Genomic DNA, 220,641 nt, shown 5'->3' with positions numbered 1-220,641 from the left:
CCAAGGCGTTGCGGGCCCGTCATGCGGGCAAGGTCTGGATGGCGGGTGCGCTGATGGCGGCCCCGCTGTCGATCCCGATCCTGAACCTGGTGATCCCGGTGCTGGGGGTGGCAACCTTCACCCATCTGTTCCACCGGCTGAACGCCACGTCATCGGCCTGACTCCGGGGGCGTGCAGCCCCCTTCAGCCCATCGTGCCGCGGAAATCAATGTCACGCACCGTGACAACCCCGGACAGGATGAAGGCAACCAGCGCCAACCAGATCACGAAGGTGATACCCGTGGTGATCCAAGCCTTTCTGGCGACCACATGGTCTGCAGGCGCGGATTTCGGCGTGCCGGGCACCACCTCGCCCCGATCCCCCTGCGAGGTGAAGCGCACGGGCAGCACCATGAAGAAGACCATGAACCAGGTGACAGCAAAAAGGATCAGCGCGCCGGTGATGGACATGGGTCAGACTTGCTCCAGTTCGACAAGACAGCCGTTGAAATCCTTGGGATGCAGGAACAGGACCGGTTTGCCATGCGCGCCGATCTTCGGCTCGCCCGTGCCCAGAACCCGCGCCCCTGCGGCCTTGAGCTGATCGCGCGCCGCAAGGATATCTTCCACCTCATAGCAGATATGGTGGATGCCGCCTGCGGGATTCTTGTCAAGAAACCCCTGAATGGGCGAATTTTCCCCCAGCGGATACAGCAGTTCGATCTTGGTATTGGGCAGATCGATGAACACGACCGTCACGCCATGATCGGGTTCGTCCTGCGGCGCGCGCACATGGGCACCCAGCGTGTCGCGGTATTGTGCTGCCGCCGCCTCAAGATCGGGCACAGCAATCGCCACATGGTTCAGACGTCCGATCATCGCAGGCTCTCCTCTCGCTTGCGTTCATGTCACGCGCGGCCCGGGCCAGGGGCCATCCCCGTGGTTATGCTGCGCTGCCGCGACTGGCGCAAGCCCCGGAACGGCGGGATGCGCCCATGCGCGTTGCGTCAGACTCGCACAGGGGTGCTGGATCGTTTACCAGCGATTAGGCCTTTTCTGCTGTTCTGGACCTCTGCACCCACCGACAGGATCCGCCATGCCGCTGCCCGCATCCGCCTCTGATCCGCCCCACCTGCATCTGCCCGCCCGGCTGGCCGCCGAAGCGCAGGCTGCCCCGTTGCGCGGGCTGACGATCCTGATGGTGGAGGACAGCCGCTTCGCATCGGATGCGCTGCGCCTTTTGTGCCAGCGGTCAGGGGCCCGGCTGCGGCGGGCGGAAACCCTGCGCGCCGCGCGGGCGCATCTGCGGCTGTACCGGCCCGATGTGGTGATGATCGATCTGGGCCTTCCCGATGGCAGGGGCGAGGCGCTGATCCGTGAACTGGCGCTTGGGTCGGGGCCACGTCCGGTTCTTCTCGGGCTCAGCGGCGATCCATCCGGGCGGGCCGGGGCGCTGGCCGCCGGGGCAGACGGGTTCGTTGAAAAGCCGGTCCCGGGGCTGGCCGCATTCCAGACCCTGATCCTGCGGCTGATGCCGGGGGCGCAGCGCACGACTTTGGGCCATGCGCTGACCAGCGATCCATCTGCGGCCCAGGCCCCTGATCCTCTGGCCCTGCATGATGATCTGGTTCATGCGGCGGCACTGATCGAGGCGGGCCCTGATGCCGCCAGTGCGGGCTATGTCGCCGGGTTCGTTCAGGGTGTGGCGCGGGTTGCCTGCGACCCCGTGCTGGAACAGGCGGCCGGGGCCGCCCGTCAACGCGGTGGTGGCCTCTCGGAACTGGCGCAGCTGATCTCGGCCCGGCTCAAGGCACCTGTCGCGCCGTTGATCGCCCCGCGCCCCGCCATGGAATAACCGGTCAGCCGGCCAGACATTCCGAATAGATCATCGCCTCGGCATCGCCTTCGCCATGCAGCAACATGGCGCTGTCCCCTTTGGTCCACCAGACAAAGGGGGCGGCCGGGTCGCGGCTGACATAGCGCGCGCCAGAGGCGCTGAGCGCCACTTCGAACACCATCTGACGGCCTTCGAAGGTCAGCACGGCGAAACTGCGGTCCCCGGGATTGAGATAGCTGGCCAAGACCTGCGCGCCGCGATCGCAGCTGTACCGGGCAGTGCTGATCTCTTGGGCGGTGACAGGCGTGGCAAACAGCAGGGCAAGGGTCAGAAAACGGATCACAACATCACTCCGGTTGGGTCACAGGGATTGCAGGGCCGGGTCCGATCCTGCACGGACGAGCCGCGTCAGATCGGACAGGCGTTCGCGCTGACGCCCCTCGGGGCTGAAATTGCCGGGGCTGAGCCAAGCGGCATAGGCCTCGCGCAGGCCGGGCCATTCACTGTCGATGACGGAAAACCACGCTGTATCGCGGTTATGCCCCTTGACCACCATATGCTGCCGGAAGGTGCCTTCGTAACTGAAGCCAAGCCGCTGTGCGGCCCGGCGTGACGGCAGGTTGCGGGCATTGCATTTCCATTCATAGCGACGATATCCGGCGGCAAAGGTCCAATCCATCATCAGGAACATGGCTTCGGTCGCGGCGCGGGTCTTTTGCAGGGCGGGGGCCATGCAGATATGCCCCACCTCGATCACGCCATGGGTCTGGTCGATGCGCAGGAAAGCCGCGATCCCGGTGCAATGGCCGCTGGCCAGATCGCGGATCACCAGAAAGACCGGATCACGCAATGCCTCGTGATCCTTGGCCCAGCGATGATAGGCCGCAGCCCCGCCAAAGGGGCCGTAGCCCATGTAATCCCACAGCGAATCATCCACCGAAAAGGCGCGATACAGATCGGCGGCGTGCAGATCGGCCTGAAGCGGTTCCAGCCAGACACCATCGCCGCGCAAGACGGCCCCCGCCGGATGGGCCAAATCCTGCAGAGGGGCCACTGCCACGCCAAGATCCACCACCATCACCCCCTCCATCCCGGTTTTGCCCAAGGCTATGCGGCGGTTGGGCCAAGCGCAAGATCAGCGCAGCAGGCCAGGATCATCCCCCATCTGCAGCCCCGGAAACACGGCATTTTCCAGAACCGCACGGTCAAAACCGTAGAGGCCCCGCATCGCCCAAGCCGCCCAGGCGCGCACATCGGTCGTGGGCATCAGGTCGCGCCGGGCATAAAGGGCGGTCTCGTCCAGCCCAGGCCAGCGGCCAAGCACCCGCCCGCCGCGCAGGGCGCCACCGGCCAGAAGCATGGCGCCACCCGTGCCGTGATCCGTGCCCCTTGTGCCATTCTCGGCCACGGTGCGGCCGAATTCGGTCATTGCAACCACCAATGTGCGATCCCAGATGCCCCCCAGCCCGCTGCGCAATTGCAGGAACAATCGCTCCAACCCCGACAGGCTTTGCCCCAGAGGCCCTTTTTGCTGGCGGTGCGTGTCCCAACCCGACAGCGAAAAGGCCGCGATCCGCGTTTCCGCGCGCAGACGTTCCACCGCGAAACCGGCCAGGCGGTCGATATCGGCCAGCCGCTTTCCGGCGGCGGGCAACATCGGCGCACCGCTGGCGTCGCGGTCACCTGCGGTGATTTCCATCGCCTCCATCGCGGCCTGCTGGAACAGCGGGTCATCGTGATAGATCTGTTCGAGCAAGAGGCGGCTCTGCGCCGAAAGCTGCAATTCCTGATCCGGGGTCCAGTTGCGCACATCGGCAGCCCCCGCCAGCAGGGGCAAGGCCTCGCGCCCGACCGCATAGGCGGTTTCGGCGGTGATCCCCGGCACAGCCTGCAACATGCGGTTCAGCCAGCCATCGCGCACCTCGGGTTGCGGCACATCGAGGCCCGTGCCGGCCTCCAGAATATCCTGCCCGTCGAAATGGCTGCGCTTGTCGCGATAGGGGGTCGATGTGGCATGGACCATCGCAAGCTCCCCCGCCTGCCACAGGGGCATCAGCCCGGCCAGCTTTGGATGCAGCGCGAAATAACCGTCCAGCGGCAGTGCGCCAGTCTGAACCCCCAGACTGGGGCGATAGCGGGCAAAAAGCGGATCGCCCAGCGGCTGCACCGCATCCAGCCCGTCCATCGCGCCGCGCAGGATCACCACCACCAGCCGGTTTTCGCCCAGGGCGGGCGCCCCTTGCGCCAGTGTGACCGTGGTCAGCCAGGGGTGGGCGGCAGCCGAGCAGCCCAGCACCGCCGCACCTTTCAGGAATAGCCGTCGGTTCAGCATCTTGTCCCTCTCAGCGGCGGTTGAATTCGGCAGAGGCCAGAACCAGCCCCACGCCTTCGCGCGGCGATTCTGCCCGCGCCACGGCCTGCAACAACACGGGCGAGGCCAGACTTCCCAAGGCACGGCGGGCCAGATCGCGCGGGTCGGGCATGCCCCCCGAAACCAGCCGCCCCGGCACAGTCATCGCCCAGTCGATCCGCGCGGCCAGACCCAGCGGCGTGATCCAGGCGGTGACCTCTTCGGCCCAGCCATCGGGGCCGGGGGCCTGCCCCCAATCCTGCCCCATGGTTTTCATCGGGGCGCGGATCAGCCGTTCAAAGGGCTTGGGCGCCATGCGCAGCACCCCTGCCCCGTCCACCCCAAGCGCACGCAGAGATGCGGACATGAAATCAAAGGGTTGCCGCGCCTTGTTCATCTTGGGTGACAGGGCGGCGGCATCGGTCAGCATTACCTCATACACCGGCATCAGCGCGGTTTCCGCCGCAAGATAGGCCGCCGCCATCCGGTCCACCAAGGCGGGATCGGGCTGATCGGCCAGAAAATGCACCGCCAGTTTCTGCGCCAGATGCCGGGCCGTTTCCGGGCGGCGGGCCAGATCGTCCAGCACAGCCAGGATCGGGGCCAGACCCTTGCCGCGATAGTCACGCCCCAGCACGGTTTCCGCACCGGGTTCGGCCATGGCCGGATTGAACACCGTGCCCTGCCCCTGTTCGAAGCTGAGCCCAGTCAGCAATTCGGCCAGTTGCCGCACATCTTCCTGGCTATAGCCCGCGCCGACGCCCATGGTGTGCAATTCGATCAATTCACGGGCAAGGTTTTCATTCAGCCCGCCCCGTTTGCGGCCCTGCGCCTGCCTTGACCCCGGTCCGCGCGAAGCCGTCTGATCCAGATAGATCAGCATCGAAGGATGCTGGATCGCCGCCTTCAGCAGATCGGCAAAGCGTCCGGCCAGATGCGGGCGGATCGCCTCGTCCATCCGCGCGGCGGACAGGGCCCGGTGATCGCGCAGCCGGGTTCCGGTGCTGAAATGATCGGCCCAAAAGGCAACAAGCCTTTCACGAAACCCGTCTTGCGTATCGACCGCACGGGCAATCTGGGCGCGCAGGATCGCCTGTTCCTGCGCCAGAACCTCTTGCAACACCTTGCCATAGGCCTTGCGGGCTGCCTTTTGCTGGGTCTGGCGCGATACCCGCCGTGCCTCGGACACCCGCGCGAAAACCTCAAGCACCGCATCAGGCGATGGGGTGGGAAAGGCTTGCGCTGCAAGATCGGGCCCGGCCAGAAGGGCCAGCACCGCCGTTGCATCCTGTGGCGCGCCGGGCGTCAGGGGCAAACCGGTGCCAAAGCGAAAGGCAAGGATATCTGCGGCTTCGGTCATCTGCTGCCCTCTGGAATGACACAGCCTCAAGATAGGCCAGCGGTGCGGGGTTGTAAGGCCCGATCATGGGCGCGCGCGGCTTTTTGCCTGCCGGCACCATGCCGCAACTTTAAGAACCCTTGATAACGAATTGAAGCAAAAGAAAACCCGCCCGGACCAAGGACCGGACGGGTTGAAATCATGCCGAAGAAACGATCAGGCGTCCTTCGGCACCACACGCAGGCGCAATTCGCGCAGCTGTTCGTTGGTCGGCTCCGACGGCGCGTTCATCAGCAGATCCTCGGCGCGCTGGTTCATCGGGAACATGATGACCTCGCGGATGTTCATCTCATCCGCCAGCAGCATCACGGCGCGGTCGATGCCCATTGCACAGCCACCGTGGGGCGGTGCGCCATATTTGAACGCCTTGACCATGCCACCAAAGCGCTTGTCCACTTCGCTGTTCGGGTAGCCCGCCAGTTCAAAGGCCTTGTACATGATCTCGGGCTTGTGGTTGCGGATACCACCCGAAATCAGCTCGTAGCCGTTGCAGGCAAGGTCATATTGATAGGCGTAAACGCTGAGCGGATCGCCTTGCAGCGCCTCCATCCCGCCTTGCGGCATGGAGAAGGGGTTGTGGCTGAAGTCGATTTTACCGTCGTCGGTTTTCTCATACATCGGGAAATCGACGATCCATGCGAAACGGAAGGAATTTTCCTCGATCAGGCCCAGTTCGCGGCCGATTTCATTGCGGGCGCGGCCAGCGATGGCCTCGAACTGCTCGGGCTTGCCGCCAAGGAAGAAGGCCGCGTCGCCAAGGCCAAGGCCAAGCTGCTGGCGGATGGCTTCGGTGCGTTCCGGGCCGATGTTCTTGGCGAGGGGGCCTGCGGCTTCCAAAACGCTCTCAGCGATAAGAGTGTCCTTGTAGACCAGAAATCCAGCATCGTTAAAAAACTCTGATGCAAGTTCACGCCCCAAATCAGTGAGATACCCATTTTCAGTGTAGCTGAAATCCTTTGCTTTCGCTCGCTCCACACCAACGCTTCTAGCAATGATTTCTTTGCCGGGTCGCGTTCTGCCATAGGCGGCGACCATTTTAAGGAGATTATTCTCCACTTTGCCGTCGAGCTTTCGGATTAGGTCAGCTTGGAAGGCCTCGATCGAGGCTTTCATTTCAGCTTTCCTATCATCGCCATCCTCGGCCTCGCGCCAGAAGATATACCCCATTCCCGGCAGGCCCTGCTGCTGCGCAAAGGCGTTCATGCGGTCGCAGAACTTGCGGCTGCCGCCTTTGGGGGCGGGGATGGCGCGGATTTGGGTGCCTTCTTGTTCCAGCAGTTTGGCGAAGACGGCGAAACCGGAGTCGCGGAAATGCTCGGAGACCACCTGCATCTTGATCGGGTTGCGCAGATCGGGCTTGTCTGAGCCATACCACAGCAGGCTGTCGCGATAGGCGATGCGCGGCCAATCGGTGGCGGTTTTGCAATCGGGGCGGAACTTCTCGAACAACCCTTGGATCACCGGCTGCACGGCGGCGAAGATGTCTTCCTGCTCGACAAAGGACATCTCGACATCCAGCTGATAGAAATCAGTGGGCGAGCGGTCGGCGCGCGGGTCTTCATCGCGGAAGCAGGGCGCGATCTGGAAGTAGCGGTCGAAACCGGCCACCATGATCAGCTGCTTGAACTGCTGCGGCGCTTGCGGCAGGGCGTAGAACTTGCCCGGATGCAGGCGCGACGGCACGAGGAAGTCGCGCGCGCCTTCGGGGCTGGAGGCGGTGATGATCGGGGTCTGGAATTCGTTGAAGCCCTGATCCCACATGGCATTGCGCAGATGGCGCACCACGTTGGAACGCAGCATCATGTTGTTGTGCAGCTTTTCGCGGCGCAGGTCGAGGAAGCGATAGGTGAGGCGGGTTTCCTCGGGGTAATCGACCTCGCCAAAGACCGGCATCGGCAGTTCGGCGGCCTCGCCCAGCACGCGCATGCCCTTGATATAGACCTCGATCTCGCCCGTCGGCAGTTTCGGGTTCACAAGGCTGGCGTCGCGGGCCTTCACGAGGCCATCAATGCTGATGACCCATTCGGCGCGGACCTTTTCAATCTCGGCAAAGGCCGGGCTGTCGCTGTCGGCCAGCACCTGCGTGATGCCGTAATGGTCGCGCAGGTCGATGAACAGCACGCCGCCATGATCGCGCACGCGATGGACCCAACCCGACAGGCGCACATTTTGCCCGACGTGATCCTTGTTGAGTTGCGCACAAGTATGGCTGCGATAGGCGTGCATCACGCTCCCCTTTCCGAGGCTTTGGTCCTGACGTGCCGATACACACCGCGCGCCGGGCCAAGTCAACCCCGCCGGGATAGGGCGCGGGCGCTTCGCCATCGGCTTGGGGTGATTTTTGTCCGGTCAACCCACCCAGACGGCCGGGATCAGCCCGCGCAGGGCATTTCCAACCCAAAGCTGCACCCGGGGCAAGTCCTGCGGCCAAAGCATCTCTTCCTGGCAAGCCAGTTCGGCCCGCAGCACCCCGGGCAGCACCCCGCAAGCCAGAGGGGGCGTGCGCAGTCCCTGCCCCCGGTCAAAGAAGATATTCGTGATCGTGCCTTCGCAGACCTCGCCGCGTTCGTTGAGGAAGATCAGTTCATCCACCCCGCCGGGAAGGGCGGCGCGGGCCGCATCATAAAGCGCGCGGCGGGTCGATTTCACCCGCAGCCAGGGGTCGCCTGACCACAGCCGCTGATCGGCCAGCCCCAGCCGCCATTGCGCCGCGGCGGGTGGCAAGGGGGCTTCCGTCACCGACAGGGCACCATCTGCCCCCAATGTGGCCCGCAGCCGGGCCGGGCCTTCGGGCCGGGGCAAGGCTGATTGCAGCGCGCCGGGGACATAGGGAAATCCCAGTTGGGCGGCAGAGCGCGCAAGCCGCGCCTCATGCCCGGCCAGACGCGGGCAGCACGCGCCATCCCACAGGATCGTTTCGATCAGCGCCACATCCATCAGCGCACCAGCGCCGCCGCATAGCGCGCCTTCCAATGCGCCTCGTCCCATTCGCCCTGGGCGGTGCTGTCATGCACCACGCCGCCGCCCACATTCAGCACCGCCCGATCCGGCCAGACCGACAGCGTGCGGATCGCGACGTTGAAGGCGCTGGCCCCATCCGGTGCCATCCAGCCGATGGCCCCGCAATAGACCCCGCGCGGAAAGGGTTCGACTTCGCGAATGATCTGCATGGCACGGATCTTGGGTGCCCCGGTGATCGACCCGCAAGGAAACAGCGCAGGCATCAACCGGGCCAGAGCGGGCGGTTCCACCAATTGCCCGACCACGCGCGATGACATCTGATGCACGGTGGCAAAGGCCTCGACCGCGAAAAGTTCGGGCACTTTCACCGATCCGATGGCAGACAGGCGCGATATGTCATTGCGCAGCAGATCGACGATCATCAGGTTTTCCGCCCGGCCCTTTTCACTGTGATAAAGCGCCTGGGCCAGCGCCGCATCTTCCTCGGGGTCGGCACCGCGTGGGGCGGTGCCCTTCATCGGGCGGCTTTCGATCCGGCCTGCCGGGGTGGTGGAAAAGAACAGCTCCGGGCTGCGCGACACGATCACCGGCCCGGTGCCCAGATCCAGATAGGCCCCATACCCCACGGCCTGCCGGGCCCGCAGCGCACCATAAAGCGCCAGCGGATCGCCCGTCACCCGGGTTGCCATCGGGAAGGTCAGGTTGATCTGATAGCAGTCACCCGCCGCGACATAATCCGCGACCCGATCAAAGGCCGCGCCATATTCGGCACGGCTGATCATGGGGTCGAGGGCGGCCAGATGGGCATCGCGCGGCAGGTCCGCCAGCAGGGCGTCCGCCGGTTCGGGCGCATCGTAAACGCCAAAGGCCAGCAACGGATGGTCGCGCCCCTCCGGCATCAGCGCGGCCAGCTTGGGCTCCAGCGCATAGCCGGCCTCATAGCTGACATAGCCCGCGACCCAGGCCCCGGCCCCACGTTCGGCATCCAGCCGCGCCAAGGCAGGGGCCAGTTCGGAGGGATCATGCGCAACGACAAGATCGCGCGGGGCGCGAAAGCAGACGGGGCGCCGCTCTGGGCCGTGTTCCAGCAGGATCAACGCATCGCTCCCTTCTGCCAAGTGTCGTGGGGTCCATCTAGCACCGCCCCCTGCCCCCGACCAGTCATGGTTCCGGCAAAGGGTTCGTTGACCTTTAGACGCAGCCTGCCCACACTGCCCCGGCAAATGCGGCCAGACAGGGAATGAATGTGACCTATCTCTTGTTCAAGGCCATGCTGTCCGGGGCTCTGATTGCCATCGCGTCGGAAGTGGCCCGGCACTGGCCGGGGTTCGGTGCGTTGATTGCCTCGCTGCCGCTGATTTCCCTGCTGGGGATGATCTGGCTTTGGCGCGACACCGCAGATATCGAACGGCTGGCTGATCACACGCAGGCAACCCTGTGGTTCATCGCCCCGTCCGTGCCGATGTTCGTGCTGATGCCCTGGCTCTGGCGTGCGGGCGTTTCGTTCTGGGCCGGGCTTGGCATCGGGTGCATTCTGACCGTGATGCTCTATCTACTGATGATCTGGGGGGCCAGCCGGATGGGGATACGCCTGTGATCCGCGCAAATGGAAAGCATTCACCCTTGCGCCCCGGCCTGCGCTGACTATAACCCCCGACAATTTGCGCAATGCTCAGAATCCTGTCCTCCGGCCCGAAGGGGCGCGGCGGACCTCATACGGGGGCCACCATGCCGAAAAGAACCGATATCTCCTCGATCATGATCATCGGTGCAGGCCCCATTGTGATCGGGCAGGCCTGCGAGTTCGACTATTCCGGCGCACAGGCCTGCAAGGCGCTGCGCGAGGAAGGGTATCGGGTCATCCTCGTGAACTCCAACCCCGCCACGATCATGACCGATCCGGGCCTGGCCGATGCCACCTATATCGAACCGATCACGCCGGAAGTGGTGGCCAAGATCATCGAGAAGGAACGCCCCGACGCGATCCTGCCCACCATGGGCGGCCAGACCGGGCTGAACACCACGCTGGCGCTGGATGACATGGGCGTGCTGGAAAAATTCAACGTCAAGCTGATCGGCGCCAACCGGCAGGCCATCGAGATGGCCGAAGACCGCAAGCTGTTCCGCGAGGCGATGGACCGGCTGGGGCTGGAAAACCCCAAGGCCACGATCATCGCGGCCCCCAAGGTGAACGGCAAATACGATGTGGCTGCGGGTGTGGCCGAGGCGATGAAGGCGCTGGATTATGTCGGCCTGCCCGCGATCATCCGCCCCGCCTTTACCCTTGGCGGCACCGGTGGCGGTGTAGCCTATAACCGCGATGATTATGAGGCCATCGTGAAAAGCGGCCTTGAGGCCAGCCCTGTGGCGCAGGTTCTGGTCGATGAATCGCTGCTGGGCTGGAAAGAATATGAAATGGAGGTGGTGCGCGACCGCAAGGACAACGCCATCATCGTCTGTTCAATCGAAAACATTGATCCGATGGGCGTGCATACCGGCGATTCGATCACCGTCGCCCCGGCGCTGACCCTGACCGACAAGGAATATCAGATCATGCGCAACGGCTCGATCGCCGTTTTGCGCGAGATCGGCGTGGAAACCGGCGGGTCGAACGTGCAATGGGCGATCAACCCGGCCGATGGCCGTATGGTGGTGATCGAGATGAACCCGCGCGTGTCGCGCTCCTCGGCGCTGGCGTCGAAGGCGACCGGCTTCCCGATTGCGAAAATCGCCGCCAAACTGGCTGTGGGTTACACGCTGGACGAGCTGGATAACGACATCACCAAGGTCACACCCGCGTCGTTTGAACCGTCAATCGACTATGTGGTGACCAAGATCCCGCGGTTCGCTTTTGAAAAATTCCCCGGTTCGGAAAACAACCTGACCACCGCGATGAAATCGGTGGGCGAGGTGATGGCGATTGGCCGCACCATTCATGAGTCCCTGCAAAAGGCGTTGGCCAGCTTGGAAACCGGGCTGTCGGGCTTTGACGAATTCGCTATTCCGGGCGCGCCGGACAAGGCCTCGATCTTCAAGGCGCTTGGGCAACAAACGCCCGACCGTCTGCGCGTGATCGCGCAAGCCATGCGCCATGGTTTGACGAATGACGAAATCCAGCAAGTGACCTCGTTTGATCCGTGGTTCCTGGCCCGCATCCGCGAAATCATGGATATGGAAGCAGAAATCCGCGCCAAAGGCCTGCCGGTGACCGAAGACGGCCTGCGCCGGGTCAAGATGATGGGCTTTACCGATGCGCGTCTGGCCAAGCTCACGGGCCGGGATGAGGGGCAGGTGCGCCGCGCCCGTCGCAATCTGGGCGTGAAGGCGGTGTTCAAGCGCATCGACACCTGCGCCGCAGAGTTTGAGGCCCAGACGCCCTATATGTATTCCACCTATGAGGCCCCCGCGATGGGCGATGTGGAATGCGAAAGCCGCCCGTCGAATGCCAAGAAGGTGGTCATCCTCGGCGGTGGCCCGAACCGGATCGGCCAAGGCATCGAGTTCGATTATTGCTGCTGCCATGCCTGCTTTGCGCTGACCGCGCAGGGCTATGAGACCATCATGGTCAACTGCAACCCCGAGACGGTGTCGACCGATTACGACACCTCGGACCGCCTGTATTTCGAGCCGCTGACGCTGGAACATGTGCTGGAAATCCTTCGGGTGGAGCAGGAGAACGGCACGCTGCATGGGGTGATCGTGCAGTTCGGCGGGCAAACGCCGCTGAAGCTGGCCAATGCGCTGCATGAGGAAGGCATTCCGATCCTCGGCACTACGCCGGATGCGATTGATCTGGCCGAAGACCGCGAGCGGTTCCAGCAATTGCTGAACGATCTGGGCCTGAAACAGCCGGTCAATGGCACGGCGCGGAGCCGCGACGAAGCCTTTGCCGTGGCCAAGGCCGTGGGCTATCCGCTGGTGATCCGCCCCAGCTTCGTGCTGGGCGGCCGCGCGATGGAGATCGTGCGCAGCGATGAGCAGCTGGAGCGTTACATCGCCACCGCCGTGCAGGTTTCGGGCGATACGCCGGTGCTGCTGGACAGCTATCTCTCGGGCGCCATCGAGGTGGATGTGGATGCGCTCTGCGATGGCGAGAACGTGCATGTCGCAGGCATCATGGAGCATATCGAAGAGGCGGGCGTCCATTCGGGCGATTCTGCCTGCTGCCTGCCGCCGCATTCGCTGAGCGCGGAAACGGTTGAAGAGTTGAAGCGCCAGACGGTGCTGATGGCCCGCGCGCTGAATGTTGTCGGCCTGATGAACGTGCAATTCGCCATCAAGGATGGCGTGATTTACGTGCTTGAGGTGAACCCGCGCGCCAGCCGCACCGTGCCCTTTGTGGCCAAGGCGACCGATAGCGCGATTGCATCCATCGCGGCGCGCCTGATGGCGGGGGAACCCCTGTCGAACTTCCCCGAACGCGCGCCCTATGCGGCAGGTGTCGGCCCCGATACCGTGCTGCCGCTGGCCGATGCGATGACGCTGGCCAACCCGATCACCCCGTGGTTCAGCGTGAAAGAGGCCGTGCTGCCCTTCGCCCGCTTCCCCGGTGTTGACCCGCTGCTCGGCCCGGAAATGCGTTCGACCGGCGAGGTGATGGGCTGGGATCGCACCTTCGCGCTGGCCTTCCTCAAGGCACAGATGGGCGCAGGCATGCAATTGCCCGAAGGAGGCAAGGTCTTTTTGTCAGTCAAGGACATGGACAAGACCGCCGCATTGGCCGATGCCGCCCGCGACCTGATCGCTCTTGGGTTTGAAATCGTGGCGACACGGGGCACGGCAGGCTGGCTGACCGGGCTGGGCATTGCGGCACGCACCGTGAACAAGGTCTATGAAGGCCGCCCCAATATCGTGGATGCGTTGAAGAACACCGAAATCGCACTGGTGATGAACACGACCGAGGGCAATCAGGCCATCAATGACAGCCGCGACATCCGGCGGGTGGCGCTGATGGACAAGATCCCCTATTTCACCACCGCCGCCGCCAGCATCGCCGCCGTTGCCGCCATGAAGGCCCGCAGCGAAGGATATGGCGTGCGCACGCTGCAGGGCTGACGGAAAGAGGGGGCCGACGATGCGGCGGCCCTTCCTGAGCGCGCCCGCAAAAGCCCGCAGGGCACATTCCCTTCATCACCGGGGCATGGCATAAGGCGGCCATGGCCCGGCTGATCTGTCTGAACAAACCCTATGATGTGATGTGCCAGTTCTCGGGCGATGGCACGCGCGCGACGCTGGCCGATCTGGTGCCGGTGCCGGGGGTCTATCCGGCAGGGCGGCTGGATCGCGACAGCGAAGGGCTGGTGCTGCTGACCGATGACGGCAGGTTGCAAGCCCGGATCAGCGACCCGGCCCACAAGATGGAAAAGACCTATCTGGCGCAGGTCGAGGGCCTGCCAGATGCAGCGGCGCTGGAGGCCCTGTGCCGGGGCGTCGTGCTGAACGATGGCCCAACCCTGCCCGCCCGGGCGCGCGCGATTGATCCGCCCGCATGGCTTTGGCCACGCATCCCGCCGATCCGGGTGCGGCAGAGCGTCCCCGATTGCTGGATCGAACTGACCCTGCGCGAAGGCCGCAACCGCCAGGTGCGCCGGATGACAGCCGCGATTGGCCATCCCACGCTGCGGCTGATCCGCTGGCGGGTGGGCGACTGGACACTGGAAGGGCTGGCACCGGGCGAATGGCGGGAACTGGCTGTCGCCTCCCCTGCCCCGAAAGGACCAAGGCATGACCGAAGCCGACCGCCTTATCGCCGCGCTTGACCTGGCCCCGCATCCCGAAGGCGGCTGGTATCGGCAAACCTGGGTCGACACGACCAGCGCCGGGCGACCCCATGGCACGGCCATCCTGTTTCTGCTGAAAGCGGGCGAGTGCAGCCATTGGCACCGGGTGGATGCGGTGGAAATCTGGCTCTGGCATGCGGGGGCACCACTGCACCTGTCCACCGCCGCCGGAGACGAAGGCCCGGCAGAGGATCGGGTTCTGGGCCCTGCCGTGCTGCAAGGGGAAATGCCCCAGCTGATCGTGCCCGAGGGGCACTGGCAGGCGGCGCGCAGTCTGGGCGACTGGACACTGGTTTCCTGCACCGTCTCGCCTGGGTTTCACTTTGACGGCTTCACCCTTGCCCCGCCGGGATTTGACATTCCGCGCTGAAATGCCCGGCTCCGCTGAATTGTCCCGGTGACAAGATCGCCATGGCCCCCGGCCTGCCGAAGGATTAGGCATTGGCCATGATGACCCAGACCAAAGATTCCCCGCAAGGATTTGCCTTTGCCCTGTCGGCCTATGTGCTGTGGGGCTTTCTGCCGCTCTACATGAAGGCGCTGGCCGATGTGCCTGCCGCCGAAGTGATTGCCCATCGGGTGATCTGGTCGGTGCCGGTGGCAGGGCTGTTGCTGGTCTGGCTGGGCCGGACCGCCGATTTCTGGGCCGCCCTGCGCAATCCGCGCATGCTGGGCATGGGGGTAGTGACGGCGGGGCTGATCTCGCTCAATTGGGGGATCTATGTCTGGTCGATCCAGAACGGCCATGCGCTGGATGCAGCACTTGGCTATTACATCAACCCGCTTGTCACCGTGCTGGTGGGTGCGGGCCTGCTGGGCGAGCGGCTGAACCGCGCGCAGATGGCGGCCCTGGTGCTGGCGGCGGCGGCAGTCGGGGTGCTGACATGGGATGCGGGGCGGCTGCCCGTGCTGGCGCTTGGCATGACGGCGACCTGGGCGGCCTATGCCTATGCGAAAAAGCAGCTGCCCATCGGCCCCAATCAGGGTTTCATGCTGGAGGTGACGCTGCTCTTGCCGCTGGCATTGGGCTATGCGGGCTGGCTGGCCGCCAAGGGGGAAAGCCATTTCCTGAACGGAATCGCCTTTTATGACTGGATGCTGCCCGCGGCCGGGGTGGTGACGGCGGTGCCGCTGATCCTTTATGCCAATGGGGCCAAGCTGCTGCGGCTGTCCACCATCGGCATCCTGCAATATGTCTCACCCACGCTGATCTTTCTGGTCGCCGTGCTGGTCTTTGGCGAACCCTTCGGCTGGGCGCGGATGATCGCCTTTCCGATGATCTGGGCGGCGCTGGCGATCTATTCCCTTGGCATGTTGCGCGCGGCACGGGCGTAAGGGCGCTCGCGCGCCCCTCCTGGGCCAAGATAGAGGTGGTGTCAGTCAGGCCGGCTGATCTGTCCGCCACCGACAAGGGCCGGAACGCCGGTCGTGCCGGGCCCCGAAGTTGGCAGGCCCCGCGCGACACGCACGGCCAGATGGGCGAAGGCCTGCGCCTCCAGCATATCGCCATTCAGGCCCACCGCCTCGACCGGATCGACCGGGCAGGCGAAAAGGTCAGACAGATGGGCCATCAGCGTGGCATTCAGCCGCCCGCCCCCCGTCACCAGCAGGCGCGTGATCGGCCGGGGAAAATGGTCGGCCCCGCGCGCCACAGCCATGGCGGCGGCCTTGGTCAATGTGGCCGCGGCATCGGCATCCGAGAGCGAGGCAACGGCTTCGATCAGGCCATGAAAATCGTTGCGATCCAGAGATTTGGGCGGCATACGGAAGAAATAGGGGTGATTGAGGAAGGCCTGCAGGATCGCGTCATCCGCCGTGCCGCTGGCCGCCAGCGCCCCGTTCTCATCATGATCCAGCCCGCGCCGGGCGCGCAGCAGATCATTGACGGGGGCATTGGCGGGGCCAGTATCAAAGGCAAGGCAGGCGCCCTCGGCTTCCGGGCCTGAACAGCGGGGATCAACCCATGTCAGGTTGCCCACCCCGCCCAGATTGAGGAAGGCCAGCGGTTCACCCGCCCCGATATGACGGGCCAGCGCGAAATGGAAGAAGGGCGCAAGCGGAGCCCCCTGCCCGCCCAGGGCCACATCAGCCGCGCGGAAATCCCAGACCACCGGCAGACCCAGAACCTGCGCCAGCACTGCACCATCCCCTGCCTGATGGGTGCCGCGCCCGCGCGGATCATGGGCCAGGGTCTGGCCATGAAACCCGGCAATCTGCGCGCCGGAAAAGCGCGACATCACCTCGGCATGGGCGGTTTCCACCAGCTCTGCGGCAGCCATCACGCCCGGATCGCCGGGCCAGCCGCCCAAAGCGGTGCGCAGGATGGCCCGCTCGGCCTCGGAATAGGGGCGATAGGCGGTATCGCCGAATTCCTGAATGGTTTCGCCATCGGTCAGCACCAGCGCCGCATCCACACCGTCCAGCGATGTGCCCGACATAGTGCCCAATGCCCAGACTGCTTCGGCCTTCAACATGGCTTCCCCTTGTGACGCTGGCCCGATATACCCGGGCTCGCGTCATAGAACACGAGAGACCGATGACCTACCACCCGAAATCCGATTTCATGCGCGTGATGATGGAGCGCGGCTATCTGGCCGATTGCACCGATTATCAGGCGCTCGACGAGGCTTTGGTCAAGGGGATCGTGCCCGCCTATATCGGCTATGACGCCACGGCGGCGTCCTTGCATGTGGGGCATCTGCTCAACATCATGATGCTGCGCTGGCTGCAAAAGACCGGGCACAAGCCGATCACGCTGATGGGCGGCGGCACCACCAAGGTGGGCGACCCGTCCTTCCGTGCCGATGAACGCCCGCTGCTGACACCCGAAAAGATCGACGAGAACATCGCCGGCATGAAGCAGGTCTTTGGCCGTTACCTTTCGTATGGCGAGGGTGCGACCGATGCCATCATGCTCAACAATGCCGAATGGCTGGACAGCCTGAATTACCTCGATTTCCTGCGCGATATCGGGCGGCATTTCAGCGTGAACCGCATGCTCTCGTTTGAATCGGTGAAATCGCGGCTGGATCGCGAACAATCGCTCAGCTTCCTCGAATTCAACTACATGATCCTGCAAGCCTATGATTTTCTGGAGCTGAACCGCCGTTACGGGTGCCTGCTGCAGATGGGCGGCAGCGATCAATGGGGCAATATCGTCAACGGGATCGATCTCACCCGCCGCGTGCTGGACCGTGAGATTTACGGCCTCACCTCGCCGCTGCTGACCACCAGCGACGGCAAGAAGATGGGCAAATCGGCCTCGGGCGCGGTCTGGCTGAATGGCGCGATGCTGAGCCCGTATGAATTCTGGCAATTCTGGCGCAACACCACCGATGCCGATGTGGGCCGCTTCCTGAAACTCTACACCGATCTGCCGGTGGAGGAATGCGAACGTCTGGGCGCGCTGGCGGGATCGGAGATCAACGCGGCCAAGATCATCCTGGCCAATGAGGTGACGGCGCTGCTTCACGGAGCCGAGGCCGCACAGGCCGCCGAAGCCACGGCGCGCGAAGTGTTCGAAAAAGGCGGCGTGGGGGCCGATCTGCCAACCGTTACGTTGAACGTGGCCGATCTGGTGGATGGCATCACCGTGGCGCAGCTGTTTGTCCGCGCAGGGCTTGCACCGTCAGGCAAGGAGGCCAAGCGGCTGGTGGCCGAAGGCGGCGCACGGGTGAACGATGATCCGGTGCTGGATGCGGGGCACAAGCTGCATGCGGCGGATCTGGCCGAACCGGTGAAGCTGACGGCAGGGAAGAAACGCCACGCCCTGGTGGTTCTGGGCTGACCTGCCCGAGGCACAGATGGAACAGGGGGCCGCAATGCGGCCCCCTTTTTTCTGTCAGAACAGAACGATGTGATCGCCCATCACCAGATCGGCGGCGGAAATGTCTTCCAGCACGATACGGGTTCCGGCGTAACGGATGGCTGCGCCGCCCTCGACATCCACCACCGAGACCTCGGCGGCATCAATGCGGATCGTGTCGGCATCCAGATCGAAATCGGTGATGACGTCATTGCCCTCGGCCGCAGCGAAGACGAAGGTATCGTTACCAGCGCCACCCGTCATGGTATCGCGCCCTGCTGCGCCAAAGAGCTGGTCGTTGCCGGCACCGCCATCCAGAACGTCATCGCCTGCTTCGCCATACAGCTTGTCGCGCCCCAGACCACCCAGAACGGTGTCATGGCCGGTGCCGCCGCGCAGGATGTCATTGCCATTCGCGCCTTTTGCAAGCCCCAGAAGATCGTTGCCCGACCCACCAAGCGCCACGTCGTTGCCACGGCTGTCATAGATCGTATCATTGCCGAGATCGCCAACAATGCGATCTTTCCCGAGGCCACCGGTCGCCTCATCATTACCGCCGCGCAGGTTCAGCGTGACCGCAGCCCTGGTATGGAATCCCGACGTATTTGAAAGGTTGTAAACATCCGCCCCCGTGGTGCCCTGGATCGTCCAGTTCTGATTGGCAAAGTAGGTCAGCAGGGCGCGCCCATCCGAGAAAACAGCAGCATTCGTGGCGACATCCACATTCAGGCCCGTGATGCTGGCCAGAACCTGGTCTACATCGGCCGCGCGGATCTTGACCGAAGTGATGACACCTGTGCTGAAGCCGACCAACAGCGAGTCAAACGTGTTCGCATTCAGCCCGGTGCCGCCAAACGCAAAGCGCACATCATCATTGCCAGCCAGAACCTGGGTCGGGCTGTTGCGCGTGACGATCACGCCATCGGCATAAAGTTCATTGAGCAGGGGAACAAAGTTGGCAAGAGACGAAACGCCGGAAAGAACTGGCATGGAAACCTCCATCTGTGGAAAACCTTGCGGCAGTTAAAGCCAGCGCAGCAATACGGTCAAAGAAAAAGGTGCGGCCTTGTCAGGCCGCACCCAAAATACACGCCAGGGCTGCAGCCCTTAGTCCGCCACTGTCACCTTGACCATGCGATCAGGGCCAGCCACTTCGCCATTGCCGCCCTGCCCGCGCTTGATCGCGTCCACGACATCCATCCCCTCGACCACACGACCGACGACGGTATATTGGCCGTCCAGATGCGGGGCCGGGGCGAACATGATGAAGAACTGGCTGTTGGCCGAGTTCGGGTCCATCGACCGCGCCATGCCGACCACGCCGCGATCAAAGGTCAGATCCGAAAATTCGGCGGCCAGATCGGGTTTGGAAGACCCACCCATGCCTGCCTGCGGGCTGCCTCCCGCCTTGCCGAATTCCACATCGCCAGTCTGCGCCATGAAACCGTCGATCACGCGGTGGAACACCACATCATCATAGGCGCCTTCCTTGGCCAGCGCCACGATCTGCGCCACATGATTGGGGGCAACGTGATCGGCCATGTCGATCACGATGGTGCCCTTGGCCTCGCCATCGACCTCGATCACCAGATTGGGACCGGGGCCATACTCGGCCAGCGCGGGCGAGGCGAGCAGGGCCAGAACAGCGAGGATCTTACGCGACATCGGCAGCCACCCGCACGGTGATCATGCGGTCCGGGTTCGCCGGGGGCTCGCCGCGCATGATCTTGTCCACATGTTCCATCCCCGAAATGACACGGCCATAGACCGTGTACTGACCGTTCAGGAAATGGTTGTCCTTGAAGTTGATGAAGAACTGGCTGTTGGCTGAATTCGGGTTCTGCGACCGCGCAGCGCCCAGCGTGCCCCGGTCATGCGGCAGTTTGGAAAATTCGGCCGGCAGGTCCGGCAGGTCCGACCCGCCGGTGCCCGAACGGCGGGCATTGTAGGACGGGCTTTCCATATTGCCATGTTCCACGTCGCCGGTCTGGGCCATGAACCCCTCGATCACGCGGTGGAAGGCCACGTTGTCGTATTTTCCGGCGCGGGCCAGTTCTTTCATGCGTTCGCTGTGCTTGGGTGCCACATCTGGCAGAAGCGCAATCACCACTTCGCCGTCTTTCAGCATCATGATGATGGTGTTTTCGGGGTCTTTGATCTCGGCCATCCGGTCGGTCTCCTGTTTTGCTGGGCGCAAGGTAATGGCCCCTGCGCGCAAGGGGAAGGGCAAACCCGCGTGATCCTGTTGACGCGGGCCCATGATCGGCGGAAACAGGGGCAACCGATTTGCGAGGAGGCTGTCATGGCTTGGAAGACGCTGGATGAGATCGACCTGAACGGCAAGACCGTGCTGGTACGGGTGGATATCAACGTGCCGATGGAAAATGGCGTGGTCACCGATGCAACACGGATCGAAAAGATCGTGCCGACGGTGAAGGATATTCAGGCCAAGGGTGGCAAGGTGGTGTTGCTTGCCCATTATGACCGGCCCAAGGGCAAGGTGGTGCCGGAAATGAGCCTGGCCCATGTGCAGGGCGCGCTGGCGGCGGCCCTGGGCGGCAAGGTGGTGTTTGGCTCCGATTGCGTGGGCGATGTGGCCAAGGCCGCGATCAAGGGCGCGGGCCCCGGCGATGTGGTGCTGCTGGAAAACACCCGGTTCCACGCGGGTGAGGAAAAGAACGCCCCCGAGCTGGCTGCGGCCATGGCCGAGCTGGGGGATGTGTATGTGAACGACGCCTTCTCGGCGGCGCATCGTGCCCATGCCTCGACCGCCGGTCTGGCGCATCTGCTGCCTGCCGCTGCGGGGCGGTTGATGGAAGCGGAACTGCGCGCGCTGGAGGCCGCTTTGGGCGCACCCGAACGCCCGGTGGTGGCGGTGGTGGGCGGGGCCAAGGTGTCCACCAAGCTGGATCTGCTGGGGAACCTTGTCAGCAAGGTCGATCATCTGGTGATCGGCGGCGGCATGGCCAATACTTTCCTTGTGGCGCAAGGGGTTGAGGTCGGCAAATCGCTGGCCGAGCGCGATATGGCCGACACTGCGCGCGAGATCATGGGCAAGGCGCAGGCGGCGGGTTGCACCATCCATCTGCCGGTGGATGTGGTGGTGGCGCGCGAGTTCAAGGCGAATGCCGCGAATGAATGCGTGCCGACCGCAGATTGCCCCGCCGATGCGATGATCCTGGATGCAGGCCCGGCCACAGTGGCGGCGCTGGAGCAGGTCTTTGCCACTGCGAAAACCCTGATCTGGAACGGCCCGCTGGGCGCCTTTGAAATCGAGCCGTTTGATGCGGCCACCAATGCAGCGGCGCGGGCCGTGGCGGGGCTGACCCGGGCGGGCAAGCTGATTTCGGTCGCGGGCGGGGGCGACACTGTCGCGGCGCTGAACAAGGCCGGGGCGGCTGCCGATTTCAGCTTCATCTCCACCGCAGGCGGGGCTTTTCTTGAATGGATGGAGGGCAAGGACCTGCCCGGCGTCAGCGCGCTTGGGTGATTCCACCCGGGCGAGGTTGGCCCCCGCCCGTGCCTGCCAGCACTCCAGCGTTTCAATGAAAAAGCCCGCATCCTTGGATGCGGGCTTTTTGCTATCAACAACAGACAGTTTCAGAGAATTTCAATTTGCGCCTGTTCAAAGGTCCGCAGACGGTTTGCAATCTCCGCGAAGTTCGCCTCTGTCAGGTCCTCGATCGTCGCCGTCGTACTTGCTGTGAAATCCGTGAAGCTTTCTATGCGCACCGATGTCGTGCTGCTCAACCGGATGACAAGATCGCCATCCACAATTCTCCCCCGCTGCTGAAGCAGATCAAGGGCACCCTCTACCCCCTGCCAATAGGCATCCGACAGAACAATCGTGTCGTCGCTGGTCAGATCGGCAATCCTGTCACGGCCATGGCTGCCTGCAAAGGCAAAGGCATCGGCACCCAAGCCCCCGCGCAGGCGATCATTGCCGCCCTGCCCATACATGACGTCAGCACCGGCACCGCCCTGCAGGAGATCTTTTCCTGTACCACCGATGAGGGTGTCGTTGCCGACATCCCCCAAAAGGTTATCAGCACCAGCGCCGCCGTTCAGACGGTCATTCCCGACCCAGCCATGCAGCCGGTCAGAGCTTGACCCGCCATCGATGGTGTCATTGCCAAACCGATCAAGGATCGATTTGCGGAACAGACGGCTTTCCAGCGCTGCAACCAGATCATCGACGCTGTCAACGAATTCAACGGTGATGCGGTTTGCGCCATTCGTCAGCACAACCGTGTCGCCCACCACACGGGCAAAATCATCGATCACATCGGCAGCCGTCTCTTTGCCCTGCCAATAGATGTCGTCGAGCACGATGGAATCGAAAATCGAGAAGTTCTTGACCACGTCCCGGCCATGCCCCGCGTCGAAAACGAAAACATCCTCGCCCTCGCCGCCGTCACCATTACCGCCGGAAAGCTCGTCATCGTCGGTTCCGCCATTCAGCAGGTCGTTTCGCAGACCGCCCTGCAGCGTGTCGTTCCCGGCACCGCCCAGCAAGGTATCCGATCCCTGATTGCCTTGCATGAAGTCATTGCCGGCCCCGCCGATCACCCGGTCGTTGCCATTTCCGCCAGACAGCTCGTCATTGCCGGTGCCGCCATCCAGCGTATCGTTGCCTTTGAGCCCGTTCAGCGTATCATTGCCGCCGAACCCCAGCAGGTGATCCCTGAAATGGTCGGTCCCGGTCATGCTGTCATTCCCGGCAAACACCGCCGACAGGAAATCCTCGACCGTCGTGCCGCGCAGGTTGGAAAAAAGCGTGGATGCCGATAACGACAGGCCAGTCACCCGGAAAATCGGCGCGCCATTGACCTGGAAGGCAAAGCCCGTCACCGTGCCTGTGGCGCTGCTTCCGGTCACGCTGTAATTGCCGTCAAACGAAACGGTATTGCCACCCATAAGGAACGCGAACACATCGCTTGGGTCATCCCGGTTGATATAGCCGAATTCCCGTTCGAGATAGCTCGACAGGTTCAGCCCCTTCTTGATGTTCGCCGTCGTTGTCAGCCGCGCAATCGCATCCATCCTCAACTGCTCATGACTGCGCGCACGCAGCCAGTGAAACTCGCCCCTGATTTACTCATATTTGAGCTAAATTCGCGGTCAAGCTGATTGATGCAAACGGCGTTAATCCCTCGGCTGACCGGCAACAATCTTCCGATAATCAGCAGGTTGCCAACGCAGCAGGAACAATTCTCCGCCTGCGCGCCCGCACCGCGAATCTGCCCGCCCCCCCACACACGGCAGAAATCTGCCATGCGCGGCAGGTCGTTAACGCTAACAGCGTTGCGCGCGCGGCGGGGCTTCACTATCGGCTGGCACAGGGCCGGACGGCCGCCATTTCCAACCCGAAGGAGCATTTGAAGATGCGGGCCACCAAGCAGGTGCAGAAGATCCTGAGCTATTACGAAGGCGAAAACGCCGGGGTGAAGGGCAACCTTTGCCGCATGCTGATGGAAGGCAAGCTGGGTGGCACCGGCAAGATGATCATCCTCCCGGTCGATCAGGGCTTTGAGCACGGCCCGGCGCGCAGCTTTGCGCCCAATCCGGCGGGCTATGACCCGCATTACCACTATCAGCTGGCGATTGATGCAGGGCTTTCGGCCTATGCCGCGCCGCTGGGGCCGCTGGAGGCAGGGGCTGACACCTTCGCGGGCCAGATCCCGACGATCCTGAAGGTGAACAGCGCCAACAGCCTGATGTCGGACACGGCAGGCAAGAACCAGGCGGTGACGGCAAGCGTGGACGATGCGCTGCGTCTGGGCTGCGCCGCCATCGGCTTCACCATCTATCCGGGCTCGGACATGGCTTTGGACATGTTCGAAGAGATCGTCGAGATGCGCAAGGAAGCGGCTTCCAAGGGTATCGCCACCGTGATTTGGTCCTATCCGCGCGGCGAGGCGGTGACCAAGGATGGCGAGACGGCGGTGGATGTGGCGGCCTATGCCGCGCATATCGCAGCACTGCTGGGTGCCCATATCATCAAAATCAAGCTTTCGACCGACCACCTGATGCAGCCCGAAGCCAAGAAGGTCTATGACAAGGAAAAGATCGACATTTCCGATCTGACCGCGCGGGTGAAGCATTGCGTGCAAGCCAGCTTCAATGGCCGCCGGATCATCGTGTTCTCGGGCGGTGCTGCCAAGGGCGCCGATGCGGTGTTTGATGACGCCCGCGCGATCCGCGACGGTGGCGGCAATGGCTCGATCATCGGGCGCAACAGCTTCCAGCGGAGCCGCGAGGATGCACTGGCCATGCTGGGCAAACTGGTCGATATCTACAAGGGCAAGGCCTGATTCAGGTCCTGACAAGCCATAAGACGGGCCGCCTCCAGGGGCGGCCCTTATGCGTTCTGCGACCGGCACCTGAACATGCTGCGGATTTCCGATTCCCAAGGTGATTCGGCTGTGGCATACTGGCCGAACCGCCCTCACCGATACGAAGGGCGGACGAGGCAGAGATACGCATGACCCCACACCGGCTTTCCATTGGCAGCCTGTTGATTTTCGCCCTTGCCCTGACGCTGGGGGGCTATTTCACCTTTGCCGCCGTGCAGGGCGATTATGGCGTGTTCCGCCGCGTGCAGATCAATGCCGAAGCCGAGGCGTTGCGCACCGAACGCGACCGGTTGCAGGCCGAGCTTGCAGAACTGCAGAACCGTACCCACCGATTGTCGGACGCCTATCTGGACATCGACCTGCTGGATGAACAGGTGCGCGATGTTCTGGGCTATATCCGCGCCGACGAACTGGTCATTCGCTGACATTTGATCGCCGCCCCCAAAGCAGGGGGAGGAGGCGATCATTCCGCAGATGCGTTGACCTTGCCCCCCGACACATTCCCAAGCGGCAACCTGTGCTGCAATGCAACCACATTTGCGGCGCTGCGGCGGAAGATTTTCTTGCTAAACGCCTTATTTCTCCGATACAGTGCAGATAGTTTAACGCTGAACTATTTCCCAAAGGGAGGGGCGCCGCATGGCCACCAGGAAGGTACCGGAGAGACCGAACGTCTCGAAAGAGGAACTTCTCAAATATTACCGCGAGATGCTGTTGATCCGGCGCTTCGAGGAAAAGGCGGGCCAGTTGTATGGCATGGGCCTGATCGGCGGCTTCTGCCACCTGTATATCGGGCAGGAAGCGGTGGTTGTGGGCCTTGAGGCCGCAGCAAAGGACGGCGACAAGCGCCTGACCTCTTACCGCGACCACGGCCATATGCTGGCCTGCGGCATGGACCCCAAGGGCGTGATGGCCGAACTGACCGGGCGCGAGGGGGGCTATTCCAAGGGCAAGGGCGGAAGCATGCACATGTTTTCGCGCGACAAACATTTCTATGGCGGCCACGGTATCGTGGGCGCGCAGGTGCCGCTGGGCGCGGGGTTGGCCTTCTCCGACTGGTACAAGGGCAATGACAACGTCACCTTCACCTATTTCGGCGATGGCGCGGCGAACCAGGGCCAGGTTTATGAAACCTACAACATGGCCGAGTTGTGGAACCTGCCGGTGATCTTCGTCATCGAAAACAACCAGTATGCCATGGGCACAAGCATGAAGCGGGCGACCAAATCGGTCACGCTTTATGGCCGGGGCGAGGCCTATGGCATTCCGGGCGAACAGGTGGACGGCATGGATGTTCTGGCCGTGAAGGCCGCCGCCGAAAAGGCCGTGGCGCATTGCCGCGCCGGCAAGGGCCCGTACATCCTTGAAATGATGACCTATCGTTACCGCGGCCACTCGATGTCGGACCCGGCGAAATACCGGACCCGCGAAGAAGTTGAAAAGATCAAGACCGAGAAGGACTGCATCGAACATGTGCGCGATCTGCTGACGCAGGGCGGCCTTGCATCGGATGACGAGCTGAAGGCGATCGACAAGGAGATCAAGGCCATCGTGAACGAGGCGGCCGAATTCTCCAAGGAAAGCCCCGAACCGCCGGTTTCGGAACTCTATACCGACATCTACGCCTGAGGAGAGAACGACATGGCAACCCAAGTACTCATGCCCGCGCTTTCTCCGACGATGGAGGAAGGCACACTGGCCAAATGGCTGGTGAAAGAAGGCGATGCGGTCAAATCCGGCCAGATCATCGCGGAAATCGAAACCGACAAGGCCACGATGGAATTCGAGGCCGTGGATGAAGGCATCATCGGCAAGCTGCTGGTGGCCGAGGGCACGGCGGGCGTGAAAGTGAACACGCCGATTGCAGTGCTGGTCGAGGAAGGCGAAAGCGCCGATGCGGCCCATGCACCCGTGGCGGCTGCGGCGGCCCCAGTTGCAGCAGCGGCCCCGGTCGCGGCTCAGGCCAAGGCGCCGGTGGCTGTGGTGTCCAAGGCTTCGGCCGATTGGGCGACCGGCACGCCGATGAAAACCATGACCGTGCGGGAAGCCCTGCGCGAGGCCATGGCCGAAGAAATGCGTGGCAATGGCAATGTGTTCCTGATGGGCGAGGAAGTGGGCGAATATCAGGGCGCCTACAAGATCAGCCAAGGCCTGCTGGATGAGTTCGGCCCCAAACGCGTGATCGACACGCCGATCACCGAGCATGGTTTTGCCGGGATCGCCGTGGGCGCGGCATGGGGTGGGTTGAACCCCATCGTCGAATTCATGACCTTCAACTTCGCCATGCAGGCGATTGACCATATCGTGAACTCGGCCGCCAAGACCAATTACATGTCGGGCGGTCAGCTGGGCTGCCCCATCGTGTTCCGGGGTCCGAACGGCGCCGCCGCCCGCGTGGGCGCGCAGCACAGCCAGGATTACGCGGCATGGTATGCGGCGCTGCCGGGCCTGAAAGTGGTGATGCCCTATTCGGCGGCGGATGCCAAAGGCCTGCTGAAGCAAGCCATCCGCGATCCGAACCCGGTGATCTTCCTTGAAAACGAGATCATGTATGGCAAATCGTTCGAAGTGCCGGACCTGCCCGATTTCACCATCCCCTTCGGGAAGGCGAAAATCTGGCGCGAGGGCACCGACGTGACCATCGTGAGCTTCGGCATCGGCATGACCTATGCGCTGGAGGCCGCTGACAAGCTGGCTGCCGAGGGCATCAGCGCCGAGGTGATCGACCTGCGCACCCTGCGCCCGCTGGATTACGACACGGTTCTGGCCTCGGTCATGAAGACCAATCGCTGCGTCACCGTGGAAGAGGGCTTCCCCGTCGGCTCCATCGGCAACCATCTGTCGGCAGTGATCATGGAACGCGCCTTCGATTATCTCGACGCGCCGGTGATCAACCTGTGCGGCAAGGACGTGCCGATGCCCTATGCGGCCAACCTTGAAAAGCTGGCGCTGGTGACGACTGCCGAAGTGGTCGAAGCCGTGAAATCCGTTTGCTATCGCTGAGGTGTGAAATGGCTATTCAAGTTCTGATGCCGGCCCTTTCTCCCACGATGGAGGAAGGCACCCTTGCCAAATGGTTGGTCAAGGAAGGCGATACGGTGAAATCCGGCCAGATTCTGGCCGAGATCGAGACCGACAAGGCCACGATGGAATTCGAGGCCGTGGATGAGGGCGTGATCGGCAAGATCCTGATCGCGGAAGGCACGGCGGGCGTTAAGGTGAACACGCCCATCGCGGTGCTGCTGGAGGATGGCGAGGATGCCTCGGCTGCCGCCAGCGCCCCGGCAGCGGCGGCGCCTGTCGCAGCAGCCCCCGTGGCGGCCGCTGCCCCGGCAGCGGCGGTTGCAGCAGCACCGGCGGCCCCGGCCTCGGGCGGCGCGCGGGTCTTTGCCTCACCGCTGGCCCGTCGCATCGCGGCGGAAAAGGGTCTGGATCTGACGGCGGTGAAGGGCACTGGCCCGCATGGCCGGATCGTCAAGGCCGATGTCGAGGGCGCGCAAGCCGCACCCAAGGCGGCGGCTCCGGTCGCGGCAGCGGCGGCCCCCGTGGCGGCAGCAGCGGCCCCGGCCCCTGCTGCAGCCCCTTCTGTTTCGGCAGATGCGGTCAAGAAGCTTTATGCCGACCGCGAATATACCGAAATGCCGCTGGATGGCATGCGCCGCACCATCGCCGCGCGCCTGACGGAAGCGAAGCAAACCATCCCGCATTTCTATCTGCGCCGCGAAGTGCAGCTGGATACGCTGATGGCCTTCCGCGAGCAGCTGAACAAATCGCTGGAAGGGCGTGGCGTGAAGCTGTCGGTCAATGACTTCATCATCAAGGCCTGCGCGCTGGCCTTGCAGAAGGTGCCGGATTGCAACGCCGTCTGGGCGGGCGACCGGGTGCTGAAGATGAAGCCGTCAGATGTGGCGGTGGCCGTGGCCATCGAGGGCGGGCTGTTCACGCCCGTTCTTAAGGATGCCGACAAGAAGTCGCTTTCGGCCCTGTCGGCCGAGATGAAGGATCTGGCAGGCCGCGCCAAGACCAAGAAGCTCGCCCCGCATGAATATCAGGGTGGCAGCTTCGCGATCTCCAACCTCGGGATGATGGGGGTGGAGAATTTCGACGCCGTGATCAACCCGCCGCATGGCTCGATCCTGGCCGTGGGCGCGGGCGTGAAGAAGCCGGTGGTGAACAAGGCGGGCGAGATCGTGGTGGCCACCATGATGTCGATGACCCTGTCGGTGGATCACCGGGTGATCGACGGCGCGCTGGGTGCCGAATTCCTGAAGGCGATCATCGAAGGGTTGGAAAACCCGATGATGATGCTGGCCTAAGGGTTTGAAACAGAGGCCCCCGGCGGAAAGCGCCGGGGGTCTTGCCCCCAGTCCCCCGAGGATATTCGATACCACGATATAGGCGGATTCAGGTACATACTGCCCCATGACCCGCTGATCCGAAAGGTGTCAGCAACGCTGCCGCCCTGTCGCGGCGGTCATCGAAACGCCAGCCGAACGCTTAGTCAGGCTAGACAACCTGATCCATGGTCAGCGACGGGGTCGCGCAGCCTGCCTCGCCCACCACACGGGCCGGAACACCCGCGACGGTCTTGCAGGGCGGCACATCCTGCAGCACCACCGAACCGGCAGCGATGCGGGTGCAATGGCCGATATGGATATTCCCCAGCACCTTGGCCCCCGCCCCGATCAGCACACCATTGCCAATCTTGGGGTGACGGTCGCCATCTTCCTTGCCGGTGCCGCCAAGCGTCACCGAATGCAGCATGGAGACATTGTCGCCCACAACCGCCGTTTCCCCGATCACGATGGAATGGGCATGATCAATCATGATCCCGCGCCCGATGCGGGCGGCGGGGTGAATATCGACGCCGAACACCTCGGACACGCGCATCTGAACGAAATAGGCCATGTCGAACCGGCCTTGCTGCCACAGCCAATGCCCGATGCGATAGGCCTGCACAGCCTGAAATCCCTTGAAGAACAGGATGGGCTGCAGATAGCGATGGCATGCCGGATCGCGTTCGAACACGGCTGTCACGTCAGCGCGGGCGGCGTGCCCAAGGCTTGGATCGCTGGCATGGGCCTCGTCGGCGATCTCGCGCAGGATCTGTTCGCTCATCTCGCCCGAGGCGAGTTTCAGCGAAAAGCGATAGGCCAGAGCGCGTTCCAGGCTGGGATGGTGCAGGATGCTGGAATGAACCAGCCCCCCCAGCAGCGGTTCCGTGCCAATGGCAGCAACCGCCTCGTCGCAGATGCGCGACCAGACCGGATCGATCGTCGAAAGCTTGGGGCGGGTATCGGCCATGGCTGCAGTCTCCGGAACAGTTCTTGACCAGACTATAGCGCAATTGCCCGGCCATGCCACCACCCGCAACGGAGGATTGCATCGGCGATCCATGCGAATCCGATTGCCTTCGCGGCATATTTTGATCAAATACTGCTGGCCAAGCAGACCTTCCGGGCCAGAGAGGACCAGACCCATGAAAAACACCGAAGTGGCCAAGCGCCGGGACGAGGCGATTTCGCGCGGCGTTGGCATGCAAACGCAGATCTATGCCGATCGCGCACTGAATGCCGAGATCTGGGATATCGAAGGCAACCGCTACATCGATTTTGCGGCGGGTATCGCCGTGGTGAACACGGGCCATTGCCATCCGCGTGTGATGGCCGCCGTGACCGAACAGATGGGCCGTTTCACCCATACCTGCCATCAGGTTCTGCCTTACGAGAATTACATCCGTCTGGCCGAACGGCTCAATGACAAGGTGCCGGGCGATTTCCGCAAGAAGACCATCTTCGTCACCACCGGTGCCGAGGCCTGCGAAAACGCGATCAAGATTGCCCGCGTGGCCACCGGTCGGAACGCCGTCATCGCTTTCGGAGGCGGCTTTCATGGCCGGACCTTCATGGGCATGTCGCTGACTGGCAAGGTAGAACCCTACAAGAAGGGCTTCGGGGCCATGATGCCCGATGTCTTTCATGTGCCCTTCCCGCAGGATGTGCATGGCATCTCGACCGCCGATGCGATGGCGGGGATTGAAAAACTGTTCAAGGCCGACCTCGATCCGGCCCGCGTGGCAGCGATCATCCTTGAACCGGTGCAGGGCGAAGGCGGGTTCTATCCGGCCCCGGCAGAACTGGTGAAGGGTATCCGCGCGCTGTGTGATGCCCATGGGATCGTGATGATTGCCGATGAGGTGCAGACCGGCTTTGCCCGCACCGGCCATCTCTTTGCGATGGAGGCCTATGGCGTGGCGGCCGATCTGACGACCATGGCCAAGGGGCTGGCGGGCGGGCTGCCGCTGGCGGCGGTCACTGGCCGGGCCGATCTGATGGATGCGGCCAATCCGGGCGGGCTGGGTGGCACTTATGCGGGCAACCCGTTGGGCATTGCCGCCGCCCATGCGGTGCTGGATGTGATCGAGGATGAAGACCTTTGCGCCCGGGCCAATGAACTGGGCTCGCGGCTGAAACAGAAGCTGGAGGCGATCCGCGCCACCACGCCGGAAATCAGCGATATCCGCGGCCCGGGCTTCATGGTGGCGGTGGAATTTGCCAATCCCTCCACCCATGCCCCCGATGCGGCCTTTACCGGTCGGGTCCGGGTCGAGGCGTTGAAGCGTGGGCTGATCCTGCTGACCTGCGGCGTTTATGGCAATGTGGTGCGCTTCCTGGCGCCCATCACCATCCCCGAGGCGCATTTCACCGAGGCGCTTGGCATTCTGGAGGAGGCCGTCGCCGCCGCGCGCCAGGGCTGAGCGCGCTGCACGATGTCTGACCTATCGGAAGGGGGGCCTCTGCCCCCCTTTCTTTTGCCGGTCAGATCGGCATTGCGGGACAGCGGGCGCGGCGCTATTCCCCGGCCATGGATCAGGGGATCACATTTCAGGATGTCACCTATCGGCGGCAGGATCGGTTGATCCTGCGCGGGATCAGCCTGTCGCTGACCGCGCGGCGGATTGGCGTGATAGGGCGGAATGGATCGGGCAAGACCACGCTGCTGCGGCTGATGGCGGGGCTGGTTGCGCCCAGTTCCGGGCAGATCCGGCTGGACGGGCTGGACCCGGCGGCGGATCGGCGGGCCATGCTGGATCGTGTCGGCATCCTGTTCCAGAACCCCGATCACCAGATCCTGTTTCCCACGGTCGAAGAAGAACTGGCCTTCGGCCTGCGCCAGCAGGGCGCATCGGCGACAGAGGCGGCGGCTGAGGTGGCCACACTGTTGCAGGCCGAGGGGCGCAGCCATTGGGCCAAGGCCCTGGTTGCCAGCCTGAGCCATGGCCAGAAACAATGGCTGTGCCTGATGGCGGTCTTGCTGATGCGCCCGGCCACGCTGCTGCTGGATGAACCTTTCGCCGCGCTCGATCTGCCCACGCAGGCGCGTCTGGCCCGCCGACTGGCTGTCTTGCCGCAGCGGATTGTCACCATCAGCCATGACCCTGACGCGGTCGCCGCTGCCGATCATCTGGTCTGGATCGAGGGCGGGGAAGTTGCGCGGCAGGGCCGGCCCGCAGATGTATTGCCCGCCTTCCGCGCGGAAATGGCGCGGCTGGGGGATGCCGATGCTGACACTGATCTCTCCCACTGAAACACCGCTGCATCGCATGCCTGCCTGCCTGAAGCTGGGTGCGGTGGCGGCGGGCACCGTTCTGGCGCTGCGGGTAACCAGCCTGCCTGGCACGGCGGGGCTGCTGGCGGGGCTGGGGCTGACGCTGCTTGCCCTTGGGCCGGGTTTCGCGCGGCAGGCCGGGCAGCACCTGCTGGCGCTATGGCCAGTGGTGGCGATCATCCTGATCTGGCACGGCTGGAGCGGGCATTGGACCGCAGGTGCCGTTGTGGCGGGCCGCATGGTCTTTGCCATCGGGCTTGCCACGCTGATGACCATGACCACGCGCCTTGCCGATCTGCTGGCGCTTGCCGAACGCGGGCTGGCACCACTAGCCCGGCTGGGGATGAACCCGCGCGCCATCGCCCTGGCCATGGCACTGGTGATCCGCTTCACCCCGGTTCTGCTGGACAAGGCTGCTGCATTGCGGCAAGCGTGGCAGGCGCGCAGCCCGAAACGGCCGCGTACAGCAATCGCGCTGCCGCTTGCGCTGGCCGCGCTGGATGATGCCGATCATGTCGCCGAGGCCCTGCGCGCGCGGGGCGGGCTGTGAAGGAGACCCCATGGAACGCAACCTGACCCATATTGCGCTGTTCGCAGCCTTGATTGCCGTGCTGAGCCTTGTGCCCAAGATCGACCTGATTTCAGGCGTGCCGATCACCGCGCAATCGCTGGGCATCATGCTGTGCGGCACGGTGCTGGGGGCCAAGCGTGGTGCGGCAGCGGTCCTGCTGTTTCTGGCCCTTGTGGCGCTTGGTCTGCCGCTGCTGTCGGGCGGGCGCGGCGGCATCGGCGTCTTCATGGGGCCTTCGGTCGGCTATCTGGTCGGCTTTCCGGTTGCGGCCTTTGTCGCCGGGTTGGTGGTCGAGCGCTGGCGGGCCCCAATTGGTGTAGCCGCCTTTGCAGGGGCCGTGCTGGGCGGTATCCTGCTCTTGTCGGCCTTTGGCATCGTAGGCCTGCGTGCCTATTCGGTGCTGATCGCCGAAGGTGTCGCAGATGCCAAGACCTTCACCTGGGTGCAGGCCGTGGCCGCCGCCACGCCCTTCCTGATCGGGGACACGATCAAGGCGGTTCTGGCGGGCGCGATCACCCAAAGCCTTGCCCGGCTGCGCCCGGATTCTGTGCTGTCGCGCGCCTAAGGCGCCAGCAGCAACGCCGCGCCAATCCCCCCGGCCGCTGCGATGGCGGCAAGGCCGGGGCCCGTCTGCAGATCGTGAAACAGCCGCGCGACCAGCACTGCGCCCGAGGCCCCGATCGGATGGCCCCGCGCCAGCGCACCGCCCTTGGTGTTCACCCGGTCAAGCGGCAGATCACAGGCCTGGATGCAGGCCAGCGCTTGCACCGCATAGGCCTCCATCAATTCTATTGCCTGCAGATCACCGGGAACGAGCCCCCCTTTTGCCAGAACGGCGCGGATGGCAGGCAGGGGCGACAGGCCCGGCTCGTCCGGGGCTGCCCCCAGGGTGGCCTGTGCCACCACACGCAGGCTGCGCGTTGCCCGTGCGGCGATGGCCGGGCTGACCACCAGCGCAAAGGCCGCCCCATCAGCGGCAACCGCCGCTGTCGCCGTCGTCACGCTTCCCGCCAGCACCTTGGCCCGCGCCGCCACTGCCGGTGTCAGATGGCGGGCAAAGCCGTCGCGCCCCTGCCCCAGCACCGGCACAATCTCGGGAAGGTCTGCCGCCAAGGCCCGTGCATGGCTGCGGATCGCCCAGTCCTCTTGCGCGTCCCTGGAAATCGCCAGCCGATCGGCCAGGACGGCAGCGGCCTTGGTCATATCGGGATCGCGCTCTGGCCATGGCGTGAAGGGCGGCTGGTCATAGGGCTGCGGGGGCTGCCCCGGCACCACTGCCAGCCGCAAGGGACGGCGGCTATAGCTTTCCGCCCCGCCCGCCAGCACAACCTCGGCCTGGCCTGCAGACACGAGTGCCGTCGCCAGCCCGATGGCATCGATCCCGCCCGCACATTGCCGGTCAATGCTCAGCCCCGCCACCCGCTCGGGCAGACCTGCGGCCAGGGCCACCAGCCGGGCCGGGTTGCCCCCGGCCCCAAGCGCGTTGGACAGGACCAATTCATCCACCCGATCCGTCGCGATACCCGCATCCGCCAGCACGGCATGAATGACCGGTGCGGCCAGATCATGCGGTGCCAAGGCAGCAAAGGCCCCTGCACGCGGCATGACCGGGCTGCGCCGGGCAGCGATGATGAAGGCCGTCATCCGACACACCGCGCCAAAGCCGCCAGATCGGTCTTGCCCGAAGGCAATTCGGGCCAGTCGGTCAGCCAATGCACCCGGCGCGGGCAGGCCAAGGCCCCGACCTCTGCGCGCAGGGCCGCCAGAAGCGCGGACTCCTGATCGGGATTGCCGATCACAAAGGCTTCAAGCACAGCGCCGCGCAGCGGGTCGGGTCGTGGCACCACGGCGGCGCGGCGGATGCCCGGCTGGGCCAGCAGCGCGGCTTCGACCGCTTCCGGAAACACGGCCTGATCGGCGATCTTCACCATCCGCGCCGCACGGCCCTGCAGGATCAACTGCCCGGCACGCAGAACCCCGAATTCCCCTGTATCATGCCAGCCATCCGGCCCCGCCACCCCTTCGGCCAGATAGGGAGAGCGGACCTGAACCCGCCCCGCATCGAAGCGCAGCGCAACCCCCGGATAGGGACGGCCCACGCTGTCGGGCGGTGTGGCGGATTCGGACAGGGTGATGAAGCTGGCCTCGGCCGCGCCATAGAATTCGGTCACCTGCGCGCCGGTCATGCCGGCCAGCGCAGCACGCAGGCCGGGATCGAGCTTTGATCCACCCACCACCACCTGCGCCAACTGCGGCAGATCAGGGCCGCGCGCCTCGGTCAGCAGGCGCAACTGGGCGGGCGTGGCATATAGCACCCCCACCCTGCGTGCCGCCAAGGCCGCGCGCTGCGCACCGGGACGCAATCCCGCCAGCAGATGCAGATCGGCCCCCAGATGCAGCGCCTCGATGCTGGCATAAAGCGCCAGCGAATGGATCAGCCCGCCCAGCACCGCCACACCCTGCCCCGGCCCGATGCCAAACAGCGCGGCATTGATGGTGAAGGACGCAACCCAACTGGCTTGCGTGCGGCGGATCCGCTTGGGCGCCCCCGTCGTGCCACCGCTGAGCGTTTCCAGCATGGGCGTCGGCCCCGGCAGTGGCGCGGGCAGTTCAGGCAGGCCTATGCGAAATGCCGCCGCCCCCATGGCAGACATCAGGGCACCCACCGGCATATCGGGGGCAACCGCGCCACCCTGCCCAACCGCGCCCGGAACGCCTGTCACTTGCCCTGCCGCATCAAGGGCGCGCGCCGCCGGATGCCAGCGAAAGCCGGTCATCCCCCCTTGGCCAGCAGAGTGGCCACCCGCCGCAAGGCCAGCAGATATCCGTCGGTCCCGCAACCTGCGATCACCCCATCGGCGCGCAAGGACACATAGGAGTGGTGCCGGAAGCTTTCACGCTTGTGGACGTTGGAGATATGCACCTCGATCACCGGGCCTTCAAAGGCATGCAGCGCGTCCAGAATGGCCACCGAGGTATGGGTATAGGCCGCCGGGTTGATGACGATGGCCGAGGCTGCGTCCCGCGCCTCGTGGATCATCTCGACCAGCGCGCCTTCGTGATTGCTTTGCCGGAAATCGATGCCGAGCCCCAGGTCATCCGCCAAGGCCGCGCAACGAGCCGCCACATCGGCCAGCGTCTCTGCGCCATAGATTTCAGGCTGTCGCAGCCCCAGCAGGTTCAGGTTCGGCCCGTTCAGGACGAAGATCGGTTTCATGGCGTGCCCCCTCCGGCAGGACTGCCGGCACGATAGCGGTTTCCCCCGCGACAGCAAGACCGGCGCGGCGTTGCTTGATCCGTTCACCCACCGCCACGATAGCCCGGATGGCGGGCAAAAGGTCCTGGCCGAAATCGGTCAACCCATATTCCACCGATGGCGGCGAGGTCGGCATCACCTGACGCCGGATCACGCCATCCTCTTCCAACTCGCGCAGGCGGCGCGTCAGAACCCGTGCGGTGACCGGGCGCAGATCGCCCTTCAATTCCGAAAAACGGCGCGGGCCTGCGGCCAGATACCACAGGATATTTGGCGTCCAGGCCCCACCGATCAGCGTGAGACAATCGCCAAGCGCACAGGTTTCGGGTGGCGGCTGGCTGCGGTTCTTGCGGACACGAAGCGACATGAAACCCTCTTGAACAGGATATCCAGTATCCCGGCAGATACCCGGAAATGCAAGTATCATATGGATACCATCTATACCTGTACAACCAAACTCCCCATTCTCGGCTCTGCGGGCCGAACTGGTGCCCGACATGAGACAAAGGATGACGGAATGAAAATCGCGGTGATCTATCATTCGGGCTACGGCCATACCCGGGTTCAAGCCGAGGCCGTGGCGCGCGGCGCCAGCCTTCCGGGCGTCGAGGTGCGGCTGGTCGCGGTGGAAGATATCGAGGCGCAGTGGGATTTTCTTGATGCGGCGCAAGCGCTGATCTTCGGCACGCCCACCTACATGGCCGGGCCTTCTGCCGCGTTCAAGGCCTTCATGGATGCGACATCCGGGCGGTGGGCCGATCAGCGCTGGAAGGACAAGATCGGAGCCGGTTTCACCAACTCGGCCGGAATGAACGGCGACAAGCTGGCCGTTCTGCAGATGCTGTCGCTGTTTGCCATGCAGCACGGGATGGTCTGGGTTGGCCTAGGGCTTCTGCCCGGCAATCACACCAGCCAGGGTTCGCCCGAGGATCTGAACCGTCTGGCAGGTTTTCTCGGGGCAATGGCGCAATCGAATGCCGATGTCGGCCCCGAACAGGCCCCGCCCCGCGCCGACCGTGAGACCGCCGCCCATCTGGGCCGACGCGTGGCCGAGGCCGCGCTGCGCTGGTCACCCGACGCGAGGGCTGCATGATGCCCTCGCACAGCGCTCCGGCAGATGCGCGCAGCCTTGCCGAGATTTCGGCGGTGCTAGGCACCTATTTCGACGGGCTATACCGCAGCGATACCGAACGGCTGGCCCGGGTCTTTCACCCGGCAGCCACCTATGCCTGCGCCAGTGATGGAACGCTGCTGATCCGGACGATGGCCGAGTATCTGCCGATCGTCGCCGCCCGCCCTGCCCCGGCTGACAGCAACCTGCCGCGGCAGGATCGGATCATCGGAATAGAACTGGCCGGGCCGGTCACCGCACTGGCCCGCGTTGAATGCGCCATCGCGCCGCATGGCTTCATCGACCTGCTGACCCTGATCCGGATCGACGGCCGCTGGCAGATCATCGCCAAGGTCTTTCACCGTTACACACTGACCGACTGAACGAGCCCCTCATGCCATATGTGAACATCAAGGTGACCCGCGAAGGCGTAACCCCCGAACAGAAGGCCCGGCTGATTGCAGGCGTCACGAATGTGTTGGTCGATGTGCTGAACAAGTCGCCCGCCACGACGTTTGTCGTCATTGACGAAGTGGCGCTGGAAGATTGGGGCATCGGCGGAGTGCCGGTGACCGAATTCCGGCGCCAGCAAGCCGCAGGTGGCTAGATCCTGCGCTGCAGTGGCCGATCTGACAATGATCGTTCGGGGGGCGAGATCACTTCTGCCCCCCGGCGCTGTGCACAGGCTGCGCGAAATGTGACTGCGCCTGACGCAATCGTGATGTAGCAACCCCGCCCCGCCGCGCGAAATGGAATGTGACAGCGCAGCAAGCGAGGCCCCCATGGCACAGAACAACCGCACCACCCGGACCTTTGGTCTTCAGCCCGCCGATGTGACCCCACGCGCGCTCTGGCTCAACCGGCGGTCGCTTTTGGCCGGGATGGGGGCCATTGCGTTGACAGCAGGCCGGCCTGCCCAGGCCGCTGGCCCCTACAGCACCGATCTGCCGCCGAATTCCCTGGAAGACATCACCTCTTACAACAACTTCTATGAATTCGGATTTGGCAAGGAAGACCCGGCCCGGCTGGCAGGCGGGCTGACCACCAGCCCCTGGGCCGTGCAGATCGACGGGCTGGTCGAACGCCCCGGCACCTATGCGCTGGAAGACCTGCTGGCGGGGCTGACAATCGAGGACCGCATCTACCGCTTCCGCTGTGTCGAGGCCTGGTCGATGGTCATTCCGTGGAACGGGGTGCCGCTGGCGGCGATCCTTGACAAGGTCGGCGTGCAATCGGGCGCACGGTTCGTGGCCTTTGAATCGCTGGCACGCCCCGAAGAAATGCCGGGTGTGGCAGCTGGATTGCTGAATTTCCCCTATCGCGAAGGGCTGCGGCTGGACGAGGCGATGCATCCGCTGACCCTGATGGCCACCGGACTTTATGGCGAAACCCTGCCCAATCAGAATGGCGCGCCCTTGCGGCTCGTGGTGCCATGGAAATACGGGTTCAAATCGGCGAAATCGCTGGTCCGCATCACGCTGACCGACACCCAGCCCACCACCACATGGCAGGGCCTGCAACCCGCCGAATATGGGTTCTATGCCAATGTGAACCCGAAGGTCGATCACCCGCGCTGGTCGCAGGCGTCCGAGCGGCGGGTGGGCGGCGGGCTGTTCGCGCCGCGCGTCGATACGCTGATGTTCAACGGATATGAGGAGTTCGTGGCCGATCTCTACAAAGGGCAGGATCTGGCGGTGGATTACTGATGGACAGGGTCAACCACGGCCTGCGCCGTATTCCGCCCGGTGCGATTTATCTGCTGGGCGCAATCCCGGCGGCGGTTCTGATCTGGCAGGCCCTGACCGGGGGGCTTGGTGTCGATCCGGTGAAGGTGCTGGAACACCGGCTGGGGGAATGGGCGTTGCAGTTTCTGGTGGCGGGGCTGGCCATCACCCCGCTGCGCCGCCTGACCGGTTTGAACCTGATCCGTTTTCGCCGCGCCATCGGGCTCTTGGCCTTTGCCTATGCCAGCCTGCATCTGGCGGTCTGGTTGGCGCTGGATCTGCAGTTCCGCTGGGCCGAGATCGCCGCCGATCTGTTGAAGCGGCCCTATATCATTCTGGGCATGCTGGCCTTTGTGTTGCTGCTGCCGCTGGCTGCAACCTCGAACAACACTTCGGTCCGCAAGCTGGGGGCCGATTGGCGGCGGTTGCACCTGCTGACCTATCCCGCCGTACTGCTGGCGGCGCTGCATTTCGTCTGGCTGACCAAGGCCTGGGCCTTGGAACCGCTGATCTATCTGGTGGCGACCATCGGTCTGCTGATGCTGCGCGGCGGCTGGCAACTGCGGCGCATGGCCTGAACGCACACAAGGAAAAAGCGCCCGGCCCCCTCCTCTGGGGTCGGGCGCAAGTTTGCCGGAATGGTCGGTCAGGCGACCTTTTCCAGCGCCACCTCGGGAGTGATGTCAAGCGCGTGGCAAACGTCGCGCGTCAGATGCGGGCGGTTCAGGGTGTAGAAATGCAGATCCTCCACCCCTTCGGAAATCAGCGTGTCGCACAGTTCGGTGCAGAGCGCGACCGACAGCAGGTCTTCGCGCCCGTCGCGCTTGGCCACAGTAAAGGCATCATCCAGCCATTGCGGCACCTGCGCACCGCAGCGGGCCGCGAATTTCTTGACGCCTGCAAAATTTTCAATCGGCAGGATGCCGGGGATGATCGGGGCCGTGATGCCTTCCTTCGCGCAAAGATCGCGGAAACGCAGGAAGGTTTCGGGTTCGAAAAAGAACTGGGTCAGCGCGGCACTGGCACCGGCATCAATCTTGCGTTTCAGCCAGCGCACATCCTGCAGCGTATCGGCGGCATCGGGGTGCGGTTCGGGATAGGCCCCGACGCGCAGGGTGAACTTGCCGGTAGCAGCCAGCGCCTCGATCAGGTCCACGCTATGGGCAAAGCCATCAGGATGGGGAGTGAAGCGGGCGGCACCCTTGGGCGCATCGCCGCGCAGGGCCACGATATCGGTGATCCCCGCCTCGGCATAGGCATTGGCGATCTCCAGCGTTTCGGCCCGGGTCGCGTCAACGCAGGTCAGATGCGCCGCGACCCGCAGCCCGGTATTCTTGGCAATCGTCGTGACCGCATCCTGCGTCAGCTTGCGGGTGGTGCCGCCCGCGCCATAGGTGACCGACACGAATTCCGGTGCCAGCGGCGCCAGCATCTGCACCGTTTCCCACAGCTTGAACGACGCATCGAGCGTCTGGGGCGGGAAGAATTCGAACGAGATGCGCGGTGCAGTCATGGGTCGGCTCCTGTTTCCGATGCCCTCTTGTGCCGGAAATCCGCATGTGAGACAAATTCATAATTCTCAAGATCAACATGAAGGTTGCTCATGTATTTCGAATTGCGCCACCTGCGCACGATCCGCGCCATCCATGAATGTGGGGGGCTGGCGCGTGCTGCCGATCTGCTGAACATGACCCAGTCGGCGCTGAGCCATCAGGTGAAGGGGCTGGAAGATCAGGCCGGGGTGGAGCTGTTCGTGCGGCGCTCCAAACCGCTGAAACTGTCGGCAGCCGGGCAGCGCATGTTGCGGGTGGCAGATCGCGTCCTGCCCGAGATCGAGGCGCTGGAGGCCGAGTTTCGGGCGCTGCAAACCGGCAAGACCGGTCGGCTGCATATCACGCTGGAATGTCATGCCTGTTATGACTGGCTGTTCCCGGTGCTGGAGAAATTCCGCCACGCCTGGCCGGATGTGGATGTGGATATCCGTGCCGGTCTGGCTTTCGATGCCTTTCCGGCGCTGGACCGCGAAGAGGTCGATCTGGTGATCACCTCCAACCCGTCGAACCTGCCGGGCATCACCTTCAATGCGTTGTTCGACTATCACCCGACCCTTGTCGCTGCGGCGCAGAACCCGATTGCCCGCAAGACGCAGGTGGTGGCCGAGGATTTCGCCGATCAGACCCTCATCACCTATCCGGTCGGGCGCGACCGGCTTGACGTCTTTACCGAAATGCTGACCCCCGCCCGGGTAGAGCCACGCGCCCATCGTCAGGCGGAACTGACGGCGGTGATCCTGATGCTGGTCGGATCGAACCGCGGCGTATCGGTGCTGCCCGATTGGGTGATGCGCGATGTGCGCGACAATCCCGACTATGTGCTGCGCCCGCTGGCGGGCAATGTGACCAAACGCATGTATGCCGCCACCCGCGACGAAGACGCGCTGCACCCCTTCATGGCGCATTTCCTGCGTCTGGTCCGCACCGAGGCGGTGAAGTTGCAGCGGCACTGACACGGCCGCCTGAACGTGTTACCCGGGGAACAGATGCACAGATCAGCGACGGGTATCTTCTGCCCATCAGCCAACAGGAGACACCCCGATGGGCCGCACGATCCGCTTCAGCTCTGCAAATGACACATTCACCCAAGGCAATTCCTTCCAGAACACGGAATTGACCCTGTTCATGGGCGCAGGCGACGACCGGGTCTTTCTGGACCGCGACGACGATTTCGGTGGCCGCAACTCTGTCTTTGCGGGCCTCGGCAATGACATCATCCACAGCCTGAAAGAAGATGGCAGCGTGATCCGGCTCGGTTCCGGCAACGATACCTATATTGGCGAGGGCTTTGGCAGCTTTGCCACCGAACGCGCAGATACCGTGCTGGGCGGGGCTGGCAATGACCGGATCATCGTGACCACCTTCAAAAGCGTGTACGACGGTGGCAGCGGGAATGACCGCTTCTTCTCTTTCGGGCAGCAGAACACCTTCATCGGGGGCAAAGGGACCGACACGATCAGCTATCAACCCCGCAATGACGATCCCGGGCGCGGCGGCGTCACGGTCGATCTGCTGGCCGGGCAAACCCTGACAGGCGCCAATCGGATCGAAACAGTCCGAGGAATTGAAAACGTGATCGGCACCAATTCCGATGACGTGATCGGCGGCACCAATGGGGCCAACGTGCTGGAAGCGGCCGGTGGCTTTGATCAGATGGCCGGGCGCGGCGGGGCTGACAGATTCGTGTTCCGCAGCGTGCAGGATGCCGTGGTGGATGCGGAATTCACGGACCTGATCCTTGATTTCTCCAGCCGCGAGGGGGACCGGATTGATCTGCGCCCGATCGACGCGGCCAGCGGGATCGCCGGAAATCAGGCCTTCAGCTTCATCGGCGGACAAGAGTTTGGGGGCCGCCAGGGCCAATTGCGCGCCGAACGCCTGCAGGATGGGATGCTGCTGGAACTGGACGTGAATGGCGACGGTCAGGCCGACATGCATATCGGCCTTGTCGGTGTTACGGCCATCACTGCGGCTGACTTCCTGCTCTGACCGGCGCCCCCGAAAAGGCCCCCCTGCCCCGAAGGATCAGGGGGAACGCCCGCGACAGGGATCAGTACTTTGAAGGCACATACAGTTCGGGGGGCAGGGTGGCGCGTTCGTAATCGGGGTTGAACACGCGGTCCGGCAGCACGATTTCCTCATGCGGCACCGGGCCATAGGGCATCAGGCTCAGGAAATGGTCGATGCAGTTCAGCCGCGCCCGCTTCTTGTCATTGCCTTCCACGATGTACCACGGCGCTTCGTGGATGTTCGTGCGTTCGAACATATCTTCCTTGGCCTTGGTGTATTGTTCCCACCGGACCCGGCTTTGCAGGTCCATCGGTGACAGTTTCCACTGTTTCATCGGATCGTGGATGCGCATGAGAAAGCGGAACTGCTGTTCTTCATCGGTGATGGAGAACCAGTATTTCACCACCTTGATCCCCGAACGCACCAGCATCCGTTCGAATTCCGGCACGTCGCGAAAGAATTCCTCGACCTGATCCTCGGTCGCGAAACCCATCACCCGTTCCACCCCGGCACGGTTGTACCAGCTTCGGTCGAACAGCACGATTTCCCCGGCAGCCGGCAGATGCGGCACATAGCGCTGGAAATACCACTGGCCGCGTTCCCGCTCGGTCGGGGCGGGCAGCGCGACGGTGCGCACCACACGAGGGTTGAGCCGCTGGGCAATGCGCTTGATGACGCCACCCTTCCCGGCACTGTCGCGGCCTTCAAAGATCACCACGACCTTCTGGCGGTTATGCACCACCCAATCCTGCAGCTTGATAAGCTCGGATTGCAGGCGGATCAGCGCATGCATATAGGTCGCGCGATCCAGGGCATCCGGGTGGCGGTCCTTGTAGATGCGCGCAATCTCGGCCGAGAGCGCGACATCTTCCAGTTCCAGTTCGTATTCCTCATCCAGGGCATCGGCCAGTTCAGCCGCCAGCCAGTCGCGACCCGGCATTTCCTGGGATTCGGGGGTCAGATCATCATTCATCGCGGCCTCCTGCGTTCGGCCCCGACAGACCACAAAGCGATGAAGTTTTTGCGACAGGCAGCTTTCGGCACGGGTCTGCGCCCCACCCCTTCACAATCCCCGCCAATCGCGGTAGAAGCCGCGCCTTGAACAGCCGGAATGTTGGAACGAAGGACGCAGCGGATGCAGGGCAGCGCCAATCTGAACGTGATGATGAAGGCCGCCCGCAAGGCAGGCCGCAGCCTGGTAAAGGATTTCCGCGAAGTCGAAAACCTTCAGGTTTCGGCCAAGGGGCCGGGGGACTTCGTCTCGAAGGCCGACCGCGAGGCGGAACGCATCATCCGCGAAGAGCTGATGGGCGCGCGCCCGACCTATGGCTTTGTCGGCGAGGAAGGCGGCGAGACAGCGGGCGCCGACCCGACCCGCCGCTGGATCGTCGATCCGCTGGATGGCACGACCAACTTCCTGCACGGTCTGCCGCATTGGGCCATTTCCATCGCGCTGGAACACAAGGGCGAAATCGTCTCGGGCGTGATCTTCGATGCCGCGAAGGACGAATTGTACTGGGCCGAAAAGGGCGCAGGCGCCTGGATGAACGACAAGCGCCTGCGCGTGTCGGGCCGCCGCCACATGCACGAGGCGATCTTTGCCACCGGCGTGCCCTTTGCCGGACGCGGGCCGCTGCCCGCCACCCTGCAGGATCTGGCTCGGCTGATGCCGGTCTGCGCGGGCGTGCGCCGTTGGGGGGCCGCCTCGCTTGATCTGGCCTATGTGGCGGCGGGTCGCTACGATGGCTATTGGGAACGCGCCCTGAACATCTGGGACATCGCGGCCGGTGTGCTTCTGGTGAAAGAGGCGGGCGGCATGATCTCGGCCATCCGCGAGGGCGACGATCCGCTGGAAAAGGGCGCGGTGATCTGTGCCAATGACCCGCTGTTCGAGCCGTTCCGCAAGATCATCCGCGGCGAATAACGCCCGCAGCTTCGCCCGCGCGCCGTTGCCGCGCCGGGAAACTGCACGGCCCGCATCCCATGGCAATGCGGGCCGAGGGGGCTCGATGCCCCCAAGGCCCGCCCCCCTTTTTCGGAAAACCCAGGTCTGAAACCGTCTGCCTTGCCGATCAGCGGCGGCGGCGCACCACCGGCACGCGCGACGCATCGAAACGATATTGCGCCGGGGCATGGGCCGGATGGCCTTCCGTCCGGGCCCAGAAGCCGGTTCCACCGCGCCGCGCCCAGGCCCGCAAGGCCAGCAGCAGGCCGGTCACAAACCCGCCCGCATGCGCCCAATAGGCCACACCGCCCGCATCGGTGGGCGTGGCCAGCCCGCCACCGATCTGCAGCGCAAACCACAGGCCCAGCACGATCCAGGCCGGAATGGCGAAGATGCGAAAGAAGATCAGAAAGATCACCAGCACATCGACCCGCGCCTTGGGGAACAGCAGGATATAGCCGCCCATCACCCCGGCAATCGCGCCGGACGCGCCAACCATGGGAATGGGGGATCCCGGGTCCATCGCCACCTGCAAGGCCGCCGCGCCCAGACCGCTGACCAGATAGAACAGCGCAAAGCCCAGATGTCCCAGCGTATCTTCCAGATTGTCGCCGAAGATCCACAGGAACAGCATGTTACCCGCCAGATGCATCCAGCCGCCATGCAGGAACATCGAGGTCACCAGCCCCCCCACAGCCCCGCCCTGGGTCAGGTCGGCGGGCACCAGCCCCCAGGTCAGGAAGAACTGGCCCAGAGCCTGTTCATCCCCGGACAGTGGCAGCCAGTAGGCCAGAAAGATCACCACATTGGCCGCAATCAGCGCCCAGGTGACATATGCGGTGCGCCCCGAAGGGTTATGGTCACGGATCGGAAACATGGCTCAGGCTTTCCGATCCGCCCCGATGCGTCAAGGGCGATTTCCGCCTTGCGGCTCAGCCCTCGCCCACGCCAAGCGACGCCCGCACCTGTTCCACACCCTGCAGAATGTCATCCCGCACCGCTTGCGCCAGCGCGGCGCCATCGCCCGCCCGCATGGCCTCCAGCGCCTCGGCATGGCGGTCAGGCAGCCCGCTTTCGATATAGCGCCCCAGCACGACCCGCAGCGATGGCCCGAACCGCAGCCAGAGCCCATGGGTGATGTCTTCCAGCACCGTCGCCCCCGCCGCCTGATAAAGCGCAAAGTGGAAGGCATGGTTCAGCCGCAGATAGGCCTGCACATCGCCCGCACGGATGGCCGGTTCGATGCCGGCGTCGATCTCGGTCATCCGCGTGATCAAGGCGGGCGTCACACGGGGGGCGGCCAGTTCGGCCAGTTTGGGTTCGATCGCCAGCCGCGCATGAACCAGTTGTTCGAACAGATGCGGCGTCATGCGCGGCACCGTCACCCGGCGGTTATCCTGCAGCGACAGCGCGCCTTCGGCCGTCAGGCGACGGATCGCCTCGCGCACCGGGGTCATCCCGGCATCCAGATCGCGGATCAGCCCCTGAATGGTGACCGGCTGACCGGGGGCCAGCACCCCGAACATGACCATATCCCGCAGGCGGCCATAGGTCACTTCATGGGTCGGGATCTTGCGTTGCGGTTCGTCGTCCATCGGCCTGCCACGGGTTACTGTCTGGTGACCATATGCAGCGCTGCGCAATTTGATCAAGTGACCGGATGCACAGTTTCCCCCCCGTTGCCCGATCACCGTGCGGCCATTTTGCGCAGCGCAGGGCCTTACGCAGGTGCGGCAAGGGGATGCGACGCCCGGATCACCCTTTCGCAATAGGCCGCCAGTTCCTTGCGGTTGGCAAAGGCATCCACGGGAACCGGGGGATGAAAGATCACCTCGATCCGGCCCTGCCTGGGCGTGGCCAGCACCCGCAGCAGATGGGACGCAAAGCTCATGTCCGCCCACCAGCCATAAAACCGTGGATCGGCCCCCGGCGGCGCGTGATATACGGCCGTCACCGGCTGCACATGCAAGACCCGGTCCAGCCCATGGCTGAAAAAGGCCTGAAACAGTGGCGTCTTGAAGGGCAGAACCCGGATCGCATCCGTCGATGTGCCTTCCGGAAAGAACAGCAGCCGATGTCCCGCCCGCAGCCGTTCCTCCATCATCGCCTGATGCGCCTTTGCCTCGGTCGCCTTGCGTTCGATGAACATGGTGCCGGTGGCGCGGGCCAGAATGCCGATCATCGGCCAGCCCGCCACATCATCCTTTGACACGAAATAGATGCGATCCGCCGCATTGAGCGCGAATATGTCGAGCCAACCGACATGATTGGCGACAATCGCCCCGCGCTGCGCCATCGGTTGCCCGGTCACCTGATAGCCAAAGCCCATGATCCGCACCGCCATCCGGCAGACGAACTGGGTGATATGGGGGGTCCAGGGCCGGTTCATCCCATGCAGCGGACGTTCCACAAGACGCAGCAGCAGAAAGACCGCAAGGCAGCCATAGGTTACTACCGCCAGGGCGATCCCACGCAGCCCGGCCAGACACCAGCCCAGCGGACGGATGGGCGGCAGCTCCATCCGGCTTTGCGTCCAGTCGGTCATGCCTGCCCCTCATGCCTGCGGATGTAGAATTCGCGGTGCTTGGCCGACATGTGGGCCGTATCCATCACCAGCAACACATCGGTGGTATTGAAGGCATGATCGACAAAGGCCCCGTCACCGACAAAGCCGCCCAGACGCAGATAGGCCTTGATCAGCGCCGGCGTCGCCTGCATCGCGGCACGGCGATCCACCGCCCCGACGGGCAGAACATCCATCGCAGCCCGGTCGGGCGGCAGCGCGATGGCCCGCAGCGACGGCGGTGCCAGATGATTGTGGTGCAAATAGCTGAGCGGTTCCGCCAGACCCACCACATCGGTGCCCGGAAATGAGGCCGTGCCGAACATGATCTCGATCCCGCGTTCCAGCACATAATCGGCCAAAGCGTTCCACATCAGCATCATGGCCGCCCCGCCCCGATGATCGGGATGCACGCAAGACCGCCCCAGTTCCAGCAAGCGCCGCCCGGTGGCGCGGATCGCCGTCAGGTCATATTCCTGTTCCGAATAGAAGCGCTGCCCCGGCGCCAGACGATCACCCGGCAAAAGCCGGTACACGCCCACCACATCCTCCAGCCGGGCCGGATCGCGCCGCCGGTCGATCAGCAGCAAATGATCGCAAATGTCATCAAATTCATCGCGTTCCAGTTCCGCCTGATGATCCACCAGCGGCCCGTCACTGCCCATTTCGCCCACAAATACCCGGTAACGCAGCCGTTGCGCTGCCGCCAGATCGCGGGCATCCTGCGCAAGCCGCAAGTCGAACATTCCGTCACCGGTCATGGCCAGCCCCGCAAACCGGCATCGGCAGTTGAATTCCTGTTTGGCACGGCTTTATGCTTCACGCGTCAAAGACCCGCATCAGCGAGATCCGAGTTCCATCAATGACCACCTTGCCGCGATGTTCGAAATTCACAGTGATCCGGTTGCCGATATTGGATTGCACCTGCCCCATGCCCCAGTCAGGCTCGGTCGGGTGGCGGACAAGCATGCCCGGTTCTAGCAAAGCATTCAGTCCAAGATGCATCCAATTCCCTTTCTTCCAGCCAGCCCGGAGCGACCATGATTGACCGCAACGACCTGAGCGCCCTGCTCGGCTCCCGAATCTGCCATGACCTTATCAGCCCCATCGGGGCCATCGGCAATGGGGTCGAACTGTTGATGATGGATGGTGCGGCGCAAAGCCCTGAAGTCATGCTCATTGCCGAAAGCGTGGCCAATGCCAATGCGCGCATCCGGTTTTTCCGCATCGGATTTGGCGCAGCCAGTGTCGATCAGCGCATCGGCCGCCCGGAAGTTGCCAGCATCCTTTCTGATCTGACGCGCGGCGGGCGGCTGGTGATCGACTGGCAGGGCCCGCAGGAGCTGCCCCGATCCGAGGTGAAACTCGCCTTCCTGCTGATCATGTGTCTTGAAACCGCCATGGCATTTGGCGGGCGCATCAGCGTGGAGCGCGGCGAAAGCCGCTGGGTGCTGACCGGCACCGCCCCCAAGATGCGCATCGAACCTGACCTGTGGGAAGTGCTGTCGAACCCCGCCGCGCGCCATCAGGTGACAGCGGCGCAGGTTCAGTTCGCGCTGGCCCCCGAAGAGCTGACGGCACTTGGCCGCAGCCTGCAGGTGGAAATCCGCGAAGGCGAGATCCGGCTCAGCTTCTGATGCGTCAGGCCCGGCAGGTGCCGTCGCCGGTGACCAGATACTTGAAACTGGTCAACTGCTCGGCCCCGACCGGCCCGCGCGCATGCATCTTGCCGGTGGCGATGCCGATTTCGCCGCCCATCCCGAATTCGCCGCCATCGGCAAACTGGGTCGAGGCATTGCGCATCAGGATCGCACTGTCCAGCCGCTGAAAGAACCGCGCGGCGGTGGCGTCATCTTCGGTCAGGATACTTTCGGTATGGTTCGATCCATAGCGCCGGATATGGGCAATCGCGTCATCCACCCCATCCACCAGCTTTGCCGCGATGATCATGTCCAGAAACTCGCGCCCGAAATCATCGGGGGACGCGGGCACCGTGCCGGGCACGGATTGCAATTCGCCCTCGGCCCGAACCTCGACCCCTGCAGCCAGCAAATCCGCGATCAGCACGGCGCCGTGACGGGCGTAGAACGCCCGGTCGATCAGCAGACATTCCGCCGATCCGCAAATCCCGGTGCGGCGGGTCTTGGCGTTCAGCACAACACGCCGGGCCTTTTCCAGATCGGCAGCCCCATCGGCATAGACATGGCAGATGCCTTCCAGATGGGCAAAGACCGGCACCCGCGCCTCGCGCTGCACAAGGCCCACCAGCCCCTTGCCCCCGCGCGGCACGATCACATCGATATGCTCCACCGCCTGCAGCATGGCCGACACCGCCGCCCGATCGCGCGTGGGCACCAGTTGCACGGCGTCTTCGGGCAGGCCAGCGGCTCGCAGCCCTTCTACCATGCAGGCATGAATCGCCGCAGAGGAATGGAAGCTTTCGCTGCCGCCCCGCAGGATCACCGCATTGCCGGCCTTCAGACAGAGCGCCCCGGCATCCGCCGTCACATTGGGGCGGCTTTCATAGATCACCCCCACCACCCCCAGGGGCGTGGCGACCCGCTGGATATGCAGCCCCGTGGGCCGGTCCCATTCCGCCAGTACACGGCCCACAGGATCGGGCTGCGCCGCAACCGCGCGCAGGGCGGCAACAATGCCGCCGATCCGCGCCTCGTCCAGCATCAACCGGTCCATCATCGCCGGGCTCAACCCCTTGTCGCGCCCGAACTCCAGATCGCGCGCATTGGCCGCGATGATCCCGGCCCGCTGTGCCCAGACCGCATCCGCCGCCGCCTCCAGCGCCGCACGCTTGGCCTCGGATGGTGCGAAGGCCAGCTCTGCCGCCGCCGCCCGAGCCGCAGCCCCGATCTTGTGCATCAGCTCGCCCACATCTTCCATCGCGCCCTCTTTCATCTGTTCACAAATATCCCGCGGGGGTCAGCCATCGGGTGCCATCGGTTCAAGACCGAGGGCTGACGGGGCGCGAAGCCCCCGCCGGACCCGTCATACCACCATGTCATCCCGGTGGATCAGCGCCGCCCGGCCAACATAGCCCAGGATCGACGCAATATCCCCCGACCTGTGCCCGGCAATCGCCCGCGCCTCGTCCGAGGTATAGCGGATCAATCCCTTGCCAAGCGCCGCGCCGTCGGGGCCATCGATCCCCACCGGCTCGCCCCGGCCAAAGCTGCCCTCGACGGCCACCACCCCCGCAGGCAACAGGCTCTTGCCCTGCCTTAGCGCGGCCACGGCCCCCGCATCGACCCGGATCCTGCCCTTTTCCTTCATCGCATTGATCCAGCGCTTGCGCGCCAGTTGCGGATCGGCCTGCGCCACGAACCAGGTGCGATGCGCGCCTTCCGCCAGCGCCTTCAGCGGGCGCAGGGTGCTGCCTTCCATGATCGCCATGGCGCAACCGCCCGCGACGGCGGTCTTGGCCGCCATCAGCTTGGTCTTCATCCCGCCTTTTGACAGGCCAGAAATCGGATCGCCCGCCATCGCCTCGATCTCGGGTGTGATGGCTTCGACGATATCGAACCGTTCGGCAGTCGGGTCTTCCTTCGGATTGGCACTGTAGAACCCGTCCACATCCGACAGCAGGATCAATTGATCCGCCCCGACGGTCACCGCGATCTGTGCAGCCAGCCGGTCATTGTCGCCAAAGCGGATCTCATCCGTGGCAACGGTGTCATTCTCATTGACGATCGGCACCACCCCCAGCCCCAGCAGCGTTTCCATCGTGGCGCGGCTGTTCAGATAGCGGCGGCGATCCTCGGTATCTTCCAGCGTCACCAGAACCTGCGCCGTGGTGATGCCATGCGGCGCCAGCACTTCCTCATAGGCGCGGGCCAGACGGATCTGCCCCACGGCCGCCGCTGCCTGACTTTGCTCCAGCGTCAGCGGGCCGCTGGGCAGGCCCAGCACGATCCGGCCCAAGGCGATGGAGCCGGACGAGACCAGCACGACATCGGCCCCGCGCACCTTGGCCTCGGCCACATCCATGGCCAGCGCCGACAGCCAGCCCTGTTTCAGGCCCCTGGCCCGATCCACCAGCAAGGCCGAACCGATCTTGATGACCAGACGTTTCGCCGCCCGCACATCTGGGGCGGCCAGTCGCATCAGGGCTGCCAAGGCGCCACCTCCACCGGATTGCGGGCCTTGCGGTCGGCGATGATCTCGGCATGGATGGCGCGCAGCACATCCTTCAGGCTTTCGCCCGTCGCACCCGAGATGCAGAATACCGGCCCGCCGCTGGCCTTTTCCAGCGCCCGCTTGCGGGTGCCCAGCGTCTTCTTGTCCAGCGCATCGATCTTGTTCAGCGCAAGGATGCGCGGCTTGTCGGCCAATTCCTCGGCATAGGCCTCAAGTTCGGCGACGATGGTGCGGTAATCCTTGGTGATCGTGCTCGATGTGCCATCCACCAGATGCAGCAGCACCGAACAGCGTTCGACATGGGCCAGAAACTGATCCCCCAGCCCCCGGCCTTCGGACGCCCCTTCGATCAGACCCGGAATATCGGCCATGACAAATTCATGCCCGTCAATGCCCACGACCCCCAGATTGGGCACCAGCGTGGTGAAGGGGTAATCGGCGATCTTGGGCCGGGCATTGGACACGGCCGCCAGAAAGGTGGATTTACCCGCATTGGGCAGGCCCAGAAGCCCCGCATCGGCGATCAGCTTCAGGCGCAGCCAGATCGTGCGCTCTACCCCTTCCTGCCCCGGATTGGCCCGGTTCGGGCTGCGGTTGGTCGAGGATTTGAACGCAAGGTTGCCCCAGCCCCCATTGCCGCCCTTGGCCAGCAGTACACGCTGGCCCGGTTCGGTCAGGTCGGCCAGCACGGTTTCCTCATCCTCGTCGATGATCTCGGTGCCCAGTGGCACTTTCAGGATGATGTCATCCCCCGATTTGCCGGTGCGCTGGTTGCCCATGCCGGGCTGGCCGGATTTGGCGAAGAAATGCTGCTGATAGCGATAGTCGATCAGGGTGTTCAGCCCCTCGACCGCCTCGGCCCAGACCGAACCGCCATTGCCACCATCGCCGCCATCCGGGCCGCCGAATTCGATGAACTTCTCGCGCCGGAAGGACACGCAGCCCGCCCCGCCGCCGCCCGAGCGGATATAGACCTTGGCCAGATCGAGGAATTTCATCGGATGCCCCTTCGGGATAGCGGATTGGCAGACAGATTTGACGAATGGCGATAGCCCCGGAATGGCCCGGGCGCAAGCGGATCAGGGCTGCGGTCGGTCATCCAGCCGCAATTGCAGGAACACAAGGTCCAGCCAACGGCCGAATTTCTGCCCGACTTGCGGCATCCGGGCGGTTTTCACAAAGCCCAGCTTTTCATGCAGCCGCAGCGACGCGGCATTTTCCGACGTGATCGCCGCCACGATGACATGCTTGCCGCAGGTCCGTGCCCGCGGGATAAGCGCCGCCAGCAGCGCCTGCGCCACCCCCTGCCCCCGCGCCGCAGGGGCGACATAGACCGAGTTTTCCACTGTGCCGCGAAAGCCGTCAAACGGACGCCAGTCGCCAAAGGCGGCATAGCCCAGCACAATGCCATCCTGTTCGGCCACCAGCACGGGATAGCCCATGGCCTGACGCGCCTGCATCCAGGCCAACCGGTTGGCCGCATCCACCTCGCCCTCCATCAGGATGGCGGTCGTGTTGCGCACGGCATCATTATAGATCGCGGCAATGGGGGCCGCATCGGCGGGAATGGCGTCGCGGATCATCATGCCGTCTCTCCTTCGTCCCCATGCTGGCGCAGGAACGCGCTGCGGTCCAGATCATAGCGGATATTGGGATGCAGCCCGTCGCGCGCACCGCTGGCGGCATGGCCCTGACCGATCGGCCGAAAACCCAGCTTGCGCAGCACCGCGCCCGAAGCCGGGTTATCGGCAAAATGATCGGCAGTCACGCTTTCCGGTGCAAAGCGGGGCAGGACAGCGCCCAACAAGCCCTGCATCGCCTCAGTCGCATAGCCATGGCCCCAATGATCGGGATCAAGGAAATAGCCCACCGAAACCGGTGTTCCGCCGATACCGACAGACCCGATCAGCCTGCCCGCGCGCCAGATGCCCAGCCGAAAGCCCAGGCATCCCTGCCATGCGCCCCGCGCGATCCAGTCGCGCACCGCCTGTTCCGGCCAGGGGGACAGAAGCGAGGCCATGTTGCGCGCGACATCCGGCTGGCCCCCGATCCGGGCCAGTTCGGCCCCGTCGCGATCTGCATCCAGCGGGGCCAGCCGCAACCGCGCCGTGTCGATCACCAACGGATGCGCCGCCGCCCAATCGGCGCGGGTCAGGCGCAGCACCACATGCGGCAAATCAACCCCCAGCGACAGGGATCGCCGCAAATCGCGCCCGGTTTCCACAAAACCCAGCTTGGCCAACACCCGGGCAGAGGGGGCATTGCCTTCGAAATATCCGGCCTGAACCGGCCCTGCCGCCGGATCGGCAAAATGCGCGGCCTGCACGGCCTGCGCCGCCCGGGATGCAATGCCGCGCCCCTGCGCCGCCGGCGTCAGCCAATAGCCCAACTCGGCCTCCAGCCCGATGGCGCCGATGCAGACCCCTGCCTCGACGATGCTCCAGCGGCCACCTGCCTGATCCGCCCGGCCCAGCCATGCGGTGAAATCCGCCAGTCCATAGGGATGCGGCACCCGGCTCAGCCAGCGGCTGACCCGGGGTTGCGACAGGGCAGCCACCACGGCAGCCCCATCCTCTGCAATGGGCGGGCGCAGCAGCAGCGGCCCCGCCTTCAGCCGGGCCGGCAGCGCCATGATCGCCCCCTCAGCCCAGTTTGCGGATATAGGTCCAGGTTGGCACGCGCGCATTGCGGGCCACGCTGAACGTCTCGGCATCGCCCAGATATTCAAAACCCGCATTGGTCAGGACGCGCGCCGACCCCGGATTGTCCTGAAACACCTCGGCAAAGATCGTGCGGTTCTTCTGCGGATTTGCGGTGACCAGCGCCCGCACCGCCTCGGAGGCGAAACCGGTATTCCAGAAGGCCGGGGCGACCCAATAGCCGATTTCGCTCTGATCGCGGTTGTAACGCTCTTCATCCATGCGCTTGAGGCTGATGACCCCCAGCACCTCGGCCAGCCCCTGCGCGCTGCCATCCAGCACCCAGACGGATTCGTCACCCTTGGGATTCATCGCACGCGTCACGAAATTCTCGGCCGCGCCCGGCGGCAGCGGATGCGGGATCGATCGGGTCGCTTCGGCCACGCGGCGGTCGCCCGCATACATGGCAAACAGGCCCGCATCCGATTTGCGCACGGGGCGCAGGGTGAAACGGCCGGCGGTGATGACACCGTCCACCATCTGGCCGAACCCCGCCAGCCCGGCGAAATCCTGATCCTTCGGAATCACATCCAGCTTCATCGCTTCCCTCCATCGAAGCGCATGACGGGCCGCAATTGCAGCCCTCTTGCACGAAGTCTCTGTTCACCCCTCCCCGCAACGTGGTTCGCTGCGGCACCTGACGCAAGAGCGGCACCACCCGCCTCGCGCGAATTTCATCCCCATGCTGCCGCAGGATGGCGGCGAAAATGAGGAAAGGGGCCGGCCTTTCGGCCGACCCCCTTGTTACAATCACCTTGTAACGGTTCGGCTTACTCGGCCGCCTCCGCAACCGGGAGGACCGAAATGAAAGTGCGGCCCTTGAGGCCCTTCTTGAAGGTGACGCGGCCTTCGGCGGTGGCGAAGATCGTGTGATCGGTGCCCATGCCGACGCCTTCACCCGGGAACCACTTGGTCCCGCGCTGGCGCACGATGATATTGCCCGGGATGGCGGCCTGGCCACCAAAGAGCTTCACACCAAGACGACGACCAGCCGAGTCGCGGCCGTTGCGGGACGAACCGCCTGCTTTTTTCTGTGCCATGGGGTGTTACTCCTTATTTCGCAGCGGGGGCTTCGTGGGCCACGCGGCGGGCATCAGCCGTGCCGGTTGCCGCCATGACGCCCGAGGCTTCCGCGCCCGAGGCCAGCACTTCGGTCACGCGCAGCAGCGTCAGGTGCTGGCGGTGGCCCTTGGTGCGCTGCGAGCTGTGCTTGCGGCGGCGCTTGACGTAGTGGATGACCTTTTCGCCCTTGATCTGGGCAATCACTTCGGCCTGAACGGCAGCGCCGGCCACGGTCGGGGCGCCAACGGTCACGGTGTCGCCACCCACCATCAGGATTTCGTTGAACTGGACTTTGTCGCCAGCATTTGCGGCCAGTTTTTCAACGCGCAGAACGTCACCCGCCTGCACCTTGTACTGTTTGCCGCCGGTTTTGAGGACCGCGAACATGGGTCTTTCCTTCCAGGTTTCCGCGTCCTTCGGCCCCATTCCGGTTGCCCGGTCCGGCGTTCTGGGGTTGCCCCGCCTTCGAACAGCGCGCCCCGTTGCCGGGACGATTGCAAATGAAAAACCCCGGGAGACTCGGTCGAGCTTCCGGGATGCGCGCTTATCCGGGATTGCGGCCCATCTGTCAAGCATCCGCAGGCAGGCCCGCGTGACCCGGGTCAGGTGCCGCAAAAGGTGCGGAAGCCCGACATGAAGGCCTGCGGGGCCGGCAGGGCAAAGGCCTCTTGCCCCGGGCGGTTGGTGAAGGGGTCGGCCAGCACGGCCAGCAGCTTCTGGAAGGGGGCGATGTCACCCTCTTCGGCGGCGGTCAACGCCTCTTCGACCCGCTGGTTGCGGGGAATGTAGATCGGGTTCGTGGCCCGGATCGCCTGTGCGGCCATGGCGGCATTGCCCCCCAGCCGAACCCGCCAACGCCCCAGCCAATCGGCCAGCAGCGCCCCGCGTTCAAAGACCAGCCCCGGCCCGCCCCCTTCGGCGGCATCCGCCAGCGCGCGGAAGCCTTGCGTCCAGTCGGTGCCTTCCAGCGCCTGCAGGAACCCTTCGGCCAGGGCGCGATCTCCGGCATCCTGCCCCGTCAGGCCCAGCTTGGCGCGCATCACCTCCAGCCAGGCGTCGTGGAACAGCGGCTCCACCGCCTCCAGCCGTTCATTGGCCAGATCCACCGCCCGGTCGGCATCGTCATCAAACAAGGGCAGCAGGGTTTCGGCCAGACGCGCCAGGTTCCAGCCCAGGATCAGCGGCTGATTGGCATAGGCATAGCGGCCGCCCCGGTCGATGGACGAAAACACCGTGCCGGGGGCATAGGCCTCCATGAAGGCGCAGGGGCCGTAATCGATGGTTTCGCCCGAAATCGTCATGTTGTCGGTGTTCATCACCCCATGGATGAAGCCCAGCCCCATCCATTGCGCCACCAGCCGCACCTGCGCGCCACGCACCGCCTCGAACAGCGCGAGATAAGGATTGTCGGCCTGCGCGGCAGCGGGATGATGGCGGGCAATGGCGTGATCGGCCAGTTTGCGCAGAAGGTCGGTCTGTCGCCGCGCGGCAAAGAACTGAAACGTGCCGATGCGGATATGGCTGGCCGCAACCCGGGTCAGCACGGCCCCCGGCAAGGCGCGTTCGCGCGCCACCTGCGCCCCCGTCGCCACGGCGGCCAAAGCGCGACTGGTCGGCACGCCCAGCGCGGCCATGGCCTCGCCCATCAGATATTCCCGCAGGACGGGCCCCACTGCGGCGAACCCGTCGCCGCCCCGCGAAAACGGGGTCGGGCCCGACCCTTTCAGCGCAATGTCACGACGCTGCCCCTGCGGATCGATCTGTTCGCCCAGAAGCAGTGCCCGCCCGTCGCCCAGTTGCGGGGAAAAGCCGCCGAACTGATGCCCGGCATAGGCCTGTGCCAGCGGCTCGGCCCCCGGGGGCAGGCGATTGCCCGAAAATACCTCGGCGGCGTCAGGCTCCAGCAGGTCAGGGTCAAGCCCAAGATCGGTGGCCAAAGCCCGGTTGAAGGCCAGAAGGCGCGGCGCAGGCACTCGGCGTGGGGCCTGATCCAGCCATGCGCCCGGCAGGTCGCGCCGATAGCTGTTGTCAAAGCGGAAGCCCGCCCTTGCCAGATCGCCCATCTTTCGCCCTTTCCTGCCCACGCCCCTTTCATATGCGGCGCAGCGGCGATCAGGGCAAGGCTTGCCCGCCCAGAAGCCAGCGCGTCTCGACCGTCATTTCCACCTGCCGCCCTTCATAGCCGCGCGCCTCGGCCGACAGGGTGACCCGGCCCGACCGGTCGGTCATGGCACTGCCCAGTCGCAGAAAGGGGCGGTGCAACGTGGCGCGGTTGTTCACATCCAGCAGGTCGGATCGCACTTCGGTCCAGACCAGCCCGGTCTGTTGGCCCAGCCCGAGGCTCAGCCGGGTGGAAAACGGCCCGGCCTGGCCACGGTGTACCAGCGCGATTTCCGGCGTCACGGTCAGGCTGCGCTGGTGGATCGTGGTCGGGTCGGTCAGAATTCCCATGCCCTGCGGCAAGACGTGGCGGCTGTCGCCTGCGGCCAGCATCACCCCGGTTTCCACGGCAAAAGCCGCGCCCAAGGGCAGATCGCGGCGCAACCGCAGCCCCAGCAACCGGTCACGATCCTGCCGATGCGGGGTGGTGCTGTCTGGCCCCAGCACATCGGGATCGATCACAAGCCGGGGCCGTGCCCGGGCTGCCCCTGGCCTTTCGGCAGTACCGTCCAGAAACTGCCGCGCCGTTGCCTGAAGGGCAGGCTCTGCCAGACCCTGCCGATCCTGCCCAAGCACCAGATCGGCCTGGCAATCGGTGCAGCCCGCACAACCGGCCAGCACGGCACACAGAATGGCGGCGGCCCAGACCGGCCACGAGGCGATAGATCGGCTGATGATTGTCACGCGCATTTTACCCCCTTGCCTCAACGGCAGGATGCGGGCAAGCCTCGGATATCGGCACAGCAGGTGTCGGCAGTTCCAAGGATGCTGTGATGGTACGGTTGAACATCAATTCTGAATTCATTGAAACAATCGGCGAATTTCTGCGTGACAGCGAGGATGACCCGGCATGGGAAACCCGCGAAACCTATGCTGGCGCGCTCGACAGTTTCGGCTCAGTGCTGGACAGGGTTGAACCGCGTGTGACCCGGCTGAGCGCGACCGGGCTGGAACTGACCTTCAAGGCCAGCCAGACCTGGAAACTGGCGCTGACCGGGTCGGGCTTTGATCCGGTGTCTTCGATCGACGATCTGGTCGATGCCATCGATTCCGGTATCGCCAGCGGATCGTTTGACGCGCTGACGCTGCGCCGGGGCAGCACCAAGATCGCCGAGATCCTTTTTGACGCATCGGGTTACACGGTGCAAAGCGGCGGCGACAGCCTGCGCGTGACCGGCAGCCTGCCCGAGAACTTCGATCAACTGTTCGAACTGGTCGGATTGCTGGGCGAAGACGGACTCGGCGGGCTGGAGGACATGACGCGCAGCGAACGCAACGCGCTCTTTTCCGCACTTGGTGACTTCGGCATTACCGGCATCAGCCTGTCGAACGGGATCAACACCTTGATGGAGATCGCCGTCACCGAAACCGGGCTCCGTCTGGGTGTCGGCCCCTTTGCCCTGCGGCTTGAAGGACGTTTCCCCACCGATTTCGGCCAGATGGCCGCAGTGGCCTATGCGCTTGCCCCGATGCTTGAGGGTGACACTGCCTTTGACCTGGATGCCATTGCCGGGCTGGATCTTGACCGGATGGTGATGACGGGCCCGGGCGGGGCAGAGTTGTTCCGGGTGGAAGGCCCGTTGACCGATGCTGCCTCGACCGAAATCGAGAGCATCCGGCTGGATGGCAAGCTGATTTCGCAGGATCGCATCATCGTCGGCGAAAGCTGGGCAGAGGGCACAGGGGCAGATGAACTGATCCTTGGCGCACCCTCATTCGGTGACGATGAGGAACCCGGCGATTTTCTGGCCGGCGGCGGCGGGAATGATCGCATCCATGGCTATTCCGGCAATGATCACCTTCTGGGGGATGCGGGCCATGACCGGCTTGTGGGCGGCGCGGATGCCGACCGGCTGGAAGGCGGCAGCGGCAATGACACGCTGGATGGTGGCAGCGGTCGCGACACCGTTGTCTTTGATCCGTCAAATGCAGTGACCGTATCGCTCGCCACACGCAAGGCACAGCAGACGGGCCATGGCCGCGATACGCTGATCAGCATCGAAAATGCCGAAGGCAGCGCGCAGAACGACCGGATCACCGGCAGCAAGGTTGCAAACTGGCTGATCGGCGGATCGGGGCATGACCGTCTGTCGGGCCTTGGCGGGGCCGATACGCTTACGGGTGGCGAAGGCCGCGATACGTTGCAGGGCGGCGCGGGTTCCGATCTGATCGATGGCGGCGATGGCAGCGACCGGATGTCGGGTGGCAGCGGGGCCGATACCTTCCTGTTCGAAACAGGGTCAGGGCACGACACGATCACGGATTTCACGCAGGGCGAAGATGTGATCCGCATCGACCGGGCAGGCATTTCCGACTTTGACGATCTGGAGATCTTGGCCGATGGCAGCGGCGCGCGGATCGTGTTGGGGGCAGATTCGATCCTTCTGTCGGTCAGTGCCACTGCGCTAGAGGCGTCGGACTTCTTCTTTGGTTGATGCTTTGCGTGGGTCCGGGTGGCATGGCTGCCCGGACCTACGGCTCCAACCGCCGCTGTGCGCGTTTCAGCGCGAGCAGGGCCAAGGCTGTTACCAGCGCGGCTGACAGCAGCAGTGGCCCCATCTGCGTCGGACCGGTCGCTTCGGCCCAGACCAGCGATCCCCCCCAGATCACCAGCGCCAGAGGTGCGGGCCAGATCAGCTGCAGCACAAGATGCAGCGCCACATTGGCATCGCTTTGGCCTTCCATCCGCGCCGCATCGAACAGGTCTTCGGGCAAGGGGCGCAGAGCCATGCGCAACACCAGCACCGACAGGGCGGTCAGGGACAGGCCATGCACCAGCGCCAGTGCCGCCGGATGACCGGCAAGGCCGATCCCGAACACGGGCGGCAGCATCAGATGCAGCGGCCCGACCAAAGCCCCCAGCACAAGCGGCCCGGTCGGCACCCCTGCCCCGAAGCGCCGCCATCCGGTCCAGGAGCCCAGCCCCATCACCCCCACAACGGCCATGCCCACCACGGCCAGCGCCATGGCCGGGGCCAGCCCCTGGCCACCGGCCCAATGCAGCACATAGGCCCAAAGCCCGATTGCCGCCGCCAGCACCAACTCGCCTGCCGTGATCTGTCGCATCCCCGCCCTCACCCTTGCCGCACCTTCCTGCGACGGACGGACAAGGTCAACCACCTGGTGTCACATGCGGGTTGTTCGGTGCCTCGTCCGGCAGGGGCGGTGAACGCGACCGGATTGTGCGGCACAGATGCCACCCGGCAAACCCCAAGGGGATCGCCCGTCGTGATTGCGGCGCATTGCCCCCGCCTGCCCTTTCCCTTCCCCCCGCATCCCGCCTATGATCGCCATGGGTCGAGACGCAGGGGGGAGTGCGGATGGCTGGGTTGGGGCTGGATCGGATCGGCAAGCGCTTTGGCGCGGTGCAGGCCCTGCAGGATATCAGCTTTGCCGTTCCGGCGGGCACAGTGCTGGTGCTGACCGGTCCACCAGGATCGGGGCGCGGCGCCCTTCTGCGCCTGATTGCCGGGCTGGACCGCCCAAGTACGGGCGTGATCCGGCTGGAGGGGCAGGACATCACCACCCTGCCCCCGGATCGGCGCGGGCTGGCCAAGATATTCTGGACCGGGGCCTTTGCGCCCCATCGCAGCCTGCAGGCGCTGTTCGGCTTTGCCCTGCGCCCGCTGAACCTGCCCGGCGCCGAGGCAGAGCGGCGCAGTGTGGCCATCGCCGGGAAATTGGGGCTGGCCGATCAATTGGCACGCGATCCCGCCACGCTTTCACGCCCGCAACGGCTGCGCGCGGCCCTTGGCAGGGCGCTGTTGCGCGATCCGTCCGGGCTGCTGGTGCCCGATCTGCCGCCCGAATTGCCCGAGGCCGAAGCCGCCGATCTGGCGGCGCTGACCCTGCATCTTGCCAAGTCAGAGGGGCGCACGCTGATTGCCACGGCCGATCCGGGCAGCGCCATGGCCATGGCCGCCGATCTGATGGCGGTGCTGCAGGCAGGCAGGCTGCACCAGATCGCCCCGCCCGAAACACTGTTCCGCGATCCTGAAACACTGATCGTGGCCCGTTATCTCACGCGCCCGGGGTTGAACCTTTGCCCGGCCCGGGTGGCGGCCTTCGGGCTGATCGAGGTGCCGGCGCTGGCGCGTGATCTGGCCAGTTCGGCAGCCCTGCCCGGCCTGGGCGGACAGGTGCTGGCGGCGCTGCATCCCGAAGACCTTGTGCCGATTGCCGGTGAAAGCCATCTGGTGGTGCAACAGGGCGTGCAGGGATGGCTGCGCCACCTGCATCTGCAGGCGCCCGATGGCAGCCGGATCCTGCTGGCGCTGCCACTGGACCAGCCCGCCCCCGGCCCGGGCCAGCGCTGTGCGCTGCAGGTGGTGCCGGGGCGGTTGATGATCTTTGCCGCCGATGGCAGCGGGCGGCGCCTGCACTGACGCCACGTTCCGCTTTACAGACTGCGCCCCCCGGCCTTGGCTGGCGCAAACGGGGGGACGGGCATGATCTTCGACTATGTGATTGCGGGTGGCGGATCGGCAGGGGCCACGCTGGCCGCCCGGTTGAGCGAGGATCCGAACCTGACGATCTGCCTGCTGGAGGCCGGGGGGCGCGGCGACAGCATTCTGGCCCGGATGCCCGCCGCCACCGTGGCCGTGTTGCCCGGGCACCCCAAACTTGGCAACTGGGCCTTCGATACCGTGCCGCAGCCCGGCCTGAACGGGCGGCGCGGCTATCAGCCCCGCGGCAAGGGTCTGGGCGGATCGTCCAATATCAATGCCATGCTCTATATCCGGGGACATGCCAGCGATTACGATGGCTGGGCCGCGCAGGGCTGCACCGGTTGGGGGTGGCAGGATGTGCTGCCCTATTTCCGCCGGGCCGAGGCCAATCAGCGCGGCGCGGATGGCTTTCACGGGGCCGATGGCCCGCTGCAGGTGGCCGACCAGAGCGCCCCGCGCCCGATCAGCCGCGCCTTTGTCGAGGCCGCCACCGAATGCCAGATCGCCGAGCGGGCCGATTTCAATCGCGGCGAAACCGAGGGCGCGGGGCTGTACCAGGTGACCCAGTTCCATGACGGGCCGCGCCGGGGCGAACGCTGTTCAGCCCATGCCGCCTATCTGCGCCCCGTGCTGCCCAACCGCCCGAACCTGCATGTGATCCCGCGCGCGCATGTCACGCGCATCCTGCTGCAAGGCCGCCGCGCCGTGGGGCTGGAATTCCTGCGCGGTGGGCAAAGTGAAACGGTCAAGGCCCGGGCCGAGGTGATCCTGTCGGCGGGCGCCTTCGGTTCGCCGCAAATCCTGCAACTGTCAGGGATAGGCAGGCCCGAGGACCTTGTGCCGCAGGGGATTGCCGTAAGCCATGCCCTACCCGGTGTCGGGCAGAACCTGCAGGATCATCTGGATGTGATCCTGTCGCACAAGAGCCGCGACACCGATCTGTTCGGGATCGGGTTCAAGGCCGGGGCCCGGTTGTTGGCCGAAGGCTTGCGCTGGTTCCGGCAGGGCGGCGGGATGCTGACCACACCCTTTGCCGAAGGGGCGGGCTTTCTGAAATCCAGCCCCGACCAGCCCCGACCCGATCTGCAGCTGCATTTCTGCATTGCCATTGTCGATGATCATGCCCGCCGCCTGCATTGGGGCTATGGCTACAGCCTGCATGTCTGCGCGCTCTATCCGCAATCGCGGGGGCGTGTGGGACTGCATTCGCCCGATCCGCGCGCCGCACCGCTGATCGATCCGGGGTTCCTGAGCCATCCCGCCGATCTGCCGGTGATGATCCGGGGCGCGCGGGTGGCACAGGCGATCCTGCAGGCCCCGGCCCTGCGCCGCTATGATGCCGGGGCGCTGGATGGCCACCATCCGGGGATGAGCGATGCGGATTGGGAAAGCTTTATCCGCGCGCGGGCGGATACGATCTATCACCCGGTCGGCACCTGCGCGATGGGGGCGGTGGTTGATCCCGAATTGCGGGTGCGCGGGATAGAGGGGCTGCGGGTCGTAGATGCCTCGGTCATGCCCACGATTGTCGGGGGCAACACCAATGCGCCCACAATCATGATTGCCGAGAAGGCCGCAGATCTGATCCGCCGCCGCGCCTGAGCCAGAAGATCTGCGCCAGCGCAACCATGGGCGGGATGGTGCGGAAGATGTCGCGCATCATGCGCAGGTCGGCGACGATCCCGGCCCAGAACCCGTGCTTGGCCGATTTCAGCGGGCTTGCGACCGCCGGCCAGCGCACCACAGCCACGCGCAGGCCCGCCTGACGGATCAGGCCGTTCAGAAACACCTCGAACCCGAAGCGCGGCAATTGATCCAACCGCTCCAGATGCGGCGCGATGAGCGCGCGCGGGATCAGCCGTTCGCCCGTCAGGTAATCCACCCCGATTGCGCGCCAGAGCCCCGGCGCATTGCCGCGCAGCGACAGGCTGACAGCCGCCCGGCCATTGGTCACCGGGTCCACCAGTGCCGTGATGGCGTCAGGGGTCAGGCCCAGCAAATCGGCATCAATCAGCAGCAGATGATCTTCGTCCACGGCGCGGATACCCGCCGCCAGCGCTGCGGTCTTGCCGCGATTGGGGCGCAGTTCCAGCACCGAAGCCCCCGCCGCCCGCGCAACTTCGGCGGTGCCATCGGTCGATCCGTCGTCAATCACCAGCACCCGGGAAATGGCCGGGTGGCCCAGCACGGCGGCCAGCACGGCAGGCAGGCGCGGCGCCTCATTATGGGCGGGGATCAGGCAGGCGATCATGCGGCCACCCCGTTCCGCCGCAACAGGCGCGGGCCAAGCCAGAGCGCCAGTGCCAGCGCCATTGCAGCACAGGCCAGCCATAGCCCATCCTCCAGCCGCCCGGCCATGCTGCCAAATCCCCAGCCCAGGCCCATCAGAACCGCAGTTTTCGGCAGCGTGGCCAGCAGGTTGGCCAGCAGGAACCGCCCCGGTGACATGCCTGCCACCCCGGCGGCCAGCAGAACCGCGAACCCGGCTACATGGGTCAGCTTGCCGATCACCAGCACGCGCCCGCCGCGATCACGCATCACCCGCGCCAGACCGGCCATGCGCGCCCGGCTGATCCCGAAGGCCCGAACCAGGCGAAGAGGCAGCACATCCCGGCCCCAGCGTCCAATGGCATAGAGCAGCATGTCCCCGGCCAGATCGGCCATGACAAGGCACAGAAAGGCCTGAAGCGGATCAAGCAGGCCCAGCCGGGTCAGCCAGCCGGTCAGCAAGGTGATCACCGGCCCTTCGATCAGCGCCAGCGGTGCCAGCACCGCAAGCCCGTGGGTCCGGATCAGATCGGCCAGTTCCGCGCCTTCCATGGTCATCCGGCCATCATCATTCGGCGGGCACCATGACCGGGCGGGCAGCATCATCCGCCTCGCCCATCGGCTTGCCGTGCCAGTCGAAACCGCGACGGCGGAAACTGGCCAGCCAGAGCGCAGGCAGCAGCAGGTCACGCAAGGGCAGAAGCCAAAGATCACCAGTCCTTGACGGCCAGCCTGCACGGCGCATCAGCCAGCCTTCGGCCAGATACCACAGCGCCAGATAACCGATGGCCCAGGTCATCGGGGCACCGGCCCCGGCCAGACCGCCCATGACAAACAGCACCGGCAGCACGGCCCCGTTCAGCGGCTCCAGCGCGTAAAGCACCGGAAAGCCCGCGCGACGCACCCGTGCCCACCGCAATTGCCGCGCCCAGACATCTGACAGCCGCCGCCGCCCGATCGGCTGGGCAAAGGGCAGACGCGCCAGCGACACTTGCAGGCCCAGGCCGCGCACCAGCCGGGTCGCGGCGACATCTTCGGCCAGATCGCGGCCAAGGGCGCGCAGACCGCCTGCGCCTTCCAGCAATGGCTTGTGGAAGAACAACGTCTTGCCCTGCGCATAGGCCGGGCCGATGCTGTCGGCGGCATATTGCATCCGGGCCTGATTGCCATTCAGAAAGGCACATTCCAGACGGGCGGCCCAGCCCTGCGGGGCCATGCCCACGGGCGGCGCCGAGACACAGCCGGTGGTCGGCCCCCATTGGGCGACCACCCGTGCCAGATAATCGGGCGGCAACAGAAGGTTGCTGTCGGTCATGCAGATCCAGTCGGCCTCGGCCCCATGCCAGCCCTTCCAGACATTGTTCAATTTGGGGTTCCGCGTCACGCGATCCTGCCCGATCAGCAGCCGGGCGCGGATCGCCGGATATTCGGCCATCAGCTGACGCAGAAAGGGCACGGCAGGATCGGTTTCGGTTTCCGCGCAGAAGATCACCTCATAGTCCGGGTAATCCTGCGTGAAGGAGCTGCGCAGCGTTTCGCGTTCGGCATGGGTCAGGCCGCATACCGGGCGCAGCAAGGTGACAAAGGGATGCCCGATCCGCGACGGGGCCACCATAGGCCGCGCCAGCCGGTAAAGATACAGCGCCACGCTGGCCAGATGCACCACAAGCAGCAGCCCCGCTGCCAGAAACAGGATGCCGCTCATGCTTGCCCCGCCAATCCGAATTGTTCTGCTGTCTTGGGTGCGCGCTCGGCCACGGCGGCCAGCAGGCGCAAATCGCCTTCCGGCGTTTCGGCCAATGCGGTGAAGCTGTCCACCCAGTCGCCGCAATTGCCATAGATCAGCCCGTGATCCTGATGCAGCGCCGGCAGGTGGAAGTGACCGCAGATCACCCCGTCCACCCCTGCCATACGGGCCAGCGCCACCAGACGGCGTTCATGCTGGCGGCGGGCATAGGCGATGCGATTGACGCCTGACAACAGCGCCTCGATCAGGCTGCGTGCTTCGGGGGCCGATCTGCGGCGCCAGCCTTTCAGCCCGCGATCCAGACGGCGCAGCAGATGGTCGATCCGGCTGCCCAGACGGGTAAAGACATGGGCGCGCAACCAGCGCGCATCGACCTGATCGCCATGCAGCACCAGATAACGCCGCCCGTCTGCGGCCGTGTGAATGATCCGCTCCATCACCCCGCCCGAGGCGATCTGCTGCCCGGCGGGCGCGGCATCCGGTTCGGGATCATGGTTGCCGCGCAGCACGATCAGCCGCGCCCCTGCCGCCGCTTCGGCGCGCAGGTGATCCACCACCGCCTGATCGCGCGCGGTCCAATGCGGCAGCAACGGCTGCCAGAGATCAAGAATGTCCCCGGCCAGCACATAAGTTTCGGCTGGATGGTCGCGCAGGAAGGCCAGGATGAGGTCTGCCTTGCACCCGAGGGCCCCTAGATGCAGGTCCGACAGGAACAAGGTACGCAAGCAGTTGTGGGGTGTCGGGCGTTCCAAGGGCTGGCTCCGTCACGGACAGGTTGGCCGCACCATCGGTTTGGAAGGATTCAACTGCATGACGCTTTTGCTGCAGCGCGGTAAAAAACCAGCCTTCAGCCCGCCACACCCACCGCCTTCAGCGCCATGTCGGCATAGATGCCTTCCACCTCGGCCCGGCCAAGCCTTCCGCCTTCGCGATACCAGTTGGTAACGCCGGTCAGCATCGCGATCAGCGCAAGGGTTGCCAGCTTGGTATCGGGCAGCGCGAATTGCCCCGCCGCCCGACCGTCGCGCAGGATCGCCTCCAGCCGGTCTTCATATCGGCGGCGCAACGCCTCGATCGCGGCAAAGTTTTCCGACTCCAGATTGCGCAATTCCATATAGGCCACAAAGACCGCATCGGGCCGTTCGATGTGATAGCCGATATGGAAGCGCGCGAACTGATCCAGCCGGGCCACGGCGCCAGTGACCGCTGGCAAGGCGTCCAGCGCCTCCAGCAGCCCGTCCAGATGATCGCGCATCAGATCGGCCAGCAGGCTTTGCTTGTCGGGCGTATAAAGATAGAGCGCGCCGGCCTGCACACCGACCTCGGCGGCGATCTGGCGCATCGACACGGCGGCATAGCCGTGGCGGGCAAACAGCCGCTCGGCCGCCGCGCGGATGCGCGGCCCGGTGATTTCGGAATGTGAGCCGGTCTTGCGTGCCATGATCCCATGCTATCTGAACGCACGTTCAGTTCAACCCTGCCCAGACAAGCCGCGCCCCATTGCCGCCTCAGCCTCGGCCCTGTAAGGTCAGGCCAATTCTTGCAGCAGAGCCGCCATGCCCGACCACCGCCCCGTCATCGCCCTTTGCCTGTGCCTTGTGGTCGCGGCTTGCACGGAAATGCCGATGGTAGAGGGCCCGCCCCCGGCACCCGGCCCTGCCCCGCAGATCGCCCCGCTGGATGCCTTGGTGGCGCAGGCGCAAGTGGCGCCAACAGACACGGCCCCGACCGACAGCCTTGCAGCCCGCGCCGCAGCCCTGCGTGCCCGGGCCGCCGCCCTGCAAGCGCAAGAGATCGCGCAGCCGGGCACCTGAGGGGGCGCAACCTGTCGGTGGGTCTGGGGCGTTTCAGACCGGGCAGGTCTGGGCGCAAAAGGGATGCTGCACGATCATCCTGCCACGGATTTTCGCGCCGCACGCCTGGGCGAGTTGCAATGCGTTGACAGAGGCTTGTCCCGCGCCGATGCGGGGCGGGGCTCCACCGGCCCGCGAAAGCATTCGCGGGCGTTCGCCCCTGAAAACGCTCCACCTGAGCGTTTTCCCCCGCGCTGATGCGCGGGGCGGGGCTCACCCATCCATCTTGAGCGCGGAGATGAAGGCGCTTTGCGGGATTTCCACCTTCCCGAACTGGCGCATCTTCTTCTTGCCCTCTTTCTGCTTCTCCAGCAGCTTCTTCTTCCGGGTCGCGTCGCCGCCATAGCATTTGGCGGTCACGTCCTTGCGCATCGCGCTGAGCGTCTCTCGCGCAATCACCCGCGCGCCGATGGCGGCCTGAATCGGGATCTTGAACATATGACGCGGGATCAGCTCCTTGAGCTTTTCCACCATCACCCGGCCCCGCGCCTCCGCCCGGTCACGGTGCACCATGATCGACAGCGCATCCACCGGCTCGTCATTCACCAGAATCGACATCTTCACGAGGTTATCCTCGCGATATTCGCTGATCTGGTAATCGAACGAGGCATAGCCCTTGGTGACCGATTTCAGCCGGTCATAGAAGTCGAACACCACCTCGGCCAGCGGCAGGTCATATTCCACCATGGCACGGCTGCCCGCATAGGTCAGGTTCTGCTGAATGCCCCGACGGTCCTGACACAGCTTCAGGATATCCCCCAGATATTCATCCGGCACCATGATCGTGGCCTTGATGCGCGGCTCCTCGATATGGTCGACATAGGTCAGATCGGGCATATCGGCGGGGTTGTGCAGGTCGCGCACCTCGCCATCTTTCATATGCAGCTTGAACACCACCGAAGGTGCGGTGGTGATCAGGTCCAGATCATATTCCCGCTCCAGCCGGTCGCGCACCACTTCGAGGTGCAGAAGGCCCAGGAACCCCATGCGGAACCCGAACCCAAGCGCGGCCGAGGTCTCCATCTCATAGGAGAAGCTCGCGTCATTCAGCGCCAGCTTCTCGATGGCATCGCGCAGCGCCTCGAAATCATTGGCATCCACCGGGAACAGGCCGCAGAACACCACCGGCTGTGCGGGTTTGAACCCCGGCAGCGGCGCGTCGCAGGGCTTGCGCTCATGGGTGATGGTGTCGCCCACGCGGGTGTCGCGCACCTGCTTGATCGAGGCGGTCAAGACGCCAATCTCGCCCGGCCCCAGCTCGGCAATATCCACCATCTGCGGCTTCAGCACGGCCAGCTTGTCGATGCCATAAACGGCGCCGGTCTGCATCATCTTGACCCGGTCACCCTTCTTGATGACGCCATCCACCACGCGGATCATGACGACCACGCCCAGATAGGCATCGTACCAGCTGTCCACCAGCATGGCCTTCAAGGGCGCATCGCGGTCGCCCTTGGGCGCGGGCAGGCGCTGCACGATGGCCTCCAGCACATCCGGGATGCCAAGTCCGGTCTTGGCCGAGATCGGAATCGCATCGCTGGCGTCAATGCCGATCACGTCCTCGATGTTTTCCTTCACCCGGTCCGGGTCCGCCGCCGGAAGGTCGATCTTGTTCAGGACCGGCACGATCTCGTGGCCCGCATCAATCGCCTGATAGACATTGGCCAGCGTCTGCGCCTCAACCCCTTGGCTCGCATCCACCACCAGAAGCGAGCCTTCCACGGCGCGCATGCTGCGCGACACTTCATAGGCAAAGTCCACGTGGCCGGGGGTGTCGATCAGGTTCAGGATATAGGTCCGGCCATCCTTGGCGGGATATTCGATCCGCACCGTGTTGGCCTTGATGGTGATGCCCCGCTCGCGCTCGATATCCATGCTGTCGAGCATTTGCGCCTTCATGTCACGGGCGGCCACCGTGCCCGTCATCTGGATCAGACGGTCGGCTAGGGTGGATTTGCCGTGGTCGATATGGGCCACGATGGAGAAATTGCGGATGAGGTCAAGCTGGGTCATGCGCGCGGATATAGCCTGTAAGCGCAGGGCCGGGAAGGGGTATCAGGGCCGCCCGGACCGATGTTTCAGCCAGCGCCAATAAGCAAGGCACGGCAACAGCAGAATCGCGGCGATCACCAGGTCCATGTCACACTCATTATCCCACTACAGAGGTCAGAATGGCGCGGCACAAACCAAAGGTCAGGGGGAAAACCCCCGGTTCTGCATCGCTGTGCCGGGGATGACGCGAGGTCGTGGCGGGGGAATTATCCGCCAAAATCATCAGAACAATGCGTTTCCATTTTGGAAACACTGAAAAATCCCGCGCAAACAGATATCTGCGGGCAAATCTTCATGTAGACGCAGATTTTCCACAAATTTGCCGAAATTTGACAGCGCCGCCTGCAATCCCCATCTTGAACCCAGGGGCATCTGTCGCCCCCGTCGGGGCGGGCCTGCCAGCCTGTGTTTCCCGAAGGAACGAGTAACCGGGGGGTACATTGCCATGCCTGAGAGCACGGTAAACTGGCTTTGGATCGGCAATCGTCCGGTCATCGATTCCACACCCGCAAGCAATGTCACGCAGACGCAACTGAATGCGGCAGGCATGCCGGGTTACAGCGTCACCGGCCCGGCCCGCATCGCCCCTGTGGCAGTAACCGGCACCACGACGGCCAGTGGCGGCGCACAGGTTTTCACCGCACCTTTCAACGCGGTAGGTGGATTTGTCAGCCAGTTCAGCTTTGACAGCCCGACCACCCCGGGCACCGTGACCGGCCAGACAATCCAGACCACCTTCCGTGGCGACATCACCATCACCCTGCCCGATGGCTCGACCACCAATCAGGTGGCCACGATTGTCCAGATGGCCAATGGTGATCTGTTCCTGCGCCCCAATGCGCAGTTCCTGCCCGCTTGGTCGGGGATCGACAGCCTGCGCAGCATCACCATCAATCAGGCGACGCCCTTCCCGAGCAATACGGTGCTGAACTCGGTCATTTCGTTCAACCCTGACATATTCGACATTGTCATCCCCTGCTTCACCGCCGGAACCCGGATCGCCACGCCAGACGGCACGCGGCGGGTCGAAGACCTGCAGGTGGGCGATCTGGTTTTGACGGCCGATCATGGGCCGCAGCCGATCCGCTGGATCGGGCGGCGCGACCTGACAGCCGCCGATCTGCAGGCCGCCCCCCAGCTTTGCCCGATCCGCATTGCTCCCGGCGCCCTTGGGGCCGGACAGCCCGCAACCGAGTTGCGCGTGTCGCCGCAACACAGGATGCTGGTACGGTCGCGCATTGCCAACCGGTTGTTCGACAGCGAAGAAGTGCTGGTTGCCGCCCGGCATCTGACCGGATTGCCGGGTATCGGTCCCTGCGCTGCAGAACCGGTCAGCTATCTGCACCTGCTGCTGGACCGGCATGAAATCCTGTTCGCCAACGGCGCCCCCACCGAAAGCCTTTATCCCGGCCCGGTGGCGCTGCAGGCACTTGGCGCGGCAGCCGTTTCGGAAATCCTGGCGCTGTTTCCAGAATTGGATCAATCAGAATCGCCCGGATTGGCACCGGCCCGGATTCTGGTGCGGGGCCGACAAGGGCGCAGCATGGCTGCCCGCCACCGCAAACACGCCACCCCGCTGATTGCCGCCTGACGGCCACTGCATCTGGTGGTCCGGCCCCCTGATGCCACTGCATCGGGGGAGATCGGCGATTTTCCGCACAGTCGCGCAAGTTGATTGCCAATTTTTCGCCGAATCGGCATAATCACTGCCAGAAAATGACCTGTGGCGGAGGGAAACCCCGCCTACCGGCAATGAGGCAGAGACATGTTGAAACTCGTTCTGGCAGGCGCCGCTGTGGCGCTGGCAATTCCCTTTTTGGCAACCATGGCCCATGCGGGTGCAGTAGAGCGCGCTTGCCTGCGTTCGGATCGCGGTGCGTCAAATCCTGCGGTTTGCGGCTGCATCCAGCAGGTGGCCGACATGACCCTGAAGGGTGGGGATCAGCGCAAGGCCGCCAAGATGATGCGCGACCCGGATCTGGCACATGAAGTGTGGATTTCCAAGCGCGATGCCGATGATGCCTTCTGGGAACGCTACAAGGCCTTTGGCCAGCAAGCCGAAGCCTATTGCAGCTGATCCCGGCCCCCGGTCCATGATTTTTGCCCCCGCCTCGGCCAGACCGGGGCGGGGGTTTTCATTTTGGTGGTGATGTCATGACAGATCGTGTCCGGTTCGCTTTCACCCGTCAGGCCGCATCCTGTGCCGCGCTTGGATCGCCCTTCATGCAAAGGCTGATGACCCTGCTGGCGGATTGCTGGCCAGATTGGCCCGCCCCGGCGCTGGTGGAGCGGATCACGCATTGGCCAGGCGAGATCGGGCCCGAAGCTGCATCGGTGCCGCTGCGGCTGGCCAGTGGCCTGCATGCGCTGGTGCTGTCGGGGGACACCGCACTGGCCGCTGTCTGGCCCCCTGCGAACGCCGCGGACCTGGAACCGGTGGTGATGCAAGCACTGGCCCGCCACGAAACGGCGCTTCTGACCATTTTGGAGCGTGCGCCCCAGACCAATGAAATCCGTCGCAGTGCAACTCTGATTGCCGTGGCGCATCTGCTGGAAGCAAAGTTCGGTCTGCCGCTGCGGCTGTCGGAACTGGGGGCGAGTGCGGGCCTGAACCTGTGGTTCGACCACTATGGGCTGACGGCGGGCGGTCAGGCATTCGGGGCCGCCGACCCCGTGCTGCAACTGGCGCCTGACTGGCGCGGCGCCCTGCCCCCAATGCCCCCCTTCACCGTGGTGGATCGCGCCGGGGTGGACCTTGCCCCCTTGCGCGCCGGGATTGCGGCGGATGAATTGCGGCTTCTGTCCTGCCTCTGGCCCGATCAGCCAGAACGCATGGCCCGCACCCGCGCCGCCCTGACCCTGCCACCTGCGCCGGTTGCGGCGGGCGATGCGGTCGATTGGCTGGCCGGGCGGCTGGCGCAGCCCTGGGAGGGCCAGGTGCATCTGGTCTATCACACCATCGCCTGGCAGTATTTTCCGGCAGATGTTCAGGCCCGGGGCGCTGCGCTCCTGGCCGAAGCGGGCCGGCGCAGCGCAGCCCCGCTTGCCCGTTTCGGGATGGAACCCGATGACAGTGGCCTGCCCGGTGCCGCGCTCAGCCTGCAGCTCTGGCCCGAAAACCGCACCATCGCCCTGGGGCGTGCCGGTTTTCATGGCGAATGGGTGGATTGGTCGGTCACCAGCCTCTGATCGCGGCCACCAGCCCCCGGCTTGCGGCCTCGACCAGATCAAGCGTCTGGTCGAAATCTCCGGTGTAACAGGGATCGGGCAGATCGGTCAGGCCGCAATCTGGCGCATGGGTCAGAAACAACTGCGGCTTCGCCCCCTGCCCGCCTGCATTGCGCCGCAGGGCCATGGCATCGGCCAGATTGCGGTGATCCATCACCAGAACATCGTCAAAGCGGGTGAAATCCGTTTCCACCAGCTGACGCGCCCGCAATGGCGCAAGATCATAGCCCCGCGCCTTTGCCGCAGCGATCATCGGCGGGTGGGGTGGTTCGCCCGCATGCCAGCCCCCCGTCCCTGCGCTGTCCACCGTCACATCCAGCCCGGCAAGGCTTGCGTGATGGCGGAACACCGCTTCGGCGGTGGGGGAACGGCAGATATTGCCAAGGCAGACAAACAGGATCGCGCGGGTCATGACCGCAGTCCTGCCATGCCGCGCCTGCAGGCGCAATCTGCCCCGCGCATTCCCGCCAGCCGGTATGGATCAGTTCGACGCCCCATGGCCATGCGCATGGCCATGGCCTTCACCCATGCCCACCATCGGTGCCTTGCGCTCCAGATCGACCGGGATGGTCACCTCGATCGGCCCGGCCTTTTCAAAGGTCAGGGTGACATTGACGGTATCGCCATGGTTCAGGGCGCGGGTCAGGCCAAGAAACATGACATGATCGCCGCCGCGTGCCAGCGCATAGGCCTCGCCCGCCGGGATGGCAAAGCCCTCGGGCACTTCCAGCATCTGCATCACGCCATTGGCATCGGCCTTGTGGGTATGCAGTTCCACCTTTTCCGCCACATCCGACGCGGCCGAAACCAGCCGGTCATCGGCGCTGCCGTGGTTTTCAATCACCATGAACGCCGCCCCCGATTTCGCCATCATGGTCGAAACACGGGCATAGGGGTCGGTGATGGTGATGGACCCTTCGGCAAAGGCAGGAAGGGCAAGGCCAAGAGCGGCCATCACGGCAAAGTGGCGAAGAAAGATCATGTCAGGTCCTTGCACGACGAACAACGATTATGACCCGACCCTAACGCCATCCCGATCAGACCGAAAGCTGCCGTGGCCCGGGCGTGACAGCATGCCGCAAAGAAAAAGGCCCTGCCGAATGGCAGGGCCCTGATCTATAGATCCGCAAGGATCAGGCAGCCGCCTGAACCTTTGCGATCTCTTTCTTGATCTTCAGCGCCTTTTCCGACAGCTCTTCATCCTTGGCCTTGGCCAGGAAAGCATCCAGACCGCCGCGATGATCGACGGTGCGCAGCGCGGCCGAGGACACGCGCAGCTTGAACGACTGGCCCAGAACGTCCGAGATCAGCGTCACGTCGTTCAGGTTCGGCAGAAAGCGCCGTTTGGTCTTGTTGTTGGCGTGGCTGATGGTGTTGCCAACCATCGGGCCTTTACCGCTCAGTTCGCAGACACGCGACATCGTCTTCATCCTTGTCTTTCGGGCCTTTGCCTTGAGCGGCGGCGGCCCGGAGTAACAGCCACAGACCCCGCCGCTGCGGCGGGTTCCAAATTCCATCCGTGCCCTTTAGGCGGAAAGCCGGACGCCGTCAAGCGATTCACCACCCGCCATGGTCGCGCGTTCCAGCGCAATCAGCCGTTCCTTGCGCCAGAGCCCGCCCCCATATCCGGTCAGGCTGCCATCGGCACCGATCAGGCGATGGCAGGGGATCAGGATCGCAATCGGATTGGCGGCATTCGCCGCCGCCACGGCCCGCACGGCATCGGGGCGGCCCAAACGGGTGGCCAATGCACCATAGGTCAGCGTTTGGCCCGGGGAAATCTCTTGCAGCGCGGCCCAGACCCTTTGTTGAAACGTGGTGCCCAGCGGGGCCAATGGCAGGGTGAATCCTGCGCTGGCGCCGGTGAAATAGCGCTGCAACTCAGCCTCCAGCCGGTCGGTCACGTCAGTGCGGCCCAGACCGATGCGCCCGGCCACTGCCCGCGACAGGGCCTGCATCTCGCGCGCAAGGGTGCGGCGTTCGGTGAATTCGAGCAGCCGGACGGCATCACCGTCACAAACCGCCACCATGCCGCCCAGGGGTGTTTCCAGAAAACTGGCCGTCAGCCCGCCCGCGCCCGTCAGCGCAGCCGGGGCATGGCCGGTCAGACGGGCAAAGGCCGCGCGAAACCCCGAAGCGCTGTCAAACCCGGCCTCCAGTTGCGCGTCGATGACCCGCTCGCCTGCTGCCAGCCGCCGCCCGGCCTGCGCCAGCCGCAAGGCGCGTGCCATGCCCAGAAAGGTCTGGCCGAAATGCCGCTGAAACGCCCGCCTCAAGGTCGAAGGATCAAGCCCGCGCGCCTGCAGATCGGCCTCGGACCAGCGCCGGGCCGGATCGGCGCGCAGCGCGGCCAGCAGATCGGCATGGCCCGGGTCCAGTTGCCCCAGTGGATTGCAGCGCTTGCAGGCCCGAAATCCCCCGGCGAGACAATCCGCAACCGTGGGGTGGAACCGGCAATTGCGCTGCAGGGGTTTGGGCGCAGGGCAGGTCAGGCGGCAGAAGATACCGGTGGTCACCACGGCCACAAAGGCCCTGCCCTCCCATGCGGGATCGCGGGCCAGCAGCGCGGCATAGAGTGTATCGGAATCGGGCAGATCGCTCTGGGTCATGCGCGTCAGCCTAACCGATTCGTGCAGTCCCTGCCGCCGGTTTTCGGGCATGGCTTTTCCGAAAGTGCCCCCCGCAGGAGCGGTGATGCGTCAGCCGGGCCGAGGGGGTTCGATGCCCCCGAGGACCGTCCCCCGAGCTTACCCCCCAGATGGGCCAGCACTTCCAGCGCCGCGTCATCCGGGCTGCGCGTGCCCTCCCCGACCTGACTGCCCAGCCGGTCCATCAGCCCGCGCAAGGGCTCACGCGTCAGGCGCGCCAGCAGGCTTTGCCGCACTTCTTCTTCGAACCAATGCCGGGCCTGTTCGGCGCGGCGGCGATCCCAATGCCCTTCGGTCCTGCGCCAGCGGGCCAGTGCCTCCATCTCGGCCCAGGCCTGGGCCAGACCGTTTTCCTCCAGCGCCGAAACCGTCAGCGCCTTGGGAAATCCGTCCGGGTCTTGCGGGCGGCGGCGCAACAGGCGCAAGGCTCCCGCGTAATCGGCCTGCGTGCGCAGGGCAGCCGGTTTCAGATCGCCATCGGCCTTGTTCACAAGGATCAGATCGGCCATTTCCATGATGCCGCGCTTGACGCCCTGCAATTCATCGCCCCCCGCGGGGGCCAGCAGCAGCAAGAACAGGTCACACATTTCGGCCACCATGGTTTCCGACTGGCCAACCCCGACGGTTTCGATCAGCACCACGTCAAAGCCCGCCGCCTCGCACAGCGCCACCGCCTCACGCGTGCGCCGCGCCACGCCGCCCAGATGGGTCTGGCTGGGGGAAGGGCGGATGAAGGCGCGCGGGTCACGGCTCAGCCGTTCCATCCGGGTCTTGTCGCCCAGGATCGACCCGCCCGAGCGCGCCGAGGAGGGATCAACCGCCAGCACCGCCACCCGCAGCCCCTGCGCTGTGAGGAAACAGCCGAAACTTTCGATGAAGGTGGATTTGCCCACCCCTGGCGTGCCGGAAAGCCCGATCCGCAGCGCCTGCCGCCCCTGCCCCGTCACCTCGGCCACCAGCCGTCGGGCCTGATCGCGATGATCGGACCGCGCGCTTTCCACCAGGGTGATGGCGCGGGCCAAGGCCCGTCGGTCGCCGTCGATCACGGATTGTGCAAGCGGTGAAACATCCATCTGGGAACCTCGGGCCGTCGGTCGGTCGTCAGGAATGCGATCGGCGGCAAAGGGCCGATCACGGGGCTTTGGGCTGTAATGCCCGACACGGGCGATATAATCCAGTGTCGTAAAGCGGGTGCAAGGCTTGCTGGTGTGAACATTCGGAGGAAACGCAGAATGCGTATGACGGGGTGGACAGGGCGGATCGGGGTTGCGGCAGTGCTGGCAGTGCTGACCTGCCTTCCGGCGCGGGCCGAGGAAGCGGCCTTCGATTTCGTGCTGAAGGGGATCACGGCCGGATCGCTGACATGGACGGGTTCAGGCGAACCGGGCGGGGCCTATCAGGTGAAGGGCCGGCTCAAGACGTCGGGTCTGGCCGCGCTTCTGAAAAGGGTGCGCTACGATGCCGCTGCCTCGGGCAGCATGACCGCCAAGGGCACCTATGTCGCGGCGCGCTATTCCGAAGATGCCGATACCGGCAAGCGCCAATCGCAAAGCGCGATCACCTGGACAAAAGGCGTGCCCAAGGTGACAGAGGCCTCTGAACGGGCGCCAAAGCCCTGGGATATCGACCCGGCCAGCCAGAAGGGCACTGTCGATCCGCTGACGGCGATGTTTGCCACCCTGCGCGAGGTTGAACCTGGCCAGGAATGCAAGGTGAATGTGAACATGTTCGATGGTCGCCGCGCCAGCAAGCTGCTGCTCGGCTCGCCCAAAACCAGCGAGGGCAAGGTGATCTGCGCGGGCGAATACCGCCGCGTGGCCGGGTTCTCGCCCGATGACATGGCCGAAAAGACCCGCTTCCCCTTTTCCCTGACCTATGAACCGGCGGCAAATGGCAAGATGCGCGTGGTCGAGGTGTCGATGGACACGCTTTATGGCAAGGCGCGGCTGGTCCGCCGCTGACAGATTGCGGGCCGGGAAACCTCTCCCCGGCCCGAATACCGTCAGGGGCGTGACGGCATCTTGTAGAATCTGGGCAGACCTTCGCCCATCAAATGCCAGTCGGGCGCAGATGCTGTGTAGATATGCAACCGGGGCGCAAGGTCACCAGCCTCATCAAAGGCACCGATCTTCACCGGCAGAAAGGGTTCATGGGCTGGCTCGCTCCACAGGGGTGTGCCGCAATCGGCGCAAAAGGCGCGGGCAACTTCAGCCCCGCTATCGCCTGATGACCGGTGATACCGGGGGATGCCGCTGTCGATGCGCAGCGCCTCCTTTGGCACCAGCGCAACATAATTGGCCCCGCCACCAGACATTTTCTGGCATTGGCGGCAATGGCAGGCCCCAGTGCCCAGCGGCGGAGCCGTGATGGTAAAGCGGATCGCGCCACAGGCGCAGCCCCCGGTTCTGTGCATGAAATGTCCTTTCAGCTTGATCCTCTGCCGCCACCTTATGGACTGGTGCTGCTGCCACCGTTCTGTCAGCAATACGGCAGCAGGGGGGCACAAATCATGCGGCGGACCGAACGGCTGTTCCAGATCATCCAGATCCTGCGCCGGTCGCGCGGGCCGGTCACCGGTCGGGCATTGGCCGAAGAACTGGAGATCGCGCCGCGCACGCTTTACCGCGACATGGCCGAACTGATGGCGCAGCGCGTGCCGGTCAGGGGCGAGGCAGGAACTGGCTATGTGCTGGACCAGGGCTATGATCTGCCGCCGCTGATGCTGACGGCGGATGAGTTGGAGGCGGCCTTGCTGGGCGCAGCCTGGGTTGCGCGGCGCGGCGATGCGGCACTGGCGCGTTCGGCGCGCGATCTGGTGGCCAAGCTGGGCGCGGTGATCCCGCAGGATCTGCGCCCCCTGCTGCTGGATGACAGTCTGCGCCCGGTCAGCTTTGCCGCCCCTCCGCCCAGCGATACGCTGGACATGGCCCCCCTGCGCCAGGCGATCCGCCACCGACGCAAGGTCGATATCACCTATGCCGATGGCAAGGGGGCGATCAGCCAGCGCCGGATCTGGCCCATCTTCATCGCCTATATGGAAGAGGTGCGCGTGGTGGCCGGATGGTGCGAATTGCGTGGCGATTTCCGCCACTTCCGCACCGATCGTATCAGGGCGCTGGCCGTGACCGACCAGCCGCTTCCCGGGCGGCGGGCCGAACTTCTGGCGCGCTGGCAGGCGACCATGCCCCCCTTGCCGCGGCACCCGCAATCTGGTGCAAGGCAGCCAGAGGAAAGGGGGCCCCATGGCGCTGCCGATTGATGATGTGCTGCCGGGCATCCGCGCGGCGATCCGCAGCCAGGGCATGGCCGTGGTGCAGGCCCCCCCGGGCGCGGGCAAGACGACCGGCGTGCCATTGGCGCTGCGCGATATCATCAAGGGCCGGATCATCCTGCTGGAGCCGCGCCGGCTTGCCGCCCGTGCCGCGGCGGAGCGGATGGCCGAAACCCTGGGCGAGCCGGTAGGCCAGACCGTCGGCTATCGCATCCGGGGTGAAGCGAAAGTCAGCCGCGCCACGCGGATCGAGGTGGTGACCGAAGGCATCCTGACCCGGATGATCCAGAGCGATCCGGGGTTGGAGGGGGTCGGCGCGCTGATCTTCGACGAATTCCACGAACGCAGCCTGAATGCCGATCTGGGGCTGGCATTGGCGCTGGAGGTGCGATCCGCACTGCGCGACGATCTGGCCTTGATCGTGATGTCGGCCACGCTCGACGCGGCCCCCGTGGCCGCGCTGATGGGCGATGCGCCGCTGATCACCAGCGCGGGCCGGGCGTTTCCGGTCGAAACCCGCTGGCTGCCCCGCCCGCTTGATGCGCGGGCGCGGTTCGATCAGGCCCTGGCTGCGCTGGTCTTTCAGTCGGTGGAGGAATGTCCCGAAGGCGGCGTACTGGTCTTTCTGCCGGGCGAGGGCGAGATTCGCCGGGTGGAGGGGCTGTTGCGCGGCCTGAAGGGCTGTGACATCCGCCCGCTGTTCGGAGCCATGGAGTTTGCGGCCCAACGCGCAGCCCTTGCGCCCGCAGCACCGGGCCTGCGCAAGGTGGTGCTGGCGACCTCCATCGCCGAAACCTCGCTCACCATTCCCGATATTCGCGTCGTGGTCGATGGCGGGCGGGCGCGGCGGGCGCGGTTTGATGCGCCATCCGGCATGGCGCGGCTGGTGACCGAACGCGTGACGCGGGCCGAGGCCGAACAACGCCGGGGCCGCGCGGGCCGCGTGGCGCCGGGCACCTGTTACCGGCTGTGGTCGCGCGGCGAGGAAGGCGCGCTGGCGGCCTTTCCCCCGGCCGAAATCGAAGCGGGCGATCTGACCGGGCTTGCGCTGGAACTGGCGGTCTGGGGCGGGTCTGACCTGCCTTTCCTGACGCCCCCCCATCCCGGCGTTCTGGCCGAAGCGCGCGCGCTTCTGACCGCCCTGCAGGCACTGGATAGCGCGGGCCGGATCACCGATCATGGCCGGGCGCTGTCGGCCCTGCCGCTGCATCCGCGTCTGGGGCATATGCTGATCCGCGCCGGGGGGGGCACACAGGCGGCCACCCTGGCCGCGCTTTTGGCGGAACGCGATCCGCTGCGCGCAGCCCCCGCCGATCTGGCGCTGCGCATGGCGGCCGTTGCCGATCCGGGCCGGGTGGAACGCGACGGCCACGAAGTTCATCGCGGCACGGTCGAACGTATCCGGCTGGAAGCCCGACGGCTGGCGCGCGCCGTGCCCGAAGCGCCGCTCGACCTTGGCCTTGGGCAACTGGCTGCGCTGGCCTATCCGGATCGGGTCGGGCTGCGCCGCAAGGGCGATGCGCCGCGTTGGGTTCTGTCTGGTGGCAAGGGTGCGGCCATGGCGGCAGGACAGCCGCTGTCAGGCGCGCGGTTGCTGGTGGCCACCGATCTGGACGGCGACCTGCGCGAGGCCACCATCCGGCAGGCGGTGGCCATCTCTGAATCCGAATTGCGCGCCGTGCATGGGGCGCAGATCGTCTGGCAGGATGTCTGCGAATGGTCGCGCCGCGAGGGTCGGGTGCAGGCACGGCGACAGGAACGGTTCGGCGCGGTGGTGCTGGAAGATCGTATCTGGTCCGACGCCCCGCCCGAAACCATGGCCCGCGCCGCGCTGGAAGGCTTGCGCCAGATCGGCCTGACCCCCTCGCCCGCCGCGCGCCGACTGCTGGCCCGGATCGATCTGTGCCGCCGCGATGGTGCCGATCTGCCCGATTGTTCGGACTCTGCCCTGCTGGCGGACGACTCCCTGCTGCCCTGGCTGGGCCGGGCACGGACCGACACCGATCTGCGCGGGCTGGATCTGGTTGAACCGATCCGCGCACGGCTTGGATGGGAAGGGGTGCAGTTGATTGACCGGCTGGCCCCTGCGCAATTCGAAACGCCATTGGGCCGCCATGTGCCTATTGATTACGAAGGCGAATCGCCCGGGATCGAGCTGCGCTTGCAAGAGCTGTTCGGGGTGACGGTTCATCCGACCGTGGGCCCGAAACGGCTGCCCCTGCGGATCACCCTTCTGTCCCCCGGTGGCAAACCGGTGCAGGTGACAATGGACCTGCCGGGATTCTGGACCAGTTCCTACGCCGATGTGCGGCGCGACATGCGCGGTCGCTATCCGCGCCACCCTTGGCCCGAAGACCCGCGCGAAGCCGATCCGACCCTGCGCGCCAAGCCGCGCGGCACCTGAGGCGAAACCGCTCTGCCCCTTTTGCAAAAGGCCTTCCCTTCCCCCATTCGGGACAGGGCATGGCACCCGGTCGCACAGCACGTGCAAGGTGCCTGCAGAACAACAAAAACCCGCCTTGCGGCGGGCTCTTTGTTCAATATTTAATTTGGTGGAGCCAGGGAGGATCGAACTCCCGACCTCTTGAATGCCATTCAAGCGCTCTCCCATCTGAGCTATGACCCCACCGGGTATCTCGTCGATTTCGCTTTCGTTTCCGATCACTTCATCGTCTCGATGCGGGCTATCTAAGGGACGGCGCGGGGGGGTGCAAGAGGAAAAATCACACCCCCGCGACGATTTTCTTACACGTCTTCCTCGTCACCCGGCACATCGGCCAGATCGTCCAGCGAGACGTTGTCATCTGCATCATCTTCCAGCAGATCATCATCCAGTTCGGCATCATCGGTGACGCCTGCTTCCAGCAGATCGTCATCGGCATCGACCAGATCATCGACAAGAACGTCGTCTTCCTTGTCCGGCACACCGCGCGAAATGACGGCGGCAGCCATCTTGCGACGGGCGCTTTCGATATCCACGATCTCGCCCGTATAGGGGCTGACGATCGGGTTCTTGTTCAGGTCGTAGAAGCGCTTGCCGGTGGTCGGGCAGATGCGCTTGGTACCCCATTCTTCCTTGGGCATTGCGGCTCCCTTGAAAACTGGCCTGCGGTCAGGCCGGATGGCGCTGGCGGGCAGGCGAATGCTGGCCCATGCCACAGCAGAGGATCGCTGTCAAAGCAAATTGGCAGCGGTTGCGGATGGCCGCCATCTGACTATTGTCATCCCGCAAATCAAGAGGATTCGATGCCCAGCCTGCCCCCTGCCCGGCCAGAGGATGCGCCGATCGAGATCACGCTGCGCCGATCGGCCCGCGCGCGGCGATTCTCGTTGCGGGTCTCGCGGCTGGATGGGCGGGTGACGCTGTCGCTGCCGCAACGGGCGCGCGAAGCCGATGCACTGGCCTTTGCCCGCGCGCAAGAGGGTTGGATCCGCCGTGCGCTAAGCCAGATCAGCCCCGGAACGGCGCTGTGCCACGGGGCGGCCTTTCCCTTTGAAGGCCGGCTGCTGCAGCTTGGCCCCGCCTCGGGCCGGCAGGTGCAGATCACCGACACGGCCCTGTTGTTGCCCGGCACGGCGGATGACCTGCCGCGCCGTCTGGCGGCCTTTTTGCGTCTGCGGGCGCGTGACCGGCTGGCTGCGGCCTCAGATCACTATGCGCGCTTGCTGGGCCGGTCCTATCGCAGCCTGACCCTGCGCGACACCCGGTCCCGCTGGGGAAGCTGCACCCATGACGGGCGGCTGATGTATAGCTGGCGGCTGATCATGGCCCCGCCCGAGGTGCTGAACTATGTCGCCGCGCATGAAGTGGCGCATCTGGCCCAGATGAACCATTCACCCGCCTTCTGGGCCGAGGTGGCACGGCTGATGCCCGGCTATGAAACGCCGCGCCGCTGGCTGAAATCCGAAGGTCAGACCCTGCAGGGCTGGCGCTTTGACACCGCCTGATCCGGGGCGATTGCAGCCGCCGCCCGTCGCAGCTAGGGTCGCGCCATGACCGACCCAGAATTTTTGCAGATCGAACAGGTCGTCTCCGACCGAGGCTCCCGTTATGCCGTCAGCGGCGGCACCGTGCAGGGCCGCGCCGGATGCGACGCCTTCATCGCCAGGCTGAAACAGCACCGCAAATATGCCAAGGCCACGCATAACAGCTGGGCCTGCTTGCTCTCAGACGGTGGCCCGGTCAAGAACGACGATGGCGAAAGCGCTGCGGGCGCGGTGATCCTGCGCATGCTGGAACGGGCGGACCTGAAGGATACGATTGTGGTGGTCACCCGCTGGTATGGCGGGGTTCATCTGGGGGGCGACCGCTTTGCCCATGTGGTGACCTGCGTGCGCGCCTTTCTGGCCGAAATCGGGAAATAGCTGCGGCTTCAGGTCTTTTGCGGGAACAGCCGCCGGATATCTGCCGCATCTGACAGGCCAGCGCGATGTTCGGCCACGCGCCAATTGGCATCGGTCTGCTTGTAACCCGCATCCAGTTGCCGGAACGCCTGATCCAGCGCGGCAAGCGGCAACGGCACCGGCCCCGTGGATGTGCTGCCCCGTGCCCACAGAAGTTCGGTCAGGCAGCCCGGCCCGGTCAGCCAGAAGATCGGACCGCCCGGGCGATCATGGATGCGGCGCAGGGCCTCGGCCAGCCAGTCGGCGATCAGGGGATCAACCTTTGGCGCAACCAGCACCCCGTTGATCGCCACGGCGCGCGGCAGGCGCGTCATCGCGGCGGCCACCATCCCCCCACCTGCCGCCTGCGCCAGCAAGGCCGCCGCCCCCGGCTGGGCCAGACCATCGGCATCGATATAGGCCCCGCCGGTTTCCAGCAGCCAATACAGCCGGAACAGATCAGATTGCAGCGCCGGATGCCACAGCGCCGCAAAGTCGCGCGCGGCATCCGCCCCTGCCACGCGCGCGATGAACCGCCCGGCATGGGCCGCATCGAAGCGCCGGACCACCGGCCCCAGATGAACCCAGCCCGCCATGGCCCGGGCCACATCGGCGGGCGGTTCGGCCCGGTCCCAGAACTGCATGATACGGGCGACCGGCTGGCCCGGCAGCGGGCCGCGATAGCGCAGGAACACCGCCCAGCCGGTCGCCTCCCAACGTGTCATCCGATGGGCCGCAGGATCAGCCCGCAGGCGTTCCAGCGCGGCGGTATCACTGTGCGCCAGACCATCGCAAATCGCGGCAAAGAGGCGCGGCTGCCCCCGGGCAAGAGCGGTGCCAGCCGGGCCAGTGCCGCCGGATCGCCCTCCGCGCCAGTCGCCAGCAGCCTGTCCAGTAGACGAAATGGCAGCCCGGCCAGATCAATGCCCTGGAACGCCTGCAACCGGTCCAGCAGCCGCGCCGGTCCTTCGGCCATGGCCAGCGCGATCAGAGACTCGCGCAGCTCGGGCGGCATCGGGTCGGACATTGGCGCTCCGGTTGGACGACAGCGGAAGGAATGTTGCCAGACAGGCCTTGGGGGCATCCTGCCGCATTGAATGCCACCGTTCGCATGACAGCTTCAGACGGCAGGACACAAACTTACAGCGCCTTGTGCGCCCCATCGCAAAAGGGCGATTTGGCACTGTGCTTGCAGCCACAGAGGAAGGCGGTCTTGGTCGCCTCGGCCACAAATTTCACCGGTGACAGGCTGGTGCCCTTGTGGCTGCCATCGCAATAGGGCTGCTTTTGCGACCGGCCGCAACTGCACCAGAAATAGGTCTTGCCCTCTTCCAGCTCGACCTTGAACGGGGCTTTCTGGGCGATTTCGGGGGTATCGGTCATCTGGCTCTCCTGCTGCGGTTGGCTGACTGAGACTGTGGAGCACCACGGCCAAAGGTCAAGCGGCACGGTGGATGGCGTGAACAAGACGTCAATCCAAGCTGGCAGCGCGCGGTTTTCATCCCCGGCGGTTGCGGCACTTCATGGCACATTAACCTTGGGTCACCCGCCATCGAACACCGGGCGGCCCAACCGATGCGGACGATTTTTCAAAGTGATTGGAGGATGGAGTGATGACGGATGGCGAAAAACTTCTGAAACTGGCCCGCACCAGAATTGGCCAGAAATACGTGAATGTGCTGGTGCCCAAGAACAACCCGGATTGGTCCGGGCCCTGGGATTGCGCAGAATTCACCTCATGGCTGGTCTGGCAGATTGGCGGTTTTCTGTACGGCTGCACCGATCCCGCGGGCGATCCGGCCCTGACCGAGGCCTATACCGGGGCCTGGCAGAGCGACAGCGCAACGCGTGGCATCCGGGTGCCGGTTGCGCAGGCAGCAGCCACACCCGGTGCCTTCCTGCTGCGCTATCCGCCTGCCCCGGGCAAGATGGGCCATATTGCCGTCAGCGATGGCGAGGGCCATACGGTCGAGGCGATGGGCACCGCCTTTGGTGTGCGCGCGGGCAAGGTGGCAGGGCGGGTCTGGGATACCGGCGTGCTGATCCCCGGCTTTACCTATGAAGCCGGGGCCGGAGTTGCGCTGCCGCCCTTGACGACCGTGATCTACCGGATCGGTGCCAGCGGCATGAAACCCGCCGTCACCCGCCGCATCCAGACCGCCCTTGCCAATCTGGGCTTCAGCCCCGGGCCGATTGATGGCGAATTCGGTCCCAATACGGCGGCGGCGGTTCAGGCCTTTCAGGCGGCCAAGGGTTTGATCCGCGATGGTCAAGTCGGCCCGCAAACGGCCAAGGCACTGAAAATCAGCCTGAAGTGATCGGCGACCGCGCGGGCCTTTCGCTGGATGCGAAGGGGCGCAAGGGCAACGGGTTTCTGCAGGGGGCAGCCGCGCCCCCTGTCAGACCAAACGGCCCCAGAGGTCGTAATCGCTGGCTTCCTCGACCTCGACGGTGACGAAATCGCCGGGGTTCAGGCCTTCGAAGCCTTCATCGATGAACAGGTTGCCGTCGATCTCGGGCGCGTCGGCCTTGGTGCGGCAGGTGGCGCCTTCGTCATCGACCTCATCGACCAGCACCTGAATCACCTGGCCGACCTTGGCTTGCAGCTTGGCCTCGGAAATGGCCTGCGCCTTTTCCATGAAGCGTTCCCACCGCTCCTGCTTCACTTCGGGCGGCACGTGATCGGGCAGATCATTGCTGCGGGCGCCTGCGACGTTTTCGTATTGGAAGCAGCCCACGCGATCGAGCTGCGCCTCGTCCAGCCAATCCAGCAGGGTCTGGAACTCCGCCTCGGTCTCGCCGGGGTAGCCGACGATGAAGGTGGAGCGCAGCGTGATCTCCGGGCAGGCGGCGCGCCAGGCGGCGATCTCGTCCAGCGTCCGCGCCGCTGCCGCAGGCCGGGCCATGCGCTTGAGCGTATCGGGGTGGGCGTGCTGGAACGGGATGTCGAGGTAAGGCAGCACCAGCCCCTCGGCCATCAGCGGGATCAGGTCGCGCACATGCGGATAGGGGTAGACGTAATGCAGGCGAACCCAGAGGTCATCGCCCGCGCCCAAACGGCCCAGCTCGCGCGCCAGATCGGTGATATGGGCGCGCACTTCGCCGTCTTTCCACTTGGCCATATCGTGCTTGCGATCCACGCCATAGGCCGAGGTGTCTTGCGAGATGACCAGCAATTCGCGCACGCCTGCTTGCACCAGCTTTTCGGCCTCGCGCAGCACGGCATGGGCCGGGCGGCTGACCAGTTTGCCGCGCATGTCGGGGATGATGCAGAATTTGCACTTGTGGTTACAGCCCTCGGAAATCTTGAGATAGCTGTAATGGCGCGGCGTCAGTTTCACGCCACTGGCGGGCAGCAGGTCGATGAAGGGATCGGGCTGCGGCGGCACGGCCTTGTGAACGGCATCCAGCACGGCCTCGTATTGATGCGGGCCGGTGACGGCCAGCACCTTGGGATGGGCGCCGGTGATGTATTCGGGTTCCGCGCCCAGGCAGCCGGTGACCAGCACCTTGCCGTTTTCGCGCAGCGCCTCGCCGATGGCATCCAGGCTTTCGGCCTTGGCGCTGTCCAGAAAACCGCAGGTGTTCACGATCACCGCATCGGCGCCCTTGTAATCGGGGCTGATCGCATAGCCTTCGGCGCGCAGGCGCGTGAGGATGCGCTCGCTGTCCACCAGCGCCTTGGGGCAGCCAAGGCTGACCATGCCGATCGTCGGCTGCCCTTCGCGCCGGGCATCTGGTACGATGGCGCGGGCAAGATCGGGGCGAAGATTGGGCGGGTTCTGGCTGGACATGGGCAAGCTCGATCCGGTGAAGCGCAAGGGGCGGCCTGCGGCCTATACGCGAAAGCATGGCGGCAGAGAAGGGCGAAGGCGCAAAAGGGCGGGGGCGCGATCACGCCCGGCGCAGATCATCCGCCGCCGCCGCCCGACCGGCAAGCAGGGTGACCAGCACAAGGCACAGCGCCAGCGCGGCCCAGGTCTGGCGGAACCCCAGATGTTCGGCCACGAACCCGATGGTCGAAGGCGCGACCAATATCCCGGCATAGCCCACCATGGTGACCGTGGACAGCGCGGCCCCCGGCGGCAGGCCGGGATGATTGCCCGCAGCGGAAAACAGCACTGGCACGGTATTGGCAATGCCCAACCCTGCCACGGCAAAGGCAAGGATCGCCAACGGCGCATCGGGGGCAAAGGCGGCGGCCAGCAATGCTGCGGCCGCCAACCCGGCCGAGGCGCGCAGCGTGCGCACGGCACCAAAGCGGTTGCGCAGCGCATCGCCCGCAAAGCGCACTATCGCCATTGCTCCGGCAAAGAAGGCAAAGCCAAGTGCGGCCTGCGATGGCCCAGCCCCCAACTCCTTGCCCAGAAAGAGCGCACCCCAATCCATGACCGCGCCTTCCGGCACCATGCAGAGCAACGCCATGATCCCCAGCAGCCATAGCGCAGGATCCCGCGGCACAATCCGGACCGGCGCGGCCCCGGGTTCAGGTGGCACAGGCGGAACATCCATCAGGCGAGGCATGGCCCAGAATACCAGCGCCGCCACGATCCCCGCTGCCACCAGCGCCTGCAACGTGCCGCCCCAATGGGCCAGCACCCAGCCCCCCGCCGCCCCGCCGACAAAGCCGCCCAGGCTCCAGAACCCGTGGGACGACGACATGATGGCCCGGCCAAGGGCACGTTCCACCTCAACCGCCTGCGCGTTCATCGCCACATCCATGCAACCGATCGTCGCGCCAAAGACCACCATGGCCAGGGCCAGCAATGGCAATGACGGGGCCAGCACCACCATCGGCAGCATCGGGATCACCGCCAGGGCAAAGCCCCGCAGCACCGGGCGCGACCCGAAACGGGAAATCAGCCGCCCGGACATGAGCATCGCCCCGACCGCCCCGATGCCAAGCCCAAGGATCAACAGGCCCAGCACCGCCTCGCCAATGCCATGGCGGGGCAGCAGCGGCGGGATCTGCGGGGCCCAGGCCCCCATGGTAAAGCCATTGGCAAGAAACATCGCGGCGACAGCACGGCGCGATTGCAAGGGGGTCGGGCGCATGATCCAGCCTTCAAAGCGGTTTGAAGGCTGACATAGCGGTTTTTTGCCACCCTTCCCAGACCCCGGCGGTCAAGCTTTGTTGCAACGCATGACAGGTGAAACCGGTCGGCAGCCTTGAACCGTCCCATGCCACGGCAGGGGCCAAGCTGAGAACAATGACTGCCACCACCCCCTACCGTTTCAATTTTCGCAAAATTGCCGTGATCTGGCCGCGGGTCAGGCCAGATTCCCACGCAGAACGGTTTCCGTAGCGGAAACTGACGGTGCCTGATATGGCGACGATCACAACAGGACTAGGCGGCCCGCAAGGTGTGGGCGAGGGCAGCTTCCGCGGCACGCCCCTCACGTCGGGCAATTACGATGACGGCGCGATCCAGGTGAACATCACCTCGGTCTTCGGGTCGCAGGGCATCAGCTATTTCGGCACCAATTACACGTCGATCTACATCAATACGAACGGGCTCATCACCTTTGGCGGGCCGCAGACATCCTATACCCCGACCCCGATCCAGAACTTGCCCTATCCGGCCATCGCGGTGTTCTGGTCGGATGTGAACATCACCTCGGGCACGGCCACCGGCACCAACAACATCTATTGGGATCTGGATCCGGCCAGCGGCAAGGTGACGATCACATGGCTGGGGGTGCGGCCCTATTCGGGCAGCACCACCGCGCGCAATACCTTTCAGCTGGTGCTGGAACATACGCAAGACGGCAATTTCGAAGTCGATTTCATCTATCAGCAGATCCAATGGGCCAATGGTGGCTTTGGCGTGGCCCAGGCCGGGATGACCGATGGTGCTGGGCAGGATTTCGTGCTGCCAGGGTCCGGCAATGCCACGGCAATCACCGGTTACCCGAATGCGCAGCTGGACCCGAATGATCCCAATGGCGTCTGGTCGACCCGGTTCCTGAATGGCCGCCCGGTCTGTTTCGTGACGGGCACGCGGATCGCGACCCCGGAAGGCCCCCGCCCGGTCGAGGATCTGCGGGCGGGCGATCTGGTGCTGACCCGCGATGCCGGGGCGCAACCGTTGCTCTGGGCCGGTGGGGAATCGGTTCTGGCAAGCGGGGCGGCCCTGCCCGTCCGGGTCGAGGCCGGGGTGCTGGGCGATCACGCACCGCTGAGCGTTTCCCCCCGGCATCTGCTGCTGGTCGCGCATCCGGCCTGCGAGATGCTGTTCGATGTGCCCGAAGTACTGGTGGCTGCGCGCGATCTGCTGGCATTGCCCGGCATCCGGCAGGAAACCGTGCCGCGTCGGCTGGGCTATCACCATCTGTTGCTGGGACGGCATCATGTGCTGAACGCCGAAGGGGCCGGGGCCGAAAGCCTTTATCCCGGGCCGCAGGCGCTGGCCGACCTGCCTTCACGGCAGGTGGCCGACCTGCAGCGCTGTCTGCCGGATGGCCAGCTTGACTGGCTGGCCCGGCAGCCCATGGCACGGCGGGTCTTGAAACCGCATGAGGCGCGCGTTCTGTGCGGTTTCATGACCCGGTCGCGCATCAAAGCACAAGCACCCCGGTTGCGGGCGGCCTGACCGTGTTGCGGCCCCGTCAGCGCGGCGGTGCCAAAGCCTCGATTTCAGCCTTGTTGCAGCAGAACTCGGGCAGCGAAGGCCCCGGAACCGCCAGCCAGTTGGTGCAATCACTCTCGGACCCGCAGGCCTGACAGCGTGCAATCAGACAGGCCAGTTCACTGCGCTTGAGCCATCCGTCTGTCACGGCCTGCGGCAGACTGACCCCTGCCCGACGCGCCATGCCATGGGTCAGCCACCAGGCCTTCGGGGCCTCGACATATCCGATCATCTTCTCGCCTCGCTTTACCCCCTTGTGCAGGATGGAGGCGCGGGCCGCAGTCTTCCTTGACCTGAATCAATAGCTGCGACGCAGCTGCGCGACCACCGCCGCGACCTGCGCCTGCCGCTGCGCGTTTGGTGGATGGCTGCCCAGGAATTGATCCCCCGGGTCTGGCAGGCGGGCAAAGAACCCCGCGCCCCGGACAGGATCATATCCGGCACGAAAGGCAATTTCGGCGCCAAGTGCATCGGCCTCCAGTTCGAATTCCTTGGAAAAGCGCCGCGCGCCTACGGTCGCCCCCAATTCCTGCAACTGCTGCAGCGCCGCCGGATCTGCCCCCGTTGCCTGCCCCAGCAAGGTGCCCAGAAGTGCCCCGGTGGTTGCCGTCTGCTGTTGACGCGGCAAATGGCCGGAGATGTGATGCGCTGCCTCATGGCCCAGCACAAAGGCGATTTCATCGGCGTTGCGGGCATCCGCAATCAGCGACAGGGTAAAGCCCACCACCGGCCGCCCCAGATTGTCTTCGGTCTGAAAGGCATTGGGCGGCAGGTTCGGGCGCTTGTCGATCACGATCTCGATATCGCAATTCATTCGTCCCCGGCTTCTTTCCCGGCAGATCGCCTCGGCCACCGGCTCTACCCGCTGCACGACGCTGACGAAATTCTGCGCCGCCTGCGCTGGCGGCAACACCGGCGGGACGCCCGGTCTGGTGACCGGCACCGCAGGCTGTGGCAAGGGGTCAAGCCCGGGTGCAGTGCTGGGCACACAGCCAGCGGTCATCCCTGCGGCCAGAACCGCCGCCACGACCGCGCGCGCGCGCTGTGCCCGATCCTGACGCATCAACCCCATCTGCCGCTCCTGCCCTGTTTTGCGACAGTTTAGGGCCTGCCCTGCGGCACGAAAAGGGGGCCTGCGATAGAGCGCCCCACCATCGCCGGTTTGTGATCCGCAGATTGTGATTGCACCGGTGGGGGGGCCAAGGCTAGCCTGATCCCATGTTTACCATCGAACACGATTTTGACGCCACCGTGATCACCCTGATCGACGAAGGCCACGACGGGCTGATGGAGGATATCACCATCTCGGCCTTCGACGATTGCATCACGCTGGAGCAACTGCATCCGGTGACCGAAGAGCCGCAGACCATCACCCTGTCGATGGCGCAACTGCGCGATCTGATGGCAGCGCTGGATCTGCCGGAAGGCAGCTACCGGCTGGAAAGCCGCCCGCGCTGATCGAGACTGGACGCTGACCGGACAGGGAAGCCGCTAGCTTGCAACACCTGCAACATGCCCATTTCGGCAGGTATCATTGCCCAAAACGGCAGAATACCGATCAAGACGACATTATGTTTTTTCAATACACCCATTTTGAAGCTTTACCTCACCCCCAATCCCGCGCTACAGGCTCTGTCATGATCGCACTGGCCCGCCCCTTTGCTGCGCTGCCCCGACGCCGTTCCTTCGGCGCCTGAGCCCGCACGCCTGCGATCCCGGCCGGATACCGGCCCCCCCCACCTTTCGTTGACATGCCCGCCTGCCTTTGGCACCCCTGTGGCACCGCCTTGCAAGGAAGACATCATGATCCCTGCCGTTCTGCCGACCTATAACCGCGCGCCCCTTGCCTTTGTGAAAGGCGAGGGCAGCTGGCTCATCGCCGAAGATGGCCGCCGCTATCTTGATCTTGGTGCGGGCATTGCGGTGAACACGCTGGGCCATGCCGCGCCGGAACTGGTGGCCACGATCACCGAACAGGCGGGCAAGCTCTGGCACGTGTCCAATGTGTACCGGATTCCCGAACAGGAAAAACTGGCGCAGTTGCTGGTGGATCAGACCTTTGCCGATACGGTGTTCTTCACCAATTCGGGCACCGAAACCGCCGAACTGGCGGTCAAGATGGTGCGGAAATACTGGTATGAAAAAGGTGATCCCGACCGGATCGAAATCCTGACATTTGACGGCGCCTTCCATGGCCGCTCGACCGCCGCCATCGCTGCGGCCGGGTCGGAAAAGATGGTCAAGGGCTTTGGCCCGCTGATGCCGGGCTTCCGGCAATTGCCCTTCGGCGATCTGGAGGCCTTCCGCGCCGCGATCAGCGACCGGACCGCCGCCGTGATGATCGAACCGATCCAGGGGGAAGGTGGCATCCGCGTCGTCCCCGATGCGCTCTTGCGCGAGATGCGTCGGCTCTGCGACGAAACCGGCGCGCTACTGGTGTTTGACGAGGTGCAATGCGGCGTGGCGCGCACAGGGCGGCTGTTCGCGCATGAATGGGCCGGCGTCACCCCTGATATCATGATGGTGGCCAAGGGCATCGGCGGTGGCTTCCCGCTGGGCGCCGTTCTGGCAACCGAAGCCGCCGCCGCCGGCATGGTGGCAGGCACCCATGGTTCAACCTATGGCGGCAACCCGCTGGGCTGCGCCATCGGCGCAACCGTCATGACCATTGCCGCCGATCCCGCCTTTCTGGCGGAAGTCAACCGCAAGGCAGCCCTGTTCCGTCAGGGGCTGGAGGCACTGGTCGCCGCCCATCCTCTGGTCTTCGAAAACGTCCGCGGTCAGGGGTTGATGATCGGGCTGAAATGCCGGGCCGCCAATACCGATCTGGTCAAGGCGGGCTATGATGCCCAGGTCCTGACCATCGCGGCGGCTGACAATTGCCTGCGCCTGCTGCCCGCCCTGAACATCCCCGACGCCGATATCGCCGAGGCGCTGAAACGGCTTGATGCCGCAGCAACACAGGTGGAAGCAAAGGTTGCAGCCGATGCCACGGCCTGATCCCGTCTTGCGCGAACGCGGCGACCGGGCCGCGCGACGACCCGAATTTCTGCCTTTATCTTGGTGAAAACATCCCCGGGGGTCCGGGGGCAGGCAGCCCCCGGCGATCCGCCGCACAGACAAAAGACAGAACAGATGACCCATTTTCTCGATATCCATACCACCGCCGCCCCCGACCTGCGGCAGATGATCGACAGCGCCCATGCGATGAAGGCCGCCCGCAACGGCCGCCCCAAGGGCACCCCGGATGACGAACAGCCGCTCAAGGGCCGGATGGTCGCGCTGATCTTCGAAAAGCCTTCGACCCGTACCCGTGTGTCCTTCGACGTGGGCGTGCGCCAGATGGGCGGCGAAACCATGGTCCTGTCCGGCAAGGAGATGCAGCTGGGCCATGGCGAGACCATCGCCGATACCGCCCGGGTGCTGTCGCGCTACGTCGATCTCATCATGATCCGCACGTTTGAAGAAGCTACCTTGCAGGAAATGGCCGAATATTCCGATGTGCCGGTGATCAACGGCCTGACCAACCGCACCCATCCCTGCCAGATCATGGCCGATGTGATGACCTATGAAGAACATCGCGGCCCGATTGCCGGGCGCAAGGTGGTCTGGTGCGGCGATGGCAACAATGTCGCCGCCAGCTTCCTGCATGCGGCGGGCCAGTTCGGCTTTGATTTCACCTTCACCGGCCCGCAGACCCTGGATCCAGAGGCGGAATGGCTGGGCTTTGCCCGGTCCAAGGGGGTGAAGGTGCAGGTGGAACGTGACCCGTTCAAGGCGGTCGATGGCGCCGATCTGGTGGTGACCGACACTTGGGTCAGCATGCATGATCCCGAAAGCGCCAAGGAACGCCGCCACAACCAGCTGCGCCCCTATCAGGTGAATGAAACCCTGATGGCCCGCGCCAAGCCCGATGCGCTGTTCATGCATTGCCTGCCCGCGCATCGCAATGACGAAGCCACCAGCGCCGTGATGGACGGCCCGCATTCGGTGATCTTCGACGAGGCCGAAAACCGCCTGCATGCGCAAAAGGCCATCATGCGCTGGTGCCTTGGCGTCTGATCTCCGTCCTTGATCCTGCCGGGGGCGGCGCTGCCTCTGCCCCCGGCCCGACATTTCTCCAACCGGCGCGCTGCACTTGGTCTCGCCTGATTGCTGTGCAAGGCTGCCCGGCGAACCGCAAAAGGAGTGTCCCGGTGATTCACGCCCAATCCGTTCTGGCTTTCGACCGTTCTCTTGGCGCATTGGCCGCCATTCTTGCCAAGGCCGAAGCCCATTGCGCCGCGGGAAAAATCCCGCCCGAGGCCCTGTTGCAGTTCCGGCTTTACCCCGACATGTTCCCCCTGACGCGGCAGGTGCAGCTTGCCTGCGATTTCGCGGCCCGGGCCTGCGCGCGATTGGCCGGTGAACCCCCGCGCAGCTTTCCTGACACCGAAACCAGCTTTGCCGAATTGCAGGACCGTATCCGCACCGCCCGCGCCTACATCGCGGGGTTTGACCCTGCCCGGTTCCAGGACGCGGCAGAGCGCGTGATCACCTTCCCCGCCGGGGGGCAAGAGATGCAGATGTCAGGCGCAGACTTCCTGTCCATCTTTGCCACGCCACAGCTGCATTTCCATCTGACCACTGCCTATAACATCCTGCGCCACAACGGCGTGGTGATCGGCAAACGCGATTACATGGGTGCCGCATGACCACCGCCCTTCTGCTCATCGACCTGCAGCAAGAGGTGGCCAACCGCATCGCCGGGGGGCGTGTCCCCTGGCCCGGCGGGGCCGAGGATCGGGTGACCGAGCTTCTGGCGCTGTTTCGCACCAAAGGTTGGCCCGTCGTGCATGTGCATCACGATGATGCCGACCCGGCTTCGCCCTTCCGGCGCGACCTGCCATCCGGTCAGGCCATGGCCTGTGCCAGCCCCGCACCGGGCGAGGCCGTGATCTTCAAATCCGGATCTTCGGCCTTTGCGGGCACCGGTCTTGATGCGCATTTGCGGCGGGCAGGCATTGACCGGCTGGTGATCTGCGGTGCAGTCACCGGGTTTTGCGTCAATTCCAGTGTGCGGGCGGCCAGCGATCTGGGTTTTTCTGTCCTTCTGGCAGAAGATGCGTTGTTCAGCTTCGGGATTGATACCCATGATGGTCAGGGCGGCATCGGGGCGGAAATGGTGGCCCGCAGCACGCTGGCGCTGCTGGCCGCGGATTTCGCGACGGTGGCCCCGGGGGCAACACTGGCCCGCATGATCGGGGCCTGACGCCGCGCCTTGGCAATCCGCTGCCCATGACGGCGGGGAAGTGATCCCCCGCCCCTTGCGCCCCGCCCCCCTGCACGGCATGATTCCGCCAAACGGGCAAGGGAGAGTGCAGGATGCGCTGGCTGATGCGGGCCTTGGCCTCGGTTCTGGTGCTGGTCATGCTGCTGGCGCTGATGATCTTTCTCATGCCCAAGGATGGGCTGATCGATCTGGCAGAACGCGAATTCGAAAAGGCCACCGGTCGCAGGATCGACATTGCCGAGCCGGTGCAACCTTCGGTCTGGCCGGTGATCGGGGTGCGCACCGGGCCGGTTACGCTGGCCAATGCCGATTGGGGCAAGGCACCGGCGCTGATGACGGCCAAGGCGCTGGATATCCGGCTTTCGCTGGCGGCGCTGATTTCGGGCGATCTGCACATCACCGGGGTGGAACTGGTCGATCCGGTGCTGATGCTGGAACGCCGCGCCGATGGGGCGGTGAACTGGGAGCTGAAGCTGGCCGAAACGCCGGAAGATACCCCCGCACCTGAGGCCGCGTCGCAGGGGTTTGCCGCCCGGCTTGACCGGGCCATTCTGCATGGCGGGCGCATCAGCTTTGCCGATGAAGGCAGCGGTCAGACATGGGACGTGACGGCGCTTGATCTGGAAACCGCGATCCCCGATCCGATGGGCAGCGTGACACTGGCCGCCCGTGGCACCCTGCGCGGGCAAGCGGTCGATCTGGGGGCGGAAATCGCCGAATTCGCGGCCTTTCTGGACGGCAAGACCGTCAGCCTTGCGCTGAACCTTGGTGCGGGTCGGGCACGGCTGGGATTTTCGGGCATTGCAGGGTTTGCGCCCCTGGCGGTGGAAGGCGATCTGGAGGGCGATCTGTCCGATCTGGCGGCCCTTGCAGCACTGGCAGGCACCACGGCGCCCGACCTGCCCGAAGGTCTGGGCGCGCGCAGCCTGACGGTGAAAACCGGGCTGACCCGCGCCGACAATGGCGGCTGGTTGCTGCGCGGGGCCGAAATCACCGCGGATGATCAGGTGGTGAAGGGCGATCTTGACCTTGTGCCGGGCAAGGATCGCCCGAAACTGGTGGCGCAACTGGCGATCCCGTCGCTGACCCTGCCACGCGGCAAGGGCGATCCTGCCCCAGATGCCGCTGCGGGGGCGGGCTGGTCGTCCACCCCGATTGACGCAGGCGCGCTGCATGGCTTCGATGCCGATATCGCGCTGGCCCTTGGGGCTGCCGATCTGGGGATCGGACAGTTAGGCCCCACCAAGGCCCGGCTGGTGATCGATCAGGGCCGGGCGGTAATCCGGCTGGAAGAGGCCGAGGCCTATGGCGGCAACATCACCGGCCAATTCGTGATCAATGCCCGCAAGGGCCTGTCGGTCGGGGGCGATCTGCGCTTTGCCGGATTGCAGATGCAGCCGCTGGGGCGGGATCTTGCAGGGTTTGACCGGCTGGTGGGCCAAGGCGATCTGGCGGTCAAGTTTCTGGGCGTGGGCGACAGTCTGGCCGCGATCATGGCCAGCCTGTCGGGCGAAGGGAAGCTGGCGCTCGGCAAGGGCGAGATGATCGGGCTGGATATTGCAGGCATGTTGCGCAGCATGGACCCGGGCTATGTCGGCGAGGGCGCCAAGACGGTGTTCGACAATCTGAGCTTCGGTTTTGCCATGGCCGATGGTGTTCTGCGCAGCGACGATCTGCTGCTGGCCGCCCCGCTGCTGCAGGCGACGGGGGCGGGAACGATCGATCTCGGGGCGCAAGCGCTGGATCTGCGGCTCCTGCCGCGCCTCTTGCCCCGCGACGACGGCACAGGCGGGGCCGAAGTGCCGGTCTTGATCCGCGGGCCATGGGCCGATCCGAAAATCCGGCTGGATCTGGAATGGCTGGCCGAACAGCGACTGGCGACCGAACGGCAGCGCGCCGAGGAACAGGCCAAGGCCCGGTTGGAGGAACTGGCGCGCAACAAGCTGGGCGTCACACCCGAAGCCGGAGAAACGCTGGAAGATGCTGCCAAACGGCGTCTGGAAGAGGCGGTGCAAGAGGAAACCGGCCGCGTGCTGGACCGGATCTTGAACGGCAACTAGGTCGCGCGATCCAGCAGGGCCACCAGCCGGTTACGCGCATCCGGCAGGGCAAGGCTCGGACGCAGCGGCGCAAAGGCCCGGGTCAGGAAATGCCTGGTCAGCGCCAACCCTTGTTGCAGATCAAGCGCCGTGACAGGCCCCTGCCCCAACAAGGCCTGAGGCAGCGGCAGCAGCCGGTCGGCCCATTCCCCGGCCCCGGCCCGACTGACAGCCCGCCCTGTGCGCGGGCTGACATAGGCCAGATCTTCGCGGCTGCCGGTGACCGCGCAGCGCCCCAGATCCAGCGCAAAGCCGGCATCTTCCAACAAGGCCAGTTCCCATCGCAGATACTGCCCCGCCCAATCCGGCATATCACCGGCGGCAGCCGGGCGTCCGGCCTCCATCGCGGCAAGCAGGGCCGTTGTGGTCCGGAACAGACCCGGATGCGGATCGCGTTCCGGCAACGCCATCCGCAACATGGCACAGACCGCGTTCAACCCGGCAAGCCCAGACCGATCCTCCAGCAGGGCGGCACGGCTGCGCAGTGGTTCTACGCTGAAGCTGCCCAGATGTTCATCCAGCCGCGCCCGCCAGACCACCTGCACTTCACTGCCCGGCTGCAGCATGGCCACCATCTTGCGCGACGCGCCGCCGCGCACCATGCCCGCCTGACGGCCATGTTCCGCCGTGAAGACCTCGATGATCGCCGAAGTTTCGCCATGCAGGCGCGCGCCGATCACTGTGCCAGAATCCGTCCATTCCATGCGTCACCATCCGACGGAGCGCGGCCTTAGGCAATGGGGCCATTCTGTCCCCGGATCAGCCGTCCAGGCCCGGATCCTCCAGCAACGTGCGCCCGGCGCGATCTTCGATTTCCAGCACCCAGAGATCGGGGTCATGCTTGCGGGCGGTGCGGATGGCCTGATCCACATCCGCCTCGGCCCCTTCGGCCAGCACCATCCAGATGCGGGCATCGCGGGCGAAATCATAGCTGCGCTGCAGGGCGCGGGCCTGCCCGTCCAGCGTGGCGCATTTCACGATCACCGCCCCGGCGGTATCGTCACCCCGTGCTGTCAGGAAAACCGGAATGCCTTCCAGCCGCAACCGCGCCAGATAGGCCGAGACCCAAAGCCCGCTGGCCAGACGCGGTTGCATGCCGCCCCCCTAACGCGCGGTTCAGTCGCCATCCTTGAAATCAAGACCCATTTCCGAATAGCGCTCGGGTTCATCCAGCCAGTTCGGACGCACCTTCACCTGCAGGAACAGATGGGCCGTGCGGCCGATGAATTCGGAAATATCAGCCCGGGCGGCCTGACCGATGGCCTTGACCGTTTCGCCCTTTGACCCCAGCACGATGCCCTTGTGGCCATCCCGCGCGACATAGATGATCTGGTCGATCCGCGTCGTGCCGTCTTCGCGATCTTCCCATTTTTCGGTTTCCACCGTCAGCTGGTAGGGCAGTTCCTCATGCAGGCGCAGGGTCAGCTTTTCGCGGGTGATTTCGGCGGCGATGATGCGCATGGGCAGATCGGCGATCTGGTCTTCGGGATAGAACCAGGGGCCGCTGGGCAGTTCTTCGGCCAGCCAGCTGCGCAGCTTGTCCACGCCATAACCCTTTTCCGCCGAAATCATGAAGGTTTCGGCAAAGGGATAGGCCTCGTTCAGCCGGGCCGACAGGGCCAGCAGGGTTTCGGCCTTGACCCGGTCGATCTTGTTGATGGCCAGCGCCACCCGCTGCCCGCGCGGAATCCGGTCGCGGATCGTGTCAATGATGGCGGCGACGCCTTCGGTCAGGCCGCGATGAGCTTCGATCAGCAGGACGATGATGTCGGCATCGGTCGCCCCGCCCCAGGCAGCCGCCACCATCGCACGGTCCAGCCGCCGCCGCGGGCGGAACAGGCCGGGCGTATCGACGAAGACAATCTGCGTGTCCCCTTCCATGCAGACGCCCCGGATCCGTGCCCGCGTGGTCTGCACCTTGTGGGTGACGATCGACACCTTGGCACCCACCATCCGGTTCAACAGCGTGGATTTGCCGGCATTGGGCTCGCCGATCAATGCCACGAAACCCGCTTTCGTCTCAGCCATTTCGGCCCTCCATCCGCGCCAGAAGCGCTTTTGCTGCGGCCTGTTCCGCCGCGCGTTTCGTGCCAGCCTGCGCCTGTTCGCTTTCGCCCGAAGTCAGCCGCACCTCTACCGTAAAGACCGGCTGGTGATCCGGCCCGCTGCGGCCAAGCGCCGTATAGCTGGGCGGCTGCTGGCCACGCGCCTGCACCCATTCCTGCAGCGCGGTCTTGGCGTCCCGCGCATCCTGCTCCACCCGGCCGATCCGGGGGCCCCACAATTGACGCACGATAGCACGGGCAGCGTCAAATCCCGCATCCAGATATACGGCGGCAATCACCGCTTCCATCGCATCGCCCAGAAGCGCCTCCTTGCGGCGCCCCCCGGACAGCATTTCCGACCGGCCCAGCTTCAGCACTTCGCCCAGACCGATCTCGCGCGCCACATCCGCACAGGCTTCCTTGCGCACCAATGCGTTGAAGCGCGGCGCAAGCTGGCCCTCTGCCGCAGCCATATCGGCCTGCAGCAGGGCTTCGGCCATGGCCAGCCCCAGAACCCTGTCGCCCAGAAATTCCAGCCGCTGATTGTCGGGCCGCGTGGCCGATGACAGCGACGAATGCGTGACCGCCTGCACCAGAAGGCTGGGGTCACGAAAGCGGTGGCCCAGTTTCTGTTCGAACGCCTGTAGATCAGCCGCCAGTTTCACGCGCAGGCCCGTGGTCACTCGACCGCCTTGAAGAAGCGGTCGGACCGCCAGGTCCAGAAGTAAAGGATCCGCGCCCCGGCCGAGGAGAAGATCACCCGATCCGCCCGCCCGATCAGGTATTCTGCCGACAACATGCCCACCCCGCCCGCAGCCTGGCTGAACCGGCTGTCGGTCGAATTGTCGCGGTTGTCCCCCATGAAGAAGTAATGCCCCGGCGGCACGGTCAGCACATCGGTATTGTCGCCCGCGCCATTGGTGTCGATGTTCAGCACCTTGTGCTGACGCCCGCCCGGCAGGGTTTCGATGCTGCGGCTGCGGGTGCAGATGCCGCCCATGCCGACCGGATCGTTTTCGCAGCGCGGCACATTGCGCATCGGGCCTTGCGGCTCCTTGATTTCCTCGAACACACCATCGGGTGTCTGCGGCACTTCCTGCCCGTTGATCCACAGCACGCCATTCTTCATCTGGATCGTGTCACCCGGCAGGCCGATCAGCCGCTTGATGAAGTCGGACCCGTTCACCGGATGGCGGAACACCACCACATCGCCGCGTTCAGGTTCTGACGCGAAAATCCGGCCCGAAATCGGGCAGGCGGCAAAGGGGCAGGAGTAGCGGCTGTAGCCATAGGCCATCTTGTTGACGAACAGGAAATCGCCGATCAGCAGCGTATCCTTCATCGATTCCGACGGAATCCAGAACGGCTGAAACAACAGGGTGCGGAAAGCGCCTGCAATCAGCAGCGCATAGACCACGGTTTTCACCGTTTCCATGATCCCGCCTTCGGATTTCGAGGTGCTGGCCATTTGCCCTGCCTTTCGCTGCTTCGCGGCGCTTCATGCGCGCATGCTGGCCCCGAGTCAAGTTTTGGGGTGTCAAGTTCCGGTGCCTTCAGGCGGGCGGCGCAAGGGGGCGGGCCTCGATCACCACGATGGCATGGGCCCAAGGGTGATCATCGGTCAGGCTGACATGCACCACCGCCTCGTGCCCTGCCGGGGTCATTGCGGCAAGTCGCGCGGCAGCCCAGCCGGTCAGGTGCATGACAGGCTGGCCGGTGGACAGATTGGTGACAGCCATGTCCTTCCAGGCGATGCCCATGCGCAGCCCCGTGCCAAGCGCCTTGGAACAGGCCTCTTTCGCCGCCCAGCGTTTGGCATAGGTCGCAGCCACCATGCGGGGGCGGGCTTCGGCCTTTGCCTGTTCGGCCAGGGTGAAGACCCGATTGCGGAACCGGTCGCCGTGGCGATCCAATACCCCGGCGATGCGGTCGATATTGGCCAGATCGGTGCCGACGCCCAGGATCATCACATCACCGCCACTGCGGCGGCCTGCAGGCTGGACGCCGCCGCCGATCCGTGGTCGGAATGGGGAAAGCCCGAAGAAGGATGATCCATGCTGCGCCGCCCTGCCCTTGCCCTGATGACCGCCGCCCTGATGCTGGCCGCCCCGGCGGGGCAGGCCGAGACACGCAAGTCATACAAGGTGGAAACGCTGCTGGGCAAGGCAAGGCTGAAGAACGTGCCCTGCCAGCTGATCGTGGGCGGCGTCACCACCGAATTGCGCAGCCCCGGCAGCTTCAAGCTGCCTTCGGTCAAAGGCGGGGTGCCGCCGATCGACATCCTGTCCTGCCGCTACAAGGATCAGACGCTGACCACCCCCACCCTGGCCGATCCGCGCAGCGTGAAGGTCACCTTCGACTTTGAACCGAAAGAACAGGGCAGACTGGTCGGCCAGATCCGGTTCACCAAGGAAAACGGCGGGCTGGCCGCATTCTTTACCGCCGCGGGCCGGTTGGTGCTGGTGGATTGACCACCCCGGGGCCGCGCGATGGCTCAGGCCCGGGCGGCATCCATCCGGCGGCGCATTTCCTCGATGGCTGGGCCAAGACCCAGATAGATCGCCTCGCCAATCAGGAAATGGCCGATGTTCAGCTCCATCACCTCGGGGATGGCCGCAACCGGGGCCACATTCTCGAAGGTGAGCCCGTGGCCCGCATGCACTTCCAGCCCCAGCGAATGGGCCAGCGCAGCCCCTTTGCGCAGGGCGGCAAGTTCGGCCTCGGCCTCGTCCAGTCGGCCCTCGGCGTGAAGATCGGAATAATGCCCGGTATGCAGTTCCACCACAGCGGCACCGATCCGGGCCGAAGCCTCGATCTGCCGCGCATCGTGACCAATGAACATGCTGACCCGGCAGCCCGCATCGCGCAGCGGGGCAATGTAATGGGCCAGCCGGTTTTCATCCCCTGCCACATCCAGCCCGCCTTCGGTCGTGCGTTCCTCGCGCCGTTCGGGCACAAGACAGACGGCATGGGGTTTCAGCCGCAGCACGATGGCGGCCATCTCATCCGTGGCGGCACATTCGAAGTTCAGGGGAATTTCGATCCCGGCACGCAGGGCCTCCATATCGGCATCGCGGATATGGCGGCGGTCTTCGCGCAGATGGGCGGTGATGCCATCGGCCCCCGCCGCTTCGGCCAGCAGGGCCGCGCGCAAAGGATCGGGCCAGGCAGAGCCGCGCGCATTACGCACCGTCGCCACATGGTCGATGTTCACCCCAAGCCGCAACTTGCCAGCCATGTCCGCCCTCCTTGCCGGTCAGGACGCGCCCGGACCGTCTTCTTCACCTGTGTCGGCCGCCAACTTGCCTGTCAAAGCGCGCGCCTTCAAGGCCCTGCGCTTCTCCATCTTTTCCTTCAGACGGGCGCTGCGCAGTTTCTGATAGGCATGGATCAGCGGCAGCGACAGGTAATAGGTGAACAGGCTGGTGATCAGCCCGGGGATGATCGACCCGACGGTATAGGGCCAGTAGATGAACCAGAAGAATTCGTTCAGCTTGTCCCACTGGGCCACATCATCGGTGAAGGCCGATCTGAGATTGTGCCACAGCTGCCAGCCCGCCTCGGTGAAGGCCAGATAGACCGACATGAAGGTCATCGGCGCTTCGATCCCCAGCATCCAATGCCCGAGCTTGAGGCAGAGCATGGCCATGAAGGGCGTCGTCAGCGGATTGGAGATGAAGGTGGCCAGCAACGCCGCGATGATATTGCCGCGCATGATCCAGGCAAGGCCCGCCGCCGCCAGCATCTGCCAGCCATAGACCGGCGGAAAATTCACAAACGTCCCGGCAAAGATGCCACGGGCAATGCGATGCGGCTGATCGGGCAAGCGGCGCATCCGGTGCAGAACATATTGCACGGCCCGCCTGATCCCCCCTGAAGGATAGACGAATTCGCGGATGCTCTGGGCCCAGCTCCGCGGGTCGCGCCGCTTGAATACCACGTCAGTCTTCTTCCCGCCCCGCAATCAGGGCTTTCGGCCTGTGTTCCTGTGCCGCGCAATCTGGGCCACGTCGGTTTCGGCCTCGAGTGCCGTCATGACCGCATGCAGATGTTCCAGATCCCGCAAATCCACATCGACCACGAGTTTGTAAAAGTCTGGTTTGCGATCGACGAAATTCAGATCCGAAATATTGGCCTTCTGTTCACCGATCAAGGTGCAGATACGCCCCAACACGCCCGCGTCATTTGATATGGTCAGTTCAAGACTGACCGTGTTCACCGCCGGATGGCGCCCGGCTTGCCAGCGCAGATCGACCCAGCGTTCAGGCTGTTCCTCATAGGCGGCCAGTTCCGGGCAGTCGATCGTATGCACCACGACCCCCTGCCCGCGATAGGTGATGCCGACAATCCGTTCGCCCGGCACTGGCTGACAGCAGGGCGCGCGGGTAAAGCTCTGGTCGGCGGCCAGACCCATCACCGGGCGCTGCGCATCCACCTCATCCGGCAACACCGACTGCAATTCGGGATACAGCGTTTCCAGAACCTTGCGCGCAGCCAGTTCGGCAGACCCGAGCTGTGCCAGCAATTCGATCTCGTCAGGCAGGCCCAGCATCTTGGCTGCCGTGCGCAGTGCCTTGTCGCTGGCTTTCTTGCCTGCGTGATCAAAGGCTGCACGGGCCAGTTCCTGCCCCAGCTTCACAAAACGCCCGCGATCCTCTTCGCGCAAGGACCGGCGAATGGCCGATTTGGCCCTGCCGGTGGTGACAATATCCACCCAGCTGGCCTGCGGGCGCTGGCCCTCTGCCGTGATGATCTCGACGCTTTGCCCGTTTTTCAGCCGGGTCCAGAGCGGCACGCGAATACCATCGACCTTGGCCGACACGCAGGAATTGCCAATCCGGGTATGGATCGCATAGGCAAAATCCAGCGGCGTTGCCCCACGCGGCAGCTGCACCACATCGCCCTTGGGCGTGAAGCAGAACACCTGATCGGTGTACATTTCCAGCTTCACGTTTTCCATGAAATCGTCGTGATCTTCCTCGCCCAGCCGCTCGGTCAGGCCGGCCACCCATTTTGCCGGATCAACGGCAAAGGGGTTCTGCGCCCGCACGCCTTCGCGATAGGACCAATGCGCCGCCACGCCGCTTTCGTTCACCTCGTGCATCTGCCGGGTGCGGATCTGCACCTCGACCCGCCGGGCATCGCGGCCCGATACGGTGGTGTGGATCGACCGGTAACCGTTGGATTTCGGTTGGCTGATGTAATCCTTGAACCGGCCCGGCACGGCACGCCAGCGCTGATGGATCACCCCAAGCACGCGGTAGCAATCGCTTTCGCTGCGGGTAATCACCCGAAAGCCATAGATGTCGGACAGGCGCGAAAAGGCCAGATCCTTTTCCTGCATCTTGCGCCAGACGCTGTAGGGTTTCTTGGCGCGACCATAGACATCGGCCTCGATCCCGGCCTTTTCCAACTCGTTGCGCAGATCGGCAGTGATCTTGTGCACCACATCGCCCGCTTCGCGCTGCAGGGTGATGAAGCGGCGAATGATCGAATTGCGCGCATCTGGGTTCAGCACCCGAAAGGCCAGGTCTTCCAGCTCTTCGCGCATCCATTGCATGCCCATGCGGCCTGCCAGCGGCGCATAGATTTCCATGGTCTCGCGGGCCTTCTGGGCCTGCTTTTCCGGGCGCATCGACTTGATCGTGCGCATATTGTGCAGGCGGTCGGCCAGCTTGACCAGAATCACCCGCAGATCGCGCGACATGGCGACAAAGAGTTTGCGGAAATTCTCGGCCTGTTTCGATTCGGTCGAGGTCAGCTGCAGGTTGGTCAGCTTGGTCACACCATCGACCAGTTCGGCCACCTCTTCGCCAAACAGACGCGCCACCTCGGGATAGGTGGATTTGGTGTCTTCGATCGTGTCATGCAGCAGGGCGGTGACGATGGTGGCATCATCCAGCCGCTGTTCGGTCAGGATGGCCGCCACGGCCACGGGATGGGTGAAATAGGGCTCGCCCGACTTGCGGAACTGCCCTTCATGCATCAGCTTGCCATAGGCATAGGCCTGCCGGATCAGATCGGCATTGGTGACCGGATTGTAATTGCGGACAAGGGCGATCAGGTCTTCAACGTCGATCATCCCTGCCCGCCTTCGGTGCCGCAAACAGCCTTAGTGGTCGCCCTGCGCTTCCATCAGCGCGCGCAGCAGCTTTTCTTCCGACATGTCGTCATGCGCCGGACGGTCCACCATCTCGCCATTGCCCATGAGGGCGGCCATCTGGTCATCTTCCGGTTCGTCCACCTCGATCTGGGTCTGGTGGCTTTCGATCATGCGCTCGCGCAGCGAGTCGGCCTGCTGGGTTTCATCTGCGATTTCACGCAGGGCCACGACCGGGTTCTTGTCATTGTCACGATCCACCGTCAGGGGCGAACCCGACTGGATCTCGCGCGCCCGATGGGCGGCCAGCATTACCAGTTCGAACCGGTTGGGAACCTTGTCAACGCAATCTTCGACCGTCACGCGGGCCATGGGTTACTCCGTCAGGGGATGGGACATGGAAGGGTTTCCATACGCCTGAACACCCGGCTTGACAAGGGCGAAAGGCAAGTCCCCGCACAATGATACATCGCCCCCGAGGCATCGGTCCCGGGATGCGTCAAAGCCGGACAATTGCTGCCCGATCCAGTTCGGGCAGGGCAGTCAGCATCGCCGCAACAGTCAAGCCGGTCAAGGGGTGGCGCCAGTCGGGTACCACATCCGCCAGTGGCACAAGGACAAAGGCCCGGTCCTGCATGCGGGGATGGGGCAGGATCAGCCGGTCAGGGGCGCGTTGTGCCTGTTCGGCAGACGGCAGATCAATCCATCGCCGCAATTCATTTGCATCGGGCAGGATCTGTTCGCCAAAGGCGATCAGGTCCAGGTCCAGCGTCCGCCCGGCCCAGCGGCTGCTGCGGTGGCGGCCGAACAGCGCCTCGACCCGGTGCAATTCGGCCAGCACCTGTTCGGGACTGCGATCCCCGGTCACGATCTCTGCCGCCGCATTCACATAATCGGGACCGGCCCCTGCCGGAAAGCAGGGCGTGGCATAGATGGAACTGATGCGGATTGGCGTCAGCCCTGCCCGGTCAAGCTCGGCCAGGGCAGAACGCAGAGTTTCAACCGGGGGCCTGTCATCGAAGGGCAGATTGCCACCAATCGCAACCAGAGCGCGATTCGCGCTTGACAAAGAAGGGGTATGGCTCGTCACGATACGGTCAGTCTCTTAAGTATGGATTGCGTTGTTTCGATGGCGGCTGGTATCGAACGATGTTCCGTTCTTTCCAAGACCGCGTTGCCACCACTGGCGCGGAATTGGGGATGGAGCGATTTTGAGGGGAAAAAGATATGTTTTACAAGGACGAACGGCTTGCGCTGTTCATAGACGGGTCCAACCTTTATGCAGCGGCCAAGGCGCTCGGGTTTGACATCGACTACAAGCTTCTGCGGCAGGAGTTCATGCGGCGCGGGAAACTGCTGCGGGCTTTCTACTATACCGCGCTGCTGGAAAATGACGACTATTCGCCCATCCGACCGCTGGTGGATTGGCTGCACTACAATGGCTTCACCATGGTGACCAAACCGGCCAAGGAATATACCGACAGCCAGGGCCGCCGGAAGGTGAAGGGCAACATGGACATTGAACTGACTGTCAATGCCATGGAGCTTGCCCCGCGTGTCGATCACATTGTCCTGTTTTCGGGCGATGGCGATTTCCGGCCGCTGGTGGAAAGCCTGCAGCGGCAGGGTGTGCGCGTTTCGGTCGTTTCGACCATTCGCAGCCAGCCGCCGATGATTGCCGATGAACTGCGCCGTCAGGCCGACAATTTCATCGAACTCGATGAACTGCGCGACGTGATCGGCCGCCCCCCGCGCGAGCCACGCCCGATGGAGCGTGACGACACTGCGGTCGAGGTGAAGTGACCAAGGTGCCGGGGCCGCGGGCCATTTGCCCAGGCGGCCCCCACCTGCCCCGAAATCCGGGCCGGATTGTCGGATGATCGCGCTGTCGGGCCTGTTTCTGGCGGCGCTTCTGGCGGCCACGGTGATCCCTGCCCAATCCGAACTGGTTTTCGCCGGTCTGCAGCTTGCGGGCGGCCATCCGCTCTGGCTGATCTGGCTGGTGGCGACCTGCGGCAATGTGCTGGGGTCCGTGGTCACCTATGCCATGGGGCGCGGGATCGAACGCTTTCGCCACCACCGCTGGTTTCCCGCCACCCCGGAGCAGATGCAGCGCGCGCAGGTCTGGTATGGCCGCTGGGGCGCGGGGAGCCTCCTTCTGAGCTGGGCTCCCGGCGGGGATGTGCTGGTGCTGATGGCCGGGGTGATGCGGCTGCCGGTCCTGCCTTTCCTCATGCTGACCACTTTGGCAAAGGGCGGGCGCTACGCGGCACTGGCAGCGGCGCTTGCTTGGGGCTGGACCTGAGCCGCCATTGCGCCTACCTGAAGGGAACCGCGAAAGAGGCCCACCATGACGACCCAAGCCCTGCCCCCGTTGACGCTTTATCTTGCGGCCCCGCGCGGCTTTTGCGCCGGGGTGGACCGGGCCATCAAGATCGTGGAAATCGCGCTGCAAAAATGGGGCGCCCCGGTCTATGTCCGGCACGAGATCGTGCATAACAAATTCGTGGTGGACAGCCTCAAGGCGCTTGGCGCGGTGTTTGTCGAGGAACTGGACGAGGTGCCAGATGACCGCCCGGTGATCTTTTCCGCCCATGGCGTGCCGAAATCGGTGCCCGCCGCCGCGCAGGCCCGCAACATGGTCTTTGTCGATGCCACCTGCCCGCTGGTCAGCAAGGTGCATATCGAGGCCGAGCGCCATCACGAGAACGGCTTGCAAATGGTGATGATCGGCCATGCAGGCCACCCCGAAACCATCGGCACCATGGGCCAATTGCCCGAGGGCGAGGTGATCCTGGTGGAAACGGTCGAGGATGTGGCGACCGTCACCCCGCGCGATCCCGCGCGTCTGGCCTTCATCACCCAAACCACCCTGTCGGTCGATGACACCATCGACATCATCGCCGCCCTGCGCGCGCGCTTCCCGGCGATCATCGGCCCGCATAAGGAAGATATCTGCTATGCCACCACCAACCGTCAGGCGGCGGTGAAGGCGATTGCGGGCAAGATCGACGCGCTGCTGGTGATCGGTGCGCCGAACTCGTCGAACTCCCGCCGTCTGGTCGAGGTGGGTCGCGCCAATGGCTGCGCCTATGCGCAACTGGTGCAACGCGCGACCGAGATCGACTGGCGCGCGCTGGAAGGCATCCGTTCCATCGGCATCACCGCCGGCGCCAGCGCCCCCGAAGTGCTGGTGAACGAAGTGCTCGATGCCTTCCGCGCCCGGTTTGATACCACGGTCGAACTGGTGGAAACCGCTCAGGAAAACGTGGAATTCAAGGTGCCGCGCGTGCTGCGGGCCTGATCTTTGGCATCCGGCGCGCGGAAAAGCCTTGCGGCAACCATGGAAAGCGGCAGGATGGGCGCAACCATAAGGAGTGCCCGATGTTCCAGATCCTGTCGCCCGAATTCCTGCTGACGGCCTTCATCGTTTGCGTCACCCCCGGCATCGGGGTGGTTTACACCCTGTCGGTCACTTTGGGGGGCGGGTTTCGGGCCGGGTTCTGGGCCTCGGTCGGCTGCACGCTGGCCACAGTGCTGCATATGGCCGTCGCCCTGGCCGGGTTGGCCGCGATCCTGCTGACCAGCGCCATCCTGTTCCAGACAGTGAAATATGCAGGCGTGGCCTATCTGATCTGGATCGCCTGGGCCGTGCTGAAGGGCACCGGCGGAATGGATATTGCGCCGTCGCGCCCCGCAGCCCCCGCAAGGGTCGTCTGGCGCGGAATTGTGCTGAACATCCTGAACCCCAAGCTGCCATTGTTCTTCGTGGCCTTCCTGCCGCAATTCCTGCCCACGACCGGGGCGACCACGGCACAGATGGTGGAACTGGGCCTTGGCTTTGCTGCCATGACCTTTGCCACCTTCCTGCTTTATGCCGGTCTTGCCGCATCGGGCCGGCAGGCGATCCTCGGGTCTAACAGCGTGATGCGCTGGCTGCGCCGCGCCTTTACAGTATCTTTTGCCGCCCTTGGCCTGCGGCTGGCCATGGAACGCGCGGCCTGACGGCCAAGGCGGCGAAGCACTGGCATCCCGGGCGGCTGCGCGCTATGGCTGCGACGGGGGCCATTCCGCCCCGGCAGACAAGCGGACCCGAGTGCATGCCCGACCTTTACGCCTATACCGATGGTGCCTGTTCCGGCAATCCCGGCCCCGGGGGCTGGGGTGTGCTGATGCTGGCCAAGGACGGAGATACGGTCCTGAAGGAACGCACCCTGAATGGCGGCGAAGCCGATACCACCAATAACCGCATGGAATTGCTGGCCGCCATTTCCGCACTGGAAGCCCTGAGCCGCCCGTCAAAGATCATCGTCGTCACCGACAGCGCCTATGTGAAGAACGGCGTCACCGGCTGGATCTTCGGCTGGAAGCGCAATGGCTGGAAAACCGCCGACCGCAAGCCGGTGAAGAATGTCGATCTCTGGCAGCGGCTGGATGAAGCGCAGGCCCGCCATCAGGTGGAATGGCGCTGGATCAAGGGCCATGCCGGGCATGCCGAAAATGAACGAGCCGATGAACTGGCCCGGCAAGGCATGGCACCGTTCAAGAAAGGCGCGGCATGACCTTTGTCGCGGCGCTGGATCTGGCCTCGGTCACTGTCTTTGCGCTGACCGGCGCGCTTGTGGCCAGCCGGGCACAGCTGGATGTGGTGGGGTTCATCTTTCTGGCCTGTCTGACGGCGGTGGGCGGCGGCACCTTGCGCGATGTGCTGATCGGGCGCAGTGCCTTCTGGATTGCCGATCCCGCCGTGCTGGCAGTCGCGGCAGGAGCGGCGATCATTGTGTTCTTCACCGCGCATTTGCTCGAAAGCCGCTACCGGGCGCTGATCTGGCTGGATGCCTGCGCCCTGGCCGTGGCCGTGCCCGCCGGGGTCGGTGTGGCGATCAATGCCGGGCTGGGCTGGCCGGTTGCCATGCTCATGGGCATGATCACCGGCTGCATGGGCGGGCTGATGCGCGATGTGGTCTGCAATGAAGTGCCGCTGGTGTTGAAACAGGGCGAGCTTTATGTGACCGCCGCCCTTGCCGGGGCGCTTGCCGCCGTGGCGCTGCAGGCGCTTGGTCAGGATGGTGCGCTGCTGGCCTGTGCCGGGGTGACCTTCATTCTGCGTGCCGGATCAATCCTGTTTGGCTGGCGCCTGCCGGTTTACCGTCCGCGCCCGCCACGCGACGGGTTGCGATAAAGGGTTTTCCTGTCACATCAACCCGCTATAGTGGCGGCATGGCGCGCAAGAAGATCATTCCGGATACCGAGGTCTATCAGCTGATCCGCACCTTGCTGGCGCAAGGGGGCGACAAGGCGGTGTCCTTTCATTCGGTGGGCCGGGCCTGCGGACTGGCGGCGCCCACACTGGTTCAACGCTTCGGCGCCCGCGATGCCATGTTGCGTGCGGCGCTAGCCGATGGCTGGGACAGGCTGGAGGCCGCCACCATGGCCATCGAGACCGAAGCCCCCCTCACGGCCAAGGGCGCGCAGGCCTTTCTGAAGGCGCTCGCCGAAGATGCGCCGGAATGTGCCGAACTTGCGCTGCTGGCCGCCGATTTCCGCGATGCCCTATTGCGTGACCGGGCCGAAAGCTGGCGCGCGCGCGTCGAGGCTGCGATCGCCTCGCGGCTGGGCGGTGGGGCAAAGGCGCGCGAGGCGGCAGCGATCCTGTTTGCCGCCTGGCAGGGACAGCAGCTCTGGCTGGCGGCGGGGGGCAAGGGCTTTCGGCTGAAGGATGCGGTTCAGCGCCTGAAATAGGTCTGCCAGACCCAGATCAGCGCCATGGCCCCCAGCACGGCCCCGACGAACATCAGCCCCGATTGGGTCAGCCGCACCAGCAACCGCAGCACCACCCACGAGGCCGCCGCCCCCGCCACGCCAAGCGCGACAGTGGTGATCACATCCATCTGAACCCGCATGAAGCGGGTGGCCAGAAAGCCCGCCGCCGCACCGATGATCAGGATCAGCATGAAAGTCATGTACGGTCTCCGTCACCCTTACTGATCTGCAGCTTGCCCCATTGGCTGTGCCCTGTCCATCGGCTGCACGACCATGGCCTGGGCAATGCGGATGAAATCGGCGCGGGTCACCGTGCAAAGCCCATAACGAAACACCATCCCCCAATGGCTTTGCCACCGGGTCAGTTCCAGTTGGCCCAGCAATGGCTGGATCGCGGCAGGGCGGGCGGGTTGCCACAGGACATGACGACGCCAGGGGGTAAAGCCCCCGCCCATATCGACCTGCCAGGGCTCCCCCTCCCCTACCCGACCAATTGCCGTGAAGGCCTGCAGTGGCTGCCCTGCCGGAAAGCGGTCGCGCGGCGAATAGATGACCACCCCATCCCCCGGCCGCATCCGGCGCAAAGGGGCGGCCTTGCCATGGCAGGCCTGCACGATGCCCCATTCCTGCCCCCGCGCCGCATGATCGGCCGAGGCGGTGACAACCCAATATCTCGTTTCTGTGTGTGGCATGACAGGCCCCCTTTCAGGCCCCTGTCATCGCATATGGCCCTGCAGGATTCTGTCAGCAGTCTTTCAGCCAAGGCGATCCGGCAGCGTGAAGCCACGCAGGAAATCGGCAGGCGGCATCGGCTTCTTGCCCTCGCGCTGCGCCAGGGTGATCTCCACCGCGCCCGCACCACAAGCCACCGTCATCCCGTGCAGCACCTGCCCCGGCACGCCCATGCCTGGCACAACGCGGCTGGCCAGCAGCTTCACCCGCTCGCCCGCCACCTCGCACCAGGCGCCGGGAAAGGGCGAAAGACCGCGGATCAACCGATCCACCGCCACCGCAGGCTGCGCCCAATCCACCCGCGCCTCGGCCTTGTCGATCTTGGCGGCATAGGTCACGCCCTCTGCCGATTGGACCTCTGGCACCAGCTCCGGCAGGCGCGCCAAAGCCTCACCGATCAGCCGCGCGCCCATGACGCTCAACCGATCATGCAAAGCGCCGGTGGTCTCCTCCGCCCCGATCACTGTCGCCTCGCGCAGCAGCACCGGCCCGGTATCAAGACCCGCCTCCATCTGCATGATGCAAATGCCGGTTTCCGCATCGCCCGCCATGATCGCGCGATGGATCGGCGCCGCCCCGCGCCAGCGCGGCAGCAGGCTTGCATGAATGTTCAAACAGCCATGGCGCGGCGCGTCCAGCACCGCCTGCGGCAAGATCAGCCCATAGGCCACCACAACCGCCACATCGGCACCCAGCGCGGCAAATTCCGCCTGCGCCTCTGGCGATTTCAGGCTGAGCGGGTGGCGAACCGGCAGGCCCAGGCTTTCTGCCCGCGCCTGCACCGGCGAGGGGCGATCCTTCTTGCCGCGCCCCGCCGGGCGGGGGGGCTGGCTATAGACGCAGACCACCTCGTGATCCCGCGCCAAGGCCTCCAGCACCGGAACCGAAAACTCCGGCGTGCCCATGAACACAACCTTCACCCGCGCCTCCGCAGCTTTTCCGCCTTGGCAATCAGCATCTTGCGCTTCACCGGGCCAAGATGGTCGAAATACATCCTGCCATTGATATGGTCGATCTGATGCTGCACGGATGTCGCCCATAGCCCGACGAAATCGCGTTCTTCCACCACCCCATCGGCATTCAGAAACCGCACCGTCACTGCGCGCGGACGGCTGATCACGGCCGAGACACCGGGCAGATTGGGGCTGGCTTCTTCATGCTCGCGGAATTGGACGGAGGCGTGCAGAACCTCGGGGTTGGCCATGCGCACGGCCTGCCCGCGTTCGGTGGAGCAATCCACCACCGCCAGCCGCAGCATGACCCCGATCTGCGGCGCGCCAAGGCCATAGCCCGGCATCGCCTCCATCGTGTCAATCATGTCGGCCCAGATGGCGCGCACCTCATCGGTGATGGCCTCAACCGGGGCGGCGGCGGTTTGCAGGCGCTTGTCAGGCCAGGAAAGGCAGCGTCGGACAGTCACAGGTAATACTGCTTTTCGGCAATGGCCCGCGCCTCGGGCGTCAGGCGATGAAGGGTCACGATCCCGTCAAGATGATCGAATTCATGCTGGGCGCAGATGGCGGCAAAACCGGTCAGGTCTTCCTCCACCTGCTGGCCGTCCAGGTTGGTATAGCGCAGGCGGATCGCATCGGCCCGGCTGATCTGGGTTTCGATCCCCGGCAGCGACAGGCAGCCTTCGGGGCCGATCCGGCGGCTGTCAGACATCCACAGGATATCGGGGTCGATCACCACTTTCGGATCGGCGGCCCCGGTTTTCCACCCGGCATCCATCACGAAAATCCGCCGCAGCACCCCGACCTGCGGCGCGGCCAGACCGCGGCCCGGAGCGGCATACATCGTTTCCAGCATATCGGCGGCAAGCTGGCGAATGTCATCGGTGACCGCCCCCACCCCGGTACAGCGTTGCGCAAGGCGGCCATCGGGCCATGTCAGGATGGGCAGCACCGCCATCAGGCCTGCCGCGCCCGTTCGCGCTTCAGCTTTTCCATCTTGCGGGTGATCATCTGCCGCTTCAGCGGGCCCAGAAAATCGATGAACAGCCGGCCATTCAGATGGTCGATCTCGTGCTGCACGCAGGTCGCCCAAAGGCCGCCGAACTGTTCTTCCTGCTGCGTGCCATCCAGCGCCAGCCAGCGCACCCGCACCTCGGCCGGGCGGTCCACCTCGGCATATTGATCGGGGATCGACAGGCAGCCTTCCTCATAGGTGGACAGATCTTCCGAAGCCCAGATGATTTCCGGGTTCAGCAAGACCATCGGGCACGGGGTTTCGGGCGCCTTGGCGCAATCCATCACGATGACCCGGCGCAAGACACCGATCTGCGGCGCAGCCAGACCGATGCCCGGCGCGTCATACATGGTTTCCAGCATGTCTTCGGCCAGACGAACGATGTCCTCGGTGATTTCGGTCACCGGATCGCAGGTCTTTTTCAGGCGTGGGTCGGGGTGGAGCAGGATCGGGCGTTTCATGGGTTTCATTTACGCAATCCTGCCGGGCTGTGCAATTGTCTGGCGGAAGAGCAGCGGATTTCCCGCCGGTCTTTCGCGAAAACCTGGCACAAGGGAGACTTTCCGACAGCATGAAGGGGTCGTGAGAAAGTTTCCACCGCTGCAACACAGATGCATGATGATGATTGCATATATCCGCCAATTATTGGCCAGTTTTCTCGCATCACCTATGCTGTGCAAATCCCATTGCACCCGCGCCGCCAAAAGTTACCCTTGCGGCACAGACGGAAGGAAGCCCCCATGACCACCGCCCCAAATTTTGACGAAACCATCTGCCGCAGTGGCACCCATTCGGTGAAATGGGACATGATGGAAAAGCTTTATGGGGTTCCGGCGCAGGATGGCATTGCCATGTGGGTCGCCGATATGGAATTCCGCCCGCCGCACTGTGTTCAGGCCGCGCTGGAAAAGATGTGCGCGCATGGCATCTATGGCTACTACGGCGATGATGCGGAATACCTAGCCGCAATCCAGTGGTGGATGGCCAACCGGCATGGCTGGAATGTGCCGGCCGAGGCGATCTTCACCACGCATGGGTTGGTGAATGGCACGGCACTTTGCGTGGACAGCTTCACCCAGCCGGGGGATGGCGTGATCCTGATGACACCGGTGTATCATGCCTTTGCACGGGTGATCCGCGCGGCAGGGCGCGAGGTGATCGAATGTCCGCTGGATGTGACCGATGGCCGCCTGAGCTTTGATACCGCCGACTGGGCTGCCAAGGTTACGCCCAGAACAAGGATGCTGATCCTGTGTTCGCCGCATAACCCGGGCGGGCGGGTCTGGAGCCTGGCGGAACTGCGCGCGGTGGCCGATTTCTGCAAGGCGCATGACCTGATCCTTGTGTCGGATGAAATCCATCACGATCTGGTCTATCCGGGCCACAAGCATACCGTGATGCCGCTGGCCGCGCCTGATATTCAGGATCGGCTTGTCGTGATGACGGCCACCACCAAGACCTTCAACATCGCGGGCGGCCATTCGGGCAATGTGATCATCCTTGATCCCGCATTGCGCGCCCGCTTTGCCGACCGGATGAATGCACTGGGCATTTCGGCCAATTCCTTTGGCCTGTTCATGGCGACGGCAGCCTACAGCCCCGAAGGTGCCGCCTGGGTTGATGCGCTGATCGCCTATCTGGATGGCAATCGCCGCCTGTTCGATGACGGCGTGCACGCCATTCCGGGCCTGCGATCCATGGCGCTGGAATCCACCTATCTCGCCTGGGTCGATTTTTCCGGCACGGGCATGACCCCGACCGAGTTCATCGACCGGGTGCAGAAAGGCGCGCGCATTGCCGCCAATCATGGGGCAAGCTTCGGACTGGGTGGCGAACATTACCTGCGCTTCAATCTGGCCGCCCCCCGCGCCCAGGTGGCCGAGGCCGTGGCGCGGCTGCAGCAGGCGTTTCAGGATCTGCAATGAACCTGCTGGCGCGGCTGTTTTCCGCACTGACGCTGCTGGCCTTGCTGGCTGCAGCGGCGGTGCTGATCTGGCCGCGCCTGCAAGCCCCGCCGGACCCGCAGCCCCCCGTGGATCTGCAGGGGCCGGTGGATTTCATCCTTGTGGAAAAATCCGCCCGGCGGATGACCGTCTTTCGCAAGGGCGCCGCGCTGAAGACCTATCGCATTGCCCTGGGCTTTGCGCCGGTGGGCGACAAGGTCCGACAGGGGGATGGCCGCACGCCCGAGGGCCGGTTCAGGATTGATCGCCGCAACGCAGCCAGTGCCTATCACCTGTCACTGGGGCTGGATTATCCGCGCCCCGAAGATCGCGCCCGCGCGCAGGCCGGCGGCTATGATCCCGGCGGCGACATCTTCATCCACGGCCAACCCAATGCCCTGCCCGCCAGCACAGCCTTGCGCCATGACTGGACTGCAGGCTGCATTGCCGTGACAAATGCCGAAATAGCCGAACTGTTTGCCGCTGTTGCCATTGGAACCGAGGTCGAAGTGCGCCCCTGAGGATCGGGGCAATTGGCGCCCCCCAGTCAGGTCAATTCCGGGGCAAAAGCCCGCTGGGCGCATCGGGATCGCGGACATAATCCAGCGCCGGGCGGTCGCTGACCACATTGCTGCGCTTGAAGCTGCAGACCAGCCGCCCTTGCGACACTTCGCTGGCGATCACCAACCCCTGCAAGATGTGGTTCGCCCCGTCAAAGACATCAATAATGCCGCGCAACCGGGGGGCCTTTGCCGCCTCCAGCACGATCTGATCTTCGGTCAGGCTCAGCACGGGAAACACCGCTTCCCCCAGTTGCACCCGCAGCCGTGAGCGGCGTGCCCGGCGGCCCTGCGCAAGGTCCAGCCCGTCCCTGATCTCCTGCGGCAGATGTTCCAGCATGAGCGCGTCCTCCCTTGTCGTTCAGTGTTGCCCGCAAGTCGTTAAAAACAAGGCAAGAACCGACAGTATGATGACAAAATGCGCGCTGTGCCCCTGACGCAACGGATTCGGTGCGCAAAAGACACTGCCGCCCTCGGATCGGGCATCGGTTGCCTTCGGGCGGGGAATCGGCAATCTCTGCCGCAAACAGGGGGTTGGGCATGAATGCGCAGGCAAAGCCGGATCATGGCGGCGGGGTAGATGCCGCTGTCGCGGAATGGGGGGGCAGCCGGGCCGATTGGCTCGATCTGTCCACCGGCATCAACCCGGCCCCCTATCCGCTGCCCGGATTCTCGCCCGATTGCTGGACCGCCCTGCCCGACCAGCGGGCGCAGGATGCGCTGATCGCCGCCGCGCGCCGGTTCTGGGCCGTGCCCGAGCCGGCCGAGGTGGTGGCCGCGCCCGGGGCCTCGGCGCTGATCGCGCGGATGCCAGCCTTGTGCCCGGCCCCGGCCTGCATTCCCGGCCCCACCTATAACGAACATGCCCGTGCCTTTCTTGCGGCAGGCCAACCGGTATTGGCGGAAGGCCCTGCCCCGGTGCAGGTGGTCGTACATCCCAACAATCCCGATGGCCGGGTCTGGCCCGCGACGGTGGCGGGCGGCAGGCTGACGGTGATCGACGAAAGCTTTTGCGACGTCATGCCCGAGGCCAGCCAGATCGCCCGCGCGGCAACACCCGGGGTGATCGTGCTGAAAAGCTTTGGCAAGTTCTGGGGGCTGGCCGGGCTGCGGCTGGGCTTTGCCATTGGCCTGCCCGAAACCCTGCGCGGGCCGACCGGGCATCTGACCGATCTTCTGGGCCCCTGGCCGGTTTCGGGCCCGGCCCTGCACGCGGGGACCGTGGCGCTGCAGGATGACGCCTGGGCCCTGGCCACCCGTATCCGGCTGGCCCGCGATGCGGCCCGGCTGGATGCGCTGGTACCGGCTTCGCTGGTGGGGGGCACCAGCCTGTTCCGGCTGTATGACACGCCGGATGCCGCGCGCTGGCAGGCCACTCTGGCCCGCCACCATATCTGGAGCCGGGTCTTTCCCTATGCCCCGCGCTGGCTGCGGCTCGGCCTGCCGCCCGCGCATGGCTGGAACCGGCTGGCCCGCGCCCTGGGAGAATGCCAATGAGCGCCACGCTGCTATTGCCCGCGATGCTGCTGGATGCGGCCCTGGGGGAACCGAAATGCCTCTGGGATCGCTGGCCGCATCCGGCGGTGCTGATGGGCAGGATCGTCGGCGCCTTTGATCGACAGTTGAACCGGGGCGCGGCGCGGAAGGCAAAGGGTGCGCTGGCCATGGGGCTGATGGCCCTTGCCGCATGGGTGCTGGGCTGGCTGATTGCGGCCATTCCCGACGGCGGCGTGCTGGAAATTCTGGCGGTGGCCATCCTTCTGGCGCAGCGCAGTCTGGTAGATCATGTCCGCGCAGTGGCCACGGGACTGCGCGGCAGTCTGGCCGAAGGGCGGCGGCAGGTGGCGATGATCGTGGGCCGCGATACCGCCGTGATGGATGAACCCGCTGTGGCGCGCGCTGCCATCGAAAGCGCCGCCGAAAACCTGTCGGACGGGGTGATTGCACCGCTGTTCTGGTATCTGGTGGCAGGCTTGCCGGGCCTGCTGCTGTACAAGATCACCAATACCGCCGACAGCATGATCGGCCACCGCACCCCCCGGCATGAACAATTCGGCTGGGCCGCCGCACGGTTCGACGATCTGCTGAACCTGATCCCGGCGCGGCTGACCGCGCTGCTGCTGGCGCTGGCGCATGGCCGGTTCGACGCGGCCCCGGTCATCCTGCGCGATGCGCCGCTGCACCGCAGCCCCAATGCGGGCTGGCCCGAGGCGGCGATGGCCGTGGTTCTGGGCATCTCGCTGTCCGGGCCACGCAGCTATGACGGCCAGATGCGCAATTTTCCATGGGTCTATCCCGAAGGCCGCCGCAACCCCGGCCCGACCGAGATCGAGGCCGCCTGCACCGCGCTGTGGCGGGCATGGGGGCTGATGCTGGCGATCACATTTGCTTTGGTGCTGCTATGACCGTGACGATGCCGGAATTGATGGCAGCCCTGCCGGAATTGATGGCAGCCCTGCCGCATGTGCTGGCTGCGCCCAAGGATGCGGCGCCCATTCTGCAATTGTGCTTTCGCCCGGGCTATGGGGAACGCGATTTCCGCGACGAAATCGCCGTAACCCGCGCCGATGGCATTCCGGGCGAAAGGTTCGGCACCGCCCCGTGGGCACGACTGGCCGATGGATCGGGCGATCCACGCATTCAGGTTTCGATCCTGCCGGTCCGGGTGATGGATCTGGTCTGGCGCGACCGCAGCGGCACGCCACATCCGGGCGATACGATCGTGGCCGATCTGGATACCAGTCTGGCCAATCTGCCCGTCGGCACCCTGCTGCAAGCGGGCAGCGCGGTTCTGCGGGTCAGCGACCTGTTCAACGATGCATGCGTCAAGTGGAAGGTGCGCTATGGGCAGGATGCGAAGGATTGGGTCACCCTGCCCGGCCACCCGGAATTGCGCTTGCGCGGGGTGCTATGTTCGGTGGAACGCGATGGGGTGATGCGGCGGGGCGACCGCCTGACCAAGCTGCCCCCGCCGCAATAGGACCGGGCCAGACGCCCGGCCGTTGGATCAGGCCACGCGCGAGGGCACCCGCGATTCCAGCCAGCGTATTCCCAGCACCAGAATGCCCGTGATCACCATATAGACCACCGCCAGCAACAGCAGCGGTTCATAGGTGATGAAGGTATCCTGCCGCACCCGGCTCGCCACGGCGTAGATGTCCACCACCGTGATTGTGGCCACCAGCGGGGTTGCCTTCAACTGCAGGACGGTTTCCCCCCCCAGCGTGGGCAAGGCCCGGTGCAGCGCCTGTGGCAGCCAGATACGGCGCAGGATGGTCAGACGCGGCATGCCCATGGCCCGCGCGGCCTCCAGCTGGCCCTTGGCCACGCCCTTGAAAGCCCCGCGCATCACCTCGCCCTCATATCCTGCAAAGCTGAGCGTCAGCGCAAGCAAAGCATAGGGCCAGGCCTGACGCAGGATTGGCCACAACTCGCTTTGCCGGATCCAGGGGATCTGTGGAAACAGCGACCCCAACCCATAGTAAAGCAGCCACAATTGCAGCAGCAGCGGCGTGCCGCGGATCACCGTGCAAAAGGCGCGCGCGGGCCAATCCAGCCACCACGGCCCGGCCACCTGCGCCAGACCCAGCGGGATCGCCAACGCCAGCCCCAGCACAACCGATGCCGCCAGCAGCCACAGCGTGCGCCAGATGCCCAGAACGGCCAGATCCAGATAGTTCGGCAGCCAGTCCCAACGCAGGGCATAAATGCTCCACCCCACGATCAGCAGGGCGATCAGCGCCATCACGATACGATGCGGCGCCCAGAAGTCGCGAGTCAGGATCATCCGCGCATCTCCGGCTGGCCACGACGGGCGCGGCGTTCCATCAGCGCAAACAGCCAGCCCGATCCGATCGACAGGATCAGATACAGCAGCCCTGCCGCCATGAAGAAGGTGAAATAGGCCTTGGTCGTGCCTGCCGCCTGCCGGGTAACCTGGGTCAGTTCGGCAAAGCCCACCACGGCCAGCAGCGCCGTATCCTTGGTGGCCACCAGCCACAGATTGCCCAGGCCGGGCAAGGCATTGGACAGCATCAGCGGCAGCGTCACACGGCGGGCCAAAAGACCAGGCGACATGCCCATGGCACGCGCCGCCTCGATCTGGCCTGCCGGCACCGACTGGATGGCACCGCGCAACACTTCGGTGGCATAGGCCCCCTGCACCACCCCCAGAACGGCGATCCCGGCAGCAAGGCCGGAAATCTGGATCCGCGCATATCCCATTGCCACCAGCGTCTGGTTCACCGCATCGGTGACTGCATAGTAAAGGATCAGGATCAGCACCAGTTCCGGCACCGCCCGGACGACGGTGGTATAAACCGCCAGAAGATCACGCGTGACTGGCCCGCCATAAAGCTTGCCAAAGGCCCCCGCCGTGCCAATGCCCAGACCCAGCGCAAAGGCCCCGACCGCAATCATCACGGAATTCACCAGACCTGCCAGCAGGTTCCCCCCCCAACCGGGGGGGGAATAGGCCAGCAACTCGGCCATGGAGGCGGCGCCCGCCGCCCCGATCAGCCCAAGCACCGCTTAGCCGCCGTAGATCGACGAAGCGAAATAGGGCTTCGAAATCGTCTCATAGGTGCCATCCGAAAGCACCTTGGCGATCCCGGCATTGAACTTGGCCTTCAGATCATCCTCACCCTTGCGCAGACCCACACCGACACCAAGACCCAGCACTTCGGGATCGTCGGCCACAGCCCCCTTCAGCTCGCAGCAGGCCGCGCCCGCATCCGTGGCGAGGAAGGCATCCAGCGCGATGCTGTCCGCCTGGGTCGCATCAATGCGGCCTGCGGCCAGATCCTGATTGGCTTCATCCTGGGTCTGGTAGATCTTGATCTCGGCGGCGGTGGCGGCGAAATGCTTCTGCGCATAGGCCTCGTGGATGGTCGAAACCTGCACACCGATGATCTTGCCAGCCAGCCCTTCGGGCGTCGCGGCCATCTCCATGCCCTTCGGGCCCATGATCATCGTCGGGGTGTTATAATATTTGTCCGAGAAATCGATGGTCTGCATCCGCTCTTCGGTGATCGACATGGAGGCCATGATGGCGTCAATTTGCCCCGCGGTCAGCGCGGGGATGATGCCATCCCAGGCCACCGGAACGATTTCACACTCCATCTCGGCAGCCTTGCAGACTGCGCCGATCAGGTCCACTTCCCAGCCCACCCAATTGCCGCTGGCATCGGGCGAGGCGAAGGGCGGATAGGGTTCTGCAGCGATGCCCACTTTCACGGCTTCCGCCATGGCGGCGCCGGACAACATCAGGGCTGCGGCAACACCCAGAGCGATTTTCTTCATCATATACCTCTTCTGTTGGACTTTGTTTTTGGCGCAGGGATCAGCCCACGCTTTTCAGGAACTGTTTCAACCTGTCGGATTTCGGCGCCCCGAACAAGGCCTCGGGCGGGCCCTCTTCCTCGATCACGCCATTATGCAGATAGATGACATGGCTTGCCACCTCGCGCGCGAATTTCATCTCGTGGGTCACCAGGATCATGGTCCGCCCCTCGGCGGCCAGATCGCGGATCACGGCCAGAACTTCGCCCACCAGTTCGGGATCAAGCGCCGAAGTGGGTTCATCAAACAGCATGGCGCGCGGATCGACGCACAGCGCCCGGGCAATCGCGGCGCGTTGCTGCTGGCCGCCCGACAGAAAGGCCGGATAGGTATCGGCCTTGGCGGAAAGCCCCACCCGGTCCAGCAGACGCTGCGCCCGGGTGATGGCTTCCGCTTTCGGCACCTTCAACACATGCACCGGCACTTCGATCAGATTTTCCAGAATGGTGCGATGGGACCAGAGATTGAACTGCTGGAACACCATCCCAAGCCGCTGGCGCAAGGCCTCGATCTGGCGGCGGTCGGCGGGGCTGCCATCGGGCTTCATCCGCACCTCTTCGCCGCCGATCACGATCCGGCCTGCCGACGGCGTTTCCAGAAAGTTGATGCAGCGAAGCATGGTCGATTTGCCAGACCCGGACCCGCCAATGATGGCGACGACATCGCCTTCCCGCGCGCACAGCGATACTCCCTTCAACACCTCAAGCGGGCCGAAAGACTTGCGCAAGCCTTCAATGCGGATCGCTTCGGGGCGCAGTTCGGTATCGATGCGGGGGGCGGTTGCGCTGGCGGTCATCGTCACTCCGTATTTCCCTGATTGAACTAAGCGCACATCCCTGCAATTATGCAAGTGTATAATTGAGGGTGCCATGGCAGGCGAACGGCGAAAGTTCAGGCGGGAAGGCGAGGAAAAACGGCGCGATGCGCTGATCACCGCCGCATTGGACCTGATTTCGGAAGGCGGTCAAGGTAGCGCCACCGTGCGTGCCATTGCCGATCGCGCAGGTGTGACGCCTGGCCTGATTCGCCACTATTTTCAGACCAAGGAAGACCTGACCCGCGAAGCCTATCGCGCGCTGATGGACCGGATGGTCGAAGATAACGCCGCCGTGCTGGAGGCAGCCCCCGCAGACCCGGCGGCCCGTCTGGCGGCCTTTGTCGCCGCAGCCCTGCGCCCGCCGGTGATGGATCCGGGCCGCATGGGCTTGTGGGCCGGGTTCATCCATCAGGTGCGCCGCGATGCCGACATGGCGGCCGTCCATGCCGAAACCTATCTGGGCTATCGTGCCCGGCTGGAAGAGATGATCGCGGCCCTGCCAGGGCCGCGCGAAGCTGCCGCGATCCGGCGGCTGGCCATTGCCTGCAATGGTGTGATCGACGGGTTGTGGCTGGAAGGCTGCGCCCTGCCCGGTGCCTTTGAACCGGGCGAACTGGAACAGATCGGTCTGGCGGCGGTGGGCGCGATTGTCGGGATCGACCTGACCGCGCATCACCCGCTGCCGCCACCTTCAACGGAGTTCGCGCCATGAGATATGCGTCCGTCACCACGCGCCTTGCCGATCTGGGCGGGGCCAAATGGGAAATCCACGCCAAGGCCCGGGCCATGAAGGCCGCAGGCCTGCCGGTGCTGGAATTCACCATCGGCGAGCCCGACGTGCCCTGCCCCGACAATCTGATCGAAACCGCAGCCACGGCGATGCGGGCGGGCCGGACCGGATACAGCAATGGCCGGGGCGAGCCCGCCCTGACGCGCGCATTGGCCGACCGCTATTCGGCACGGCGCGGGCGGACGATCAGCCCGGATCAGGTCATGTGTTTTCCGGGCACCCAGACCACGCTTTACGCCATCCTGATGGCCCTTGTGGAAGCCGGGGATGAGGTTCTGGTGGGCGACCCGATGTATGCCACCTATGAAGGCCTGATCCGCGCCACCGGTGCCGCGCCGGTCGGGGTCACGCTGCGCCCCGAACGCGGCTTCCGGCTGGACCCCGCCGATCTGGCCCGCGCCGTCACACCGCGCAGCCGGGTGATCTTTCTCAATACCCCGCACAACCCGACCGGCGCCGTGTTGACCCGCGCCGATCTGGCGGCCATCAGCGAAATTGCCCGCGCGCATGATCTGTGGGTTCTCTCGGACGAGGTGTACGAGGATCTGGTGTTCGACGGGGTGGACTTCGTTTCGCCGCTCGATCTGCCAGAACTGGCAGACAGGGCCATCGCCTGCGCCTCGATTTCCAAATCCCATGCCGCGCCCGGATTCCGGTCGGGATGGTGTGTCGGCCCGGCTGAATTCTGCGCCCGGCTTCTGCCGCTGTCGGAAACCATGTTGTTCGGCAATCAACCTTTCATCGCCGACATGACGGCGGCGGCCATCTCGGCCCCGTCCGAAGTTGCTGCGGGAATGGTCGCGCGGTTCTCGGCCCGGGCGGCGCTGATCCATGATCGGCTGCATGGGGTGGCCGGGCTGCGGGTGCACTGCCCCGATGCCGGAATGTTCGCGCTGGTCGATGTTCGGGCGACCGGGCTTTCGGGGCAGGATTTCGCTGCCGGGCTGCTGGAGGCCGAACAGGTCGCCGTGATGCCGGGCGAAAGCTTTGGCGCGGCGCTGTCGGGCTGGCTGCGGCTGGCCTTGAGCCAGCCGGATGCCGTGACCGAAGAAGGCTGCAGCCGCATTGCGCGCCATGCCGCGCGCCTGTTGGACCGCGCGGCCTGAAGGGGGAGAGACATGGCGGAACTGACAGTCGGACAGGCGCTCGTCGCCGGGTTGAAACAGCGCGGGGTCGAGGTCGTGTTCGGCATTCCCGGCGTGCATACGGTTGAACTGTATCGCGGCCTTGCCGGATCGGGCATCCGCCATGTCACGGCCCGCCACGAACAGGGCGCGGCCTTCATGGCCGATGGCTATGCGCGCGTTTCGGGCAAGCCCGGCGTGGCTTTCGTCATCACCGGGCCGGGGCTGACCAATGCGCTGACCGCCATGGCGCAGGCGCGCGAGGATTCCGTGCCGGTTCTGATCATCTCGGGTGTGAACCGCCGGGCCAGCCTGGGTCAGGGGTTGGGATTGCTGCATGAATTGCCCGATCAGGCCGGAATGGTTGCGAAGCTTTGCCCCAGTTTTCAGGTCACAGGGCCCGAAACCTTGGAACCTGTTCTGAACCGGGCCTTTGCGGCGCTGGAAACCGGGCGGCCCGGCCCGGTGCATATCGAGGTGCCGACCGATGTGATGCCCCTGCCCGCCCATGCGCCACGCATGGCCCCGGCCCCCATGGCGCGTGCCGCCGATCCGGCTCAGATCGCCGCTGCACAGGCGCTGCTGGCGGCGGCGCAACGCCCGGTCATTCTGGCAGGCGGCGGCTGTCGTCAGGCCGAAGGGGCCTTGCGGGCTCTGGCTGAAGCCCTGGATGCCCCGGTCATCCAGACCAGCAATGCCCGGGGGCTGATGCATGGCCATGTGCTGACCGTGCCGGCCTCGCCCTCGCTTGACGCAACCCGCGCGCTGATCGCGGCGTCGGATCAGATTCTGGCCGTCGGCACCGAATTCGGCCCCACCGATTACGACATGTATGTGCGCGGTGGCCTGCCCGATTGCAGCGGCATGATCCGCGTCGATCTTTGCGCCGATCAACTGGCCCGCCACCCCTGTCGCCTGCCCATCCAGGCCGATGCAGGCACGGCGATGGCAGCGCTCACAAAGGGGCTGCCCAAGGTGAAGCGCCATGGGGCCGACCGTGCCGCCCAGGCCCGGCAGGGCGCCCGCCGCGAATTGCCAAGCCTGTCACCGGCCATGCCCCACCAGTTGCAGATGTTGGAGGCAATCCGTGGCGCCCAGCCCGGTGCGCTGATCGTGGGCGACAGCACGCAGCCGGTCTATGCCGGAAACCTGTTCTATGACCATGACCGCCCGGGTGGCTGGTTCAACGCGGCCACCGGCTTTGGCGCGCTTGGTTTTGGCCCCGGCGCGGCGGTCGGGGCGGCACTGGCTTCCCCCGGCACGCCTGTCATCTGCCTGATCGGCGATGGCGGCCTGCAGTTCAGCCCCGGAGAATTGCGCACTGCCCGCGATGAAGGCCTGCCAATCACTTTCCTTGTCTGGAACAATGCAGGCTTCCGCGAAATCGCCGAGGCGATGGCCGCCGTCGATGCCCCGGTTCTGGGCTGCGATCCCAGCCCGCTGCGGATGGAACCCTTCGCCGCGGCCTGCGATCTGCCCTTCCAATCGGTCGAAAACACGCCCGAGGCGCTGGCAGCCGCGCTGCATGCGCCGGTCGATGGCCCAAGGCTGATTGAAATCCGGGTCTCCTGATCTGCATTTCGGGGCTGGCAGGCATAGTGCAGCCGCCAGACAGGTGCGACACGCTGCCGCTTTCCATGGCAATGCGGCCGGAGGGGGCTCGATGCCCCCGACGGACGCGCCCCTTTGCCGAAAGCCTGCTTGAATTTGATCAAATTCAACGGCATAAGCGGGCAAATCCCGGAGCTTCGCATGACCGATTCCCCCCTTGTCGCAGGTATCGCCCCTGAAAAGCTGACCAAACTCGCCCGGCGCGAGGCGGAACGCTATGCCAGCCGCCGCCCCAAAACCCGCAAGGCCCTCGAAACCGGGGCGTCGCAGTTCCTCGACGGTGTGCCAATGCACTGGATGAAGGACTGGCCGATGCCCTTCGCCATGCTGGTGCACTCGGCGAAGGGGGCGAAGATCACCGATATTGACGGCAATGAAATTCATGATTTCTGCCTGGGCGATACCGGGTCGATGTTCGGCCATTCGCCCGCACCCGTGGCCCGTGCCATCCGCGCGCAGGCCCGGCATGGCCTGACCTATATGCTGCCGACCGAGGCCGCGCTCGACGCCGCCGCGCTTCTGACACAGACATTCGGGGATTTCCGCTGGCAGATCGCCACGACGGCGACCGATGCCAACCGCTTTGCCTTGCGCGTCGCCCGCGCGGTGACGGGGCGGCGCAAGGTGCTGGTGTTCAACGGCTGCTATCACGGCACGCTGGATGACACGATGGTCGAACTGCGCGACGGCAAGACCCAATCGCGCCAAGGTCTTGTCGGCCAATTCACCGATCTGGCCGAGGGTGCCGTGGCGGTGGAATTCAATGACATTGCCGCCGTTGAAGCCGCGCTGCAAACCGGCGACGTGGCCGCCGTGCTGACCGAACCGGTGATGACCAATTCCTGCATGGTACTGCCCGAGGCGGGCTTTCATGACGGGCTGCGGGCACTGACCCGAAAATATGGCAGCCTGCTGATCATTGACGAAACCCACACCATTTCCTCAGGCTTTGGCGGCTATACCAAGGTCCATTCGCTGAACCCCGATATGTTCGTGGTGGGCAAATGCGTGGCCGGCGGTATGCCCACTGCCGTCTGGGGCATGCGCCCCGAACTGGCGGATCGCTTCGCCGCCTATAATGCCACGCGGGCGCCCGGCCATTCCGGCATGGGCACCACACTGTCGGCCAATCCGATGCAATTTGCCTGCCTGCGCGCCACCCTGTCCGAGGTGATGACGCCAAGCGCCTACAAGCACATGGAAAAGGGGGCGGAGCGGCTTTCGTCCGGGCTGGCCCGGTCGATCAACCGCCATGGCGCGCCCTGGCATGTGGTGCGGGTGGGCGCGCGGGTGGAATTCATCTGCGCCCCCGGCCCGCTGAAAAACGGCGCCGAGGCCGCCCATGCCCATCAGCCCGAGGTGGAAGCGGCGATCCATACTGCGCTTCTCAATCGCGGCTGCCTGATCGCGCCCTTCCACAACATGATGCTGGTCAGCCCCGCCACCACCAAGCGCCAGATCGACCGCCTGATCGCCGCTTTCGACGAAATCCTTGACGAATTGTTCTGATCCATGACCGAGACTTTCAGCCCCTCCGGCTCCACCCTCGCCGAGGCGGAGGCCTTTCTGGCCGCGCATCCCGAAATCGAGGCTTTCGACATCGTCTTGCACGATGCCAATGGCATTGGCCGTGGCAAGATCATCCGCCGCCACGAGCTTTTGTCCTTCTACAAGGGCGGGCGGCATCTGCCGATCTCGATCCTTGGCCTCGATATCTGCGGCGAGGATGTGCATGAAACCGGGCTGATCTGGGATCAGGGCGATGGTGATTTACGGGCCTGGCCGATCCCCGGCACCTTGAAGCCCCTGCACAACACCACGCCCCCGCGTGGTGAGGTGTTCATGTCGATGTATGATCTGGAGGGCAACAAGATGTCCTCCGATCCGCGTCATGCGCTGCAACGGCAGGTGGATCGGCTGGCCGAGATGGGCCTGAAACCGGCAGGCGCGTTCGAGCTGGAGTTTTTCCTGCTGTCGAATGAACGCGATGCGCGCGGCAAGATGGTGCCAGCGCGCGATGTGCTGGATGACCGCCCCTCCACCAAGACCGAAGTGTATTCGGTCGATCACCTGCATGGCATGCTGCCGCTGTTCTCGGACATTTACGCGGCGGCGGAGAAATCCGGCATCAAGGCCGAAACGATGATCAGCGAATATGCCCCCGGCCAATATGAGCTGACGCTGCATTACCGCGAAGACGTGATGCTGGCCGCCGATGATCTGATGCGGCTGAAGCGGATCGTGCGGGCGCAGGCACGGGCACATGGGGTGACGGCCTGTTTCATGGCCAAACCGAATGAGGATTACGCAGGCTCGGGCATGCATTTCCACGTCTCGATGCAAGACCGGGACGGACGTAATGTCTTTGTGGAAGACGTCGAGGGCCAGTGGTCCGACACGATCCTGCATGCGCTTGGCGGGTTGCGCGCGACCATGGGCGAAAGCATGTTGGTCTTTGCCCCGCATGCGAACAGCTGGCGGCGGTTCTCGTCGCAATCCTACGCCCCGGTCAGCCCGACCTGGGGGGTGAACAACCGATCAGTCGCGCTGCGCATTCCGGCCGGTGACATTCGCGCGCGCCGGATCGAACATCGCCCGGCGGGGGTGGATGCCAACCCCTATCTGGTGGCGGCAACCGTGCTGGCGGGTATTCGCAAGGGCCTGATCGAAAAGATCAATCCGGGGCCGGAAACCACCGGCAATGGCTATGATGCAGGCCAGGACGCACCGCCAATTCCGGCGGACTGGCGCTCGGCCATCGTGGCCGCGCAGGGCTCGGAGTTCCTGAAAGACGCGCTTGGGCCGGATATGCACCGCACCTTCACCGCCATCAAGGCGGCCGAATATGCGCGGGTGGCGCGCACGGTGTCAGAGGTGGATTTCGACCTTTACCTGCACACGGTCTGACCTGACCGCCGCCGGGCGGATCAATACCCGCCCGGCAGGAACCGGTCACGCAGCCGCGCATCGGGACGCAGGCAGGTATCCGACTGCCCGAACCACCGATAACGATTGCGCGCAATCAGGTGATAGGCAGGGTCCTTCACAAACCCCGGCAGCACCCGCAGCCCAGCCAGCAGCGACCAGGGCAGGCCCAAGGCACCCATCGCCGCCGCAAAGGCATCCAGCCGCTGGTAGATCCGTCCATCCACGATCACGAGATTGGTTTCAAACGCCTTCAGCGGCAGGCCAAGCGCCGCATAAAGCCCTTGGCCCAGCGGGCTTTGTGCCGTGGCAAAGCTGAACCGCTCAGCCCTGTCCCGCGCCAGCACAAAACGGAAAAACCCGGAACACAGCACGCAGACCCCATCGAAAACGATCAGGTCACGCCCTGCGATCAGGGCCTGCAAAGGGGGCGGCAGGTCGGTCACCGGGATTGCGCGTGTCATGCTCTCTAGCTGGGCACGCCACAGTTCTGCGTCAAGCGGCAGCGATGCCGCAGCCCTGCGGCGAAATTGGCGCAGCCTTCGGCGGATGCTTGCCGCCCGGCCCGGCTTTGTCTAATCAGAAAGCGCAAGGAAAGGGGCCAGATGCGTATCCTGATCACCAATGATGATGGCATCAACGCCCCCGGGCTTGAGGTGCTGACCGAAATCGCCCAAGGCCTTGCCGGCCCTGAGGGCGAAGTCTGGACCGTGGCCCCCGCCTTTGAACAATCGGGCGTCGGGCATTGCATCAGTTATACCCACCCGATGATGATCGCCAAGCTGGGCCATCGCCGCTATGCCGCAGAGGGCAGCCCTGCCGATTGCGTGCTGGCCGCGCTCTATGATGTACTGCAAGGGGCCAAGCCCGATCTGGTGCTGTCGGGGGTGAACCGGGGCAACAATGCCGCCGAGAACACGCTGTATTCCGGCACGATTGGCGGCGCGATGGAAGCCGCCTTGCAGGGCATCCCGGCCATTGCGCTCTCGCAATTCCTCGGCCCCGAAACCGCCGATCTGGCTGACCCGTTCGAAGCGGCCCGCGTCCATGGCCCGGCGGTTGTCAGATCGCTGGTGGATGCCGGGTTGTGGCAGCGCGAGGCGGATTACAAACTGTTCTACAATGTGAACTTCCCCCCCCTGCCCGCCAGCCGGGTCAAGGGCGTGAAGGTCGGGCCGCAGGGCTTTCGCCGCGATACCGCCTTTTCGGTGGAGCCGCATCATTCGCCCTCGGGCCGGAAATTCCTCTGGATCAAGGGCGGCCCGCAGCATACCCCGACCCTGCCGGGCAGCGACGCGGCGCTGAACCTGTCGGGCTATATCTCGGTCACGCCGATGCGCGCCGATCTGACCGCGCATGACATGCTGACCGAGCTTGAGGCGCGGCTGGCATGACGACAGGGGCGCCGGATCAGCCTGACGACCCGGCGGAACGCAAGATGCGCTTTCTCTTTGCCCTGCGTTCGCGGGGGATCACCGACAGCCGGGTGCTGACCGCGATGGAGCGGGTGGATCGCGGCCAGTTCGTGCGCGGCATCTTTGCCGATCGCGCCTATGAAGACATGCCGCTGCCGATTTCCTGCGGTCAGACCATCAGCCAACCCTCGGTCGTGGGTCTGATGACGCAGGCGCTGAATGTGCAGCCGCGCGACGTGGTGCTGGAGGTGGGTACCGGATCGGGCTATCAGGCCGCAATCCTGAGCCTTCTGGCACGCCGGGTCTATACCATTGACCGCCACCGCCGTCTGGTGCGCGAGGCAGTGGCGCTGTTTCAGGACCTGAGCCTTGCCAATATCACCGCCGTTGCCCGCGATGGCAGTTTCGGCTGGCCGGAACAGGCGCCGTTCGACCGCATCATCGTCACCGCCGCCGCCGAAGACGCGCCGACCCCGCTGTTGCAGCAGTTGAAACCGGGGGGGATCATGGTGTTGCCGGTCGGTCAATCGGATCATGTTCAAAGCCTGATCAAGGTGACCCGCACCGAAACCGGCTTTGACTACGAAGAATTGCGCCCGGTGCGCTTTGTCCCACTGGTCGAAGGTCTTGCGGTCGAGTAAAGTTCCGCTCACAACATAGCGTATTGTGCAGGACCCGGATCAACCGGGCAGGAACGAGGCGAGCCATGGTTACCACCCGCATTTCCCGCATTCCGCAATTCATACTGATGGGCAGCGCCTTGATGCTGCTGACGGCCTGCAACAATGGCATCGGCGGCGGGCGGCCCTTTGACTGGGATTTCCGGCCACGCGGCATCTCCACCGCCGATGCGGCGCTGGCCGCCAGTGCGAACCGCCCCACGCCCGATGCGCGCGGCGTGATCTCTTACCCCGGCTATCAGGTTGCCGTGGCGCGACGCGGCGATACGGTCGGCGCTCTGGCCGCGCGGGTCGGGATCGATGTCGGTGAACTGGCCCGCTACAACGCAGTGCAGCCGGGCGATCCGCTGCGCGAGGGCGAGGTGATGGCCCTGCCCCGCCGGGTGGCCGAAGCCAGCACCGCCCCCGGTGCGGCGCCTGTGGCGACAGGTGCCATCGTGGGCGCCCCGATCCGCGCAGGCTCCATCGATGTCACCACCGTCGCAGGTTCGGCCATCAACCGCGCCAGCCCGGCCCCCACTGCCGCCCCGCAAGGCTGGCAGACCGGCCCGCAATCCGCCGCACAAGCCCCGGGCGTGGAACCCGCCCGCCATCAGGTCAAGCGCGGCGAGACGGCCTTCATCATTGCCCGGGCCTATAACGTGAACCCCAAGGCCTTGGCGGAATGGAACGGGCTGGATGCGCAGATGACCGTGCGCGAAGGCCAGTATCTGCTGATCCCGACCCCTGCGCCTCAGGCCGTAGCGACAGCTGCCCCGTCTGCAACGGCAGTCACCGTGCCGGGCGAAGGCACACCGACCCCGGTGCCGCCCTCAGCCGCCAAACCGCTGCCCACGGTGGATGAACCCCCCGTGGTGGCCCTGCAACCGCCTGCCGAACGCCCCACCAAACCCGCCGCCCCCGGTGCCAAACCCGCCCCGGCAGCAACCCCGGCGGCTCCGGCCAAGCCGGTGGCCGATCTGGGCGCGACCCGCAGCGCGGCCTCATCCGCCAAACTGGCGATGCCGGTCTCGGGCCAGATCATCCGGGGCTATGCCAAAGGCAAGAACGAAGGCATCGACATCGGGGCCGGTGCTGGCACCAGCGTGGCCGCCGCAGGGGATGGCACAGTGGCCGCCATCACCAAGAACACCGATGGCGTGCCGATCCTCGTGATCCGCCATGCCGACAATCTGCTCACCGTCTATGGCGGGATTGATGCGGTCTCCGTGGCCAAAGGGGCCACGGTGAAGCGCGGCCAACCGATTGCCAAGGTGCGCGCGGGATCGCCGTCCTTCCTGCATTTCGAGGTGCGCAAGGGCTTCGACTCGGTCGATCCGCTGAAATATCTGCAGTAACTGCGCCCGGCCTGCGAACGCCTCCAGAAAGACCAAGGCCGGGCCTGATGCCCGGCCTTTCCGTTTTTCCGCGGCAGCCCGGTCCGAAGGGGGTCGATCCCCCTGAGGACCGGCCCCCGTCGCAGATCAGGCCAGCGCCACACCGTGGCGCGCCGCCAGATCGGTGAAGAATTGCCAGGCCACCCGACCCGACCGCGCACCGCGCGTGGCCTGCCATTCGATGGCTTCTGCGCGCAGCTGATCGGGCGCGACATGCAGGCCATAGGCCGCGCAATAGCCGTCGATCATCGCCAGATACTCGTCCTGCCCGCAGGGATGGAAGCCCAGCCACAGGCCAAACCGGTCGGACAGCGACACCTTCTCTTCCACCGCCTCGCTCGGGTTGATCGCGGTGGACCGTTCATTCTCGATCATGTCGCGCGGCATCAGATGGCGGCGGTTCGATGTGGCATAAAGCACGACATTTTCGGGCCGCCCGGCAATGCCGCCATCCAGCACGGCCTTCAGGCTCTTGTAATGCTGATCGTCCTGACTGAAGGACAGATCATCGCAGAACAGGATGAAACGCGATGGTGCCCCGCGCAGATGCGCCAGCAGCCGCGCGACCGACGGCAGATCCTCGCGCGCCAGTTCCACCAGCTTCAGATCATGGCCCTCAGCCCGCACGGCGGCATGGACGGCCTTCACCAGGCTGGATTTCCCCATGCCCCGCGCCCCCCACAACAGGGCGTTATTGGCAGGCAGGCCCTGTGCGAAATGCCGGGTATTGGCGTGCAGCGTATCGCGCGCGCGGTTCACCCCCACCAGAAGCGACAGGTCAACCCGTGACACCACAGGCACCGGCACCAGACGGTCAGGCCCGGTCTGCCAGACGAAAGCCTCGGCGGCGGCCAGATCAGGCGCAGGGGCAGGCGGCGGCGCGAGGCGCTCCAGCGCCTCGGCAATGCGGTTCAGGGCTGCATCGGTCATGTGTCGGCGTTTTCCTCGTCGGTTTCATCCCACAGGCCTTCGGCCCGCAGCTCCGCCTCGCGCTTCTTTTCAAAGCGCGAAATCAGCAGGATCGACAATTCGTAAAGCGGATAGACGGCGAAGAACAGGATCAGCTGGCTCATCACATCCGGGGGCGTTGCGATGGCGGCGACCATCAGGATCAGCACGATGGCATATTTGCGCATCCCCTTGAGCCCCTTGGACGACACCAGACCGGCAGAGCCCATCAGCGTCAGCAGCACCGGCAGTTGGAAGCACAGGCCGAAGGCAATGATAAGCTTCAGCATGATATCCAGCGTTTCATTCACCTTGCCCTGAAAGACGATGCTGATCCCTTCGGACGGGGCTGCGGGGGCTGTGGCCACCGCATCGACAGGCGCATCGGCCACCAGCGGCACGATCGCTGTCAGCAGCGAAGCCACATCGGCAAAGCCCAGAAAGAACCGCATCGCCATTGGCGTGACGACCAGATAGGCAAAGCTTGCCCCGATCAGGAACAGCACGGGCGAGGCGATCAGGAAGGGCAGGAAAGCGCGCTTTTCGCTGCGATACAGGCCCGGCGCAACAAAACGCCACAGCTGATAGCCGATCACCGGAAAGGACAGGCCAAAGCCCACCACCACCGACACCCGCACCAGCGTGAAGAAATATTCCTGCGGGGCCGTATATTGCATCACCGGGTTCGGATCGCCCAGTTCCCGCATCACCATCTCGATCGGGCGCAGCATGAAATCGAGGATCGGCTCGGCCACGACAAAGGCCGCCAGGATGGCCACGATGAAGGACCCGGCCGCCCAGATCAGCCGCCGCCGCAATTCGGCCAGATGTTCGATCAGCGGCGCGGCGCTGTCATCGATATGGTCTTGGTTGCTCATGCCTCGTCTTTCGGTTCGGGCGTGGCCACGGGCGGCGTGTCACTTGCCGCCTGCCGCGCCGCCGCGTCTGCCGCCCGCGCGGCCCGCCGTTCTGCCACCTCGGCCGCCAAGGCCGCCGTATGCGGCCCAGCAGGTGGCGGGGCAGGTTCGGGTGTCACGGCCGCTGCTGCAGGGGCGGCGCTGGCCGCAGCCGCAACCGGTGCGGCGGGCTTGGGCTTCAGCGGGTCCCAGGCTTCAAACTTGCTGGCCGCCGTCTTGACCGCATCCAGCCCCATGTTGCGGGCAGATGTGACATCGCGCAGATCCTTGGCCACATCCTTCACACCGGCCTCATCCGCCGCATTTTCCATCGCCCGCTGGAATTCGCGCGCCATGCCACGGGCCTTGGCGGTAAACCGGCCCAGAGTGCGGAACATTTCCGGCAGGTCTTTCGGCCCGATGACGACAAGGGCAACCACACCCACCACCATCATTTCGGACCAGCCGATATCGAACATGGTCTATCCTTCCGGTGTCTGAAGGTCCGGGAACTGGCGTTCCGAACCGGCGATCAGACCTTGTCCTTTTCGGCGGGCGTCACATCGCGCGCGGCAGCTTCGGTCTTGGCCTCGATTTCGGCGGTCTCTTCCTTCACGCCGCTTTTGAACGCCTTGATGCCCTTGCCCACCTCGCCCATCAGCGACGAGACCTTGCCCTTGCCAAACAGGACAAGAACGACAACGGCGATAAGCAGAAGACCGGGAAGGCCGATATTGTTGAGCATGAGTGCCTCCTGGGGCTGGGGCGGCGAAATGCGCCCGTCGTGGATCGGTTCTGGCCGGACTGTTGCGCAAAGCCTGCGGCATCGCAGCAGAAAATCGCCCGGGTTCGGTGGATTGCTGACAGGTATATGTCAGTTGCCCTGTGCGAGGAAAGCCCATCACCCGCAAATAAGGAGCTTTGCATGACCTTCCTCCACCCCGCCCGCCCTGCCCGTTTCCCCGCTGATGCCCAAAGGGGTGCCAATGCCACGCCCATCGCCGAAGTGGTGCGCTTTCGCACAGTCGAAGGTGTTTCAGATCAAAGCCTTACAGATGCTGCCCGCGCCAGCGCAGCGGCAGTTGCGGCCCTGCCAGGCTTTGTCTCTCGCAGGCTGATCCGCGATGAAACCGGGCTCTGGACCGATTTCGTGGTCTGGGACAGCCTGCAAGCCGCACAGGACGCCGCTGCCCAGGTCATGCAGATGGCCGAATTCGGCCCCTTCATGGCGGCGATCGATGTCAGCAGCATCGAGATGTCGCACCAGCCGATTCACCTGTCGATCGGTGGTTGATGACGGGCGGGCGGTCGGGCACTGTGGCGTCATGCGCCGGACCGACCGCCTGTTCGAACTGATCCAGCTGCTCCGTGACGGGCGGCTGCACCGCGCCTCGGAACTGGCCGAGGCGCTGGAGGTTTCGACCCGCACGATCTGGCGCGACATGGCCACGCTGATGGCGTCGGGCCTGCCGCTGGAAGGCGAACGCGGCGTGGGCTATATCCTGCGCGCACCGATCACCCTGCCCCCCATGGTGCTGACCGCCGCCGAGATGGAGGCGCTGCGACTTGGGGTCCGGCTGGTGGCCGAAGGTGCCGATCCGGGGTTGGCTCGGGCAGCACGCGGGTTGGCGTCCAAGATCGCGTCGGTCCAGCCGCCTGCCCCTGGGGAAGAGACCGATGACCTGTTCGTCTTTACCGGATCGGAAACCCAAAGGGCCGCGCCACATCTGCCCGCAATCCGCCGCGCCATCCGCGAAAGGCTGCGCCTGTCGATCAGCTATATCGACCTGCAGGGCCGCGAAAGCCATCGTGACATCCGCCCCTTGCAGCTGGAATTCTGGGGTCGTGTCTGGACCTTGGCAGCCTGGTGCGAAGCCCGCCGCGATTTCCGCGCCTTCCGGGTGGATCGCATCGTGGCGATTTCGGAAACGCTGGAACATTTCCCCGATGAACCGGGCCGCAGGCTTGAGGATTATCGGGCACGCCTTGCGCAGGGCGAAACCGCGACCGAAAGCCCGGTCACTGATCTGTCAATCCACGACGCGCCGGGAACACGAAACACCGATCCCGCCGGATCATGAGCCAGAGCGGCGTTTCCGCCTTGGGCAAAAATACGCCCGGAACCGCTGCCGTCAGGGTCGATCCATCATAATCCATCTCGAATTCGATCAGGCTTTCGCGGCCCAGAAACCGCGCGCGTCGCACCCGGCCCCGGGCCGGGGTGCCATCTTGCGGCGTGGGGTTCGGGCCGCGCCCGGCCCTGTCGAAATCGATCTTCAGATGCTGAGGGCGAATGATGATTTCCACCTCGGCCCCATCGGCATGGCCGGGCGTCAGGAAATCGCCAAAGGGCGTCGGCGTCAGCGCCCCCCGGGATATACCTTTGATCACGTTGATATCGCTGAAGAAAGCCGCCGCCGCCTTGTCGGCGGGCTTCATGTAGACATGATAGGGCGATCCGCTTTGCACGATCCGACCGCCGCGCATCAGCGCGATTTCATCGGCCATGCGCAACGCCTCGTCCGGTTCATGCGTCACCAGAAGAACAGCGGCGCCTTCCTCCTTCAACACGGCCAGCGTGGTGTCGCGGATGCCATCGCGCAACCGGTTGTCCAGCCCTGAAAAGGGTTCGTCCATCAGCATCAGCCTTGGCCGGGGCGCCAGCGCCCGGGCCAAGGCGACCCGCTGCTGTTCGCCCCCCGAAAGCTGGTGCGGATGCTTGTCGCCATAGCCAGTCAGGTTCACCCGTTCCAGCAATTCGCCCACCCGTGCAGCACGCGATACCCGGTCGCCCTTCAGGCCAAAACCCACATTCTGTGCAACCGTCAAATGCGGAAACAATGCGAAATCCTGGAACATCATGCCGATGCCCCGGGCTTCTGGCGGCGTGATGTGGCTCGGGCCGCAGACCTCGGCCCCGTCAATCAGGATGCGGCCCGTATCTGGCAGTTCCACCCCGGCAATCATCCGCAGCGTGGTGGATTTGCCGCAGCCCGACGGCCCAAGCAGACAGGTTACCTGCCCCGCGGCAATGGTCAGCGATACGCCATCCACCACCGGTTTGCCGCCAAAACTGCGGGTCAGGCTCTGCACCTCAAGGCGGGGGGCTGGCGTCACGGGGCTTTCCGAGTGATTGTGTCGGCCTTTCCGTAGCAGCCTCGCCCCGGCGCGGCAAGCATCACAGCGTCGCGTTGGTCGCCCCGCCATCCAGCAGGATGTTCTGCCCGACGATGAATCCGGCATGCTGGCTGGCCAGAAAGGCGCACATCGCGCCGAATTCGGCGGCCGTCCCATAACGGCGGGCGGGAATCGTGGCCATGCGCTGCGCCCGCGCCTCTTCCAGCGTAATGCCCTGCGCTTTCACCACCCCGCCATCCAGCGCCGTGGCGCGGTCGGTATCATGGATACCGGGCAACAGATTGTTGATGGTCACCCCATGCGGGGCCACCTGCCGCGCCGTGCCCGCGACATAGCCGGTCAGCCCGGCGCGGGCACTGTTCGACAGGCCAAGCTGCGGGATCGGCGCCTTCACCGATTGCGAGGTGATGTTGATGACACGCCCCCAGCCCCGCGCCATCATGCCAGGCAACAGCGCCGTCATCAGCGCGATCGGGGTCAGCATATTGGCATCCAGCGCCCGGATGAAATCATCGCGCCCCCAATCCCTCCACAGCCCCGGGGGCGGCCCGCCCGCATTGGTGACCAGGATATCCACCGCATCCGCCAGCGCCAGAACCTCGGCCCGCCCGGCCTCGGTGGTGATATCGGCAGCCACCACCGTCACCGACACACCAAACTCTGCCCGAATCCCGGTGGCGGCTTCATCCAATGCGGCCTGCCCCCGGGCATTCATCACCAGATCCACCCCAGCAGCCGCCAGCGCCCGCGCGCATCCCAGACCCAGCCCCCGCGAGGACGCACAAACCAGCGCCCGTTTGCCCGAAATTCCCAGATCCATCCCTGCTCTCCCGCTTGGCCTTTGTGATGACCGCAGGTTAGCCTGCCAGAAGGGCAAGGGAAATCCGCGAAACCGCCGGATTTTTGCTGCAATTCCAGCTTTACCTATAGGCAAGGGCTGCCCACCCGCCTAGGTCAGCACGACAAGACCAAGACCCGAGAATCCGCCCGATGCATGCCGACTCCGCCCCCGCACCGACTTCGCTTCCCGGTCAGGCCTGCATGGTCTTTCCGGCAGAGGCGATCTATGTGGTAAACGGCGTCAATCAGGGCGACCCCCTGGCCCCGCCTGACGAAGTCTGTCACGGCGACATCTATCTGCTGGACCGCGAAACCGAAGCCCTGCGCCTTGTGCTTGACCGCAGCAGCGGCATGGCCATTCTGGCCGCAGGGTCGCAATGCGGGGAACCGGGCACCCCGCTGCAGATGCTTTGCCGCTATACGCTGATGGGCGATGACGGCGACAAGGTCGCCCTTCTCTTGCTGGCGATTCCCGGCGAAGGGCATTTCGCCCTGCCCTTGTCACCGATGGGCGCAGGTATCCACTACACGCTGGTCCATGCCGAAGAAGCACCGGAATCGACTCACCTGTCGGATCTTCTTTGCGTCAGTTTCCTGCGCGGCACCGCGATCACCAAGGCCGATGGCAGCCAGAGCCGGATCGAAACGCTGATCCCCGGCGACCGGGTGTTGACCCGCGATCATGGGCCCCAGCCGATCCGTTGGATCGGCCGCGCCACGCTGCGCGCCGTTGGCCCCTTTGCCCCCGTTGTCATCACAGCAGGGGCCATGGGCAATGCCGGCGATCTCATCGTCAGCCAGCACCACCGCATGTTTCTTTATCAGCGCCAGCGCATCGCCGGGTCGGCCACTTCCGAATTGCTGGTGCAGGCCCGCCATCTGGTGAATGAAGAAACCATCTTCCTGCGCGAAGGCGGCTATGCCGATTACTTCAGCCTTGTGTTCGACCGCCATGAAATCATCTATGCCGAGGGCATTCCGGCAGAAAGCCTGCTGGTGACAGAAGCCACCCTGTCGCGTCTGCCCGTGGAACTGTCGGCCGAAGTGAAGGCCCGTTTCCCCGGACTGAACCAGAACCAGCATTTCGGTTCTGAGGCCGGGCGCAACCTGCTGGAGGCGCTGGAACCCCAGTTGCGGGCCCGCAGCCGCGGCGGGCGCTGACACCGGACGGCTGCCCAACTGATCGAATAGGCCGATCAAATCTCACACTGATCGCTAAATCCGATCAAGTCATTCCCCGTTATCTTGGCCCAAATATCCTGGGGATGCGGGGGCAAAGCCCCCGCTCGGCCCTTGCCAGACAGGGCCGCGCCGGGCTATCTGCGCGCCATGCTGGACAATCGCCCCACCCTTCCGCCCGAAATCGCCCGCCGCCGGACCTTTGCGATCATCGCACACCCGGATGCGGGGAAAACCACGCTGACCGAAAAGTTCCTGCTGTTCGGTGGCGCGATCCAGATGGCGGGCCAGGTGCGCGCCAAGGGCGAGGCGCGGCGCACGCGGTCTGACTTCATCAAGATGGAGCAGGAGCGTGGGATTTCGGTTTCCGCCTCGGCCATGTCGTTCGATTTTGGCCAGTTCCGGTTCAATCTGGTCGATACGCCCGGCCACAGCGACTTTTCCGAAGACACCTATCGCACGCTGACGGCAGTGGACTGCGCGGTCATGGTGATCGACGGCGCCAAAGGGGTGGAAAGCCAGACCCGCAAGCTGTTCGAGGTCTGCCGATTGCGCGACCTGCCGATCCTGACCTTTTGTAACAAGATGGACCGCGAGGCGCGCGACACCTTCGAGATCATCGACGAGATTCAGGAAAACCTGGCCATCGACGTTTCACCCGCAAGCTGGCCCATCGGGCAAGGGCGCGAGTTTCTGGGCTGTTATGACATCCTGAATGACCGGCTGGAGCTGATGGACCGCGCCGACCGCAACCGGGTGGCGGAAACGATCCAGATCAAGGGCCTCGACGATCCGCTGCTGGAACAGCATGTGCCTGCCGATCTGCTGGCCAAACTGCGCGAAGAGCTGGAAATGGCGCGCGAGCTGCTGCCCGGCTTTGACCGCGCGGCCTTGCTCAATGGATCGATGACCCCGATCTGGTTCGGCTCGGCCATCAACTCCTTCGGGGTGAAGGAATTGATGGATGGTATCGGCAAATACGGACCCGAGCCGCAGCCGCAGCCCACGGCCAGCCGCAAGGTGGCGCCCGAGGAAACGCCGGTGACCGGTGTGGTGTTTAAGGTGCAGGCCAATATGGACCCCAAGCACCGCGACCGCGTGGCCTTTGTGCGCCTGGCCTCGGGCCATTTCGAACGTGGGATGAAGTTGACCCATGTGCGTTCGGGCAAGCCCATGGCCATTTCGAACCCGGTGCTGTTTCTGGCTGCCGACCGTGAACTGGCCGAAGAGGCTTGGGCGGGCGATATCATCGGCATCCCGAACCACGGGCAATTGCGCATTGGCGATGCGCTGACCGAGGGCGAGAAGCTGCGCTTCACCGGCATTCCGTCTTTCGCACCCGAATTGCTGCAGGGCGTTCGGGCGGGCGATCCGATGAAGGCCAAGCATCTGGAAAAGGCGCTGATGCAATTCGCCGAAGAAGGCGCAGCCAAGGTGTTCAAGCCGATGATCGGTTCGGGCTTCATCGTGGGGGTGGTGGGGGCGCTGCAATTCGACGTGCTGGCCAGCCGGATCGAACAGGAATACGGCTTGCCCGTCCGGTTTGAACCCAGCCAGTTCACTTCGGCCCGCTGGCTGACGGGGCCGAAGCTGGAGGTGGAAAAGTTCGTCAACGTCAACAAGGGCCATATGGCGCAGGACAATGACGGCGATCTGGTCTATCTGACCCGGCTGCGGTGGGATATCGACCGGGTGGAACGGGATCACCCCGAACTGAAACTGACCGCGACCAAGGAAATGATGGTCTGATCCTGAAAGGATCCGCGTCGGGCCACCGGGCCGCACGGGTCTGCCTGTTGGCTTATCCGTCCATCACCTTGACGCAGGGCCGATTTTGCGCTAACCGGCCTGTGGCAGAAACTGCCACGACGCCGGGGCGCCCGGACAGATGCGTCCCTTCTTCTCCCAGCGGGCCGATCCCGCCCTGACAGGACGTATATGACCAAGTTTTCCGACCTCGCGCTGGACCCGCGCGTTCTGCAAGCCGTCGCTGATACCGGCTATGAGACCCCCACCCCGATTCAGGCTCAGGCCATCCCCTATGCTTTGCAGGGCCGCGATGTTCTGGGGATCGCCCAGACCGGCACCGGCAAGACGGCCAGCTTCTCGCTGCCGATGATCACGCTGCTGGGCCAGGGCCGGGCGCGGGCGCGCATGCCGCGCAGCCTTGTGCTGTGCCCCACGCGCGAACTGGCGGCGCAGGTGGCCGAGAATTTCGATACCTATGCCAAATACACCAAGCTGACCAAGGCGCTGCTGATCGGTGGCGTGGCCTTCGGCGAACAGGACAAGCTGATCGACCGCGGCGTCGATGTTCTGATCGCCACGCCGGGCCGGTTGCTGGACCATTTCGAACGCGGCAAACTGCTGCTGACCGGTGTGCAGATCATGGTCGTGGACGAGGCCGACCGGATGCTTGACATGGGGTTCATTCCCGATATCGAACGCATCTTCAGCCTGACGCCCTTTACCCGGCAGACCTTCTTCTTCTCGGCCACCATGGCGCCGGAAATCGAACGGATCACCAATACTTTCCTGTCGAACCCCGCCAAGATCGAAGTGGCGCGGCAGAATTCGACCTCGGACACCATCGAACAGGCGCTGATCCAGATCACGCCGTCACGCAAGGATCGCAGCTTTGCCGACAAGCGCGCCGTGCTGCGCGCGCTGATCCGGCAAGAGGGCGAGGCCTGCACCAATGCCATCATCTTCTGCAACCGCAAGATGGATGTGGATGTGGTGGCCAAATCGCTGAAATCGCATGGCTTCAATGCCGCGCCGATCCATGGCGATCTGGATCAGAGTCAGCGGATGAAAACGCTGGACGGGTTCCGCGACGGATCGCTGCATCTGCTGGTGGCGTCTGATGTCGCGGCGCGCGGACTGGACATTCCGGCCGTCAGCCATGTGTTCAACTTTGATGTGCCGTCGCATCCCGAAGATTACGTCCACCGCATCGGCCGCACCGGCCGTGCCGGGCGCAAGGGCAAGGCCTATACCATCGCGACGCCCTTTGATGAAAAATACCTGACCAATATCGAAAATCTGGTCAAGCAGCCGATCCCGCGCGGCACCCTGCCCGAAGGTTTTACCCTGCCAGAACCGGGACCGAAGCGCGAAGACAGCCGTGGGCCCAAGGGCAAGGGCGGCAAGCCCGATCGCCGCGAAGATCGCAAACCGACGCGCGACCGTGAGGTGGCCGAGGTTGCCCCTGTGCAAGCCGTGGTCGAGGCCCCCAAGCGCGAAGAGCGCAAGGAAGATCGCCGTGATGACCGTCGCAGCCCCGAACAGGGCCATGTGCACCACCATGGCACGGGCGGGCATTCGCACCATCACCGCGACGAGCCGCGCAGCGATCGCCGCGATGGCGATCGGCGCGACTATCGCAACCGCAATGACCGCGACGACCGGGTTGTCGGCATGGGCGATCATGTGCCGGATTTCATCCTGCGCAGCTTCAAACTGCCCGATCCCACCCCGGAAGAGCCGGAGCTTGAGGCCCCCGAGGTCCAGACCGCCGACGCGGAATGACAGACAAAAAAGGGCGCCCTGACGGGCGCCCTTTTTCTTTACCGCTTCTGCGTGGTCATTCAGACATCAGCCGGCTGACCACCACCGTCACTTCGGGTTTCTTGCCGATCTCTTCGACCGAAACCTGCCGCACGATCCGCTTGATCGCTTCTTCGGTCTTGTCATCATCGCGCAGCAACTTGGCAGGCGCGGTTTCAAGGAACTGGGTGAGTTCGGCCTCCATCGCCTCGGCCAAGGGCTGACCACGCTTGCCAAGTTCCGGCAGCCCCATCAGCTCGACCCAGGCCTCGCCCAACGGATCGTCATTTTCATCAAGGATCACCGTAATCAGCGCATGCCCGTTCAGCGCCATGCGAATACGGTCGCGCACCACGCCGTCGCGCGCGCCGATCAGCACCGACCCATCCAGATACAGCCGACCGGTTTCCAGATATTCGGCAATTTCCGGCGTATCGCCGCTCAGGTCCATCATCATGCCATTGGTCACAACCTCGGATGCAATGCCACGCTGTTCCCCCAGCCGGGCATGTTCGCGCAGATGCCGGTGTTCGCCATGCATCGGGATCAGCATCTGGGGCCGCAGCACCTCGTGCATCAGTTCCAGATCGGGGCGGTTGGCATGGCCGGACACATGATAGCGGCCATTGGTGTCATCCACCACATCGACGCCCATTTCGGAGAAGCTGTTCATGATGCGCAGCACATCACGTTCGTTCCCCGGGATGGTTTTCGATGAAAACAGAAACAGATCACCTTCCTTCAGCTCCAGCCCCAGATAGCGGCCCCGGCTGAGCTGGGCCGTAGCGGCGCGGCGCTCGCCCTGGCTGCCGGTCACGATCAGCATCAGGTTCTGCCGTGATACTTCGGTCGCCTGTTCCGACGGAATGGTGGGCGGAAAATCGGTCAGCACGCCGGTATCCTGCGCTACTTTCACCATGCGCTGCATGGCCCGTCCCAACAGACAGACCGACCGGCCCGCTGCGCGCCCGGCTTCGGCCAGGGTTTTCAGCCGCGCCACGTTCGAGGCAAAGGTTGTGGCCACCACCATCCCGCCCGCATTGGCGATCAACCCATGGATCGGATCGGCCAGCGTGGATTCAGACCGCCCGACATGGGGCGAGAAGACGTTGGTGGAATCGCACATCAGCACCTTCACCGGCGCCTCGGCGGCAATGGCGCGGAAGGCGGCCTCGTCCCAGCCCTCACCCACCACCGGGTTCGGGTCGGTCTTAAAATCCCCCGAATGCACGATCCGGCCTGCCGGAGTGTCGATGATCAGCGACGAGCTTTCCGGAATGGAATGGGCAATCGGCACGAATTGCACCCGGAACGGACCCGCCTCGACCACCGAAGGCCGCGGTTCGACCGTATGGATCACATCCAGCGGCAGGCCGTGTTCATCGAATTTCAGCTTGCCGATGGCGGCGGTAAACTTGCGGGCGTAAATGCGTTTCTTCAGCCGGGGCCACAGATGGCCAAGCGCCCCGATATGGTCTTCATGCGCATGGGTGATGAAGATGGCCTCGATCCGGTCGGCGCGTTCGGTCAGCCAGGACACATCGGGCATGATCAGATCGACGCCGGGCGTGGTATCCATGTCGGGGAAGGTCACGCCCAGATCGACAACGATCAGACGTTCCCGGTCTTCCGGCCCATAGCCATAGACATAGCAGTTCATCCCGATTTCTCCGGCACCGCCAAGGGGCAGGTAGATCAGGCGGTTGGTCACGCTCATGCGGTTTCCAGTTCCTTGTTGTAATGGTGGATCAGCCGCAGACCATGCATGGTCAGATCGTCTTCCACCGAGTCAAACAGTTCGGTTCCCTGCTGGAACAACGGGGCCAGCCCCCCGGTTGCGATGACCTTCATCGGGCGATCCCGTTCGGCACGGATCTGCCGGACGATGCCTTCGACGAGGCCGATATAGCCCCAATACACGCCCGACTGCATGCAGGCCACCGTATTCGTGCCAATGGCCAGCGCGGGGCGGGCAATGTCGATATGCGGCAGCGCCGCTGCGGCCATGTGCAATGCCTCCAGAGACAGGTTCACGCCGGGCGCAATGACGCCACCGATATAGGCGCCATCGGTATCCACGACGTCGAAGGTAGTGGCCGTGCCGAAATCGACAACGATCAGATTGCCGCCATGTCGATCAAATCCACCGACAGTATTGACCAACCGATCAGGCCCCACCGTCGTGCCCTGATCGACGCGGGGGGCCACAGGCAGGGCACATTCCGGCTTGCCCACCACCAGCGGGCGGCAATCGAAATAGCGGTTGCACAACACCCGCAGATTGAAGACCACGCGCGGCACCGTGCTGCTGATGATCGCCTCGGTCACCTGGGCTTCGGTTCGGGTCAGCATCATCAGGCTGGACAGCCAGACGAAATATTCATCCGCCGTGCGCTTGTGATCGGTGGCGATGCGCCATGTCGCGATGAACCTTGCGCCATCCCAGATCGAAAACACGGTGTTGGTATTGCCGCAATCGATGGCCAGAAGCATGGGCCGCCCCCCTAGAAAAAGACCTCGGCCGCGGGGATCGCCTCGCGCATGCCGTTCATGTTCAGCACCAGCGCGCCAGTGTCGTCGATGGTTTCAAAGATACCGTGGCGTTCCTGCGTGCCCGTGCGGGCGCGGATGGTTTCGCCCAGCCGCGCCGCCTGCGCAAGCCAGGCCGAGCGGATCGGGGCGAAGCCATGGGCGACAAATTCGGCCTCCCACCCGGCAAAGGCCGGGGCGAGGTGGTCCAGAAACATCTCTGGCGTGACGCGCAGCCCGGTTTCGCCCAGCAGACTGACCGGCGGCACGGCACCGGGCTCTACCTGATCCACGGTCGGGGCGGCAATCAGGTTCACCCCGATGCCGATGACCAGATGGCCGATGCGTCCGCCCTGCCCCGCACTTTCCAGCAGGATGCCCGCCAGCTTGCCGCCATTCAGCAGCACATCATTGGGCCATTTCAGCGTAAAGGATTGCGGCAGCCCGGTCAGCGCCACGCAGGTCTGGTGCAGCGCAAGGGCAGCAATGAAACTGCGCAGCGCCGCGCGGTCGGGTGCGCCATCCGGTTGCATCACCAGACTGCCGTAGAAATTTCCACGCGGGCTGGACCAGCCACGCCCGCGCCGGCCACGCCCGGCGGTCTGTTCGCCCGCAATGACCCACGCCGGACCTGTCAGGCCCGGCGCGAGGGAAGAGGCATAGGCATTTGTGCTGTCAACACTGGCAAGGGCATGGCGGGCCACACCCTCGGGCCAGCGGGGGGCCTTAGCGGACAAGTGCTTCCGCCGCCACGGCAGCCATCGGATCGATGCCGAACAGGTTGACCGCGCCCAGAACAACCAGCGCCGCCGATCCCATCAGGGCCACCCATTGCACGGCACCCATGCGGCTTTGCACGCCATCGGCCTCTTTGCCGAAATACATGAAGAACACGAGCCGCAGGTAATAGAACGCCCCGATCACCGAAGCCACGACACCGGCAATCGCCAGCCAGGTCATCCCCGCATCCACCGCCGCTTTCAGCACATAGAACTTGCCGAAAAAGCCGATGAAGGGCGGCACGCCCGCAAGGCTGAACATCAGGATCAGCACCGCCAGCGCCTTGGCCGGTTCGGCCTTGGAAAACATGTTCAGGGCGGCAATGTCCGACACCGGCTTGCCATCGCGTTCCAGCGACAGGATGAAGGCAAAGGTGCCGATGTTCATGGTCACATAGATCGCCATATAGACCAGCATCGCCTGCACGCCGCCCGCGGTTCCCGCAGCCAGAGCCATCAGCGCATAGCCCATATGGGCGATGGAGCTATAGGCCATCAGGCGCTTGATATCCTTCTGGCCGATGGCGGCAATGGCCCCCACGAACATCGACAGCGCCGACAGCGCCGCGATCACCTGCCCCCACTGATCGGGGATGGTGCCAAAGGCATCATGGGCCAGACGGGCGAACAGGGCCATGGCGGCAACCTTCGGTGCGGTGGCGAAGAAGGCGGTCACCGGGGTCGGCGCACCTTCATAGACATCGGGCGTCCACATGTGGAACGGCGCGGCCGATACCTTGAAGGCCAGACCGGCCAGCATGAACACAAGGCCGAACAGCAGCCCGACGGGAATACCATGGCCCAGGGTGGAGATGATGCCCGAGAACAGCGTCGTGCCAGCATAGCCATAGGTCAACGACGCGCCATAAAGCAGCAGGCCCGAAGACAGCGACCCAAGCACGAAATACTTCAGACCGGCTTCGGTGGATTTCACGCTGTCGCGCCGGAACGCCGCGATGACATAAAGCGCAAGGGATTGCAGCTCCAGGCCCATATACAGCGCGATCAGATCGCCCGCCGATACCATCATCATCATCCCGACGGTCGCAAGCGCGACCAGAATCGGGTATTCGAACTGCGCCAGCCCCCGGCGCTGCATGTAATCCTGGCTCATCAGCAGAACGGCAGCGGCCGACAGCAGGATGGTCACCTTGGCGAAGCGTGCAAAGGGATCATCGTTGAACATGCCACCAAAGGCGGTGCGGGCCCCTTCGCCATTCACCCCGATCCAGAAGGCCAGAATCAGTAACATCCCCGCCGTGGACCAGGTGATTGCCCCGGTCAGCTTGTCCTTGCCGGTATAGACGCCGAACAGCAGCGCCGCCATGGCATAGACCGACAGCACGACTTCGGGCAGGACAGTGTTGAAATCAGACGCGTTCATCGCTTCGCCCTCAATGCGTGGCCGCTTCCGCGACATCCGCAGATGCCGGGATCGCAGCATGGTAGTCGGTCACCAGGGCCTCGACCGAGGGCCCGATGATGTCGGTCACGACCGACGGATAGATGCCCAGCAGCAGCGTCATCACCACCAGCGGCGCGAAGATCAGCCGTTCGCGGACATCCATGTCGGTGATCGACTTCAGCGCCTCTTTCACCAGATCGCCGAACACGACCCGGCGATACAGCCACAGCGCATAGGCCGCCGACAGGATCACGCCCGAAGTCGCCACAGCGGCCACCCAGGTATTCACCTGGAAAATGCCCATCAGCGTCAGGAATTCCCCGACAAAGCCGCTGGTGCCCGGAAGGCCCACATTGGCCATGGTGAAGAACATGAAGATCAGCGCGTAGGCCGGCATGCGGATGACAAGCCCGCCATAGGCATCGATTTCGCGGGTATGCATCCGGTCATAGATCACACCCACACACAGGAACAGCGCGCCCGAGATGAAGCCGTGCGACAGCATCTGGAAGATCGCGCCGTCAATGCCTTGCTGGTTCGCCGCAAAGATCCCCATGGTGACATAGCCCATATGCGCGACCGACGAATAGGCGATCAGCTTCTTCATGTCATTCTGGGCCAGCGCGACAAGGCTGGTATAGACGATGGCAATGGCCGACATCCACAGGACCACACCGCTCATCACATCGGCGCCAACCGGGAACATCGGCAGGCTGAAGCGCAGGAAGCCATAGCCGCCCATCTTCAGCAGGATCGCCGCCAGCACCACCGACCCAGCGGTCGGGGCCTGAACGTGGGCGTCCGGCAACCAGGTATGCACCGGCCACATCGGCATCTTCACCGCAAAGCTGGCGAAGAAAGCCAGGAACAGGATGGTCTGCAAGCCGCCAACGATCTGGAACCCGCCAAGTGCGAGCGTTTCCGATGCAAAGTCATGCTTCAGCAGCACGACAATATCAGTGGTGCCCGCATCGACATACATGGCGATCATCGCCACCAGCATCAGCACCGACCCAAGGAAGGTGTAGAGGAAGAACTTGAAGGCCGCATAGATCCGCTCTTTCCCGCCCCAGATGCCGATGATCAGGAACATCGGGATCAGACCGGCTTCGAAGAACAGGTAGAACAGCACCAGATCCAGCGCACAGAACACGCCCAGCATCAGCGTTTCCAGCAGCAGGAAGGCAATCATGTATTCCTTCACCCGATTTTCCACGCTCCAGCACGAAGCGATGGTGATCGGCATCAGGAAGGTGGTCAGCATGACGAACAGCACCGAAATGCCATCCACGCCCATCTTGTATTTCAGGCCAAGGATCCAGTCATATTCCTCGACGAACTGCATGCCGGTGTTCGCCGGATCAAAGCCCGACAGAATGGTCAGCGACAACAGGAAGGTGGCCGAGGTGGCCAGCAGCGCAACCCATTTGGCATTGCGCTGCGCCGCCGCATCATCGCCGCGCAGGAACAGCGCCAGAACGGCGGCAGCCACAGCCGGGATGAAGGTGATGATGGAAAGGACGTTTTCCATTAGTGCGCGCCCCCCGAGAGCGACATCCAAGTGATCAGGGCGGCGATGCCCAGAACCATGGCGAATGCGTAGTGGAAGATGTAGCCCGACTGCAGGCGGTTCACGAAGCGCGTCACCATCGGGATCACACCCATGGCAACCCCGTTGATCGCCCCGTCAATCACCGCACCATCGCCTTTCTTCCACAGGAAGTTGCCCAGCCATTTGGCAGGAACGACGAAGATGGCGTTGTACAGCTCGTCGAAATACCACTTGTTCAGCAGGAATTCGTAGAGCGGGCGCTGCGCTTCGGCCAGACGGCGCGGCAGGCTGGGGTTCTTGATATAGAACAGCCAGGCGGTGAACAGGCCGATCAGCATGGCGATGAAGGGCGAAACCTTGACCCATTTCGGCACCTCATGCGCCGCGTGGATCATGTGGTTGTCCGGGCCAAGGAAGATCGCGCCTTTCGGTGCCACGGCTGCGGTATGCCCTGCATCGGCGGCCACCGCCGCATCCGCATGGCCTTCGGCCGCAGTGCCGTGGCCTTCTGCAGGGGCGGCTTCCGCGTGGCCGGAACCGTCAGCCTCTGCTGTGACGGCTTGCCCCTCGGGTGCGGCATGTTCCGTGGCATGGGCGGCAGGTTCCATCCCGAACCAGGCCCGCATTGCCTCTTCCTTGCCGAAGAAGACGTTGTACCACAGCATCCCCGAGAAGATCGCGCCAAGCGCCAGAACCCCCAGCGGGATCAGCATGACCATCGGGCTTTCATGCGGCTCGTGGTGACCGTGACCGTGGTCATGGCCGTGGCCGTGGTCATGACCATGCGCGCGGCTTTCGCCGTAGAAGGTCAGGAACATCAGCCGCCAGCTGTAGAAGCTGGTGAAGCAGGCCGCCACAACCAGGAGCCAGAAGGCATATTGCGACCCGACAAAGGCGCTTTCGATCACCGCGTCCTTCGACAGGAAGCCGGCAAAGCCGAAATGCGTCAGCGGGATACCCACGCCGGTAATGGCCAGCGTGCCGATCATCATGGCCCAGAAGGTCACCGGGATCTTCTTCCGCAGACCGCCATAGTTGCGCATGTCCTGTTCGTGATGGGTGGCATGGATCACCGAACCAGCCCCAAGGAACAGCATCGCCTTGAAGAAGGCATGGGTGAAGAGGTGGAACATCGCCACCGAATAGACGCCCACACCCGCCGCCACGAACATGTAGCCCAGCTGCGACATGGTCGAATAGGCGATCACACGCTTGATGTCATTCTGCACAAGGCCGATGGTCGCGGCGACAAAGGCGCTGCTGGCCCCGATAACCACGATCATGGTCTGGGCATCGGGTGCATACTCATAGATCGGCGACATGCGGCAGACCAGGAACACCCCCGCCGTCACCATGGTGGCCGCGTGGATCAGCGCCGACACCGGGGTCGGGCCTTCCATCGCATCGGGCAACCAGGTGTGCAGGCCAAGCTGGGCCGATTTGCCCATGGCCCCGATGAACAGCAGCACACCAATCAGGTTTGCCGCGTTCCACTCCGTCCACAGGAAGGTGATCGTGGTTTCGGCCAGTTGCGGGCCAGCGGCAAAGACATCGTCAAAGCGGATGCTATCGGTCAGGAAGAACAGGCCGAAAATGCCAAGCGCAAAGCCGAAGTCACCGACCCGGTTCACGATGAAGGCCTTCATCGCCGCCGCATTGGCCGAAGGCTTGCGATAGTAGAAGCCGATCAGCAGGTAGGAGGCCACACCCACGCCTTCCCAGCCGAAGAACATCTGCACAAGGTTGTCGCTGGTGACCAGCGTCAGCATGGCAAAGGTGAAGAAGGACAGATAGGCGAAGAAGCGCGCCTTGTAATGCTCGCTTTCATGCCAGTTGTCGTCATGCGCCATATAGCCAAAGCTGTACAGATGCACGAGCGCCGAAACCGAGTTCACGACGACCAGCATGATCGCCGTCAGCCGGTCCAGCCGGATCGCCCATTCAGTCGCCAGCGACCCGCTTTCGATCCAGCGCAGCAGAACGATCCGGGTGGTTTCGCCATCAAAGGTCAGGAAGATGATCCAGGACAGCAGCGCCGCCAGAAAGATCATCGAGGTGGTAAGGATCTGGGCCGCCCGTTCGCCAATAAAGCGCCAGCCGAAGCCGCAGATCAGGGCGCCGACCAGCGGCGCGAGAAGAATGATCGTGGCCATTCGGTCAGCCTTTCATCACGTTGGCGTCTTCGACATCGATGGTGCCGCGGTTGCGGAAGAAGCTGACCAGGATCGCAAGGCCGATGGCAGCCTCGGCTGCGGCCACGGTCAGCACGAACATGGTGAAGACCTGCCCCACCAGATCGCCCATCCCCACCACCGAGGAGGAGAAGGCGACAAGGTTGATGTTCACGGCCAGCAGCATCAGTTCGATCGACATCAGGATGACGATCACGTTCTTCCGGTTGAGGAAGATGCCGAAGATGCCAATGACGAACAAGGCCGCCGCCACCGTCAGGTAATGTTCCAGTCCTACCATTCTCGTCCCTCCGGGTGTTTGCCCGTATGTTCTGTTTGCGGCCCTGCCGCGTGGAAGCCAGGGAAACCCGACCTCGGATTTTTCGTAGGCGAGCAGCTTGCATGCACCGCCCGGTCTGCTTTCCTTACAGCCCCTGCCCCGGCTTGACGTCTTTCAGTTCCATCGCCTTGGCCGGATCGCGCCACATCTGATGCAGCACGTTCTGGCGCTTTACGTCCTTGCGGTGGCGCAGGGTCAGCACGATGGCCCCGATCATCGCGACCAGCAGGATCAGCCCCGCCGTCTGGAACAGGTAGATATACTTGTCATAGATCAGCAGGCCGATCGCACGGGTGTTCTCCACCTCATTGATCGCGGGGGTGACGGCCTGACGCAGCGCTTGCGCGCCTTCGGCCTGGGTCCAGGCCGCATAGGCCATGCCGAATTGCAGCAGGATCACCACCCCGATCAGCAGCGCCAGCGGCATGGTGCGCGCCATTTCGCCCTTCAATTCCGCGAAATCGACATCAAGCATCATCACGACGAACAGGAACAGCACCGCCACGGCGCCGACATAGACGATGATCAGCAACATGGCGACGAATTCGGCGCCCAGAAGCACGAACAGCCCCGCCGCCGACAGGAAAGTCAGGATGAGCCACAGCACCGAATGCACCGGGTTGCGCGATACGGTGACCATCAGGCCTGCCGAAACCGTCACCACGGCGAAGCAATAAAAGGCGTAATCCGCAACGCTCATGCGTTTTTCTCCTCGGTTTCGGCAAAGACGGCTTGGGCTTGTTCAAGCGCCTTCTGCATGGCGGGCAGGCCGCCGAACATGCTCATCTGCCAGATCACTTCCGCAATCTCGCGTTGGGTGGCGCCCGCCTCCAGCGCGTGCCGGATGGTCAGCTTCAGCTGCGCCTCGGCATGGGCCCCCAGCACCGTCAGCGCCGCAATGGTGACCAGAAGCCGGGTCTTGGCATCCAGCCCCTCGCGGTTGAAGGTGCGGCCGAACCACATCTCCATCATGTCTTTCGTCATGGTGGGGAAGAAGTTCTCGAATCCCTTCACCGGCATCGTTTCCAAGGACGGATTGAAGGCACGGACCATTTCCTGTCCCTGCTCCATCATCGTCTTGAAAAGCTTGGTGAAATCTTCGGTCATGGCCAGTTACCGGTAAGGCGCGTCAAGTTCAAGGTTCCGCGCGATCTCGGCTTCCCAGCGGGCACCGTTGGCCAGAAGGCGGGCCTTGTCATAGTAGAGTTCTTCGCGCGTCTCGGTCGAGAATTCGAAATTCGGGCCTTCGACAATGGCATCCACCGGGCAGGCCTCCTGACAAAAGCCGCAATAGATACACTTCGTCATGTCGATGTCATAGCGCGTGGTGCGGCGGCTGCCATCTTCACGCGGTTCGGCATCAATGGTGATGGCCTGCGCCGGGCAGACAGCTTCGCACAGCTTGCAGGCGATGCAGCGCTCTTCCCCATTGGGATAGCGGCGCAGCGCGTGTTCACCGCGGAAGCGCGGCGACAGCGGCCCCTTTTCATGCGGATAGTTCAGCGTGGCCTTGGGTGCAAAGAAGTAGCGCAGGCCCAGACCGAAGCCTTTGATGAAATCCACCAGCAGGAAATACTTGGCGGCGCGGTTGAAGTCGATTGCGCGGGTCTCGCCCATGTCAGCCCCCAATGGTCCAGCGTGCCCAGAGGCCGCCCATCACTTCGAATTTCGCAAGGAACGCCACGATCACCACCCAGGCCAGCGACAACGGCAGGAACACCTTCCAGCCAATCCGCATCAGCTGGTCATAGCGGTAGCGTGGCACGATCGCCTTCACCATGGCGAACAGGAAGAAGAAGAAGGCCATCTTCGCGACCATCCACAGCGCGCCATCCGGCACACCCGGGATCGGCGACAGCCAGCCCCCGAAGAACAAGAGCGAGATCAGCGCGCACATCAGGAAGATGGCGATATATTCACCCGCCATGAACAGCAGGAACGGGGTGGAACTGTATTCCACCTGATAGCCCGCCACGAGTTCCGATTCCGCTTCCGGCAGGTCAAACGGAGGGCGGTTGGTTTCGGCCAGGGCCGAAATGAAGAACAGCGCCACCATCGGCAGATGCGGCAGCCAGTACCAGCCGAAGAAGCCCCAGCCGGTATCCTGCGCGGCCACGATGGCCGAGAAGTTCATCGAACCCGTGGAGATGATGATGCCGATGATGATCAGGCCCAGCGACACTTCATAGGAAATCATCTGCGCGGCAGACCGCAACGATCCGAGGAACGGGTATTTGGAGTTCGACGCCCATCCCCCCATGATCACGCCATAAACTTCCAGCGAGGAGATGGCGAAAACATAAAGGATGGCGACGTTGATATCGGCCAGCACCCAGCCTTCGTTGAACGGGATCACCGCCCAGGCGATCATGGCCAGCACGAAGGACAGCATCGGTGCCAGGAAGAACACCGGGCGGTCGGCCCCGGCAGGTACCACGACCTCTTTCACCACATATTTCAGCGCGTCGGCCACGGATTGCAGCAGGCCGAAGGCCCCCACCACGTTAGGCCCGCGCCGCATCTGGACAGCCGCCCAGATCTTGCGGTCGCCATAGACGAGAAAGAGAAGCGAGATCATCACGAAGGCGATGACCATGAGGCTCTGGGCTGCGATCAGCAGCGCCATCCCCAATCCGGTTTGCAGAAATTCAGCCATTTGCCTTCAGTCCCTCAGCTTCTTTTCGTCTTGTCATACCGTCGGTATTCCACGTTCGCCGCAATCGCGCACCGTGACTTCGGCGTCAATGGTGCGCAATCCGTCGGGCAGCGCGGCAGAGATCGTATAGACCGCATCGCCCCGCCATTCGGTGCCGGTCCGGGCAACCGTAGTGCGCACATGGCGCGCAAAGCCCCAGCCCCGGATCAGCGCATATTGCGCGGCAGCACAGCGGGCATAGCTTTCCACATCCGCCTTGCCGTTCGCCCCGCGCATCGCCACCCGGAAATTCACCAGATCGCCATCCAGCAGGATGGTTTCGATCCCGTCATATTTCGGGCTGCCCGTCGTCACCGCCTTGGCCACGCCACATGCCGACAGTGCCGCCGGGGCGGCTGTCAGCATCGCGATGAGGCCAAGGGCGCGCATCAGATCACTCCGCCGCCAGCGGGGTTTCGGCCCGTGCGCGTGCCATTGCCTGCAATTGCCCCATCAGCGCCGAGGCGCGGGCAATCGGGTTGGACAGGTAGAAATCCTTCACCGCAAGGCCAAAGGGCGCATTGCCCAATGTCACACGCGGCAAAGCCGGGCCTTCATTGGCCGGAACTTCGTCGATGTCACCCAGATGCGGATGCGCTGCCACGATCCGGCCGCGCAATTCACCCAGGCTGTCCCAGGCCAGCGTGCTGCCGATCTCGGCCGACAGCGCGCGCAGGATGGCCCAGTTTTCCTTGGCCTCCCCCGGTGCGAACCCGGCGCGCAACGCCAGTTGCGGGCGGCCTTCGGTGTTCACGAACAGGCCGTTTTCCTCGGTATAGGCGGCCCCCGGCAGGATGATGTCGGCGCGATGCGCGCCACGATCCCCATGGCTGCCCTGATAGATCACAAAGGCGCCTGCGTCGATTTCGACCTCATCCGCACCGAGGTTATAGATCACCTCTGCGCCCTCGGTCGCGGCCTTCAGCCCGCCCGGGGTGGTGCAGCCCACATCCATCGCGCCCACGCGGGCGGCGGCGGTGTGCAGCACCATCAGCTTGGCCCCCGCGCCTGCGGCATAGGCCATGGCCTGCCCCAGCACAGCCTCACCATCAGCAGCGGTCAGCGCGCCCTGCCCCACGATCACCAGCGTATCGGGCTTTTCCGTGACCCGATCCACCAGATCGACCAGTGCCGCGCGGTCGCTGCCCATGTGCAGGTAATCATAGGTCAGATCGACCGGCTGACCGATCAGCCCGATCCGCGCGCCTTTCGACCAGGCCTTGCGCAGGCGGGCGTTCAGCACCGGGGCTTCATTCCGCGGATCGGTGCCGATCAGCAGGATGGTCTTGGCGGTGTCGATATCCTCGATGGTGGCCGTGCCGACATAGGCCGCACGATTGCCCGCAGGCAGCCTGGCCCCATCGACCCGGCATTCCACCGTACCGCCAAGCGCTTCGATCAGGGTCTTGAGGCTGTAGGCCGCTTCGACCGACACGAGATCGCCCACCAGACCGGTGACCTTCTTGCCCCGCATCGCGGCGGCGGCGGCGGCCAGCGCCTCGGACCAGCCGGCTTTGCGCAGACGGCCATTTTCGCGGATATAGGGTGTGTCCAGCCGCTGACGGCGCAGACCATCCCAGACAAAGCGCGACTTGTCGCTCAGCCATTCCTCGTTCACGCCGTCATGGTTGCGCGGCACGATGCGCATGACTTCGCGCCCCTTGGTGTCGATGCGGATGTTCGACCCAAGCGCATCCATCACGTCGATGCTCTCGGTCTTGGTCAGTTCCCAGGGCCGGGCGGTGAAGGCATAGGGCTTCGAGGTCAGCGCCCCCACCGGGCACAGGTCGATGATATTGCCCTGCAGGTTCGAATCGAGCGTCATGTTCAGATAGGAGGTGATCTCGCTATCTTCGCCGCGCCCGGTCTGGCCCATCTGATGGATGCCCGCCACCTCGGTCGTGAAGCGCACGCAGCGGGTGCAGCTGATGCAGCGGGTCATCTCGGTCTTGACCAGCGGGCCGAGATCAAGATTTTCCGACGCGCGCTTGGGTTCGCGGTAGCGGCTGAAATCCACGCCATAGGCCATGGCCTGATCCTGCAGGTCGCATTCGCCGCCCTGGTCGCAGATCGGGCAATCCAGCGGGTGGTTGATGAGCAGAAATTCCATCACCCCTTCGCGGGCCTTCTTGACCATCGGGCTGTTGGTCTTGACCACCGGGGGTTCGCCATTCGGGCCGGGGCGCAGATCGCGCACCTGCATGGCGCAGCTTGCGGCAGGCTTCGGCGGGCCCCCGACCACTTCGACAAGGCACATCCGGCAGTTGCCCGCGATCGACAGGCGTTCATGGTAGCAAAAGCGCGGGATTTCGATCCCGGCGACTTCGGCCGCCTGAATGATCGTCATCGCGCCATCAACCTCGACCTCGATGCCGTCGATGATGATTTTCTTGAGGTTGCTCATCAGCTTACTCCGCCGAATGGCGGGGGAACCCCCGCGCCGTCATCTGTTGAAAGGGGATCATGCGCAGCCCCCCTCGAATATCCATGCGCCTTGGGCGAAGCGGCCCACCGCCCGGGGCTGAAACCGGCCGCGCGCCTGTTCGCAGGCCTGCCGGGCCAGATCCTTGGCGCGTCTGCCCTGATCGAACCCGAAAGGCGATACGATGATGCTGTTGCCAGATACCGGCACGGCACCCATACGGGTCAGCGCGTGGCCTGGAGCGCCAGGCGCGACCTGCGCCGAAAAACTCGCCCCGTCCTGCGCCACAACAAAAGACCCGACTTGTGCAGGGCCTTTTGGGGCAGCCACGGGTGTCGCGACACAGGCCGAAAGGCCTGCTGCAACGCCCGTGAAAAGGAGGGGGGCAAGGTTCATCTTATTCCGCCGCCATCGCGCCCATGCGGCCCGTCTTCTTGGCCTTGATGCGGTCTTCGATCTCTTCGCGGTAATGCCGGATCAGGCCCTGGATCGGCCATGCCGCCGCATCGCCGAGCGCACAGATCGTATGGCCTTCGACCTGCTTCGTCACGCTCAGCAGCATGTCGATTTCCTCGACCTCCGCCTCGCCGCGCACCAGACGATCCATCACGCGATACATCCATCCGGTGCCCTCGCGGCAGGGCGTGCATTGACCGCAGCTTTCATGCTTGAAGAACTTCGACAGCCGCCAGATCGCCTTGATGATGTCGGTCTGCTGATCCATCACGATCATGCAGGCCGTGCCGAACGAGGATTGCAGCGCGCGCATGCCATCATAATCCATGATGGCGTCTTCGCATTTGTCCGCCGGGATCACCGGGCAGGACGCCCCGCCGGGGATCACCGCCTTGAGGTTCTTCCAGCCGCCGCGCACACCGCCGCCATGCTTCTCGATCAGCTCCTTCATCGGGATCGACATGGATTCTTCGATCACGCAGGGCGTGTTCACATGGCCCGACATGGCAAACAGCTTCACGCCCGCATTGTTCGGGCGGCCAAAGCTGGCAAACCAGGCCGCGCCCCGGCGCAGGATGGTGGGCGCCACTGCGATGGATTCCACGTTATTCACCGTGGTCGGGCAGCCATAAAGGCCCGAGCCTGCCGGGAACGGCGGCTTCATGCGCGGCATGCCCTTCTTGCCTTCAAGGCTTTCCAGCAGGGCGGTTTCCTCGCCGCAAATATAGGCCCCTGCCCCGTGATGCAGGTAGACGTCGAAGTCATAGCCCGACTTGCAGGCATTCTTGCCGATCAGACCGGCATCATAGCATTCGTCGATGGCGGCCTGCAGGGCCTCTTTCTCGCGGACATATTCGCCGCGAATGTAGATATAGGCTGCCACCGCATTCATCGCGAAACCGGCCACAAGGCAGCCTTCGATCAGCGTATGCGGATCATGGCGCATGATCTCGCGGTCCTTGCAGGTCGCGGGTTCGGATTCGTCGGCATTCACCACCAGATAAGAGGGGCGGCCATCCGATTGCTTGGGCATGAAGGACCATTTCATGCCGGTCGGGAAGCCCGCACCACCCCGGCCGCGCAGGCCAGAGTCTTTCATGATCTGGATGATGCCGTCGCGGCCAAGCGCCAGCAGGTCGGCGGTCTTGTCCCAATGGCCGCGTGCCATGGCCCCTTTCAGGCTGCGGTCATGCATCCCGTAGAGGTTGGTAAAGATCCGGTCCTGATCCTTCAGCATGTTCTGCCCTCAATTGCCCCGGTGCACGGCCTTGTGCCGCCGCCAGATCTGAAACGTGACGACCAGCGCCCAGAAGAACGCGGCCAATGCGGCCAGGTCGAACAGGAAAGCAAAGCGGGTTTCCCAGCCCAGCCTGCCGCCCAGCCATTGTGCCCCAATCCATGCCAGCATGGTGCCCGCGATCACGAATGCCACCATCCGCGCGTCGCGCTTCAGGGCTTCGATCTCGGGGTGGGGAGCGGTCATTTCTGCCCTCAGTAATCGTTGGTCTTTGCACGGCGGAGGAATTCCTCCATGCCCTGCTCGACAATGATCTTCGCCTGCGCCACCCACTTGTCGCGGGTGACCCGGCCCCGGAAGCCCTTCAGGTTGCTGTCCATCCAGGCGATTTCCGCAGCGCCCCAATTGGCGATCTGATCGAAATGGAAGATACCCAGATCATGACACAGCTGTTCCAGCTTCGGCCCGATGCCTTCGATCTTTTGCAGATCATCGGCCTTGCCATCGCGCGCCGCCGTCAGGGCCTGCGGCTTTGTGCCTTCAGAGACTACAGCAACAGCGACCGGCGCTTCAGTTTCTTCCTTTTGCGGGGCGACGGGCGCTGCAGGCGCGGGAACAGCCGCCGCCGGGGCAGCAGTCTGCCGCCATGGCGTCAGGATCGGCACTTCAGTCCCGTCGATGCGCTTGACCGTATCGCCGATATCCACGGCACGCTGCACCGAGGCATTATACTGGGTCCGGCCCGATTCATGGTCTTTCAACGAAGTCAGCCCGGTTTTCGGTTCCGACGAGAACCGTCCCGTCTGCGATCCCGGTGTCGGCACCTCGCCCGCGCGGAACTTCGCGATCATCTCGCGCAGACGCTCGGGGCTCAGGTCTTCGTAATAATCCTTGCCGATCTGGGCCATGGGCGCATTGGCACAGGCGCCCAGACATTCGACCTCTTCCCAGCTGAACTTGCCATCCGCCGATGGCGTGTGCGGATGGGCCGAAATCAGTTCCTTGCAGACGGCGATCAGATCCTCGGCCCCGCAGATCATGCAGCTGGTGGTGCCGCAAATCTGGATATGGGCAACAGTTCCAACGGGTTGCAGCTGGAACATGAAGTAGAATGTTGCCACTTCCAGCGCCCGGATATGCGCCAGACCCAGCATATCGGCCACATATTCGATGGCCGGACGGGTTAGCCAACCCTCCTGCTCCTGCGCGCGGAACAGCAGCGGGATGATGGCGCTGGCCTGACGGCCCTCGGGGTATTTGGAAATCTGGCCCTGCGCCCATTCAAGATTCTTCGGCGTGAAGGCGAAGGCGGCGGGTTGGTCTTTGTGCAGGCGGCGCAGCATTAGCGGTCGATCTCCCCGAACACGATATCCATCGTGCCGATGATGGCGGCCACATCGGCAAGCTGATGCCCCTTGGCGATGTGATCCATGGATTGCAGATGCGGGAAACCCGGCGCGCGCAGCTTGGCGCGATAGGGCTTGTTGGTGCCATCGGCCACCAGATAGACGCCAAATTCCCCCTTCGGCGCTTCGACCGCGGCGTAAACCTCGCCCGCAGGGACGTGGAAGCCTTCGGTGTAAAGCTTGAAGTGATGGATCAGCGCTTCCATCGAGGTCTTCATCTCGCCGCGCTTGGGCGGGGTGAGCTTGCCGCGCGCCAACACGTCGGTACGGCCTTCCGGAGCACGCAGCTTGGCAATGGCCTGATGGATGATCTTCACGCTTTCGCGCATCTCGGCCATGCGGCACAGATAGCGGTCATAGCAATCGCCATTCTTGCCGACCGGGATCATGAAGTCGAATTCGTCATAGCATTCATAGGGCTGCGCGCGGCGCAAATCCCATGCCAACCCCGACCCGCGCACCATGACCCCCGAATAGGCCCATTGCAGGATTTCTTCTTCGGTCACGATGCCGATGTCGGCATTGCGTTGCTTGAAGATGCGGTTTTCGGTCAAGAGCCCGTCAATGTCATCCAGCACGCGCGGGAATTCATGCGCCCATTGTTCGATATCGTCGATCAGCGCGGGCGGCAGATCCTGGTGAACCCCGCCGGGGCGGAAATAGGCGGCGTGCAGTCGCGCGCCACAGGCACGCTCATAGAACACCATCAGCTTTTCGCGTTCCTCAAAGCCCCAGAGCGGCGGCGTCAGCGCGCCCACGTCCATGGCCTGCGTGGTCACGTTCAGCAGGTGGTTCAGGATGCGGCCAATTTCCGAATAGAGCACCCGGATCAGGCTGGCGCGGCGCGGCACCTTGGTTCCGGTCAGCTTTTCGATGGCCAGACACCAGGCATGTTCCTGGTTCATCGGGGCCACATAATCCAGCCGGTCCAGATAGGGCAGGTTCTGCAGATAGGTGCGGCTTTCCATCAGCTTTTCGGTGCCGCGATGCAGCAGCCCGACATGCGGATCGCAGCGTTCCACGATCTCGCCGTCCAGCTCCAGCACCAGACGCAGCACACCATGCGCTGCGGGGTGCTGTGGCCCGAAGTTGATGTTGAAGTTGCGGATCTTCTGTTCGCCGGTCTGCGCGTCGTCGAATTTTCCGTCCATCGTCTCACCTCATCTGGACACCGGGGGCCGCATTGGCCCCCCGCGCGCTCAGGCTTTCTTTTCGTCGCCGGGAAGCACGTAATGCGCACCTTCCCACGGGCTCAGGAAATCGAACTGCCGGTATTCCTGCACCAGCTTTACCGGTTCATAGACCACACGCTTCTGCGCTTCGTCATAGCGCACTTCGGTATAGCCCGTGGTCGGGAAATCCTTGCGCAGCGGATGGCCGCGGAAGCCATAATCCGTCAGCAGGCGACGCAGGTCGGGATGGCCCGAGAACAGGATGCCGAACATGTCAAACACTTCACGTTCGAACCAGTTGGCCGAAGGGTGCACCGGGATGATCGACGGCACCATATCCTCTTCCCGCACTGCCGCTTTCACGCGGATGCGGTGGTTCTGGTACATCGACAGGAAGTGATAGACCACATCGAACCGCGCCGGGCGTTCCGGGTGATCGACCGCCGTGATGTCCACCAGCGTGGAAAAGCGGCAGGCGCTGTCGGCCTTCAGGAAATCGACGAAAGACAGCAGATGCGGCAACGCCACCTCCACCGTCAGTTCACCAAAGGACACGGTCGCGGTAATCACCGCATCGGGGCATTTCAGCGACAGATGGGCGCCAAGCTGTTCAAGAGCGTCGGACATGCGAAATCTCCCTTACCGGACCAGCGTGCCGGTGCGGCGGATCTTCCGCTGCAGCGCCAGAATGCCATACATCAGCGCCTCGGCCGTGGGCGGGCAGCCGGGCACATAGATGTCCACCGGAACCACGCGGTCACAGCCCCGCACGACCGAATAGCTGTAATGGTAATATCCGCCGCCATTCGCGCAGGACCCCATCGAGATCACATAGCGCGGCTCGGGCATCTGGTCATAGACCTTGCGCAGCGCCGGGGCCATCTTGTTGGTCAGCGTGCCCGCCACGATCATCACGTCCGATTGGCGCGGGCTGGCGCGGGGGGCGAAACCGTACCGTTCCACATCATAGCGCGGCATGGCGGTATGCATCATTTCCACCGCACAGCAGGCCAGACCGAAGGTCATCCAGTGCAGGCTGCCGGTGCGCGCCCAGTTGATGATGTCCTCGGTCGAGGTCAGCAGGAACCCCTTGTCCTGCAGATCGCGGTTCATAGCCGCCATGCCTGCATCAAGGTCATTGGCCGCATGGTTCGCACTGGTGCTCACGCCCATTCCAGCGCCCCTTTCTTCCATTCATAGGCAAAGCCGACGGTCAGCACCCCCAGGAACACCATCATCGACCAGAAGCCCATCATCGACATTTCGCCAAAGGCAACCGCCCAAGGAAAGAGGAAAGCAACCTCAAGGTCAAAGATGATGAACAGGATCGACACTAGGTAGAAGCGCACGTCGAACTTCATCCGGGCATCGTCAAAGGCGTTGAACCCGCATTCATAGGCCGACACCTTTTCCGGGTCCGGGCTGCGCACGGCCAGCACAAGGGCCGCGAGGATCAGCACAAGGCCGAGGCCGACCGCAAGTGCCAGAAAGATGAGAATGGGAAGGTATTCTCGGAGAAGATCGTCCACGAGTGGCTCCTTCGGCTGGCGGCAAAGGGCATGGTGTGCCCCGCGCGGCGGATCGTTGCTGGCTTCCGTTTACTCTGCCCCCCCGCCGCGGTCAACCAAAGGCCTCGCTAAAAACGGCGGGAATCGCAGGGATTTCGACAACTGTATACAATGGCACACCGTAATGGACCGGCTTTTCTTCGCCATTGCAGCATTCCTGCCGGAAAGGATGGTCCGATCCGGTGGCGTGGCAAGTGCGACCTTGGGAACCAACAGAATCTGTCAGGCATGGCCTTGCACTCAGCCGCGGCTGTTTGCGCAACCATCTGGCACGGGCTGACGCGAAGAACCGACGGGCCACGCAAGCCGGATCGGCACATTGCCAGACTTGTCGTCATATTGCCCGTCAGATCACACATTCCGGCATTCTGACGCGCGCAATCGGCAGGTCCAACCGTCAGACTGACGCATGATGAACACCGCCGCGCAGGCGGACAAGACAGAAGGAAACAGCCATGTCATTCAACAAGATCGCCGTTCTGGGCCTCGGCAAGGTGGGTCATCTCGCCGCCGAGCTGCTGGTGGAAAGCGGCTTCACGGTCACCGGGATCGATGCCCGCGACACGCAGGCCCCCTTTGCCACCAGAACGGTGGACCTGTCGGATACCGCTGCGTTGAAGGCTGCGCTGGACGGGCAAGAGGCCGTGCTGTCCTGCCTGCCCTATCACCTGAACATTGGCGTTTCCACCGTCGCCCATGGGCTTGGCCTGCATTACTTCGATCTGACCGAAGATGTGCCCACCACCAAGCATATCCGCGATCTGGCCAAGACAGCTAAGGGCCTGATGGCCCCGCAATGCGGCCTTGCGCCGGGCTTTGTTGGTATCGTCGCAGCCGATCTGGCCAATCAGTTCGAAACCGTCCGCTCGATCAAGCTGCGCGTGGGTGCCCTGCCGCAAAACCCGACCGGCCTTCTGGGCTATGCCTTCAACTGGTCGCCCGAAGGTGTGGTGAACGAATACCTCAATGATTGCGAGGTGATCGAGGAAGGCGTTCTGAAGACCGTCTCGGCGATGGAATGGACCGAAGCGATCTATATCGACGGCATGCAGCTGGAAGCCTTCACCACGTCAGGTGGGCTTGGCACCATGTGTGAAACCTATCTGGGCCGGATCGAGAACCTTGATTACAAGACCATGCGCTATCCAGGCCATGTGCAGCTGATGAACTTCTTCTTCCACGAACTGCTGATGCGCGAAAACCGGGCCGAAGCGGGGCGCATCCTGACCAATGCCAAACCCCCGGTGGATGAAGACGTGGTCTATGTCCATGTTGCCGCCGAAGGCCGGGTGAATGGCCAGCTGCGCCGCAAGGAATTCGTCCGCAGCTATTACCCGATTGAAATCGGCGGCAAATCCCGCACCGCCATCGCCTGGACCACATCGGCATCGGTGGTTGCGGTCATCGAAATGACCCGCGCGGGCACCCTGCCCCAGCAGGGGTTCCTGAAGCAGGAAGACATCCCGCTTGGCCCCTATCTGGCGACCCGCACCGGCAATTTCTACAATATCGGCCACCGCGCCCGCCACGCCTGAACCTTCATCGTGGCGCAAACATCCTGGAGGTCCGGGGGTAACCCCCCCGGGCTTGCGCCAGAGGCGCCCTAGCCGAAAACGCGCTCCGGCAGACGCAGGATCAGGTTCGGGTCGGGGCAGATCTGCTGCCAGATGTCCCACAAGCTTTCATGCCCCACGCCAAAGAAGTTGCCACCCTTCTGATCCAGCATGTCGGCCATCATCTGGAAATGCAGATGCGGGGCCCAACCGCCATTTTCCGGCCAATCCCCAAGATGCGCAACCACCTGCCCTGCCGCGACCAGCTGCCCCGGCTGGCACAGGCCCGGCAAGCTGCCCCCCAGATGGCCATAAAGCGTATGGAACGGCCCCGCCGCGCTGTCATGGCGCAGGATCAGCGTATGGCCGTAATCCAGCGGATCGGCATTATAGACCACCGATTGCACCACAGCAGGCAGCGGCGCATGGACTGCCGTGCCCGCCGGGGCAAAGACATCAATCCCCATATGGATCATCCGCCGTTCCGGGCTTGCGGCATCGGCGAATTGCGCGGCCCTGTAGACGCTGCGCTTTTCGCCATAGGGGCCAAGCCCATAGTCCACACCCTGCCCGGCGAACCATGCGTCAAAGCTCGGGTCGGAATAGGCGGGCATTCCAGGGGTTTCGTCACAGCGCAGCACCATATGCGACCGGCTGGCGATGTCGGGCTGAAACAAGGGGGCAACGGCGCAGGCCTGCAGATGCCCCGCCAATGACGGGGCGGCAGGCAGTCCAGCACCGGCCCGGATCACCGCCCGCAACAGGCTCTGATCCACCGATTGCAGCCGTGCAGCCTCGGGCGCATCACCAAGCGCCGCGTAAAGCGCGGGCAACAGCGCGTCTGCTGCCTCCGCCGTCAGCCCCGCCCCGGCACGGCGCAGCACGGCATAAAGATCGTCTGCCCCCCGCAGAGTCGCGGCAATCGCCTGAATATCCATGTGTCCCCCAGAACTTGCTGTGGTCAGACCTGACGCCGCGCCCGCAGCGCCGCGCCGATCGTGCCATCGTCCAGATAATCCAGCTCGCCCCCCACCGGCACCCCCTGGGCCAGCGTGCTGATCTGCGCCCCGCTGCCCGCCAGCGCATCGGCGATGTAATGGGCCGTGGTCTGGCCATCGACCGTGGCCGCCAGCGCAAGGATCACCTCACGCGTGCCTTCCTCGGAGACGCGCGCGACCAGCCGGGGAATGCGCAATTCCTCCGGGCCCAGCCCGTCCAGTGCCGACAAGGTGCCGCCCAGAACGTGATAGCGCCCCCGGAACGCCCCGCCCCGCTCCATCGCCCAGAGGTCCGACACATCGGCCACCACGCAGATTTCCCCGTTGGCCCGCGCCGGATCGGCGCAGATCGGGCACTGATCATCCGTGCCGATATTGCCGCAGGTCACGCAATCCCGCGCGCTCAGCGCCACATGCGCCATGGCCTGCGCCAGCGGGGCCATCAGTGGCCCGCGTTTCTTCAGCAGATGCAACACCGCACGGCGGGCAGAACGAGGCCCAAGCCCCGGCAACCGCGCCATGAGCCCGATCAGATCCTCGATATCGCCCGGTGCCGCCATCAGAAGGGCAGCTTGAAATCGGCAGGCAGGCCCAGCGTTTCGGCCAGTTTCCGGGTTTCCTGCTTTTCGCGCTCGGCGGCGCGGGCCTGTGCATCCTTGATCGCGGCGATGATCAGATCCTCGACCACTTCCTTTTCGGACGGGACAAGGATCGACGGGTCGATATCCAGCCCGGTGATCACCCCCTTGGCCGTGCAGCGTGCCTTGACCAGCCCGGCCCCGGATTCGCCGATCACGACGGTATTGGCCAATGCCTCCTGCATCTCGGCCAATTTGGCCTGCATGTCCTGTGCGGCTTTCATCATCTTGGCCATATCGCCAAACCCGCCAAGTCCTTTCAGCATCCCGCTCTCCTCAGTCTTCCTCGAAAGGGTCCCATTCATCTTCGACCTCGGGCAAGGCCTGGACCGCAGCGGCCTGTGCCAGCGCCTCGGGCGTGCGGATATCGCTGATCTTCGCCCCCGGAAAGGCCGTCAGCACTGCCTGCACCAGCGGGTTTTGCAGTGCCTCGGCCTCGGCCTGCAGGCGTTCGGCATCGCGCAATTCGGTGACCGACGGCGCCCCGCCCGATCCCACGACCGACACGCCCCACCGCCCGCCGGTCCAGCCCTGCAGCCGCGCGGCCAATGTGGCCGCCAGATCGCGGGGCGCCCCGGGACCGGGTTCGAACTCGATCCGCCCCGGCGCGTATTTCGCAAGCCGCACATGGGTTTCGACATCCAGAAGCAGCTTCATGTCGCGCTTTTCGCGGATCAGGTCGATCACATGGTCAAAGGTGGCATAGACCCGCAGCCGGTCTTCAGCCAGCGCGACCGCTGCGCCGCCCTGCATCGTCGGCCCCATGGCCGGGCCGCGCGCAGGGGCCATCATCCGGGGGGGTGCATGCACCATGCCGCCGCCCCCACCGCCCGCAGGCGCGCCGCCGCCCGGCTGCACCGGCGGCGGGCCGGATTGCAGACGACGCAGCAAGGCTTCGGGGTCTGGCAGATCGGCCACATGCGTCAGCCGGATCACCGCCATTTCGGCGGCCATCATCGCATTGGGGGCCAGCGTCACCTCTTCGATGGCCTTCAGGAGCATCTGCCACATCCGCGTCAGCACCCGCATCGCCAGCCGCTGCGCCAGATCCAGCCCGCGCGCGCGTTCATCGGGCGGGATTGTCGGGTCTTCCGCCGCCTCCGGGGTGATCTTGATGACACTGATCCAATGGCTGATTTCGGCCAGATCGCGCAGCACCGCCATAGGATCGGCACCATCGGAATATTGCGCTGCAAGCTCTGCCAGCGCCGCAGGTGCATCGCCCCGCATGATCATGTCAAACAGATCCAGCGTGCGGCCACGGTCGGCCAGCCCCAGCATGGCCCGGACCTGATCCCCGGTGGTTTCGCCCGCGCCATGGGCGATGGCCTGATCCATCAGGCTCATGGCATCGCGCACCGACCCTTCGGCCGCGCGGGTGATCAACGCCAGCGCATCGGGGGCCAGCCTTGCGCCCTCAAGCCCGGCCACGCGGGCCAGATGGGCCATCATCACCTCGGGTTCGATCCGCTTCAGGTCGAACCGTTGGCAGCGTGACAGCACTGTGACCGGCACCTTGCGGATTTCGGTGGTGGCAAAGATAAATTTCACATGGGCCGGTGGCTCTTCGAGCGTCTTCAACAACGCGTTGAAGGCATTGTTCGACAGCATGTGAACTTCGTCGATGATATAGATCTTGTAGCGGGCTGACGCTGCCCGATAGTGAACGGAATCAATGATTTCGCGGATGTCGTTCACACCAGTGCGCGACGCCGCATCCATTTCCATCACATCGACATGGCGGCCTTCGGCGATCGCCTTGCACTGGTCGCAAACGAGGCAGGGTTCGGTCGTCGCTCCGCCCACGCCATCGGGGCCCACGCAGTTCAGTCCCTTGGCAATGATCCGCGCCGTGGTGGTCTTGCCCACCCCGCGCACCCCGGTCATCACGAAGGCATGGGCGATCCGGTCGGCGGCGAAGGCGTTCTTCAGCGTCCGCACCATGGCTTCTTGCCCGATCAGATCGGCAAAGGTTTGCGGGCGGTATTTGCGGGCAAGGACCTGATAGCCCTGCGGTTCGGTCTCTGACATGGCGGTCCCGGATTCTGTTGGGGCCAACCTAGGGCGTCCGCCCGACTTCGTCCACCCGCTTGCATCCATCCGCACCTCATGTAATGTTATAGTATAACCAAAAATGAGGCCAGCCATGACCGATCACCGCCTGCCCGTCACCGTGCTTTCGGGCTTTCTGGGCGCGGGCAAGACCACCTTGCTGAACCACATCCTGAACAATCGCGACGGGCGCCGCGTGGCCGTCATCGTGAATGACATGTCGGAAGTGAACATCGATGCCGATCTGATCCGCGAAGGCACCACGCTGAACCGGGCCGAGGAAAAGCTGGTCGAAATGACCAATGGCTGCATCTGCTGCACCCTGCGCGATGATCTGCTGACCGAAGTGCGCCGTCTGGCCGAAGCCGGGCGGTTCGATCATCTGCTGATCGAAAGCACCGGCATTGCCGAACCGCTGCCGGTGGCCGCGACCTTCGATTTTCGCGACGAGGCTGGCAACAGCCTGTCCGATGTGGCGCGGCTGGATTGCATGGTGACCGTGGTCGATGCCGTCAATCTGCTGAAGGATTTCGCCAGCCATGACTTTCTGGCAGACCGGGGGGAGTCGCTGGGCGATCAGGACAATCGCAGCCTTGTGAACCTGCTGACCGACCAGATGGAATTTGCCGATGTGGTTGTGCTGAACAAGGTCTCGGATGCGACACCCGCCCAGATCGATGCCGCGCGCAAGATCGTGAAGGCGTTGAACCCGGATGCCAGATTGATCGAAACCAGCAGGTCCAAGGTCGCGCCCGAGGCGATTTTTGACACAGGCCTGTTCGATTTTGACAAGGCGCATCTGCATCCCATGTGGGCCAAGGAACTGTATGGCTTTGCCGATCATGCGCCCGAAACCGAAGAATACGGGATTTCCAGCTTTGTCTATCGCGCCCGCGCGCCCTTTGATCCGGCCCGCCTGCACCGGGTGCTGAATGGCGATCTGCCGGGGATCATCCGGGCCAAGGGGCATTTCTGGATCGCCACCCGCCCGGATTGGGCCGCCGAATTCAGCCTGGCCGGGGCGATGTCATCGGTCACGCCGCTGGGGCGGTGGTGGGCCAGCGTGCCAGCCGACAGGTTGCCGAAACATCCCGATGCGCAGGCCGAAATCGCCGCAAAGTGGCAAGACCCCTGGGGCGACCGTCGGCAGGAAATCGTGTTCATCGGTGCAGGCCATGATCGCGACGCGATCTGCGCGGCCCTGGATGCCGCCCTGCTGCCAGTCAACTGCTTTACCCCCGCGGCCTGGGCCGATCTGCCCGACCCCTTCCCGCTCTGGGGTCAGCGTCAGGCCGCGTGAACTGCCGAGGTCAGACCGGCGCAAAAGGGCTGTCGCAGGGGGTATCCTGAGAAAACAGGTTCTCCCATCCCGCGCCCGCCCGTCGCCAGAGCGATGAGACCCACATCCGTTCCGCCGGTCCCCCGGCGGGGCGGGAATATTCGGCCAGATAGGTCAGCAGGGCCATGTCGGCGCCAAGCGCCATGACCCGTGCCTCGGTGATCGCATAGTCCGCCACGGTCGGGCCATCAGCCAATTGCCCGGCATGATCGTCGCGCCCGGCATAGCCGCTGGGATAAAGCCCCAGAAACCCGGGAGACAGCAAGGCCGCATCTGCCGCCGCATCCCCGGCTTGCAGCGCTGCCCAGACGGCGTGCTCCTGCGCCAGAACCGCGTCCAGCAGCGCGTCAGCCTTCATCGCGGTCGATCCCATGCGCCTTGAGCAAGCCGCCTTGCGCAAGGAAGAACCCCATCATGGCCAGCGGCAGGCCAAAGGTCTTGAAATTGACCCAGGTGTCGGTGTCGGTCAGCCGCCAGATGGCTTCATTCGCCAGGGCCAGCGCGACGAAGAACAGCGCCATGCGGCGCGTCAGGATCATCCAGCCTTCGGGGCGCATCGGCAGTGCATCGCCCATGACCCCGCTGAGATAGCTTTGCCCGCGCATCAGGCCGAACCCCAGGATGGCCGCGAAAAGCATGTAGATGATCGAGGGTTTCATCTTGAAAAAGCGTTCGTCCTGCAGCCAGACCGACAGCCCGCCAAAGACCACGACAAGAACAACCGTCATCACCTGCATCTGCGACAGTTTGCCCGTGAGCAACCAGAGCAGACCGGTGCAGATCACCATCAGCGGGATGAAGGCCGCCGTGACCACAAGAAAGCCGGAATAATCCTGCCCAGCCAGCGTGAAGGTCATGTCCTTCAGCTTTACATAGCCAATGAAGAAGGCCAGCACCGGCCCGAATTCCAGCAGGAATTTCAGCCAGCCCGGCAGTTTGCGTGTCTCGTCGGTCATCCCAGCATCTCCACCATCACGGCGCCAGCCGCGATCACTGCCATCAGGGCGATCTGCACCCGCCCGGTTCGTTCCCCCAGCACCAGCCAGCCGATCAGCGCGGCAAAGACGGTCGAGGTTTCGCGCAGCACCGCCGCCTCGCCCACTTTGTCTAGCCGCGTGGCCAGCATGATCGACCCGAAACTGGCAAATGCCACCAGCGCGCCGAACACCCCGCGTCGCAGCAGGGGCAGAATGCCCGAAAGCCCAAGCCCCGACCAGCGCCGAAAGGTCAGCGCGGGCATGAGCAGGCTGTCGATCACGAAAAACCAGGCCAGAAAGGTGAACGGGTTGGCGGTGGCGCGGATGCCATAGGCATCGAAGGTGGTATAGGCAGCGACAAAGACCCCGGTTCCCGCCGCCAGCCAGAGGGCCGGCACCATGGTGGCCCGCCCCGCCGTGACAGTGCGCAGGTTCCACCCGGCCAGCGCCAGAATTCCGCCCGACAGGCAGGCCACGCCCAGCCATTGCCCCGGGCTGAACCTTTCGCCAAAGACCAGCCCGGCCAGCGCCACGGTCACCAGCGGCCCGGTGCCCCGCACCACCGGATAGACCACCGTAAAGGCCGCCCGGTCATAGGTTGCGGCCTGCAACAGCTTGTATCCGGCATGGATCACGAAGACGCCCGCAAAGATCGGCCACATATGCGGCTCGGGCCAGGGCACGACGAACACTGCGAAAGGCAGCGCCATCAACCCATAGCTGGCATCGATCGCCGCCCGGCTGAGCCAGGGATCATGGCGGCCCTTCTGCAACGCGCCGAACAGCGCATGCAGCACGGCAGCCCCAAGGGCCAGTGCCAGCGCAAGATCATGCCCGGCGGGGGTGCCTTCCAGCGTGCGCAGCCAATCGCTCATCGCGGGGTGGCCATGAAGAGCGCGGGGCTGTCTGCCCCCCGTGCCCCCCGAGGATATTTGGACCGGGATAAAGGCATGTCAGATCAATCAGGCAGCCCGACCAGCGCGCGGGCGAAATCTTCGGGGTCGAAAGGCGACAGGTCGTCGATCTGTTCGCCCACCCCGATCGCATGGATCGGTAAGCCGAACCGGTCGGCAAGACTGACCAGAACGCCCCCCTTGGCCGTGCCGTCAAGCTTGGTCATCACAAGGCCGGAGACATCGGCGATCTTGCGAAAGATTTCGACCTGCGCGACCGCATTCTGCCCGGTGGTCGCATCCAGAACCAGCAGGGTATTGTGCGGGGCGGTTTCATCCTTCTTGCGGATGACACGGACGATCTTGGCCAGTTCTTCCATCAGATCGGCGCGGTTCTGCAGACGGCCTGCGGTATCGATCAACAGCAGATCGGCCCCGGTTTCCTGCGCGCGGGTCATGGCATCGAAGGCCAGGCTGGCGGGGTCTGATCCTTCGGGGGCGGTCAGCACCGGCACACCCGCGCGGGTGCCCCATATCTGCAACTGTTCGACCGCAGCCGCGCGGAAGGTATCACCCGCCGCGATCACCACCGATTTGCCGGCCGCCTTGAACTGCGAGGCCAGCTTGCCGATGGTTGTGGTCTTGCCCGATCCATTGACGCCCACCACCAGCACCACCTGCGGGCGGCGGGGGTAAAGCGGCATCGGACGGGCGACCGGGTCCATGATCCGCGCAACTTCGGACGCAAGCGCCTGTTTCAACTCGGTCGCGCCGATGCGTTTGCCCATCCGGCTTTCGGCGATATTGGCGGCGACGCGGGTTGCCGTATCGACACCCATATCGGCCTCGATCAGCAGTTCCTCGAGACTTTCGAGCATGGCGTCATCCATGATCCGGCGCGGCTCGTCACTGCTGGTGCCGAAGATGCGCCCGATCAGGCCGGGTTTGGGATCGGCGGGGGCTGCGGGAACCGCCGTGTCATCGACCAGGGCCTCCAACGATCCGCCGATCTTGTCGGAGGATCGGAACATCCGGTCCTTCAGCTTCTTGAAGAATGACATGGCCGCTCCGACATTGGTGATGGCTTTGTCCTCACCTAGTCGTTTCGGCGCGTCAAGGGAAGGGGAGGAAGGCCAGAAGGATCAGCGCCTGCCCGCCCCAATAGGCGGGCCACAGCAGCCATGACAGCAACCGGCGGCGGGCGGGCTCCTGCGTGACGAACAAGGCCAGCGCCAGCAGCAGGTCAGAGGTGACGAACAGCGCAGCCCCGACACGCAGCAGCGGTTCAGGCCGGGCGGCGGCAAGGGCGGCCATCAGGCAGATCACCAGCACATAGGCCCGCACCGGCCAGCGCAAGGGCCCGGTATGGGGGGCAAGCCAGATCTCGGTCGATGCCGCCAGCAGCACAAGGCCAGCCAGCAGCCAGAGCGGCGCAAGACCGGGGCCGAAGGCCAGCGCATAGGCGATATGTCCGGCGGCAAAAGCCGCCATTCCGGCCAGAAAGGCCCGCTCGCCCGGGCGCGACAGAAGCAGATCGCCCAAGGCACCCAGGGCCAGCCCTGCAATGATCACTGGCGGCGCACCGGCCCCTGCGGCGATACCGGCAAGGCCCGCCACTGATCCGGTCTTGATGGCCGTGCGCAGCCAACTGTGGCCGGTATCGGCGGCGAAGGCGATCCCGTACAGGGCCGCAAGGGCAGCAGAGATGAGCCAGGGCAAGGTCATGGCGCAGGCTAGCCCGGCTGCCCCCTGCCCTGCAAAGGCGACGTTGCGGCAAGGCCGTGTCGTGTCTGGTCGTAGCCGATGGGCGTGCTATGCTGCAAGCCATGAAGCCCCTCGCCCTGCGCCTTCCTGCGATGCCGCTTTTTGCCGCCGCCGCCCTTGCGCCGCTGGCGCTTCTGGTCTGGGGCGTAGGGATGGGCGGGCTTTGGGTGCTGCCCGGGCTGATCTATATGGCCGGGCTGACGGTGATGCTGGATCATCTGATCCCGCTGGTCGCCCCTGATGCGCCTGAGGGATCAGAGTTTCCCGCCGCAGATGCGCTGCTGGTTGCCATAGCCACCGGGCATCTGCTGGCCTTCCCGCTGGCCGTCTGGGCGATTGCGGGCGACAGTGGCCTGTCGGCGGGGGCCAGGATCGTGCTGTTCCTGGGCTTTGGCCAGTTCTTCGGGCAGGTGTCGAACCCCGCCGCGCATGAATTGATCCATCGCGGGGCGCGCGGGCTGTTTCGTTTGGGCGTCGCAATCTATGTGACGCTGCTGAATGGCCATCACGCCTCGGCGCATCGTCTGGTGCATCACCGGCATGTGGCAACGCCCGAGGATCCCAATTCGGCCCGGGGCGAGGAAAGTTTCTATGCCTTTCTGCCGCGGGCCTATTTCGGCAGTTTCCGGGCAGGCAGACGGGCCGAAGATGCGCTGCGCGCCCGGGGTGCAGCGCAGGGTTTGCACCCCTATGCCATTTACCTGGCTGGGCAGGCGCTTTGCCTTGGCCTTGGCTTCGTGCTGGCCGGAGTGGCGGGTGTGGCCGTCTGGGCGGCCTTGGGGCTTTATGCCACAGCGCAGCTGATGCTGTCGGATTATGTGCAGCATTATGGCCTGACACGCCGCACGCTTCCTGATGGACGGCTGGAACCTGTCAGCGACCGCCACAGCTGGAACGCGCAGCATTGGTTTACCAGCGCGGTCATGCTGAATGCACCGCGCCATTCCGACCATCATGCCCATCCCACCCGGCCCTATCCCGCCCTGCGCCTGCCGGAGCGGGACGCGGCACCGCGCCTGCCCTATTCGCTGCCTCTGTGTTCGGTGATTGCGCTGTTTCCCCGGCGCTGGCGGCGGATGATGCGGCCCCGGCTACGGCACTGGGCGCCGCCCTCTGGTCAATGACCGGACGCTCTGGCAGTCTTGCGGCAAAGTTGTCCGGAGGTGCCATGTTTCGCGTCTTGTCCCAACCCAAAGCGATGATCCTTGGCCTTTGCGCCACCGGCTTCCTGTCGGCCTCGGCCATGGCAGCCGCACCCGCCATGACGGCGGAAGAATTCGATCACTATGCCACCGGCAAGACCCTGACCTATGCGCAGGACGGGGTGATCTTCGGCACGGAACAATATCTGCCGGGTCGGCGGGTCCGCTGGGCCTTTACCGGCGATCAGTGCCAGATCGGCCATTGGTATCCGATGGGCGAGTTGATCTGTTTCGAATATGAGGCGGGCGATGCCCCGCAATGCTGGAAATTCTGGAAGGGCGAAACCGGTCTGATGGCACAGTTCGAAGGCGATCCGGCGGGCACGGCCCTGTCAGAGGTGCGCCAGACCGATGGCCCGCTGTCCTGCACCGGGCCGGATGTCGGGGTATGACGATGCGGCTGAGCCTTGGCCTGGTGCTGATGATGGCCCTGCCTGTCGCCGCGCAGACCGAACCGGGCAGCCCCCTTGCCGCGCTGGATGCCGAAACCTTCGACCGGCTGACCCGGGGCCGGATCATGGGGCATTATGATGGGCCCTGGTATGGGGCCGAAGAGTATTTCTCTGGCCGCCACGTGATCTGGCAGGATGCCGATGGCTGCATGGCCGGCACCTGGGAGCAGCGCGGCGATCAGATCTGTTTCATATATGAGGACGGATTGCCCGATCGCTGCTGGGTCTATCTGGCCGAACCCGACGGCACGCTGAGCGCCTGGTTCGAAGGCGACATGACGGGCAACCCGATCATGCTGCGCGAACAGGCCGACCCCATCCGCTGCCCGGAGCTTGCCCCGCTGAGCTGACCCCGTCAGAGCAGGCGGCCCTGTTCGTCCGGCCCCGGATCGCCGCCGCCCGGTTTGCGGGGACGTGCGGGCTTTGTGGCACTGGCCGTCGCCTGCCCGGCCTGCACCGCCAGACGGCCATCGCTGAATTCGATCTCCAGCGCCGCCGCCCTTGCGGCCTCGGCCGCCGTGGTCACGATGCCGGCCCCGGCACGCACCACCGCATAGCCCCGCCGCAGCGTTGCGGTATAGCCCAGCGTCAGGCGGATACGGTCAAGCGCCTCCAGCCGTTCCGCCCGCGTGGCCAACGCGCGCCCGCCCGCGGCCTCCAGCCGCGCGGCCAGACCGGCCAGCCCGTCGCGCTGGCGGGCAATGTCGCGCGCGGCGCCTGCCAGCAACCGCCCCAAGGCCGGATCAAGCCGCGCGGCCAGACCGGCCAGCCGGTCGGCGGCCCGTTCCTGCCGCCGCGCCAGCGCGGTGTCGAGCCGCCCGGATTGCCCGTTCAACCCCAGCCGCGCCCGACCCAGCAAGGCCAGCAGCGCCTGCGGCTGCACCCGCGCGGCCTGCGCCGCAAAGACCCCGCGCTTTTGCGCCACCGCCAGACCAAGCGCGCCGCCCAGGCGCCCCGTGGCCGCATCCAGCCGCTGCGCCGCCGCCCCGGTCAGCGCCTCGGGGCGCGGCAGGGCGCGGGCCAGATCGCGCAGCCGCTGGCCGCGCCGGTCAAAGCCAAGCGCCAGCGCCCGGCTTTGCCGCGCCGCCAGCCCATCCAGCGCCGCCAGCAGGTCCAGCCGCACCGGCACGGCCATTTCCGCTGCCGCGGTGGGGGTGGGCGCGCGGCGGTCGGCGGCAAAATCGATCAGCGTCGTATCGGTTTCATGCCCCACCGCCGAAATCAGCGGGATCCGGCTGTCCGCCGCCGCCCGCACCACGATTTCCTCGTTGAAGCCCCACAGATCCTCCAGCGATCCGCCCCCCCGCGCCACGATCAGAAGATCGGGCCGCGGGATCGGCCCGCCCGGCGCAATCGCGTTGAAGCCCCGGATCGCCGCCGCCACCTGCGCCGCACAATCCTGCCCCTGCACCGCCACCGGCCAGATCAGCACCGGGCGGGGAAAGCGGTCGCGCAACCGGTGCAGGATATCGCGGATCACCGCCCCCGAAGGCGAGGTGATGACCCCGATCACCCCCGGCAGAAACGGGATCGGCTGCTTGCGCGCCGGATCGAACAGCCCTTCGGCCTGCAGCGCCGCGCGGCGCTTTTCCAGCATGGCCATCAGGGCCCCTGCCCCGGCGGGGGCCACATCCTCGACGATCAGCTGATATTTCGACTGGCCTGGAAAGGTGGTCATCCGCCCGGTGGCCACGACCTCCATCCCCTCTTCGGGGCGCACCTGCATCCGCGCCACCTGCCCTTTCCAGCTGATCGCGGCGATCACGCTGCGGTCATCCTTCAGGTCGAAATACAGATGGCCCGAGGCCGGACGGCTGACCCGCCCCACCTCGCCCCGCACGCGCACAAGGCCGAATTCGCCCTCGATCACCCGCTTCACCGCGCCGGAAAGCTCCGACACGGTATATTCGGGTTGGTTGGAGGGCTGCGGGGCGGGGTCTTCGAACAGGTCCATCATGGCTGCGATCCTGCCACGGATCGGGCAGCGGGGAAAAGGCCCCTCCTTGCGCAGCCCGCGCAACTGCGGGCAGAGTGGGGGCAGAGGTGCCGCGATGGTCATGACGATTGAAGAGTTCGAGAAAAGTGGGAACGCGGCCGAAAAGGCCCTGATCGCGGCCTGCCGCGCGGGGTGGGAGTGCGAACTCGGCCCGCTGCCGCCCGAAGGGGCCAAGACCCCCACCATCCGCGCCGCGCTGATCCGTGCCCTGGCGCTGGAGGCGACCAGCCTGCATCAGAAAGGTATCTGGCTGGAAGGCGCGGTGATCAGCGGTGAACTGGACCTGCGCTTTGCCAAATGCCGGGGCAGGCTGGTGCTGCATGCCTGCCGGTTTGAAGAAAAGCCGCAGTTTGCGCAGACCGAACTGGCGCAATTGTCTTTGCAAGGCAGCCACCTGCCCGGACTGTTCGCCCAAGGGGCGCGGGTGAATGGGGGGGTCTTTCTGCGTGGCGTGACGGCGACGGGAACGGTGGATGTGGCCAGCGCGCAGATCGGTGGGCAATTGGCCTGCGAAGGCGCGACACTGAACGGCGGCGGGGGCAAGGCGCTGAATGCCCAAGGAGCGCAGGTGACGCAGAGTGTCTTCCTAGGTGACGTGACAGCGACGGGAACGGTGGATGTGGGGGCCGCGCAGATTGGTGGGCAATTGGCCTGCACCGGCGCGACGCTGAACGGCGGCGGGGGCGAAGCGCTGAACGGACAATCGCTGCGCGTGGAACAGGGTTTCTTTTTCCGTGAGGTCAAAGCGGTCACCGGCTGGGTTGATCTGACCTCTGCCCATGTCGGCGATCTGGCGGATGATGCTGCCAGTTGGGCCAAATGCGGGACATTGACCCTTGACGGTTTTACCTATGAACGCCTGTCCGGCGGGCCGGAAAGCCCCAAAAATTTTGCTGGCCGCAAGGACTGGCTGGAGAAAGGGGCGTTCTTCAAAGGCGAGTTCCACCCGCAACCCTATACCCAATTCGCCCGCGCCATGCGCGCGGCGGGCCATGACGCCGAGGCGCGCAAGGCCTTGATGGGGGGAAAAGAGGCTGCCGCAGTTCGGTTTCGCCAGCAGGTTCGGGTCATGCGACGGTTCTTTCGGGCCATGCGGCAGTTGAGTGCGAAGTGGTCAGCCGAAAGGGCCGAGGCGGTCATGGATGCGGTCAAGGAAGTCAAAGGTGCGCAAGCCATGGCCTGCACGACGATCCTGCAACGCTTCCAGATGATCCATCGTCCTTGGCCCACGCCGCCAGGTGCCCCCGCAAGCCCTCCCCCCTATACGATGGAGATGGCAAGACGGCATTTCCGCAACGAGATGTTCGGCGGCGCGATGAAGGCACGGTTGGCCATCGGGTGGAACTGGGCGCTTGATTTCTCTCTCCGCCATGTCGTGGGGTATGGATATGCTCCCGCGCGCAGTGTGCGGGCATTGTTGATGTTGTTCCTTGCCTCGTGGATCGTTGCCTATGCTGCATGGGAAGAAGGCTCTTTCGCCCCCAATTCCGACGTGATCCTTGTGTCGCAAGGGTGGCAGGACATGCTGGCGAGGGATTGCTTCGCAGCCGATCCAGTGACAGGCAAGCCAATCGCCGCGCCGCCCGACTGCCTGCCCAACCCCGCCGAAACCTGGGCCAATGATCCGGCGCATGGCATGGATTGGGACAGTTTCAATGCCGCAGGCTATGCCGCCGATCTGGTGATCCCGATCCTTGATCTGGGGCAGGAAAGTGCCTGGGCCCCGTCGAAAGGCCGGGGCCGGTGGGGCTATCACCTCTGGTGGGGGCGGTGGCTGTTCTCGGCGCTTGGCTGGATCGTTACCGCCTTGGGCGCGGCGGCGGTCACCGGGATCATCCAGCGCAATGATCCGAAGTGACCGGCTGCGCCGGGCTGGCTGCGGCCAATGGCTGGGGCCGGGCCATAGATGCGGAAGGCGCCAGGTTCGCGGGCTTTGCAGCGCGTCGGTGGGGATCATGCGGGCCTCTTCGCATCGCGGATCGATGCGGCAGCCAAGGCCCATGGTTTCAATCGCCGCCACAACCGCCATCATCGCCGCCGGCAAAACCGCCGCCACAACCGCCATCGGATCGCTTCACAGGCCAGCCTACTTTCCTGCCGAAATACGCCAAGCCGACAATGCCCACCAGAACGCCGGTTCCGCCCGACAGAAGAATTACCAACACCCAGCCAACAGAAAGCTTCCCCCATCCAGCGGAAAGCACAGTCCATGCAATAGCAACGGAAACCAGCAGGAGACAAACGAAGACATCCCTCACGCGCTCGGCCGCCTGCGCGACCACAGGGTCGGGCCACAGGTTTGGCGATGGCGGACCGAAATGCTGCGTCAATGCGGCCCGCGTGGCGGCATAGGCCGGGTCTTCGGCCACGGGCGGGCGGTCCGGGATGTGATGGATCATGCGACCGATGACCTGATCGCAAAAGGTGGCATAGGCCCGGGTATCCATCAGATGCAGATGCCAGACGGCATCAACCGCAGCCGATGGGGCCATGATCTGCCCTTGCGTCGCGCAGAGCCAGAGGAATTGCCGATAGGCCTGAACCGCGGCGCTTGCCCGTTCCACCGTCAACTCGGTTTCCTTTGCCACCTGATCGCGCAGCAAAACCCCGGTGCTGAGTGGGAACTCATGACCCCCAAGTCGCTGCCACAGCGGATCAGTCAGGACTCCCCCAGACACATTTGCCCTTTCCTCGTTGCCATGTCCGCCCCCCGACAGTAAGACCCCGGCAACGGAAATGCCAAGCGGGGGCGCGCATGAATATCCTCATTCTCGGCAGCGGCGGGCGCGAACATGCCCTCGCATGGGCGGTGAAGCAGAACCCGAAATGCGACAGGCTGATTGTGGCGCCGGGCAATGCCGGGATCGCGGCGATCGCGGAATGTGCGAGCCTTGACATCCTGTCGGGGGCGCAGGTGGTGCGCTTCTGCGAAGAAAACGCGATTGACTTCGTGATTGTCGGCCCCGAGGCGCCTTTGGCGGCGGGGGTGGCAGATGCCACCCGGGCGGCGGGCATCCTGACCTTTGGCCCGAGCGCCGAGGCCGCACGGCTGGAGGCATCGAAGGGTTTCACCAAGGAAATCTGCGATGCCTGCAACGCGCCGACCGCCGGTTATGCGCGGTTCGCGGAGGCGCAGGCCGCCAAGGCCTATATCCGCCGCATGGGCGCGCCCTTGGTGGTGAAGGCCGATGGTCTGGCCGCGGGCAAGGGTGTCATCATGGGCATGACCGAGGCCGAGGCGCTGGCCGGGATTGACGAGATCTTTGGCGGGGCCTTTGGTGCTGCCGGGGCCGAGGTGGTGATCGAGGAATTCATGGCGGGTGAGGAAGCGAGCTTCTTCATCCTCACCGACGGCGTGAATGCGCTGCCCATCGGCACGGCGCAGGATCACAAGCGGGTGGGTGACGGCGATACCGGGCCGAATACCGGCGGCATGGGCGCCTATTCCCCCGCCCCGGTGCTGACCGATGCGATTGCGCAGGCGGCGATGGATGAAATCGTGCTGCCCACCATCCGCGAGATGGCACGGCGCGGCACGCCCTATCAGGGTGTGCTTTATGCGGGCCTGATGATCGAAAACGGCAAGGCGCGGCTGGTGGAATATAACTGCCGCTTTGGCGACCCGGAATGCCAGGTGCTGATGATGCGTTTGGGCGCGCAGGCGCTGGACCTGCTGCAAGCCTGCGCCGAGGGGCGGCTGGATCAGATCCAGGCGCATTGGGCCGAGGATCACGCGATCACCGTGGTGATGGCCGCCAAGGGCTATCCCGGCGCTTACGAAAAGGGCAGCGAGATCAAGGGGCTTGATGCCCTGCCCGAGGACAGCCGCAACATGGTGTTCCATGCGGGCACGGCGGCCAAGGAGGGCGCGATCCTCGCCACCGGCGGGCGGGTGCTAAACGTGACCGCGCGCGGCGAGACGCTGGCCGAGGCGCAGGCGCGGGCCTATGCCATGGTCGATGCGATTGACTGGCCGGGCGGCTTCTGCCGCCGCGATATCGGCTGGCGGGCGCTGTAATCGTCGCAACACCGGCCCTGCCGGTCGGGATTGCCCTGCCGGTCGCAATGCGCGCGTGGCAGGGTTGCGGCAAAGTGGCAGGGAGGCGCGCATGATCGTCAGAGACAAGCCCGGCGCAAAAGAACTTCTGTTCGCCGTGCGCGGATCGGTGCTGCCACAGATCATCGGCCATCTGGCTGTGGTGATCGGCCTTTCCGCCGCGCTGGTGGTGATCCACCGGCACTTGCTGCCGCTGCCACAGGTGAATGCCACGCCCTTTGCGCTGTTCGGGGTGGCGCTGTCGCTGTTTCTCGGCTTTCGCAACAATGCCGCCTATGATCGCTGGTGGGAGGCGCGCAAGCTCTGGGGCGGGGTTCTGGCCGATGCCCGCAGCCTGGCGCGCGAGGCAGAGATGTTCCTGCCCGACCCGAGCGACCGGCATATCCTGCTGCGCGGGATGCGTGGCTTTGTCCATCTGCACCGTTGCGCGCTGCGCGGCCTTGCCCCCGATGCCGCCGCGTGTCGCGACCTGCCGCCCGGGGTCGCCGCTACGCCCGATGCCCTGCTGGATGCGCTGAATTCCGGGCTGGCGACCGCGCATCGCGCCGGGCGGCTGGACGGCTTTGGGGCCCGGGCCTTGTCGGCCCGGCTGGGGTCCGTCGCGCTGGCACAGGCGGGGTGCGAAAGGATCAGGGCAACCCCGCTGCCCTATGTCTATTCGCTGCTGGTCTATCGCACGACCTGGCTTTACTGCCTGCTGCTGCCCCTTGCACTGCTGGGCCCGGCTGGCTGGCTGACCCCGGTTTTTGCAGGCATCGTCGGCTATACCTTCTTTGGCTTGGCCGAAGTGACCGAAGATCTGGCCCATCCCTTTGGGCAATCCGGCAACGCCCTGCCGCTGGACGCAATTTGCCGCGCGGTGGAAATCAGTCTGGCCCCCCATCTGGGCGAACCCGCGCCGCAACCGCTGATCCCGGTCGGGTTTCGGTTGGAGTGAAGCCGACAGAGTGACTGAAGGCAGCTTGTCATCAGGATTGTCACGAAACCTGACCGTTTACCTGCGTCGAGCAAAGTGGGGCCCTCACTCTGACCGGGCATCTATCTGCGGAAAAGACCAGGCCTGACATCGAAAGTGACGCGGCGTTTCATCCTGGCCGCGAAGGTTGCCAGTGCAAGACATGGCACCCAAGCCGCAACGAGCAGCAGAGACAATAGCCCATGGACGAAACAACCAAACCGTGCAAATTTTTCCACATTCACCCGTATGGAGTAGTTGCATGCGCCGATTGACCTACGTTCCCAGCCCGCTGAGCGAACAGCTTGCCGGTTCCCCGCTCGCAGACAGACTGGCCGGTCTTGACGGCAATGACCGCCTGTCCGGCGGCACTGGCGATGATTTCTTTCTGGAAGGCTGGGCACGCTGGACCGAGCCAAGCGTGATGAGGGATGGCGAAATCTATCTGCAGCTGGGCAGCCTTCACCTGTTCGGGCGTGGCAGCGACACGATCGATGGCGGGGCGGGCCATGACATCGTCAGCTACAAGGGCGTGGCCGAAGGGCTGCGGGTGGACATGACCCGGGGCTGGGTCAGCACTGCGACAGGTACGGATCAGCTGTCGCGCATCGAGGAACTGTGGCTCTCTGACGGGCACGATACGGTCATTGGCCATGGCAGGATGGAAGTCATGCTGGGGGGCGGTTCCGATCTGGTCCAGTTGAATGGCTTTACGCGTGGCCTGCACGGCGGCGACGGACGTGATGTTCTGGAACTGCGATCCGGGGCCGCAACAAAGATCGAGATCAACCTTTCAGACGACAGCATCACCTGGGATGGGCGGCGCGCGGACGTGACCGGTTTCGAAGTGTTCCGGGCCTATGGCTACCTAGGCATCACCTTCATCGGCAATTTCAGTGGTGAACAGTTCTGGGGCGGCGCTGGCAATGACACGGTGGCCGATGTTGGCCCGCAAAGCCGGATCTTCACCGGGGCCGGGGCGGACAATATTTCCGGGATCGGTGGGACCATCGACGCCGGTTCGGGGAATGACACGATCACCGGCAACGGAGGAACCTATATCGCGGGTTACGGCGACGACACCATCATCGTGGAGCGATTTGCAGAACTGGTCAGGGCAGGATTCGGCGCTGATCGGTTGGTGCTAAACGCGGCAGATTTCTTTCTGACTGCCTTCATGGGCCCTGGCAGCGACACGGTCGAAATCAACGGAGATGGCGAGTTTTCCGGGCGGTTGGCCGGAAATGGCGGGTCGGATGACCTGATCCTGAACGGCACCGTCGGCATTACGCTTGGCCTCAGCGAACGGCAGGGTTTGCCCGACAAAGGCGTTACCGGTTTCGACGACATCTACCTTCGGGGTGCCAGCCATGTGATCGATGGAAAAACAGGCCCCATCACCATTCATGGTTCAACCGGACTGTATGAACTTTCGTTGGAGGGCCATGGCATCGACATCGAATTCCGCCCCTTTGACGATGTTCCCCGAGATGACGGCCACAAGGTCTATCTGAAAGGTTCGGGCAATGTCGAGACGGGTGCCGGAGCAGATCTGATCGGCATTGCTTATAATGGGGGTCAGGCGACAAAGGTTCAGGCCGGCGGTGGGAATGATCGGATACACTTGGTTGATGTGGATAACATCGACATTCAGGCAGAAGAGGGTGATGATGGACTGTATCTTGAAGAATGCTTCGCCGAAAGGCTGACCGCCGCGATGGGGCGTGGCCATGATACGGTTTCCGCTTTCAGCGATTTCACGCTGATCGATCTGGGAACAGGGAATGACATGATCGAGACCTATGAAGGTGTTTCGGGTCAGATCATCCTTGGCGGCGGAAGCGACCTGTTTGTCCATAATAAGGGTGTCAAAGAGGCAACCATCACCCTGCAGGATTTCAATGTCGCGCAGGACCAGATTGAAATAGCCGGAGTAGATGCCTTGTCAGACTTTACAAGCATCAGGCAGGACGGTGAAACGTTGGTCATTTTCCTGCGTCATCCAGACGCGCAGAATGAAACCTATGGCTTCTATCTGCGGCTGGATGGGCTGACAGCGGATCAGATCACCGATGCGATCTTTGTCTGACAGGTGACAAAGAAAAACGCCCTGCCAATGGGGCAGGGCGTTTTTACATTTCGTAGCCTGGGGGAGATCAGGCCTTGTCCAGCCCGAAAGCATCGTGCAGCGCCTGCACCGCCAGTTCCATATACTTGCGGTCGATCAGCACCGAGATCTTGATTTCCGAGGTCGAAATCACCTTGATGTTCACGCCTTCATTGGCCAGCGCCTTGAACATGGTGGCGGCAACGCCCGCATGGCTGCGCATGCCGATCCCGACCACAGACACCTTGGCCACATCGGTATCGATGATCAGTTCGTCATACTTGATGAGCCCGGCATTGCGGGCATCTTCCATCGCCTTCTTGGCGCGTTCGACCTGATTGATCGGGCAGGAAAAGGTCATGTCGGTGACAGCGCCGGGATGGCTGTCGTCATAATCCTTTTCGCTGATGTTCTGGACGATCATGTCCACATTCACGCCCGCATCGGCCAAGGGGCCGAAGATGGCCTGCGCCACGCCGGGGCGGTCTTCGATGGTGAAGAGCGTGATCTTCGCTTCCTCGCGCGAGAAGGCGACGCCCGAGACGACTTTCGATTCCATGATTTCCTCCTCGTCGCAGACCAGGGTTCCTGAGTTTTCGTCGGTTTCCTCGAACGAGGACAGCACGCGCAGCCGCACCTTGTAGCGCATCGCCAGTTCGACCGACCGGGTCTGCAAGACCTTGGCGCCCAGCGAGGCGAGTTCCAGCATTTCCTCAAACGCGATCTTGTTCAGCTTGCGCGCCTTGTCGGATACGCGGGGATCGGTGGTATAGACCCCGTCCACATCGGTATAGATGTCACAGCGTTCGGCCCCGAAGGCGGCGGCAAAGGCCACGGCAGTGGTGTCACTGCCGCCCCGGCCCAGCGTGGTGATCCGGCCTTCCGGGCTGACGCCCTGGAAGCCCGCCACGACGGCAACCTTGAAGCCTTCCTTGAACTTGGCGTCGATATTGTCGCGCGGGATCGACACGAACCGCGCCGCCGAATGGGCGGCAGTGGTGTTGATCGGCACCTGCCAGCCCTGCCAGCTGCGCGCCGGAACGCCCATTTCCTGCAGGCGCAACGCCATCAGCCCGGCGGTGACATTCTCGCCACTTGCCACAACGGCATCATATTCGCGCGCGTCGTAAAGCTTCGAGGTGCCTTCGACCCAGCCCACCAGCTCGTTGGTCTTGCCCGACATGGCGCTGACGATGACGATCACGTCATAGCCCCGCTCCACCTCGCGCTGGACCTTCAGGGCGGCATTCTCGATCCGCTCCAGATTGGCGACCGAGGTGCCGCCGAATTTCATCACCAGAAGAGGCATGGCCGACCCCCGATCCGCATTTCAAACCGTGGGCTTCCTAGCAGAAGCGGGGGGGGATGCAAGAGGATGGTGGGGATGACCGGGGCAGCATTTGGCCCCACCTGGCCCCTGTCGCGCCGGAAGGGATTGCACGCCAAGGTTGCTTGATGGATAGAAGTTTTGCCCCTGCCTGTCTTGGCGGCACAGGCGCGTATTTTTTGGGCGGCACCCACTGCGCCAAAGGTCGCGCACCGCAAGGCGTTCCGTTTTGTGGCAGGCTGTGCTTAAAGGGGCAGACAAGATCCAGAAGGACCGCAGCGCCGATCATGCCCGAACGCAGCGAGAGCGACAGCCGCAAACTTCTTCGCCGCCTGCGCGACAGCCTTGCCCTGCCCGGCAAGGGTCAGGACAGGCTGGACCGCATCACCCATCTGATCGCGGATTCCATGGGCACCGAAGTCTGCTCGATCTACCTGTTCCGTGACGAGGATACGCTGGAACTTTGCGCGACCGAGGGGCTTCGGAAGGATTCGGTTCACAAGACCCGGCTGAAACTGGGCGAAGGGCTGGTGGGGCGGGTGGCGCGCACGGCAGCGCCGGTGAACACCGCCGATGCCCCTTCGGAAAAGGGCTTTCGCTACATGCCCGAAACCGGCGAGGAAATCTATTCCAGCTTCCTTGGCGTGCCGATTCAGCGGGTGGGCGAAAAGCTGGGCGTGCTGGTCGTGCAGTCCAAGACCGCCCGGCAGTTTTCCGACGACGAGGTCTATGCGCTTGAAGTCGTGGCCATGGTGCTGGCCGAGATGACCGAACTGGGCGCCTTCGCGAGTGACGGGGATGGGATGGCCGCGCTGCACAAGCGCCCGGTCATGTTTCGAGGCGGCACCGGACAGGAAGGCACCGCCGAGGGCCATGTCTGGCTACACGAACCCCGGGTGGTGGTCACCAATCCGGTGGCCGATGATCCGCTGACCGAAATCGACCGCATCCGTGAGGCAGTGGGCAAGCTGCGTGTGTCGATCGACGATCTGCTCAGCGCTGCGGCGCTCGACAAGGATCAGCGGCAGGTGCTGGAGGCCTATCGCATGTTCGCCAACAGCCGGGGCTGGCTGAAGCGGATGGAGGAAGACATCGCGCGCGGCCTGTCGGCCGAGGCGGCGGTGGAAAAGGAACAATCCGCCGCCCGGGCACGGCTTGAACAGGTCGAAGATGCCTATCTGCGCGAAAGGCTGCACGACCTGGATGATCTGTCCAACCGCTTGCTGCGCATCCTGACCGGCCAGGGCACCGATACCGGCGCCCAGATGCCCGAAGACCCGATCCTGGTGGCGCGCAATATCGGCCCTGCGGAACTGCTCGACTATGGGCGCAAGCTGCGCGGGGTGGTGTTGGAGGAAGGCTCGGTCGGCAGCCATGCGGCCATCGTGGCCCGCGCGCTGGCCATTCCGCTGGTCATTCATGCCGAACGCATCATCACCGAGGCGTTGAACGGCGACCATATCCTTGTGGATGGCGATACGGGCGTGGTGCATCTGCGCCCCGATGACACGGTGGCCCGGTCGCTGCGCGACAAGATGGCCATGCAGGCCAAGGCGCAGGAACGCTATGCCAGCCTGCGCAACCTGCCTGCGCAATCGAAATGCGGCACGGTCACGCGGTTGATGATGAATGCAGGCCTGATGGCCGATCTGCCCTCCATCGAAGGATCGGGGGCCGAAGGGGTGGGCCTGTTCCGCACCGAATTGCAGTTCCTGATCCGCAACCAGATGCCCAAACGCGACGAACTTGCCCGGCTTTATGCCCGGGTTATGGAGGCGGCAAAGGGCCGCCCCGTCGCATTCCGCACGCTGGATATCGGGTCGGACAAGGTTCTGCCCTATATGAAGCCGCAGGATGAACCCAACCCGGCAATGGGCTGGCGGGCGATCCGGGTCGGGCTGGACAAGCGCGGCGTGCTGCGCATGCAGGTGCAGGCGCTGATCCGCGCCGCCGCCGGCCGACCGCTGACCGTGATGTTCCCCTTTGTCAGCGAGTTGAGCGAGTTTCGCGATGCCCGCGACGAACTGCTGCACCAGTTCGACCGCGAGGCAGCCATGGGCCATCCCGTGCCCGCCGATCTGAAGATCGGTGCCATGCTGGAAACCCCCAGCCTTGCCTTTGCGCCGAAGGAGTTCTTCGATCTGGCCGATTTCATCTCAATCGGCGGCAATGATCTGAAGCAGTTCTTCTTTGCTGCCGACCGCGAAAACGAACGGGTCCGCCGCCGCTATGACATGCTGAATGTCAGTTTCCTGACCTTCCTTGGCAAGATCGTCACCCGCTGCGCCGAAAGCGACACGCCTCTGTCCTTCTGTGGCGAAGATGCCGGCCGGCCGGTCGAGGCGATGTGCCTGGCCGCCCTTGGCATTGGCAGCCTGTCGATGCGCCCGGCCTCCATCGGGCCGGTGAAGGCGCTGTTGCGGCAGGTCGATCTGGCCGAGGTGCGGTCAGTGATGGCGCATGCCCGTGCGGCGGGGGCGGAATCCGTCCGCCCGGCGATCATGGGCTGGCTGGCCACGCTGCCCGAATAACCGGGTGCGCGCAGCGCATCACCCCGAGGTCAGCAGCGGCCGCACATGCGCGGCCTCGGCAAAACGCTGCATCACCTTGTCCGGGTCATGGCTGGCGGCCAGTTTCAACAGGGCAAAGCGGATGCGCGCCAATTCGCGGTAGTGGCTCAGGAACGTGGCGTTCAGGGCCGCACCGGACAATGCGCCCAGAACCGGCACCGCCTGGGCGGCCAGCTTCTGCCCCATCGCCACCGCGATCTTCGGGGCAAGCGTGGCGATCAGCCGCTGCAGGGCCGGGCCGGTCAGCGTCAGCCTTGCCCCGATGAAGGCGGTGTTGACGCCATCATCCGCCGCCATGGGCGAGCCCGAGGCGAAGATGCGCAGGATCTCGGCGCGGACCCATTCCTCGTCGGGGTCAAAGCCCGCCTCTTCGGCGGCCCCGCGGATTGCATGCAGGATCAGCGTGATGGTCACCGGCAATTCCGCAACCGAGGTGGCCAGCCCCCCTGCCCCGCCCGCAGCCCCGGCCAGCGCCGCCGTGACAGGTGCCGCCGCCGCGCCCAGATCGGGCGCATGCCGGCCCAGCTTTGCCACCGCAAAGGCCCGTTCCAGCGCGACAAGGGTGGCCTTGTCGATCTGCGCGCGCACAGGATCGGGCAGCAGGGCCAGACGATTTTCCAGCGTGCCGCCCAGCTTGGTCAGCAGCGCCATCAAGGGGCCGCCCGCCCGCCTTGCGCGCCGCGCCAGCGCCGCGATTTCATATTCCGGAAAGGGCTCGTCCGGCAGGGCCGGCAGGGGGGCATCTGTGTCCATGCCAGAAAGGTAGGCGCGCGCCCGGCCCTGCGCAATGGCCTGCAAAGCGGGATTTCAGGGGGGAATTTCCGTCAGGCCTGCGCCTTGGTCACCGCGCCGCGCACACCTTCCCAGGCCCCGCGCACCAGATCCAGCCCCAGCACCCTGTCGGGGTTGGTGGGCGGCGGCATCACCACGCCCTCCAGCTTGCGAAAGCCAAACCGGCTGTAATAGGGCGCATCCCCCACCAGCATGACCCGTTCCCAACCCAGACGCCGCGCTTCGGCCAGGCTTTCGTTGATCAGCAGACCGCCCAGACCTTCGCCCTGCCGGGTCGGGTGAACCGCGACCGGACCCAGCAAAAGCGCATCCTGCCCGCCGACCTCGACCGGCCAATAGCGGATGACCGCCGCCAGAATGCCTTCGTCATCGCGCAGCACAAGGCAGAGCGGGGCCACGGTCGGAACCCCGTCGCGCAACCGATAGGAGGACAGCGCCGTACGCCCCGGCGCAAAGCAGAGGTCATAGAGCGCCTCCACCTCCCACCAATCGGCCTCGGTCTCTTCCTCCAGCTGATACATCGGCTGTGCCCCCAGGGAATCTTGCGAAACCGCGCGTAACACGCGAGCGCAACAGGGAAAAGACGCAATTGCCTGCGACGGCGCATCGCTTGGTATCGCGGCGACGCACCGATAGTCTGGGCTGCGATCACGGCAAGGGGACAGGTGTGAAGGTTCTGGTTCTGGGGGCGGACGGCTTCATCGGACGGCATATTGCCTTTGCCCTGCGTGACGCGGGGCATGAGGTCATCGCCTCCGCCCGGCGAGTGGATCGCTTGCAGGCCATGGGGTTCCGCACACTCCGCACCGATCTGACCGATCCGGCAAGCCATGCCCCCGGTTTCTGGGCTGATGTGCGCGATTGCACCGTGGTGAATGCCGCAGGCCTGCTGGCGGGCACCGAGGCCGCCTTTGCCGCCGTGTATGACCATGCGCTGCGCGCCGTTCTGGCGGCGGTGACGGGGCCTTCGCTGCATGTCTCGGCAGTGGGGATCGAGGCGGATACGCCATTCGCGCGCTGGCGTCGGGTGTCGGAACAGGTGGCGCTGGATGCCGGGGCCATGGTGCTGCGCCCAGGTCTGGTGATGGCCGATACCAGCTATGGCGGCACATCGGCGCTGCGCGGCTTTGCCGCCCTGCCCTTCGTCACGCCGGTGGCAGGGACAGGCACGCAGCCCTTCAATCCGATCCATGCCGCCGACCTGGCCGCCGTGATTGCCGAGATGCTGGCCGAGCCCCAGCCGGGCGTCTGGGAGGTGGGCGGACCGGAGGTTCTGACACAAGCCGATCTTGCAACCAGCCTGCGACGCTGGCTGGGTCTGCGCCTTGTGCCTGTCTGGCGGGTGCCGGACAGGCTGGCGCGGCTGGCCGGGCGGGTTGGCGATGTGCTGCGGCTCGGCCCGATTTCCAGCACTGCACTGCGGCAACTTGAACAGGGCGTTCAGACCGATCCGGCGCCACTGCTGGCGCGGCTGCGCACCAGACCGCGCGGGTTCAGCGCCTTTCAATTTGACCGCCCGGCAGGCACGCAAGACCTTTGGCAGGCGCGGCTTTACCTGCTGAAACCGCTGATCCGGCTGACGCTGGCAGTGATGTGGTTGGCCTCTGCCGCTTTGGGCCTGTTCCTGCCGGGCCGCGCCTTCCTGCAGCATCTGGAAGCCGTGCCTGAGGGGCTGGCACTGATCATGGCCCGTGCGGGCGGACTGGCCGATCTGGCCTTGGGACTGGCCCTGTTGCGCGACTGGCGACCGGGGCTGGTGGCGCGGGCGCAGATCGCTCTGGTCCTGGCCTATACGGCTGGTCTGACCCTGCTTGCCCCCGACCTCTGGTTCGATCCGTTCGGCGGGCTGTTGAAAAACCTGCCGGTGCTGGCGCTGATCCTTGTGCATCTGGCGCTGGTGGAGGAGCGGTGATGGAACCCTACCTGCTGGCAAAATGGTTGCATGTGCTGTCCTCGACCGTGCTGTTCGGCACCGGAATCGGCACCGCCTTTGCGATGGTCTGGGCCATTCGATCGAACCGGGCCGAGGTGGTGGCACATGTGGCGGCCGGGGTTGTCGTGGCCGACTGGCTGTTCACCCTGCCCTCCGGCATCGTGCAGCCTCTGACCGGGCTTTGGCTGGTGCGCGAAACCGGGCGTGACTGGAACGAGGGCTGGCTTTTGTTGACCTATGCCAGTTACATGCTGGCACTGGCCTGCTGGCTGCCGGTTGTCAGACTGCAATACCGCATCCGCGATCTGGCCCGCGCCGCCGCCCCGGGTCCGCTGCCCTTTGCCGCAAGCCGGGCCTTCCGCTGGTGGTTTGCCTTGGGCTGGCCTGCCTTCGGCGCGCTTGTCGGGGTGTTCTGGCTGATGATAGTGAAACCCGACCTGTTCTGAGAGGGCCCATGTCGAAAACCGTCAAGGACTATATCCGCACCATCGTCGATTTCCCGCATGAAGGGATCCTGTTTCGCGATGTGACGACACTCTTCGCCGATCCGCGCGGCTTTCGCATGGCGATCGACCAGTTGCTGCATCCCTATGCGGGCACCCGCATCGACAAGGTTGTGGGTCTGGAGGCGCGCGGCTTCATTCTGGGCGGTGCGGTGGCCCATCAGCTGACCACCGGCTTTGTGCCGATCCGCAAGAAGGGCAAGCTGCCGGGGCAGACAATCAGTCAGGCCTATAGTCTGGAATATGGCGAGGCCGTGGTGGAACTGCATGAAGATGCCATCCAGCCGGGCGAAAGGGTTTTGCTGGTCGATGACCTTCTGGCGACTGGCGGCACCGCCGAGGCGGGCATCAGGTTGGTGGAACGGCTGGGCGGCGTTCTGATCGGCTGCGCCTTCGTGGTGGATCTGCCCGATCTGGGCGGGCGCAAACGGCTGGAGACCATGGGCATGGAGGTGCACGCACTTTGTGCATTCGAAGGGCTGTGATACTGGATTTGGTAACGATCCGTTAACCTTTATCCCCTACCAAGGTTGCACCGGGCCTCACCCTCCCGGGGGACGCGCTGCTTGCAAACACGTGTACCCAACCACACACCCCCAAACCCTGTCGGGCTTGCCCGGCAGGGTTTTCCCTTGGGGGCCATCAGCCGCGCAAGACCGCGCCGGGGTTCAGGATGCCATCGGGGTCCAGCGCCTGCTTGATCGCCCGCATCGTGGCCAGCTTGACCGGATCGCCATAGCGTTCCAGATCACCAACCTTCAGCCGCCCCACGCCATGTTCGGCACTGACCGATCCGCCCAGCCCATGCACCAGATCATGCACGCAGGTCTTGACCGCCTCGCGCTGGTTTTCGTGATCGGCGCGCGTCCGGCCCGGCATCGGGAAAACATTGTAATGCAGGTTGCCATCGCCCAGATGGCCAAAGCAATTCACCCGGAACTGGCCGATCCGTGCCAGCAATGGCCCGGCCTGCTGCAGGAAGACCGGGATTTCCGACAGCGGCAGGGAAATGTCATGGCTTGAAACCGCGCCGATCTTGCGGTTGGCTGCCGGGATCGCCTCGCGCAGGGCCCAGAATTCGGCCCGTTGGGCTGCCGATGCAGCTATCACCCCATCCTGCACCAGATTGCCTGCCGCCTCATATAGCCCTGACAGCGCCGCTTCGGGGTCAATCCCCAGCGGCAGCCCCAGATCGACCAGAACCATCCATTCGGGCCGCGTGGCAAAGGGCTGGCGCACCTGCGGCATCGTCTCGGCCAGAAACTCCAGCCCCTGCCGATGGATCAGTTCAAAGGCCGAAATCATGCCCGGCAAACGGTCTTGCGCCAGCGCGAGCAAGGCCAATGCGGCCTCAGGGCTTTCAACGACCAGAAAGGCCGCGCCTTCGGCGGCGGGGCGCGGAAACAGCTTCAGGCTGGCGGCGGTAATCACGCCCAGCGTGCCCTCGGACCCGATCAGCAGATGGCGCAGATCATACCCGGCATTGTCCTTGCGCAGCCGTTTCAGCCCGCGCAGGATGCTGCCATCGGCCAGAACCGCCTCGATCCCCAGCACCAGATCGCGGGCATTGCCATAGCGCAGCACATTGACCCCACCCGCATTGGTGGCCAGCAATCCGCCGATCCGCGCCGATCCCTGCGACGCAAGCGTCAGGGGAAACAGTCGATCCACCGTTTCGGCGGCGGCCTGCACATCGGCCAGCACAGCCCCGGCATCGGCCACAAGCGCGTTTTCCTGCGGATAGACCGCGCGCAGTGCCGTCATGCGTTCCAGTGACAGGATCAGCGGCGCGGGGCCATCCGTCAGGATCTGCCCGCCCACAAGCCCGGTGCCACCGCCCAGGGGCACAAGTCCCACCCGTGCGGCGCGGGCAGCACGGATCAGCGCCGCCACATCTTCTGCCGATTGCGGGCAGGCTACCGCCCTGCCCTGCCCTTGCCAGCGCCCCCGCGGCTCTTCAACATCCGAAGGACGTACCGGGCGCAGCAGCGCCTGCGGCAGCGCGGTCAGAAAATCGGCATCGGCAGGGTTCAGCATCGGCGGCCTCGACATGGCTCAAGGGATCGGCCCTGCCGTTCTGAACTGTGCGACCGGCTGGCGCAAGCACCGACCGGCCGACAACCGCCCATCAGGCGCGCAGGGTGAAATGCTGCGGGCGAATGCCCAGGTGTTGCAGGTCGCTGGCGCGCGGGGTGCGATGGGTTTCAACAGCCGCAACCACGGCGCGGGCAGCAAGGATCGCCCCGAAGAAGGCCATCACAGCGCGGGCGGCACGGGCGAACAGGGACATCATGGCGGAACTCTCTTTCCGGCGTTTCAGATACCCGACAGATGGGGGGTCACAGGCCCCGCCGCAATGCAGCATTGCCCATAGCCGCCATGCAACAGATGCAATGCAGCCGCAGCGCGGGCCTGCGCCACAAGCGTGACAATGCGCCCGGGCTTGCCTATAAGGCAGCCAATCTTTCCAAGCCCACGGATACAGAAAATGATCAAGGTTTTCGGCCACAAATCCCCCGACACCGACTCGACCGGCTCGCCCATCGCCTGGGCCTGGTATCTGACCGAGGTGAAGGGCACCCCCGCCACGCCGGTTCTGCTGGGTGAACCCAATACCGAGGCGGCCTTCGTGCTGCGCCATTGGGGTCTGGACAAGCCCGAAATCATCGCCGATGTCGCAGCGGGCGATGCGGTGGTGATCGTGGACACCAACAACCCCGCCGAATTGCCGCCTTCGATCAATGATGCGAAGATTCAGGCGATCATCGACCATCACATGCTGGTGGGCGGGCTGAAGACCAATACCCCGATCGACATCACCATCCGCCCGCTGGCCTGCACTGCCACCCTGATGCATGATCTGATGGGCGCCGATATCGCCCGCGCCCCGCGCGGCATCAAGGGGGCGATGCTGTCCTGCATCCTGTCCGATACGCTGGAATTCCGCAGCCCCACCACCACCGCGCATGATCGTGCCGTGGCCGAAAGCCTTGCTGCAGATCTGGGCGTGGCCATCCCCGACCTGGCCGCCGCCATGTTCGAGGCGAAATCCGATGTTTCTGCCTATTCCGATGCCGCGCTGCTGCGGATGGACAGCAAGGAATACACGGTCGCGGGCAAGGAACTCCGCATCTCGGTGCTGGAAACCACGGCCCCCAAGGTGCTGCTGGATCGCAAGGACAGCCTGATGGCCTCCATGGTCGATGTGGCCAAGGAAGACGGCGCCGATCAGGTGCTGCTGTTCATCATCGACATCCTGAAGGAAGAGGCCACACTGCTGATCCCGAACGATCTGGTGAAATCGATTGCCGAGGCAAGCTTTGGCTGCGCCGTGACCGGCGATACCGTGGTCCTGCCCGGGGTGATGAGCCGCAAGAAGCAGATCATCCCGTCACTGAAGCTGTAAGCCCAAAGGGCAGCGCGCCCCGCTGCCCCTTGCATCCGGCCCTCATCCGCCCTAGCTCTGGGTGTGGCGGGTGCTGCTCTTCGCGTGCGGGACACTTTTCCAGTGGCCGATAAGCAACCGAACGGGGGCTGGCTCTGGCAGGATCCTGGTCCTGCTACCTGGCGCCCACCTGAGACCTCTGGCTCTCGGGAAAACACGTCACCCACGGCCGCTGCGGGCCCGCCACCCTGAATGTGAAAAAGGGGCAGGAAATTCCTGCCCCTTTTCGCATTTGTGGTTCGATCAGAAGCCGAAGACCACCGACACGCCCAGCTTGTTGTCGGTGCGGATCGGGCGGCTGTCATCATATTCGGTCAGATAGCTGACACGGGTGGACACTGCGTCGGTCACCTTGAAATTCACGCCCAGATCGTTGTTGATCGCCAGCGAGGCATCCGATTTCAGGATGTCGGTGTCATTGGTCGCAAAGACCGTGGGCGTGAACTGATAGAAGAACCGCGACGATGCGATGATCGCGCCTTCGGTTTCGCTGTTGCCCGCGCCATCCTTGGTGTAGCGCACACCCGGGCCGGCCTGCACGCGCCAGGCCATGTCGGGGGTGTTCACGATGCGATAGCCCGGACCAAAGCCCAGGAAGGCATCGGTCTTCTTGTCACCGGCCGCTGTGGCCAGACCATTGCTTTCCACCCGGCCCAGCACGAAGGCATAGAAGCTGTCGTTGAAGTAGTAATTCGCGTCATAGACGCCCAGCACGTCTTCCTTGTTCTTCACACCCGAGGCTTCGGAGAAATCGAGCGCGATGCCGACCGTCTGCACCCAGGGGCCAGAGGCATAGCGCAACCGGGCACCGGCGCTGAATTCCTGGCTTTCATTGTTGCCGGTCTTGCCGGAATACCCCAGCGAGGCCGAACCAGACAAGCCCTGCTTGAATTCGGGGTTCCCGAAACGCGCGGCATCCTGGGCGCGGGCCATATCTTCGGTCACCGTTTCCTCGATGTCGTCCAGACGATCATTCACGTCCTTCACCCCGGTCAGATCGGTCTGGGCAATGGCGGGCAGCGCCAGAAGGGTGGCAAGGGCCGAAGCCCCGGCGATACGAACGGTCTTGCGCATGTCGTTTCCTTTCACTTGCACACACGCCACAGGAACACGCCCCGTGGTCTGCAAGGGACTTGGCCATCCCCGCGCCGGGAACAAGACCCGGCCCAGGATCGGGCCGAAAGGATGCGCGATCCTGCCGAAACGCAGGTGTTCACCGGGCGGGAACTTGCCGGAAAAGGCAGGGTTCAAAAGGGTTACGCCACGACAGCCAAAACTTGTGGGCCATGCGCAACGAATTGAACTGGCAAGAAAAAGCCCGGCAAAAGCCGGGCCATTGCCAGAATTCAGGGGGTAATCAGCGCGGCCCCGGCCCTGCCGTCACGCGGATCGGTGCAGGTTCAGCCTGCCAGACCGGGTCTTTCAACCCGCCGCGCGGGCCATCATCGGGATCGGCCAGCCGCATCACCGCAATGGCGAATTGTGCCCCGCCAAAGACAACGCCATGGAACATCACCAGCATCAGCGCGGCAAGCCAGCCCATGTCGCTGTGCAGCACCAACCGCCCGATATTGGCAATGTCGAACCAGACCAAGAGCGCCACGAACAGCGCCGCCAGGCCATAGCCGATGGCGACATTGACGATATACAGGCGCACGAGCTTTGGCATGACGATTCCCCTTTTCGGTTCCTGCTCAACCTAGCACGTCGCCGAAGCGCGGCCAGTGCCAAGGTGCCGCAGCCCGGATCAGGGGGTGGCGGGCTGCAGCTCCATCCGCAATCCGGCCTCGCCGGTCAGCACCAGCCGGTCGCCTTCCAGTGCGGCTTGCCGGACGCGCGACAGCGCTTCAAGGAAAGCCGCCTCGGCGTCCAGATCCGGGCAAGCCATGCGCGTTGCCCCCGCTGCACCAAAGCGCAGTTCGGGCAAGCTGCCTTCACGACCGGCAAACCACCGATTGCAGGGCGCCTGCCCGAAGGCCTTGCCCGGTTCGGTCAGATCGAGGGTGGCGCGGGCGGCAAACTCCTTGCCATCCAGCTGCACCACCCGCCATTCCTTTGCCAGATCAGCGTCGGTCAGCGGCGCTGCCTCGGGTTGGCAGGCGGTCAGCAGGGTTAGGGCAGCAGCAGCGATAAGGGGGGCTTTCATGGCAAATCTCCGGTCACAGGGTCACACGATACCATGACGCAGCGCATCTGCCGATCCTTGGCGCATGGTGACAATCAGGCCGAAAAAGCTTCGGGCTTTGCTTCCCGGGCCATGTGATCCAGCACCGCATTGACGAATTTCGGTTCTTTGCCATCGGGGAAGAAGGCCTTGGCCACATCGACGAATTCGGTGATCACCACCTTGGGCGGCGTGTCCATCGCCACGATTTCGGCCCCGGCTGCGCGGAACAGCGCCCGAAGCACCGGATCGATCCGGTCGATCGGCCATTTCGCGACCAACGCCCGGTCGGTCATCTGGTCGATGCGCGCCTGCCAGTTCACCGCATGGTCGATCAGCGCGCGGAAGTGCTTGCTGTCACCTTCGGCCATTTCATAATCATCAAACACCTCGCCAAAGCGATGGTCTTCAAATTCGCGCACCACGCGTTCCACCGTCTGGCCCGCGCCTTCCATCTGGAACAGCGCCTGCACGGCAAAGAACCGCGCGGCGGATCGCATCTGTTTCTTGTCGGTCATGCCTGATGCCCCGCGTCGCTGCGAAAGCCGATCCCCTTGCGCGCACCCGACCAGCGCCGGGCATGGGCGATCAGATGCAGCGCCGCAGCCGCAGCCCCGCCGCCCTTGTTCTGCCCTGCCACTTCGGCCCGGGCCAGTGCCTGCGGGCGGTTTTCCACCGTCAGGATGCCATTGCCAATGCAGGCCCCCTGCAGACCCAAAAGGGTGATGGCACGGCTGCTGTCATTGCAGACCGTTTCGTAATGCGTGGTTTCCCCCCGGATCACACAGCCCAAGGCCACATAGCCATCGTAATTCGCCATGCGTTCGGCCATTGCGATGGCGGTGGGCACCTCGAGCGCGCCGGGCACTTCGATCACCTCGGTCTCGGCCCCGCAGGCCGTCGCCACGCCTTCGGCCCCGGCCACCAGCTGATCGGTGATATCCTTGTAATAGGGCGCCACCACGATCAGCAGTTTGACAGGCTTGTCGAACTGCGGCAGCGGCAGGGTGTAATGCTGTTCGGTCGCAGCCATGTCTTACTCCGTAATCGGGCGGGTGCCGGTGATCGACAGGCCATAGGCATCCAGCCCCACGACCTTCGGCGTTCTGGAATTGCTCACCAGCGTGATTTCATGCAGGCCGAGCGCCGAGAGGATCTGCGCGCCCAGACCATATTGCCGCAGCGTCTGGGGTGAGGCTTCGCCTTCTTCTACCAGCTTCATCGACGTGTCGCGCAGCAGCACGATCACGCCGCGCCCTTCGGCCGCAATCAGCCGCATCGCGCCCGGCAGATCATTGGCATTGCCGGGGTTGATGCCCAGCACATCTTCCAGCGGGTTCAGCGCATGCATCCGCACCAGAACCGGCGCGGGGCTGGTGATGTCGCCCTTGGTCAGCACGACATGTTCCACCCCTTGCGCCTGATCGGCAAAGACCCGCATGACCCAGTCGCCGCCATGGATGGAGGTGACGCGCTTCACGCTGCGTTCCTTGACCAGATTGTCATGGCGGCGGCGATAGGCGATCAGGTCGGAAATCGTGCCGATCTTGAGCCCGTGCTTCTGGGCGAATTGCACCAGATCGGGCAAACGGGCCATGGTCCCGTCATCCTTCATGATCTCGCAGATCACCCCCGCAGGCTTCAGCCCGGCCAGACGCGCCACGTCGGTCGCGGCCTCGGTATGGCCTGCGCGCACCAGCACGCCGCCATCGCGGGCGCGCAGAGGGAAGATATGACCCGGCGTCGCCAGATCCTGCGGCCCCTTGGCCTCGTCAATGGCCACGGCGATGGTCAGCGCGCGGTCATGGGCGGAAATCCCGGTTTCCACACCTTCGCGCGCCTCGATCGACACGGTAAAGGCGGTTTCATGGCGCGAGGAGTTCTTGGAGGCCATCAGCGGCAGGCCCAGCTTGTCGATCCGTTCGCCGGTCAACGTCAGGCAGATCAGCCCCCGGCCATGGGTGGCCATGAAGTTCACCGCCGCCGCATCGCATTTCTCGGCCGGGATCACCAGATCGCCTTCATTCTCGCGGTCCTCGTGGTCCACCAGAATGAACATCCGCCCGTTGCGGGCATCTTCGATGATCTCCTCGACCGAGGAAATGGCATCGGCATAGTCGGTCTTCATCTCGCTCATCGCAGGTTCCCCGGCGCAAATCCTGACAGCTTTGCGCCAGCCTTACCCCGCCCCGCCGCCAAAGGCCAGAGCATGCAAGGGCGGAAACGCCGGGACAGACCAAGGGAGAATACCCAGCGGATCACCTCTTCGCCAATGTCGCTCAGCCCCAAGGTGCGCAATGCCAACCAACGCAACCCCTCGGTTCCTTCAGTTCTGGGCCCGGCAGACACCACATGTTTAGCCATCTGAAAGGGCAGTCAGCGCCCTCCTTCCCCGGCCCATTCAATCCGTATCCAGCGACAACAACTCTGAAAAGGTCACTGGCCCCAATGCAACGGCAAGCTTGTAGCTTTGCAGGGCGGTTTCAGGTTGGGTCAGCTGATCCCTGCGCGCAAGGTCCGACAGTTCGATCTGCACATCGCGCAGGCGCCTGAGGATATGGCGCGCGGTCTTTTGCGTGATCCGGCGGGTCTGGGTGAAATAGGCCGAATGATCGGTATCCTGTGCCAGAAAGGCCGCGCGCAGAAAATCCATGTTCAATCTGAGCAATCTTTGATGCAGCGGCCCATCGCGGCGGAACCGGACCGGGCCCTGGATCAACAGGCGCAACTGGTTATGAGGCATTACCTCGACCAGACCCATCCTTTCCAACCTGCGGCCCAGCGCGAACATGGCACCATCATCCAGCGCATATTCCTGCTGGATGCAGCGCGAAGACATGCCGAACAGCATCAGCAGGAAAACGTGGAACGCGGAGCGATCCTCGGCAAGCTGCGCCTCCAGCCTGTCGCCCAGTGGCACCGGGCGCACCTCGATCCGGTTGGCCTCGGCCACCAGATCTTCAAGCGTCAGATCCAGCGCGCCGCAAATCTCGGTCATGCGGCTGAGCTTGCAATCGCGCTCTGCAAAGATCCGCTTGATCGTGGGTTCGGACAGGTTCAGCCGCTCGGCCAATGCGCCATAGGTCAATCCGCGCGCCTTCAGAACCGCCTTGAGAAGATCGAAGAGTTCGGATTGCATACCCTGCCCTGATACCAGATCGTCCATCCGGTATCTAATAGTGATACCAGAATTCGACATTTTGAAATAATCGTATCAAAAATCTATGGCTTGCACCATCCACTACAGGAGCAAACCATGCGTTATCTCATCACTTCGGCCGTTCTGGCCCTGTCTGGCTTGGCCACCATCGCCCAGGCGGGCCCCGAGACCTGGACCACCGGCCCCTTCGATATGCCTGAAAGTGCCATCCATGATGCGGCGCGGGATCGCATCGTGCTGAGCCTGATCGGCGGTCACCCGGGGGCAGCCGATGGCAATGGTGCGTTGGCCCTGCTGTCACCCGAGGGCGACATTCTCGATCCGGCATGGGTCACCGGGCTGGATGCCCCGAAAGGCATGGCGATCGTCGGATCGACCCTGCTGGTCGCAGACCTGACCCGCCTGCATGAAATCGACCTGTCCACCGGTACGCTGATCCGCAGCCTTGATGTGGATGGCGCGGTCTTCCTGAACGACCTCACGTCCGACGGGCAGCAGGCCTTTGTCAGCGATTTCATGACCAATCGCATCTGGCGCTATGAGGCGGGGCAATTGTCACTCTGGATGGATGATGCCAACCTGAACCATCCGAATGGCCTGTTGCTGGAGAGTGACCGCCTGCTTGTCGGTTCATGGGGGGCCGGGATGCGAGATGACTTTTCGACTGAAGAGCCCGGATCGCTGCTGTCCATCAACCTTGCCGACAAGACGATCAGCGTCGTTGCCGCGCGCATTGGCAATATCGACGGGGTGGTGAAGCTGGGCACGCATCTTCTGGTGAATGACTGGATCACCGGGCATCTGATGAAAATCGACGCAGACGGCACGGCCCGCACCGTCGCAAAGCATGCCCCCGGCCTCGCGGACATCGCAACCATGGGCGACAGCCTGCTGCTGCCCTCGATGCTGGAAGGCACCCTCTCGGCGCAGCCCTACCCCTGAGCCGCAGAGGTAGCCCGTCTGCACCTGCCACGCCGCGTGCCTGACGGACAGGCTGGGGCAGCAAAGAACCAGGCGGCGCGCGTCGGCGCGCCTCTTCGCCATTGCCCCGATACGGCCTGCGACATGATCCGAAAACGGCGTGATCCATCGCGCGTTCCACCGGGTTTCAGCAGGCCGAAAGGGTCGCTTTTGGTTATTGATTGATCGGTGAATCAACAAAAACCGTACACCTGACGTGTTATCCTTCCCTTGCGGCATCAGAACCGCACGGCCCCGCACCCGGCCACGGGTGGAACGGGGTTCTTGTCACAACAGATAACAAGGGAGCCAGAGACATGACCTTCATCATCAGCGCGGCCTATGTGACCGTGCTCGTAGCAGCCCTGTTCGTGGTGCTGCGATGGGCCGATGTGCCCTGCACGGGGCCAACACCCGTGAATACCTTCACCCTGGTGGCATTGCTGTTTACCGCGGGGCTCGACATGGGGCTGGTCATGCTGCCGCTGACCGAATTCCCGGTCTATGCAGGGGATGCGGCCTATGGGTTCACCAACCCGCTGGCGGTAGAGTTCGGCATGTGGGGCCCAATGGTCTGGCTGATGTATTTCCTTGCCACCTTCTATTTCGTGGTGCTGGAACCCCGGCTGAAGGTCTTTGACCATCCGGCTGTGAAATGGGTCTACAATCTGACCATCATCGCCACCTGTGCCTTTACCGGCTATCTGTTCCTGACTGCCCTGCCCGCCTATGCACCGGGCCTGCCCAATTGGGCCGTCTGGGCACTGGTCATCGGGGCGCTGGCGGTTTCGGTCTATTCCAGCGGCAACCTGCATTTCATGAAATGGCTGGCCATCTTGTCCACTTGGGGCTTTGGCATCCTGGTGTTCACCGCACTGGTCATTGTCGCCTTTGTGGTCAGCGGCATCGGGGTCAGCGGGCTTCTGGCCTCCATCGGCAAGCTGGGCGGCTATTTCGCCAATCTGCACCGCTTTGCCACGCCGATCACCGATTACCACGAATTCTACCTGTTCTGGTGGTTCAGCTGGTCGATCATGATCGGGCAATTCGTCGCAAATTTCGTCGGCGGGCTCAAAAGCTGGAAACTGGCGATTGCCATGGTGGCCCTGCCTGCGCTGCCTCTGGGCCTGTGGTTTGCCGTGCTGTTCCTGTACTTTGAACATCAACTGACCATTCCGGGCTGGCTGAACTGGGCGATGATCACGGTGGGCATCGTGTTTGTCGTCAATTCGCTGGACAGCCTGATCCGGCTTTACAGCGCCAATCTGGGCTGGGGTGTGGGCGAACTGGGCTGGCCGCGCTATTTCCCGCTGCATTTCGGGCTGCAATTCGCGCTGGTGCTGGCCTATCAGTTCACCCCGTTCAAGATCGAATGGGTCGGGCTGGTGGTCATCGGGCTTTACAGCGTGGTGTTCGTCACCATGGCCTGGCGTCATGCCCATGTGCGTGCCGCGGTCCGCAACCTGCGCGCCGAAGCGCGTTAACCGAAGATCGCAGAGGATGGCAGACAGGCACCCAGCCTGCCTGCCACCAGCCAATCCATCTCGAACGGGGCTTCGGTCACCAGAACGCAGGCCCCGCCCGGCCGATGGCCGCGCGCCGCATCCAGCGCGGCGCGCATCTCGGGCCAGGGGGCGAAGGGGCGCGGCGCGGCATGCGCCTCATGCAGCGGCAGCGTCATCAGCACCTCGGGCGCAAGCGGTGCCAGAGCCAGCCCGATCCGATCCGCCGCCAGACCGTCCAGCCGCTGCGCGACCGTCTGCGGCACCGCGCGCCCAGGCAGAACCCGCAGCGCATTCGATGAAAACAGGAAAGCCACGATGTCGCGCCCGGTGGTCGCGCGCACCCCGGCATAGGTCTTGTAGTCCAGCCCCAGGGCCTGTGCGCGCCGCACCCTTGTGCGCACCACCTCGATCGGCAGATGTGGCAAGAGATCGGCCCGCGCCTGCCGCCAGCAATGCGCCCGCCAGCCCCGCCCCGCCATATCTGGGCCGCCGTTATGGCCAATGCCGACGCGCGGGCCGGTCATTCCCATTCCCGCAGCCGCGCCACATAGCGCGCCATGGTATCAACCTCCAGATTGATCTTCTGGCCGACCGCTACCTCGTTCCAGGTGGTGACCGCCTGCGTATGCGGGATGAAATTGATCCCGAAATCGCAGCCATTCACTTCGTTCACCGTCAGGCTGGTGCCGTTCAGGGCTACCGACCCTTTCGGCGCGATGAAACGGGCCAGCGGCTCGGGCGCGCGAAAGGTCACCCGCAGACTGTCACCTTCCGGGGCAATGCCCACCACCTCGGCCACGCCATCCACATGACCCGAAACGATATGCCCGCCCAACTCGTCGCCGACCTTGAGCGCGCGCTCCAGATTCAGCCGCTTGCCCGGCGACCAAGCGCCGATATTGGTTTTCGACACGCTTTCGGCACTGATCTGCACATCGAACCAGTTCTGTGGCGCGCGACCCAGGGCGATCACCGTCAGGCAGACCCCGTCACAGGCGATGGAGGCGCCAATGTCGATGCCCGCCACATCATAGGCGGTGCCGATGCGCGCCCGCAGGTCGCCCTGCTGCTCCAGCTCCAGCACCTTGCCAATATCCGTCACGATCCCGGTGAACATGCGCGCCCCCAACTTTGCTGCCCCAAGACCTAGCCGCCGCCCCGACCAAGGGCAAGACCTGCCATATTGCGGCCCGTTTTTTCGGTTAACCGGTCATGAATTGGCAAGATTTTCCCTGCAGGCTCGACCGGATTATGATACAGAACAAAAAACGGGCAGACCATGCGCAACGCGGGTGACAGTGTGACAAGTGGTAGTGTTTCAGGGCCGGCCATCTCGGGGGCCGGACGAGTATTCCTGTTCTTGCAGGGGCCGCATGGGCCATGGTTTCAAAAACTGGGCCGCATGCTAGGCGCATCTGGGGCGCAGGTCTGGCGTGTGGGGTTCAATCGGGGCGATCAGGCATTCTGGCCTGACAAGAAAAGCTACCTGCCTTATCGCGGTTCGCTGGCCGATTGGCCCGAAACCCTTTCCCGGATGATCGCCGAAAAATCCGTCACCGATATCGTGCTTTATGGCGATACCCGTCCGGTTCATGCCCGTGCAGTGGAACTGGCCCGCGCGGCGGGCCTGACGGTGCATGTCTTTGAAGAAGGCTATCTGCGCCCGCATTGGGTGACCTATGAACGCGGCGGATCGAACGGCAATTCGCGGCTGATGGGGCTGGATCTGGCGCAGATGCAGGCGGCACTGGCCCAACTGGACATGGATCTGCCCGATGCCCCCGCCCGCTGGGGCGACATGCGCCAGCATATGTTCTATGGCGCGCTGTATCATTTCTTCGTCATGGCCGGGTTCTGGGATTACCGCGCCTATCGCCCGCACCGCGCCCTGACGGTGCCACAGGAATTCTGGCTGTATTGCAAGCGTCTGGCGCTGCTCCCCTTTCATGCCATTGAACGCGGCCTTGCCACCTTCCGTATCCAGCATGGCGGCTTTCCCTATCATCTGGTGCTGTTGCAGCTGGAACATGACAGCAGCTTTCAGATGCATTCGCCGTTTTCCACCATGACGGAATTCCTTGAACTGGTGATCGACGGCTTTGCCAAGGGCGCAGCACCGCATCACCATCTGGTCTTCAAGGCCCACCCGCTCGAGGACGGGCGCGTGGCAGTGGCGGGCGAGATCCGCAGGCTTGCCCGTCAGCACGGGGTGCAAGGCCGGGTGCATTTCGTGCGCGGGGGCAAACTGGCACCGCTTCTCAACCATGCCCGCAGCGCGGTCACGGTGAATTCCACAGCCGCCCAGCAGGTCTTGTGGCGCGGGCTGCCGCTGAAAACCTTTGGCGCGGCCGTCTATGCCAAACCTGAATTCGTGTCGTCACAACCGTTGCCGGAATTCTTCCGTCAACCAACCCGCCCCGACAGCCGGGCCTATCGTGATTATCGGCACTACCTGCTGGAAACCAGCCAGATCCCCGGTGGCTTCTATTCGGCGCGCGGGCAGCGCACCCTGCTGCGGCAAGTGGTGGACATGATGCTGGCCGCCGAAGATCCTTATGATGCGCTGGTTTCCGGCAACGCGGCACCAAGGCAACAGTTGCGGCTTGTGAACTGACGGCTGCACGTCAGACTGGTATTTCGGGCCGCCTTTGGGTAGCCTGAACCACAAAAAACTTGAGGCAGTTCCAATAAAGGAGCCCGAGCAGTGAAATTGTCATCTTCAAAAGGGGCCAAGACACTGGCCCTTTTCACGCTTGTTGCGGTGGTCGCAGCCTGCGGCCTGCCTAGGTCCGGCCCCAACAAACGCGAAATCTTTGCCGGCTCGGTGCTCAATGGCGGCGATGCCTTTGTGGTCACCGTGAATCCGCGCGTGACCCGCGCAACATCTGTCATGCCAGCCTACGGCTTTTCCGATGCCTTCCGTAACGCAGGCAAGGTTGGCCCCGATACCATCGTCCCCGGGGATGTGCTGACGCTGACCATCTTCGAAAACGTCAAGGATGACCCGCTGCTGGGCAATACCGGGCAGCGCGTCTCGCAGCTGGCCGAACTTCAGGTCGATGGGCAGGGCTACATTTTCGTGCCCTATGCCGGCAAGATCAAGGCGGCAGGCCAATCGCCCGATGGCCTGCGCCAGATCATCACCAAGAAGCTGGACACCCAGACCCCCGATCCGCAGATCACCGTGAACCGGCTGGCTGGTGACGGGCAGACCGTGTCGCTGGCAGGTGCCGTGGGTGGCCAGGGCGTCTATCCGATCGAGCGGTCCACCCGCACGCTTTCGACCATGATCGCCAAGGCTGGTGGCATTGCCATTGAACCCGCAGTCGCCATTGTTCGTGTCACGCGCGGGAACCAGACCGGCAAGGTGTGGCTGCAGGATCTGTTTGAAAACCCCGCACTCGACATCGCGCTGCGCGGCGGTGACCAGATCGTGGTGGAACGCGACCAACGGGCCTTTACCGCGCTTGGTGCAACCGGGGCGCAAAGCCTTGTGCCCTTTGAAAGCCAGACCCTGTCGGCCATCGAGGCCATCGCACAGGTCGGCGGCCTGTCCACTCAGCTGGCCGATCCCACGGGCGTATTCGTCTTGCGCAACGAACCTGCAGCGGTGGCCAATGCGGTCCTGGGCCGCAAGGATCTGAAGGGCGATCAGCGCATGGTCTATGTGCTCGACCTTACCGCGCCGACCGGCATGTTCGAGGCGCGCGATTTCCTGGTGCGCGATGGCGACACGCTTTATGTGACCGAAGCGCCGTTCACCCAGTGGAGCAAGACAATCAGCGCGATCACCGGCACGGCCGGGGCTGCCAATTCGCTTGCCAATGTCGGCTCGTCATCGGGCAGCTGATGTGGCGTCAGACCTGAACCACGATGGGGCCGTCGGGGATCTTCCCCGGCGGCTTTGCTATTTCAACGGTGGCTTTCTCTGGCAATCGCGCCTGCGCCGTATCCTGATGCTGGCCGGGCACGACTTGCGGCTGGGCCGACCGGGCCCCGGTGACGGGGTGGTGGTCTGGGGCCGGTCGCCGCATGCCGCACGGGGCGAGGCGGTGGCCAATGCCCGCAATCTGCCCCTGATCCGGGTGGAAGATGCCTTCCTGCGGTCGATCCATCCCGGGCGCAGTGGCACGCCGCCCATGGGGCTGATGATTGACGAGCTGGGCGTGCATTTCGACAGCAGTGCCCCGTCAACGCTGGAACGGCTTCTTGCGCGGCACCCCTTGGACGATTCGAACCTTCTGCAACGAGCAAGAGATGGAATTGGCCGCATACGGGCTGCGCACCTGTCAAAATACAATAATTTCGATCCGGCCCTGCCGCCCCCTGCCCCGGGTTATGTTCTGGTGGTGGATCAGACACGGGGCGATGCGGCGATCCAGTATGGCGGGGCCTCGGCGCAGACCTTTGCCGACATGCTGATGCAGGCGCGTGAAGATCACCCCGGCGCGCGTATCCTGATCAAGACCCATCCCGAAACCCGCGCCGGGCTGCGACCGGGGCATTATGGCCCTGCTGACTGCGATGCGCGCACCACGCTTTACGACGGGCTGGCCTCGCCGCATGATCTGCTGGATGGGGCCATCGCGGTCTATACCGTGTCGTCGCAACTTGGGTTCGAGGCCGTGCTGGCCGGGCATCGCCCGCAGGTCTTTGGCCAACCCTTTTTTGCGGGCTGGGGGCTCACGACTGACCGCCATCCTCCGGCACGTCGTGGCCGCCGTCTGACCCCCGCCCAGCTGTTTGCGGCAGCCATGATCCTTGCGCCAGTGTGGTATGACCCCTGCCGCGACCGTCTGTGCAGCCTTGAACAGGCGCTTGACCAGCTGGAGGCCGAGGTGCGCGCCTTCCGTGATGATCGGGGGGGGCATGTCGCCACGGGTATGCGGCTGTGGAAACGCGGGGCGCTGCAGGGGTTCTTCGGCAGGGAAAAGGCGCTGCGCTTTGCCGATCCGCCCGAAAGGGCCGATCGCATCGCCCGCCGCTTGGGGCGCGGATTGCTGATCTGGGCCGGGAAGGAAGCGTCCGGCTTTGCCCCCGATGCGCCAGTGCGGCGGGTGGAGGATGGCTTTCTGCGGTCCCGCGGGCTTGGCGCGGCACTTGTGCCGCCCCTGTCACTCGTGACTGATGATCTGGGCATCTATTATGATCCGACCCGCGAAAGCCGGTTGGAACGACTGATCCTGTCCCGGTTGCCACCGGGTGGTGCGACGCGGGCAGAAGCCCTGCGCCGCCAGATCATCGCGGCGGGTGTCAGCAAGTACAACCTGCCCGGCGCGCTGCCCGATCTGCCGGAGGGTGGCTTCATCCTTGTGCCCGGGCAGGTGGAGGACGATGCCTCCATCCGGCTGGGAGCGGGCGCAGTGTGCACCAATCTTGCCCTGCTCCAGTCGGTGCGCGCGGCCAATCCCGAAGCGGTGATCGTTTACAAACCGCACCCGGATGTAGAGGCTGGCTTGCGCCCCGGCGCGCTTGCCCACGACCAGATCAGCGCCCTGGCCGACGCCGTGGCCAGCAGGTCCGATCCGGTCGCCCTGATCGAGGCCTGCAGCGAAGTCTGGACCATGACCTCGCTTCTGGGGTTCGAGGCGCTGATCCGGGGCAAAGCCGTCACCTGCCTGGGGGCCCCTTTCTATGCCGGCTGGGGGTTGACCCGCGATCTGGGCCCGGTCCCCGACCGGCGCAAACGGGCGCAAGACGGCCATCCCTTGCCGCGCCCGACCCTGGACCAACTGGTCCATGCGGCGCTGATCGCCTACCCGCGCTATCTTGACCCGGTCACCCGCCGCCCCTGCCCGCCCGAAGTGGCGGTGGATCGGCTGGCACATGGCGCGATCCCCGCCCCTTCCATCGCGCTGCGTGTTCTGGCCAAGCTACAAGGCGCGCTGGCCGGGCAGGCCTGGCTCTGGCGTCAGTAGATATAGCGGATCTGTTCCGTCCAGTAGCGTTCCATCCGCTTCAGGGCCTGATTGATGTCTTCCATCACCGCCGCGCTGATCAGCCCGCGTTTTTCCAGCCCTTCGGCATGCCGCGAAAACAGGTCTGCCAGCACGACCCGCACCCGACGGCCCTTTTCCGTCAGCCGGACCCGCACCGACCGCCTGTCAATCTCTGACCGCTGGTGATGCATATAGCCCAGCTCCACCAGCTTTTTCAGGTTATAGCTGACATTGCTGCCCTGATAATAGCCGCGGGATTTCAGCTCCCCCGCAGTCACCTCATTCTCGCCAATGTTGAACAGCAACAGTGCCTGGACCGGATTGATCTCCAGGATGCCCAGTCGCTCGAACTCGTCCTTCACGACATCCAGCAGCAACCGGTGCAGCCGTTCAACCAGCGAAAGGTTTTCCAGATAGCCCAGCATGAACGCCTTGTGCGAGCCATCCAGTACATGTTGATGAACCGTCATACCTTTCTCCGACTGACCGATGTCGAGCCAGATTCGTCACAAATAGGAAACATCGCGTAAACTTCGGGCAAAATTCCTCGCAACCGGGGTAGCTCGCGCGGATTTGGCCTGCTTCAGGAAGTTTTCCGCCAGGCAAACAGCACAATCGCCAATGCACCAAGGCCGGCAAGCCCCCCAGCCCGGCAAAGATGGCATAGTCCACCCCCAACCCGGCACGCTTGCCAAAGCCGATCAGGAAGGCCGCCCACAGATAAACCACCGCGACTGTGCGGGCGATGCGCCAGCCCCGCCTGTCGCGGCCCAGAACCAAATCGGCTACGATGATCCCCAGAAACAGCAGGCCGAGAACCCTGGGCACCAGGATCGCGGGCGGGCTGACGGCAGCAAATTCAGCCGGGGCACGAAGGGCAAAGGTCAGAACGGAAACGACATGAACGCCATGGCACAGCACAAAAGCCAGCCCAAGCCCAAACGCCGCCCGGGGGGCCACGCTCTGCAGCGCAGGCACCAGCGGAACCAGAACCATGGCCAGAAAGAACAGGAAAGACAGCCGCACGGTCACCCGGTTGATCTGGCGCAGCAGGTCAACATCCGTGGCCAACCATATGGCCAGAAGCGCCAGAACGACCACTGGCATCATCAGCGCAAGCAACCCGGCTGAAGGGGAACGGAGCAGTCTGGATTCGGTCACGATGATACTCCCGCAATAAATGTAATCACCGCATACATTGATTCCCGCTTGCAGCACGCTCACATTCGGGTGATCCCTGATCCCATGTCCGAAGAACGATCCTACCATCATGGCGAATTGAAAGAGGCCCTGATCACCGAGGCCGTGGCAGTGATTGCCCGTGACGGGGCCGACGGGCTGTCACTGCGCGATCTGGCCAAAAGGCTGGGCGTTTCCCCGGCGGCGCCATTCCGGCACTTTCCCACCAAGGCCGCCTTGCTGACCGCCGTGGCCGAACAAAGCATGGCGCGGCTGGTAGAGTCTGTCCGCCTTGCGATGGAGGATAGGGCAAACCACACGGCCATGACCGGGATCAGAACCATGGCGCAGGGCTATGTTCGTTGGGCACTGGAAAACCCCACGCATTTCCTGGTGGTCAGTTCGCGCAGCCTGATCGATTTCGCTGGATCGGACCTGCTGGTCACGCAGAACGAGACCCTGCGGCAGAATCTGGAAACGCTGTTCCGTCAGGCGCAGGCTGAAGGCAGCATTTCGGCGGGCTGGGCGCTGGAGGATCTGATGCTGCTGGCGCGCGGCACCGCTTATGGGCTGGCGCGCATGGCCACGGATGGGCATCTGCCGGAATGGAAGGTGGAAAAACCCGCACCGATCGCGATCGAGGCGGCGATTTCGCTGTTCATCGACCTGCTGTCAGGCGCGCGCGCGCCGTCACAGGACAGTGCTATTTGACCTGAAGCGATTTCACATATTCCGCCAGTTGCACCAGACGCAGCGGGGTGGGCGTGTCGATATCATCGCCGCTGTCGAACAGCACCATTTGTTCCCCATCCAGCAAAGGCGCGAATTGCGGCATCATCGCGCCGTCCTTGTCGCGGGTATAGCCCCAGATCTTGCTCATCACCCGGGTCATGGGGAAACCATCCTTGCCGGAAAGACGCGTCAGATCGGCCGGGCGGCCCTCCAGCGTGCTTGCCACCGGGCCAGTGCCGCGACCGTCCTCGCCATGGCAAGCCGCGCAATAGGTGGCGAAATCCTCGGCACCCGTCGGCACCTTTTTCTGCGGCAGACAGGCCGCCAGCACCAGAGCGGGGAATAGAATCAACAGCTTGCGCATGGGCTTGTCTCCTTGGGGTCGGGCCATGGAAGCACGCCCATTCCCACCCCGCAAGCCCCCGATCCGATCAGACGACGCGCCCCTGATCCAGCCGGACAATCCGGTCCATCCGGGCGGCAAGATCAAGATTATGCGTGGCAATCAGGGCCGACAGGCCGGTTTCGCGCACCAGATCCATCAGCGCCGCAAACACCTGATCTGAGGTGCCGGGATCAAGGTTGCCGGTGGGTTCGTCGGCCAGCAACAGCCTGGGCGCATTGGCCAGGGCCCGGCAAAAGGCCACGCGTTGCTGTTCGCCCCCCGACAGCGCCGCCGGGCGGTGATGGGCGCGGGTCGACACCCCCACACGCGCCAGCAAATCCATCGCCCGCGCCTGTGCGGCGGGCGCGCTGGTCCCATTTGCCAGTTGCGGCAGCATGATGTTCTCCAGCGCGGTGAATTCCGGCAGAAGGTGGTGGAACTGATAGATGAAGCCTACCTCTTCCCGCCGCGCCCGCGTGCGTGCGCCGTCGCCCGACCGGGCCATGTCGCGCCCCGCCAACAGCACCCGGCCCGCATCGGGCGTGTCGAGCAGCCCGGCAATATGCAGCAGCGTGGATTTCCCTGCCCCCGAGGGCGCGACCAGCGCCACCACCTCGCCCCGCGCCACAGCCAGGCTGGCCCCGCGCAGAACGGTAACTTCGGCGGGCTTGCCCCGGTTATAGGCCTTGGTCAGCCCGTCCAGAACCAGCGTGTCATTCATAGCGCAGCGCCTCTACCGGGTTCATCCGCGCGGCACGTCGCGCAGGGAAAATCGTCACGATGAAGGAAAGCCCCAGCGAAAGCGCCACCGCCGATAGGACATCCGCCAATTGCAGCTTGGCGGGCAGGTTATAGATGCCCCGCACCGACGGATCCCAGATCCCGCCGCCCGCGACATAGTTCACAAAGGAAAAGATCGGATCGATATAGATCGCGAACAGGCAGCCCAGCAGCACGCCCAAAGCGGTGCCGATGATCCCGGTCGAAGCGCCACACAGAAAGAACACCCGCAGGATCGCCCCCTCGGTCAATCCCATGGTGCGCAGGATGCCGATGTCGCGGCCTTTGTTCTTCACCAGCATGATCAGGCCAGACACGATGTTCATCGTGGCGATCAGCACAAGGATCGACAGGATGATGAACATGATGTTGTCCTCGATATCCAGCGCGCGCAGAAATGCGCCCGAAGCGTCGCGCCAGCTCCACAGCAGCGCGCGCTCTCCTCCGGCCTGCATCAGGGCTGCGGTATGGCTGTCCACCGCTTCTGGGTCTTGCACCATCACCTCGATCTCGTCGGCGCGGCCTTCACGGTTGAAATAATCCTGCGCCTCGGCAAAGGGCAGATAAGCGCGGGTGCGATCGATGTCATAACGCCCGGCGGTGAAGATATAGACCACCTCGTAGGCATTCACCCGCGGGCTGGTGCCGAAGGCGGTTTTCACCCCGTCGGGGCTGATGAGCCGCACCCGATCCCCTACGCCCAGATTCAATTCACGCGCCAGCGCAGACCCAAGCGCGATCCCCTGATCGAAGCGGCCGATATCACCTTGATGCCCCGCGCCGCTGCCGATGCGCGGCAGCGTGGCCAGATCGGCGGCGCGAATGCCAAAGACCTCGACCCCCATGTTGACACCATTGGCCGTCGCCATCACCTGCCCCTTCACCAAGGGGGCGGCGCGCGTCACCCCCGGCAGGGCAGCGATCCGGGCGGCCACATCGTCATAATCGGCAAAGCCGCGCAGACTGCGCCCGAATTCATCGGTTTCGGCCATGGCATAGACCGTGACATGGGCATTGGCCCCTAGAATCGTATCAACGAACTCGGCCCGAAACCCGGCCCGCACCGACAGCGTGGCAATCAGCGCAAACACCGCCAGCGTGATGCCGATCAGGCTTATCCATGTCATCACGCTGACCCCGCCCTCGGCCCTTTTGGCGCGCAGATAGCGCCAGGCGATCATCCATTCAAAGCGGGAAAACGGGGCAGTTGCGGCCAAGATCAGACCCTTTCAGTTGCGCGCGCACCCTGACCAAGGGGCGGGAAAAGGTCAAGCGATGCGGGCCTCTGTCAGGCGAAGAGCCGCCGGAACGGCCATGCCAGCAGTGACAGAAGGCCCATCGTCGCCATCCAGCCGCCCAGAAACCCGATGCCACCCAGCAAGAGCCCATCGACCGTGACCGGCACGGCGGGACGGAAATCGGCCCAGGTGGCGGCCAGCGTTTCAGCATCGCCCAGCCGCTGCGGCATGGTCAGGCGCTGCAGGGGCGAGGCGCCCCGCAATGCCGCAAGGTTCTGCTCCAGCCGGGCCGCACGGTCAAAGGTCAGGCCCATATCGGCGCGGCGATCATCCAGAAATGTCGTGCCGGTCATCTGCGCCAGCGCCTCGTCGCGGGTCAGCTGGTTGCGCGAGGCTGTGCGATCAAAGTCGGCCACCACCGCCTGCAGGGCATCTACCTGCCCGGCCAGCCGTTGCAGATATTGCTGGCTGAATTCCGGGAATTGCGACAGGCCCGCCCCGCCAGCGATTGCCCCCGCCAAAGCCAGTATGCGCAACATCGCGTTCCTCCTTCTGTACAGCCGAAGCTGACGGCGCTTAGTCCGGTTCAGCCGATCTGCATCAGCTTGAATACCGAAAGCTGGTTGCGATTGATCCCGGCATGGACGCAGTGCCAGCCATCCTGTTGGAACTGGCGGATTTCACGCTGAAAGGCATAGACCGTTTCGCGATAGTCCAGATCCTTGTAGGCATAGGGGGGCATCGCATTCGGGATCAGCAGGATCGACCGGCGCGCGATGCGGCGGAATTCGGCCACGACCTTCATCCAGTCGCGCGGATGGCAGTAATGTTCGATGGCATCCAGACAGATCACGGTATCGACCGATTTGTCCTCGAACGGATAGGGTGGCGTGCCGGCATCGAAAAGCCGCACGTCCAGCCCAAGGCTTTCGGTGATAGGCCGATAGGGCCAATCGCGCACCTGCCCCGAACCATCGTGCAGGCCATGATCGTCGCGGGCCGTGGTCAGGTCTGCCCCGCCGAAATCGCGGAACCGGCTGTCCAGCTCGGCCCCGCCCACGAAATTGGCGAAATCATTGCCGATGACCTGATGGCCCTTGCGGCGCAAAATCTCCAGCGTGGCCCCATGCGCCGTGGACATTTCCAGCACCACGCGCGGCGGGCAGTCTTCGGCCATCAGTTCGGGCATATGTTGCAGCAAGATCGCCCAGCTGCGGCGGATGTTCTTGAAATGGATCACGTATTTGCGCTGAATACAGCGGCTGACATGATCGAGCCCTTCGGGCGTCAGATCATAGGGCACCGTCAGATCGGCGGGCGGAATATCGTCAAAGGCAGCAATCACCTCGTCATAGCTGGGCTGGGCCTTGGATTCCCGTTTCAGGAACTTCTGGAAAAAGCTCTCCCGCAGCGCACGGATCTTGCGGACATAGCCCGCATGACCATTGCGATGATCCGCGGGGCGGAGGCGTTCCTGCTCGATCAATTCGGCATGGGTCAGGCGCAGCATCTGGGATCACTCTTTCCGGGACATTGGCAATGGACTGCCCGCCCGAACCTGGCACAGCGGTTCGGGCAGACAGCATGGATCAGGCATAGCGCGCCAGTTTGAACACGGTCAACTGGTGGCGATAGACCCCGGCATGCACACATTCCCAGCCATCGCGGCCATAATTGCGCAGGGCGTTCTGCGCTTCATGGAAGGCGGCCATATAGTCCTTGTCAGCAACCATATGTTCCTGCACGGGGTTTGCCACGATCAGCACCGACCGCCGGGCCACACGGGTGAATTCATCCGCCAGCACAATCCAGTCCAGCGGGTTGCAGTAATGTTCAATGGCATCGAAGGTCAGAAGCGTGTCGAAACTGCCATCCTCGAACGGATAGGGCACGATCCCGGCATCGAACAGCCGTACATCCAGCCCGATGCTTTCGATCAGCGGCTGATAGGCCCAGCCCTGCGCCACACCGTTTTCATCCAGATATCCGGCATCGTCGCGGTGCTGTTCGGGGTCAAATTCATTGACCCGGCGCAAATGGCTTTTCAACCCGTTGCGCCGCGACAGGAAATTCGGGAAATCATTGCCCACAACGCGGTGGCCCTTGTGACGCAGGATTTCCAGCGTCGCCCCATGCGCCGATGACAGTTCCAGCACATCGCGCGGCGGGGCGCCCTTGCGCATCAGTTCGGGCATGTATTGTACCAGATGCGCCCAGCTGCGACGGATGTTCTTGAACCGCAACACATATTTGCGTTGTACAGCGCGGGTGAGCGAGGCGATCTGTTCCGGCGTCATCGGATAGGGGTTTGAAAATTCCTCTGGTGGGTAATCACCGATCGCGGCCAGAACCTCGTTGGTGTTGGGGTATTTCTGGCTGCTGTTGCGCAGGAATTCCTCATAAAACGTATCGCGCATGATCTGCATGGTGCGCTCAAACCCGGCATAGCCTTCGCGATGGCCAGTCGGGAATTTCGCCTCGCGCTCGATCAGCGCGGCGTGATCTGCTCTCATCTGCCTCGACCTTGTTTTTTGTTAACTTATTGGAAACCAAGATCAGGTTGAGCGACCAATTGGTCAAGAAGTTCGGCACAAAAATGGCGAGGCCGCCCGAAGGCGGCCCGCTGGCGTAACACCTGCGCAACAGATCAGCGATGCGCGGCGTAGATTTCCACGATCCGCGCCACTGCCGCCTCGGCGCTCAGCTCCTCGCTCTCACCCGTACGGCGCGAGGTCAGCTCCACCACGCCCTTGCCCAGGCCCTTCGGCCCGACCGTGATCCGCCAGGGCAGGCCGATCAGGTCCATGGTGGCGAACTTGGCGCCCGCGCGCTCGTCGCGGTCATCATAAAGCGGGTCAAGCCCCGCCGCGACCAGCGCCTTGTACAGCGCCTCACAGGCCGCGTCGGTGGCCGCATCGCCTTGCTTGAGGTTCACGATGCCGCAATGGAAGGGGGTCACACCCTCGGGCCAGATGATGCCCTTGTCATCATGGTTCGCCTCGATCAGCGCGCCCAGCAAGCGGCTCACGCCAATGCCATGGCTGCCCATCTCCACCGGCACTCGGTTGCCCTCGGCGGTCACCACCGTGGCGCCCATGCTTTCCGAATATTTGGTGCCGAAATAGAAGATCTGCCCCACCTCGATGCCACGGCCCACCTTGCGGCGCTCCTCGGGAATGGCGTTGAACAGCGCCTCGTCATGGGTCTCGTCGGTGCGGGCATAAAGCGTGGTGAATTCCTCGCAGATCGCCGCCACTTCGGCGCGATTGTCATAATCCACCGCGCGGTCGCCCAGCTTCAGCTCCGGCACCTTGGCATCATAGAACACCTCGCTCTCGCCGGTGGAGGCCAGCACGAGGAATTCATGGGTATTGTCGCCGCCAATCGGGCCCGAGGCCGCGCGCATCGGAATGGCCGTCAGCCCCATGCGCTCATAGGTCCGCAGATAGCTGACCATATGGCGGTTATAGGCATGCAGCGCGTCTTCCTTCGTCAGGTCGAAGTTATAGCCGTCCTTCATCAGGAATTCGCGGCCCCGCATCACGCCAAAGCGCGGGCGCACCTCGTCGCGGAACTTCCACTGGATGTGGTAAAGCGTCAGCGGCAATTCCTTGTAGCTGTTCACATGGGCCCGGAAGATGTCGGTGATCATCTCCTCATTGGTCGGCCCGAACAGCATGTCGCGCTCGTGCCGGTCCTTGATGCGCAGCATCTCCTGGCCGTAATCGTCATAGCGGCCGCTTTCGCGCCACAGATCGGCCGGTTGCAGCGTGGGCATCAGAAGCGGAATATGGCCCACGCGGATCTGCTCCTCATGCACGATCTGCTCGATGCGTTTCAGCACCTTGTAGCCCAGCGGCAACCACGAATAGATGCCCGCCGCCTGCTGCTTGATCATGCCGGCGCGCAGCATGTAGCGATGCGAGACGATCTGCGCCTCGGCGGGGTTCTCTTTCAGCACGGGAAGGAAATAGCGCGACAGACGCATGGCAGGGCCTCTTGTAACCGTTTGAGCGTTCCTAGCCGCTTCGGCGCAAGGGGGCAAGTTTCGCGCAAGCGCCCCGAAAAATGCGCCTTCAAACCCGCACGATCAGCCTGAGGCCCATGCCCCGCGACGCATTCCTGCCGGTGGATCAGGCCGTGCGGGCGTCTGGAAAGTGGAACCGGGGCTTCCGGTCACTGTGCAAGCTGCTGACTGACGCCTGAACGCTGCTGCCACCAGCTGTCTGAAATCCTGACAGTTCCGCTGTCAGTTCGTCGGCCTTATGCAACAGCGTCGCGGCGACGGCTGTAGTTTCCTCGGCCACCGCAGCGTTTTGCTGCGTCACCTGATCCAGTTGATGAACACCCGTGTTGATTTCATCAAGGCCCGAAGCCTGTTCGGATACGGCAGCGGCAATCTCGGCAATCAGCGCAGACACATCCGAGGCGCGCTTGAGTATCTCTGAAAGGCTGTCGCCCGTACGACCGACAAGGGTCGAGCCGACCTCGACCTGCTCAGTGCTTTGCCGGATCAGTGCCTTGATCTCATGCGCCGATTCCGAGGCACGCTGGGCCAACGCGCGCACTTCGGAGGCCACGACCGCAAAGCCGCGTCCTGCCTCGCCGGCGCGGGCTGCCTCGACGCCTGTGTTCAGCGCCAGCAGGTTGGTCTGGAAGGCAATTTCGTCGATTACGCCGATGATGCGGGTGATTTGCTCAGAACTCTGCTCAATACCGCGCATGGCATCCATCGCCTCCACCACGATCTGGGCACCGGTCTCGGCATGGGCGTGGTTTTCCTGGCTGGCTTTCCTCGCTGCCTTTGCGTGCTGTGCAGTCGAGCGCACGCTCTCCGTCAATTCGTTCAGCGCGGCTGCCGATTGCTCCAGGGTAGCGGCCTGGGTTTGCGCGCGCGAAGACAGGTTCTGCGCGACCGAGGCGATCTCGTCCGAGCCGCCACGCACCGAAGCGGCAACCGACCCGATCCGCGACACGGTTCTGGAGAGCTGTTGGATAACACTGTTATAGGTGTTGCGCAGCGCATCGTATTCAGGCGGAAACGGGTTGTTCGGCGGGCTGTCGATCGGCCTTGACAGATCGCCCGCCGCCAGGCGTTCCAACCCGGCGCTGATATCGCCGACGACGCGCTCCTGTTTGGCCATTTCACTTTGCTGTCGGGCAGCATCTTCATGGCGCATTGCTTCGGCTTCCGCCTGCAGGCGGCGCGCTTCATGTGCGTTTTTCCTGAACACCTCCAGCGCATTCGCCAGATCGCCCAGTTCATTGCGTCGCCCGACCCCTGTGATTTGGATATCCAGATCACCATCAGCCAGACGGCGCGTCTGTTCAACTGTACGTTTGAGACCAGCCGTGATCTTCAGGCCCAGGACCAGGGCAATCAGAACCGTAGCGCCCAAAGCAAGGGCCGCCATCGCCGCAGATTTTACGAATGCCCGCCGGCTTTCCGCACCCAATGCCGCAGCATACGCCACGATATCGGCAGTCAGGCCATCCTCAACCAATCTCATCTGGTTGATACGTTCGGTCGTGGCCTGAAACCAGGTCTCGGCTGTGACCCCCGTCAACTCCCCGCCAAGGGCATTATCGACAATTTCGCCGCGCATCATGGCAACTTCATTGACAGCCTCTCCGGCGACGGTGCTGTCATGCATGCCAACCAGTTCTGGCGATGCCTTTCTTTTAAAGAGCTGAAGATAGGTTTCCTGTGCCGCCACAACCTGCAGGAACAGCTGATAGGCCGCAGGTCTGAAATGACCAAGGTTCAGCGAGGATGAGGCGACGGAGCGCTCCTGATCGGCATTTTCTTTCGCGTTCAGATAGATCGTAAATGCATCGAACTTTAGCGCAAGCTGCGCGTCGTCGGTGGAGCGGGCTACGTGATATGGATTGCTCATCAGAGCGTCGATGGCGCCGGAGTAATAGTGAAAACTCTCGGAGGCCGTGAAACGCAGTGTCGATATGGCTTCGCGCGTCTCAGCCAATTGGCCCAAAATCCGCAAGTTCTCTTCGTACAGGGACTGCAACTCGCCGCCCATGGCATCGACACCAGCCTCAACGGCCTTACGTTTTTTTGCATCAAGCGCAACATCCGTGGCTTTGCGTGCGCCGAGCAGCTCCTGCTTGCCGTCCTTTCCGCTGCTGTTGATGAATAGCGACGAGCGCACGCGCTCGATCTGGAGCGCATGTACTGCATCCCCGACATTGCCGACATAGGCCGCAAGGACCTGCAGCTTTTCCATGTTATTCGCTGTCTGCAAACTTTCCTTGCTTGAGAGGGTTGCAAAGAAAACCAACGCAACTGCGGGCAGCACCAGCATCAGGGCTATCTGTGTACGAACTCGCAGGTCCCAAATTAATCGCATGTTCATCCCGTTCTCTTCAGCGATGGATGACATGGGCGCACACAAGCCTTTGCGTTCCAAGTTTCAGCCGGTCGTCATCGCGCGCTCCGCTTTGCCGGAATCGATAGCAGCCAAAAGTTAACAATCCCACGGCGCGCACCCGGATGTCAGTTCCGTGCATGGGCGCGTCAGACCGCGTGCGTCCCGGTCCCGATCGGCGTCACTTCCAGAATGGACTTCGAAACATCCGCCCGCTTGCGCTGCAGCGCGCAAACCCCCTTGCCGAATCCGTGGCGGCGGCTACATAGATGTTCAATGAATGTTCTCATGTGGTTCAAGCGCGATCTTCGGGTGCAGGATCACCCGGCACTGGCCTTCGCCGCCATGCGGGGGGCGGTGTTGCCGGTCTATATCGTGGAGCCCGATCTCTGGGCCGAACCCGATGCCTCGGCCCGCCACTATGCCTTTCTCACGGAGTCCCTGACCGATTTGCGCGACCAACTGGCCGAACTGGGCCTGCCCTTGGTCATCCGGCTGGGCGAGGCGGTCACAGTGCTGGACCGGCTGTGCCGCACCCATGGGGTGACCGAAATCGTCAGCCATGAGGAAACCGGCAATCTCTGGACCTATGGGCGCGACCGCAGGGTGGCGGCATGGGCGCGGGCCAGTGGCATCCGCTGGCATGAAGTGCCGCAATGTGGGGTGGTGCGGCGTCTGGCCAGCCGCGATGGCTGGCAGGCGGCGCGCGACAGTTTCATGGCCGCGCCGCAGGTGACGGTCACCGGCCTGCGCGGCCCTGCGGGCGTGGAATCCGGTGCGCCGCCCTCGGCCCGCGCGCTGCGTCTGGCCGAAGACCCCTGCCCCCATCGTCAGGCAGGCGGGCGCAGCGCGGGGCTTGCGGCGCTGGACAGTTTCCTGACCCAGCGGGGCCGCCCCTACCGCGCCGCCATGGCCAGCCCTCTGGCCGGAGAACGCGCCTGTTCGCGCCTGTCGCCCCATATCGCCTTTGGCACCCTGTCGCTGCGCGAAGTGGTGCAGGCCACTACCGCCCGTCAGGCCGAACGCCCGGGCGGCGACTGGTCCGGCAGTCTGCGCAGTTTCCAGAGCAGGCTGGCCTGGCGCGACCATTTCATGCAAAAGCTGGAAGACCAGCCTTCCATCGAAATCAGAGCCTTGCACCGCGATGCTGATGCTTTGCGCCACAGCGATGCTGCACGGTTGCGGGCCTGGGAGATGGGCGAAACCGGCTTTCCCTTTCTGGATGCCTGTCTGCGTTATCTGCGCGCGACCGGCTGGCTGAACTTTCGTGCGCGCGCCATGGTAATGGCCTGCGCCTCCTATCACCTTTGGCTGGACTGGCGCGATACCGGGCAGATTCTGGCCCGCCGCTTTACAGATTATGAACCCGGCATCCATTGGCCGCAGGTGCAGATGCAATCGGGCGTGACCGGTATCAACACGCCGCGCATCTACAACCCGGTGAAACAGGGGCAGGATCAAGACCCGACCGGCGCCTTCACCCGCCGCTGGGTGCCCGAACTGGCCGCCGTCCCCGATGCTTATTTGCAAGAGCCTTGGAAATGGTCGGGCGCGGGCAGCCTGCTTGGCAGCCGCTACCCGGAACCCGTGGTCGATCTGGCCACAGCCGCCCGCGCCGCCCGCGATGCGATCTTTTCCCTGCGCAAGACCGCCGGTTTCAAGGCCGATCAGGCGGCCATCGTGGCCCGTCACGCCAGCCGCGCGCCGCGCCGCATGGTGCCGCATCTGATCGAACCGCGCCCGGGCGCGCAGTTGATGCTGGACCTGTGACATGCCCAAAATGCGCCGCAAGGCCGACCTGCCGGTCAAGACCTGTGCCGCCTGCGGCCGCCCGTTCACCTGGCGCAAGGCCTGGGCCAAAGTCTGGGACGAGGTGAAATACTGCTCTGACCGCTGCCGCGCCAGCCGCAGGGGCAAGGCTGGATCTGCATGAATTCGCTACAGGTGTTTTCAGTCCCGGCTTGAAAACAGGCCGATGGCATCGGTTGCTTGCGCTGGTATTCCCTTGCATGCTGGCCCCGGAATTGCACTGCGCGGAGACAGCGATGAACGCCCGGATCGACAGACATGGCCTGCAGGTGGATGCACAGCTTGTGGAGTTCATCGAAGCCAGCGCCCTGCCCGGCAGCGATGTGACGGCAGATCGCTTCTGGGCCGGGCTCGCCGCTGCCGTGGCCGAACTTGGGCCGCAAAACCGCGATCTGCTCGCCCGTCGCGCGGCGCTGCAAACGGCCATTGATGACTGGTTTCGCAGCCTCAAGGGCCAGGCCTTCGATCCCGCCGCGCATGAGGTATTTTTGCGCGAAATCGGCTATATCGAACCGGAAGGTGCTGATTTTTCAGTGGAAACCGAAGGGGTAGACCCTGAAATCGCGCAGGTTCCCGGCCCGCAACTGGTGGTGCCGGTGATGAA

238 protein-coding genes and 1 tRNA gene (2 of these 239 only partly in view) are annotated in these 220,641 nt (G+C 64.3%); 96 read left to right on the top strand and 143 right to left on the bottom strand.

Features of this window, described 5'->3' with window-relative positions:
* Positions 1-161, top strand: partial view of an EI24 domain-containing protein gene (locus V6590_RS04780; RefSeq protein WP_335420866.1) — the end only. 538 nt of this gene lie to the left of the window's left edge; only the last 161 of its 699 coding nucleotides appear in the window; the start codon falls outside the window, past its left edge; its stop codon occupies positions 159-161.
* A gap of 22 nt (positions 162-183) precedes the next feature.
* Here the strand turns inward: V6590_RS04780 and V6590_RS04775 are convergent, their stop codons facing one another.
* Both V6590_RS04775 and mce read right to left on the bottom strand, forming a co-directional pair.
* Positions 184-450: a DUF1467 family protein gene (locus V6590_RS04775; protein ID WP_335420332.1), complete on the bottom strand. Its 267-nt coding sequence runs from the start codon at positions 448-450 to the stop codon at positions 184-186.
* Positions 451-453: 3 nt separating this feature from the next.
* Positions 454-858 (bottom strand): methylmalonyl-CoA epimerase, encoded by a 405-nt coding sequence (gene mce / locus V6590_RS04770; protein WP_335420328.1) that lies wholly within the window; start codon positions 856-858, stop codon positions 454-456.
* Between the two features lie 217 nt (positions 859-1,075).
* Between mce and V6590_RS04765 the strand changes: the two genes are divergently transcribed.
* Entirely contained in the window at positions 1,076-1,834 is a 759-nt protein-coding gene (locus V6590_RS04765; protein ID WP_335420326.1) for a response regulator, read from the top strand.
* A gap of 4 nt (positions 1,835-1,838) precedes the next feature.
* On the opposite strand, the gene V6590_RS04760 is transcribed toward V6590_RS04765, so the two are convergent.
* From V6590_RS04760 to V6590_RS04730, 7 genes are all read right to left on the bottom strand, one after another.
* Positions 1,839-2,159 carry an MliC family protein gene (locus tag V6590_RS04760; protein WP_335420324.1) on the bottom strand — a complete coding sequence of 107 codons (321 nt, stop codon included), beginning with the start codon at positions 2,157-2,159 and terminating at the stop codon, positions 1,839-1,841.
* 18 nt (positions 2,160-2,177) lie between these two features.
* Entirely contained in the window at positions 2,178-2,894 is a 717-nt protein-coding gene (locus tag V6590_RS04755; RefSeq protein WP_335420321.1) for a GNAT family N-acetyltransferase, read from the bottom strand.
* A 57-nt stretch (positions 2,895-2,951) separates the two neighbouring features.
* Positions 2,952-4,148, bottom strand: coding sequence for a DUF1501 domain-containing protein (locus V6590_RS04750; protein ID WP_335420318.1), 1,197 nt, complete (start codon positions 4,146-4,148; stop codon positions 2,952-2,954).
* Positions 4,149-4,158: 10 nt separating this feature from the next.
* Entirely contained in the window at positions 4,159-5,526 is a 1,368-nt protein-coding gene (locus V6590_RS04745; RefSeq protein ID WP_335420315.1) for a DUF1800 domain-containing protein, read from the bottom strand.
* 195 nt (positions 5,527-5,721) lie between these two features.
* Positions 5,722-7,791 carry an aspartate--tRNA ligase gene (gene aspS / locus V6590_RS04740; RefSeq protein ID WP_335420312.1) on the bottom strand — a complete coding sequence of 690 codons (2,070 nt, stop codon included), beginning with the start codon at positions 7,789-7,791 and terminating at the stop codon, positions 5,722-5,724.
* Between the two features lie 123 nt (positions 7,792-7,914).
* Complete coding sequence (locus tag V6590_RS04735) at positions 7,915-8,553, bottom strand: aminotransferase class IV family protein (RefSeq protein WP_335420309.1); 639 nt, start codon at positions 8,551-8,553, stop codon at positions 7,915-7,917.
* Positions 8,502-9,623, bottom strand: a complete 1,122-nt coding sequence (locus tag V6590_RS04730) for an aminodeoxychorismate synthase component I (RefSeq protein ID WP_335420864.1) — start codon at positions 9,621-9,623, stop codon at positions 8,502-8,504. Before V6590_RS04730 ends, V6590_RS04735 begins: the two co-directional genes overlap by 52 nt.
* A 143-nt stretch (positions 9,624-9,766) precedes the next feature.
* Between V6590_RS04730 and V6590_RS04725 the strand changes: the two genes are divergently transcribed.
* The 5 genes from V6590_RS04725 to rarD all read left to right on the top strand — a co-directional run bounded on the left by V6590_RS04725 (position 9,767) and on the right by rarD (position 15,641).
* Positions 9,767-10,123, top strand: a complete 357-nt coding sequence (locus V6590_RS04725) for a DUF3147 family protein (RefSeq protein WP_335420306.1) — start codon at positions 9,767-9,769, stop codon at positions 10,121-10,123.
* 131 nt (positions 10,124-10,254) lie between these two features.
* Positions 10,255-13,581 (top strand): carbamoyl-phosphate synthase large subunit, encoded by a 3,327-nt coding sequence (gene carB, locus V6590_RS04720; protein ID WP_335420302.1) that lies wholly within the window; start codon positions 10,255-10,257, stop codon positions 13,579-13,581.
* A 101-nt stretch (positions 13,582-13,682) separates the two neighbouring features.
* Positions 13,683-14,285, top strand: a complete 603-nt coding sequence (locus V6590_RS04715) for a pseudouridine synthase (RefSeq protein WP_335420299.1) — start codon at positions 13,683-13,685, stop codon at positions 14,283-14,285.
* A complete protein-coding gene (locus tag V6590_RS04710; protein ID WP_335420297.1) occupies positions 14,251-14,676 on the top strand; it encodes a cupin domain-containing protein in 426 nt (141 codons plus the stop codon). The genes V6590_RS04715 and V6590_RS04710 overlap by 35 nt, the downstream gene beginning before the upstream one ends.
* Before the next feature lie 77 nt (positions 14,677-14,753).
* Entirely contained in the window at positions 14,754-15,641 is an 888-nt protein-coding gene (rarD, locus tag V6590_RS04705; protein WP_434063228.1) for an EamA family transporter RarD, read from the top strand.
* A 41-nt stretch (positions 15,642-15,682) separates the two neighbouring features.
* Here the strand turns inward: rarD and V6590_RS04700 are convergent, their stop codons facing one another.
* Positions 15,683-16,780, bottom strand: a complete 1,098-nt coding sequence (locus V6590_RS04700) for an anhydro-N-acetylmuramic acid kinase (protein ID WP_335420291.1) — start codon at positions 16,778-16,780, stop codon at positions 15,683-15,685.
* A gap of 62 nt (positions 16,781-16,842) precedes the next feature.
* On the opposite strand from V6590_RS04700, the gene tyrS reads away from it, so the two are divergent.
* Positions 16,843-18,093, top strand: coding sequence for a tyrosine--tRNA ligase (gene tyrS, locus V6590_RS04695; RefSeq protein WP_335420288.1), 1,251 nt, complete (start codon positions 16,843-16,845; stop codon positions 18,091-18,093).
* Between the two features lie 54 nt (positions 18,094-18,147).
* Here tyrS and V6590_RS04690 read toward each other — a convergent pair whose 3' ends face one another.
* The 3 genes from V6590_RS04690 to V6590_RS04680 form a co-directional block, all read right to left on the bottom strand.
* Positions 18,148-19,101, bottom strand: a complete 954-nt coding sequence (locus V6590_RS04690) for a calcium-binding protein (RefSeq protein ID WP_335420285.1) — start codon at positions 19,099-19,101, stop codon at positions 18,148-18,150.
* A gap of 117 nt (positions 19,102-19,218) precedes the next feature.
* The gene (locus V6590_RS04685; protein ID WP_335420282.1) at positions 19,219-19,776 is read right to left on the bottom strand and encodes a peptidylprolyl isomerase; all 558 of its coding nucleotides are present in this window, start codon (positions 19,774-19,776) and stop codon (positions 19,219-19,221) included.
* Positions 19,766-20,278 carry a peptidylprolyl isomerase gene (locus tag V6590_RS04680; RefSeq protein WP_335420279.1) on the bottom strand — a complete coding sequence of 171 codons (513 nt, stop codon included), beginning with the start codon at positions 20,276-20,278 and terminating at the stop codon, positions 19,766-19,768. The genes V6590_RS04685 and V6590_RS04680 overlap by 11 nt, the downstream gene beginning before the upstream one ends.
* Positions 20,279-20,413: 135 nt before the next feature.
* Here V6590_RS04680 and V6590_RS04675 point away from each other — a divergent pair, with 135 nt between their 5' ends.
* Positions 20,414-21,601 carry a phosphoglycerate kinase gene (locus V6590_RS04675; protein ID WP_335420276.1) on the top strand — a complete coding sequence of 396 codons (1,188 nt, stop codon included), beginning with the start codon at positions 20,414-20,416 and terminating at the stop codon, positions 21,599-21,601.
* Between the two features lie 110 nt (positions 21,602-21,711).
* Here V6590_RS04675 and V6590_RS04670 read toward each other — a convergent pair whose 3' ends face one another.
* Complete coding sequence (locus V6590_RS04670) at positions 21,712-23,154, bottom strand: calcium-binding protein (protein ID WP_335420273.1); 1,443 nt, start codon at positions 23,152-23,154, stop codon at positions 21,712-21,714.
* A 341-nt stretch (positions 23,155-23,495) separates the two neighbouring features.
* On the opposite strand from V6590_RS04670, the gene V6590_RS04665 reads away from it, so the two are divergent.
* The 5 genes from V6590_RS04665 to V6590_RS04645 all read left to right on the top strand — a co-directional run bounded on the left by V6590_RS04665 (position 23,496) and on the right by V6590_RS04645 (position 28,783).
* Entirely contained in the window at positions 23,496-24,425 is a 930-nt protein-coding gene (locus V6590_RS04665) for a class I fructose-bisphosphate aldolase (protein ID WP_335420271.1), read from the top strand.
* Positions 24,426-24,595: 170 nt separating this feature from the next.
* Positions 24,596-24,892 (top strand): FtsB family cell division protein, encoded by a 297-nt coding sequence (locus tag V6590_RS04660; protein ID WP_335420268.1) that lies wholly within the window; start codon positions 24,596-24,598, stop codon positions 24,890-24,892.
* Between the two features lie 214 nt (positions 24,893-25,106).
* The gene (pdhA, locus tag V6590_RS04655) at positions 25,107-26,096 is read left to right on the top strand and encodes a pyruvate dehydrogenase (acetyl-transferring) E1 component subunit alpha (RefSeq protein ID WP_335420264.1); all 990 of its coding nucleotides are present in this window, start codon (positions 25,107-25,109) and stop codon (positions 26,094-26,096) included.
* 12 nt (positions 26,097-26,108) lie between these two features.
* Complete coding sequence (locus tag V6590_RS04650) at positions 26,109-27,470, top strand: pyruvate dehydrogenase complex E1 component subunit beta (RefSeq protein ID WP_335420262.1); 1,362 nt, start codon at positions 26,109-26,111, stop codon at positions 27,468-27,470.
* A gap of 8 nt (positions 27,471-27,478) precedes the next feature.
* The gene (locus V6590_RS04645) at positions 27,479-28,783 is read left to right on the top strand and encodes a pyruvate dehydrogenase complex dihydrolipoamide acetyltransferase (RefSeq protein WP_335420259.1); all 1,305 of its coding nucleotides are present in this window, start codon (positions 27,479-27,481) and stop codon (positions 28,781-28,783) included.
* Positions 28,784-28,973: 190 nt separating this feature from the next.
* Here the strand turns inward: V6590_RS04645 and cysE are convergent, their stop codons facing one another.
* Positions 28,974-29,771: a serine O-acetyltransferase gene (cysE, locus tag V6590_RS04640; RefSeq protein ID WP_335420256.1), complete on the bottom strand. Its 798-nt coding sequence runs from the start codon at positions 29,769-29,771 to the stop codon at positions 28,974-28,976.
* A gap of 175 nt (positions 29,772-29,946) precedes the next feature.
* On the opposite strand from cysE, the gene V6590_RS04635 reads away from it, so the two are divergent.
* The 4 genes from V6590_RS04635 to V6590_RS04620 all read left to right on the top strand — a co-directional run bounded on the left by V6590_RS04635 (position 29,947) and on the right by V6590_RS04620 (position 33,211).
* Positions 29,947-31,224, top strand: a complete 1,278-nt coding sequence (locus tag V6590_RS04635; protein ID WP_335420253.1) for a 4-aminobutyrate--2-oxoglutarate transaminase — start codon at positions 29,947-29,949, stop codon at positions 31,222-31,224.
* A gap of 107 nt (positions 31,225-31,331) precedes the next feature.
* The gene (locus tag V6590_RS04630; RefSeq protein ID WP_335420250.1) at positions 31,332-32,054 is read left to right on the top strand and encodes an energy-coupling factor ABC transporter ATP-binding protein; all 723 of its coding nucleotides are present in this window, start codon (positions 31,332-31,334) and stop codon (positions 32,052-32,054) included.
* Positions 32,029-32,625: a CbiQ family ECF transporter T component gene (locus V6590_RS04625; protein WP_335420248.1), complete on the top strand. Its 597-nt coding sequence runs from the start codon at positions 32,029-32,031 to the stop codon at positions 32,623-32,625. Before V6590_RS04630 ends, V6590_RS04625 begins: the two co-directional genes overlap by 26 nt.
* A 10-nt stretch (positions 32,626-32,635) precedes the next feature.
* Positions 32,636-33,211: a biotin transporter BioY gene (locus V6590_RS04620; RefSeq protein ID WP_335420243.1), complete on the top strand. Its 576-nt coding sequence runs from the start codon at positions 32,636-32,638 to the stop codon at positions 33,209-33,211.
* On the opposite strand, the gene V6590_RS04615 is transcribed toward V6590_RS04620, so the two are convergent.
* Genes V6590_RS04615 through V6590_RS04600 form a run of 4 tightly spaced genes read right to left on the bottom strand, consistent with a single transcriptional unit; the run spans position 33,208 to position 36,269 of the window.
* Complete coding sequence (locus tag V6590_RS04615) at positions 33,208-34,290, bottom strand: acetyl-CoA C-acyltransferase (RefSeq protein WP_335420241.1); 1,083 nt, start codon at positions 34,288-34,290, stop codon at positions 33,208-33,210. The two genes, V6590_RS04620 and V6590_RS04615, sit on opposite strands and share 4 nt — an antisense overlap.
* Positions 34,287-35,423, bottom strand: a complete 1,137-nt coding sequence (locus V6590_RS04610; protein WP_335420238.1) for an AMP-binding protein — start codon at positions 35,421-35,423, stop codon at positions 34,287-34,289. Before V6590_RS04610 ends, V6590_RS04615 begins: the two co-directional genes overlap by 4 nt.
* On the bottom strand, positions 35,420-35,863 hold the full coding sequence (gene aroQ, locus V6590_RS04605) for a type II 3-dehydroquinate dehydratase (RefSeq protein ID WP_335420235.1): 444 nt from the start codon (positions 35,861-35,863) through the stop codon (positions 35,420-35,422). Before aroQ ends, V6590_RS04610 begins: the two co-directional genes overlap by 4 nt.
* A complete protein-coding gene (locus V6590_RS04600) occupies positions 35,802-36,269 on the bottom strand; it encodes a winged helix-turn-helix transcriptional regulator (RefSeq protein ID WP_335420232.1) in 468 nt (155 codons plus the stop codon). The genes aroQ and V6590_RS04600 overlap by 62 nt, the downstream gene beginning before the upstream one ends.
* Before the next feature lie 150 nt (positions 36,270-36,419).
* Between V6590_RS04600 and V6590_RS04595 the strand changes: the two genes are divergently transcribed.
* From V6590_RS04595 to msrQ, 5 genes are all read left to right on the top strand, one after another.
* Positions 36,420-36,995: a flavodoxin family protein gene (locus V6590_RS04595; RefSeq protein ID WP_335420229.1), complete on the top strand. Its 576-nt coding sequence runs from the start codon at positions 36,420-36,422 to the stop codon at positions 36,993-36,995.
* The gene (locus V6590_RS04590) at positions 36,995-37,396 is read left to right on the top strand and encodes a nuclear transport factor 2 family protein (RefSeq protein WP_335420227.1); all 402 of its coding nucleotides are present in this window, start codon (positions 36,995-36,997) and stop codon (positions 37,394-37,396) included. The genes V6590_RS04595 and V6590_RS04590 overlap by 1 nt, the downstream gene beginning before the upstream one ends.
* 11 nt (positions 37,397-37,407) lie before the next feature.
* Complete coding sequence (locus V6590_RS04585; protein ID WP_335420224.1) at positions 37,408-37,620, top strand: tautomerase family protein; 213 nt, start codon at positions 37,408-37,410, stop codon at positions 37,618-37,620.
* Between the two features lie 175 nt (positions 37,621-37,795).
* The gene (msrP, locus tag V6590_RS04580; RefSeq protein ID WP_335420221.1) at positions 37,796-38,719 is read left to right on the top strand and encodes a protein-methionine-sulfoxide reductase catalytic subunit MsrP; all 924 of its coding nucleotides are present in this window, start codon (positions 37,796-37,798) and stop codon (positions 38,717-38,719) included.
* A complete protein-coding gene (gene msrQ / locus V6590_RS04575) occupies positions 38,719-39,315 on the top strand; it encodes a protein-methionine-sulfoxide reductase heme-binding subunit MsrQ (RefSeq protein WP_335420218.1) in 597 nt (198 codons plus the stop codon). Before msrP ends, msrQ begins: the two co-directional genes overlap by 1 nt.
* 68 nt (positions 39,316-39,383) lie before the next feature.
* On the opposite strand, the gene metF is transcribed toward msrQ, so the two are convergent.
* Entirely contained in the window at positions 39,384-40,250 is an 867-nt protein-coding gene (gene metF, locus V6590_RS04570) for a methylenetetrahydrofolate reductase [NAD(P)H] (protein ID WP_335420213.1), read from the bottom strand.
* 90 nt (positions 40,251-40,340) lie between these two features.
* Between metF and V6590_RS04565 the strand changes: the two genes are divergently transcribed.
* Both V6590_RS04565 and V6590_RS04560 read left to right on the top strand, forming a co-directional pair.
* A complete protein-coding gene (locus tag V6590_RS04565; RefSeq protein ID WP_335420211.1) occupies positions 40,341-41,243 on the top strand; it encodes a LysR family transcriptional regulator in 903 nt (300 codons plus the stop codon).
* Positions 41,244-41,331: 88 nt separating this feature from the next.
* The gene (locus V6590_RS04560; protein WP_335420209.1) at positions 41,332-42,279 is read left to right on the top strand and encodes a calcium-binding protein; all 948 of its coding nucleotides are present in this window, start codon (positions 41,332-41,334) and stop codon (positions 42,277-42,279) included.
* A gap of 61 nt (positions 42,280-42,340) precedes the next feature.
* Here the strand turns inward: V6590_RS04560 and ppk2 are convergent, their stop codons facing one another.
* Positions 42,341-43,273 carry a polyphosphate kinase 2 gene (gene ppk2 / locus V6590_RS04555; protein ID WP_335420206.1) on the bottom strand — a complete coding sequence of 311 codons (933 nt, stop codon included), beginning with the start codon at positions 43,271-43,273 and terminating at the stop codon, positions 42,341-42,343.
* Between the two features lie 162 nt (positions 43,274-43,435).
* Here ppk2 and V6590_RS04550 point away from each other — a divergent pair, with 162 nt between their 5' ends.
* Entirely contained in the window at positions 43,436-44,224 is a 789-nt protein-coding gene (locus V6590_RS04550; RefSeq protein WP_335420862.1) for an inositol monophosphatase family protein, read from the top strand.
* 148 nt (positions 44,225-44,372) lie between these two features.
* Here V6590_RS04550 and V6590_RS04545 read toward each other — a convergent pair whose 3' ends face one another.
* From V6590_RS04545 to V6590_RS04525, 5 genes are all read right to left on the bottom strand, one after another.
* Positions 44,373-45,122, bottom strand: coding sequence for a rhomboid family intramembrane serine protease (locus V6590_RS04545; RefSeq protein ID WP_335420203.1), 750 nt, complete (start codon positions 45,120-45,122; stop codon positions 44,373-44,375).
* Between the two features lie 55 nt (positions 45,123-45,177).
* Positions 45,178-45,840, bottom strand: a complete 663-nt coding sequence (locus V6590_RS04540; RefSeq protein ID WP_335420201.1) for a GntR family transcriptional regulator — start codon at positions 45,838-45,840, stop codon at positions 45,178-45,180.
* Between the two features lie 125 nt (positions 45,841-45,965).
* Positions 45,966-46,790 (bottom strand): lyso-ornithine lipid O-acyltransferase, encoded by an 825-nt coding sequence (olsA, locus tag V6590_RS04535; protein WP_335420198.1) that lies wholly within the window; start codon positions 46,788-46,790, stop codon positions 45,966-45,968.
* Positions 46,787-47,569, bottom strand: a complete 783-nt coding sequence (olsB, locus tag V6590_RS04530) for an L-ornithine N(alpha)-acyltransferase (RefSeq protein ID WP_335420195.1) — start codon at positions 47,567-47,569, stop codon at positions 46,787-46,789. Before olsB ends, olsA begins: the two co-directional genes overlap by 4 nt.
* A 58-nt stretch (positions 47,570-47,627) precedes the next feature.
* Complete coding sequence (locus tag V6590_RS04525; RefSeq protein WP_434063227.1) at positions 47,628-47,777, bottom strand: DUF3553 domain-containing protein; 150 nt, start codon at positions 47,775-47,777, stop codon at positions 47,628-47,630.
* A gap of 71 nt (positions 47,778-47,848) precedes the next feature.
* On the opposite strand from V6590_RS04525, the gene V6590_RS04520 reads away from it, so the two are divergent.
* Complete coding sequence (locus V6590_RS04520) at positions 47,849-48,445, top strand: histidine phosphotransferase family protein (protein ID WP_335420189.1); 597 nt, start codon at positions 47,849-47,851, stop codon at positions 48,443-48,445.
* A 4-nt stretch (positions 48,446-48,449) separates the two neighbouring features.
* On the opposite strand, the gene V6590_RS04515 is transcribed toward V6590_RS04520, so the two are convergent.
* The 10 genes from V6590_RS04515 to V6590_RS04470 all read right to left on the bottom strand — a co-directional run bounded on the left by V6590_RS04515 (position 48,450) and on the right by V6590_RS04470 (position 57,571).
* Positions 48,450-49,706: a glutamate-5-semialdehyde dehydrogenase gene (locus V6590_RS04515; RefSeq protein WP_335420186.1), complete on the bottom strand. Its 1,257-nt coding sequence runs from the start codon at positions 49,704-49,706 to the stop codon at positions 48,450-48,452.
* A 105-nt stretch (positions 49,707-49,811) separates the two neighbouring features.
* Positions 49,812-50,927: a glutamate 5-kinase gene (proB, locus tag V6590_RS04510; protein WP_434063231.1), complete on the bottom strand. Its 1,116-nt coding sequence runs from the start codon at positions 50,925-50,927 to the stop codon at positions 49,812-49,814.
* Positions 50,927-51,958 carry a GTPase ObgE gene (gene obgE / locus V6590_RS04505; RefSeq protein WP_335420183.1) on the bottom strand — a complete coding sequence of 344 codons (1,032 nt, stop codon included), beginning with the start codon at positions 51,956-51,958 and terminating at the stop codon, positions 50,927-50,929. Before obgE ends, proB begins: the two co-directional genes overlap by 1 nt.
* An 81-nt stretch (positions 51,959-52,039) precedes the next feature.
* The gene (locus V6590_RS04500; protein ID WP_335420179.1) at positions 52,040-52,546 is read right to left on the bottom strand and encodes a GNAT family N-acetyltransferase; all 507 of its coding nucleotides are present in this window, start codon (positions 52,544-52,546) and stop codon (positions 52,040-52,042) included.
* The gene (locus V6590_RS04495; protein WP_335420177.1) at positions 52,543-53,592 is read right to left on the bottom strand and encodes a GNAT family N-acetyltransferase; all 1,050 of its coding nucleotides are present in this window, start codon (positions 53,590-53,592) and stop codon (positions 52,543-52,545) included. The genes V6590_RS04500 and V6590_RS04495 overlap by 4 nt, the downstream gene beginning before the upstream one ends.
* A 10-nt stretch (positions 53,593-53,602) precedes the next feature.
* Positions 53,603-54,139, bottom strand: a complete 537-nt coding sequence (locus V6590_RS04490) for a GNAT family N-acetyltransferase (RefSeq protein ID WP_335420858.1) — start codon at positions 54,137-54,139, stop codon at positions 53,603-53,605.
* Positions 54,140-54,429: 290 nt separating this feature from the next.
* Complete coding sequence (gene rpmA, locus V6590_RS04485) at positions 54,430-54,699, bottom strand: 50S ribosomal protein L27 (RefSeq protein ID WP_335420174.1); 270 nt, start codon at positions 54,697-54,699, stop codon at positions 54,430-54,432.
* A 13-nt stretch (positions 54,700-54,712) separates the two neighbouring features.
* Positions 54,713-55,108 (bottom strand): 50S ribosomal protein L21, encoded by a 396-nt coding sequence (gene rplU / locus V6590_RS04480; RefSeq protein ID WP_335420172.1) that lies wholly within the window; start codon positions 55,106-55,108, stop codon positions 54,713-54,715.
* A gap of 215 nt (positions 55,109-55,323) precedes the next feature.
* Positions 55,324-56,784 (bottom strand): protein adenylyltransferase SelO, encoded by a 1,461-nt coding sequence (locus V6590_RS04475; protein WP_335420169.1) that lies wholly within the window; start codon positions 56,782-56,784, stop codon positions 55,324-55,326.
* 49 nt (positions 56,785-56,833) lie between these two features.
* Positions 56,834-57,571: a hypothetical protein gene (locus V6590_RS04470; RefSeq protein WP_335420166.1), complete on the bottom strand. Its 738-nt coding sequence runs from the start codon at positions 57,569-57,571 to the stop codon at positions 56,834-56,836.
* An 83-nt stretch (positions 57,572-57,654) separates the two neighbouring features.
* Here V6590_RS04470 and V6590_RS04465 point away from each other — a divergent pair, with 83 nt between their 5' ends.
* Positions 57,655-59,316 (top strand): calcium-binding protein, encoded by a 1,662-nt coding sequence (locus V6590_RS04465; protein ID WP_335420163.1) that lies wholly within the window; start codon positions 57,655-57,657, stop codon positions 59,314-59,316.
* Positions 59,317-59,353: 37 nt separating this feature from the next.
* Here the strand turns inward: V6590_RS04465 and V6590_RS04460 are convergent, their stop codons facing one another.
* Positions 59,354-59,947 carry an ABC transporter permease family protein gene (locus V6590_RS04460; RefSeq protein ID WP_335420161.1) on the bottom strand — a complete coding sequence of 198 codons (594 nt, stop codon included), beginning with the start codon at positions 59,945-59,947 and terminating at the stop codon, positions 59,354-59,356.
* Between the two features lie 254 nt (positions 59,948-60,201).
* Between V6590_RS04460 and V6590_RS04455 the strand changes: the two genes are divergently transcribed.
* Entirely contained in the window at positions 60,202-61,266 is a 1,065-nt protein-coding gene (locus V6590_RS04455; RefSeq protein WP_335420158.1) for an ATP-binding cassette domain-containing protein, read from the top strand.
* Positions 61,267-61,329: 63 nt separating this feature from the next.
* Positions 61,330-62,931, top strand: a complete 1,602-nt coding sequence (locus tag V6590_RS04450; RefSeq protein ID WP_335420155.1) for a GMC family oxidoreductase — start codon at positions 61,330-61,332, stop codon at positions 62,929-62,931.
* On the opposite strand, the gene V6590_RS04445 is transcribed toward V6590_RS04450, so the two are convergent.
* The 5 genes from V6590_RS04445 to V6590_RS04425 all read right to left on the bottom strand — a co-directional run bounded on the left by V6590_RS04445 (position 62,885) and on the right by V6590_RS04425 (position 66,785).
* Positions 62,885-63,580 carry a glycosyltransferase family 2 protein gene (locus V6590_RS04445; protein WP_335420154.1) on the bottom strand — a complete coding sequence of 232 codons (696 nt, stop codon included), beginning with the start codon at positions 63,578-63,580 and terminating at the stop codon, positions 62,885-62,887. The two genes, V6590_RS04450 and V6590_RS04445, sit on opposite strands and share 47 nt — an antisense overlap.
* The gene (locus tag V6590_RS04440; protein ID WP_335420151.1) at positions 63,577-64,203 is read right to left on the bottom strand and encodes a DedA family protein; all 627 of its coding nucleotides are present in this window, start codon (positions 64,201-64,203) and stop codon (positions 63,577-63,579) included. Before V6590_RS04440 ends, V6590_RS04445 begins: the two co-directional genes overlap by 4 nt.
* Positions 64,166-65,302 carry a ceramide glucosyltransferase gene (locus V6590_RS04435; protein WP_335420148.1) on the bottom strand — a complete coding sequence of 379 codons (1,137 nt, stop codon included), beginning with the start codon at positions 65,300-65,302 and terminating at the stop codon, positions 64,166-64,168. The genes V6590_RS04440 and V6590_RS04435 overlap by 38 nt, the downstream gene beginning before the upstream one ends.
* Positions 65,299-66,096: a UDP-2,3-diacylglucosamine diphosphatase gene (locus tag V6590_RS04430; RefSeq protein ID WP_335420144.1), complete on the bottom strand. Its 798-nt coding sequence runs from the start codon at positions 66,094-66,096 to the stop codon at positions 65,299-65,301. The genes V6590_RS04435 and V6590_RS04430 overlap by 4 nt, the downstream gene beginning before the upstream one ends.
* 95 nt (positions 66,097-66,191) lie before the next feature.
* A complete protein-coding gene (locus V6590_RS04425) occupies positions 66,192-66,785 on the bottom strand; it encodes a TetR/AcrR family transcriptional regulator (RefSeq protein WP_335420141.1) in 594 nt (197 codons plus the stop codon).
* Between the two features lie 115 nt (positions 66,786-66,900).
* On the opposite strand from V6590_RS04425, the gene V6590_RS04420 reads away from it, so the two are divergent.
* Entirely contained in the window at positions 66,901-67,158 is a 258-nt protein-coding gene (locus tag V6590_RS04420) for a hypothetical protein (RefSeq protein WP_335420139.1), read from the top strand.
* A gap of 252 nt (positions 67,159-67,410) precedes the next feature.
* On the opposite strand, the gene lepA is transcribed toward V6590_RS04420, so the two are convergent.
* On the bottom strand, positions 67,411-69,210 hold the full coding sequence (lepA, locus tag V6590_RS04415) for a translation elongation factor 4 (protein WP_335420136.1): 1,800 nt from the start codon (positions 69,208-69,210) through the stop codon (positions 67,411-67,413).
* 484 nt (positions 69,211-69,694) lie between these two features.
* Between lepA and V6590_RS04410 the strand changes: the two genes are divergently transcribed.
* The 3 genes from V6590_RS04410 (at position 69,695) to V6590_RS04400 (ending at position 72,438) form a co-directional block, all read left to right on the top strand.
* Positions 69,695-70,840, top strand: a complete 1,146-nt coding sequence (locus V6590_RS04410; protein WP_335420133.1) for a Hint domain-containing protein — start codon at positions 69,695-69,697, stop codon at positions 70,838-70,840.
* A gap of 174 nt (positions 70,841-71,014) precedes the next feature.
* Positions 71,015-71,326 carry a hypothetical protein gene (locus V6590_RS04405; protein WP_335420130.1) on the top strand — a complete coding sequence of 104 codons (312 nt, stop codon included), beginning with the start codon at positions 71,015-71,017 and terminating at the stop codon, positions 71,324-71,326.
* A 77-nt stretch (positions 71,327-71,403) separates the two neighbouring features.
* Positions 71,404-72,438 carry a DUF2332 domain-containing protein gene (locus tag V6590_RS04400; protein WP_335420127.1) on the top strand — a complete coding sequence of 345 codons (1,035 nt, stop codon included), beginning with the start codon at positions 71,404-71,406 and terminating at the stop codon, positions 72,436-72,438.
* Here the strand turns inward: V6590_RS04400 and V6590_RS04395 are convergent.
* The 5 genes from V6590_RS04395 to meaB all read right to left on the bottom strand — a co-directional run bounded on the left by V6590_RS04395 (position 72,425) and on the right by meaB (position 76,198).
* Complete coding sequence (locus V6590_RS04395) at positions 72,425-72,889, bottom strand: low molecular weight protein-tyrosine-phosphatase (protein WP_335420124.1); 465 nt, start codon at positions 72,887-72,889, stop codon at positions 72,425-72,427. The genes V6590_RS04400 and V6590_RS04395 overlap by 14 nt on opposite strands.
* Before the next feature lie 69 nt (positions 72,890-72,958).
* On the bottom strand, positions 72,959-73,459 hold the full coding sequence (locus V6590_RS04390; RefSeq protein ID WP_335420122.1) for a copper chaperone PCu(A)C: 501 nt from the start codon (positions 73,457-73,459) through the stop codon (positions 72,959-72,961).
* 151 nt (positions 73,460-73,610) lie between these two features.
* Complete coding sequence (gene rpmB, locus V6590_RS04385) at positions 73,611-73,898, bottom strand: 50S ribosomal protein L28 (RefSeq protein WP_335420120.1); 288 nt, start codon at positions 73,896-73,898, stop codon at positions 73,611-73,613.
* 105 nt (positions 73,899-74,003) lie between these two features.
* On the bottom strand, positions 74,004-75,086 hold the full coding sequence (locus V6590_RS04380; RefSeq protein ID WP_335420117.1) for a bifunctional transcriptional activator/DNA repair enzyme AdaA: 1,083 nt from the start codon (positions 75,084-75,086) through the stop codon (positions 74,004-74,006).
* Positions 75,087-75,091: 5 nt separating this feature from the next.
* Positions 75,092-76,198 carry a methylmalonyl Co-A mutase-associated GTPase MeaB gene (meaB, locus tag V6590_RS04375; RefSeq protein WP_335420114.1) on the bottom strand — a complete coding sequence of 369 codons (1,107 nt, stop codon included), beginning with the start codon at positions 76,196-76,198 and terminating at the stop codon, positions 75,092-75,094.
* 159 nt (positions 76,199-76,357) lie between these two features.
* Here meaB and V6590_RS04370 point away from each other — a divergent pair, with 159 nt between their 5' ends.
* Positions 76,358-77,086 (top strand): DUF3108 domain-containing protein, encoded by a 729-nt coding sequence (locus tag V6590_RS04370; RefSeq protein ID WP_335420110.1) that lies wholly within the window; start codon positions 76,358-76,360, stop codon positions 77,084-77,086.
* A 41-nt stretch (positions 77,087-77,127) separates the two neighbouring features.
* On the opposite strand, the gene V6590_RS04365 is transcribed toward V6590_RS04370, so the two are convergent.
* Positions 77,128-77,538: a GFA family protein gene (locus V6590_RS04365; RefSeq protein ID WP_335420107.1), complete on the bottom strand. Its 411-nt coding sequence runs from the start codon at positions 77,536-77,538 to the stop codon at positions 77,128-77,130.
* Positions 77,539-77,634: 96 nt separating this feature from the next.
* Between V6590_RS04365 and V6590_RS04360 the strand changes: the two genes are divergently transcribed.
* Together V6590_RS04360 and hrpB are read left to right on the top strand one after the other, a co-directional pair.
* Positions 77,635-78,384 (top strand): helix-turn-helix transcriptional regulator, encoded by a 750-nt coding sequence (locus V6590_RS04360; RefSeq protein ID WP_335420106.1) that lies wholly within the window; start codon positions 77,635-77,637, stop codon positions 78,382-78,384.
* Positions 78,368-80,800, top strand: a complete 2,433-nt coding sequence (gene hrpB, locus V6590_RS04355) for an ATP-dependent helicase HrpB (RefSeq protein ID WP_335420104.1) — start codon at positions 78,368-78,370, stop codon at positions 80,798-80,800. The genes V6590_RS04360 and hrpB overlap by 17 nt, the downstream gene beginning before the upstream one ends.
* A 146-nt stretch (positions 80,801-80,946) precedes the next feature.
* Here hrpB and V6590_RS04350 read toward each other — a convergent pair.
* Both V6590_RS04350 and V6590_RS04345 read right to left on the bottom strand, forming a co-directional pair.
* Positions 80,947-81,022 (bottom strand) — tRNA-Ala (locus V6590_RS04350).
* A gap of 119 nt (positions 81,023-81,141) precedes the next feature.
* A complete protein-coding gene (locus tag V6590_RS04345; protein WP_335420101.1) occupies positions 81,142-81,480 on the bottom strand; it encodes a TIGR02300 family protein in 339 nt (112 codons plus the stop codon).
* Between the two features lie 162 nt (positions 81,481-81,642).
* Here V6590_RS04345 and V6590_RS04340 point away from each other — a divergent pair, with 162 nt between their 5' ends.
* Both V6590_RS04340 and V6590_RS04335 read left to right on the top strand, forming a co-directional pair.
* Positions 81,643-82,344: a M48 family metallopeptidase gene (locus tag V6590_RS04340; RefSeq protein ID WP_335420098.1), complete on the top strand. Its 702-nt coding sequence runs from the start codon at positions 81,643-81,645 to the stop codon at positions 82,342-82,344.
* 45 nt (positions 82,345-82,389) lie between these two features.
* Positions 82,390-82,761, top strand: coding sequence for a YigZ family protein (locus tag V6590_RS04335; RefSeq protein ID WP_335420095.1), 372 nt, complete (start codon positions 82,390-82,392; stop codon positions 82,759-82,761).
* Between the two features lie 8 nt (positions 82,762-82,769).
* On the opposite strand, the gene V6590_RS04330 is transcribed toward V6590_RS04335, so the two are convergent.
* The 3 genes from V6590_RS04330 to V6590_RS04320 all read right to left on the bottom strand — a co-directional run bounded on the left by V6590_RS04330 (position 82,770) and on the right by V6590_RS04320 (position 84,162).
* Positions 82,770-83,504 (bottom strand): glycosyltransferase, encoded by a 735-nt coding sequence (locus tag V6590_RS04330; RefSeq protein ID WP_335420093.1) that lies wholly within the window; start codon positions 83,502-83,504, stop codon positions 82,770-82,772.
* A complete protein-coding gene (locus V6590_RS04325) occupies positions 83,501-83,806 on the bottom strand; it encodes a hypothetical protein (RefSeq protein WP_335420090.1) in 306 nt (101 codons plus the stop codon). Before V6590_RS04325 ends, V6590_RS04330 begins: the two co-directional genes overlap by 4 nt.
* Before the next feature lie 113 nt (positions 83,807-83,919).
* Positions 83,920-84,162, bottom strand: coding sequence for a CDGSH iron-sulfur domain-containing protein (locus V6590_RS04320; protein WP_335420088.1), 243 nt, complete (start codon positions 84,160-84,162; stop codon positions 83,920-83,922).
* Between the two features lie 230 nt (positions 84,163-84,392).
* Here V6590_RS04320 and V6590_RS04315 point away from each other — a divergent pair, with 230 nt between their 5' ends.
* Entirely contained in the window at positions 84,393-85,097 is a 705-nt protein-coding gene (locus V6590_RS04315; protein WP_335420085.1) for a peptidoglycan-binding domain-containing protein, read from the top strand.
* A gap of 81 nt (positions 85,098-85,178) precedes the next feature.
* Here V6590_RS04315 and rimO read toward each other — a convergent pair whose 3' ends face one another.
* Both rimO and V6590_RS04305 read right to left on the bottom strand, forming a co-directional pair.
* Positions 85,179-86,573 (bottom strand): 30S ribosomal protein S12 methylthiotransferase RimO, encoded by a 1,395-nt coding sequence (gene rimO / locus V6590_RS04310; RefSeq protein WP_434063226.1) that lies wholly within the window; start codon positions 86,571-86,573, stop codon positions 85,179-85,181.
* A gap of 100 nt (positions 86,574-86,673) precedes the next feature.
* Entirely contained in the window at positions 86,674-87,834 is a 1,161-nt protein-coding gene (locus V6590_RS04305) for an MFS transporter (RefSeq protein WP_335420082.1), read from the bottom strand.
* Positions 87,835-88,106: 272 nt separating this feature from the next.
* On the opposite strand from V6590_RS04305, the gene V6590_RS04300 reads away from it, so the two are divergent.
* Positions 88,107-89,372: a Hint domain-containing protein gene (locus V6590_RS04300; RefSeq protein ID WP_335420079.1), complete on the top strand. Its 1,266-nt coding sequence runs from the start codon at positions 88,107-88,109 to the stop codon at positions 89,370-89,372.
* 16 nt (positions 89,373-89,388) lie between these two features.
* Here the strand turns inward: V6590_RS04300 and V6590_RS04295 are convergent, their stop codons facing one another.
* A complete protein-coding gene (locus V6590_RS04295) occupies positions 89,389-89,640 on the bottom strand; it encodes a DUF6455 family protein (RefSeq protein ID WP_335420075.1) in 252 nt (83 codons plus the stop codon).
* A gap of 66 nt (positions 89,641-89,706) precedes the next feature.
* Positions 89,707-90,480 (bottom strand): M48 family metallopeptidase, encoded by a 774-nt coding sequence (locus tag V6590_RS04290; protein WP_335420073.1) that lies wholly within the window; start codon positions 90,478-90,480, stop codon positions 89,707-89,709.
* A gap of 146 nt (positions 90,481-90,626) precedes the next feature.
* On the opposite strand from V6590_RS04290, the gene V6590_RS04285 reads away from it, so the two are divergent.
* The 6 genes from V6590_RS04285 to V6590_RS04260 all read left to right on the top strand — a co-directional run bounded on the left by V6590_RS04285 (position 90,627) and on the right by V6590_RS04260 (position 96,740).
* Positions 90,627-90,866: a DUF8831 family protein gene (locus V6590_RS04285; protein ID WP_335420070.1), complete on the top strand. Its 240-nt coding sequence runs from the start codon at positions 90,627-90,629 to the stop codon at positions 90,864-90,866.
* Positions 90,867-91,211: 345 nt separating this feature from the next.
* Positions 91,212-92,408, top strand: a complete 1,197-nt coding sequence (locus V6590_RS04280) for an aspartate aminotransferase family protein (RefSeq protein ID WP_335420067.1) — start codon at positions 91,212-91,214, stop codon at positions 92,406-92,408.
* Positions 92,409-92,543: 135 nt separating this feature from the next.
* Positions 92,544-93,470: an ornithine carbamoyltransferase gene (argF, locus tag V6590_RS04275; RefSeq protein ID WP_335420063.1), complete on the top strand. Its 927-nt coding sequence runs from the start codon at positions 92,544-92,546 to the stop codon at positions 93,468-93,470.
* Positions 93,471-93,604: 134 nt separating this feature from the next.
* Positions 93,605-94,102: a DUF1993 domain-containing protein gene (locus tag V6590_RS04270; protein WP_335420061.1), complete on the top strand. Its 498-nt coding sequence runs from the start codon at positions 93,605-93,607 to the stop codon at positions 94,100-94,102.
* On the top strand, positions 94,099-94,659 hold the full coding sequence (locus V6590_RS04265) for an isochorismatase family protein (RefSeq protein ID WP_335420059.1): 561 nt from the start codon (positions 94,099-94,101) through the stop codon (positions 94,657-94,659). Before V6590_RS04270 ends, V6590_RS04265 begins: the two co-directional genes overlap by 4 nt.
* A 113-nt stretch (positions 94,660-94,772) precedes the next feature.
* Positions 94,773-96,740: an AsmA family protein gene (locus V6590_RS04260; protein ID WP_335420056.1), complete on the top strand. Its 1,968-nt coding sequence runs from the start codon at positions 94,773-94,775 to the stop codon at positions 96,738-96,740.
* On the opposite strand, the gene recO is transcribed toward V6590_RS04260, so the two are convergent.
* The 6 genes from recO to acpS form a co-directional block, all read right to left on the bottom strand.
* On the bottom strand, positions 96,737-97,483 hold the full coding sequence (gene recO, locus V6590_RS04255; RefSeq protein ID WP_335420054.1) for a DNA repair protein RecO: 747 nt from the start codon (positions 97,481-97,483) through the stop codon (positions 96,737-96,739). The genes V6590_RS04260 and recO overlap by 4 nt on opposite strands.
* 55 nt (positions 97,484-97,538) lie before the next feature.
* Entirely contained in the window at positions 97,539-97,874 is a 336-nt protein-coding gene (locus V6590_RS04250; protein WP_335420051.1) for a DUF1491 family protein, read from the bottom strand.
* A 21-nt stretch (positions 97,875-97,895) separates the two neighbouring features.
* Complete coding sequence (gene era / locus V6590_RS04245) at positions 97,896-98,807, bottom strand: GTPase Era (protein WP_335420047.1); 912 nt, start codon at positions 98,805-98,807, stop codon at positions 97,896-97,898.
* A complete protein-coding gene (rnc, locus tag V6590_RS04240; protein WP_335420855.1) occupies positions 98,800-99,489 on the bottom strand; it encodes a ribonuclease III in 690 nt (229 codons plus the stop codon). Before rnc ends, era begins: the two co-directional genes overlap by 8 nt.
* A 14-nt stretch (positions 99,490-99,503) precedes the next feature.
* Positions 99,504-100,292: a signal peptidase I gene (gene lepB, locus V6590_RS04235; RefSeq protein ID WP_335420045.1), complete on the bottom strand. Its 789-nt coding sequence runs from the start codon at positions 100,290-100,292 to the stop codon at positions 99,504-99,506.
* Positions 100,293-100,377: 85 nt separating this feature from the next.
* The gene (acpS, locus tag V6590_RS04230) at positions 100,378-100,791 is read right to left on the bottom strand and encodes a holo-ACP synthase (RefSeq protein ID WP_335420042.1); all 414 of its coding nucleotides are present in this window, start codon (positions 100,789-100,791) and stop codon (positions 100,378-100,380) included.
* Between the two features lie 87 nt (positions 100,792-100,878).
* Between acpS and V6590_RS04225 the strand changes: the two genes are divergently transcribed.
* Entirely contained in the window at positions 100,879-101,295 is a 417-nt protein-coding gene (locus V6590_RS04225) for a hypothetical protein (RefSeq protein WP_335420039.1), read from the top strand.
* Between the two features lie 23 nt (positions 101,296-101,318).
* Here the strand turns inward: V6590_RS04225 and V6590_RS04220 are convergent, their stop codons facing one another.
* From V6590_RS04220 to folK, 5 genes are all read right to left on the bottom strand, one after another.
* A complete protein-coding gene (locus V6590_RS04220) occupies positions 101,319-102,062 on the bottom strand; it encodes a pyridoxine 5'-phosphate synthase (protein ID WP_335420035.1) in 744 nt (247 codons plus the stop codon).
* An 18-nt stretch (positions 102,063-102,080) separates the two neighbouring features.
* Complete coding sequence (locus tag V6590_RS04215; RefSeq protein ID WP_335420031.1) at positions 102,081-102,764, bottom strand: DUF2062 domain-containing protein; 684 nt, start codon at positions 102,762-102,764, stop codon at positions 102,081-102,083.
* A 24-nt stretch (positions 102,765-102,788) separates the two neighbouring features.
* Complete coding sequence (locus V6590_RS04210; protein ID WP_335420028.1) at positions 102,789-104,906, bottom strand: RelA/SpoT family protein; 2,118 nt, start codon at positions 104,904-104,906, stop codon at positions 102,789-102,791.
* Between the two features lie 30 nt (positions 104,907-104,936).
* Entirely contained in the window at positions 104,937-105,296 is a 360-nt protein-coding gene (gene rpoZ / locus V6590_RS04205) for a DNA-directed RNA polymerase subunit omega (protein ID WP_335420025.1), read from the bottom strand.
* Positions 105,297-105,423: 127 nt separating this feature from the next.
* Entirely contained in the window at positions 105,424-105,993 is a 570-nt protein-coding gene (folK, locus tag V6590_RS04200; RefSeq protein WP_335420022.1) for a 2-amino-4-hydroxy-6-hydroxymethyldihydropteridine diphosphokinase, read from the bottom strand.
* A gap of 158 nt (positions 105,994-106,151) precedes the next feature.
* On the opposite strand from folK, the gene V6590_RS04195 reads away from it, so the two are divergent.
* From V6590_RS04195 to V6590_RS04165, 7 genes are all read left to right on the top strand, one after another.
* Complete coding sequence (locus tag V6590_RS04195; protein ID WP_335420020.1) at positions 106,152-106,727, top strand: LabA-like NYN domain-containing protein; 576 nt, start codon at positions 106,152-106,154, stop codon at positions 106,725-106,727.
* Between the two features lie 73 nt (positions 106,728-106,800).
* Positions 106,801-107,229: a YqaA family protein gene (locus V6590_RS04190; protein ID WP_335420017.1), complete on the top strand. Its 429-nt coding sequence runs from the start codon at positions 106,801-106,803 to the stop codon at positions 107,227-107,229.
* Positions 107,230-107,274: 45 nt separating this feature from the next.
* Positions 107,275-108,228 carry a 4-hydroxy-3-methylbut-2-enyl diphosphate reductase gene (gene ispH / locus V6590_RS04185; protein ID WP_335420014.1) on the top strand — a complete coding sequence of 318 codons (954 nt, stop codon included), beginning with the start codon at positions 107,275-107,277 and terminating at the stop codon, positions 108,226-108,228.
* Positions 108,229-108,320: 92 nt separating this feature from the next.
* On the top strand, positions 108,321-108,929 hold the full coding sequence (locus V6590_RS04180; protein WP_335420853.1) for a LysE family translocator: 609 nt from the start codon (positions 108,321-108,323) through the stop codon (positions 108,927-108,929).
* A gap of 95 nt (positions 108,930-109,024) precedes the next feature.
* Positions 109,025-109,486 carry a ribonuclease HI gene (gene rnhA / locus V6590_RS04175; RefSeq protein WP_335420011.1) on the top strand — a complete coding sequence of 154 codons (462 nt, stop codon included), beginning with the start codon at positions 109,025-109,027 and terminating at the stop codon, positions 109,484-109,486.
* Positions 109,483-110,106 carry a trimeric intracellular cation channel family protein gene (locus tag V6590_RS04170; RefSeq protein WP_335420009.1) on the top strand — a complete coding sequence of 208 codons (624 nt, stop codon included), beginning with the start codon at positions 109,483-109,485 and terminating at the stop codon, positions 110,104-110,106. The genes rnhA and V6590_RS04170 overlap by 4 nt, the downstream gene beginning before the upstream one ends.
* Positions 110,107-110,144: 38 nt before the next feature.
* Positions 110,145-110,666 carry a transcriptional regulator gene (locus V6590_RS04165; protein WP_335420006.1) on the top strand — a complete coding sequence of 174 codons (522 nt, stop codon included), beginning with the start codon at positions 110,145-110,147 and terminating at the stop codon, positions 110,664-110,666.
* Here the strand turns inward: V6590_RS04165 and V6590_RS04160 are convergent.
* From V6590_RS04160 to def (V6590_RS04135), 6 genes are all read right to left on the bottom strand, one after another.
* A complete protein-coding gene (locus tag V6590_RS04160; RefSeq protein ID WP_335420004.1) occupies positions 110,651-110,887 on the bottom strand; it encodes a GlsB/YeaQ/YmgE family stress response membrane protein in 237 nt (78 codons plus the stop codon). The two genes, V6590_RS04165 and V6590_RS04160, sit on opposite strands and share 16 nt — an antisense overlap.
* An 18-nt stretch (positions 110,888-110,905) precedes the next feature.
* On the bottom strand, positions 110,906-111,379 hold the full coding sequence (locus V6590_RS04155) for an EVE domain-containing protein (protein ID WP_335420001.1): 474 nt from the start codon (positions 111,377-111,379) through the stop codon (positions 110,906-110,908).
* Between the two features lie 63 nt (positions 111,380-111,442).
* On the bottom strand, positions 111,443-112,339 hold the full coding sequence (gene fmt / locus V6590_RS04150) for a methionyl-tRNA formyltransferase (protein ID WP_335419998.1): 897 nt from the start codon (positions 112,337-112,339) through the stop codon (positions 111,443-111,445).
* Positions 112,336-112,839: a peptide deformylase gene (gene def, locus V6590_RS04145; protein ID WP_335419995.1), complete on the bottom strand. Its 504-nt coding sequence runs from the start codon at positions 112,837-112,839 to the stop codon at positions 112,336-112,338. Before def (V6590_RS04145) ends, fmt begins: the two co-directional genes overlap by 4 nt.
* Positions 112,836-113,330, bottom strand: a complete 495-nt coding sequence (gene def, locus V6590_RS04140) for a peptide deformylase (RefSeq protein ID WP_335419991.1) — start codon at positions 113,328-113,330, stop codon at positions 112,836-112,838. The genes def (V6590_RS04145) and def (V6590_RS04140) overlap by 4 nt, the downstream gene beginning before the upstream one ends.
* Positions 113,330-113,848, bottom strand: a complete 519-nt coding sequence (gene def / locus V6590_RS04135) for a peptide deformylase (RefSeq protein WP_335419989.1) — start codon at positions 113,846-113,848, stop codon at positions 113,330-113,332. Before def (V6590_RS04135) ends, def (V6590_RS04140) begins: the two co-directional genes overlap by 1 nt.
* Positions 113,849-114,127: 279 nt before the next feature.
* Here def (V6590_RS04135) and V6590_RS04130 point away from each other — a divergent pair, with 279 nt between their 5' ends.
* Both V6590_RS04130 and V6590_RS04125 read left to right on the top strand, forming a co-directional pair.
* The gene (locus V6590_RS04130; RefSeq protein WP_335419987.1) at positions 114,128-115,312 is read left to right on the top strand and encodes a MalY/PatB family protein; all 1,185 of its coding nucleotides are present in this window, start codon (positions 114,128-114,130) and stop codon (positions 115,310-115,312) included.
* On the top strand, positions 115,309-115,851 hold the full coding sequence (locus tag V6590_RS04125; RefSeq protein ID WP_335419983.1) for a L,D-transpeptidase family protein: 543 nt from the start codon (positions 115,309-115,311) through the stop codon (positions 115,849-115,851). Before V6590_RS04130 ends, V6590_RS04125 begins: the two co-directional genes overlap by 4 nt.
* A gap of 31 nt (positions 115,852-115,882) precedes the next feature.
* Here V6590_RS04125 and V6590_RS04120 read toward each other — a convergent pair whose 3' ends face one another.
* Positions 115,883-116,230: a hypothetical protein gene (locus tag V6590_RS04120; RefSeq protein WP_335419980.1), complete on the bottom strand. Its 348-nt coding sequence runs from the start codon at positions 116,228-116,230 to the stop codon at positions 115,883-115,885.
* Positions 116,231-116,430: 200 nt separating this feature from the next.
* Here V6590_RS04120 and V6590_RS04115 point away from each other — a divergent pair, with 200 nt between their 5' ends.
* Genes V6590_RS04115 through V6590_RS04105 form a run of 3 tightly spaced genes read left to right on the top strand, consistent with a single transcriptional unit; the run spans position 116,431 to position 118,870 of the window.
* Positions 116,431-117,387, top strand: coding sequence for a threonine-phosphate decarboxylase (locus tag V6590_RS04115; protein WP_335419977.1), 957 nt, complete (start codon positions 116,431-116,433; stop codon positions 117,385-117,387).
* Positions 117,384-118,295 carry an adenosylcobinamide-phosphate synthase CbiB gene (gene cbiB / locus V6590_RS04110; RefSeq protein ID WP_335419973.1) on the top strand — a complete coding sequence of 304 codons (912 nt, stop codon included), beginning with the start codon at positions 117,384-117,386 and terminating at the stop codon, positions 118,293-118,295. The genes V6590_RS04115 and cbiB overlap by 4 nt, the downstream gene beginning before the upstream one ends.
* Positions 118,292-118,870 (top strand): hypothetical protein, encoded by a 579-nt coding sequence (locus V6590_RS04105; RefSeq protein WP_335419970.1) that lies wholly within the window; start codon positions 118,292-118,294, stop codon positions 118,868-118,870. Before cbiB ends, V6590_RS04105 begins: the two co-directional genes overlap by 4 nt.
* Positions 118,871-118,897: 27 nt before the next feature.
* Here V6590_RS04105 and V6590_RS04100 read toward each other — a convergent pair whose 3' ends face one another.
* From V6590_RS04100 to V6590_RS04085, 4 genes are read right to left on the bottom strand one after another with little or no spacing between them, the layout of a single operon-like run.
* The gene (locus tag V6590_RS04100) at positions 118,898-119,677 is read right to left on the bottom strand and encodes an ABC transporter permease (protein WP_335419968.1); all 780 of its coding nucleotides are present in this window, start codon (positions 119,675-119,677) and stop codon (positions 118,898-118,900) included.
* Positions 119,674-120,417 carry an ABC transporter permease gene (locus V6590_RS04095; protein ID WP_434063225.1) on the bottom strand — a complete coding sequence of 248 codons (744 nt, stop codon included), beginning with the start codon at positions 120,415-120,417 and terminating at the stop codon, positions 119,674-119,676. Before V6590_RS04095 ends, V6590_RS04100 begins: the two co-directional genes overlap by 4 nt.
* Before the next feature lie 3 nt (positions 120,418-120,420).
* On the bottom strand, positions 120,421-121,194 hold the full coding sequence (locus V6590_RS04090) for a transporter substrate-binding domain-containing protein (RefSeq protein ID WP_434063224.1): 774 nt from the start codon (positions 121,192-121,194) through the stop codon (positions 120,421-120,423).
* A 37-nt stretch (positions 121,195-121,231) separates the two neighbouring features.
* A complete protein-coding gene (locus V6590_RS04085; RefSeq protein WP_335419964.1) occupies positions 121,232-122,026 on the bottom strand; it encodes an ABC transporter ATP-binding protein in 795 nt (264 codons plus the stop codon).
* A gap of 73 nt (positions 122,027-122,099) precedes the next feature.
* Between V6590_RS04085 and V6590_RS04080 the strand changes: the two genes are divergently transcribed.
* From V6590_RS04080 to V6590_RS04060, 5 genes are all read left to right on the top strand, one after another.
* Positions 122,100-122,759, top strand: coding sequence for a TetR/AcrR family transcriptional regulator (locus V6590_RS04080; protein WP_335419961.1), 660 nt, complete (start codon positions 122,100-122,102; stop codon positions 122,757-122,759).
* Entirely contained in the window at positions 122,756-123,943 is a 1,188-nt protein-coding gene (locus V6590_RS04075) for a pyridoxal phosphate-dependent aminotransferase (RefSeq protein WP_335419959.1), read from the top strand. Before V6590_RS04080 ends, V6590_RS04075 begins: the two co-directional genes overlap by 4 nt.
* A gap of 12 nt (positions 123,944-123,955) precedes the next feature.
* Entirely contained in the window at positions 123,956-125,533 is a 1,578-nt protein-coding gene (locus V6590_RS04070; RefSeq protein WP_335419957.1) for a 5-guanidino-2-oxopentanoate decarboxylase, read from the top strand.
* Positions 125,534-125,713: 180 nt separating this feature from the next.
* Entirely contained in the window at positions 125,714-127,081 is a 1,368-nt protein-coding gene (locus tag V6590_RS04065; RefSeq protein WP_335419954.1) for an aspartate aminotransferase family protein, read from the top strand.
* A gap of 3 nt (positions 127,082-127,084) precedes the next feature.
* Positions 127,085-128,479: a glutamine synthetase family protein gene (locus tag V6590_RS04060; protein WP_335419950.1), complete on the top strand. Its 1,395-nt coding sequence runs from the start codon at positions 127,085-127,087 to the stop codon at positions 128,477-128,479.
* 20 nt (positions 128,480-128,499) lie between these two features.
* On the opposite strand, the gene V6590_RS04055 is transcribed toward V6590_RS04060, so the two are convergent.
* Complete coding sequence (locus V6590_RS04055; protein ID WP_335419947.1) at positions 128,500-128,961, bottom strand: thiol-disulfide oxidoreductase DCC family protein; 462 nt, start codon at positions 128,959-128,961, stop codon at positions 128,500-128,502.
* A 141-nt stretch (positions 128,962-129,102) separates the two neighbouring features.
* Between V6590_RS04055 and surE the strand changes: the two genes are divergently transcribed.
* From surE to V6590_RS04040, 3 genes are all read left to right on the top strand, one after another.
* The gene (gene surE, locus V6590_RS04050; protein ID WP_335419945.1) at positions 129,103-129,891 is read left to right on the top strand and encodes a 5'/3'-nucleotidase SurE; all 789 of its coding nucleotides are present in this window, start codon (positions 129,103-129,105) and stop codon (positions 129,889-129,891) included.
* Entirely contained in the window at positions 129,888-130,553 is a 666-nt protein-coding gene (locus tag V6590_RS04045; protein WP_335419941.1) for a protein-L-isoaspartate(D-aspartate) O-methyltransferase, read from the top strand. Before surE ends, V6590_RS04045 begins: the two co-directional genes overlap by 4 nt.
* Before the next feature lie 65 nt (positions 130,554-130,618).
* Complete coding sequence (locus V6590_RS04040) at positions 130,619-131,929, top strand: peptidoglycan DD-metalloendopeptidase family protein (RefSeq protein ID WP_335419938.1); 1,311 nt, start codon at positions 130,619-130,621, stop codon at positions 131,927-131,929.
* A gap of 126 nt (positions 131,930-132,055) precedes the next feature.
* On the opposite strand, the gene V6590_RS04035 is transcribed toward V6590_RS04040, so the two are convergent.
* Genes V6590_RS04035 through tatA form a run of 4 tightly spaced genes read right to left on the bottom strand, consistent with a single transcriptional unit; the run spans position 132,056 to position 134,557 of the window.
* Positions 132,056-132,898: an ATP-binding protein gene (locus V6590_RS04035; protein WP_335419935.1), complete on the bottom strand. Its 843-nt coding sequence runs from the start codon at positions 132,896-132,898 to the stop codon at positions 132,056-132,058.
* On the bottom strand, positions 132,895-133,794 hold the full coding sequence (gene tatC, locus V6590_RS04030) for a twin-arginine translocase subunit TatC (protein ID WP_335419933.1): 900 nt from the start codon (positions 133,792-133,794) through the stop codon (positions 132,895-132,897). Before tatC ends, V6590_RS04035 begins: the two co-directional genes overlap by 4 nt.
* Positions 133,791-134,291 carry a Sec-independent protein translocase protein TatB gene (gene tatB, locus V6590_RS04025; protein ID WP_335419931.1) on the bottom strand — a complete coding sequence of 167 codons (501 nt, stop codon included), beginning with the start codon at positions 134,289-134,291 and terminating at the stop codon, positions 133,791-133,793. Before tatB ends, tatC begins: the two co-directional genes overlap by 4 nt.
* A 53-nt stretch (positions 134,292-134,344) precedes the next feature.
* Positions 134,345-134,557, bottom strand: coding sequence for a twin-arginine translocase TatA/TatE family subunit (gene tatA, locus V6590_RS04020; protein ID WP_335419928.1), 213 nt, complete (start codon positions 134,555-134,557; stop codon positions 134,345-134,347).
* Positions 134,558-134,737: 180 nt separating this feature from the next.
* On the opposite strand from tatA, the gene V6590_RS04015 reads away from it, so the two are divergent.
* Both V6590_RS04015 and V6590_RS04010 read left to right on the top strand, forming a co-directional pair.
* Entirely contained in the window at positions 134,738-135,106 is a 369-nt protein-coding gene (locus tag V6590_RS04015; protein ID WP_335419926.1) for a hypothetical protein, read from the top strand.
* 31 nt (positions 135,107-135,137) lie between these two features.
* Entirely contained in the window at positions 135,138-135,893 is a 756-nt protein-coding gene (locus V6590_RS04010) for a helix-turn-helix transcriptional regulator (RefSeq protein ID WP_335419922.1), read from the top strand.
* On the opposite strand, the gene V6590_RS04005 is transcribed toward V6590_RS04010, so the two are convergent.
* Both V6590_RS04005 and V6590_RS04000 read right to left on the bottom strand, forming a co-directional pair.
* A complete protein-coding gene (locus V6590_RS04005) occupies positions 135,832-136,929 on the bottom strand; it encodes an ABC transporter ATP-binding protein (RefSeq protein WP_335419919.1) in 1,098 nt (365 codons plus the stop codon). The two genes, V6590_RS04010 and V6590_RS04005, sit on opposite strands and share 62 nt — an antisense overlap.
* Positions 136,930-136,990: 61 nt before the next feature.
* On the bottom strand, positions 136,991-137,770 hold the full coding sequence (locus V6590_RS04000; protein ID WP_335419915.1) for an SDR family oxidoreductase: 780 nt from the start codon (positions 137,768-137,770) through the stop codon (positions 136,991-136,993).
* A gap of 170 nt (positions 137,771-137,940) precedes the next feature.
* Between V6590_RS04000 and V6590_RS03995 the strand changes: the two genes are divergently transcribed.
* The 3 genes from V6590_RS03995 (at position 137,941) to V6590_RS03985 (ending at position 142,500) form a co-directional block, all read left to right on the top strand.
* A complete protein-coding gene (locus V6590_RS03995) occupies positions 137,941-138,951 on the top strand; it encodes a Hint domain-containing protein (protein WP_335419911.1) in 1,011 nt (336 codons plus the stop codon).
* 168 nt (positions 138,952-139,119) lie between these two features.
* Positions 139,120-140,718: a peptide chain release factor 3 gene (locus tag V6590_RS03990; protein WP_335419909.1), complete on the top strand. Its 1,599-nt coding sequence runs from the start codon at positions 139,120-139,122 to the stop codon at positions 140,716-140,718.
* Between the two features lie 189 nt (positions 140,719-140,907).
* Entirely contained in the window at positions 140,908-142,500 is a 1,593-nt protein-coding gene (locus V6590_RS03985; RefSeq protein ID WP_335419906.1) for a DEAD/DEAH box helicase, read from the top strand.
* A 55-nt stretch (positions 142,501-142,555) separates the two neighbouring features.
* On the opposite strand, the gene V6590_RS03980 is transcribed toward V6590_RS03985, so the two are convergent.
* The 21 genes from V6590_RS03980 to V6590_RS03880 all read right to left on the bottom strand — a co-directional run bounded on the left by V6590_RS03980 (position 142,556) and on the right by V6590_RS03880 (position 162,211).
* Positions 142,556-144,235, bottom strand: coding sequence for a ribonuclease J (locus V6590_RS03980; RefSeq protein ID WP_335419904.1), 1,680 nt, complete (start codon positions 144,233-144,235; stop codon positions 142,556-142,558).
* The gene (locus tag V6590_RS03975; RefSeq protein ID WP_335419901.1) at positions 144,232-145,011 is read right to left on the bottom strand and encodes a type III pantothenate kinase; all 780 of its coding nucleotides are present in this window, start codon (positions 145,009-145,011) and stop codon (positions 144,232-144,234) included. The genes V6590_RS03980 and V6590_RS03975 overlap by 4 nt, the downstream gene beginning before the upstream one ends.
* Positions 145,012-145,022: 11 nt before the next feature.
* Positions 145,023-145,751 (bottom strand): biotin--[acetyl-CoA-carboxylase] ligase, encoded by a 729-nt coding sequence (locus tag V6590_RS03970; RefSeq protein WP_434063230.1) that lies wholly within the window; start codon positions 145,749-145,751, stop codon positions 145,023-145,025.
* Positions 145,752-145,773: 22 nt separating this feature from the next.
* Positions 145,774-147,210, bottom strand: coding sequence for an NADH-quinone oxidoreductase subunit NuoN (gene nuoN / locus V6590_RS03965; RefSeq protein WP_335419896.1), 1,437 nt, complete (start codon positions 147,208-147,210; stop codon positions 145,774-145,776).
* A gap of 10 nt (positions 147,211-147,220) precedes the next feature.
* Positions 147,221-148,762 carry an NADH-quinone oxidoreductase subunit M gene (locus V6590_RS03960; RefSeq protein WP_335419893.1) on the bottom strand — a complete coding sequence of 514 codons (1,542 nt, stop codon included), beginning with the start codon at positions 148,760-148,762 and terminating at the stop codon, positions 147,221-147,223.
* On the bottom strand, positions 148,762-150,936 hold the full coding sequence (nuoL, locus tag V6590_RS03955) for an NADH-quinone oxidoreductase subunit L (protein ID WP_335419890.1): 2,175 nt from the start codon (positions 150,934-150,936) through the stop codon (positions 148,762-148,764). The genes V6590_RS03960 and nuoL overlap by 1 nt, the downstream gene beginning before the upstream one ends.
* A 4-nt stretch (positions 150,937-150,940) precedes the next feature.
* Positions 150,941-151,255, bottom strand: a complete 315-nt coding sequence (gene nuoK / locus V6590_RS03950) for an NADH-quinone oxidoreductase subunit NuoK (RefSeq protein WP_335419887.1) — start codon at positions 151,253-151,255, stop codon at positions 150,941-150,943.
* 124 nt (positions 151,256-151,379) lie between these two features.
* Positions 151,380-151,994 carry an NADH-quinone oxidoreductase subunit J gene (locus V6590_RS03945; protein WP_335419884.1) on the bottom strand — a complete coding sequence of 205 codons (615 nt, stop codon included), beginning with the start codon at positions 151,992-151,994 and terminating at the stop codon, positions 151,380-151,382.
* Positions 151,991-152,401, bottom strand: a complete 411-nt coding sequence (locus V6590_RS03940) for a carboxymuconolactone decarboxylase family protein (RefSeq protein WP_335419882.1) — start codon at positions 152,399-152,401, stop codon at positions 151,991-151,993. Before V6590_RS03940 ends, V6590_RS03945 begins: the two co-directional genes overlap by 4 nt.
* Positions 152,402-152,407: 6 nt before the next feature.
* On the bottom strand, positions 152,408-152,911 hold the full coding sequence (gene nuoI, locus V6590_RS03935) for an NADH-quinone oxidoreductase subunit NuoI (RefSeq protein ID WP_335419879.1): 504 nt from the start codon (positions 152,909-152,911) through the stop codon (positions 152,408-152,410).
* A gap of 1 nt (position 152,912) precedes the next feature.
* A complete protein-coding gene (gene nuoH, locus V6590_RS03930) occupies positions 152,913-153,950 on the bottom strand; it encodes an NADH-quinone oxidoreductase subunit NuoH (protein ID WP_335419875.1) in 1,038 nt (345 codons plus the stop codon).
* A gap of 33 nt (positions 153,951-153,983) precedes the next feature.
* Entirely contained in the window at positions 153,984-154,379 is a 396-nt protein-coding gene (locus V6590_RS03925; protein WP_335419871.1) for a YNQ4 family lipoprotein, read from the bottom strand.
* Between the two features lie 4 nt (positions 154,380-154,383).
* On the bottom strand, positions 154,384-156,393 hold the full coding sequence (gene nuoG / locus V6590_RS03920; protein ID WP_335419868.1) for an NADH-quinone oxidoreductase subunit NuoG: 2,010 nt from the start codon (positions 156,391-156,393) through the stop codon (positions 154,384-154,386).
* A 57-nt stretch (positions 156,394-156,450) separates the two neighbouring features.
* Entirely contained in the window at positions 156,451-156,741 is a 291-nt protein-coding gene (locus V6590_RS03915; protein ID WP_335419865.1) for a hypothetical protein, read from the bottom strand.
* A 67-nt stretch (positions 156,742-156,808) separates the two neighbouring features.
* Positions 156,809-158,104, bottom strand: coding sequence for an NADH-quinone oxidoreductase subunit NuoF (gene nuoF / locus V6590_RS03910; protein ID WP_335419862.1), 1,296 nt, complete (start codon positions 158,102-158,104; stop codon positions 156,809-156,811).
* Positions 158,105-158,113: 9 nt separating this feature from the next.
* On the bottom strand, positions 158,114-158,350 hold the full coding sequence (locus tag V6590_RS03905) for a DUF5337 domain-containing protein (RefSeq protein WP_335419860.1): 237 nt from the start codon (positions 158,348-158,350) through the stop codon (positions 158,114-158,116).
* Between the two features lie 8 nt (positions 158,351-158,358).
* On the bottom strand, positions 158,359-159,447 hold the full coding sequence (gene nuoE, locus V6590_RS03900; protein WP_335419859.1) for an NADH-quinone oxidoreductase subunit NuoE: 1,089 nt from the start codon (positions 159,445-159,447) through the stop codon (positions 158,359-158,361).
* On the bottom strand, positions 159,447-160,661 hold the full coding sequence (locus V6590_RS03895) for an NADH-quinone oxidoreductase subunit D (RefSeq protein WP_335419856.1): 1,215 nt from the start codon (positions 160,659-160,661) through the stop codon (positions 159,447-159,449). The genes nuoE and V6590_RS03895 overlap by 1 nt, the downstream gene beginning before the upstream one ends.
* Positions 160,662-160,709: 48 nt before the next feature.
* A complete protein-coding gene (locus V6590_RS03890; RefSeq protein WP_335419852.1) occupies positions 160,710-161,309 on the bottom strand; it encodes an NADH-quinone oxidoreductase subunit C in 600 nt (199 codons plus the stop codon).
* Between the two features lie 12 nt (positions 161,310-161,321).
* The gene (locus V6590_RS03885) at positions 161,322-161,855 is read right to left on the bottom strand and encodes a NuoB/complex I 20 kDa subunit family protein (RefSeq protein WP_335419850.1); all 534 of its coding nucleotides are present in this window, start codon (positions 161,853-161,855) and stop codon (positions 161,322-161,324) included.
* A complete protein-coding gene (locus V6590_RS03880; protein WP_335419847.1) occupies positions 161,846-162,211 on the bottom strand; it encodes an NADH-quinone oxidoreductase subunit A in 366 nt (121 codons plus the stop codon). The genes V6590_RS03885 and V6590_RS03880 overlap by 10 nt, the downstream gene beginning before the upstream one ends.
* A gap of 494 nt (positions 162,212-162,705) precedes the next feature.
* Between V6590_RS03880 and V6590_RS03875 the strand changes: the two genes are divergently transcribed.
* Entirely contained in the window at positions 162,706-163,785 is a 1,080-nt protein-coding gene (locus V6590_RS03875; RefSeq protein ID WP_335419843.1) for a saccharopine dehydrogenase family protein, read from the top strand.
* Positions 163,786-163,853: 68 nt separating this feature from the next.
* Here V6590_RS03875 and V6590_RS03870 read toward each other — a convergent pair whose 3' ends face one another.
* From V6590_RS03870 to V6590_RS03855, 4 genes are read right to left on the bottom strand one after another with little or no spacing between them, the layout of a single operon-like run.
* Positions 163,854-164,741 carry a peptidoglycan DD-metalloendopeptidase family protein gene (locus V6590_RS03870; RefSeq protein WP_335419836.1) on the bottom strand — a complete coding sequence of 296 codons (888 nt, stop codon included), beginning with the start codon at positions 164,739-164,741 and terminating at the stop codon, positions 163,854-163,856.
* Positions 164,742-164,764: 23 nt separating this feature from the next.
* Entirely contained in the window at positions 164,765-165,364 is a 600-nt protein-coding gene (recR, locus tag V6590_RS03865) for a recombination mediator RecR (RefSeq protein ID WP_335420849.1), read from the bottom strand.
* Complete coding sequence (locus V6590_RS03860; protein WP_335419831.1) at positions 165,361-165,705, bottom strand: YbaB/EbfC family nucleoid-associated protein; 345 nt, start codon at positions 165,703-165,705, stop codon at positions 165,361-165,363. The genes recR and V6590_RS03860 overlap by 4 nt, the downstream gene beginning before the upstream one ends.
* A gap of 10 nt (positions 165,706-165,715) precedes the next feature.
* On the bottom strand, positions 165,716-167,470 hold the full coding sequence (locus tag V6590_RS03855; RefSeq protein ID WP_434063223.1) for a DNA polymerase III subunit gamma/tau: 1,755 nt from the start codon (positions 167,468-167,470) through the stop codon (positions 165,716-165,718).
* A gap of 115 nt (positions 167,471-167,585) precedes the next feature.
* Between V6590_RS03855 and V6590_RS03850 the strand changes: the two genes are divergently transcribed.
* Positions 167,586-168,791 carry a GTP-binding protein gene (locus V6590_RS03850; RefSeq protein ID WP_335419825.1) on the top strand — a complete coding sequence of 402 codons (1,206 nt, stop codon included), beginning with the start codon at positions 167,586-167,588 and terminating at the stop codon, positions 168,789-168,791.
* 10 nt (positions 168,792-168,801) lie between these two features.
* On the opposite strand, the gene V6590_RS03845 is transcribed toward V6590_RS03850, so the two are convergent.
* The 5 genes from V6590_RS03845 to V6590_RS03825 form a co-directional block, all read right to left on the bottom strand.
* Positions 168,802-169,203 carry a DUF4440 domain-containing protein gene (locus V6590_RS03845; RefSeq protein WP_335419823.1) on the bottom strand — a complete coding sequence of 134 codons (402 nt, stop codon included), beginning with the start codon at positions 169,201-169,203 and terminating at the stop codon, positions 168,802-168,804.
* Complete coding sequence (locus V6590_RS03840) at positions 169,178-169,786, bottom strand: inner membrane-spanning protein YciB (protein WP_335419820.1); 609 nt, start codon at positions 169,784-169,786, stop codon at positions 169,178-169,180. The genes V6590_RS03845 and V6590_RS03840 overlap by 26 nt, the downstream gene beginning before the upstream one ends.
* Entirely contained in the window at positions 169,783-170,682 is a 900-nt protein-coding gene (locus tag V6590_RS03835; protein ID WP_335419817.1) for an EamA family transporter, read from the bottom strand. The genes V6590_RS03840 and V6590_RS03835 overlap by 4 nt, the downstream gene beginning before the upstream one ends.
* Before the next feature lie 83 nt (positions 170,683-170,765).
* The gene (gene ftsY / locus V6590_RS03830; RefSeq protein WP_335419814.1) at positions 170,766-171,761 is read right to left on the bottom strand and encodes a signal recognition particle-docking protein FtsY; all 996 of its coding nucleotides are present in this window, start codon (positions 171,759-171,761) and stop codon (positions 170,766-170,768) included.
* Positions 171,762-171,813: 52 nt separating this feature from the next.
* On the bottom strand, positions 171,814-172,425 hold the full coding sequence (locus tag V6590_RS03825) for a lysoplasmalogenase family protein (RefSeq protein ID WP_335419811.1): 612 nt from the start codon (positions 172,423-172,425) through the stop codon (positions 171,814-171,816).
* 101 nt (positions 172,426-172,526) lie between these two features.
* Here V6590_RS03825 and V6590_RS03820 point away from each other — a divergent pair, with 101 nt between their 5' ends.
* From V6590_RS03820 to V6590_RS03810, 3 genes are all read left to right on the top strand, one after another.
* Positions 172,527-173,588, top strand: a complete 1,062-nt coding sequence (locus V6590_RS03820) for an alkane 1-monooxygenase (protein ID WP_335419805.1) — start codon at positions 172,527-172,529, stop codon at positions 173,586-173,588.
* A 74-nt stretch (positions 173,589-173,662) separates the two neighbouring features.
* A complete protein-coding gene (locus tag V6590_RS03815) occupies positions 173,663-174,058 on the top strand; it encodes a hypothetical protein (protein WP_335419802.1) in 396 nt (131 codons plus the stop codon).
* A complete protein-coding gene (locus V6590_RS03810) occupies positions 174,055-174,468 on the top strand; it encodes a hypothetical protein (RefSeq protein ID WP_335419800.1) in 414 nt (137 codons plus the stop codon). Before V6590_RS03815 ends, V6590_RS03810 begins: the two co-directional genes overlap by 4 nt.
* 5 nt (positions 174,469-174,473) lie before the next feature.
* Here V6590_RS03810 and xseA read toward each other — a convergent pair whose 3' ends face one another.
* A complete protein-coding gene (gene xseA, locus V6590_RS03805) occupies positions 174,474-176,075 on the bottom strand; it encodes an exodeoxyribonuclease VII large subunit (RefSeq protein ID WP_335420847.1) in 1,602 nt (533 codons plus the stop codon).
* Positions 176,076-176,175: 100 nt separating this feature from the next.
* On the opposite strand from xseA, the gene V6590_RS03800 reads away from it, so the two are divergent.
* Positions 176,176-177,972 carry a hypothetical protein gene (locus V6590_RS03800; protein ID WP_335419798.1) on the top strand — a complete coding sequence of 599 codons (1,797 nt, stop codon included), beginning with the start codon at positions 176,176-176,178 and terminating at the stop codon, positions 177,970-177,972.
* Positions 177,973-178,120: 148 nt separating this feature from the next.
* Here V6590_RS03800 and V6590_RS03795 read toward each other — a convergent pair whose 3' ends face one another.
* Complete coding sequence (locus V6590_RS03795; RefSeq protein WP_335419795.1) at positions 178,121-178,702, bottom strand: glycine-rich domain-containing protein; 582 nt, start codon at positions 178,700-178,702, stop codon at positions 178,121-178,123.
* Between the two features lie 167 nt (positions 178,703-178,869).
* Here V6590_RS03795 and purD point away from each other — a divergent pair, with 167 nt between their 5' ends.
* From purD to V6590_RS03780, 3 genes are all read left to right on the top strand, one after another.
* Positions 178,870-180,132 carry a phosphoribosylamine--glycine ligase gene (purD, locus tag V6590_RS03790; protein ID WP_335419791.1) on the top strand — a complete coding sequence of 421 codons (1,263 nt, stop codon included), beginning with the start codon at positions 178,870-178,872 and terminating at the stop codon, positions 180,130-180,132.
* 91 nt (positions 180,133-180,223) lie between these two features.
* Positions 180,224-181,108 (top strand): bestrophin family protein, encoded by an 885-nt coding sequence (locus tag V6590_RS03785; protein WP_335419787.1) that lies wholly within the window; start codon positions 180,224-180,226, stop codon positions 181,106-181,108.
* 280 nt (positions 181,109-181,388) lie between these two features.
* On the top strand, positions 181,389-183,215 hold the full coding sequence (locus V6590_RS03780) for a calcium-binding protein (RefSeq protein WP_335419784.1): 1,827 nt from the start codon (positions 181,389-181,391) through the stop codon (positions 183,213-183,215).
* A 67-nt stretch (positions 183,216-183,282) separates the two neighbouring features.
* On the opposite strand, the gene V6590_RS03775 is transcribed toward V6590_RS03780, so the two are convergent.
* Positions 183,283-184,542: an aspartate kinase gene (locus V6590_RS03775; protein WP_335419781.1), complete on the bottom strand. Its 1,260-nt coding sequence runs from the start codon at positions 184,540-184,542 to the stop codon at positions 183,283-183,285.
* 305 nt (positions 184,543-184,847) lie between these two features.
* On the opposite strand from V6590_RS03775, the gene ptsP reads away from it, so the two are divergent.
* A complete protein-coding gene (gene ptsP / locus V6590_RS03770; protein WP_335419779.1) occupies positions 184,848-187,091 on the top strand; it encodes a phosphoenolpyruvate--protein phosphotransferase in 2,244 nt (747 codons plus the stop codon).
* Between the two features lie 18 nt (positions 187,092-187,109).
* On the opposite strand, the gene V6590_RS03765 is transcribed toward ptsP, so the two are convergent.
* The gene (locus tag V6590_RS03765; protein WP_335419776.1) at positions 187,110-187,883 is read right to left on the bottom strand and encodes an EcsC family protein; all 774 of its coding nucleotides are present in this window, start codon (positions 187,881-187,883) and stop codon (positions 187,110-187,112) included.
* 71 nt (positions 187,884-187,954) lie between these two features.
* Complete coding sequence (locus V6590_RS03760; RefSeq protein ID WP_335419774.1) at positions 187,955-188,443, bottom strand: GNAT family N-acetyltransferase; 489 nt, start codon at positions 188,441-188,443, stop codon at positions 187,955-187,957.
* Positions 188,444-188,589: 146 nt separating this feature from the next.
* Here V6590_RS03760 and V6590_RS03755 point away from each other — a divergent pair, with 146 nt between their 5' ends.
* The 3 genes from V6590_RS03755 to V6590_RS03745 are packed head-to-tail and all read left to right on the top strand — an operon-like array spanning position 188,590 to position 190,843.
* On the top strand, positions 188,590-189,834 hold the full coding sequence (locus tag V6590_RS03755; RefSeq protein ID WP_335419771.1) for an SDR family oxidoreductase: 1,245 nt from the start codon (positions 188,590-188,592) through the stop codon (positions 189,832-189,834).
* Positions 189,834-190,301 (top strand): DUF2269 family protein, encoded by a 468-nt coding sequence (locus V6590_RS03750; RefSeq protein WP_335419768.1) that lies wholly within the window; start codon positions 189,834-189,836, stop codon positions 190,299-190,301. The genes V6590_RS03755 and V6590_RS03750 overlap by 1 nt, the downstream gene beginning before the upstream one ends.
* 8 nt (positions 190,302-190,309) lie before the next feature.
* Positions 190,310-190,843, top strand: a complete 534-nt coding sequence (locus tag V6590_RS03745; RefSeq protein ID WP_335419765.1) for an adenine phosphoribosyltransferase — start codon at positions 190,310-190,312, stop codon at positions 190,841-190,843.
* 157 nt (positions 190,844-191,000) lie between these two features.
* Here V6590_RS03745 and V6590_RS03740 read toward each other — a convergent pair whose 3' ends face one another.
* Together V6590_RS03740 and V6590_RS03735 are read right to left on the bottom strand one after the other, a co-directional pair.
* Positions 191,001-192,395 carry an FAD-binding oxidoreductase gene (locus V6590_RS03740; RefSeq protein WP_335419761.1) on the bottom strand — a complete coding sequence of 465 codons (1,395 nt, stop codon included), beginning with the start codon at positions 192,393-192,395 and terminating at the stop codon, positions 191,001-191,003.
* A gap of 91 nt (positions 192,396-192,486) precedes the next feature.
* A complete protein-coding gene (locus V6590_RS03735; protein ID WP_335419758.1) occupies positions 192,487-192,651 on the bottom strand; it encodes a hypothetical protein in 165 nt (54 codons plus the stop codon).
* 195 nt (positions 192,652-192,846) lie between these two features.
* Between V6590_RS03735 and V6590_RS03730 the strand changes: the two genes are divergently transcribed.
* Positions 192,847-193,764, top strand: coding sequence for a manganese-dependent inorganic pyrophosphatase (locus V6590_RS03730; RefSeq protein ID WP_335419755.1), 918 nt, complete (start codon positions 192,847-192,849; stop codon positions 193,762-193,764).
* A gap of 282 nt (positions 193,765-194,046) precedes the next feature.
* Here the strand turns inward: V6590_RS03730 and V6590_RS03725 are convergent, their stop codons facing one another.
* The 7 genes from V6590_RS03725 to V6590_RS03695 all read right to left on the bottom strand — a co-directional run bounded on the left by V6590_RS03725 (position 194,047) and on the right by V6590_RS03695 (position 199,166).
* Complete coding sequence (locus V6590_RS03725) at positions 194,047-194,877, bottom strand: DUF481 domain-containing protein (RefSeq protein ID WP_335419751.1); 831 nt, start codon at positions 194,875-194,877, stop codon at positions 194,047-194,049.
* 283 nt (positions 194,878-195,160) lie between these two features.
* On the bottom strand, positions 195,161-195,472 hold the full coding sequence (locus V6590_RS03720) for a hypothetical protein (RefSeq protein ID WP_335419748.1): 312 nt from the start codon (positions 195,470-195,472) through the stop codon (positions 195,161-195,163).
* 78 nt (positions 195,473-195,550) lie between these two features.
* Positions 195,551-195,949 (bottom strand): META domain-containing protein, encoded by a 399-nt coding sequence (locus V6590_RS03715; protein WP_335419745.1) that lies wholly within the window; start codon positions 195,947-195,949, stop codon positions 195,551-195,553.
* Positions 195,950-196,023: 74 nt separating this feature from the next.
* The gene (gene nusB / locus V6590_RS03710; protein ID WP_335419741.1) at positions 196,024-196,485 is read right to left on the bottom strand and encodes a transcription antitermination factor NusB; all 462 of its coding nucleotides are present in this window, start codon (positions 196,483-196,485) and stop codon (positions 196,024-196,026) included.
* Positions 196,482-197,000, bottom strand: coding sequence for a 6,7-dimethyl-8-ribityllumazine synthase (locus tag V6590_RS03705; RefSeq protein ID WP_335419739.1), 519 nt, complete (start codon positions 196,998-197,000; stop codon positions 196,482-196,484). Before V6590_RS03705 ends, nusB begins: the two co-directional genes overlap by 4 nt.
* A 3-nt stretch (positions 197,001-197,003) precedes the next feature.
* The gene (gene ribB, locus V6590_RS03700) at positions 197,004-198,104 is read right to left on the bottom strand and encodes a 3,4-dihydroxy-2-butanone-4-phosphate synthase (RefSeq protein WP_335419734.1); all 1,101 of its coding nucleotides are present in this window, start codon (positions 198,102-198,104) and stop codon (positions 197,004-197,006) included.
* Positions 198,105-198,368: 264 nt separating this feature from the next.
* The gene (locus tag V6590_RS03695) at positions 198,369-199,166 is read right to left on the bottom strand and encodes a helix-turn-helix domain-containing protein (RefSeq protein ID WP_335419731.1); all 798 of its coding nucleotides are present in this window, start codon (positions 199,164-199,166) and stop codon (positions 198,369-198,371) included.
* Positions 199,167-199,223: 57 nt separating this feature from the next.
* On the opposite strand from V6590_RS03695, the gene V6590_RS03690 reads away from it, so the two are divergent.
* Complete coding sequence (locus V6590_RS03690; protein ID WP_335419729.1) at positions 199,224-200,069, top strand: hypothetical protein; 846 nt, start codon at positions 199,224-199,226, stop codon at positions 200,067-200,069.
* 335 nt (positions 200,070-200,404) lie between these two features.
* Complete coding sequence (locus V6590_RS03685; protein WP_335419725.1) at positions 200,405-201,571, top strand: BCCT family transporter; 1,167 nt, start codon at positions 200,405-200,407, stop codon at positions 201,569-201,571.
* Here the strand turns inward: V6590_RS03685 and V6590_RS03680 are convergent.
* Positions 201,568-202,116 (bottom strand): hypothetical protein, encoded by a 549-nt coding sequence (locus tag V6590_RS03680; protein ID WP_335419722.1) that lies wholly within the window; start codon positions 202,114-202,116, stop codon positions 201,568-201,570. The genes V6590_RS03685 and V6590_RS03680 overlap by 4 nt on opposite strands.
* Positions 202,113-202,709, bottom strand: coding sequence for a riboflavin synthase (locus tag V6590_RS03675; RefSeq protein WP_335419720.1), 597 nt, complete (start codon positions 202,707-202,709; stop codon positions 202,113-202,115). Before V6590_RS03675 ends, V6590_RS03680 begins: the two co-directional genes overlap by 4 nt.
* 285 nt (positions 202,710-202,994) lie before the next feature.
* On the opposite strand from V6590_RS03675, the gene V6590_RS03670 reads away from it, so the two are divergent.
* The 3 genes from V6590_RS03670 to V6590_RS03660 all read left to right on the top strand — a co-directional run bounded on the left by V6590_RS03670 (position 202,995) and on the right by V6590_RS03660 (position 207,510).
* A complete protein-coding gene (locus tag V6590_RS03670) occupies positions 202,995-204,206 on the top strand; it encodes a capsule polysaccharide biogenesis protein (RefSeq protein ID WP_335419717.1) in 1,212 nt (403 codons plus the stop codon).
* Positions 204,207-204,296: 90 nt separating this feature from the next.
* Positions 204,297-205,442: a polysaccharide biosynthesis/export family protein gene (locus V6590_RS03665; RefSeq protein ID WP_335419714.1), complete on the top strand. Its 1,146-nt coding sequence runs from the start codon at positions 204,297-204,299 to the stop codon at positions 205,440-205,442.
* Positions 205,417-207,510 (top strand): capsule polysaccharide biogenesis protein, encoded by a 2,094-nt coding sequence (locus V6590_RS03660; RefSeq protein ID WP_335419712.1) that lies wholly within the window; start codon positions 205,417-205,419, stop codon positions 207,508-207,510. The genes V6590_RS03665 and V6590_RS03660 overlap by 26 nt, the downstream gene beginning before the upstream one ends.
* Here V6590_RS03660 and V6590_RS03655 read toward each other — a convergent pair.
* Together V6590_RS03655 and V6590_RS03650 are read right to left on the bottom strand one after the other, a co-directional pair.
* Entirely contained in the window at positions 207,504-208,001 is a 498-nt protein-coding gene (locus V6590_RS03655) for a MarR family winged helix-turn-helix transcriptional regulator (RefSeq protein WP_335419709.1), read from the bottom strand. The two genes, V6590_RS03660 and V6590_RS03655, sit on opposite strands and share 7 nt — an antisense overlap.
* Positions 207,922-208,755 carry a hypothetical protein gene (locus V6590_RS03650; protein ID WP_335419705.1) on the bottom strand — a complete coding sequence of 278 codons (834 nt, stop codon included), beginning with the start codon at positions 208,753-208,755 and terminating at the stop codon, positions 207,922-207,924. The genes V6590_RS03655 and V6590_RS03650 overlap by 80 nt, the downstream gene beginning before the upstream one ends.
* A gap of 21 nt (positions 208,756-208,776) precedes the next feature.
* On the opposite strand from V6590_RS03650, the gene V6590_RS03645 reads away from it, so the two are divergent.
* Positions 208,777-209,421, top strand: coding sequence for a TetR/AcrR family transcriptional regulator (locus tag V6590_RS03645; protein WP_335419702.1), 645 nt, complete (start codon positions 208,777-208,779; stop codon positions 209,419-209,421).
* Here V6590_RS03645 and V6590_RS03640 read toward each other — a convergent pair.
* The 8 genes from V6590_RS03640 to V6590_RS03605 all read right to left on the bottom strand — a co-directional run bounded on the left by V6590_RS03640 (position 209,414) and on the right by V6590_RS03605 (position 218,243).
* Positions 209,414-209,806: a c-type cytochrome gene (locus tag V6590_RS03640; protein ID WP_335419700.1), complete on the bottom strand. Its 393-nt coding sequence runs from the start codon at positions 209,804-209,806 to the stop codon at positions 209,414-209,416. The two genes, V6590_RS03645 and V6590_RS03640, sit on opposite strands and share 8 nt — an antisense overlap.
* 67 nt (positions 209,807-209,873) lie before the next feature.
* Positions 209,874-210,548 (bottom strand): ABC transporter ATP-binding protein, encoded by a 675-nt coding sequence (locus V6590_RS03635; protein WP_335419697.1) that lies wholly within the window; start codon positions 210,546-210,548, stop codon positions 209,874-209,876.
* Positions 210,541-211,788 (bottom strand): lipoprotein-releasing ABC transporter permease subunit, encoded by a 1,248-nt coding sequence (locus V6590_RS03630; RefSeq protein WP_434063229.1) that lies wholly within the window; start codon positions 211,786-211,788, stop codon positions 210,541-210,543. Before V6590_RS03630 ends, V6590_RS03635 begins: the two co-directional genes overlap by 8 nt.
* A 107-nt stretch (positions 211,789-211,895) precedes the next feature.
* On the bottom strand, positions 211,896-212,384 hold the full coding sequence (locus tag V6590_RS03625; RefSeq protein ID WP_335419691.1) for a DUF2937 family protein: 489 nt from the start codon (positions 212,382-212,384) through the stop codon (positions 211,896-211,898).
* Positions 212,385-212,431: 47 nt separating this feature from the next.
* Positions 212,432-213,355, bottom strand: a complete 924-nt coding sequence (locus tag V6590_RS03620) for a class I SAM-dependent methyltransferase (protein ID WP_335419688.1) — start codon at positions 213,353-213,355, stop codon at positions 212,432-212,434.
* Positions 213,356-213,434: 79 nt separating this feature from the next.
* Positions 213,435-214,358 (bottom strand): class I SAM-dependent methyltransferase, encoded by a 924-nt coding sequence (locus V6590_RS03615; protein WP_335419685.1) that lies wholly within the window; start codon positions 214,356-214,358, stop codon positions 213,435-213,437.
* A 134-nt stretch (positions 214,359-214,492) separates the two neighbouring features.
* The gene (proS, locus tag V6590_RS03610; protein ID WP_335419683.1) at positions 214,493-215,833 is read right to left on the bottom strand and encodes a proline--tRNA ligase; all 1,341 of its coding nucleotides are present in this window, start codon (positions 215,831-215,833) and stop codon (positions 214,493-214,495) included.
* A gap of 145 nt (positions 215,834-215,978) precedes the next feature.
* Positions 215,979-218,243 carry a methyl-accepting chemotaxis protein gene (locus tag V6590_RS03605; RefSeq protein ID WP_335419680.1) on the bottom strand — a complete coding sequence of 755 codons (2,265 nt, stop codon included), beginning with the start codon at positions 218,241-218,243 and terminating at the stop codon, positions 215,979-215,981.
* A gap of 261 nt (positions 218,244-218,504) precedes the next feature.
* Between V6590_RS03605 and V6590_RS03600 the strand changes: the two genes are divergently transcribed.
* From V6590_RS03600 to V6590_RS03590, 3 genes are all read left to right on the top strand, one after another.
* Positions 218,505-219,998: an FAD-binding domain-containing protein gene (locus V6590_RS03600; RefSeq protein WP_335419676.1), complete on the top strand. Its 1,494-nt coding sequence runs from the start codon at positions 218,505-218,507 to the stop codon at positions 219,996-219,998.
* Position 219,999: 1 nt separating this feature from the next.
* Positions 220,000-220,161 carry a DUF2256 domain-containing protein gene (locus tag V6590_RS03595; protein WP_335419673.1) on the top strand — a complete coding sequence of 54 codons (162 nt, stop codon included), beginning with the start codon at positions 220,000-220,002 and terminating at the stop codon, positions 220,159-220,161.
* Positions 220,162-220,273: 112 nt separating this feature from the next.
* Positions 220,274-220,641, top strand: the beginning of a protein-coding gene (locus V6590_RS03590; RefSeq protein WP_335419670.1) for a malate synthase G. Its footprint extends 1,789 nt past the window's final position; only the first 368 of its 2,157 coding nucleotides appear in the window; its start codon is at positions 220,274-220,276; its stop codon lies beyond the right edge, outside the window.

Source organism: Gemmobacter denitrificans (assembly GCF_036964905.1).
Taxonomy (GTDB): domain Bacteria; phylum Pseudomonadota; class Alphaproteobacteria; order Rhodobacterales; family Rhodobacteraceae; genus Gemmobacter; species Gemmobacter denitrificans.
Note: the sequence above shows the minus strand (reverse complement) of the source record. Positions and strands in the feature narration are given on the sequence as shown.

Coding starts and splice junctions, on each gene's coding strand:
- V6590_RS04775 (WP_335420332.1), bottom strand. CDS start 450: ATGTCCATCACCGGCGCGCTGATCCTTTTTGCTGTCACCTGGTTCATG.
- mce (WP_335420328.1), bottom strand. CDS start 858: ATGATCGGACGTCTGAACCATGTGGCGATTGCTGTGCCCGATCTTGAG.
- V6590_RS04765 (WP_335420326.1), top strand. CDS start 1,076: ATGCCGCTGCCCGCATCCGCCTCTGATCCGCCCCACCTGCATCTGCCC.
- V6590_RS04755 (WP_335420321.1), bottom strand. CDS start 2,894: ATGGTGGTGGATCTTGGCGTGGCAGTGGCCCCTCTGCAGGATTTGGCC.
- V6590_RS04750 (WP_335420318.1), bottom strand. CDS start 4,148: ATGCTGAACCGACGGCTATTCCTGAAAGGTGCGGCGGTGCTGGGCTGC.
- V6590_RS04745 (WP_335420315.1), bottom strand. CDS start 5,526: ATGACCGAAGCCGCAGATATCCTTGCCTTTCGCTTTGGCACCGGTTTG.
- aspS (WP_335420312.1), bottom strand. CDS start 7,791: ATGCACGCCTATCGCAGCCATACTTGTGCGCAACTCAACAAGGATCAC.
- V6590_RS04735 (WP_335420309.1), bottom strand. CDS start 8,553: ATGGGACGAGGCGCATTGGAAGGCGCGCTATGCGGCGGCGCTGGTGCG.
- V6590_RS04725 (WP_335420306.1), top strand. CDS start 9,767: ATGAATGTGACCTATCTCTTGTTCAAGGCCATGCTGTCCGGGGCTCTG.
- carB (WP_335420302.1), top strand. CDS start 10,255: ATGCCGAAAAGAACCGATATCTCCTCGATCATGATCATCGGTGCAGGC.
- V6590_RS04715 (WP_335420299.1), top strand. CDS start 13,683: ATGGCCCGGCTGATCTGTCTGAACAAACCCTATGATGTGATGTGCCAG.
- V6590_RS04710 (WP_335420297.1), top strand. CDS start 14,251: ATGACCGAAGCCGACCGCCTTATCGCCGCGCTTGACCTGGCCCCGCAT.
- rarD (WP_434063228.1), top strand. CDS start 14,754: ATGATGACCCAGACCAAAGATTCCCCGCAAGGATTTGCCTTTGCCCTG.
- V6590_RS04700 (WP_335420291.1), bottom strand. CDS start 16,780: ATGTTGAAGGCCGAAGCAGTCTGGGCATTGGGCACTATGTCGGGCACA.
- tyrS (WP_335420288.1), top strand. CDS start 16,843: ATGACCTACCACCCGAAATCCGATTTCATGCGCGTGATGATGGAGCGC.
- V6590_RS04690 (WP_335420285.1), bottom strand. CDS start 19,101: ATGCCAGTTCTTTCCGGCGTTTCGTCTCTTGCCAACTTTGTTCCCCTG.
- V6590_RS04685 (WP_335420282.1), bottom strand. CDS start 19,776: ATGTCGCGTAAGATCCTCGCTGTTCTGGCCCTGCTCGCCTCGCCCGCG.
- V6590_RS04680 (WP_335420279.1), bottom strand. CDS start 20,278: ATGGCCGAGATCAAAGACCCCGAAAACACCATCATCATGATGCTGAAA.
- V6590_RS04675 (WP_335420276.1), top strand. CDS start 20,414: ATGGCTTGGAAGACGCTGGATGAGATCGACCTGAACGGCAAGACCGTG.
- V6590_RS04670 (WP_335420273.1), bottom strand. CDS start 23,154: ATGGATGCGATTGCGCGGCTGACAACGACGGCGAACATCAAGAAGGGG.
- V6590_RS04665 (WP_335420271.1), top strand. CDS start 23,496: ATGCGGGCCACCAAGCAGGTGCAGAAGATCCTGAGCTATTACGAAGGC.
- V6590_RS04660 (WP_335420268.1), top strand. CDS start 24,596: ATGACCCCACACCGGCTTTCCATTGGCAGCCTGTTGATTTTCGCCCTT.
- pdhA (WP_335420264.1), top strand. CDS start 25,107: ATGGCCACCAGGAAGGTACCGGAGAGACCGAACGTCTCGAAAGAGGAA.
- V6590_RS04650 (WP_335420262.1), top strand. CDS start 26,109: ATGGCAACCCAAGTACTCATGCCCGCGCTTTCTCCGACGATGGAGGAA.
- V6590_RS04645 (WP_335420259.1), top strand. CDS start 27,479: ATGGCTATTCAAGTTCTGATGCCGGCCCTTTCTCCCACGATGGAGGAA.
- cysE (WP_335420256.1), bottom strand. CDS start 29,771: ATGGCCGATACCCGCCCCAAGCTTTCGACGATCGATCCGGTCTGGTCG.
- V6590_RS04635 (WP_335420253.1), top strand. CDS start 29,947: ATGAAAAACACCGAAGTGGCCAAGCGCCGGGACGAGGCGATTTCGCGC.
- V6590_RS04630 (WP_335420250.1), top strand. CDS start 31,332: ATGGATCAGGGGATCACATTTCAGGATGTCACCTATCGGCGGCAGGAT.
- V6590_RS04625 (WP_335420248.1), top strand. CDS start 32,029: ATGCTGACACTGATCTCTCCCACTGAAACACCGCTGCATCGCATGCCT.
- V6590_RS04620 (WP_335420243.1), top strand. CDS start 32,636: ATGGAACGCAACCTGACCCATATTGCGCTGTTCGCAGCCTTGATTGCC.
- V6590_RS04615 (WP_335420241.1), bottom strand. CDS start 34,290: ATGACGGCCTTCATCATCGCTGCCCGGCGCAGCCCGGTCATGCCGCGT.
- V6590_RS04610 (WP_335420238.1), bottom strand. CDS start 35,423: ATGACCGGCTTTCGCTGGCATCCGGCGGCGCGCGCCCTTGATGCGGCA.
- aroQ (WP_335420235.1), bottom strand. CDS start 35,863: ATGAAACCGATCTTCGTCCTGAACGGGCCGAACCTGAACCTGCTGGGG.
- V6590_RS04600 (WP_335420232.1), bottom strand. CDS start 36,269: ATGTCGCTTCGTGTCCGCAAGAACCGCAGCCAGCCGCCACCCGAAACC.
- V6590_RS04595 (WP_335420229.1), top strand. CDS start 36,420: ATGAAAATCGCGGTGATCTATCATTCGGGCTACGGCCATACCCGGGTT.
- V6590_RS04590 (WP_335420227.1), top strand. CDS start 36,995: ATGCCCTCGCACAGCGCTCCGGCAGATGCGCGCAGCCTTGCCGAGATT.
- V6590_RS04585 (WP_335420224.1), top strand. CDS start 37,408: ATGCCATATGTGAACATCAAGGTGACCCGCGAAGGCGTAACCCCCGAA.
- msrP (WP_335420221.1), top strand. CDS start 37,796: ATGGCACAGAACAACCGCACCACCCGGACCTTTGGTCTTCAGCCCGCC.
- msrQ (WP_335420218.1), top strand. CDS start 38,719: ATGGACAGGGTCAACCACGGCCTGCGCCGTATTCCGCCCGGTGCGATT.
- metF (WP_335420213.1), bottom strand. CDS start 40,250: ATGACTGCACCGCGCATCTCGTTCGAATTCTTCCCGCCCCAGACGCTC.
- V6590_RS04565 (WP_335420211.1), top strand. CDS start 40,341: ATGTATTTCGAATTGCGCCACCTGCGCACGATCCGCGCCATCCATGAA.
- V6590_RS04560 (WP_335420209.1), top strand. CDS start 41,332: ATGGGCCGCACGATCCGCTTCAGCTCTGCAAATGACACATTCACCCAA.
- ppk2 (WP_335420206.1), bottom strand. CDS start 43,273: ATGAATGATGATCTGACCCCCGAATCCCAGGAAATGCCGGGTCGCGAC.
- V6590_RS04550 (WP_335420862.1), top strand. CDS start 43,436: ATGCAGGGCAGCGCCAATCTGAACGTGATGATGAAGGCCGCCCGCAAG.
- V6590_RS04545 (WP_335420203.1), bottom strand. CDS start 45,122: ATGTTTCCGATCCGTGACCATAACCCTTCGGGGCGCACCGCATATGTC.
- V6590_RS04540 (WP_335420201.1), bottom strand. CDS start 45,840: ATGGACGACGAACCGCAACGCAAGATCCCGACCCATGAAGTGACCTAT.
- olsA (WP_335420198.1), bottom strand. CDS start 46,790: ATGACCGACTGGACGCAAAGCCGGATGGAGCTGCCGCCCATCCGTCCG.
- olsB (WP_335420195.1), bottom strand. CDS start 47,569: ATGACCGGTGACGGAATGTTCGACTTGCGGCTTGCGCAGGATGCCCGC.
- V6590_RS04525 (WP_434063227.1), bottom strand. CDS start 47,777: ATGCTTGTCCGCCACCCGACCGAGCCTGACTGGGGCATGGGGCAGGTG.
- V6590_RS04520 (WP_335420189.1), top strand. CDS start 47,849: ATGATTGACCGCAACGACCTGAGCGCCCTGCTCGGCTCCCGAATCTGC.
- V6590_RS04515 (WP_335420186.1), bottom strand. CDS start 49,706: ATGGAAGATGTGGGCGAGCTGATGCACAAGATCGGGGCTGCGGCTCGG.
- proB (WP_434063231.1), bottom strand. CDS start 50,927: ATGCGACTGGCCGCCCCAGATGTGCGGGCGGCGAAACGTCTGGTCATC.
- obgE (WP_335420183.1), bottom strand. CDS start 51,958: ATGAAATTCCTCGATCTGGCCAAGGTCTATATCCGCTCGGGCGGCGGC.
- V6590_RS04500 (WP_335420179.1), bottom strand. CDS start 52,546: ATGATGATCCGCGACGCCATTCCCGCCGATGCGGCCCCCATTGCCGCG.
- V6590_RS04495 (WP_335420177.1), bottom strand. CDS start 53,592: ATGGCGCTGCCGGCCCGGCTGAAGGCGGGGCCGCTGCTGCTGCGCCCG.
- V6590_RS04490 (WP_335420858.1), bottom strand. CDS start 54,139: ATGGTGGACGGTGTCATCACCGCCGGCCGTTTCACCCTGCGCCCCGTG.
- rpmA (WP_335420174.1), bottom strand. CDS start 54,699: ATGGCACAGAAAAAAGCAGGCGGTTCGTCCCGCAACGGCCGCGACTCG.
- rplU (WP_335420172.1), bottom strand. CDS start 55,108: ATGTTCGCGGTCCTCAAAACCGGCGGCAAACAGTACAAGGTGCAGGCG.
- V6590_RS04475 (WP_335420169.1), bottom strand. CDS start 56,784: ATGGGCGATCTGGCAAGGGCGGGCTTCCGCTTTGACAACAGCTATCGG.
- V6590_RS04470 (WP_335420166.1), bottom strand. CDS start 57,571: ATGCGCGTGACAATCATCAGCCGATCTATCGCCTCGTGGCCGGTCTGG.
- V6590_RS04465 (WP_335420163.1), top strand. CDS start 57,655: ATGGTACGGTTGAACATCAATTCTGAATTCATTGAAACAATCGGCGAA.
- V6590_RS04460 (WP_335420161.1), bottom strand. CDS start 59,947: ATGCGACAGATCACGGCAGGCGAGTTGGTGCTGGCGGCGGCAATCGGG.
- V6590_RS04455 (WP_335420158.1), top strand. CDS start 60,202: ATGGCTGGGTTGGGGCTGGATCGGATCGGCAAGCGCTTTGGCGCGGTG.
- V6590_RS04450 (WP_335420155.1), top strand. CDS start 61,330: ATGATCTTCGACTATGTGATTGCGGGTGGCGGATCGGCAGGGGCCACG.
- V6590_RS04445 (WP_335420154.1), bottom strand. CDS start 63,580: ATGATCGCCTGCCTGATCCCCGCCCATAATGAGGCGCCGCGCCTGCCT.
- V6590_RS04440 (WP_335420151.1), bottom strand. CDS start 64,203: ATGATGCTGCCCGCCCGGTCATGGTGCCCGCCGAATGATGATGGCCGG.
- V6590_RS04435 (WP_335420148.1), bottom strand. CDS start 65,302: ATGAGCGGCATCCTGTTTCTGGCAGCGGGGCTGCTGCTTGTGGTGCAT.
- V6590_RS04425 (WP_335420141.1), bottom strand. CDS start 66,785: ATGGCACGCAAGACCGGCTCACATTCCGAAATCACCGGGCCGCGCATC.
- V6590_RS04420 (WP_335420139.1), top strand. CDS start 66,901: ATGCCCGACCACCGCCCCGTCATCGCCCTTTGCCTGTGCCTTGTGGTC.
- lepA (WP_335420136.1), bottom strand. CDS start 69,210: ATGACCCAGCTTGACCTCATCCGCAATTTCTCCATCGTGGCCCATATC.
- V6590_RS04410 (WP_335420133.1), top strand. CDS start 69,695: ATGCCTGAGAGCACGGTAAACTGGCTTTGGATCGGCAATCGTCCGGTC.
- V6590_RS04405 (WP_335420130.1), top strand. CDS start 71,015: ATGTTGAAACTCGTTCTGGCAGGCGCCGCTGTGGCGCTGGCAATTCCC.
- V6590_RS04400 (WP_335420127.1), top strand. CDS start 71,404: ATGACAGATCGTGTCCGGTTCGCTTTCACCCGTCAGGCCGCATCCTGT.
- V6590_RS04395 (WP_335420124.1), bottom strand. CDS start 72,889: ATGACCCGCGCGATCCTGTTTGTCTGCCTTGGCAATATCTGCCGTTCC.
- V6590_RS04390 (WP_335420122.1), bottom strand. CDS start 73,459: ATGATCTTTCTTCGCCACTTTGCCGTGATGGCCGCTCTTGGCCTTGCC.
- rpmB (WP_335420120.1), bottom strand. CDS start 73,898: ATGTCGCGTGTCTGCGAACTGAGCGGTAAAGGCCCGATGGTTGGCAAC.
- V6590_RS04380 (WP_335420117.1), bottom strand. CDS start 75,086: ATGACCCAGAGCGATCTGCCCGATTCCGATACACTCTATGCCGCGCTG.
- meaB (WP_335420114.1), bottom strand. CDS start 76,198: ATGGATGTTTCACCGCTTGCACAATCCGTGATCGACGGCGACCGACGG.
- V6590_RS04370 (WP_335420110.1), top strand. CDS start 76,358: ATGCGTATGACGGGGTGGACAGGGCGGATCGGGGTTGCGGCAGTGCTG.
- V6590_RS04365 (WP_335420107.1), bottom strand. CDS start 77,538: ATGCACAGAACCGGGGGCTGCGCCTGTGGCGCGATCCGCTTTACCATC.
- V6590_RS04360 (WP_335420106.1), top strand. CDS start 77,635: ATGCGGCGGACCGAACGGCTGTTCCAGATCATCCAGATCCTGCGCCGG.
- hrpB (WP_335420104.1), top strand. CDS start 78,368: ATGGCGCTGCCGATTGATGATGTGCTGCCGGGCATCCGCGCGGCGATC.
- V6590_RS04345 (WP_335420101.1), bottom strand. CDS start 81,480: ATGCCCAAGGAAGAATGGGGTACCAAGCGCATCTGCCCGACCACCGGC.
- V6590_RS04340 (WP_335420098.1), top strand. CDS start 81,643: ATGCCCAGCCTGCCCCCTGCCCGGCCAGAGGATGCGCCGATCGAGATC.
- V6590_RS04335 (WP_335420095.1), top strand. CDS start 82,390: ATGACCGACCCAGAATTTTTGCAGATCGAACAGGTCGTCTCCGACCGA.
- V6590_RS04330 (WP_335420093.1), bottom strand. CDS start 83,504: ATGACACGTTGGGAGGCGACCGGCTGGGCGGTGTTCCTGCGCTATCGC.
- V6590_RS04325 (WP_335420090.1), bottom strand. CDS start 83,806: ATGTCCGACCCGATGCCGCCCGAGCTGCGCGAGTCTCTGATCGCGCTG.
- V6590_RS04320 (WP_335420088.1), bottom strand. CDS start 84,162: ATGACCGATACCCCCGAAATCGCCCAGAAAGCCCCGTTCAAGGTCGAG.
- V6590_RS04315 (WP_335420085.1), top strand. CDS start 84,393: ATGACGGATGGCGAAAAACTTCTGAAACTGGCCCGCACCAGAATTGGC.
- rimO (WP_434063226.1), bottom strand. CDS start 86,573: ATGTCCAGCCAGAACCCGCCCAATCTTCGCCCCGATCTTGCCCGCGCC.
- V6590_RS04305 (WP_335420082.1), bottom strand. CDS start 87,834: ATGCGCCCGACCCCCTTGCAATCGCGCCGTGCTGTCGCCGCGATGTTT.
- V6590_RS04300 (WP_335420079.1), top strand. CDS start 88,107: ATGGCGACGATCACAACAGGACTAGGCGGCCCGCAAGGTGTGGGCGAG.
- V6590_RS04295 (WP_335420075.1), bottom strand. CDS start 89,640: ATGATCGGATATGTCGAGGCCCCGAAGGCCTGGTGGCTGACCCATGGC.
- V6590_RS04290 (WP_335420073.1), bottom strand. CDS start 90,480: ATGGGGTTGATGCGTCAGGATCGGGCACAGCGCGCGCGCGCGGTCGTG.
- V6590_RS04285 (WP_335420070.1), top strand. CDS start 90,627: ATGTTTACCATCGAACACGATTTTGACGCCACCGTGATCACCCTGATC.
- V6590_RS04280 (WP_335420067.1), top strand. CDS start 91,212: ATGATCCCTGCCGTTCTGCCGACCTATAACCGCGCGCCCCTTGCCTTT.
- argF (WP_335420063.1), top strand. CDS start 92,544: ATGACCCATTTTCTCGATATCCATACCACCGCCGCCCCCGACCTGCGG.
- V6590_RS04265 (WP_335420059.1), top strand. CDS start 94,099: ATGACCACCGCCCTTCTGCTCATCGACCTGCAGCAAGAGGTGGCCAAC.
- V6590_RS04260 (WP_335420056.1), top strand. CDS start 94,773: ATGCGCTGGCTGATGCGGGCCTTGGCCTCGGTTCTGGTGCTGGTCATG.
- recO (WP_335420054.1), bottom strand. CDS start 97,483: ATGGAATGGACGGATTCTGGCACAGTGATCGGCGCGCGCCTGCATGGC.
- V6590_RS04250 (WP_335420051.1), bottom strand. CDS start 97,874: ATGCAACCGCGTCTGGCCAGCGGGCTTTGGGTCTCGGCCTATCTGGCG.
- era (WP_335420047.1), bottom strand. CDS start 98,807: ATGGCTGAGACGAAAGCGGGTTTCGTGGCATTGATCGGCGAGCCCAAT.
- lepB (WP_335420045.1), bottom strand. CDS start 100,292: ATGGCCAGCACCTCGAAATCCGAAGGCGGGATCATGGAAACGGTGAAA.
- acpS (WP_335420042.1), bottom strand. CDS start 100,791: ATGATCCTGGGCGTCGGCACCGATCTGGCCAATATCGACCGCATCGCC.
- V6590_RS04225 (WP_335420039.1), top strand. CDS start 100,879: ATGCTGCGCCGCCCTGCCCTTGCCCTGATGACCGCCGCCCTGATGCTG.
- V6590_RS04220 (WP_335420035.1), bottom strand. CDS start 102,062: ATGGCTGGCAAGTTGCGGCTTGGGGTGAACATCGACCATGTGGCGACG.
- V6590_RS04210 (WP_335420028.1), bottom strand. CDS start 104,906: ATGATCGACGTTGAAGACCTGATCGCCCTTGTCCGCAATTACAATCCG.
- rpoZ (WP_335420025.1), bottom strand. CDS start 105,296: ATGGCCCGCGTGACGGTCGAAGATTGCGTTGACAAGGTTCCCAACCGG.
- V6590_RS04195 (WP_335420020.1), top strand. CDS start 106,152: ATGTTTTACAAGGACGAACGGCTTGCGCTGTTCATAGACGGGTCCAAC.
- V6590_RS04190 (WP_335420017.1), top strand. CDS start 106,801: ATGATCGCGCTGTCGGGCCTGTTTCTGGCGGCGCTTCTGGCGGCCACG.
- ispH (WP_335420014.1), top strand. CDS start 107,275: ATGACGACCCAAGCCCTGCCCCCGTTGACGCTTTATCTTGCGGCCCCG.
- rnhA (WP_335420011.1), top strand. CDS start 109,025: ATGCCCGACCTTTACGCCTATACCGATGGTGCCTGTTCCGGCAATCCC.
- V6590_RS04170 (WP_335420009.1), top strand. CDS start 109,483: ATGACCTTTGTCGCGGCGCTGGATCTGGCCTCGGTCACTGTCTTTGCG.
- V6590_RS04165 (WP_335420006.1), top strand. CDS start 110,145: ATGGCGCGCAAGAAGATCATTCCGGATACCGAGGTCTATCAGCTGATC.
- V6590_RS04160 (WP_335420004.1), bottom strand. CDS start 110,887: ATGACTTTCATGCTGATCCTGATCATCGGTGCGGCGGCGGGCTTTCTG.
- V6590_RS04155 (WP_335420001.1), bottom strand. CDS start 111,379: ATGCCACACACAGAAACGAGATATTGGGTTGTCACCGCCTCGGCCGAT.
- def (WP_335419991.1), bottom strand. CDS start 113,330: ATGGCGGTGCTGCCCATCCTGACATGGCCCGATGGCCGCCTTGCGCAA.
- def (WP_335419989.1), bottom strand. CDS start 113,848: ATGAAACGCCCGATCCTGCTCCACCCCGACCCACGCCTGAAAAAGACC.
- V6590_RS04130 (WP_335419987.1), top strand. CDS start 114,128: ATGACCACCGCCCCAAATTTTGACGAAACCATCTGCCGCAGTGGCACC.
- V6590_RS04125 (WP_335419983.1), top strand. CDS start 115,309: ATGAACCTGCTGGCGCGGCTGTTTTCCGCACTGACGCTGCTGGCCTTG.
- V6590_RS04120 (WP_335419980.1), bottom strand. CDS start 116,230: ATGCTGGAACATCTGCCGCAGGAGATCAGGGACGGGCTGGACCTTGCG.
- V6590_RS04115 (WP_335419977.1), top strand. CDS start 116,431: ATGAATGCGCAGGCAAAGCCGGATCATGGCGGCGGGGTAGATGCCGCT.
- cbiB (WP_335419973.1), top strand. CDS start 117,384: ATGAGCGCCACGCTGCTATTGCCCGCGATGCTGCTGGATGCGGCCCTG.
- V6590_RS04105 (WP_335419970.1), top strand. CDS start 118,292: ATGACCGTGACGATGCCGGAATTGATGGCAGCCCTGCCGGAATTGATG.
- V6590_RS04100 (WP_335419968.1), bottom strand. CDS start 119,677: ATGATCCTGACTCGCGACTTCTGGGCGCCGCATCGTATCGTGATGGCG.
- V6590_RS04090 (WP_434063224.1), bottom strand. CDS start 121,194: ATGATGAAGAAAATCGCTCTGGGTGTTGCCGCAGCCCTGATGTTGTCC.
- V6590_RS04085 (WP_335419964.1), bottom strand. CDS start 122,026: ATGACCGCCAGCGCAACCGCCCCCCGCATCGATACCGAACTGCGCCCC.
- V6590_RS04080 (WP_335419961.1), top strand. CDS start 122,100: ATGGCAGGCGAACGGCGAAAGTTCAGGCGGGAAGGCGAGGAAAAACGG.
- V6590_RS04075 (WP_335419959.1), top strand. CDS start 122,756: ATGAGATATGCGTCCGTCACCACGCGCCTTGCCGATCTGGGCGGGGCC.
- V6590_RS04070 (WP_335419957.1), top strand. CDS start 123,956: ATGGCGGAACTGACAGTCGGACAGGCGCTCGTCGCCGGGTTGAAACAG.
- V6590_RS04065 (WP_335419954.1), top strand. CDS start 125,714: ATGACCGATTCCCCCCTTGTCGCAGGTATCGCCCCTGAAAAGCTGACC.
- V6590_RS04060 (WP_335419950.1), top strand. CDS start 127,085: ATGACCGAGACTTTCAGCCCCTCCGGCTCCACCCTCGCCGAGGCGGAG.
- V6590_RS04055 (WP_335419947.1), bottom strand. CDS start 128,961: ATGACACGCGCAATCCCGGTGACCGACCTGCCGCCCCCTTTGCAGGCC.
- surE (WP_335419945.1), top strand. CDS start 129,103: ATGCGTATCCTGATCACCAATGATGATGGCATCAACGCCCCCGGGCTT.
- V6590_RS04045 (WP_335419941.1), top strand. CDS start 129,888: ATGACGACAGGGGCGCCGGATCAGCCTGACGACCCGGCGGAACGCAAG.
- V6590_RS04040 (WP_335419938.1), top strand. CDS start 130,619: ATGGTTACCACCCGCATTTCCCGCATTCCGCAATTCATACTGATGGGC.
- V6590_RS04035 (WP_335419935.1), bottom strand. CDS start 132,898: ATGACCGATGCAGCCCTGAACCGCATTGCCGAGGCGCTGGAGCGCCTC.
- tatC (WP_335419933.1), bottom strand. CDS start 133,794: ATGAGCAACCAAGACCATATCGATGACAGCGCCGCGCCGCTGATCGAA.
- tatB (WP_335419931.1), bottom strand. CDS start 134,291: ATGTTCGATATCGGCTGGTCCGAAATGATGGTGGTGGGTGTGGTTGCC.
- tatA (WP_335419928.1), bottom strand. CDS start 134,557: ATGCTCAACAATATCGGCCTTCCCGGTCTTCTGCTTATCGCCGTTGTC.
- V6590_RS04015 (WP_335419926.1), top strand. CDS start 134,738: ATGACCTTCCTCCACCCCGCCCGCCCTGCCCGTTTCCCCGCTGATGCC.
- V6590_RS04010 (WP_335419922.1), top strand. CDS start 135,138: ATGCGCCGGACCGACCGCCTGTTCGAACTGATCCAGCTGCTCCGTGAC.
- V6590_RS04000 (WP_335419915.1), bottom strand. CDS start 137,770: ATGGATCTGGGAATTTCGGGCAAACGGGCGCTGGTTTGTGCGTCCTCG.
- V6590_RS03995 (WP_335419911.1), top strand. CDS start 137,941: ATGCATGCCGACTCCGCCCCCGCACCGACTTCGCTTCCCGGTCAGGCC.
- V6590_RS03990 (WP_335419909.1), top strand. CDS start 139,120: ATGCTGGACAATCGCCCCACCCTTCCGCCCGAAATCGCCCGCCGCCGG.
- V6590_RS03985 (WP_335419906.1), top strand. CDS start 140,908: ATGACCAAGTTTTCCGACCTCGCGCTGGACCCGCGCGTTCTGCAAGCC.
- V6590_RS03980 (WP_335419904.1), bottom strand. CDS start 144,235: ATGAGCGTGACCAACCGCCTGATCTACCTGCCCCTTGGCGGTGCCGGA.
- V6590_RS03975 (WP_335419901.1), bottom strand. CDS start 145,011: ATGCTTCTGGCCATCGATTGCGGCAATACCAACACCGTGTTTTCGATC.
- nuoN (WP_335419896.1), bottom strand. CDS start 147,210: ATGAACGCGTCTGATTTCAACACTGTCCTGCCCGAAGTCGTGCTGTCG.
- V6590_RS03960 (WP_335419893.1), bottom strand. CDS start 148,762: ATGGAAAACGTCCTTTCCATCATCACCTTCATCCCGGCTGTGGCTGCC.
- nuoL (WP_335419890.1), bottom strand. CDS start 150,936: ATGGCCACGATCATTCTTCTCGCGCCGCTGGTCGGCGCCCTGATCTGC.
- nuoK (WP_335419887.1), bottom strand. CDS start 151,255: ATGGTAGGACTGGAACATTACCTGACGGTGGCGGCGGCCTTGTTCGTC.
- V6590_RS03945 (WP_335419884.1), bottom strand. CDS start 151,994: ATGAGCGTTGCGGATTACGCCTTTTATTGCTTCGCCGTGGTGACGGTT.
- V6590_RS03940 (WP_335419882.1), bottom strand. CDS start 152,401: ATGACCGAAGATTTCACCAAGCTTTTCAAGACGATGATGGAGCAGGGA.
- nuoI (WP_335419879.1), bottom strand. CDS start 152,911: ATGGGCGAGACCCGCGCAATCGACTTCAACCGCGCCGCCAAGTATTTC.
- nuoH (WP_335419875.1), bottom strand. CDS start 153,950: ATGGCTGAATTTCTGCAAACCGGATTGGGGATGGCGCTGCTGATCGCA.
- V6590_RS03925 (WP_335419871.1), bottom strand. CDS start 154,379: ATGCGCGCCCTTGGCCTCATCGCGATGCTGACAGCCGCCCCGGCGGCA.
- nuoG (WP_335419868.1), bottom strand. CDS start 156,393: ATGAGCAACCTCAAGAAAATCATCATCGACGGCATCGAGGTCGAGGTT.
- nuoF (WP_335419862.1), bottom strand. CDS start 158,104: ATGCTGAAGGATCAGGACCGGATCTTTACCAACCTCTACGGGATGCAT.
- V6590_RS03905 (WP_335419860.1), bottom strand. CDS start 158,350: ATGACCGCTCCCCACCCCGAGATCGAAGCCCTGAAGCGCGACGCGCGG.
- nuoE (WP_335419859.1), bottom strand. CDS start 159,447: ATGCTGCGCCGCCTGCACAAAGACCAACCCGCCGCCTTCGCCTTCACG.
- V6590_RS03895 (WP_335419856.1), bottom strand. CDS start 160,661: ATGGACGGAAAATTCGACGACGCGCAGACCGGCGAACAGAAGATCCGC.
- V6590_RS03890 (WP_335419852.1), bottom strand. CDS start 161,309: ATGTCCGACGCTCTTGAACAGCTTGGCGCCCATCTGTCGCTGAAATGC.
- V6590_RS03885 (WP_335419850.1), bottom strand. CDS start 161,855: ATGGGCGTGAGCACCAGTGCGAACCATGCGGCCAATGACCTTGATGCA.
- V6590_RS03875 (WP_335419843.1), top strand. CDS start 162,706: ATGTCATTCAACAAGATCGCCGTTCTGGGCCTCGGCAAGGTGGGTCAT.
- V6590_RS03870 (WP_335419836.1), bottom strand. CDS start 164,741: ATGGATATTCAGGCGATTGCCGCGACTCTGCGGGGGGCAGACGATCTT.
- V6590_RS03860 (WP_335419831.1), bottom strand. CDS start 165,705: ATGCTGAAAGGACTTGGCGGGTTTGGCGATATGGCCAAGATGATGAAA.
- V6590_RS03855 (WP_434063223.1), bottom strand. CDS start 167,470: ATGTCAGAGACCGAACCGCAGGGCTATCAGGTCCTTGCCCGCAAATAC.
- V6590_RS03850 (WP_335419825.1), top strand. CDS start 167,586: ATGACCGATCACCGCCTGCCCGTCACCGTGCTTTCGGGCTTTCTGGGC.
- V6590_RS03845 (WP_335419823.1), bottom strand. CDS start 169,203: ATGGGATCGACCGCGATGAAGGCTGACGCGCTGCTGGACGCGGTTCTG.
- V6590_RS03840 (WP_335419820.1), bottom strand. CDS start 169,786: ATGACCGACGAGACACGCAAACTGCCGGGCTGGCTGAAATTCCTGCTG.
- V6590_RS03835 (WP_335419817.1), bottom strand. CDS start 170,682: ATGAGCGATTGGCTGCGCACGCTGGAAGGCACCCCCGCCGGGCATGAT.
- ftsY (WP_335419814.1), bottom strand. CDS start 171,761: ATGTCATTCTTCAAGAAGCTGAAGGACCGGATGTTCCGATCCTCCGAC.
- V6590_RS03825 (WP_335419811.1), bottom strand. CDS start 172,425: ATGACCTTGCCCTGGCTCATCTCTGCTGCCCTTGCGGCCCTGTACGGG.
- V6590_RS03820 (WP_335419805.1), top strand. CDS start 172,527: ATGAAGCCCCTCGCCCTGCGCCTTCCTGCGATGCCGCTTTTTGCCGCC.
- V6590_RS03815 (WP_335419802.1), top strand. CDS start 173,663: ATGATCCTTGGCCTTTGCGCCACCGGCTTCCTGTCGGCCTCGGCCATG.
- V6590_RS03810 (WP_335419800.1), top strand. CDS start 174,055: ATGACGATGCGGCTGAGCCTTGGCCTGGTGCTGATGATGGCCCTGCCT.
- xseA (WP_335420847.1), bottom strand. CDS start 176,075: ATGATGGACCTGTTCGAAGACCCCGCCCCGCAGCCCTCCAACCAACCC.
- V6590_RS03800 (WP_335419798.1), top strand. CDS start 176,176: ATGACGATTGAAGAGTTCGAGAAAAGTGGGAACGCGGCCGAAAAGGCC.
- purD (WP_335419791.1), top strand. CDS start 178,870: ATGAATATCCTCATTCTCGGCAGCGGCGGGCGCGAACATGCCCTCGCA.
- V6590_RS03785 (WP_335419787.1), top strand. CDS start 180,224: ATGATCGTCAGAGACAAGCCCGGCGCAAAAGAACTTCTGTTCGCCGTG.
- V6590_RS03780 (WP_335419784.1), top strand. CDS start 181,389: ATGCGCCGATTGACCTACGTTCCCAGCCCGCTGAGCGAACAGCTTGCC.
- V6590_RS03775 (WP_335419781.1), bottom strand. CDS start 184,542: ATGCCTCTTCTGGTGATGAAATTCGGCGGCACCTCGGTCGCCAATCTG.
- ptsP (WP_335419779.1), top strand. CDS start 184,848: ATGCCCGAACGCAGCGAGAGCGACAGCCGCAAACTTCTTCGCCGCCTG.
- V6590_RS03765 (WP_335419776.1), bottom strand. CDS start 187,883: ATGGACACAGATGCCCCCCTGCCGGCCCTGCCGGACGAGCCCTTTCCG.
- V6590_RS03760 (WP_335419774.1), bottom strand. CDS start 188,443: ATGTATCAGCTGGAGGAAGAGACCGAGGCCGATTGGTGGGAGGTGGAG.
- V6590_RS03750 (WP_335419768.1), top strand. CDS start 189,834: ATGGAACCCTACCTGCTGGCAAAATGGTTGCATGTGCTGTCCTCGACC.
- V6590_RS03745 (WP_335419765.1), top strand. CDS start 190,310: ATGTCGAAAACCGTCAAGGACTATATCCGCACCATCGTCGATTTCCCG.
- V6590_RS03740 (WP_335419761.1), bottom strand. CDS start 192,395: ATGCTGAACCCTGCCGATGCCGATTTTCTGACCGCGCTGCCGCAGGCG.
- V6590_RS03735 (WP_335419758.1), bottom strand. CDS start 192,651: ATGATGTCCCTGTTCGCCCGTGCCGCCCGCGCTGTGATGGCCTTCTTC.
- V6590_RS03730 (WP_335419755.1), top strand. CDS start 192,847: ATGATCAAGGTTTTCGGCCACAAATCCCCCGACACCGACTCGACCGGC.
- V6590_RS03725 (WP_335419751.1), bottom strand. CDS start 194,877: ATGCGCAAGACCGTTCGTATCGCCGGGGCTTCGGCCCTTGCCACCCTT.
- V6590_RS03720 (WP_335419748.1), bottom strand. CDS start 195,472: ATGCCAAAGCTCGTGCGCCTGTATATCGTCAATGTCGCCATCGGCTAT.
- V6590_RS03715 (WP_335419745.1), bottom strand. CDS start 195,949: ATGAAAGCCCCCCTTATCGCTGCTGCTGCCCTAACCCTGCTGACCGCC.
- nusB (WP_335419741.1), bottom strand. CDS start 196,485: ATGACCGACAAGAAACAGATGCGATCCGCCGCGCGGTTCTTTGCCGTG.
- V6590_RS03705 (WP_335419739.1), bottom strand. CDS start 197,000: ATGGCTGCGACCGAACAGCATTACACCCTGCCGCTGCCGCAGTTCGAC.
- ribB (WP_335419734.1), bottom strand. CDS start 198,104: ATGAGCGAGATGAAGACCGACTATGCCGATGCCATTTCCTCGGTCGAG.
- V6590_RS03695 (WP_335419731.1), bottom strand. CDS start 199,166: ATGTCGAATTCTGGTATCACTATTAGATACCGGATGGACGATCTGGTA.
- V6590_RS03690 (WP_335419729.1), top strand. CDS start 199,224: ATGCGTTATCTCATCACTTCGGCCGTTCTGGCCCTGTCTGGCTTGGCC.
- V6590_RS03685 (WP_335419725.1), top strand. CDS start 200,405: ATGACCTTCATCATCAGCGCGGCCTATGTGACCGTGCTCGTAGCAGCC.
- V6590_RS03680 (WP_335419722.1), bottom strand. CDS start 202,116: ATGACCGGCCCGCGCGTCGGCATTGGCCATAACGGCGGCCCAGATATG.
- V6590_RS03675 (WP_335419720.1), bottom strand. CDS start 202,709: ATGTTCACCGGGATCGTGACGGATATTGGCAAGGTGCTGGAGCTGGAG.
- V6590_RS03670 (WP_335419717.1), top strand. CDS start 202,995: ATGCTAGGCGCATCTGGGGCGCAGGTCTGGCGTGTGGGGTTCAATCGG.
- V6590_RS03660 (WP_335419712.1), top strand. CDS start 205,417: ATGTCGGCTCGTCATCGGGCAGCTGATGTGGCGTCAGACCTGAACCAC.
- V6590_RS03655 (WP_335419709.1), bottom strand. CDS start 208,001: ATGACGGTTCATCAACATGTACTGGATGGCTCGCACAAGGCGTTCATG.
- V6590_RS03645 (WP_335419702.1), top strand. CDS start 208,777: ATGTCCGAAGAACGATCCTACCATCATGGCGAATTGAAAGAGGCCCTG.
- V6590_RS03640 (WP_335419700.1), bottom strand. CDS start 209,806: ATGCGCAAGCTGTTGATTCTATTCCCCGCTCTGGTGCTGGCGGCCTGT.
- V6590_RS03635 (WP_335419697.1), bottom strand. CDS start 210,548: ATGAATGACACGCTGGTTCTGGACGGGCTGACCAAGGCCTATAACCGG.
- V6590_RS03630 (WP_434063229.1), bottom strand. CDS start 211,788: ATGATCGCCTGGCGCTATCTGCGCGCCAAAAGGGCCGAGGGCGGGGTC.
- V6590_RS03625 (WP_335419691.1), bottom strand. CDS start 212,384: ATGTTGCGCATACTGGCTTTGGCGGGGGCAATCGCTGGCGGGGCGGGC.
- V6590_RS03620 (WP_335419688.1), bottom strand. CDS start 213,355: ATGCTGCGCCTGACCCATGCCGAATTGATCGAGCAGGAACGCCTCCGC.
- V6590_RS03615 (WP_335419685.1), bottom strand. CDS start 214,358: ATGAGAGCAGATCACGCCGCGCTGATCGAGCGCGAGGCGAAATTCCCG.
- proS (WP_335419683.1), bottom strand. CDS start 215,833: ATGCGTCTGTCGCGCTATTTCCTTCCCGTGCTGAAAGAGAACCCCGCC.
- V6590_RS03605 (WP_335419680.1), bottom strand. CDS start 218,243: ATGTCATCCATCGCTGAAGAGAACGGGATGAACATGCGATTAATTTGG.
- V6590_RS03600 (WP_335419676.1), top strand. CDS start 218,505: ATGAATGTTCTCATGTGGTTCAAGCGCGATCTTCGGGTGCAGGATCAC.
- V6590_RS03595 (WP_335419673.1), top strand. CDS start 220,000: ATGCCCAAAATGCGCCGCAAGGCCGACCTGCCGGTCAAGACCTGTGCC.